Here is a 228050-nt window from a genome sequence, read left to right as displayed (position 1 = left end):
GCTGGCCAGACTGGCTGCCGCGCATGTCGGCAATTATTCGATCTTCCTGCGCGAGCCGGAAAACCTGCTGTTCGGCTACTGGGAATACCACGGCGAGGATTTTGAGGCCGACATGGCAGCCATTGCCGCCGACCCGGAAACGCAGCGCTGGTGGACCTTTTGCGCACCGTGCCAGGAGCCGCTGGCTTCGCGTGCCGAGGGCGAGCACTGGGCGATGATGGAGCAGGTATTTCACGTCAGTTAGCAAAAATCCGGGGTCAGACCCGCCGGGTCTGACCCCAGCCGTTAAGGTGTTGGGTTAAAAAATAAAAGGAGACAACATGACCGCCAGACTACAAGGCAAAATCGCCCTGCTCACCGCCGCCGGCCAGGGCATCGGCCGCGCCACGGCCGAAGCGTTCGTGCGCGAAGGCGCCACCGTGATCGCCACCGATATCAACCAGGCCCAGCTCGACGCGTTGAAGGAAGCAACGGGTTGCGCCATCCGCCGGCTCGACGTGACCGATGGCGCGGCGATCACCGCGCTGGCCGACGAGATCGGCCCCGTCGACATCCTGTTCAACTGTGCCGGTTTCGTCGACGGCGGCACCATCCTCGACTGCGACGATGCGGCCTGGGATCGTTCCTTCGACATCAATGCGCGCTCCATGTACCGGCTGACGCGCGCCGTGCTGCCCGGCATGCTGGCACGGGGCGCCGGCTCCATCGTCAATATGTCGTCCGTGGCGTCGAGCGTGAAGGGTGCGCCGAACCGCTTTATCTACGGCACCTCGAAGGCGGCCGTGGTGGGCATGACGAAATCGGTGGCGGCGGACTTTGTCACGCGCGGCATCCGCTGCAATGCGATCTGTCCCGGCACCATCGAGTCGCCCTCGCTGAAGGAACGCATTGCCGCCCAGGCGGCAGCGACGGGCGTGAGCATCGATGAAGTGCAGGCGGCGTTTGTCGCCCGCCAGCCGATGGGCAGAGTGGGCAGGGCAGAAGAAATCGCCGCTCTGGCCGTCTACCTGGCTTCCGACGAATCCGCCTTTACCACCGGCATGGTCCATGTGATCGATGGCGGTTGGTCCAATTAATTACAACAACGAGAGACACACATGAAACTGATGCGATATGGCGCCAAGGGCGCTGAAAAACCTGCACTGATCGATGCCGATGGCGTCGTGCGCGACCTGTCCGACGTGCTGTCCGATATCACGGGCGCAACCCTGGGCAAGGATGGCCTGGCGACTTTGGCCGCCCTCGATATCGCCAGCCTGCCGGTGGTGGCGAATCCTGGTCGCATCGCGCCGCCTTGGAAGGGCGTGGGCAAGTTCTTGTGCGTGGGGCTGAACTATGCCGATCATGCGGCCGAATCGGGCATGGCCGTGCCGGCTGAACCGGTGCTGTTCATGAAAGCCACCAGCGCCATCATCGGCGCCAACGATGCCGTGGTGATGCCGCAGGACTCGAAGAAAAGCGACTGGGAAGTGGAACTGGGCGTGGTGATCGGCACCACCGCACGCTATGTGAGTGAAGCCGATGCGCTGTCGCACGTGGCCGGCTATTGCGTGGTGAACGATTTGTCCGAACGCGAGTACCAGCTCGAACGCGGCGGCCAGTGGGACAAGGGCAAGGGCTGCGATACCTTCGGCCCGATCGGTCCCTGGCTGGTGACGAGCGACGAAGTGGCGGACCCGCAAAACCTGGGCCTGTGGCTGGAAGTGAACGGCAAGCGCGTCCAGGATGGCAATACCAGAACCATGGTCTTCGGCGTGGCCAATCTGGTCAGCTACATCAGCCGCTTCATGACCTTGTACCCGGGCGACATCATCAGCACCGGCACGCCGCCGGGCGTGGGCATGGGCCAGAAGCCGTCGGCCGTGTACCTGAAGCCGGGCGACACCATGCGCCTGGGGATCAGCGGCCTCGGTGAACAGAAGCAGACCGTGCATGCGTGGAATCCGGAACTGATCGACAGTTAATACAGTAGCAGACCGGCGTGCCGCCAAGGTGCTCAGACATCGGCGCGCCGGCCTATGGCAGTGGAGTGGAGGAGACACACCATGAATGAATCCGAAGAGATACTGGCCCTGAACAAGGTCAGCAAGCGCTTTCCCGGCGTGCTGGCGCTCGATAACGTCAGTTTCAGCTTGCGCAAGGGCGAGGCCCACGCGCTGTGCGGCGAAAACGGCGCCGGCAAGTCCACCCTGATGAAGGTGATGAGCGGCGTGTACCAGGCCGACGAGGGAGAACTGGTCTACAAGGGCAAGGTGTGCAGTTTTTCCTGCAGCGTGGATGCGGAGGCGGCTGGCATCGCCATCATCCACCAGGAGCTGAACCTGATCCCGCACCTGAGCGTGGCCGAGAATATTTTTCTCGCGCGCGAACCGGTGCGCGGCATCTTCATCGATCGCAAGAAGATGCGTGCCGATGCGCAGGCGCTGCTGGACCGGTTGAAGCTGCGCATCGACCCGCGCCAGCTGGTGAAAAACCTGTCCTGTGCGCAGCAGCAGATGGTGGAAATCGCCAAGGCGCTGTCGCTCAATACGGAAGTGCTGATCATGGACGAACCCACGTCGTCGCTGACGGAAAGCGAGACGGGCCAGCTGTTCGACATCATCAATGAACTCAAGCGCAACGGCGTGAGCGTGGTCTACATCTCGCACCGGCTCGAAGAGATGCAGCACATCATCGACAGGGTGACGGTGCTGCGCGACGGGAAATTCGTCTGCACCGACGATTTTGCCGCCACTACCCTGGACGCCATCGTGGCGAAGATGGTGGGCCGCACCCTCGATGAAAAATTTCCCGACCGCGTCTCGACGCCGACGGCTGAAGTGCTGCTGCGCGTGACCGATTTGCACCGCAAGGATGTCTTCGGTCCGCTGAGCTTTGACTTGCGGCGCGGCGAGATACTCGGCTTTTCCGGCCTGATGGGGGCAGGGCGCACGGAAGTGGCGCGCGCCATCTTCGGCGCCGATCCTCTCACCAGCGGTGCCATCCACCTGGGCGACGTGGCGGTGACTATCGACAGCCCCATCGATGCCATCGGACACGGCATCGCCTACCTGTCGGAAGACCGCAAGAGCCACGGCCTGGCGATCCGCATGTCGGTGGCGGCCAACCTGACCCTGACGAATGTGTCGGGGCTGGCGAACCGTTTCGGCTTCATCGATTTCGCCAGGGAGGAAGCGGTGGCGCAGCAGTACATTGCGGCGCTGGGCATCAAGACGCCAACCTCGAAACAGATCGCGCGCAACCTCTCGGGCGGCAACCAGCAAAAGATCGTCATCAGCAAATGGCTGTACCGCGAATCGAAAATCATCTTCTTCGACGAACCCACGCGCGGCATCGACGTGGGCGCCAAGTTCGCCATCTACCAGCTGCTCGACAAGCTGGCGTCGGAAGGCATCGGCGTGGTGCTGATCACGTCCGAGCTGCCCGAGATCATGGGCATGACGGACCGGGTGGCCGTGTTCCATGAAGGGCGCATCAGCGGCATCGTCAACACGCGCGAGTCGTCGCAGGAAGAGATCATGCAGCTCGCATCGGGCCGCCAGGCAGCAATGCATTAACATCAGAAAGCCACAAGAAAATGAACAAAGAACTGATACAAAAATTCGCCGCGCTGGGCAGCCTGTCCTTGCTGTTGTTGGTGTTTTCCCTGACCAGCAACGCCTTTTTCTCCGTCAGCAACGGCATGAGCGTGGCCTTGCAAGTGACGTCGATCGCCTATCTGGGCATCGCCGCCACCTGCGTCATCATCACGGGCGGCATCGACTTGAGTTCCGGCTCCGTGCTGGCGCTGGCCGGCGTGGCCGCCGCGCTGCTGGTCAAGAGCGGCGTGCCCGTGCCGATCGCCATGCTGGGCGGCGTCGTGGTGGGCGCCATGTGCGGCGCCGTCAACGGCTTTTGCATCACGCAACTGAAGCTGCCTCCTTTCATCGCCACCCTGGGCATGATGCTGATCGCCCGCGGCCTGGCGCTGCAGGTGACGGGTGCGCGCGCGATTTCCGGCCTGGGCGAGTCGTTCGGCGAACTCGGTAACGGCGTGCTGTGGCGCATCGAGCGCGACACAGGCGGCACCTTTCCCGAAGTCGTGTTTCCCGGCATTCCGTATCCGGTGGTGCTGATGGTGGTGATCGCCGTGGCCGTCTCCATCATGCTCAGCCGCACCACCTTTGGCCGGCATATCTATGCCGTCGGCTCGAATGCGGAAGCGGCGCGCCTGTCCGGCGTAAAGGTGGGCCGCGTGACCCTGCTCGTGTACACCCTGTCCGGCGCCTTGTCCGGCCTGACGGGTTGCGTGCTGATGTCGCGCCTGGTGACGGCGCAGCCGAACGAGGGCGTGATGTATGAACTCGATGCGATCGCCAGCGCCGTGATCGGCGGCGCCTCGCTGATCGGCGGCATCGGCACCATTTCCGGCACCGTCATCGGTTCCTTCGTCATCGGCATCCTGCGCAACGGCTTGAACATGAACGGGGTATCGAGCTTTATCCAGCAAATCATTATTGGACTGGTCATCTTGCTGACCGTCTGGATCGATCAGAAGCGCAACCGCGCCTGAAGCAGCAAGCAGCACGCATGAAGTCAATCCACCAAATCTATAATTATTAAATGAGGACGACAATGAAAACCATCAAAGCCATGTCGCTGGGTCTGTTGACCGCAGCATTTGCCCTGAGCTCCAGCGCCGCCTTCGCCGCCCCGGGCGAGATCGCCGTGATCGTCAAGACGACCAATTCCAACTACTGGCAAAACGTCAAGAAGGGCGCCACGGCCAGCGCGGCAGACGCCAAGGGCTACAGCCTGACGTTCCAGGGACCGGCCTCGGAATCGGCCATCGCCGACCAGGTCAGCATGGTGGAAAACGCCGTCACGCGCAAGGTGGCCGGCATTGTGCTGGCCGCGTCGGATCCGGACGCGCTGGTGCCGGCCCTGAAGAAGGCGTGGGAAGCGAAGATTCCCGTCGTGCTGATCGATTCGCTGGTGGCCGAGAGCGGCAAGCGCTATTACCAGTCCTTCCTGTCGACCGACAATGAAGCGGCCGGCGAGCAAAGCGCCAAGGCTCTCATTTCGCAGGTCGGCAAGACGGGCAAGATCGCCGTGATGTCGTACGTGGCGGGCGCCGGTTCCGAGACGGGCAGGGTGGGCGGCTTCAAGCGCTATATCGAAAAGAACTCGCAGCTGCAGATCGTCGGCACGTATTACTCGCAGTCGCAGATGGCCACGGCGCTGAACCAGACGACCGACGTGCTGGCCTCGAATCCGGACTTGAAGGGTATCTTCGGCGCCAATGAGCCGACGGCCGTGGGCATGGGGCGCGCCATCGCGCAGGCGGGCAAGGCCGGCAAGGTGATCGCCGTGGGCTTCGATGGCAATGAAGACCTGAAAAACTTCGTCAAGGACGGCACCCTGTATGCGACCGCCGTGCAGGGTTCGTACTCGATGGGCGCGCTGGGCGTGAAAACCCTCGTCAGCCTGATCGAAGGCAAGAAGGTCGCACCGTTCGTCAACACGGGCGTGGTGATCGTTACCAAGGCCAATGTGGAACTGCCGGAAGCGAAGAACGTTTTGTATTGAGTTCCATATTGCGTATCAGCTGATCGTCAGGCGCTGCTTCAATTCATTGAGCAGCGTGCCGGTCTTGGTGGTCAGCTGGCGCGCCAGCGGCCACGCGAGGGACAGCGGCAAGCCTGGCGTGGCGCAGGCCGGCAGTACTTCGACGATGGCGCCGCTGGCCAGGTGCTCGTGCACGAGCCACGTCGCCTGCTGCGCGATGCCCAGGCCCGCCAGCACGGCGGCCGTTTGCGCCTCGGCGTCCCCCACCGTCAGGCGCGGACTGACCGTCCGCCGTTCCACCCCGTGCTCGCCTGCAAACAGCCATGGCGCCGCCGTGCCGTCGCCGCGGCCGTAGGCGATGCAGTCGTGGCCATCGAGATCCGCGATCACAAGCGGCGTGCCGCGCCGCGCCAGATAGGCGGGCGCCGCGCAAAAGATCAGGCGCTCTTCGCCCAAGGGCATCTGCCCCAGCGTTGGCGGCCAGCTGCCCGGTGCGCCGATGCGCACGGCGATATCGATGCGCTCTTCGAACAGGTCGGCAAAGCGGTCGCTGAAGGCAATCGACGGCTGCAGCTTCGGATATTTTTCGCACAGATCAATCAGCACCGGCATCACACGCATGCGGCCGTACGACGCGGGCACGCCGATGCGCACCTTGCCTGCCAGTTCCCCATCCTGCTCGGCCAGCACGTTTTCCGCCTCGACCAGTTCCTGCAGCACGCGCTTGCAGGTGGCGTAATAGGCATGCCCCGCGCTGCTCAACTGCAAACGCCGCGTGCTGCGCTCGAACAGGATCACGCCCAGGCGCGCTTCCAGGCGGGCCACGCTCTTGCTCACGGCCGAGCTGCTCAGGTGCAGCCGCGCGGCCGCCCTGGTGAAACTGCCGGCATCGGCGGTGGCAAGAAAAGGCGCGATGCCTTTCAAATGTTCGGACATGATTGCAGAATATTTTTCACGAATAAGGTGAAATACTATCGCGGATAAGAATTTCTGTCCGCTATATCATGGCTTTTTACACAGGCATGGGAGTACGCATGAACAAGCACGCATTGATTATCGGCGCCAGCGGCGTTATCGGCAGCAATCTGGCCACGCATTTGCTGGCGCAGGGCTGGCAGGTGACGGGCGTCTCGCGTGGCCGCACGCCGGTTCCAGCCGGTTGCGCATGCCTGCCGCTCGATGCCACGGACGGCGCGGCGGTCAGCGCCGCCCTGGCGGGCCTGGATGCCAGCCACGTTTTTTTCACGGCCTGGGCGCGCCAGGCCAACGAGCAGGAAAACATCCGCGTCAATGGCGCCATGGTCGCCAATGTGCTGGCCGCGCTGGGCCCCACCGGCCACTTGCGCCATGCGGCGCTGGTCACTGGCCTCAAGCACTACCTGGGACCGTTCGACGCCTATGGCAAGGGCAGCGTGCCCGTCACGCCGTTCCGCGAAGAGCAGGGCCGGCAAGCGGTCGAGAATTTTTACTATGAGCAGGAAGACCGGCTGTTCGACGCGGCCGCGCGGTATGGTTTTACGTGGAGCGTGCACCGCCCGCACACCATCATCGGCTACGCGCTGGGCAATGCCATGAACATGGGCCTGACCCTGGCCGTGTATGCGAATCTGTGCAAGGCCGGCGGCCAGCCCTTCGTCTTTCCCGGTTCGTCCGCGCAATGGCATGGCTTGTCCGACATGACGGACGCGGGCCAGATCGCACGCCACCTGGCGTGGGCGGCCGACAGTCCCGCCGCGCGCAACGAAGACTACAATATCGTCAATGGCGACGTGTTCCGCTGGAAGTGGCTATGGCCGCGCCTGGCCGCTTATTTCAGCGTCGAGGCGGCCGATCTGCCCGAGGCGATGGCGCCGCTGGCCGACCGCATGCAGGACGCGCCCGCGCAGTGGCGCGCCATCGCCGAGCAGCACGGCCTGGTGGAGGCTGATGTCAGCCGCCTCGCCTCCTGGTGGCATACGGATGCCGACCTGGGGCGGCCGATGGAAGTGATGACGGACATGGGCAAAAGCCGCAAGGCGGGCTTCCTCGATTACCAAGATACGCAGGATGCCTTCTTCAATCTGTTCGACAAGCTGAAGGCGGAGCGCGTCATTCCGCGTTAAACCCAAAAGCAAGGACTGGGGTCGGACCCTGAGGGTCCGACCCCGGCACTTCGCCGTTGGGCTATTGAGGAGGCACCGCCAATCCATGCGCCTTACGCTCCTGCGCCCGCTGCCACTCCAGCCCCGGGCGGTCGACGCGAAATTGCAGCAGCCGTCCCTGCACCACTTCCGTCACGTAGGCCGTACGGCCATCGGGGCCGCCGAAGGTGATGTTGCTGGGCTTGGCGCCGGGTACGCTGATTTCGCGCAGGATACGTCCCTGTGGCGATAATTTTACCACCGTGCCCTTGCCGTAGCGCGTCACGTACAGGTTGCCGTCCACGTCCACGCGCATGCCGTCCATGCCGAAATCGTCGAACTTGATCAGCAGGCGCTTGCCGCTCAGGCTGCCGTCCGCGGCGATGTCGTACATCCAGATATTGCGCTGCACGCTTTCATTTACATACAAGATCTTGCCGTCGGGGCTGACCTCGATGCCGTTGGCCGTGCCCATGGTGTCGAGCGCCAGGGTCACCGTGCCCTCCTGCGCGATGCGCCACACGCGGCCCGTGTTTTCCTTCCAGTTCGGGTCGCTCGCATATAGCACGTCGTCGGCCGTGATGGCGATGTCGTTCGGCTGCGTCATGCGCGGCTCGCGCGCGTGGATGGTGAGCGCGCGCGTGGCCGGGTCGACCAGGTAGATCGTGTGTTCCATGTAGTCGGCCAAATACATCTGGCCCCGGCTGCCGAAGCGGATGCCGTTGGCGATGCTGGTGCCGGGAAGGGTCAGGTACACCTCGCCAGTGCCGCCGGGACTGACCTTGCCGATGGTTTGCTGGCGCGCAAAGTTGACGGCATAGATATTGCCATCCGCATCCACGGCCGGGCCTTCGATGCCCTTGGTAAAGGAATGCGCGGGCGTGAGCGTGGTGGCGAGAAACAGCGCCTCGTGCGCGGGCGGGCTGGCGCAGGCGGACAGGTTGGCCAGCGCGGCGGCCAGCACGGCCGTGCGCAGCGACGGCAGGGCGTATCGGGTATGGGACATCGGTGTTCTCTGTGTGGCAAAGGTGGCGTATGTTACCCGACGCGCGCCGGCCGGGGCGCCTGGCTAGGCTGCCACGACGACGAGGTCGGGAAAGTCGTCTTGCCAGCCGTCCCACTCGTCTTGCAGGTGGGCATGCATGCCGGCGCGTTCCTGCGCCTGATCAAAGGTGTCCGCGCTGGCCAGCAGGAAGCGGGCGATGGCGCGCAGGGTGGCCGGGTCGGCCTGGATGGTCACGTCGGAACAGCGTTGCGGGCGTTCGGACGGCGCGTCTTGCAGATAGCAGTGCAGCGATAAATGGGTGGTCATGGGTGTCAGTGGTCGATGGGCACCGCACATGATGCCACGCGCGCGCAGTATCTGTAAGGTGAGCGAGCAGCAATTGACGCCGGACGGGCGGAATGGAAAAAGATGCGCGACAGGACTGCGCAATAGCCAGGTTGAGGCGTATGATGGAAATACAGATGTGGTTGCCGCAAGGCAGTGCGACCGGCACCGGCCGCACATCTTGCAGGTTTTTTTCGTGGTTTTGGCAGTAATGACAACGAGGAGACATCATGGACAAACCCGAATTCATCCTGGCCGCCAAGGCCATGGAAACGCTGGAAATGTATCAAACGTTTTATGGCCACTCCAGCGAATACCAGGCGCACCAGCAGGAAGTGCTGAAACTGCTGCGCCACAAGGGCGCCTCCCTGCTCGTGTCCGAGCATGGCCCGGCGAAATTCCTGCTGGCCTTTGCCGATGCGCTGGAAGCGGCCAGCTTGCCGGGGGAATATGTGCCGTTGAGCCGGCGGTAGGATAGGGTACTGTCTGGCCTTGGTTTTACCAGCGCCAGATAGTACCCGGGTTAGCAGATTGCGCCATACGTCCCTTTTCCCGTGCGCAGGTCGAGTCCGAAATAGCATTCGTATGCCGCCTCTTTTGTACGAACGCAGGCAATATCTCCCCTGCGCCGCTCACGGTAGTCAGCCGAGGAACTGCACGCCTGTTCCTGTTTTATATCGGGGCCGAGCTGAGCAAACAGTTCCCGTGCCAATTCCCCTTTGACCATGATTGCCACTTTCCGGTCGTTTCGCGTGGGTGGCAGCATTTCGGACAGCGTTCCGCCGTAGATCTGATAGTCACCACGCAAGGGCCTTGGTTCGCCAGTCCACGCCCGCTGTTTGTCGGCTGCGTGTGCCGTTGAGAATAGAGCGAGCGCTATGGCGTAGCATGCAAGCCGAGTAGTCATCCATGCTCCCTGATTTCAATATGAAGATGGTCGTCGTGTCCTTTCAGAGACCGCACGCGCCCGCCACCGATCGTCTTTTGTATCTCTTCATCGTTAAAGAAGACCTTGGTGACCATTGGGTGCAGCAGAAACAGCTGTATCAATTTGATAGTGGAGCTCCGGTCATACACGCTATCAAAGCGCGACACGCGTGCGGACTGGCCTTGCAGTTTGTCCTTCCGCAAGGGGCGTAAATCCATTTCAATGCCTTTTCTGTGGCTGACATGCTTGTCGTACGCTAATCCTTCGGCAATGCTGATATTCCCGATACCAAATTTTCTATCATCAATTGCCTGCCATTCACGTTCGATGTAAAAGATCAGGGATAGCAAGCTGGGGTGCGCATATTGGGCCATATGGCCGGAATGAGGCATCCGGTGCAGATTGCCATAGACGTAATACCCGGCATCTTCCGGAGCTTGCGGCAATATAAAAAAGCCGCGCTTATCCCTGGGCTGAACTTCAAGCATGGTCAACTCCGCTACGCGCAACGGTGGGGGAGTTGGCATTGTTTCGTATTTCTTTCCATCCGGAATTGCGGTGTCGCAAACTATGGCGAACACGAACCGGATTCATCAACGCCATGGTGGTAACTTTTTTATATCGTGTTTGTGACGATGTGTGAGTATGTTGCCGCCTATTTGGTGCACACTTTGCCGGATATAAATCCGGGAGTGCCGCCATGACCAGGTCACGCAGCTTGCCGCCACGATTGCTGGGAGCAGGCTTCCGTGGCTTTTCCCTGCTGCCGCTGGCTATTTCATTTGTCGTGCTGGTGTGCCTGTCGCTGCTGGCGATCCAGTTATGGACGACCTTGCGCGCGCGGGAAGGGCAACTGCTTGAAGCGTCCCGTGAAAGTGCCAATCTGGCGCAATCTGTTGCGCAGCATGCCTATGACACCATCAAGGAAGCCGATACGGTGCTGGTCGGACTGGTGGAACGGTTGGAAACAGACGGTGTTGCCGGTCTTGAACTGACCCGTATCCACAAATTGCTGGTCAACCGTGTAGCCGAGTTGCCCCAGTTGCACGGTATCTTCATCTATGCGAATGATGGCAGCTGGCTTGTGAACTCTCAGAAAACGTTGTTGAGCAATCTGAATAATTCCGACCGAGATTATTTCAAATATCACCGAACGCATGCTGATCGGGGGCCGTATGTCGGGCCTCCCGTGCGCAGCAAATCGACGGGACACTGGATAGTCACGGTATCGCGGCGGATCAATTTGCCTGACGGAAGTTTCGGCGGCGTGGCGCTGGCGACCATCGACATGAATTATTTCCGGCTGTTTTATGAACGCTTTTCGATAGGAAAAAAAGGCGCTATTTTCATTGCGAATGGAAAAGGTATTCTTTTATTGCGAAGGCCGTTCGATGAGAGTTTGCTGGGGCGCGATATTTCAAAGTTCCCGATATTTCATGATTACCTGCCCAAAAGTCCCGTTGGCACGGCCGTGGTCCAGTCGCGGGTCGATGGCGTCACGCGTATCAATAGCTACCGAAGAGTCGAGGAATACCCGCTGGTGGTCTCTGCCGCACTGTCTCAGGATGAGGTCCTTGCTTCGTGGCGTCTCGATACGATGATTCAAAATACGGTGGGTGGCGTGCTGGTACTGCTGATCGCGTTCATCGGATACCGTGTGGTGCGGCAGATCGATTTGCGGGTCAAGAGCGAGGCGGGGCTGGTCGAGGCGCGCAATGAACTGGAAATGATCAATGAAACTCTGGCCCGCCTTGCCAGTCAGGATGGATTGACGGGACTGGCGAACCGGCGCCACTTCGACCAGTCGCTGCTTGCCGAGTTCAGCCGTGCGCAGCGTGAAGGCAGCTCACTTGGGCTGGTGTTGATCGATGTCGACTTCTTCAAGCAATACAACGATATCTATGGCCATGTGGCCGGCGACGATTGCCTGAGAAAAATTGGCAAGGTGGTCGGCTACAGCATGCGCAGGCCGGGCGACCTTGCGGCGCGCTATGGCGGCGAGGAAATGGTCATTTTATTGCCAGGGACGGAGCTGCCGGGAGCATTGGCGGTGGCGGAAGGCGTTCGCCAGGCCGTGCAATCGCTGGGAATCGAGCATAGTGGCAGTCCTCCCGGCGTGGTGACGGCCAGCGTCGGCGTGGCGGCTTTTATACCGATGCATCAGGAAAACCGTCCGGTCGAGCTGGTTGAACTTGCTGACAAGGCACTGTACAAGGCCAAGGCATTGGGGAGAAATCAGGTCTGTTATGAATCGTCTAGTGAAATTGCCGCCGAGCAGGCCGCGACTGCTTTTGCGTTTCGATAGCCATTTTTGAAGATGGATGGGCGGGCGCGGCTTTGCGCTGCGTCCTGTGCGGCGCGTGCGCCAGCCTTGTCCATGTACAATCGGCAACATCCGGATCGACGTATCCGCCATCTCATTGCGGAGTACGTTAGAGCGTGACACAAACATTGCAAACCTGGCTGCTGGCCTGGCGGGAAGCCTTCACGTGCGTCGGCCTGGGACTGCGCGATGCGCGTCATGCGGGCCTGTGGTGGCGCTCCGCGCTGTGGTGCATGGCGGTCGTGGCCCTGTGGCTGGGACTGTATGGCTACTTTGGCCGTTTTTTTGTCGAGCTGAGCGCCATGCTGGCGCTGGTGTCCGTGACCGGCTTGCTGGGCCTGGGCGTGATGGATGGCGTCGGGGCGCTGGCCAACGGGCCTGCCACGGTGTCTCAGATGGGCAATATCGCTGGCGGCCTGGGCAGCGCTGCCAAGGCCATGCTGTCGATCGGCCAGATCGCTCTGGCATTGCTGGCGCTGGCTGCTTTTTTCTATGTGATGGTCTTTATCGTTGGCGCCATCGGCACGGCGCGCCTGCCGCTGCGCTGGCTGTTGCTGGAGCGCGCCAAAGCGGTGGTGGCGCGACGCTATATCGGGTGGCAACCGCCAGCCGGTTTGGAGTTGTCTGCCGCGCACCCCGCCTGGCGGCGTCGCCTGTTGCTGCTGCTTTCCCTCCTGATTCCGGTGTGGGCCATGTGCGTGCTGATCTCGTATTTGCTGGCCTGGAATGTCCAGATGATCTACGGCGCGGCGGCTGAAGAGGTGCTCGGCGCGGAACAGCAAGCGGCGTTGCGCCGCGAACAGCGCCCAGCGATTTTCGCCCTGGGACTGCTGTTGTGTTTGCTGATGCTCGTACCGGTTCTCAATTTACTGTTGCCAGCCTTGCTGTGCACCAGCGTTTGCCATTTGCAGCGCCGCAGCTGGCGCGCAACGGGAACGTCAATCAAGGTGGAGTGAATATGACTGAAAACGCAAGACGCGGCACCCTCGAGCGCGCGATTGAAATCGCTGCCGCCACCCATGCCGGCCAGACGGACAAGGGCGGCGCGCCGTACATATTGCACCCCTTGCGCGTCATGCTGCGCGTCGCCCCCGGTGCCCAGCAGATAGTCGCCGTGCTGCATGACGTGGTGGAGGACAGTGACGGCAAAGTCACCTTCGACGACCTGGCGCGCGAAGGATTTTCCCAGGAAGTCATCGACGGCGTGCGCGCCGTGACCAAGATCGAAGGCGAGTCGTATGAGGCGTTCATCGCCCGCGCGGCGTTGAATCCGGTAGGCAAGGCCGTCAAGCTGGCGGATCTGGCTGAGAATAGCGATTTGTCGAGGATAGATAGGCCGACGGAGAAGGATTTGGAGAGGGGGGAGAAGTATCGGCGGGCGGTTCAGCAACTCATGTCGCAGCAATGATTCTGGAGTGCCGAGATCGTGTCCGGGTGATCTGCCCCGGGGGTCACCGGGTACGACCCAGAGCCTTGCGGATAGCCTGTTCGACGGGGCGGTCTATCAGCGCCAGGACGATGACCACGATAGAGGTAACAATCAGTCCCTCCAGTAAAGCAGGATCCGGAAAAAGTTGCTGATTGGCGATGGCAACGGGCACTGTCGCACGCTTCCAGAGAAGGAGCAGCAGGGCAGCGCCGGCGGCGAGCAGCATGGCCGGCCGACGATGCTGCAAGCGGGCAATTTGCCCCATCAGCAGCAGCGCGATACCCCATGCAAAAGGATAGAAGCCATGGTCGAACAAGATCATGCGCTCATCGTAGTAGGCGCCGGTGTACCAGGCAAAATGGGAGAGGCTGAAAAGACCATAAGCGACGAGGGCTACAGCTAGCACGAGGAAACTGGTGGAAAGCAGGCGAGCAATTTTCATGGTTGGGTTTTCTTTGCCAATGCTTCGAGATCGCGCTCGGCCAGGTGGCGTTTCTGCTTGGTTACTTGGATGATCTTGCCTTTGGTGGATGTGGTTCGCTGGCCGTGCTTGTGGTTCTGCTTTTCTCGCCGCCACTATGGCTTGTCGGATAACTCTTGCTTATGGTTTCAGTGGGCATGAAAGTGCACGTTTTTAGAATTATCGAATGTAGCATATTTATTAATTTTATTGGCGCCAACTTGGTACTCGGCTATAGGTGGTTTTAATTCCTGCAGGGCAAAGGGTCGTTCCGCCATTCATACAAGCCCTGAGCAGCCGATGTTGTCGTTAGGAAAAACCGCCTGCGGCGCAAAACCTGGTCAGAAGAATCGGAGGGGGTTGCGCTTGCAAGCGCAACCCGGTTTGGCGGCGCCGAGCTGCGCTCGCCGAAGGCCCCGCAAAACCCCCGCGCCCGTACCGGACGCGGATTCGACGCCCGCGTTGTGCATGCATGGAATAAATAAAAAGGGCCTCCCCGCCAAAACGGGGAAGCCCTTTTTATTTATTCAGTGGTGGAGACGGCGGGAATCGAACCCACAGCTAGCTGAGTGTTTGTGCGGCTGTAAGAAAAATCCCTGTCAATTTGTAGCCAATTGTCGGTTGTCAATGGCTTGGATTCGTGGTGTTGTAGCATCATTGCTGGAAAGGGATGATGAAATCTTAATTTCCTGATGGAATCTATCATACAATTGTAAATAGGATAAAACTTAGGAAATTGTATGAGAATCACGAGAGATTTTGATGTTTCAGGATTGAATATACGTGCGCATCGGAAGCATGAAGCGTCCGAATACGTGTTACTTTGGCAACAGTTGCATAAGGCAAAGACTCACATTGCCCATGCGAACACCGCTCTCATGATAGGTACATTACAATACGAAAACCCACGTGAGCCGACAGCTGGAATTTATGGTCATTTATACAGATTTTTAGATGTAGATCCGGCTCACCCTTGGTTTAATATCAAAAATCATAAAAAAGCATCTAATTCGGAAGTGGAGTTGGTAAACATTCCAGATGAATTGAAACCAGGGTTGGTAGAAATTCCCTATGTATTTGATGTGAAAAAGCATTGTTTGTATTTCGTAGCACACGAAAAGGATGCTGACCTTTCACCTGGCATGGTTCTTCGATTACTTACATCATTATGTAAAGACTCAAAAATTGTTGAACGATTTGGGATCGTTGATATTACTGTTGTTACTGATAAAGCTCAGCTTAGTGAAATGCTTAGCTGGCCAGTGATTCGAAATCTGACATTGGTATTAGACCGTCCCAATCCAACTGAAGAAGAAGACGAAGCGTATTTTTATGAAAAAATGGCTAAAAGAGGAGTGGCTCAAGAGGTGATAACCTATAAAAAGGCCCCTGAAGCTGCCTCTATCGTTCCGGATGAAGAGATGAAGATACTTGCGCGTATCGCTGCAGATAACGGTGAAGTGAAAATAAGTGGTAAAAACAAGGAGCGGTGGTCTGCAAAAGCATCCTCTAAAGATTTCCCGCTCGCAATTAAATCAAAATACAATCCTGTGATTCAAACGCTCATGGATGCATTGAAAAACGTGGTTGAAAACTACAAAGCGAAAAAATAATGGCACCTCCTCTTTCTCCACTTTCCAATGTAAAAATGTTACAAATGGCTTGGGGTATTACAGGTGGATGGAGGGCTGCTTGGAAATCTAGTGATTTTAAGATTTCATTATTTGTAACTTTTTTGTGTTTTAATTTTTGGCTCACATTGCCTTGGTGGGATCAGGTTATAAGTGTCTTGCCTAATTTACTTGGTTTTACACTTGGTGGCTTTGCCATTTTCCTTGGATTTGGCAGTGAGTCATTTAAAACAATGTTATCTGACGTGGATGAGAAGCGTTCGCCATATATTAGCGTGAGCGCCTCATTTTTAATATTTGTATTCTTTCAAGTTTTGGCTTTGTTGTATGCACTTGCTGCCAAGTCTCTGCATTTTGATTTGATGCAGTCTGCAAAATATATTAAAACTAATTTCCAGTATTTCAAGGAATTCGATTTCCTGAAAGTTATTCAACCCTTGCAGCTTTGGCTTGATAGATTTGACGTACTTGCTTCAGGGGTTGGATATTTTCTCTTTGTTTATAGTTTGATTTTTTCTTTGCGGGCATCAATGCGGATATTCAGACTCAGCCGTTGGTATCACCAGCTTATAGTTGCCGAAGCTGCTGAGGCTGAGGCTGCTCGGTTAAGACTTAATCCACCACCTTGATTTTGAATTTTATGGCTTTTGTTTTGCGGGTGAGTCGCCAAACAACGGAGCGAGGGTCAGGTTGAGCTAGTCCGGTTTTCATGGACATTCTAATAGGGGACAATGTGCCCTGGAGGATATTCATGAAGAAGAAACAACTACCTTCGAAGCGGGAGATCATTCCCACTTCACCGGAATCAACACCGAAGTTGCGCGCCACATTCACAGATGCATTCAAGCGCGATGCGGTAGCGCGGCTGCGCGCAGGCAATCAAAGCGCCACTGATTTGGCGGTAGAGCTAGGGTTGCGTCGCAACCAGCTCTATAAATGGGCGAAGAAGCTCGATGAGCAATCCTTGGAGGACGCCTTGCGTTCGCCAGGCCGGCCACCGACTGGCAATCTGAGCGAAATCGAACAGTTACGACGTGACCTTGCCAGTGCCCAGGAGGAGCTGGCCATCTTAAAAAAGTTAGATGCGTACTTAACTCGCCTAAAGAAGTGAAGTACGCTGTCATTGATGCGCACCGCAGTGAGTTTTCAGTCAAGTCGCTATGTCGTGTGCTTGATATCAGCCGCAGCCTGTACTACGCCTTCAAAAAGGCTAGGCCAAGCTTACGCAGCCAGCAGGACTTGGCTTTGCGTGCCAAAATCGTCGCCATCAATACAGCGCATCGCTGGGCCCCTGGGGCAGTGAAGATGTGGCATTTGCTTAAGGCCGAAGGCATCCAATGTGGGAAGCATCGCGTGATCAGGCTGCGCAAACTGGAAGACATTCAAACGACCCGCATGAAACGTTTTCGCGTCATGCAAGCGAAAGAGCGTGTGCAGCCCCCAGCGCCCGATCTGGTCAAGCGCGCCTTTCAGGTCGATGCCCCTGACAAAATTTGGGTGGGCGACATTACCTCCTTGCGTACGAGAGAAGGATGGATCCATCTGGCCATCGTACTCGATTTGTTTGCACGTCGGGTGGTCGGCTGGGCCATGAATTCCACCCAAGCGGCGGCACTGCCGATGGCGGCGTTGAACATGGCATTGGTTCAGCGGCAGCCCTGCTCAGGATTGATTTTCCACAGTGATCAAGGCACCGTTTATGGGTGCAATGATTACCGTGAACTACTGCAAAAACACGGTGTGCTGGCGAGTATGAGCCGTAAAGGCAACTGCCATGATAATGCTGTCGCCGAAAGTTTCTTTTCCAATCTGAAGAACGAAGTGATGCATGATCGTCTGTTTGCATCCCGAGAAGAAGCGAGGGCGGTGGTCAATGACTATATCGGGATGTATTACAATCGCAGCAGGCTACATCAAACCTTGGGCTACCAAACACCAGCGCAAGTGGAAGCACACTTTCGTGTGCTTAATTAACTGTCCTGAAAACCCGAACTACCTCAGGTCCGGCATTCGTACACGGCCTGAGCAGCCGATGTTGTCGTTAGGAAAAACCGCCTGCGGCGCAAGAGCCAGCCAGACGAATCGGAGAGGGTTGCGCTTGCAAGCGCAACCCGGTTTTGCGGCACCGAGCTGCGCTCGCCGAATTCCCGCAAAACCCCCGCGCCCGTACTGGACGCGGATGCGATGCCCGCGTTCTGCATGCATGGAATAAATAAAAAGGGCCTCCCCGCCAAAACGGGGAAGCCCTTTTTATTTATTCGGTGGTGGAGACGGCGGGAATCGAACCCGCGTCCGCAAGCACTCCACAGACAGTTCTACATACTTAGCACTATCATTTAATTTAACTCAGCCAGCACGGATGTGCACGTTCTGGGCAAGCGAGTTACCTATTATTTAGTCGGACGCTAAGTAACCCAGCATACGACGAGTCCCTGTAAATGACTCTAGAGCTTTTGACGGCCCACCCCAGGGACGAGGTGTTCTAGAGCTAACAGCGATTAAGCTGCCAGTGCGTACGAGTTATCGTTTGCAGTTAAGTTTTTTCAGGTTGTATTTACGAGGTAGCCCGCCCTCGGTATGCCCTGCGCTGCTTTGCAACCCACGTCGAAACCAGGTCGTCCCCACAGAACCTTCATTGTAGCGCAATCTGCCCACTCTTGCATGGTGCATTCGCGGTAAGGAACGAGGCATCTTCGAATTGCTTGAGTCAGACGAATCGGAGAGGCTTGCGCTGGCAGGCGCAAGCCGGTTGTGCGGCGCCGGGCTGTGCCCGCCGAAGTCCCGCACAACCCCCGCGTCCGCAAGCACTCTACAGACAGTTCTACATACTTGGCACGATCATTTAATTTGACTCAGCCAGCACGGATGTGTAGGTGATGGGCAAGCGAGTTACCTATTATTTAGCCGGACACCAAATAACCCAGCATCAGACGAGCTCTATGGTGACTCTGGAGCTTTTGACGGCCCACCCCAAGGACGAGGTGCTCTGGAGCTAACAGCGATCAAGCTGCCAGTGCGTACGAGTTATCGTTTGCAGTTAAGTTTTTTCAGCTTGTATTTGCGAGGTAGCCCGCCCTCGGTATGTCCTGCGCTGCTTTGCAACCCACGTCGAAACCAGGTCGTCCCCACAGAGGCTCCTGTGTAGCGCAATCTGTCCACTCTTGCATGATGCATTCGCGGTAAGGAATGAGGCAGCTTTGAATCGCTTGAGCCAGACGAATTGGAGGGACTTGTGCTGGCAGGCGCAACCCCTGCGTCTGCGAGCACTCTACAGACAGTTCGGACTGCTATTTAATTTTAGAGATAAGCGTAAGTTCTTACCCCAAAGGCAAGTGCTGGGGTCAGACCCGGCGGGTCAGACCCCAGCTTTCCACTGCGGAAAGTGCTGCTCCTCAGGCCGCCAACTGCCGCTCCTGCGCCGCCTTCACCACGCCCGTCACCAGTTCCAGCAATGCCAGCGGCGTATCAAGCAAATGGTCGGCGTTCCAGTGCTGCGGCTCGACGGGGCCGCAGTAGCCCCAGGCGCAGGCTACCGTGCGCATGCCGGCGGCGCGGCCGGCCTGGATGTCGCGCAGGTCGTCGCCCACGTACCAGCAGTCTTCCGGCGCCAGGTCCAGGCGGCGGGCCGCTTCCAGCAGGGGGGCGGGGTGCGGTTTCGGGTGGGGCATGGTGTCGCCCGAGATCACGCAGCCGGCGGCGCCCAGGCCGATCTGGCCGACCAGCGGGTCGGTGAAGCGGGCGGCCTTGTTGGTGACCACGCCCCAGGCCAGGCCCAGAGCTTGCAGGCCTTCCAGCATGGCGGGAATGTCGTCGAACAAGCGGCTTTCCACGGCCAGGGCCGCTTCGTAATTGTTCAGGAAGCCGTCTTTCAGAGCTTCGTAGCCACTTTCGCCAGGAGCTATGCCATACGACGCGCCTATCATGCCGCGCGCGCCGGCCGAGGCCGTGGGGCGCAGCACTTCATACGGGGTCGGCGCCAGGCCGGCGCGCGCGCGCAGCAGGTTGATGGCCGCCGCCAGGTCGGGCGCGGTGTCGGCCAGGGTGCCGTCGAGGTCGAACAGGATGGCGCGCGGGGCTGGCAGATGGTCAGTGATCATGGCGGGCAAAGTGTGTCAAGTGGGAATGAAAAATGGCGGCCGCAGCCGCCTTGTATTGTGCGTGATGGTTACAGCGGCCGGGTGCAGGCCACCAGGTAATTGACGCTCGTATCGCTATTAAGTGAGTAAATCTTGGTCAGCGGATTGTAGCCCATGCCGCGCATGCTATTGACGTCCAGGCCGGCGCTGCGCAGGTATTGCGACAGTTCGGCCGGGGTGATGAATTTGTCATAGTCGTGCGTGCCTTTCGGCAACAGGCGCAGCAGGTATTCGGCGCCCAGGATGGCGAACAGATACGCTTTCGGGTTGCGGTTCAGGGTCGACAGGAACACGTGGCCGCCCGGTTTGACCAGCGCGGCGCAAGCCTTGACGATGGCGGCGGGGTCCGGCACGTGCTCGAGCATTTCCATGCACGTCACGACGTCGTACTGGCCCGGCTCTTCCTCGGCCATGGCTTCGGCGGCGATCAGCTTGTAGCGTACCTTGGCGCCCGATTCCAGGCTGTGCAGGTCGGCAACTTTCAAGGCCTTGTCCGACAGGTCGATACCCGTCACGTCGGCGCCCTTGCGGGCCATCGATTCGGCCAGGATGCCGCCGCCGCAGCCGATGTCGATCACGCGCTTGCCGGCCAGCGGCACTTTCGCGTTGATCCATTCCAGGCGCAGGGGGTTAATTTCGTGCAGGGGACGAAACTCGGAAGTGGGGTCCCACCAGCGGTGGGCCAGCTCACTGAATTTTTGGATTTCGAGAGGGTCGGCGTTCATAGGTCGAATAATAGCGGCAATTTTACAATTGGGCAGCCGCGGACGAAAAAAAACCCCGCCGTAGCGGGGTTTTTCATGCTGTTCTTGACTTGCGCGATGACTTGCGGCAAGTCCAGTGGATCAGCTATTACTTGTTGCGGGTACCAACAACTTCGATTTCCACGCGACGGTTTTTCGCACGGCCTTCGGCAGTTTTGTTATCAGCAACAGGTTGTTTTTCGCCTTTGCCTTCGGTGTACACGCGGTTGCTTTCAACGCCTTTGTTGACCAGGTAGGCTTTGACAGCATCAGCACGACGTACCGACAGTTTTTGGTTGTAAGCATCGGTGCCGACGGAGTCGGTGTGACCCACAGCGATGATGACTTCCAGGTTGATGCCACCCAGTTGTGCGGCCAGCTCGTCCAGCTTGGACTTGCCTTCTGGCTTCAGCGTAGCTTTGTCGAAATCGAAGAATGCATCAGCAGCGAAGCTGACTTTTTCCGAGGTAGGAGCAACTACGACTGGCACTGGCACGACTGGTGCCGGTGCTGGAGCAGGTACGACTGGTGCTGGAGGAGCTACGCATTTGCCGTCTTGCAGGGTTTCTGGCTCTACGCACAGTGGTACGTCGCAACCTGGCACTGCGTCAGCAGGTGTCCAGTAGCCGGTACGCCAGCACAGGCCGAATGGGTCACGCACGATTACGCCGCGGGCATCTTGCACGTAAGCGCTTTTTGGGCTTGGTGCTTTGATGTCAGTGGTAACTGGCGCGAATGGTGGGGAGGTTGGGGTTTGGGCCGAAGCCGAGCCAGCAATCACTGCGGATGCAGCGAAAAACAGCGTTACAAATTTATTCATTCTTTTTTCCTTTCGGGGGGTGATATCCGCAGAACAACACTGCGCTACTGGTGCTACGTGCCAAGATTTTATCATGTAGACCATATGCGCTCGTTTCAGATTGCGAAACTAGCAATTAACTTCCCAGTCATTTTGCCACACGCATCAGGGGCACACGACCGTGGTTAAATCAAAGCTTGCCCGATTTTAGACCGTGCGTTGTTTTTGCGCAACGAAAATGCCCATTTGTAACGCATCTGTAACAATTGATCGCTTTTCTTGCCACTTTTAAGGGCAGGTATCTTGAACTGACATTGCCATTGTGCATTATCGACAGGGCAACATGCACGGCCCTGGTGCAAACTACCAATCTTGCCGGTATGGCCAATTTGTACAGGTAGCTGGGCGCGCATGCTAAAATCGTGCGCTTGACTGTTAAGAGTGTCGAGCAAATGCCCACGGCGGCACTGCATGGCCAGCACGTACCCTTGCGGTACCCGTACTGGCCGCGCCGCCAGCCCGCCGATTTGTTCAGGCACTCTGCGACATGGAAACCGGGCCACGCCAGCAGCGCGCGGCGCGGCGTCCACGACGACAGCCACCCAGGATATGCAGTATTGCGTCATACATTGCGTAACAGATAAGTTAACCACAGCCTGAGATCAGTCGAACCGCCAATGGATCAATTCGCAAAAGAAACAATTCCTATTTCCCTCGAAGAAGAGATGCGCAAGAGCTACCTCGATTACGCCATGAGCGTGATCGTCGGTCGCGCCTTGCCCGATGCGCGCGATGGCTTGAAGCCAGTGCACCGCCGCGTCTTGTTCGCGATGCATGAAATGAATAACGTGTGGAACCGCCCTTACGTCAAGTGCGCCCGCGTGGTCGGCGAAACCATGGGTAAATACCATCCCCACGGCGATGCCTCGATCTACGACACGCTGGTGCGCATGGCGCAAGATTTTTCGCTGCGCTACATGCTCGTCGATGGCCAGGGCAACTTCGGTTCCGTCGACGGCGATGGCGCCGCGGCAATGCGTTACACCGAGTGCCGCCTGGACAAGATCGCCAGCGAGCTGCTGGCCGATATCGACAAGGATACCGTCGACTTCCAGCCCAACTACGATGGCAAGGAAAAGGAACCGACGGTCTTGCCGACGCGTATCCCGAACCTGCTGATCAATGGCTCGTCCGGTATCGCGGTCGGCATGGCGACGAACATTCCGCCACATAACATCACCGAAGTCATCGACGGCGCGCTGCACGTGCTGCGCAATCCCGAGTGCACGATCGATGAATTGATCGAGCTGATCCCTGCGCCGGACTTCCCGACGGCGGGCATCATCTATGGCGTGTCCGGCGTGCGCGATGGCTACCGCACGGGCCGCGGCCGCGTCGTGATGCGCGCCAAGACGCACTTCGAAGAATACGGCAAGGATGGCGGCCGCATCGCCATCATCGTCGACGAGCTGCCATTCCAGGTCAACAAGAAATCCTTGCTGGAACGTATCGCTGAAAACGTGCGCGACAAGAAGCTCGACGGCATTTCCGACATCCGCGACGAATCCGACAAGTCGGGCATGCGCGTGGTGATCGAGCTGAAACGGGGCGAAGTGCCGGAAGTGGTGCTGAACAATCTGTACAAGCAGACCCAGTTGCAAGACACCTTCGGCATGAACATGGTAGCCCTGGTCGATGGCCAGCCCAAGCTGCTGAACCTCAAGCAGATGCTGCAATGCTTCCTGTCGCACCGCCGCGAAGTGGTGACGCGCCGTACCGTGTTCGAACTGCGCAAGGCGCGCGAACGCGGCCACGTGCTCGAAGGCCTGGCGGTCGCGCTGGCCAACATCGATGACTTCATCGCCATCATCAAGGCCGCGCCGACGCCGCCGATCGCCAAGGTCGAGCTGATGGCCAAGGCCTGGGATTCCTCCGTCGTGCGCGAAATGCTGGCCCGCACGGGCGACGGCACGACGCCGGGCGGCGTGGACGCCTACCGTCCGGAAAACCTGCCGAAGCACTACGGCATGCAGACGGATGGCCTGTACAAGCTGTCGGACGACCAGGCGCAGGAAATTCTGCAGATGCGCCTGCAGCGCCTGACCGGCCTGGAACAGGACAAGATCGTCAACGAGTACAAGGACGTGATGGAGCATATCGCCGACTTGCTCGACATCCTGGCCAAGCCGGAACGCGTGACCGTCATCATCACCGATGAAATGACGGCGGCGAAGAACGAATACGGCGCAGGCAACAAGGACGTGCGCCGCTCGCAGATCGAGTTGAATGCGACCGACCTGGAAACGGAAGACCTGATCACGCCGCAGGACATGGTCGTGACCCTGTCGCACACCGGCTACATGAAGGCCCAGCCGATCACCGAATACCGCGCGCAGAAGCGCGGCGGTCGCGGCAAGCAGGCGATGGCGACGAAAGAGGAAGACTGGATCGACCAGCTGTTCATCGCCAATACGCACGACTACATCCTGTGCTTCTCGGATCGTGGCCGCATGTACTGGCTGAAGGTGTGGGAAGTGCCGCAAGGCTCGCGCAATTCGCGCGGCAAGCCGATCGTCAACATGTTCCCGCTGCAGGACAACGAAAAGATCACCGTGATCCTGCCGCTGTCGGGCGAGAACCGCACGTTCCCGGAAGACCATTATGTGTTCATGTCGACCAGCCTGGGCACCGTCAAGAAGACGCCGCTGAAGGACTTCAGCAATCCACGCAAGGCCGGCATCATCGCGGTCGACCTGGACGACGGCGACTTCCTGATCGGCGCGGCGCTGACCGACGGCCAGCACGACGTGATGCTGTTCTCCGATTCGGGCAAGGCAGTGCGCTTCGACGAAAACGACGTGCGTCCGATGGGCCGTACGGCGCGCGGCGTGCGCGGCATGAACCTGGAAGAAGGCCAGCATGTGATCGCCCTGCTGGTGGCCGAGAACGAGCAGCAGTCGGTGCTGACGGCCACGGAAAACGGTTACGGCAAGCGTACGCCGATCACCGAGTACACGCGCCATGGCCGTGGCACGAAAGGCATGATCGCCATCCAGACCAGCGAGCGTAACGGTAAAGTGGTTGCCGCGACCCTGGTCGATACCAGCGATGAAATCATGCTGATCACCACCGGTGGCGTCTTGATCCGCACCCGCGTGTCGGAAATCCGCGAGATGGGCCGTGCGACGCAGGGCGTGACCCTGATCGCCGTGGAAGACGGCACCAAGCTGTCCGGCCTGCAGCGCGTGGTGGAAACGGATATTGACGAAGTCGAGCTGACGACGGAGGCGGACGCCGCGCCTTCGCCGGCAGCGGCTGAACCAGCCGATCCGGTCGATCCGGCACAGCCGGAGTAAGATGATTGGGGCTCTTTCGGGAGCCCCAATTGCTATTGGCGCGTGCTTATGCCGCCAGCAGAATTGCGTAGGTCGGCTTGGCCCGTCGGGCGTAAGCCGACAGGTCTTCCGGCCGCCACCCTTTTACCAGTCATTCAAGACCCCGCATGCCATGAGAAAAATCGTCGCCACCTTCTTCGCCGCGTTTTCGCTGGCCTTCCTCGCTACCTTGCCGGCCCTGGCCCAGAGCACGCAAGCCACGCCCGCGCGCCAGGCGGCGCCCAGCCCCGCCATGAAAGTGGCCGTGCGGCGCATGCTCGACGCGATGCAGTTCCCGCAACTGACGCGCAGCATCTTCGACCAGATGCTGCAATCGGTGCCCGCCATGATCCGCCAGTCGGCGCAGCAGCAAATCAACACCAACCCGAAACTGGACGAACAGCGCAAGGCGCGGGCGCTGGCCAGCGCCGAGGAAGAAATCCCCCTGGCCATCGCCACCCTGACGCAGGTACTGGCCGACCCGACCCTGATCGACGAGCTGGGCGACGAAATGGTGCCCCTGTATGCGCGTTTTTACACGGTGCAGGAAGTCGAGCAGCTGACGGCCTTCTACAAGACGCCGCTGGGCCGCAAGATGCTGGCCACCATGCCGCAACTGTCCGCCGAATCGATGGCCATCAGCCAGCGCGTGCTGATCCCCCGCGTGAATGCCGTGCTTGACCAGGTCATGCGGGCGGCCACGCAGTCGCCCCAATAATTTCATTTTACTAAGGACCGTATCGTGACCCATCGAGCCGTAAGCCCTATCTACAACTTCTCCGCCGGCCCCGCCGTCCTGCCCAAGGAAGTGCTGGCGCAAGCGGCCGCCGAGATGCAGGACTGGCATGGCAGTGGCATGTCTGTGATGGAAATGAGCCACCGTGGTCCCGAATTCATCTCCATCTACAAGCAGGCAGTGGCCGACCTGCGCGAGCTGCTGGCCGTGCCCGACAATTACAAGATCCTGTTCCTGCAGGGCGGCGGCCTGGGCGAAAACGCCATCATCCCGATGAACCTGGCGGGCCTGGCCGCGCAGCAGCCGGCCACCGTCGACTTCGTGCATACGGGTTCGTGGTCGGGCAAGTCGATTGAGGAAGCGGCCAAGTATGCGAAGGTCAACGTGGCCGCGTCGTCCAAGGCTGCCCATTTCACGGGCGTGCCGCCCGTCTCCGAATGGAAGCTGACGCCAGGCGCCGCCTACCTGCACATCTGCACCAATGAAACCATCGACGGTGTGGAATTCCAGCAGGCGCCGAACGTGCCGGCAGGGACCACCATCGTGGCCGACATGTCCTCGCACATTCTGTCGCGCGTGATCGACGTGTCGCAATATGGCGTGATCTTCGGCGGCGCGCAGAAAAATATCGGCCCGGCCGGCCTGACCCTGGTCATCGTGCGCGAAGACTTGCTGGGCAAGGCGCTGCCGATCTGCCCGTCCGCCTTCGACTGGACCATCGTGGCCGAACATGAGTCGATGTACAACACGCCGCCCACCTACGGCATCTATATTGCCGGCCTGGTTTTCCAGTGGCTCAAACGCCAGGGTGGCGTTGCGGCCATGGAACAGCGTAATATTGAGAAAGCGGCTCTGCTGTACGCAGCGCTCGATGCGGACGACTTCTACCAGAACCGGGTCGAGCCCGCATACCGCTCGCGCATGACCATCCCGTTCTATCTGCGCGATGAAAGTCTGAACGACGCTTTCCTGGCCGGCGCCAAGCAGCGCGGCCTGCTGCAACTGAAGGGCCACAAGTCCGTCGGCGGCATGCGTGCATCGATCTATAACGCGATGCCGATCGAAGGCGTGCAAGCCTTAGTGAATTATCTGAACGAGTTTGCCGGACGCTAGAATGCCTGCCAAAAAGTCCAGGGCGTTGTTGCATTGCCTTGTCGTACATTCGTACTGCCAGCGGCAACGCGCCTAGCCCTGATCATTTTGTCCGGCATTCTCATGAGCAAGCGCGCCGGCTCGCCGCCGGCGCAGGCCGTGCGGCCATGATTGAAGTACAGCTGACGAAACAAACCACCATGACCGATAAATTGAAACCGCTGCGCGAACAGATCGATGCGATCGACGCGCAAATCCTCGAACTGCTGAACCGCCGCGCGCAAATCGCCCAGGAAGTGGGTCACGTGAAGGCCGAAACGCAGGCGCCCGTGTTCCGTCCCGAGCGCGAAGCGCAGGTGCTGCGCGGCGTGGCCGAGCGCAATCCCGGTCCTATGGGCGACCGCGAAGTGCAGACCATCTTCCGTGAAATCATGTCGTCCTGCCGCTCGCTGGAAAAGCGCGTGACCGTGGCGTATCTGGGCCCGGCCGGCACCTTCAGCGAACAGGCCGTGTATCAGCAGTTCGGCAGCGCCGTCGAAGGCTTGCCGTGCGCGTCCATCGATGAAGTATTCCGTTCCGCCGAGGCAGGGACGGCGGACTTCGGCGTCGTGCCGATCGAGAATTCCTCGGAAGGCGCCGTCAACCGCACGCTGGACATGATGCTGCAGACTAGCCTCATCATCAGCGGCGAGGTGGCGATCGCCGTGCACCACAGCCTGATGACGAAGAGCGGCAACATGGATGGCGTCACGTCCATCTGCGCCCATTCGCAGGCGCTGGCGCAGTGCCAGGTGTGGCTGAACCAGAATTATCCGCACATCGAGCGCCGCGCCGTGGCCTCGAACGCCGAGGCGGCCCGCATGGCCGGCGAAGATGGCACGGTGGCGGCGATTGCCAGCGAACTGGCGGGCGCGCAGTACAAGCTGGGCGTGGTCAAGGGCCATATCCAGGACGACCCGCACAACCGCACGCGCTTTGCCATCGTGGGCACCTTGCAGACGGCGCCGTCGGGCAAGGACCAGACGTCGCTGGTATTGGCCGTGCCGAACAAGGCGGGCGCCGTGTACCAGTTGCTGGCGCCCCTGGCCAAGCACGGCGTGTCGATGACGCGCTTCGAATCGCGCCCGGCGCGCATGGGCAGCTGGGAGTATTATTTCTATGTCGACGTGGAGGGCCACGTGCACGATGCCGCCGTCGCCCAGGCGCTGGCCGAGCTGCAGAGCAATGCGGCGTTTTTCAAGGTGCTGGGGTCGTATCCGGTCAGTCTGTGACTTCGATTGATGCCTGTGGTGGTGCCGGATTACGCTCCGCTAATCCGACCTACCCGACATACGGTAAGCTGTAGCTTGGGTCAGCGCAGCGTAACCCAACAAACCACCTCCATTGACTGCCATTCATTCACCAACTTTTAAAGAACACCATGTCTAAAAATATCGGTCCAGAATACGTCCGCGCCATCGCCCCTTACCAGAGCGGCAAGCCGATCGCGGAAGTTGCGCGCGAATTCGGCCTCGACGAGGCAGCCATCGTCAAGCTGGCGTCGAATGAAAACCCGTACGGCATGCCGGAATCGGCGAAGCAGGCGATGATCGCCGCCATCGATGACCTGGGCCGCTATCCGGACGCCAACGGCTTCGACTTGAAAGCCGTGCTGTCCAAGCGCTACGACGTGCCGGCCGACTGGATCACCCTGGGCAATGGCAGCAACGACATCCTGGAAATCGCCGCGCACGCGTTCGTGCAGCATGGCCAATCCGTCGTCTACTCGCAGTACTCGTTCGCCGTGTACGCGCTGGCCACGCAAGGCCTGGGTGCGCGCCATATCGTCGTGCCGGCGCAAGCCTACGGCCATGACTTGGACGCGATGGCGGCGGCCATTGCCGACGACACGCGTCTGGTCTTCATCGCCAACCCGAACAACCCGACCGGCACCTTCCTGACGGCCGCGCAGCTGGAAGCCTTCCTGCAAAAAGTGCCGGCGCACGTCGTCGTTGTGCTGGACGAGGCCTACAACGAATTCCTGTCCGCCGACGACCAGTACGAGTCGACGGCGTGGGTGCGCCAGTATCCGAACCTGGTGGTGTCGCGCACCCTGTCGAAGGCCTACGGCCTGGCCGGCCTGCGCATCGGCTTTGCCATCGCCCAGCCCGTGCTGACGGACCTGATGAACCGCATCCGCCAGCCGTTCAACGTCAACTCGCTGGCGCAGGCCGCCGCGATTGCCGCCCTGAACGACAAGGCCTTCCTCGAGCAAAGCGCGCGCAACAACGCGGCCGGCTACCAGCAGTTCACGGAAGCGTTTGCGCAACTGGGCCTGGAATACGTGCCATCGCACGGCAATTTCGTGCTGGTGAAAGTGGGCGACGACGATGAAGCGGGCGCGCGCGTGAACCTGGCGCTGCTGAAACAGGGCGTGATCGTGCGTCCCGTCGGCAGCTACGGCTTGCCGCAATGGCTGCGCATTTCCATCGGCCTGCCGCAGGAAAACGCCATCTTCATCGCCGCGCTGACGAAAGCGCTGGCCTGACGATATGACGACGCCTGCACTGAACAAGGTAGTGATCTTTGGCGTAGGCCTGATCGGGGGCTCGTTCGCGCGCGCCCTGAAACACGCGGGCGCGGTGACCAAGGTTGTCGGCATGGGCCGCTCGCCGGCGTCGATGGCGCGCGCGCTCGAACTTGGCATCATCGACGCCATCGGCGGCGACATGGCGCAAGCCTTGCATGGCGCCGACCTGGTGCTGCTGGCCGCGCCCGTGGCGCAGACGGGCGCCATCCTGGCATCCATCGCGCCGCACCTGCAGCCGGGCACCATCGTCACCGATGCGGGCAGCACGAAAAGCGACGTGGTGGCAGCCGCGCGCGCGGCGCTCGGTGGCAAGGTGGGGCAATTCGTGCCCGGCCACCCGATCGCGGGGCGCGAGACGAATGGTCCCGATGCCGCCATCATCGACCTGTATCAAGGCAAGAAAGTGGTGCTCACGCCGCTGGCGGAAAACGCTGCGGACGACGTGGAGCGTGTGGCGGCCGCATGGCGCGCCTGCGGCGCCATCCTGCACACCTTGAGCCCCGAAGAACATGACAAGGTGTTTGCCGCCGTCAGCCATTTGCCGCATCTGCTGGCCTTTGCGCTGGTCGACGACATCGCCAATAAACCGCACGCGGGCCTGTTGTTCCAATACGCGGCCAGCGGCTTTCGCGACTTTACGCGCATCGCCGGCTCATCGCCGGAAATGTGGCGCGACATCAGCCTGGCCAACCAGCCGGCGCTGCTGCACGAACTGGACGCCTACCTGGCGCAGTTGACGACTTTGCGCGCCCACCTGGCCGCGAACGATGGCGCCGCCATCGAGGGCGTGTATGCGAACGCCCAGCACGCGCGGCAGCAATGGATCGAGGCGATTGAAACGGCGGAAGTGCCGGCCGCGCCCACACGATAAATACTCAAGGATTCCAGCATGACCCAGACCAAGTACTACCCCCACCATATCGATCTGAAACCGGTGATGCATGCCGAAGGCACGGTGCGCCTGCCCGGCTCGAAAAGCATTTCCAACCGTGTGCTGCTGCTGGCCGCGCTGGCTAAGGGCACGACGAAGATCATCGACCTGCTTGCCTCCGACGACACCTTCGTCATGCTGACGGCATTGACGTCGCTGGGCGTGAAATGGACGCAGGATGAATTGACGGGCGACCCGGCCACGGCCCACCAGGTGCACCACGTGGAAGGCTGCGGCGGCGTGTTCCCGCACCACGAGGCGGACCTGTTCATGGGCAATGCCGGCACGGCGATCCGCCCGCTGACGGCGGCCCTGGCCGTCATCGGCGGCGACTACACGCTGCACGGCGTGTCGCGCATGCACGAGCGCCCGATCGGCGACCTGGTCGACGCGCTGAACGCCGTCGGCACGCAGATCGAATACACGGGCGAGCAGGGCTTCCCGCCGCTGCGCATCCGCCGCGGCCACATCCACGCGCAGCGCATCGCCGTGCGCGGCAACGTGTCGAGCCAGTTCCTGACGGCCTTGCTGATGGTGGCGCCGCTGATGGCGCGCGACCATGCGGTCACCATAGCCGTGACGGGCGAGCTGATTTCGAAGCCGTACATCGAGATCACCCTGAACCTGATGCGCCGTTTCGGCGTGACGGTCGAGCATGACGGCTGGCAGTCGTTCACCGTGCAGCCGGGCCAGCAATATCAAAGCCCGGGCACGATCCACGTGGAAGGCGACGCCTCGTCGGCCTCGTATTTCCTGGCGGCCGGCGCCATCGGCGGCGGTCCCGTGCGCGTGGAAGGCGTGGGACGCGACAGCATCCAGGGCGACGTGCGTTTCGTCGAAGCCTTGCAGCGGATGGGCGCGACCATCACCATGGGCGAGAACTGGATCGAAGCCCGCTCGAACGGTGTATTGAAAGCTGTCGACATGGACTTCAACCACATTCCCGACGCGGCCATGACGATCGCCGTGGCGGCCCTGTACGCGGACGGCACCTCGACCTTGCGCAACATCGCCAGCTGGCGCGTGAAGGAAACGGACCGCCTGGCCGCCATGGCCACGGAATTGCGCAAACTCGGCGCCGAAGTGGAAGAGGGCGCCGACTACCTGCGCGTGACGCCGCCGGCCGAGATCGCCGCCGCCACCATCGACACCTATGACGACCACCGCATGGCCATGTGCTTCTCGCTGGCCTCGCTCGATGGCGCCGCGCGCCGCGGCAACGACATGCGCATCAACGACCCGAAATGCGTGGCCAAGACCTTCCCCGAGTATTTCGCCGCGTTTGCGGGGATTTCCAAAGACACTTTGATTTAATTGATTGCTCATACTATGCCGACCTCCCACATCCCAGTCATCGCCATCGACGGCCCCACCGCTTCCGGCAAGGGCACGGTGGCGCACCGCGTGGCCGACAAGCTGGGCTTTCATTACCTGGACTCGGGTGCGCTGTACCGCCTGACGGCCTTGAGCGCGCTGCGCCGCGGCACGGACTTGCGCGACGAGCATGCGCTGGCGAAGCTGGCCGAGCACTTGCCTTGCCACTTTGCCAATGGCGAGATCCTGCTGGCGCAGGAAAACGTCACCGAGCAGATCCGTGCCGAAGAAGTGGGCAATACGGCGTCGAAGATTGCCGTGTTGCCAACCGTACGCCAGGCCCTGGTCAGCTTGCAGCTGGGCTTTCGCAAGACGCCGGGCCTGGTGGCCGACGGGCGCGACATGGGCACGGTGATCTTCCCGCACGCCCAATTGAAGGTGTTCCTGACGGCCAGCGTCGAGGCGCGCGCGCAACGGCGCTACAAGCAATTGATAGACAAGGGTTTTTCTGCTAATATGGAAGACCTTCTGATGGATTTGCAGGCGCGGGACGAACGTGATACTCACCGTGCGATTGCGCCGCTGGTCCCCGCGGAAGGGGCGCATGTCCTCGATACGTCGGAAATGACGGCAGATGTTGCCGTTGAAACCGTGTTGAAATGGTATGCCGCCGCAGCAAAATAGCGTGTTGTTGTGCTATGTGGTGCCCGTTGACGGCTCCTGGCCTGTCCGGGTGTGTCAAAAACCTAACCCAGTTTAAGTCGCATCGTGCGATCTCTGCTGGATAACCTGTGTGAACCCTATGTCTACTGTTACAACTAACGAATCTACCGGTATGGAAAGTTTTGCTGCGCTCTTCGAGGAATCGTTGTCGCGTCAAGATATGCGCTCCGGCGAAGTTATTTCCGCTGAAGTCGTGCGCCTCGACCACAATTTCGTGATCGTGAACGCTGGCCTCAAATCCGAAGCATTCATCCCTGTCGAAGAATTCAAGAACGACCACGGCGAACTGGAAGTCAAAGTTGGTGACTTCGTTTCCGTGGCGATCGAATCGCTGGAAAATGGTTTCGGCGATACCATCCTGTCGCGCGATAAAGCCAAGCGTCTGGCTTCGTGGCTGGCTCTGGAAAAAGCGATGGAATCGGGCGAAATCGTCGTCGGTACCGTCAATGGTAAAGTCAAAGGCGGTCTGACCGTGTTGACCAACGGCATCCGCGCATTCCTGCCGGGCTCGCTGGTTGATACCCGTCCTGTCAAAGACACGACCCCATTCGAAGGCAAAACCCTCGAATTCAAAGTGATCAAGCTGGATCGCAAGCGTAACAACGTGGTTCTGTCCCGCCGCGCCGTCATCGAAGCTTCGATGGGCGAAGAGCGTCAGAAACTGATGGAAACGCTGAAAGAAGGCACGGTCGTGACCGGCGTCGTCAAAAATATCACCGACTACGGCGCGTTCGTGGATCTGGGCGGTATCGATGGCCTGCTGCACATCACCGACCTGGCATGGCGCCGTGTACGTCACCCGTCGGAAGTTCTGACGGTTGGCCAAGAAATCACCGCCAAAGTCCTGAAATACGATCAAGAGAAAAACCGTGTTTCGCTGGGCGTGAAACAACTGGGCGACGATCCTTGGACCGGTCTGTCCCGTCGTTACCCACAAAGCACCCGTCTGTTCGGTAAAGTAACGAACCTGACCGACTACGGCGCGTTCGTTGAAGTGGAACAGGGTATCGAAGGTCTGGTACACGTTTCCGAAATGGACTGGACGAACAAAAACGTTGCTCCTAACAAAGTTGTCCAACTGGGCGACGAAGTAGAAGTGATGGTTCTGGAAATCGACGAAGAGCGTCGTCGTATCTCGCTGGGTATGAAACAGTGCAAAGCCAACCCTTGGGATGACTTTGGCGTTACCCACAAGAAGGGCGATAAAGTCCGCGGCGCGATCAAATCGATCACCGACTTCGGCGTGTTCATCGGCCTGGCCGGCAACATCGACGGTCTGGTGCACCTGTCCGACCTGTCCTGGACCGAAACCGGCGAAGAAGCCGTGCGTCGCTTCAAGAAAGGTGACGAACTGGAAGCCATCGTTCTGGCCATCGACGTTGAGCGCGAGCGTGTTTCCCTGGGCGTCAAGCAACTGGAAGGTGACCCATTCAACAACTTCGCAGCCATGAACGACAAAGGCTCGCTGGTAACCGGTACCGTTAAATCGGTTGAGCCTAAAGGCGCCGTGATCCAACTGTCCGAAGAAGTTGAAGGCTACCTGCGCGCTTCCGAAATCTCGCGCGACCGCGTTGAAGATGCTGGTACGCACCTGAAAGTCGGCGACACCGTCGAAGCTATGGTGTTGAACATCGACCGCAAAGCCCGTGGTATCCAACTGTCGATCAAAGCGAAAGACAACGTTGAAACCCAGGAAGCTATGCAGAAGATGGCAGCTACCGACAACAACGCAGCTTCGGGCACCACCAGCCTGGGCGCCTTGTTGAAAGCTAAGTTCGATAACAAGAACTAAGACTGCGGATACGGCAGATGACAAAGTCCGAGCTGATCAACCGCCTCGCTGAGCGTTATTCTCAGCTGGTGGCGAAAGATGCGGAGTATGCCGTCAAGACCATTCTCGATGCGATGACCAACGCCCTGGCGACCGGTCAGCGTATCGAGATCCGCGGTTTTGGCAGTTTTGCCCTGAACAGCAGGCCCCCGCGCATCGGCCGCAACCCGAAATCCGGCGACAAGGTGATGGTTCCCGAAAAACGGGTACCGCACTTCAAACCGGGCAAACAGTTGCGCGAGCGCGTGGACGCGATGGTCGGGCAACCGATCATCGAGGATTAATCGTCTGCTGGAAGGCGACATAAAGAGCGGCGTCCTTGGATGCCGCTTTTTTTTGTTAATATGCTGTAGAGCACTGCTCAAACCTGCTGCGCGGCGCGCTTTGCGGCCGGCGATGCTCACCGTACTTCAGTACGGTTGCGCTTCTCGGCCACAAATCACTGCCGCTCGCTACGGTTTGATCAGCACTCTACGTTTGTGTCATGTGGCACGGGCATTTTTTTTGTTCTTTCTGGACCTATCGATGAAAATCATCTCCACCATCGTTGGCTGTGTTCTTTTCGTCCTGTTCTTCAGTTTTGCGCTGAAGAATGCGCAGGTTGTCGACCTGCATGTTTTCCTCAATTATGAAATTCGCGGCCCCCTGGTCCTGATGCTGCTGGGCTTTTTTGTCGCTGGCGCGAGCCTGGGCGTACTGGCCCTGACGCCGACCGTGTTCCGTCACCGCCGCGAAGCGACCAAGCAAAAAACCACCATTGCCGCGCTGCAGACCGTTGGCGTGGCCAGCAATGTCCAGCCGCAACCGGACAGCGTGAGCGCGCAGTAAGCGCCGCCGTCGCTCCTATCTCTCTTACTCGAATAAAAACAATCGCATGGATTTTGAACTCTGGTGGCTCTTGGGTATCCCGATGTTTTTCGCGCTGGGCTGGATTGCCGCGCGTGTGGACATTCATCAACTGGTGTCCGAATCGCGCAGCCTGCCGCGCAATTATTTCAAGGGCTTGAATTTCCTGCTCAATGAGCAGCATGACAAGGCCATCGACGCCTTCATCGAAGTCGTCAAGCTGGACCCGGAATCGGCCGATATGCACTTTGCGCTGGGCAACCTGTTCCGCCGCCGCGGCGAAACGGAGCGCGCCATCCGCGTGCACCAGAACTTGCTGGCGCGCCCGGACTTGCCGCTGGAACAGCAGGGCCATGCCGCCTATGAGCTGGGCATGGATTACCTGAAGGCGGGCTTGCTGGACCGCGCCGAAGAAACCTTCAACAGCCTGATCGACACGCAATATGCGGCCCAGGCACGCCGTGCGCTGCTGGAAATCTACCAGCGCGAAAAGGAATGGCCACGCGCCATCGAAGCGGCCGTGGGCTTGCAGGAATCGGGCGCCGGTGCGCGCCAGAAGGAAATCGCCCAGTTCTATTGCGAACTGGCGCATGACGCGCTCGTGCACATGAAGCCGGACGACGCCATGCCGCTGCTGGAAAAAGCCCTGCAGACGGACCGCAAGAGCGTGCGCGCCACCATCCTGACGGGCGACGTGCTGCTGGCGCGCGGCGACGTGGAAGGCGCGCTGACCACCTGGCGCCGCGTGGAGCAGCAAAGCGTGCCGCACGTGGCCCTGGTGGCGCAGCGCCTGATGGATGGCTACACCAAGCTGGGCCGTGCGCAGGAAGGCGTCAACCTGCTGCGTTCCTACCTGGAAGAGGCGTCGTCGATCGACCTGATCGAAGTCGTCTTCAAGGCCGTCATCGAGCTCGACGGCGTGGAAGCGGCGAAGCAGCTGGTCAGCGCCGAGCTGCGCCGCACGCCGACCCTGCTGGGCCTCGATAAACTGCTGGAAGCGCGCATGATGGACGCGCCGGCCGCGATCTGGTCCGAGCTGTCGATGGTGAAAAACCTCGTGCACGGCTACACGCAGAAGCTGGCCCGCTACCAGTGCAGCCACTGCGGCTTCAAGGCGCGCCAGTTCTACTGGCACTGCCCTGGCTGCAACAAGTGGGAAACCTATCCACCGCGCCGCACCGAAGAACTCAATGTCATGAACTGATTCGTACACGTCACCTTGCCCTGAGCAATGTGGCGTGTACTTCTATGTAGGACCTGCTTTTTATCCATACGGTACATCCATGAAAATCACTATTATCGGCACCGGCTATGTTGGCCTCGTGACCGGCGCCTGCCTGGCGGAGCTGGGCAACGACGTCTTTTGCCTCGACCTGGACGCACAAAAGGTCGCCTTGCTCAACAGCGGCGGCATTCCCATCCATGAACCGGGCCTGGAAGAAGTCGTGGCACGCAACCGCGCCGCCGGGCGCATGACCTTTTCCACCGACATTGAAGCGGCGGCCGCACACGGCGTGATGCAATTCATCGCCGTCGGCACGCCGCCCGATGAAGACGGCTCGGCCGACCTGCAATACGTGCTGGCCGCGGCGCGCGGCATCGGCAAGTACATGACGGACTTCAAGGTCATCGTCGACAAGTCGACCGTGCCCGTCGGCACGGCCGAAAAAGTGCGCGCCGCCATTCAGGGCGAACTCGATGCGCGCGGCGTGGCCGCCACGTTCTCGGTCGCGTCGAACCCGGAATTCCTCAAGGAAGGCGCGGCCGTCGAAGATTTCATGCGCCCCGACCGCATCGTCATCGGCGTCGACGCCACGCCGGAAGGCGAACGCGCGCGCGAATTGCTGAAAAGCCTGTACGCGCCGTTCAACCGCAACCACGAACGCACTTACTGGATGGACGTGCGCTCGGCCGAATTCACGAAGTATGCGGCCAACGCCATGCTGGCCACGCGCATCTCGTTCATGAATGAACTGGCGAACCTGGCCGACAAGGTGGGCGTCGACATCGAAGCCGTGCGCCACGGCATCGGCTCCGACCCGCGCATCGGCTACAGCTTCCTGTACGCCGGCTGCGGCTATGGCGGTTCGTGCTTCCCGAAAGACGTGCAGGCGCTCGAGCGCACGGCGCGCGGCCACGGCCAGGAATTGCTGATCCTGCGCGCCGTCGAAGCCGTCAACGACCAGCAGAAGCAGGTGCTGGGACGCAAAGTGGTTACTCGCTTCGGCGAAGATCTGACGGGCCGGCATTTCGCCGTGTGGGGCCTGGCCTTCAAGCCGAATACGGACGACATGCGCGAAGCGTCGGCCCGCGTGCTGCTGGCCGACTTGCTGGCGCGCGGCGCCACCGTGGCCGTGTACGACCCCGTCGCCATGGCCGAGGCGCGCCGCGTGCTGCAGCTGGACTTGACGCCGGAGCAGTTGGCGAAGGTACGTTTTGCCGACAGTTCGAAGGATGCGCTGCAGGATGCCGATGCGCTGGTCATCGTGACCGAATGGAAAGCCTTCCGCAGCCCCGACTTCGAGCAGGTCAAGGCGCGCCTGAAGCAGGCCGTGATCTTTGACGGGCGCAACCTGTTCGAGCCGGCCGTCATGGCCGAGAACGGCATCGAATACCACGGGATCGGTCGCTCGATCCTGACGCGCGCATGAGCGCCCAAGAGGTGGTCGCCTTGACGGCGCCGGCCGCATTGGCCCAGGTACGCCTGCTGGTGGTGGGCGACGTGATGCTGGATCGCTACTGGTTCGGCGATGTCAGCCGTATTTCGCCGGAAGCGCCCGTGCCCATCGTGCGCATCGAGAAGCGCGAAGAGCGCCTGGGCGGTGCGGCCAACGTGGCGCGCAACGCGGCCGCGCTGGGAGCGAAGACGAGCTTGCTGGGCGTGGTCGGCGACGACGAGGCCGGCAGCCAGGTCGAACGCCTGCTCGAGGGCGGCGGCATCCACAGCTATCTGCAGCGCGATGCGGCCATTTCCACCATCATCAAGCTGCGCGTGATCGGCCGCCAGCAGCAGATGCTGCGCATTGATTTCGAGGATGCGCCCAGCGATACGGTGCTGCGCGACAAGCTGGCGCAGTTCAATGCTCTCTTGCCGCACTACGATGTGGTGATCCTGTCGGACTACGCCAAGGGCAGCCTGGTGAACGTGGCCGAGATGATCAAGGCGGCACGTGCGGCCGGCAAGATCGTCATGGTCGACCCGAAAGGTGATGATTTCAGCCGCTATACAGGAGCGTCAGTGCTCACTCCGAATAAATCGGAACTGCGCCGCGTGATCGGCAACTGGAGCACGGAAGAGCAACTGACGGAACGCGCGCAGCAGATGCGCGCCCAGCTGGGCCTGGACGCCTTGCTGCTGACCCGTTCGGAAGAAGGCATGAGCTTGTACACGGCCGATGAGGTGCTGCACATGCCGACCGATGCGCGCGAAGTGTTCGACGTCTCGGGCGCCGGCGACACGGTGATCGCCACCATGGCGGCCATGCTGGGCGCCGGCATGGGCCTGGGCGAGGCCGTGCGCACGGCCAACCGGGCTGGCGGCATCGTCGTCGGCAAGCTGGGCACGGCCACCGTCACCCGCGACGAGCTGTTCCCGCAGTAACTATGTTGCTTTAATCCGCATCTTGCCTGCGCCAGGCCGTTTGATCTGGCGCAGGTTTTCCCCTCCTTCCGCTGTCCAGTCTTGTCAACCGTATCACGCCACAGCCGTTAAAGCCGTTAAGGCGCTGCTCTTCCCTTGCGTTCGAGTCATCTTGAAACCACACCACGGAGAGATACCCATGTTCAAAAAAATACTGCTGGCCATCGCCACCTTGATTGCGACGATGGGCTTTGCCTTTGCCCAGGTTGATGTCAACAAGGCGGACCAGGCGGCACTCGACAGCGTCAAGGGCATCGGCCCCGTCACGTCGAAAGCCATCATCGATGAACGTGCCAAGGGCGGCGCCTTCAAGGATTGGGCCGATTTCGAAAGCCGCGTGAAGGGCATCGGCCCGAAAAGTTCCGTGAAGCTGTCGGAAGCGGGCTTGCAGGTGAATGGCCAGTCCATGTCCGGCGCGCCAGCGGCGCCCGCTCCGGCGGCGAAAGCTGCCCCGGCAAAAAAGGACGCTGCTGTGAAGGAAGTTGCAGCGAAAGAAGCCGCACCGAAGCCAGCTGCTGCGACCGACACCGCTGCGGCACCAGCCAAGACAGCCGCTGAAACGAAGAAAGAAGCTGCTGCTGCGAAGAAAGAAGCCAAGGCCGCCGCTGCCGCCGCGAAAAAAGATGCAGCCGCAGCCAAGGTCGTCCCTGCCGCCGCCACTGCGCCAGCCGCCGCCGATGCCGCTCCCGTGAAAACGGCTGCTGAAATGAAGAAGGAAGCTGCTGCCGAGAAGAAGGCGGCTGCTGCCGCCAAGAAAGAAGCCAAGGCTGCGGAAGCGGCTGCGAAGAAGGAAGCCAAGCTGGCTGCGGCCGATGCGAAGAAGGCAGAAGCCGAGAAAAAGTAAGCGTGTTGCTGTAAGGCGTGTTGCGTGGTGGTGCCGCGCAGCACGAGAAGAAAACCCCGCGTGGTACCGGCCGCGCGGGGTTTTTTTTATGTGGCTACAGCTGCGACTCGATCGGCAGCCAGCGCATCACGGACACCAGCGTGCGGCGCCAGAAGCCCGTTTCCGGATCCTGCGTCCACACTTTGGCGGGCTCTTCGGTGGCGTCGGACCAGCGCAGGGCGCCGTTGTCGAGGAATAAACGGTAGCTGGTGTCGCTCGCCGTCGAGTGCAGGAACAGCGTGCGCATGTCCGCCGCCAGCGCGGCATCGTCGAACAGCACGCCCATTTCCGTGTTCAGCTGGGCCGAGCGCGGGTCGAGGTTGAAGGAGCCGACGAAGCCCCGTTGCCCATCGACCACCACGGCCTTGGTATGCAGGCTGGCGCGGCTCGAGCCCATCAGGCTGATGCGCTTGCGGTGCTGGGTCTTCAATTCAAACAGGTCGACGCCGCCGCCCAGCAGCATCTGGCGGTAGCGCGCATAGCCCGCATGGACGAGGGCCACGTCGGTGGCGGCCAGCGAGTTGGTCAGCACCTGGACCTTGACGCCGGCCGCGACCTTGTCGGCCAGGGTCTGCGTCAGCTCCGCGCCGGGCACAAAATAGGGTGAGGTCAGCAGCGCTTCCTCGCGCGCGTCCGTCAGCAGGGGCAGCAAGCTGTGCATGAGCCAGTGCTCGCTGCGCTGCAAACTGGCGATGGGCGCGGCTTTTTCCGGCGGATCCGACAATACTTGTACTTGGGTACTCCAGTGCAGGCGCACGCGGCCATCGAGGTGGGCCTGCAGCTGGCCCGCATCGGTCAGCTGGCGCAGGTAGGGAGAAGCGCCCAGTTCGCCCGTGAGTGCGTCGAGGCGGGCGCGCACAGCCTGCAGTTCAGCCGCACCCGCGTCCTTGCCCTCGTGCAAGGCGCCGATGGGGATGACGGCGCGGCTGTTCCAGAAGCGGTCAAAGATGTCGCTCGTCTGTTGCACGGCGGGCCCCACCAGCAGCAAGTCGGCATCCTGGAAATTGACTTGTTCGGCGGCATCGAAGTATTCATCGCCGATATTGCGTCCGCCGACGAGGGCGACCCTGCCATCGACGATCCAGGCCTTGTTGTGCATGCGCCGGTTCAGGCTGACGGCGCGCAAGGCCATTTCCACGGCACGCATCCAGATGCCGTCGCGGTTGCGGCCCGGATTGAAGATGCGCACGTCGATCAGCGGATGGCTGTCGAGCGCGAGGATGGCCGCGTCCTGGCCCCGTGCGTTGATATCGTCGAGCAATACGCGCACGCGCACGCCGCGGTCGGCCGCGCGCAGCAGTTCGCGCACCAGCAGGCGTCCCGTGACGTCGTTATGCCAGATGTAGTATTGCAGGTCGAGGCTGCGGCCCGCTTCGCGCGCGCTTAGGGCGCGCAGGGCGAACGCTTCCAGATTGTCGTCGATCAGGGCCGTGCCGCTGTGGCCCGGGCGTTGCGCCAGCTGCGGCGCCAGCACGCGGTCGAGCTGGGTGGCATCGATCGCCACGGGCAAGGCCGTGCCCGGCGCGCCCAGCGAGCGTTCGGCGAAGCGCCCGTAGCTGTACAGGGCGGCGATGCTGAGCATGGCAAACAAGGTGGCCAGCAGCAGCAATTTGACGAGCATGCGGCGCACCGTCAGCGGACCGCGCGCAGGCTGCGGCGTGCGGAGTGAAGGGTGGTCAGGCGCATGCGGTGTCTTTCGTGAGCGGGGCAACAGCCGATTGTAGCAGTTTCTATAACGCACGATTTTCATCCTGGAACATCCTTGCCTGCCGTCAAAAATGCGAGAATGGCCAGCTTGATCAATCATCGGGGGGATGCACGCATGGTAAGGATTTTGACGGCAGTGACGGCAGCCCTGCTGTCGGCGGGCGCGGCGGCGGCGCCGGGCACCGAACCGGCCCAGCAGCAGATACGGCAGGTGGTGGCCGACATTTCGCCGCAGCGCATCGAGGCGCATGTGCGCAAGCTCGTGGGCTTCCAGACGCGCCACACGATGTCCGATACCGTGTCCGACACGCGCGGCATCGGCGCGGCCCGACGCTGGATCAAGGCCGAGCTGGAGCGCTGTGGCGCGCAGGCGGGCGGACGGCTGCAGGTAGCGTTCGACAGCCATATCGCGCCCGTGTCGAAGCGCATTGCGCGGCCGACGGACATCGTCAACGTGATGGCGACCCTGCCCGGCAGCCAGCCGCAGTCGGCTGGACGTATCTATGTCGTCAGCGGTCATTACGACTCGCGCGCCACCGACGTGATGGATGCGCAGGGCGACGCGCCCGGCGCCAACGATGACGCATCCGGTACGGCGGCCGTGATCGAGATGGCTTGCGCGATGGCGCGCTACCGCTTCGACGCCACCATCGTCTTCATGGCCGTAGCGGCCGAGGAACAGGGGTTGCTGGGTTCCGGCCATTGGGCGCAGCAGGCAAAATTGAAAAATCTCAACATCGCCGGCATGCTCAATAACGACATCATCGGCAGTTCGCGCGCGGAAGACGGCACCGTCGATGGCGGCCAGGTGCGCCTGTTTGCCGAAGGCATCCCGGCCGTGAAGGAGATGAGCGACGGCGTGCGCGCCCTGGTGGCGACGGGCGGTGAAAACGATTCGATTTCGCGCCAGCTGGCGCGCCATGTGAAACAGGTGGGCGAGCGCTATGTGCCCGGCTTTACGGTCAACGTCATCCAGCGCGCCGACCGCTACCTGCGCGGCGGCGACCATATGCCCTTCCTCGCGCAAGGGTACGCGGCGCTGCGTTTCACGGAACCGCACGAGGATTTTGCCCATCAGCATCAGGATGTGCGCGTGGAGAACGGCGTGCAGTACGGCGACTTGCCGCAATTCGTCGACTATGACTACGTGGCGAAAGTGGCGCGCGTGAATGCGGCGGCGCTCGCGTCACTGGCCCTGGCGCCGGCCGCGCCCGCCGGCGTGCAGGTGCGCACGGCCCAGCTGGAAAACGCCACCTCGCTGGTCTGGCAGCCGAATACGGAACCGGACCTGGCCGGCTACCGCATCGTCTGGCGCGCCACGACGGCCGACCAGTGGCAGGGCGCGCAGGACGTGGGCAATGTCACCGAGGCCAGGGTGAAGCTGTCGAAAGACAACTATTTCTTTGGCGTCCAGGCCATCGACCGCGATGGCAATGTCAGCGTGGCCACGTATTCCATGCCATTGCGCTGATCAGGAACCGACGGGCTGGCGCGCAAGAAAGCCGTGAATCTGGGAAACGACGGCCGCGCCTTCACCGACGGCGGCGGCCACGCGCTTGGTGGAGCCGGCCCGCACGTCGCCGATGGCGAACACGCCCGGCACGCTCGTTTCCAGAGCGGCCCGGTCCGGCAAGTCAGGTGGATACACAGTGTGGCCGTGGGCGCGGCATTCGGCGCGCGTGACGTCGAAGCCCGTGCGGATAAAGCCCTGTTCGTCGACGGCCACGGCGCAGTCATGCAGCCAGTCCGTGTTCGGATCGGCGCCAACAAACAGGAAGACGCGGCGCACGGCGCAATCGCACTCCTTGCCCGTCTGGTTGTTGCGCCAGCGCACCTCCGTCAAGCCATCGTCGTCGCCTTCGAGGGCGATGATTTCCGTGTGCGTGTGCAAGGTGATGTTGGGCGTGGCGGCGATGCGTTCGATCAGATAGCTCGACATGCTGGCCGCCAGACCTTCGCCGCGGATCACCATGTGGACTTTGGCGGCGTGGCCGGAGAGAAACACGGCCGCCTGGCCAGCCGAATTGCCGCCGCCAACGAGGATGATCTCTTCTTGCCGGCACAGCTTGGCTTCGATGGGCGAGGCCCAGTAATACACGCCCCGTCCTTCATACGTTTTCAGGTTGGCCAGCGAGGGGCGGCGATAGCGCGCGCCGCACGACAGCACCACGGTGCGAGCGCGCACCTGCGTGCCGTCGCACAGATTGACGCGCAGGGGCCAGGTGTCGCACAGCAAGTTGGCGGCGCTGGCCGGCGTGGCGATCTCGACGCCGAACTTTTGCGCCTGCACGTAGGCGCGTCCCGCCAGCGCGCGGCCGGAGATGCCGGTGGGAAAACCCAGGTAGTTTTCGATGCGCGCGCTGGCGCCCGCCTGACCGCCGTACGCGCGCTGCTCGAGCGCCAACACGGTCAAGCCTTCGGATGCCGCATACACGGCCGTGGCCAGGCCGGCCGGTCCGGCGCCCACCACCAGCACGTCGAAGATCTTGTCGCCGGACAAATCGGGCAGCATGCCCAGGCAGCGCCCCAGTTCCGCATTGCCGGGATTTTTCATGATCTTGCCGTCAGGGCAGACGACCAGCGGCCATTCCTGCGGCGTGGGCTGGTAGCGCCCGGCCAGCGCGGCGGCGGCCGCATCCGTGGCTGGATCGAGCACCGTGTGCGGGTGGCCATTGCTCGACAGAAAACTTTGCAGGTGGAACAGATTGCCATTGCCGCGCGGTCCCACCAGCACGGGACCGCCTGAATTCGATTCGATCAGCGCCACGCGGCGCAGGATCAGGGCGCGCACGATGCGTTCGCCCATTTCCGCTTCCGCGACGATCAGTGCGCGCAGAGATTCCGAACTGATGTCGAGCAATTCCACGTCACCGACGGCGTTGCCGTTGACGAGGGTGGGGCGGCCCGACAATTGCGCCACCTCGGCAATGAAGTGGCCGACGCCCACTTCGCGCAGCACGGACGCCTGTCCCAGCACTTCATGGCGCTTGATGCTGACCCGTCCGGACAGTATGACCAGCATGCCGAAGCTGCTGCTGCCCGCCTCGAACAGCGTCTCGCCATCGGCAAAGTGATGGCGCGTGCCATAACGCTGCAAGCGCTGCAGTTCGAGTCCATTGAAGACGGGCGAAATCTGGTGGCTGCGGCCGTGCAAGTCGAGCGTGGGGAACTGGACGGGATCGTCCTGCGTCGTTTCGGGAATGAATTCGGGTGTGCTGCTGGCCATGGCGAGTCCGTTCGGAGACTGAATAAGCAAATAACAAAAATAACTAATAGTGACGAGTCTAGCGCATGCGGCGCGCGCCTGCCGCAATATCCCTTGTGCACGCCCGGAAATGGCAGCGCAGCAGGCGCCATGCGGCCGGTGGCGGCGCAGCCGGACGCGCAAACTGGCCCCAATGCGGCCACCGATCAGCGATACGCGGGCCAGCATCTCATATTAGAATGGGTCTTTGTTGACTCCACTCAAACAGACACGATGGCTTACAAGACACTTGAAGATACGATAGGCAATACCCCGCTGGTGCAGCTGACGCGCTTGCCGGGCGCCGATGCGCTTGCGCGCAACAACGTCATTCTGGGCAAGCTGGAGGGCAATAATCCGGCAGGTTCCGTGAAGGACCGTGCGGCCATGTCCATGCTCAAGCGCGCTGAAGAGCGCGGCGTCATCAAGCCTGGCGATACCCTGATCGAGGCGACCAGCGGCAATACGGGCATCGCGCTGGCCATGGCCGCTGCCTTGCGCGGCTACAAGATGCTGCTCTTGATGCCCGACAACCTGAGCGTGGAGCGCCGCCAGAGCATGGCCGCCTACGGTGCCGATATCTTATTGACGCCGAGGACGGGCGGCATGGAATATGCGCGCGACCTGGCCGAACAGATGCAGAAGGATGGCCGCGGCGTGATCCTCGACCAGTTCGCCAACGAAGACAATTCGCGCGCCCACTATGAAAGCACGGGCCCGGAAATCTGGCGCGACACGGAAGGCCGGGTCACGCATTTCGTCAGCGCCATGGGCACGACGGGAACCATCATGGGTGTGTCGCGCTACTTGAAGGAACAGAATCCCGCGATCCAGATCATCGGCGCCCAGCCCGAGGAAGGTTCGCAGATTCCCGGCATCCGCAAGTGGCCGGAAGCGTACTTGCCGAAAATCTACGACAAGTCGCGCGTGGACCAGGTGGAATACGTGAGCCAGGGCGTGGCCGAGCGCATGGCGCGCAGCCTGGCGGCGGAAGAGGGCTTGTTCTGCGGCATCTCGGCAGCCGGCGCCTGCGAAATCGCGCTGCGCATTTCACAGACGGTGGAAAACGCGACGATCGTGTTCGTCGTGTGCGACCGCGGCGACCGCTATCTCTCGACCGGCGTGTTTCCTGCTTGATTGTTTTAATGTCGGCCAGAACGGCCTGAGAACTGCTGAAAATACCCCCTCCCCATGGCGGGGAGGGAAAACCTGCAAAACTGGCAGGATCAGCCTTGTGGCGTTTCGCCTTCTTTTGGCTTGAATTGTTTGTCGCTGATACGGAATTTGTTACGACGGTCACCCATCAGGTAACGCAGGTCGCGGATGCTCAGGTCGCTGACTTCGTGCATGCGGATCAGCAGCGATGCGCCGACCGGCAGGCGGTGGTGGCGGATTTTGCTGATGACCGGTGGCGCCACTTCCAGCGCGCGGGACAAGGCTGCGTCGTTTTTCAGGCGCAGGTTTTCGATCAGGGTATCGAGCAGTCTGTTTGGGTTGTACTGAAGCAGATCGTCGGAGTCCGAATCGCTGTTCATATCAATGCCGACTTGGTTTGTCATGATGTTATTGTTCCTTCTGTAGTTGCACTGCAAAGTAAAAAACACTCGGAGCTCGCTCTTGCTGCGTTCATGTTCATTCTTTACTAAAAGGAACGAATTCACACACGGTACGATCCGGGATACAGTTTTTCATGATATATACACAATTGTACAACAGGATTCAGTTTCAGGCTGGAAAGCCCGGTAATCTTGCGTGGTACAGAATGGGTGTTGTCTAGCTGCAACACCTATTTATTCTTTATTATGCTCTATGATAGAACAAAAATTGTACTTTGACAAAAGTTAAGTATAAAACCATTACTGCATTCCGTGCCGCACAAAGGCTGGCGAGCGAGGCTGGCACATGTTATCGGCCCTACCATAGACCTGTTTGCTGGTCGATTCAATATCCCTTACGCTTTCTTACAAGTAATATTATAACTTTACACTGACTTTCGGTTAGCGTGCGCGCACTTGACTGATGGCTTTGCCCAAATCAATCACGGACATGGCATAAAAATAACTTCTGTTGTACTGAGTTATAGCAAAGAAGTTATTGGTTGCCAAGTGATACTCAGTTGCTTCGGAACCATTTTGCAAGTCGATCAGGCCGAACAACATGTTCTGAGGCGTGGACGGGGCGGCTGTCACGCCGGCTTCCTGTAATTCTCCCAGCCGGTACTTGGCTTGCAAGCCCTGGCCGATGAATTTTTCCCACGCGCGGCTGGCAGAGACGGTGACGGGATAGGTGCTGACGGCCGGGTCATCGCGGCGCCAGCCGTGCTCGACGAGGAAGTGCGCGACGCTGCCGATGGCGTCGGATGTGGAATTGCGCAAGTCGATGTGGCTATCGCCATCGAAATCCACTGCATATTTCATGATGCTGCTCGGCATGAACTGTGGCAGACCAATGGCGCCCGCATACGAGCCGAGCAGGGTCAAGGGATCGATGCCATCCTTGCGCGCGTACAGCAGCGCGTTTTCCAGTTCCCCCTTGAAAAATTCCATGCGCGCGGCCCGGGTCGGGCTTTCCGGATAGGAAAATGCCAGGGTCGTCAGCGCGTCGAGCACGCGGAAACGACCCGTGTTGCGTCCGTACACGGTTTCCACGCCGATGATGCCGACGATGATCTCGGCCGGCACGCCATATTCGTGTTCGGCGCGTGCCAGCGCTTCCGCGTTCTCTTCCCAGAATTTCACGCCCGCATTGATGCGCACCGGCTCGATGAAGCGGGCGCTGTACGCTTGCCAGTTCTTCGGCTTGCCGGGCGGCGCGGGCTTCATCAGTTGCACGGTCGACTCGACATAGCGGACCTTGCCGATCAGGGTGTTGAGTTCGGCGCGGTCAAAGCCGTGTTTGGCGGACATGTCGTCGAGGAAGGCGCGGACTTCTTTCCAGTTGGCATAGTCGACAAATTCGCCTTCGAAGTCGAATTTCGCCGGTGCCTTTTTGGCTGCTGCCTTGGTGGGCGGCGCCTTGGCCGCGCGCACGGCGCGGGCGCGGTCGGCAGCGGAAATATTGCTGTTTTCGCCGGCGTGCGCGGTGGCCAGGCACAGGGGAAGGGAGAGGAGCAGGGACAGGGCGGGGTATTTGATCGGTAACAAGGAGCGTCTCATCGGCATTGGGTTAACAGGCGGCGCAAGTGGCGCCGCGCGCGGAGTTGTTCGTCTGGGCTGGCATTACCATACTTCATCGCGGCATAGATTGCCAGAAACTGTGCGATGGCGGCATGCATCTCGGGTGTAGTCTTGCCCGATGCCAACCGCGCAGCATAACCGTGCGGGCCTTCATGTGGCGCACGGCTGTAGCCGCGCCGCGCCTGCTGTCGGCAAAATTGCGCGTACAGGACATCGAGCGGGTCGCCTTGCCGCGCCTGCCGCCACCAGACCAGTCCACCGGCCACGGCGGACAGCAGGGCCAGCACGGCGCACGCGAGTGCCAGCTTTTTTGCCGGCAGGTTTTTCAAGCCGTCGAGCATGGCGCGCTGGCGCTGCGGCGTGGTGTCGAGCACCCAGCTGCTCCAGGCGTGCTCGGCCTGCTGCCATTGCTGGCGCCACGCGGCAACCGCCCCTTGCGCGCCGCCATCGAGGCCGGCCAGGGCGCGCCACGCCGTCAGCGGTGACGGGGCTGGCGGCAAGGCGGCATCGAGGTTGCGCTGCGTGCGCAGGGGCGCGACGGCGCTGGTGGGATCGATGCGCACCCAGCCCCGGCCCGCCAGCCACACTTCGCTCCAGGCATGGGCGTCGGACTGGCGCACGGCCAGGCTGTTGTCCGTACCGTTGCGCAAGCCTCCCTGATAACCGGTGACGACGCGCGCGGGGATGCCCATGGCGCGCATCAGCACGACAAAGCTGCCCGCGTAATGTTCGCAAAACCCCGCCTGCGTGCCAAACAGGAAGTCGTCGATGCCATGCTTGCCCAGCAGCGGTGGCTGCAGGGTGTAGCGGAACGGTGCGCGGCGAAAGTGCTCAAGCACGGCGGCAATGGCGTTGGCCGGCGCCAGCGCCTGCGCGCCATGGCCGCGCAGGGCACGGGCCCAGGCCACGCTGCGCGGGTTGCTGCCAGCGGGCAAGGCCAGCCATGGCTGCTGCTGTTCTGGCGACAGGTTTGCCTGCAGCCGGTAGCGGAGCTGGGAACTGACGCGGTAACGCACGGTCGAAGTAATAGGCTGTATGGTCAGCACTTCCAGCGCGGACGACACGACGTACGGGTTGCCGGGCAGGCGTTCGATGCTGCGCGGCACATCGAGCGCGAAGATGCGCCGCTGGCCGCTCGCTTGCAAGCTGACTTCATAGCGGCTGGGCTGGCCTTCCAGCGCGATGTCTATCCGGCTGTCGCTGGCAGGCGCGCGCCCCTTCGCGCCCCGCCGCGTCCAGGTGGTGCCGTCGAAGTCGCCCAGCACGACGCCGCGCCAATACAGCTGGTCTTGCGGCGGGAGCGGCGTGGAAAATCGCGCCGTGAAGACGGGTTCGCTTGACAGGGCCAGCGAAGCGATGGCGCCCGGCTGCATGCTGTCGGACAAGCCCGTGCGCGCCTGCGCGCCGTCCGGTGCCGTACCCCACAAGGGGCCGTCCACGCGCGGCAGGGCAAGAAACATCAGGGCCGACAGGGGGATGGCCAGCGCCAGCATGCGTCCCAGCAAGCCCAGCCTTTGTGCCAGGCGCGGCTGCACGGCGCCGTACTGGGCCGACAGCAGGGCGGCCAGCAGGACGATGACGGTGGCCAACATCCAGGCGGCGCTGAGGATGTCTTGCGCATGGAAGAAGTTCGCCAGCAGGAGGAAAAAACTGAGGAAAACAAACACGAAGATGTCGCGCCGGCCATGCATTTCCAGCGATTTCAAGGCCAGCAGCAGGGCCAGCATGGCCACGCCGGGATCGCGTCCCAGCACGGTGCCATAGCTGGCGTAGACGCCGGCGATGCCCAGCAAGGCCAGCGGCGCGAGCAGGATCAGCTGCGGCTGGCGGCTGCCCCGTATGGTGATGACGGCGCGCCACAGCAGGAGGGCGGCAGCGGCGGCCGACAGCCACGGGGGCAGGTGCCGCACATGCGGCGCGAGCACCATGGCGGCGGCCAGCAACAGCAGCACGATGTCGGCCTTGTCACGCGGCAAGTTGCTCAGCCAGGCCTTCATGGCGTTGCCTGCGCTGGTGGCAAATCGTGCGGCGAACCGTGCAGGGCCAGTGCGCGCAGGCAGGCGTCGCGGTGGTGGGCGCCCAAGGCTGGCGCCACAGTCAGCGCGCCCAGGCGCAAGCCATATGGGAGGCCAGTGCGTTCCGCCTGCAGCACCCAGGCGGCCAGGCGCGACAAACGCGCTTCCGGCGCCAGCGCCTGCAGGGCGGCATGCTCGAGCATGACGCTGCCATGGGCTGCGTCCTGTGGCGTATCGGCGGCAGGCTGGAATTGCTTGCTGAATACATGTTCGCCGTCGTGGCGGGCGATCTGGCGCCAGGCCAGGCGGTGCAAGGGATCTCCGGGCTGGTAGGCGCGCACGCCGGCCAGTTCCAGCGCGCCATCGGGCAAGTCTGGCGAATCTGGCGAGCCTGGCCTCTGTGCTTGCCGTACCGTACCGACAGGCAAGGGTAGCGGCGGCGCATTGTGTTCGGGCTGCGGATACACGAGCACGCGCGCTTCGGGCTGCCAGTGGCACCAGGCAAGGAACAGACCGAGCGGAAAACTGCCGGACAGGCGCACGGCCGGGGCAATCAGCCATCCCCGCTGCGGCGCGGCCACGACGATGTTGACGGCCGTTTCACCGTGGGCGGCGATGTCGGCCAGGCTGGGCGCTGCCGCCGAACCGCTGATGGCCACGTGGATCGCATGGCGCGGGCGCGCGCTGCGGTTGATCAGGCGCAAGGTGAACGTGGCGTGACTGCCCGCGAACACGGGCTTGCCCGGCGTGGCGGCCAGCGCCAGGCCCGCCAGATTGCGGCTGGCAAACAGCATGTCGGCAATGGCGCAGGCGGCCGCGAAATACGTGAGCGCATAGCCCAGGCCCAGGCGGTAATTGACGGCGGCGATCCACAGCGCCAGCAGCAGCGCGGCAAACGCCAGGCCCGCGCCCGAGGGACGGATGTGCACGCGTTGCGCGCCCAGCCAGGGGCGCGGCGGCAGCCATTGGATAGTAAGCCAGCGCATGCCGGTCAGACGGGAATACTCAACAGCATGTGCTGCAGCAGGCTGCGGCTATCGGTGGACCCTTGCGCGGCGTGCAGACGGTGGGCGCAGACGGGCAACAGCACGGCTTGCACATCGTCGGGCGTGACGTGGTCGCGTCCAGCCAACGCGGCCCAGGCGCGCGCCGCCTGCAGCAGGGCCAGCGCGGCGCGCGGGCTCAGGCCATCGGCAAACACGCCTGGCGCGCGCGTGGCATGCACGAGGGCCAGCACATAGTCGACGACGGCGACTGACGCGTGGATGGCGCGCAGGCCCGCTTGCGCCTGCAGCAATTCTTCCGCATTCATTACTGCCGGCAAGGTTTGCAGCATGGCGCGGCGGTCGGCGCCCAGCAGCAGCGCCCGTTCCGCGGCCGCATCGGGATAGCCGAGGGTCACGCACATGAGAAAACGGTCGAGCTGCGATTCGGGCAAGGGGAAGGTGCCCAGTTGGTGCGCGCAGTTCTGCGTGGCGATGACGAAAAACGGTTGCGGCAGCGCGTGCGTGACGCCGTCGAGCGTCACTTGCCGCTCTTCCATCGCTTCGAGCAAGCCCGATTGCGTCTTCGGCGTGGCGCGGTTGATCTCGTCGGCCAGCAGCACTTGCGTGAACAGGGGGCCGGGATGAAACACGAAGCTGCCGCTGCCCCGGTCATACACGCTCATGCCGGCCACGTCGGCGGGCAGCAGGTCGCTCGTGAATTGCTGGCGCTTCCATTGCAGGCCCAGCGAGATGGCCAGCGCGTGGGCCAAAGTCGTCTTGCCCACGCCGGGCACGTCTTCGATCAGCAGGTGGCCGCCGGCCAGCACGCAGGCGAGGGTCTGGCGGATCTGCAAGTGTTTGCCGACGAGAACTTCGCCGATCTGCTGTGCGGCCTGGTGTATTTTCGAAAACATGCTATTTCTATCACAGTAAGACGGATTATTTAATTTACAATCGCTTTGGCCAGGTCAAGCCGTGCCGCCCGCCGGTGCCGTGCACGTGGTAGATTAGTGCAGTAGCGGCACAGACCGGCCAGTGATTTTATGCGAGAACGCGCAGGGCGAACAGGAATGCCATGCAGTGTTCCCGGAGAATGGACAGAGACAGAGGTAACCAGTACAGCGCATGAGCACAGCCATTTATACCCATCCCGATTGCCAGCGCCATGAAATGGGCGACTGGCACCCAGAATCGCCGGCCCGCTTGCAGGCCATCAATGACCAATTGATACTCGCGCACATCAGCGACCTGGTCGAGCACCGCGACGGCGTGCGTGCGCAATTGTCCGATATCGAGCGCAACCACAGCGCCACGGCCATCGGCCTCGTGCGCGACAATGTGCCGCAGGAAGGCGACTACTATCCGCTCGACGGCGACACCCTGCTCAACGCGCACAGCTACGAGGCGGCGCTGGCCGCGGCCGGCTCGGCCGTGGCAGCCACGGATGCCGTCATCGATGGCGAGATCAGCAATGCCTTTTGCGCGATCCGCCCGCCCGGCCACCATGCGCGGCCCAGCGAACCCATGGGTTTTTGCCTGTTCAATAATGTCGCCATCGCCGCCAAGCATGCGCTCGACGTTCGGGGGCTCGAACGGGTCGCCATCGTCGACTTCGACGTGCACCATGGCAATGGCACGGCCGAGTCCGTGGCAAATGATCCGCGCATCCTGATGGTGAGCTTTTTCCAGCACCCGTTTTATCCGTACAGCGACGTGGAATCGTACACCGACACGCGCGTCAACGTGCCCGTGCCGGCCCGCTCGAAAGGCGACGCCGTGCGCCAGCTGGTGCTCGACCACTGGCTGCCCGCGCTGCACCGCCAGCAGCCGCAGATGATTTTCATTTCCGCCGGTTTCGACGCCCACCGCGAAGACGACGTGGGCGGCATGGGCCTGGTGGAGGCTGACTATACGTGGATGACGCAGCAGATGATGGCCGTGGCCAGCCAGTATGGCAAAGGCCGTATCGTCAGCTGCCTCGAAGGGGGCTACAACCTGTCGTCGCTGGGCCGCAGCGTGGCGGCGCACGTGAAGGCGCTGGCGGAACTGTAAGGGCCTCGCGCGCTACAGCAAGGTGGGGCGGCTGCTGGAATTCGTGTGGCGGTGCGTCTGGTAGTCGAGCGCGTCGCCGGCCATGAAGCGGTGCCAGGCTTGCGTGTAGACGAGCGATGATTTATCCGCATCAAAACTGTCGAGTTGCAACATGTCGCGGTGGTGCTTGATTTCATTGACCAGTTGGTCGTACAGCATTTGCAAGCCATAGCTGTCGGCGCTCTGGCGTTTCAGGCGCTCTTCCAGCTGCGTCACTTGCTGCTGCAACTGCCGGCATTCCTTCTTCCAGTCATTGCGCGGCACGCGCTTGGGCGCCTTGCCAGTGTGTTCCATCATCATCATATCGAGCCATTCCCCATCGCCTATCTCCCTGCATCTGGCGGGAGCCAGCCTGGAAAATTATTGCTTTTCATTTAAGAGGCGATATTAGAGCACACTTTTTTATTACTCTCAGTAAATAAAAGAATCCATATGGAAATGCTTGATATGGTTTCCAGCGTGGATATCACTGGCGCAGTGCCCCTGCGGGCGCGGCTTGCGCCATGTTGCCGTCATCGGCATACGTGAGGGTCAGCAGGGTATTGTCGTCCCAGCTCTGGTCGTGCAGCGGCGGCACGTAGCGCTGGCGGTCTTCCGTGATGCGGACGTCCAGTGTACGCTCGCCCGAGCGCGCCTGCACGGCAAGCAGCTTGCGGAACACGGGATACGGCACGTGGATCAGCGACGAGTGGCACGGTCCGCCGGCCATGCGGAACAGGTTGCGCCGGACGAAGGACAGCTGGTCCTGCTCGACGGCCCAGCGTATTTCGCATTCCAGGCGCAAGTCGCCCAGGCGGCGCACGTTCGCGGGCAGACCCGGCGTGTGGATGTCGGCGCGCCAGCGCAGGGTGTCGCGCTTCTTGTTACTGATCAGGTCGGCATTCGCGTCGTAGGCGGTCTTGTCGCGCGTCAAGGTGAAGCCGCCGTCCGCCGCCAGCGGCACGGGGATCGACAGGTTGTCGGCCGACAGGTGCAGGGTCACGCCATCGAGCCTGGCCTTCGGCGTGGCGGGGATCAGCATGAAGCGCAGCGGCGCGCCCGGCGCCAGGCGCTGGTGGTCGGCATACGCGTCAAGTCCCTTGAGCATGGTGCGGTAGGGGCGCAGGTCGGGATCGCGTGTGCCTTGCACATCGACAATCTGCTGCATTTCCTGCTGCACTGCATCGCCCGGCGCCGCCGCTTGTTCCTGGGCCATGGCGGGCAAGAGGCAGGCGCAAAGGGGGGCGAGGAGGAAAAAACGGGGAAGATGCATGGAATGCGTGCCAGGTAGAACTTGCAATGGGGAAACCGGCCAGGCTGGACGGACTGCGGATCTTATCATTCGAGTAACTGCCAAATTATCACCAATTGTCTCGTTCGCGTCGCACGGCTGGCGTTGGCGGTGGAAAATGGGACGTCGTGGCGGCAACCACGTAAAATAGCGGATTGACTGAACGATTTTGAAAGCAAGAGCATGGCGATACAATGGTACCCAGGACACATGAACGCGGCCCGCAAGAAAGCGGCCGAAACCATGGAAAACACCGATCTGGTGATTGAAGTGGTGGACGCGCGCCTGCCGGCAGCCAGCTGCAATCCCATGGTGGACGAGCTGCGCCTGTTCCGCCAGCGCCCTTGCCTGAAAATCCTCAACAAGACCGACCTGGCCGACCCTGCCGCGACAGCCGCCTGGGTCGCGTATTTCAATGCCCAGGAAGGCGTGACCGCGTATGCGATGACGACCAAGAAGCCGGGCGACGTGGCGCGCATTCCGGACCTGGCCAAGTCGCTGGCGCCGCACCGCGGCGTGCCGACGAAGCCGCTGCGCATCATGATCATGGGCATCCCCAACGTGGGCAAGTCGACCTTGATGAACGCGCTGCTGAAAAAGCGCGTGGCCAAGGTGGGCGACGAGCCGGCCGTGACGAAAATGCAGCAAAAGCTGTACCTGGACAAGAACACCATCCTCGTCGACACGCCCGGCATGCTGTGGCCGAAGATCGCCATCCCCAGCGATGGCCTGATGCTGGCCGCCAGCCACGCCATCGGCTCGAACGCGCTGATCGAAGAGGAAGTGGCCGTGTTCCTGGCCGAGGAATTGCTCAAGCGCTACCCGGACTTGCTGGCAACCCGCTACGGCACCAAGGTCGGTGAAGTCGACGCCATCGGCGTGGTCGAAGGCATCGCCGCCAAGCGCGGCTTCCGCATCAAGGGCGGCGACTACGATTTCGAGAAAGCGTCGCACACCTTGCTGCTCGATTACCGCAGCGGCATCCTGGGACGCATCTCGCTGGAAACGCCGGACACGCGCGCCGCTCTGATGGCCCAGCATGCGGCCGAGATGGCGGAAAAAGCGGCCAAGGCGGCCGAGATTGCTGCCGAGAAGGCGAAGAATGCGGCGCGCGGCAAGCGCGGGACGTAATTCACGGGCGCTGACTCACCCCAAAGCAAATTCTGGGGTCAGACCCCCGGTGACGTTGACGCTGAACCAGCCGTTAGCGGTGTTGAGGGTCTGACCCCGGCTTACAAAAAGCGCCGCGACATCACTGTCGCGGCGCTTTTTTTATGCGTTGCCGGATTATCCGAATTTGAAGCTGGTGACGGCCAAGGCTCCAAAAAAATCCTCCTCGTGATACGCCACGTGCGCCGCTTCCTGTTCGGCCGCGCCGAGCGCCACCATCAGCGGCAGCAAATGGTCTTCCTGCGGATGGGCCTGGCGTGCGCCCGGTGCCCGGTCCCAGGCCAGTAGCTGCGCCAATCTCTGTTCCGACGGCAAGGCCATCGTCTGGCGCAGCCAGGCGTCGAACTGGTGCGAGGCGACGGCGCCCGCCTGGCCGAACTGGCGCAGATTATGGTAGGACAGGCCGCTGCCCAGTATCAGCACGCCCTGGCGGCGCAGGCTGGCCAGCGCGCGGCCCACCTCGATGTGGGTGAGCGGGTCGTAGCCGTGTTTCAGCGACAGTTGCACCAGCGGCATGTCCGCCTGCGGGTAGATGGGAAACAGGGCGCTGAAGGTGCCATGGTCGAAACCGCGCTCGTGGTCGAGGCGCGCCGGATGGCCGGCCGCGTCCAGCAACTGTTTCACCTGCGCCGCCAGTGCCGGCGCGCCCGGTGCCGGGTACTGGATTTGATAGGTGTGCGGCGGAAAGCCCGAATAGTCATAAATCATGCCCGGCCGGGGGCTGGCCGACACGAGGAATTGCGGTCCTTCCCAGTGCGCCGTGACGACCAGCACGGCTTCCGGACGCACGCCGATCTGGCGCGGGATATCCTGCAGCGACGCTTCCAGCACGTCGTAGCGGCCGCCGAACTGGTCTTTCATGAACGGCCACGGGCCGCCGCCGTGCGACAGGAAATAGGTAGGGAAAGTGTGCTCTTGCATGGCGGCTCCGCAGTGGAATGGCTGATGCTATCGATGATAGTCATCCCCAGCCAGTTGATCAAGATCGCCATTATTGATATATCATTTCCATTTTGTTGATGATCGGGCAGTCATGGATACCTTGCGCAGCATGCGCGTGTTTCGCGCCGTGGTAGAGCTGGACAGTTTCGTGCGCGCCAGCGAGCGCCTCGACCTGTCGCCGGCCATGGTCAGCAAGCACGTGATGCACCTGGAACGCCACCTGGGCGCTCGCTTGCTGAACCGCAGCAGCCGCCACCTGAGCCTGACGGAAATCGGCAAGGTGTATTTTGAACAGTGCCGCGACATGCTCGACAACCTCGACGAGGTGGAAGCGACGGTCGGCCGCACGACCGTGGTGCCGCGCGGCATGCTGCGCCTGAGCGCGCCCGTCTGGTTCGCCAACGCCATCTTTACGCGCACCCTCGTGGCTTACCGCGAGCGCTTTCCGGAAGTGACGTTCGACATCGACTTGAGCGGGCGAGTGGTCAACCTGGTGGAAGAGGGCTTCGACCTGGCCCTGCGCGTGAGTCAGGCGCCATCGCCGGCCCTGATCGCGCGGCCCATCGGCAGCATCGCCTTTCACCTGGTGGCCGCGCCCGCCTATCTGGCGCGCGCGGGCCAGCCGCAGCTGCCGCAAGACCTGGCGCAGCACGCGATGATCAGCTATTCGCTGCTATCGAACGGCAACGAATTGACGTTCGACGGCCCGCAGGGACGCGAGACGGTGAAGTTCTCGCCCGTCCTGCAATGCAATAACGAAAGCCTGCTGCACGCGGCCGCGCTCGACGGCATGGGCATCGCGCTGCTGCCATCGTGGCAGACGGATGCGGATCTGGCGGCCGGACGGCTGGTGCGCCTCTTCGACGGCTACCAGCTGGCGGGCGGCAAGGTGTATGCCGTCTACACGAGCCGCCGCTACCTGTCCTCGAAAGTGCGCACCTTCATCGACTTCCTCGCCGATGAAGGGCGCCTGGGGGCTTGATCAAGCTTGATCAAGCGAGCGAGCGTTTGACGCTGATCAGCGCGAACAGGCGCGCGCTGCGCATCCACGCCAGCACCAGCACCGCCAGCTGCGTTGCCAGCAAGCCGGCCACGATGGCCAGCGGGCCCGGGCCGGCCAGGTTCAGGCGCGCCACGCCCAGCAGCGCATACAGGGCCAGTCCCAGCACGGTGATGGCGAGGTAGATGGCCAGGCAGGCCAGCGGACGCCGGCGCAGCATGCCGAGGCCCCGCCACCATGCCTTGACGGCCGACGTGCGGCGCCGGTCGATGGCCAGTGCCGCGCGGCCCGCATCGAGCGTGGCGCAGGCCAGCAGGAACAGCACGCCCGCGAACAGCAAGGCCAGGTGACGGGCCAGGTCGGCGTCCGCTTCCAGGATGGCTGTCGCCGCGTGCTTGTCGGCCAGTTTCAGCGCACCGGCGCCGATTATCAGCGCCAGGCCCAGCGGCACGATGCTCCACAACAGCATGCGCAGCATGCGGCCGTATGCGTTGAAGGCGCCCGTCAGCAGGGGGCCGAAACCCAATGGGGCCGGCGCGCGCGCGGCTGTCACCACCAGGCCGCTCAGCAGCGGCGACAGCAGCAGGGTCAGGACGACGCCGGCGATGGCGGCCTGGCTGATGGCGGCGCCATTGCGGCTGGCATTGGCTGCCAGGTCGGCCAGGGTCATCAGGTCGAGCTGCTGCGCCAGGGCCGCCGCATGCACGGCCTGATCGAGGCTGGCGCTCAAGGTGCGCCAGAGGGGGATGACGGCAACGATGGTGGGGATCAGCAGCAGGCCGGCCCACAGCAGCAGCAAGCGCCATTGCAGGGCGGCGCGGCTGGCGCGCGTGGTCAGTGCCAGGCCGCTGGCCCGTGTCGTGGAAGTGGCGCTCATACGGTGGCAATCAGGGAAAAGAGGTATTGGAAGGCGGCGGCGAGGTCGAAGCTCCAGCGCCGCGCGGCGGACTTGTCGGCTTTCAAGGTGCGGCTGTCATCGAGCTTGTTGACGTCGAGGTAGTGCACGCGGTCGGGGTCCAGTTCGGCCGAAACGGCCTTCACGGGCTTGCTCCAGGTGTAGCGCTGCCACAGCTGGTCGTTATCCCACACCACGCGTTCGGAGGTGCCGTCGGCGAACTTCACCAGCAGCACTTGCGGCACGGGCGCGCCGCGGCGGCGCAGCACCACGCTGGTCAGATACGGATAGGGGCCCGTGCCGGGCTTGGCGTCCGGGTGCGCCTTGTCCCACGCTTCGCGCACCTTGTCCTCTTCTTGTTCCAGCGCCTCGGACGTGTGTTCCACGCGCTTGCCGTTCACCAACGCCAGGCCGGCCAGCGGCGTCTGCTCGTCGCTGGTGAAGCTGCCGATGCGGTCGTCGATATTCGCGCTGGCATACACTTGCTGTGCGAAGATCTGTTCCACGATGCGCCGCTGGCCCGTCGCTTCGGCCAGCGCTTCGCGCAGGTCGGCCACGCTCGGGTGGCGGAATTTCCACTGTTCATAGTAGGCCTTGAAACCCCGTTCCATGGCCTCGCCGCCGATGCTCGCTTCCAGGTCGCGCAGGGTGGTGGCCGTGCGGCTGTACACGGGGCCCACGCCCTGCAGGCGGTCCCACGCGTTCTGGCCCAGCGGGTCGGCCGCGTCCTGGCGCGGTGCGGCCGTGCGCTCGAACTCGAAGACCTTGAAGGCGGGAGCGAAACCGAGGCGCTTGAGCAGGGGCGTGGTGGCGTGGATATCCTGTCCGCGCGCGCGCAGCATGCGCTGGTCCCAGTACTCGTTCAAGCCTTCGTCGAGGATAGGTTCCTCGAATTCGTTCGAGGCCAGGATGCCGTAGAAATAGCCATGGCCGAATTCATGGATGGTGACGAAATCGAGGCCGAATTCGGCCGCCGTCTTCGGCTGCAGGCCGGCGTAGCCAGAGGCCGTGAAGAAGGTCGGGTATTCCATGCCGCCCGCTTCGGCCGCGTTAAACGGCGGAATCACCACCGTCAGGGTCTTGTACGGATACGGGCCCAGGGTGCGCGAAAAATACGTGAGTGTATCCTTGGCCGCCTGCAGCGCGGGCGCCGCGTTTGACGCGTACTCGGGCGGGTACAGCACCTTGATGGCCACGGGCGGGCTGCCAGGGCCGCTCCAGCTGCCCAGCAGCGGTTGCGCGCTGCGCTTGTCGGCCGTCCAGGCGAAATCGTGCACGTCGCCCTGCACATAGTGATGCGTGAGCATGCCGTTCTTTTCCTGCGGCGCGCCCTGCAGTTCGCCCGTGGCGCCCACCGTGTATTCCTTGGGCACGGTCAGCTTCACGTCGTAGTGGCCGAAGTCGGCGTAGAACTCCGAGTTCAGGTGGAATTCATGCGCGTTCCAGCGCGGCGCCGTGGCGCCCCGTTCGCCGGGCAGTTCCAGCACGGCGATCTTGGGAAACCACTGGCCCACCAGGTGGAAGCTGCCGAAATAGCCGGTGCGCGCGATGACGCGTGGCAGCTGGTCGAAGAAGCGGATGTCGAGCGTCGTCTCGGCGCCCGGCGCGACGGCCTGCGGCAAGTCGACGCGCACCACCGTGCGGTCGGTGGCCGGGCCGTTGTCGGGCTGGACGAAATGCCAGGGCGCCCTGGCGCCGTTCTGCGTCATGCTGCGCAGTTCGATGTAGCCCCACTCGCCGTCGCGCGTGTCGACGCCCGAGCGGAAGCCCGTGTCGAGCTTGCGCTTCTCGGTGAAGAAGGTCGAATGCTCGCCTTCGAACGCGTTCAGGTACAGGTGCAGGTAGACGCTGCTGACGGCTTGCGCGCTGCGGTTGCGCCAGCGCAGCTTCTGCTGGCCGTCTATCGTGTGCTTGACGGGATCGAGCGTCGCTTCGATCTGGTAGTCGACCACGCGGTCCGACAGGGTCGCTTGCGCGCCCGTGCGCGCACCGCCCCAGGCGTTGCTGGCGCTGGGCGTGGTGACGGCCGACGCATGCGGCGAAGCGAGGGCGATGCCGTCGGCCGATGGCGCCAGGGGCAGGGGCGCGCTGGCGGGCTTGCCCTGATCCGGCTGGGCGAACAGGTCGGCTTGCAGGGCCAGGCCGGTCAGCAGCAGGGCGGCGATGGACAGGGCTTTGAACTTGCCCGGGATGAGGGAAATGCGGCGGCGCGTTGTGCTACGACTTTCCATGCGTGACTCCCACAGTGACTTCTGATTGATGATCTTCAAATGCAGTCGGCTGCGCCCAGGATCGCCGGGCGTTCATTAATATACCTGTAAAAATTACAAATAAGCAATAAATTGTGCAGGCAGCCTTGCCGGCTGTTGCGGCGCCGCGCGCCGTGCGTATAATGATTCGCTTTTGCCATCCCTCCTGCTGCCGTGCGTGCGCGCCCCGGTGGCGCACCCAGCTTTCCGCCATGATGCCTGCCCCTTCCGCCCTGACCATCGCCATGCGCACCTTGCTGTTGTGCGCCCTGGCCATGCCGGCGTGCGCGCAGGAAGGCGTGGAAGGTGGCGCGGCCGGCGTCACGCATGGCGACTTGTCCGCCGAACTGGCGCAGGGCGGCCAGCACAGCGTGCGCGGCGCTCTGTCGCGCGATCAGGGCGGCATGGTGCTCGATGTGGCCATCGACGGCCTGCGCAACGGCAATTACCGCGATGGCAGCGTGTTTCACCAGCGCGGCTTCAACGGCGGCGCGGAATGGAAGCTGCGCCAGGGCCGCTTCGGCTTCAGCGCCGACCAGCTGAACCAGGACACCCGCTATCCGGCGCCCGAGGCGCCGTTCCTGGCCTTGCTGGCGGCCCGTCCGGAAGACCTGTACCGCTATGAAGTGCGGCGCGCCAGCGCCTTCGTGCAGCGCTATGTGGGCAGTTTCGAGCTGGGCGTGGAACTGTCGCAGCGGGAAAAGCGCGCCACGGCCCACTATGCGGGCGAGGATGGCAGCAGCGAATCGACGTACAGCAGCCGCCGCCGGCAGCTGGCGCCCCGCCTGCGCCATTACGGCAAGGTGGGCGGCGTGGGCACGGATACGGAAGTGGGCCTGGACCTGATGCAGTGGCAGCGGCGCTCGGGCCGCGCGGGCGATGCGCAGCGCCGCCAGTATTCGCGCGCGCTGCTGCTGCGCGAGGAGCTGGCCTTCGGCGGTGCGTATGCGCCGCGCCTGCTGCTGGGGCTGCGGCATGAACAGTTCCAGCTCGATCCGGCCGACATGCCCGCCGGTGGCAGCGACTGGGAAAACCAGAATGCCTGGGACGTGCAGGGCAGCCTGCAGCTGCGCCCGCAACTGAGCGTGTATGCCAAGGCCGCGCGCAGCTACCGCATCGACGACGATGGCTATACCCGCGCCGGCTACCGCCCGCTGGCGGGACAGCTGCGGCGTGAAATGGAAGTGGGTGCCACCTTCGGCGATGCGGCGCGCAGCGCTTCCGTGCGCGTGTTCAGCGAGCGCCTGAGCAACCAGATCGTCTTCGACCAGAACCTGGGCCAGTTGGGCTTTGCGGGCAACCTCGATCCCTCGCGCCGCGACGGCGTCGCCATCGAGGCCAGCATGGCGCTGGCGCGCGACTGGCGCCTCGACGGGGAGTTGCGCCAGGTGCATGCGCGCTATGACGATTACGCCTACGACGGCCCGGACATCGCTCTCGTGCCCAAGACCCTGGCCAGCCTGCGCCTGTACTGGACGGGGCAGGGCGGTGCCAGTGCCGACGCCGGCGTGCAATGGCTGCGCGCCCTGCGCTATGGTCCCGATTTCGCCAGCAGCTGCCTGGCGCAAGTGCCAGCGTTTGCCACCGTGGACGGGCGCTATGTGCGCAAGCTGGGCGCCTGGGAGCTGGAATTGGCTGGCAGCAACCTGGCCAACCGCCGCCATTACGGCGATGCGCCGGGTTGCCGCTCCAGCATTTACCTCAATGACGCGCGCCAGTTGCGCGTGTCGGCGCGCTACCATTTTTGAGGCAGGGGCGCGGCGGGGCTTAAATGCGGCTTAAGCGGGCGCAAACGGAGCGGATAAAAGCGCTTTTTTTCCGGCCGGGCGACATCGTCCGGCGCAAAAAGTGGTAATCTCGCCCCGTTCACGACCACTTATGATGAAGGATTATTATGCGTTTTCTGCGTTTCTTGCGTCCCCTGCTTGCCGCCGTCACCCTGGTGGCGGCCACCGGCGGCGCCATGGCGGCCGATACCGGCTTTACCACGCTCACGACGCCAGTGCGCACGGACACGGGCAAGAAGGTGGAAGTGGTCGAGTACTTCATGTATTCGTGCCCGCACTGCTACGTGCTCGATCCGCTGATGCACGACTGGGTCAAGAAGCAGGGCGACAAGATCGCCTTCCGCCGCGTCCACCTGGCCGCCACCGGCCCGAAAGACCCGCAGGCGCACGCCTATGCCACGCTGGAAGCGATGGGCCAGCTGGACCAGTTCCACGACAAGATCTTCCGCGCCATCCACGTCGAGCGCAACCGCCTGAACCGCGATGACGCCATCCTCGACCTGCTGGTCAAGAACGGCATCGACAAGGCGAAATACCTGGACATGTTCAACTCGTTCGGCGTGCAGACCAAGCTGAAACGCAACGAGCAGCTGATCACCGCCAGCAAGATCGAGAGCGCGCCGACCATCGTCATCGATGGCCGCTTCGTGACGTCGCCGGCGCAGCTGTCGCGCCCGGGCCAGTCCGAACCGCAAACCCAGGCGGCGACCCTGCGCGTGATGGATGAACTGGTGGCGCGCGTGCTGAAAGAGCGCGCACCGGCGCCAGCGAAGAAGTAAGCGGAGACGTCATGAAACAGCTGCCCTGGACCCTGTGCGTACTGGCCCTCGCCCTCGTGGCGTGGCTGGCGATTGCCATCGTCAACGTGGAAAACCAGCGCAATGCGCTGGCCAGCAAGGCTTGCGTGGACCCCGCGTTCAAGAACGAGGTCGATGCGAAATGCCTGGCGTCCGTGCAGTCGCGCGAACACTGGTGGCAGCATCTCACTTACGCCATGACGCATTTCCGAAATTGAATGTGTCAGTACGAAAAACCCGCCGCGCGCGGGTTTTTTTTCGTCCGCGTATGATGAAGCCACAACTATTCAGGAGGGACGATGAAGGAAGTGATCTTGATTACCGGTAGCAGCCGCGGCATCGGCGCGGCGACGGCACTGCTGGCGGCGCGCCAGGGCTATGCCGTGTGCATCAACTATGTGCGCGACGCGCAGGCGGCCGACGCGCTGTGCGCGCGCATCGTGGCCGGCGGGGGCGAGGCCATCGCCGTGCAGGCCGACGCCAGCGATGAAGCGGACGTGGCGCGACTGTTTGCGGAAGTCGATGCGCGCCTGGGGACGCTCACGGCGCTGGTCAACAATGTGGGCGTGCTGGAGCAGAAATGCCGGCTTGTCGACATGTCCGCGCAGCGCCTCGAACGCGTGCTGCGCACCAATGTGATCAGTTATTTCCTGTGCTGCCAGCAGGCCGTGCGGCGCATGTCGACGGCCCATGGCGGGCACGGCGGACGCATCGTGAACGTGTCGTCGGCGGCGGCCCGCCTCGGCTCTCCAGACGAATACATCGACTACGCGGCCTCGAAAGGCGCCGTCGATACCCTGACCCTTGGCCTGGCGAAGGAAGTGGCGGCCGAAGGCATCCGCGTCAACGGCGTGCGGCCCGGCATCATCTATACGGAGATCCATGCTTCGGGCGGCGAACCGGGACGGGTGGCGCGCCTGGCGCCCGGCGTGCCGATGCAGCGGGGCGGCCAGCCGGAAGAAATCGCCGACGCCATCCTGTACCTGCTGGGGCCGGGCGCCAGCTATGTGACGGGCAGCATCCTCGACGTGGCGGGCGGGCGCTGATCTTCAATTCCTGCAAGTAACTGATTCAAGCGCGGGGCCAATTATCAAGCGCGGCAAGCGGGTCCAGAATGACGGTGTGCCATGTGCACGCCGATCAACTCATTTGGAACTACTATGCCCGCTTTTGCCCCCGCCCTCCTTGCCCTGTCGCTGCTGGCCGCCGCGCCAGCCCATGCCGCCATGGATTTGCCCATGCCGGCCCACCTGTCTGGCGCGAAAGCCGATGCCACCGTGGCGCTGGCCGCGCGCCGCTACGCCGCGTTCTGGCAAAGCGGCGATCCGGCCCTGGCGCGGCTGGCGCTGGCTGACGATTTCACCGACCGTACCTTGCCCGCCGGCCGCCCGCAGGGCTTGGCCGGCCCGTTGCAGGCGTCGCAAGTATTCCACGCGGCCGTGCCGGATTTGAAAGTCGCCATCGAGGAGATGCTGGTGGCGGGCGACCGGGTCTCCTTGCGCTTGCATTTCACGGGCCGCTTCACGGGCGTCTTCCCCACGCCGCAGGGCGAGTTGCGCGGCCAGGGGCAAGCCATCGATTTCCATGCGTTTGATCTGTACCGGGTCAATGCGCAAGGGCGCATCAGCGACAACTGGCACCTGGAAGACAATCTGACCCTGCTGCGCCAGCTGGGCGTGCTGGCGCCGTGAGGATGGCTGGCTAGCCGTGCGCCGGCAGGGCGGCGAATTGCTGCAGCAGGAAGTCGACCAGCAGGGCCACGCGCGGCGGCTGGAAGCGGCTGCGCCGGTACAGCAGGTTCAGGGGGACGCTATCGGCAAAGTAATCGTCGAGCACCGTCTGCAAGCGCCCCGCGCGCAGGTCGTCGCCGATGTCGAGCAGGGATTTGTAGGCATAGCCATGGCCGGCCACGGCCCAGCGGCGGATGATTTCACCATCGTTGCTGTGCCAGTCCCCCTGCAGGCGCAAGCCGTGGCGCTTGCCGTTTTCGCGGTAGCGCCACTCCTGCGGCGCGCCGTCGCCGGCCGTGAGCACGAGGGTCGGCAGCGATGCCAGGTCGCGCGGCGCGGCCGGCACGCCGACCCTGGCGGCCAGCGTTGGCGCCACGCACACGACGCGGCGGCCCGGGTGCAGCAGGCGCGCCACCATGTCGCTGTCGGGCAGCTCGCCGTAGCGGATGGCCAGGTCGACGTCGTCCTGCACCAGGTTGGCCGTGGCGTCCGTCAGGGTCAGCGCATGGCGCACCTGCGGGTGCAGCGCGGCAAAGCGGTCGAGCATGGGCAGCAGCAACTGGCGGCCGATGTCGGATGGTGCCGAAATGCGCACCACGCCGCGCACGGCGCCGCCGCCCGCATGCAAGCCGTCTTCGGCCTGCGCCAGCAAGTCCAGCGCCTGTTCGCTGTAGTGGCGGTAGTGCAGGCCTTCTTCCGTCAGGCGCAGCTGGCGCGTGGTGCGCTCGAACAGGGTGGCGCCCAGCGCCGATTCCAGGCGCGCAATGGCGGCGCTTGCGGCGGCCGGCGACAGGCCCTGCTTGCGGCCGGCTGCGGAAAAACTGCCCAGCGCCGCGGCGTCGAGGAACAGGGCGATTTCCGCCAGGCGCCCGGCACCGCCGCGTATCATGCCGGGTGCGCGGCCGCTGGCTTCGGCGTAGGCGCCGAATGGGGTGTCACCACCACGGTGCACGTGGTGCCGGCCACCAGCAATTGTCCCTTTGGCTGCTCGTCGATGTGGATGCGCACGGGCACGCGCTGCGCCAGGCGCACCCAGTTGAACGTGGGGTTGACGTCGGCCAGCAGTTCGCGGCCCGTGGCGGCGTCGCGGTCGGTGATGCCGCGCGCGATGCTCTCGATGTGGCCGTGCAGGGTGCCGCCGCTCATCAGATTCATTTCCGCCTTGTCGTCCTGCGCCAGCATGCCCAGCTTGGTCTCTTCGAAGTAGCCGACGACGTAGTAGGAGGCGCTGTCGATGACGGCCAGCTTGGCCGCGCCGACGGCGGCAAAGTCGCCCTTGTGCACGTTCAGGTTCGTCACGTAGCCGCTGACGGGCGCACGCACGGTGGTGCGTTCGAGGTTCAATTGGGCCAGTGCGCGGGCGGCCACGGCGGCCTGCACTTGCGACGTGGCCGAGGTGGCGGCGAACACCGCGCTTTCGCGGCTTTCCGTCGAGATGATGCTGGCGTCAAGGCCTGCGCGGCGCTGCGCTTCCTTGCCGCGGCGGCCTTGCTCCGTCCTTTGCGCGGCCAGCACGGCGTCGGCTTGCGCCAGCGCGCTCGCATAGCGCTCCTTGTCGACGACGAACAGGATGTCGCCCTTTTGCACGACCTGGTTATCGCGCACCAGCACGTCCGTGACGGTGCCGGCCACGTCGGCGCTGATGTTGACGATGTCGGCCTTGATGCGGCCGTCGCGCGTCCACGGCGACTCCATGTAGCGGTCCCAGACGGTCTTGCCTATCCACAGGGCGGCTGCCAATAGCAGCACGGTGATTGCATAGCGGGTCAGTTTGCTTACCATGTCGGCAGCCTTTCCTTGATCGGGTTGAACAGTTTTTTTATTTGTATAGCGATAGCGCCAGCGCGCCGAAGATGGCGATGAAGATGCACAGCCGCGCCAGCGACGGGTGCCACACCATGCGGTACACGCCCAGCCAGCCCAGCACGCGGTCGAGCAGGGTTTGCAGGGCTATGCTGAGGAGGAACAGGGGCAGCAGGGTAGGAATCAGAATTCCGAACAGGGCGAATTCACGCGGCATGGTGGTCTCCGGCGCCAGGCGCCATGTGGTCGAGTAAGGAGGTATAGATCGAGTGCAGGTCCGCCAGCGCCGTCTGCAGGCGCGCGCTGCGCTCGCCGGTCGCATCGGCTTCCGTCTGGGCCGCGCGCACCACGGCGCCCGCCTGCAGGGTGGCGGCCAGCGCCGCCTGCAGTGCCGTATCGCTGCGCGTGCGCAGCCAGCTGGCGATGTGGTCCACGCATTGCTGCAGCGCGTGGCGCGTGGCGCCCGGCCGGGCGGTGGCGATCAGTTCGCGCAGTTCGATCACGGAGTGGCCGATTTCCAGCAGGGTCAAGGCCTGGCGCACGACGGCGCGCGTGGCCTCGCCCGGCGCCGGGCCGGCCGCCGCATTGAGCTGGCTGAGCAGGTCGCGTACGCGGTTGTCGAAACGGTGCTTGACGCGGCGTGCGGGCGCCGTGCACGCATGCAGCGCTTCGCGCCACAGGGCCCGGCCGATGTGGTCCTTGTGGCCCATCGTGTGCTCGGGCAGCAGCACGGCAAACACGAGGGCGGCCAGCATCAGGCCCACGATCAGGGCCATGCCCGTGTTGAGAAAGGCTGCGCCATCGACGTGCATCACATTCGTCGGCGCCATCTGCGTGATGAAGGTCGACACGCCCAGGCCTACGCCCAGCTTGGCCGGATTCGTCATCAGGTACAGGCCGACGGCGAGAAACGGCGCAAAGCTCAGTACCAGCATGGGGAAGCCGTCGCCGTGCACCAGCACGAAATACACGCAGACGAGCGACAGCGGCATGGCGATCAAAAAGCCCGCCAGTACCTGGCGGATCATCATGATGGGGCGCGACGAGGATGAGGCCAGCGCGCAGAACACGGCCGCCATCAGCATCGCCGTGCTGGCGTAGGGCCAGGCGAGGAAGTAGGCGCCCAGCGCCAGCAGGGCCAGGCTGATGCCGGCGCGCGCGCCGCTGGCGAGCACCAGTGCGGGCGGCGTCTTCGGCGCATACGCCTGCGGCGTGCTCACGTCCAGCGGCGTGTCGTGCACGAGGCTGAAATACACTTCGTGAAAGCGGCTCATGTCGCGCGCGAAGCGCTCGAGCAGTTCGCACACGGTGTCGAAGTCGATGCGCTGCGCATGCGCGATGGCCGCGCCATCGATGTCCGCGCGCGCCTGGCCCAGCGCCGTTTGCAGATGCCGCTGCATGGTGTCGAGCGAGTCTTGCGACGGCGTCGCTTGCAGCGCCTCGGCGACGATGGCATACAAAGGCGCGCAGGCCTGCATGACCTGCGTCTCGCCATCGCGCTGCAGGCGGTCGAACAGGCGGTGGAAAGTATAGAAGGTGGTCAGCGCCGTCATGAAGGTGGCGTTGAAGGCGTGCAGCTTGCGGTTTTGCGCGCGCACGTGACTGACCTTGCTGGTGACTTCGAACAGGGCGGCCGAGCGGCCCAGTTCCAGCGCCGCCACGTCGGCGGCAAACTGCAGATGCGTCAGTTCCACCTGCGCCGGCGTGAGCTTTTGCTGCAGCACGTCCTGGCAAAAGGTGAGGAATTTTCCGTAGCGCGCCTGCACCGTGCGCATCACCTGCGTGCCCTGGTGGCGCGGCAGCAGCACGCTGGAGACGGCTGCCGAGCAGATGATGCCCAGGCTCACTTCAGCCACGCGCGTGACGGCCAGCGAGAAGACCTGCATCGGCTGCTCGATGGCGGGCAGCACGATCATGCAAGCTGTGTAGCCGGCCAGTACGTACACATACGACTGGGCATTGCGGTGCAGGGCCGAGCCGCTCGTGCACAGGCCCACCCACAGGGCCAGGCCGGCGAACAGCAGCACGGGCTGCTGCGGGAACAGGCCGATCAGGGTCAGCGCGGCCGTGCAGCCGAGCAGGGTGCCGCACAGGCGGTAAAAGCTTTTTTCCAGCACCATGCCGCTGCTGGGCAGGGCCAGGATGATGGTGGTGGTCATCGCCGTGCTCGGTGAATCGAGGCCCAGACGGTAGGCCAGCCACAGCGCGCAGAACGCGGCGATGAGGGTCTTGCCGACGTAGATCCAGCGTTCGCCTTCCGTCGCGCGCCAGTCCTGCAGCGCCAGCGCCAGCCAGCGGGCCGCCCGGGTCAGGGGGCCGTCTATAGGTGTTGTTGCTGTGGCTGGCGTCATCGATAGGCTATCAGTTCTGGTTGTTGAGATTGTTCAAATTGCGCAGCTGGCGCATGTACAGCTTGTCGAGCACTTGCAGCTCTTCTTCCGTGAACCCTTCGTACAGGGCCGAGGTTTCCTGGTACACGTCGGGCAGCGCCGTTTCGATCAGCGCGCGGCCCTTATCGGTCAGCGAGATCATCACGGAGCGGCGGTCGCCGGGACGCGTGCCCCGATGGATCAGGCCGCGCGTTTCCAGGTCGTTGCATACGCGCGTCAGGTTGGCCGGTTTTTCATGGCAGGCCATGCCCAGGGTGCAGGCGTTCGAGGTTTCGTCGTCCGTGCCGTACAGCACGGCCAGCACCATGTAACTGGCATCGACCAGGTCGTGCTTTTTCAGCGCGGCGTTGGTCAGGTCCTTCATGCCTTTTTGAATGTGGTACGTCATGCGCAATAAACGCATCAGTTCCATGGGGAAGCCTGGCATGCGCGTGCGGATGTTTTGCAGCCGCTTGGCGGTGGCGTCAAAAGCGGTCATGTCATATTCCTTCATGTGTGAATAAAGTTCCGATTGTATCTTGTTGAGCTAGGGCAATGCCAGGATTGCAAGCTTATATGCCGCCTCCCAGTGCATTCATCAAGGAAACGTAGAGATCAAGCTCGCGCGCCCCATTTTGCGCCTGCTGCTGTTCTTCCGCCAGCAGCGCCACTTGCGTGTTGAGCATGGCGATGGCGTCGCTCATGCCCGCCTTGTAGGCCTTTTCCGCCAGGTCGCGTGCGCGCTGCGCCGTGGCCAGCGCCTGCGCGGTCAGCTGGTGCTGTCTGGCCAGCGATTGCGCCTTGGTGACGGCGTTGGCCACGTCCGACATGGCGTTGATGACGGTGGCGTTGTATTGCTCGACGGCGCCGTCGTACACGGCTGTCTGGCTGCCCAGCTGGGCGCGCAGACGGGCGCCGGCAAAGATGGGCAGGCTGAGAGCGGGCGAGGCGCCGCGGATCTGCGAGTTGGCATCAAGAAAATGGCTGAAGCCGAAGGCCTGGAAACCGGCAAATGCCACCAGGTTGACGTTCGGGTAAAACTCGGCCTTGGCCGCGTCGATGCGCTGCGCCGCCGCTTCCACCCGCCAGCGCTGGGCGGCGATGTCGGGACGGCGGCCGATCAGGTCGGCCGGCAGGGCGGCGGGAATGGCCAGCGGCTGGTCCAGGCGCAGCACGGGGCGCGTGAACGCCGCGCCCGCTGCCGGGCCCTTGCCCGCCAGGGCCGCCAGCTGGTTGCGCAGCAGCGCCAGCGATTCGGCCGACTGTTCCAGCTGGCGGCGTCCGGCCGGCAAAGTGGTTTCGATCTGCGCCACGTCGATGTCCGTGCCGATGCCGGCCGCCTTGCGCTGGCGCGTGATGTCGAGGATGCGGGCGCGCTGCGCCAGGCTGCGTTCGATCACGTCCTGCAGCTGGAATTCATACGACAGCTGGATGTAGGTGCGCACCAGCGCCGTTTCCAGCGCCAGGCGGGCCATCTGCGATTCGGCCGACGCCATCTGCACGTCGCCCAGGGCGGCGGACAGGGCGGCGCGGTTGCGGCCCCACAGGTCCAGGTCGTACGAAGCCGTGACGGTGGCCTGGTTGCGCCACGCGTAATTGCCGGCCAGCGGCGCCGGCGTGCTGCCGTGCTGGGAATACAGTTCGCGGTTGATGGAAACACTCGCGTCGGCCTGCGGACGAGTCTTGTCTTCGGCCGCGCCGGCCAGCGCCTCGGCCTGGCGCACGCGCGCCTGGGCGCTGCGCAGGGTGGGGCTGTCGGCCAGGGCCTGGTCCATCAAACGGTTCAATTGGCGGTCGTGCAAGTCTTGCCACCATTGCGTGCGCGGCCATTCGATGGCGGCGCTGGCGGCGGCATCCATGGCCTGGTTCGCCTGTAGCTTGCTGGCGTCGAGCATGGCCGATTGCGGCGCGATATGGCCCATGTCGGCGCAAGCGCTCAAGGCAAGGATCAGGCTGGCGGCAAGCAAACGGCGGTGCAGGGGCATGCAGAAACTCCAGAAGAAGGTGTTGGGGTGATGCTGACAGCTCGCCGCGGTGAGCGCCGGGAGTGGCCCGGGGTGCTGCGCCGCAACTGAGTTGTTACTGACTGAAACCGGCTGACTGGTTTCTTATTGCACGACGTGCTTGGCCGTTTGCGCGACGTCAAAGTCCGCTTCCGTTTGCGGGATCAGGCCGGCTTTGCGGGCGGCGTAGAACTCGGCCATGACTTGCTCGCGCGTCACCTGGCTGGCGGCGGTGGCCGGCATTTTCGGGTAGTCGACTTCGCTGGTGGCGATTTCGCCGGCGTTGCGGGCACGGACGTATTCGGCCGTGACTTGCTCGCGCGACAATTGCTGGCCCGTGGCGGCAGGCGCGGCGCTTTGGGCGAAAGCCGAGGTGGCGGCGGTGATGGCAAACAATGCTGCGATGAGGGATTTGGCTTGCATGATAAGACTCCAAAATGTGTGTGATGGCTGGGTGGATGGGCCGGATCGCCACGTACCGGTCGGTTCGGCGGCATGGCGCTGGTGGGCGCCGTGCCGCCGATGAAGCAGTTTCTGGATGAGAAGATGCTTACTTGAATTAACTATAGCAATGAATAGTACATTTGTGAAGTAATTTATGAAAATAGTTGTGCGCCGCCGCATTTCCCCGTGGGAAGTGCCGTGCAGGCGTGCGCCGCTGGCCGGGCCAGGGGAGTAAGCTGGTTTTTTTGTTAACGGGAGGCCGCCATGAGCAGCAGTTCACTCGATCCGGACAATTTGCCCGTCATCCCCGACCGCGTCCTGGGCAGCGGCCATGGCAAGGGGGCGCTGGGCCCCAGCGACAGTTCCGACAGCGGCAGCGACATGCAGGGCGTGCCGGGCCAGGACCCGGAAGAGCTCGATAGCGACAGCGATGCCGCGGGCACGGGCGAGCGGGCCGGCGTGGAGCCGCAGAATACGGCGCCCGATGGCGGCGACATCGACGTCGACCATGTGGAAAGCCTGGCGCCCGTGCGGCCTGCAGAGGAGGGCGATGCCGAGTCCGACGCTCCCCGGGCGCCAGCGCCGCGCCCCTGATGCCAGTGGCTGGCCGCAAATTGCCGCCGCTGTGGCGCCATCAGCGTAAAATGGCGGCAAGGCGGCGTGTGCGCCGCCATGGCCAGCCGGCCGGTACAGGATAGGATGTCAGAGGATGCAAACGCAGATGTCGGAAGAGAAAGAAAAAGACTTGATGTCGATGTACCGCGAGACGCGGCCACGCGAGTTTTTTGGCGAAAAAAGTAATACCAACCACTTGGCCTGGAGTTTGCTGGTGGTCTTGCTGGCGCTGGCGTTCTGGCTCGTCGTGGCCCTGGCGGCGGCGGAAAACCAGCGCTATGCACTGGAAACGAAGGCGTGCCAGGATCACGTGTTTCCTACGGAAATCGACACGTCTTGCCTGAAACAGGTCAAGTCGCGCGATCACTGGTGGCAGCACGTGGGCCATGCGCTGGTGCGGATGGGCGCCTGACCCTGGCGCAAGCTGGCTGAACGAGCTAGCTGAACGATCTGGCTGAACCTGGCGGCGGCGAGGGCCGCTGCGGTGATGGAGCGATAGTGCGGGAGGCGTCATGCCACGCGATCACTCGCGCGAGCAGCCGCAATGGCTGCTCGCGCGCCACAGTGCCTTGACGGCGCGCCAGTTGCTGCGCGCCTATGGCTTGCTATGCCTGTTTTCCCTCGTCATTGCCGCCGCCTTTGCGTTGCGCGGCCTCTGGTACATTCCCGTTTTTTCCTTCGCCGAATTGATCCTGGTGGCCGCCGCCCTGCTGCATTACCTGCGCCATGCGCGCGACTATGAACACATCGTCCTGCGCGACGGCGAGTTGATCATCGAACAGGTCAGCGGCGGGCGTTGCCGGCGCCACCACTTTTCCCCATGGCGCACGCGCATCGCCGTGCCGCAATGGCCGCGCCAATTGATACACATCAACGATATCTGTGATGCTACCCGGCACGTGGCGGTGGGTGTCTTCGCCACGCCCGAACGGCGCCGGCAAGTGGCGCAGGAACTGGGCGCGTTGCTGCCGCCTTATTTGGGCCCGTAAAACTGGAAAGTCTGTACCACCAGCAAGGTGGTGGGGAAGCCCGTGATGGTCTTGAATTCCTTCACGCCCGTGATCTTGTAGGCGCCGGCCTGGAACTCTTCCCCTTCCGCCCAGCTGTGATCCTTCATGGCAAACTGCAGCAGGCGCTTGTCGTTATAGCGGTAGCTGAAGATGGTGTAGGCGCCGACGCGGCTGGTGACGACGAAATTTTCATCCTGCGCGTCGGCGATGAGCAGGATGCCCGGATAGCGCCCGATGCCCGCTTCCTCGTTCTGGATTCTCAGGATCACGTCGGTAAAACTGCATTCGGCGTCGCGGATCTTGTCGCGCTTCGTGGCGATTTTCATCACCTCGTCGTAGCTCTTGTTATGCACGATAGACCATTGCGGCGAGTCGCAATAATTGGCCGCGTGGACGCTGGCCGCGCAGGACAGCAGCAGGCACGCGGTGATGGCGGTGATGGCGGGGATGGCTTGCATGGAACCTTGTGGTGGATGTTGGACGGCGGCGGCAGTCTACCTGCAGGCTGCCGCCGCCACAAGCGCAGGACGGGTGATCAGGTGGCCCGCGACGGACCTTCCCACAGATTGATATGGCCTTCGCGCGCCTGCACGTCGATGGCGGCCAGTTCGTCGGCCGTGAACGACAGTTGCTGCAGCGCGGCCACATTTTCGCGGATTTGCGCGCTGCTGCTCGCGCCGATCAGGGTCGAAGTGACGCGGGGATCGCGCAGCACCCAGGCCAGCGCCATCTGCGCCAGGGTTTGCCCCCGCTGCGCGGCGATCTGGTTCAGCGCGCGCACGCGGGCCAGGTTTTCCGCGCTCAGGTGCTGTTGCGTCAGCGAACCGCCGCCGGGACGGTTGACGCGCGCATCCTGCGGCACGCCATCGAGGTATTTGTCGCTGAGCAGCCCTTGCGCCAGCGCCGTGAACGTGATGCAACCGATGCCTTCCTGCTGCAGGGTGTCGAGCAAGCCGTCTTCCTCGATCCAGCGGTTGAGCATGTTGTAGGCGGGCTGGTGGATCAGACACGGCACTTTCCATTCCTTCAGCAGGGCTGCCGCCTCGGCCGTCTTTTGCGGCGAATACGACGACAGGCCCACGTACAGCGCCTTGCCCTGCTGCACGGCGGTGGCCAGCGCGCCCATGGTTTCTTCCAGCGGTGTGTCGGCGTCGTAGCGGTGCGAGTAAAAGATGTCGACGTAATCGAGGCCCAGGCGACGCAAGCTCTGGTCCAGGCTGGCCAGCACATATTTGCGCGAACCGCCGCCCTGGCCGTACGGCCCCGGCCACATGTCCCAGCCCGCCTTGGTGGAAATGATCAGCTCATCGCGGTAGGGCAGAAAATCGTCGCGCAGCAGCTTGCCGAAATTGCTTTCCGCGCTGCCATACGGCGGGCCGTAGTTATTGGCCAGGTCGAAATGCGTGATGCCCAGGTCAAACGCGGTGCGCAGCATGTCGCGCTGCGATGCCAGATTGTTGCTGTCGCCAAAGTTATGCCACAGTCCCAGCGACAGCAGCGGCAGTTTCAGCCCGCTGCGCCCGCAAGTGCGGTATTGCATGCTGTCGTAGCGGTTCTCGGCGGCGTGGTAGGTCATGGCATCTCCTGGTTGAATGAAGCGCTTATTTTCGCGCAAAATCAAGGTCCGTGTGCGTGCGCCGTACGCGCGGCCGCACGCGCCTTACAATGGGCGATCAGGAGTCTCGCAAGGAGCGGTCATGGAAATCGAATTGAAATTGTTGCTGGCGCAGCAAGATGTACCGCGTTTGCGCGCGCACCCGCTGCTGGCGCAAACCACGCAAGGTGAGCCGCAACTGCTGCGGATGCACGATATCTATGTCGACACGCCCGATCTGCAGCTGTGCCGCCACCAGGCGGGCTTGCGCGTGCGCCAGGTGGACGGGCGCTGGGTGCAAACCCTGAAGGCGGGCGGCACCGTCAGCGGCGGTTTGCACAGCCGCCACGAATGGGAAGGCGAGGTGCCGGGGCCGCAACCGGACCTGGCCGCGCTCGATGCGGCCATCGGCCGCAAGCAGCCCATCCGCGCGCTGCTGCGCCAGGACGCCATCCGCGATGCCTTGCAGCCCGTGTTCAGTACGCGCATGGAGCGCACCGTATGGCAGTTGCGCACGCCGCAGGGCGACCAGATCGAATGCGTGCTGGACCAGGGTGTCATTGAAAGCGACGGGGATGGTGCCGATGGTGGCGATGGTGCCGCGCGCAGCGTGCCCGTCAGCGAGATCGAACTGGAATTGAAGCAGGGGCAGGCGTCCAGCCTGTTCGACGTGGCGCTGGCCCTGCTGCAAGACGTGCCGCTGCAGCTGGGCCACATGAGCAAGGCGGAGCGCGGTTACCGGCTCGCGGCGTCACAGCCTCTGCAGGCGGTCAAGGCGCAGCCCCTGGCGCTGGACGCGGCCATGTCCGTGGAACAGGTATTCCTGGTCATCGCCAGCAATTGCCTCGAACAAGTGAGCGGCAACCAGGATGGCGTGGCGGGGGGCGAGGACGTGGAAAGCGTGCACCAGATGCGCGTGGGCCTGCGCCGTTTGCGCTCGGCGCTGGGCATGTTCAAGTCCCTGCTGGCGCTGCCCGATGCCTTGAAGGGCGAACTCGAGTGGCTGGGCGGTGCGCTGGGCGAGGCGCGCGACTGGGATGTGTTGGCGGACAATACCCTGGCACAGCTGGACGGTGTAGCGGCCACGGATGCGGCGGCGCTGGCGGAGGCGGCGCACGCGCAGGCGCGCCTCAAGCACGAACTGGCGGCCCAGGCCGTCACCTCGGCGCGCTACACGGCCTGCATGCTGGGCTTGCAGCGCTGGCTGCAGGCGCGCGCCTGGCGCGACAGTTGTTCCGCGCGCCAGTTGCGGCGCCTGGATGCGCGCGTTTCGCCATTTGCCCGCGCGACCTTGCGCAAGGACCAGCGCCGCCTGATAAAGCGCGGCAAGCGTTTGCTGCATGCCACGCCGCAGCAGCGCCACCGGGTGCGCATCGCGGCCAAGAAGACGCGCTACGCGACGGAATTTTTTGCCTCGCTGTTTGCGGGCAGGGCCGTGAAACCGTATGTGGGGCGGCTGTCGGCCTTGCAGGATGAACTGGGCTGGCTCAACGACGTGCAGGTGGCCGACCGGCTGCTGCAGGAATTGCCCGAAGTTCCGGCTGGCCAGGCCGACCAGGCTGACCAGTCGGCCCAGGACCGGTTGCGGCTGCACGCGGCCTTCGTGCGCGGCTATCTGGCGGCGCGCGCGCAGGCGCAAGGCAGCGATGGCCGCATGCACAAGGCCTGGCGGCGCTTCAAGGCAGCCCGCTTGCCAGCCTGAGCCCCGGCTAGGCCAGCGGACGTTGCAACTGGCGTTCGAGGATGGCCAGCGGCGACTTGTGCGGGGCCGCCATGGCGTGAACGGGCAGCAGCCAGGTTTGTTCCAGCGCATGCTGTCCCCGCAGGGCAGCGTGCGATACCGTGTCGCTGAAGACGATCCACGTCTGGCCCGGCGCGAACGCATGCGTGTGCTGTTCCACCTGCGCCTGGTAGCCGAGGTCGGCCTTCATGGCATCGTGCAGCTGCAGCATGTAGTGGTCGTAGGCCGTGCGCCGCGACTTGGTGACGCGCAGCCATTGCAGCAGGGCCGCCAGCACCGGTTGCGGGCGTTTTGCGACGGGCAGGAAATGCTGCGCCACCTGCTCGAATGGCGCGCCCAGTTTCCACACGCGGGGGGCGTCGCGCGGATGGATGTTGGTGAAGACGCGCAGGATGCGCCGGCCCTGCGTGGGCGAGGAGGGAAAGCTGTCGACGTGCAGGCGCGTATCGTCCTTGCGCCACGAGGTCACCCTGCCGGCAATTTCTACGGGCCGAAAGCTGCCCTTGCCTTGCTGCAGGTGGGCCGAATAGGCAGGCAGCAAGCCGGCCAGCAGGCGCTGCGTGTGCCGCGCATAGCGCTGCATCAGCGCGGCCAGCAGGGTCGCATCGTAGGCGTCGCCGTGGCCGCGCACGCCGCGCGCCGGTTCCCAGCTGATGTTCTTGGCGCTGCCGGCGCTACCCACGGCGCCGTTCAGCAGCGCATGCTCTTCCTGTCGCAGGGGAAAGCCCAGCGCGGGCAGCAGCAGCACCTGCCCGTCTTCGAGTGCCTGCTGCGCCGCCGCCTGCTGCGCGGTGCTGCCGCTGGAGTCCCACCGGTTCAGGGAAATATCGATGAGTTTGCTCATGGCACAAACGGGTAAGACATCGGAGCGGCCAGTATGGGCGCTTGCCGCCCGCTCCCGTTTGCGCTGGCGCAGATTCAGTTCACGGTGCGGCGCGACCGCGGTTCACATAGAACAAGCCCGGCGGCCGGCGCGCCCTCAGTAAGCGAGGCGGCCTGGCACGCTCACTTCGATCTGCGTGCCGGCGCCGGGCCGGCTGTCGATGCGCAGGCTGGCCGCGATGCCGGCGGCGCGCTCGCGCATGCCGACCAGGCCCCAGTGGCCGGGCCGCTGGCCCGTTTGCGCCACGGCGTCATCGAGGCCGCAGCCGTCGTCGCGCACGCGCAGGGTGAATGCCTGCTCCGCATAGTCGAGTTCCAGCACGATGTTGGCCGCCTCGGCATAGCGCGAGGCGTTGAACAGCGCTTCGCGCGCGATCGCATAGATCTCGTCATGCACGCGCGGCTGCAGGCGTCGGCAGGTGCCGCTCACATGCACGGTAAACGCGTGCGCGCGGTGCTCGGCCAGGCCCTTGCCGAATTGCTGCAGCGCCAGGCGCAGTTCGTCCGGTTCAGCCGAGGCGCGCAAGTCCATGATCTGGTCGCGCCCTTCGATCAGCAGCTGGTCGGCCAGGTTGAGCGTGCCGTCGAGGCGCGCCCGTTCGCGCGTGCCCTTGGGCAGCATGTCCGCATGCGCATGGAACGACAGGATCAGGCCCTGCACGCTTTGCAGCAGGGTGTCGTGCAGCGAACGGGCGATGCGCGAGCGTTCGGCCAGGCGCTCCTGCAAGCGTTCCTGCAGCCGCTCCTGCATGTTGCGCGTCAGGTGGCGGATGCGCAGCACATAGCCGCCATACAGCAGCAGCGCGGCGCCCAGCACCAGCAGCACGACGAACCACGGCGTTTGCACGAAGGCGGGCGCGATGACGATGTCTAGCCCCGCTCCTTGCGTGTTCCACACGCCGTCTTCGTTGGCGGCCGTGACCTCGAAGCGGTAGCTGCCGGGCGCGAGGTTGGTGTAGTAGGCTTCGCGGCGTCCGACCGCTTCTTGCCAGCCCGCGTCCACGCCCGTCAGCTTGTAGCGCAGGCGCACGCGTTCCGGCATCGACAGGCTCAGGGCCGTGAAGCCGATCTGCAGGGTCTTGCTGCCTTGCGGCAGGTGCTGCGGCTTGCCATCGTCCAGCGCGTAACGCACGCCATTGGCCAGCAGGCTGTGGATCTGCACGGGCGGCGCCAGGGCGTTGCGGCGGATATGCAACGGGTCGAGCATGCCGATAGTGGCCGAGGTGGAAAACCACAACTTGCCATCGGGTGCATGGATCAGCGACGGCACGGGGCGCAGCTGCGAGGCATGGCCCTGCAAGCCGTCGAGCGCGTCGAAGCGTTCCGAGGTGACGGCGCTGCCATCGCGCATCCACGCGGCCAGGCTGGCGGCGCCGATATGGGCTATGCCGTCCGCGCCATGCAGCCACAGGTCGCCGTCCGGCAGGCGCACGATGCCCGACACGCCGCGAAACACCGCGCCGCGCGCGCCGCGCAAGGTGTGGAAGCGGCCGGCGCGGTACAGGGCCACGCCGTTTTCGCCGCCGGCCCACATCGCGTCGCCATCGCGGTACAGCTGCAGCACGGTGCCCACTTGCAGGCCCTCGGCGGCGCCAAGCCGCCTGACGGCGCCCGCGCGCTGGCCGTCGGCCACCAGGCTGATGGTATTGTCGGCATGGCCCAGCCAGACGGTGCCGGCGCCATCCATCGCCATGGCCGTCGTCAGTACCGTCGGCAAGCCCGAGAGGCCGCCGTTCGCGCTCCATTTTCCTTCGTTCAGGCGAAACAGGCCGCCGCCGGAAAACGAGGCCCACAGGGCGCCCGAGCGGTCTTGCTGCAGCGCCTGCGGATCGAGTCCCTGCACGGGCGTCGCCACGCGCGTCATGGCGCCGTTGCGCGCGCGATGGTGGAGTTCCTGCTCGTTGCCCAGCCATAGCGTGCCGTCGGGCGCCCAGTGGCTGGCCGCCAGCGCCCCTTTCAGGATCACTTTTTTCACGCCGTCGGCCGTAAAGCTGCGCACGTCGCTGACGTAGTCGCCGATCCACACGTCGCCGTCGGGCCCCGGCAGCATGCCGGGATGGTCGAAGGGCACGGCAACGGTCAGGGTCTTCAGGCGGTTCGGCCGCAGCCGGTCCAGGCCCGTCGAGGTACCGAACCACAGATTGCCTTCGCGGTCCTGGAACGAGGTTTGCGGCAATGGGCCGCTGATGCCGTTCTGGCGCGTCAGGCGCTGGGCCGGCAGGCTGGGGCCGGAAGGGTCGAACTTGCGTTCGATGCCGTCGGGCTGCATCAGCCACATGGTGCCGGCGCGGTCGAAGCGGATGCTGTTGCCCCTGGCATCGGGCCGGATGGGCGCATCGCCGCGCGGCGCGCTGGTGCGCACGCGGTAGTAATTGCTTTGCGCATCGACGGCCCAGATGGCGCCGTCGGGCGCTTCATCCATGCCGGTGAGGATGGTGCGCGGCCAGGCATGGGAAAAGCGCGTCTCGCCCGGCCTGCGGAAATAGGCGCCATGCATGGTGCCCATCCACTGCGTGCCGTCGCGGGCGAACAGGATCTGGTAGACGCGCTTGTCGGGCAGGCCCACGTTGGCTGCCTGCGCAACGAAACGGTCGGCGCCCGGCGCCAGGCGCGCCGCGCCATCGCGCGTGCCGACCCAGATGGCGCCGTCGGGCGCTACCTCGATATGGAACACGGCGCCCGGCGGCAAGCCGTCCGCCTCGCGGTAGGTGCGCGTGCCATCCTTGCGAAAGACACTGACGCCGCCGAGGCGGTAGCCGACCCACACGGCGCCGTCGGCCGGCGTGGCCAGGCCCAGCACATTGCTCGACGGCAGGCGGTGGCCGCACACGCTGTCGACCCTGTCGAAGCGCACGCCATCGTAGCGGTACAAGCCGGTGGCCGTGGCGATCCACAGCCAGCCATCCTTGCCCTGGGCGAATTTCAGCACATCGACGGGCGCGCCTTGCAGGGCGCCCCAGGCATTGTGCGTGTAGTCGGACAGCAGGGGCGATGGGGCGGCCGCGCACGCGTGCAGGTGGCACGCCAGCAGGGGCAGGATCAACAGGCGGCGCAGCAGGCGGGCGGACATCGTGGCAGAGGGAGATAGCGGTGGCGGGGCAGTGATTGTAGCGCAGCGCCGTGCCTTTCAGCAGGCAAAAAAAAGCCTGCGCGGGGTGGCGCAGGCTTCTTTTCGCCCTACGTTGACAAGGTTCCGCGCTTACGCGAAGTTCTTGGCAACGAAGTCCCAGTTGACCAGGCCCCAGAACGTTTCCACGTACTTGGCGCGCAGGTTGCGGTAGTCGATGTAGTAGGCATGTTCCCAGACGTCGCAGGTCAGCAGCGGCTTGTCGCCGGTGGTCAGCGGGCAGCCGGCGTTCGACGTGTTGACGATGTCGACGGAGCCGTCGGCTTTTTGCACCAGCCAGGTCCAGCCCGAACCGAAGTTGCCCACGCACGACTTGGTGAATTCTTCCTTGAACTTGTCGAACGACGACCATTTCGCGTTGATCGCGTCAGCCACGGCACCCGCAGGCGCGCCGCCGCCGGCCGGCTTCATGCCGTTCCAGTAGAAGGTGTGGTTCCATACCTGGGCTGCATTGTTGAAGATGCCGCCCGACGATTTCTTGATGATTTCTTCCAGCGACAGGTTCTCGAACTCGGTACCCTTGATCAGGTTGTTCAAGTTGGTGACATACGCCTGGTGATGCTTGGCATAGTGGTATTCCAGGGTTTCTTTCGAAATATGCGGCGCCAGAGCGTCCATTTCATATGGCAGTGGTGGCAGAGTATGTTCCATGTGATGTCCCTTATGGTGAGTGTTCGGAGTCTTCCAGCCTGTGGCCGGAGGGTTGAGCCAAGCTTGCTTGAAGCAGGCATTCTTGCTGAACGAGCCACTATTGTAAAGCGGATGCGCCATTGCTGCAGATTCCGGCACGCGTTATGGATGCCGGTAGCGTAGTGATTCTCGTTCAGCCTGAATCGGGCAGAAAAGTTCCAAGCCGCAAGCCTCAACGGATGCGCCGGGTGGTTTCCCTGACGATCAGTTCCAGCGGTGGAATGGCCGCCTGCACGGCTTCGCCATTGATCAGCCCCAGCAGCGCTTCCGTGGCGATGCGGCCGATGTCGTACAGGGGCTGGTGGATGGTCGTCAGCGGCGGCGTCGTGTAGGACGAGCCGGGCAAGTCATCGAAGCCGACGAGCGAGATATCGTCGGGCACGCGGATGCCCTTGCGGTACAGGCACAGGCGCACGCCGTAGGCGGACAGGTCGTTGGCGGCGAAGACGGCGCTGAATTGCTGCTGCGTATCGAACAAATGGTTCATGGCCAGCATCCCGCTTGCCTCATGGAAATCACCTTCCACCATCAGTTTCGGGTCGATGGCGATGTCCGCTTCGCGCAGCGCGCGCTGGTAGCCCGTCAGGCGCTCGGCCGCATCCGTGTTGTTGGCGGGGCCGGCCACGAAGGCGATGCGGCGGTGGCCCAGTTCCACCAGGTGGCGCACGGCCAGGTAGGCGCCGTATTCGTTGTCGAGCTTGAAGCCGATGGCGCTTTTCGTGGCCAGCAGGCGGCCCGTCGAGACGATAGGGCGCTGCTGCGAGAAATCAAGCACGCTCTCGTCCGAGATGCGCCCCGACAGCAGGATGATGCCGTCGACCTTCCGCGCCAGCAGCAAGCGGATGCGATCGGCCTCTTCCTGCGCATTCCAGTGCCCGCTGACGATGACGGACGCATAGCCCGTGTCCTTCAAGCCGTCGTCCACGCCGCGCAGGCTTTCGTCGAAGAAGGGACTGGAAATATCCTGCACCACGATGCCGATGGTCATCGAGCGGCCCTTCTTCAGCCCCTGCGCCATCTGGTTCGGCGCGAATTTCATGTGCGCGATGGCCGCCAGCACGGCATCGCGCTTGTCGTCGGAGACCCTGGCCGTGCCATTGAGGATGCGCGAAACGGTGCTGGGCGACACGCCGGCCTGGCGGGCCACGTCGAGCAGGGTGGAAGGGGGAGCAAGGCGGGCGCTATCGTTCAAGGTGATTCCTGGGTATCAAGATGACTGGTTCTCAGTGCTCTGAAAACCTTTTCATCGAAAGATTACCATAAATGCCCACAGGGGGCCGTCACTCGGGGTAGGTCGGCGTAGGTCGGGTTAGCCCGCAGGGCGTAACCCGACATATTGTTGGCTGTGCACGTCGGATTACGCGCGTAGCGCTAATCCGACCTACGCTTGAAAACGTTTTCACAAAAAACAACAGCAAGCCCGGCAGCCTGTATTTTCGCCTTTTTCATAGGAGAACACTTGCCACGGCATGCATCTCGCCGCGCTGCCCTCAATAAAAATGACAACTTTTTCGGTTGACTTGATTTTCTTTGCGGTGTTAAATGGACACATGTTGTGAAAACGTTTTCAAGATAGAAGACGCTCAATAAACGGAGATGAAATAATGAAGTCAAGCATCCTTGGCGCCGCCCCTTTGGCAGCGCTGACCCTGGCCGCCGGTGTGGTCGCCGCGCCCGCAGCCGTCCCGCCGGCCGCACCGTGGCCGGCGCTGGCCCCGGCCACGATTACCGTCGCCTCGTTCCCCGACCTGGACCGCGCCGTGAAAACGGCCTTGCCCCTGTGGGAAAAACTGTATCCGCAAGTGAAGGTCAAGCTGGTCAGCCTGCAGATCGACGACCACCATAACTCGATGACGACGGCGCTGGCGGCCGGCGCGCGCCTGCCCGACGTGATGGCCATCGACTTCCGCTATGTGGGCAGCTTCGCCGAATCGAAGGGCATGGAAGACTTGCTGCAGCCGCCGTACGGGGCAGGGCAGTACCGCGCCCAGTTCGTGCCGTTCACCTTCGTGCAGGCGACCAGTTCGCGCGGCACCCTGGGCGCCATGCCGGCCGACCTGGGACCGGGCACCTTGTTCTACCGCAAGGACTTGATGGACAAGGCGGGCATCAAGGAAACCGATCTGACGCAATCGTGGGAGTCATATATCGCCGCCGGCAAGAAGCTCAAGGCTGCCACCGGCACCTATCTGCTGGCCGGCGCCAGCGACCTGGCCGACATCGTCATCCGCGCCAATTTGAAAGATGGCGAAGGCATCTACTTTGGCGACAAGGGCCAGGTGCTGGTCGACTCGCCCCGCTTCGTCAAGGCCTTCGAACTGGCCAAGGCGGCGCGGGTCGCCGGCATCGATGCGCGCACCGTGGCCTGGACGGGCGAGTGGGCCGAAGGCTTCAAGCGCGACAAGGTGGCGAGCCAGATGATGGGTTCGTGGTTGAGCGGCCACCTGGCCAAGTGGCTGGCGCCCGATTCCAAGGGCCAGTGGCGTGCGGCGAGCCTGCCGGCCGGCGCGCTGGCGTCGTACGGCGGCTCGTTCTACGGCATTCCGAAAAAGGCGGCGAATAAAACCCAGGCCTGGGAATTCATCAAGTTCATGACCGTCAACAAGGATATCCAGCTGCACTCGCTCAAAGAGATCGGCGCCTTCCCCGCCCTCAAGGCCGCGTATGCGGACCCGATGATGGACGAGCCGCAACCGTATTTCGGCGGCCAGAAGACGCGCATTCTGGCGCGCGACACGGCGGCGAAAATCCCCGTCATCCGCGTCGACAAGTTCGACGCCGTGGCGCGCGACATCGTCAACATGGAACTGGAAAGCGTGCTGGCGCAAAACAAGGATATCAAGACGGCCCTGGCCGACGCCAAGGCCCTGATCACCCATCGCGCGCGGCGCTAGGAGCAGCATGACTACCTCCATGCCTTGTACCGATGGCGCGCCCGCTGCTGCGGCGGCGAGGCCCGCCAGGAAACGCTTCAACATGAAGAAGTGGGCGCCGTATATTTTCATCAGCCCCTTCTTCATTTTGTTCGCCGTCTTCAGCCTGTTCCCGCTGCTGTTTTCCATCTATCTGTCGTTCAACCAGTGGGAAGCGGCCAGCGGCGTGGAAGCCATGCAGTGGGTGGGCCTGGACAACTACAAGTACGCCTTGAGCGACCCATGGTTCTTGCGCTCGCTGGGTAATACCGTGTGGCTGGCGCTGGCCTCGGGCGTGCCGCAGCACCTGGTGGCCATTCCGCTGGCAGCGTTTATCCACAACAGCTTCAAGCGCTCGCGCAACCTGGTGATCGGCATTTACTTTTTACCGTTCATCACGTCCAGCGTGGCCATCGCCATGGTCTTCAACACCCTGTTCTCGCGCGACTATGGCCAGATCAATGTGCTGATCCAATGGTGCGCCAGCCTGCCGTTAATCGGTGGCCTGTTCCCTGCCGAATCGATCGACTGGCTGGGCAGCTCGCTGTTCATCAAGCCGGCCGTCGCCTTCGTGATTTTCTGGCGCTACCTGGGTTGGAACCTCGTGCTGTATCTGTCCGCGCTGCAGGTGATCCCCAAGGATCTGTACGAGGCGGCCACCATCGACGGCGCGTCGAAACGCCAGCAATTCTGGTACATCACCTTGCCGCAGCTGCGTCCGATGATCTACCTGGCCGTGACCCTCACCATCATGGGCAACCTGCAGCTGTTCGAGGAGCCGTTCGTGCTGGTGGCCGAATCGAGCGGCGTGAGCCAGTCGGTGATGACGACGGCCATCTTCGTCTACAAGACGGCGTTTTCCTCGGGCGACTTCGGCACGGCGTCGGCCATTTCCTGGCTGCTGTTCCTGATCATCGCCAGCACCACGTGGGTCAATAACCGCATTTTCAGCCGCAACGAACGCAATGAGCGCAAGGAGGCCCGATGAAAACCACCCGCTGGACGGCCTACGCCATGGTGGCCATCGGCGCCCTGATCATGGTCGCGCCGTTCTACTTCATGTTCGTCTTCGCCACGCATACGAGCGCCGAGATCTACAGCCTGCCGCCGCCGCGCTGGTTCGGCACTGCCCTGCTCAACAACCTGGAATTGCTGCAGGAGCGCCTGCCGTTCTGGCGCAATATCGGCATCAGCCTGTACGTGGCCCTGATGACGACGGCGCTGACCTTGTTCTTTTGCTCGCTGGGCGGCTATGCGTTCGCCATGTACGAATTCCGCTTCAAGCGGCCCCTGTTCACCCTGGTGATGGCGTCGATGATCATCCCGTCTTTCATGAACATGATTCCGACCTTCATGCTGATGGATTTCCTCGGATGGCTGGACCAGCCGCGCGCCCTGTACGTGCCGGGAGCGGCCGGCGCGCTGGGTATTTTCCTGATGCGCCAGTACATCGGCACGGCGATTCCGAAGGATCTGATCGAGGCGGCGCGCATCGACGGCTGCGGTGAATTCGCCATCTACTGGAGAGTCGTGCTGCCGCTGATCGGTCCCGCCATGGGCACCCTGGGCCTGATCACCTTCATCAACTCGTGGAACAATTTCATCACGCCGCTGGTCGTCATGCGTTCGGTCGAGAACTACACGATCCCGCTGGCCCTGCGTAGCATGCAGGCGCCGAACAACACGGAGTGGGGCGCGCTGATGACGGGCGCCGCGATTGCCGTGCTGCCGCTGCTGCTGATGTTTTTTGTCGCCTCGAAGCGTTTAATTGAAGGACTGACCCAGGGCGCCGTCAAAGGCTAGCACTCTTTTCATCCACTCACACTGACATGACCACCATGCATAACGACGATATTGACACCAACTTTCCCGCCACCTTCACCTGGGGCGTGGCCACCAGCGCCTACCAGATCGAGGGCGCCGCCGCCATCGACGGCCGCGGCCCCTCCATCTGGGATACCTTCAGCCACACGGATGGCAAGATCATCGACGGCAGCAATGGCGACGTGGCCTGCGACCACTATCACCGCTACGCGGAGGACGTGGAGCTGATCGCCAGCCTGGGCGTGAACGCCTACCGCTTTTCCATGTCCTGGTCGCGCGTGCAGCCCACGGGTTCCGGCGCCTGGAACGAGGCCGGCTTCGATTTCTATGGACGCCTGCTCGACGCCCTGGCCGCCAAGGGGCTCGACGCGCACCTGACCCTGTACCACTGGGACTTGCCGCAAGCCTTGCAGGACGAGGGCGGCTGGCTCAATCGCGCCACCTGCTATCACTTTGCCGCCTATGCGGCCGAGGTGGCGCGCCGCTTCGGCCACAAGGTCGCCAGCATCGCCACCCATAACGAACCGTGGTGCACGGCCGTGCTGGGCCACGGCACGGGCCAGTTCGCCCCCGGCATGGCCGACCCGGCCGCCGCCGTGCAAGTGTCGCACCATCTGCTGCTGTCGCACGGCCTGGCCATGCAGGTGATGCGCGCCGTCAATCCGCCCGCGAAACTGGGCATCGTGCTCAATCAATGGACTGCCACGCCGGCCACCGACAGCGCCCAGGACCGCGAACTGGCCGAACTCGAATATGCGCGCTCGGTGCAGTGGTATATGGACGCCATCTTCAAGGGCCGCTACCCGGCTTTGGCCCTGAAACACGTCGACGCTTCTGCTTTATCCATCTTTGAAAACGATTTCATAGATATCAAGCAACCCATCGATTTCCTTGGCGTGAACTACTACACGCGCGCTTTCATGAGCGCCGAGACGCCGCCGCGCAAGCCCGAATGCAAGCTCGGTGTCAACGACATGGGCTGGGAAACCTATCCGCAGGGCTTGACGGAACTGCTGGTCGGCCTGCACCGCGAATACCGATTGCCGCCCGTCTACATCACGGAAAACGGCATGGCCGTGGCCGACAAGCCCGTCGACGGCAAGATCCATGACGCGCCGCGCATCGAGTACGTGCAGCTGCACCTGGACGCCTTGCGCGCCGTGATCGCGCAGGGCATCGACGTGCGCGGCTATTTCTACTGGAGCCTGATGGATAACTTCGAGTGGAACTCCGGCTATGCCAAGCGCTTCGGCATGGTCTACGTCGATTACGCCACGCAGCAGCGCAGCTTCAAGGACAGCGCCCTGTGGTACCGCGATTTCATCGCGGCCCAGCGCGCATCCCACGCCGCCGTCCTGGCCGAGGAGCACTGACATGGCCGCCATTTCCCTGCGCGGCATCCGCAAGACCTATGGCGACGGCCCGGAAATCGTCAAGGGCCTGGACCTCGATATCCATGACGGCGAATTCATGGTCTTCGTCGGGCCGTCCGGCTGCGGCAAGTCGACCCTGCTGCGCATGATCGCGGGACTGGAAGATATCAGCGCGGGCCAGCTGCGCATCGGCGACTTGCTGGCCAATGACGTGGCGCCGGCCGAGCGGGGGATCGCCATGGTCTTCCAGAGCTACGCGCTGTACCCGCACATGACGGCGCGCGACAACATGGGTTTTGCCTTGAAACTGGCGGGCAAGCCGGAAGCGGAAGTGCGCGCGGCCGTCGGCAAGGTGGCCGAGATTTTGCAGATCACGCACCTGCTCGACCGCAAACCGAAAGCATTGTCGGGCGGCGAACGCCAGCGCGTGGCCATCGGACGCTCCATCGTGCGCCAGCCCAAGGTGTTTTTGTTTGACGAACCGCTGTCCAACCTCGACGCGTCCTTGCGCGTGCAGACGCGCATCGAGCTGGCCAAGCTGCACCAGGAACTGGGCACGACAATGATCTACGTGACCCACGACCAGGTCGAAGCCATGACCCTCGGTGACCGGGTCGCCGTCTTCCACGGCGGCCACCTGGAGCAGGTGGGGGCGCCGCTGGACCTGTACCGCCATCCGGCCAGCCAGTTCGTGGCCGGCTTCATCGGCGCGCTGCGCATGAACTTCTTGCCGTGCGCCGCCGTCCCCGCGCTGGCCAGCCAGCTTGGCGGCGAGGCGGGCATGCTGGTCGGCATACGTCCCGAACACCTGCGCCTGGTGCCGCGCCACGAAGGCTATGGCGCCAAGGTGACCCTGATCGAGCAGCTGGGCGACGCGCAAATTATTCACGCGATGCTGGACGGCAGCCCGCACGCGGTGGCCATCAAGCTGCATGGCGAGGCGCGCCACGCGCTGGCGCAGGGCAGCGCCATCGGCTTTGCGCCGGAAGAGGGCCATGCCTTTCTATTCGACACGGCCGGGCGCGCCGTGGCTACCCATTGACCCCGCACGGAGGCGACATGACTTCAGATTGACACCCAAAAAATGTGCAGCAATAGCCAAAGAGCTATGTGATCATCAATCAACCAGCGGTACAGGAGACAACAACAATGCAACAGCTCAAACGCAATACCATCGCCCTCAGCCTGGCGCATGCGACCTTCGCCCAGTTCATCTTGCTGGGCAGCGGCGCCGCCATGGCCCAGGAGGCTGCCGCCACGGACGCGGCAAAGCCGGCAGCCGAACAGATGGACCGCATCGTCGTCACGGCCACGCGCCGCAATACCTTCGTGCAGGAGACGCCGCTGGCCGTCACCGCCTTCAACCAGGACACCCTGCAAAACAACCAGGTCAAGGATCTGGCGTCGCTGGCCACCATGGTGCCGAGCCTCGTCGTCGAGCAGCATGGCGACTCGGGCGGCGTGCACGTCTACATGCGCGGCGTCGGTTCGGCCAACCACACGGAGCTGGGCGACCCGGCCGTCGCCTTTTATGTCGACGGCGTGTATTCGCCGCGTCCGCAGGGCGCCACGGCGCTGATGTACGATTTGTCGCACGTCGAGGTGGCGCGCGGACCGCAGGGCACGCTGAACGGCCGCAATTCGACGGCCGGCGCCGTCAACCTCGTGTCGGCCGCGCCTAGCACGGCCAAGTTCATGGGCTCAGCCGGCATCACGGTGGGCGACAAGCGCCACCTGCAGACGCAGGGCATGATCAATATCCCGTTTTCCGACGACGTGGCGCTGCGCATCGCCGCCATCAAGGATAGCCACGACGGCACGGTGGACTTCCGCCGCGGCTCGAACGTCATGCCGGGCACGGCCAAGTATGGCGCCGGCGACCAGATGGGCGTGCGCGCCTCCTTGCTGTGGAAGTTCACGCCGCAGCTGCGCGGCACCTTCATCGCCGACTACTTTCTCGACCAGGGCGCCGGCAACGTCTACCTGGCGGCTGAACCGAAACGGGGCGAGAAGCTGCGCTCGGCCCTGATCGACACGCCGGGCACCCTGGACCAGTCGATTTTGACCTACAAGGGCAAGCTCAATTACAAGCCGACGGACGCGCTGGACTTCACGTACCTGGGCAGCTGGAGCCGCTACAAGCGCCAGAACAGCAACGACTCGGATGCGGGCCTGTTCCCCGGCTTCAAGTCGGAAAACCGCACGGACTGGGCGCAGTTCGACAGCTATTCGCACGAGCTGCAGGCGCGCTCGGACGACGACGCGCCGTTCCAGTGGGTGGCCGGCCTGTTCCTGTTCAATGAAAAGAACAAGGTGCGCTTCGACATCGACCGCAGCCAGATTTCGCAGGCGGCCGTGCAGCAGGATATCGCCAACGGCGCCGTGATCTTCGTGCAGCCGACCGTGGGCCAGTACGCGTCGTCGATGTCCTTCATCCAGGGCGACCGCCAGCTCAAATCGAAAGCCGTGTTCGGCCAGGTCAGCCAGCAAGTGACGGACCAGATCAAGCTGACGGCCGGCGCGCGCTACACGAAAGACCATAAATTCGACGTCGGCGGCAAGAACTGGGCATGCCCGAACTGGCCCGCGAACACGCCGCTGGGCACCACGGTCCTCACTGCCGACCAGTTGCGCCAGCTCGTCACGCCGGGCACGGGCCTGGCCAACACGCACAATATCGGCCCGGGCGGCGCCATTACGGCCGCCACCTGCGGCAGTGCGCCAGGCGACAATACGGCCGACCTGAAATACGGCCAGGCCACCTGGCTGGGCCGCATTGAGTACAAGCTGCGTCCGGACATTCTGCTGTTCGGTTCCGTGACGACGGGCTTCCATTCGCCGGCCATCGGCGACGGCGGCGCCACCACCAAGCCTGAAAAGCTGACCAGCTATGAAATCGGCTTCAAGTCGGACTTGCTGAACCGCGAACTGACCCTGAACCTCGACGCGTTTTTGATGAAGTACAAGGACAAGCTCGAATCGCAGGTGGTCAACAGCGTGCTGGCCAACTTCAATGCGGCCGGCGCCACCGTCAAGGGCCTGGAAGCGGAATGGGTGTGGCGGCCAACGAAGGTCGACCGCCTGACGGGCAACGCCACCTGGTTGAAAGCCGTGTACGACGACTTCATGTCCTGCGACGTCGATGCGGCGCGTGCGAATGGCCAGTCCTGCGGCTCGACGGCGCCACTGGTGAACGTGGGCGGCAGCACCATGAAGCATGCGCCGAAGTTTTCCACCACCGTGCAGTACGAGCATGATTTCAATGTCGCCGGCGGCCAGATCACGCCGCGCGCTTCGGTGCACTATGAAACCATGTCGTACGTGGGGGCGGGCGCCTTCAACGGCGACGTGCCGGGCCACGCCGGCGTCAAGCGCCAGGAAGCCTACACGACCCTGGACCTGAGCCTGCGCTTCCAGCCGGCGAACAAGGCCTACACGGTGGAAGCGTTCGTGCAGAACGCCACCGACAAGGCGGTCAAGCTCGACGTCAACGAAATCTGCACGGACGTGGGCATGCCATGCCAGCCCACGCAGCAGATCTACGGCGCCTTCTACAACGCGCCGCGTACGTTTGGCGCGCGCGTGTCGATGAAGTTTTGATCAGGTAGTGTGAAAGAGCAGTTGCGGTAGCAGTCCACTCAGTAGGGAAGGTGTTGGGCCGGGGTTCTTCCCCGGCCTTTTTTATTCTAACGTCGCCTGCACGCTGGCGATGCCGACCTGCGCGCTGCCTTCGGCCAGGCGCACGTTGACGTTCTGGCGCGCCTGCAGCTGCGTCGGCGAGCGCACGATATTCCCCTTTTCATCGCGCAGGATGGCGTAGCCGCGTTCCAGGGTGCGCTGTGGGTTCAGCAGTTCCAGCTGCGCCGCCAGGCCGTCGAGGCGGTGGCGCCGCTGGCCCAGCTGCTGCGCCATGGCCGCGCCGCTGCGGCGTTGGGCTTCCACCAGCCGCGTGCGCGATGCCGTGACGTCGGGCCGCAGGTTGGCCCAGCGCGAGCGCAGGCGCTCGAGCGCGTACCGCGACTGATTCACGGGCGCGCGCGCCGCATGCGTCATGGCCGTCGACAGGGCCAGCAGCTGCAAGCGCTGCTGCTGCAGCTGCGCCTTCGGGTTGAGCAGGCGGCGGCTGTGGCGGTCCAGTGTTTGCGCCGCGTCGTCGAGGCTGCGGCGCATGGCGCGGCGCAGGTCGGCCGCATCGGCGCGCAGGGATGCCATCCAGTCGGCGCGCGGCGTGGCCGCCAGTTCGGCCGCCGCCGTCGGCGTGGCCGCGCGCAGGTCGGCCGCGAAGTCGGCGATGGTGAAATCCGTCTCGTGGCCCACGCCGCTGATGACGGGCATGGAACAGTCGGCAATCGCATGCGCGACGGCTTCATCGTTGAACGACCACAGGTCTTCGATGCTGCCGCCGCCACGGCATACCAGCAGCACGTCGCACTCGGCCCTTGTCGATGCCGTGCGGATGGCGTGCGCGATCTTTTCCGGCGCCTGTTGTCCCTGCACGGGCGTCGGGTACAGGATGATATTGACGTGCGGCGCGCGGCGCTTGAGCGCGATCAGCACGTCGCGCAGGGCGGCCGCCTGCGGGCTGGTGACGATGCCGATGCTGCGCGCGAACATGGGGATGGCGCGCTTGCGTTCCTGGTCGAACAGGCCTTGCGCGGCCAGCTTTTCCTTCAGGCGCTGGAACGCTTCGTACAGGGCGCCCACGCCGGCGCGGCGGATGGCTTCCACGTTGATCTGGTAATCGCCGCGCGCGCCGTACAGGGTGACGAGGGCGCGCACTTCGACCTTGTCGCCTTCGCGCGGCGTGAAGCCCGCGTACTGGGCGCGGCCGCGGAACATCACGGCGCGCACCTGGGCGCCATCGTCCTTCAGGGTGAAGTACCAGTGACCGGAAGCGGCGCGCGTGAAGTTGGAAATCTCGCCGGCGATCCAGGTCAGGGGGAACGAGCGCTCGAGCAGGCGCGCGACGGCCTGGTTCAGGGCGCTGACGGTCAGCACGGGTGGGGCGGCAAAGCCGCTGTCAGTCGGGTTGTCGGTCATCATAAAGCTGGGAGCGGGAAGGGAACTGTCCACATATTATCGGCGAGGTCATGCTTATGTCATATATCGCGCAAAACAACAAGTTCTATTTCTAAGTAATTGATTTCATGACGAATTCCCGTATGCCTGATTTGCGTGCACAGGGAAAAAATCCTTTAATATCAAGCACATCAGTGTAGCCCCTGCCACTTACGCACAAAGTTATCCACAGAAAGTGTGCGGAACTTTTTGCCTTGGATAAACATGGCTGGGCTGGCCTTGTTGGAGCGATAAAAGTGCCTTGCTACATTTTTGCGCACGGAAATAAAGTGCCTATGAATCAAGCGCTTAGTATGCCATGCATGGCCTTGCGCACAATCTTATCCACAAAAAATGTGCAGAACTCTGGCGCGGCAGCGGATTTATCCACTGGAAGGCCCATTGCATGGCTTGCCTTAATTTTGCGCAGCATAAAAATAGCCATATAAATCAAGGGTGTAGCATCGCACCGTACGCCTTGCTCACAATCTTATCCACAGAATGTGTGCAAAACTGCATAAACCGTTTCGTGGTTTATCCGGGTTTTCCACCGTGTGATCATGCCAAATTGCTGCCTTATTTTTCAGCAGATAAAAAAATCCCTTTAGAATCAATGCTCTTGCATGGAGTCAATCGGCTTGCTCACAATCTTATCCACACTTTATGTGTGGAACTGCGCTGGCGGTGGAAAACTGCCGTTTTGACGTGGAATCGGGCCGTGAAAAACACGCTTTTCAGCCAATGCCACATTTTTATGCATGGCAATAAAAACGATATAAATCAATGTACTTGGCGCGTATCCGTACGCTTGCGCACAATCTTGTCCACAGATTGTGTGCAGAACTTTGACGGCCTGTCTGGCGCTGATTGCTCGCTGTCTGCCACTTTTTTATGCACTGATTTAATTTCCTTTAAAATCAATGACTTGATTGCATTCCTCGGCTTTGCGCACAATCTTGTCCACAGTAAATGTGCAGAACTCTTCAGATATTGACTTATTGACATTGACTACTGTCGATAAGCTGCTATGCCTGTATTTTGCGCAGCACGATAATCTCCATGTAAATCAATGACTTGTGTTCTGGACTTCATGCTTGCTCACAATCTTATCCACACAAAGTGTGCAAAACTGGGCCGCAGCGGCAGGTGCTCACTGCGCGGTGGGGACAAGTGCCATGCAGGCGCCACTTGCCGCCGGCGCGGCAACGCGCTACATTGCGCCATTCCTGCGCGCACGTACAATCGGTCTTTGGCGCTCGGTACAATACAGGCTGTTCGGGCGCTCCATCGCCTTCCCTTTACCAGGAGTTTCTTTTGCTCGCTATATTTCAAGCCGCTGGCTGGCCCATCTGGCTGTTGTTGATCGCTTCCATCGTTGCCCTGGCCCTGATTATCGAGCGCCTGCTGTATTTGCGCCGCGCCAAGATCCTGCCCCGCAAGCTGTTCGATGAAGTGGTGCAGGTGTATCGCAGCGGCAAGATCACGCCGGATACGGTGGCCAAACTGGAAGGCAATTCGCCGCTGGGCGTGGTGCTGGCCGCCGCCTTGCGCAACGTCGACGCGCCGCGCGAGGTGATGAAGGAATCGATCGAAGAGGCGGGCAGCGGCGTGGCCCACACGCTGGAACGTTTCCTGACGACCTTGGGCACCATCGCCACCCTGGCGCCGCTGATGGGCCTGTTCGGCACGGTGGTGGGCATGATCGAAATCTTCGGCTCGCAAAACGCCAGCGGCTCGAATCCCGCACAATTGGCGCACGGTATCTCGGTGGCCCTGTATAACACGGGTTTCGGCCTGGCCATCGCCATGCCGACCCTCGTCTTCTACCGCCACTTCCGCGCCCTCGTCGACAGCTTCGTCATTGACATGGAGCAGCAAGCGGTCAAGTTCGTCGACATCGTCCACAGTGGCCGCAAATGAACTTCCGCAAAGGCAAGGGACGTGAAGACCCCGAAATCAACCTGATCCCGTTCATCGACGTGCTGCTGGTGATCCTGATCTTCCTCATGGTCAGCACCACCTACAGCAAGTTTACGGAGCTGCAGATCACCTTGCCGACGGCCGACGCCGAGCAGGCGAAGGAGAAGCCGCAGCAGATCGATGTCACCATCGATGCCAAGGGCAACTACACGGTCAACCGCGAACCGGTCTCGTTCCGCGACGTGGCCGGCCTGGCCGATGCCCTGCAGAACGCGGCAAAGGCAGCCAACGGCGGCAATGCGCCCGCGCAGACGCCCGTCGTCGTGGTCAACGCCGACCAGTTCGCCATGCACCAGATGGTCATCCACGTCATGGAAGCGGCGCGCCTGGCCGGCTATGAAAAGCTGACGTTTGCGGCGCAGGCGGGTGGCAAGTAAATTTCGACCGTTACCGGCAACAAAATTGGGGTCTGACCCGCCGGGTCAGACCCCAGCCCTTTACTCCTCCCTCCATGCCCACATCCTCCCCCGCCAAGCTTGAAACCACATTGACCCGTGCCTGGCTGACGCGGGGCCCGCTGGCGTGCGCGCTGTGGCCTGTCTCCCTGCTGTTCGGTGCCCTGAGCGCTGTGCGGCGCGGACTGTACGGGGCAAATATCATCAAATCCGCGCGCCTGCCCGTGCCCGTCGTCGTCGTCGGCAATATTTTTATCGGCGGCACGGGCAAGACGCCGCTGACGATCTGGCTGGTGCAAGCCTTGCGCGACGCGGGCATGCGTCCGGGCGTCATTTCGCGCGGCCATGGCAGCGCCGACCGTTCGCCGCGCGCCGTCACCGCTGCTTCCACGCCGCAGCAGGTGGGCGACGAGCCGCTGCTGATCTTCCAGCGCGGCGGCTGCCCCGTGATGGTGGGACGCGACCGCGCGCAAGCGGGCAGGGCGCTGCTGGCCGCGCACCCGGACGTCGACGTGCTGGTGACGGACGACGGCTTGCAGCATTACGCCTTGCAACGCGACGTGGAAATTGTGCTGTTCGACGGCCGCGGCGCGGGCAATGGCTGGCTGCTGCCGGCGGGGCCTTTGCGCGAATCGCCACGCCGCCGGCGCGACGTGACGGTGATCAATGCACCCGAGCTGGCGCCGGCACTGGTGGCCAGGGTCGCGCCGCAGGGCGGGCTGGTGGTACAGATGCTGCTGGCCGGCGGCGTGGCCGAACGCATGGTGAACCGCGGCGAAAGCGTGGCGCTTGCAACCCTGGCGGCCAGCGGCCAGCGCATCGTGGCGGCGGCCGGCATCGGCAACCCCCAGCGCTTCTTTGCCATGCTGCGCGGCGCCGGATTGGACTTCATGGAACTGCCCTTGCCCGACCATCACGACTTCCTCGACCAGCCATTTGCGGCGCTCGACACGGATGTGATCTTGATCACCGAGAAGGATGCAGTAAAATGTGCGCAAATTGAATATCTCAAAGATGACCCGAGACTGTGGGTCGTCCCCGTCAGTGCGCGCATCGATAGCGCGCTGGCCCAACAAATTGTGGAGAAATGTCGTGGACGCTCGACTGCTTGATATCCTGGTCTGCCCTGTTTGCAAGGGTCCGCTTGAACACGATAAAAAGGCGCAGGAACTGATTTGCCGCGCCGACCGCCTCGCCTATCCGATCCGCGATGGCATCCCCATCATGTGGGCGGACGAAGCGCGCACCCTGCAAGACGCAGTGGAATAACGATGGCGTTCATCGTCATCATCCCGGCCCGCCTGGCCTCGACGCGCCTGCCGGGCAAGCCGCTGGCCGACCTGGGCGGCAAACCCATGGTGGTGCGCGTGGCCGAGCAGGCAGCCCTGTCTGGCGCCGCGCGCGTCATCGTCGCCACCGACCACGAATCCATCCGCGCCGCCTGCGCCGCGCATGGCGTGGAAGTGTGCATGACGCGCAGCGACCATCCGTCGGGCACGGACCGCATCGCCGAAGTGGCGCGCACGCTCGAGCTGCCGCTCGATGCCGTCGTCGTCAACCTGCAGGGCGACGAACCCTTGATCGATCCGGCCTTGCTGGCCGCCTGCGCGGCGCAGATCAGCACCGCCGTCCCCATGGCCACGTGCGCCCATCCGCTGCACGATGTGGCCGATGCGTTCAACCCGAACGTGGTCAAGGTCGTGCTGGACAAGAATGGCCGCGCCTTGTATTTCTCGCGCGCGACGATTCCGTGGCATCGCGACGGCTTCGCGCAGTCGAAAGACACGATACCGGCCGGCTATGTGCCGCTGCGCCATATCGGCCTGTATGCATATAGCAATGCATTCTTGCAAGAATATCCGCAATTGTCCGCGTCGCCGCTGGAAGCGATCGAGGCGCTCGAACAGTTGCGCGTGCTGTGGCACGGTGTTGCCATCGCCGTGCATGTCACGGACTCGGCGCCGGCCGCCGGTGTCGACACGCCGGAAGATCTTGCCAGGGTGCAAGCCCACTACGGTGCCCTGTAAGCGCTACCCGTAAAACGGCAGGCGTGCAAATAAAGTTTTGTGCGCCTGCAGTAAAAACCACATTTTGAAACGTCTGCCTCGCGAATTGCTGGCTTTGATCAATCAGGGCATAGCAATTCGATAGCAAACTGGCGTTCCGGGGATTTTTTGTGGTAAGTTTCGTACGGAAAGATAGCCTTGGCAACACCATCTAAAAATAATTACACATACCACCATCCAAAATCTGTTTTTTAGGAACTTTTCAATGCGTCTGATACTTTTAGGAGCACCCGGTGCCGGCAAGGGCACCCAAGCTAACTTCATCAAAGAAAAATACAATATTCCACAAATCTCCACGGGCGACATGCTGCGCGCGGCGATCAAGGAAGGTACGGAACTGGGCCTGGCAGCGAAAAAAGTCATGGATGCGGGCGGCCTCGTGTCGGACGACATCATGATCGGCCTGGTCAAGAACCGCCTGCAGGAAGCCGATTGCGCCAATGGCTATCTGTTCGACGGCTTCCCGCGCACCATCGCGCAAGCGGACGCCATGAAAGATGCCGGCATCAATGTCGACTACGTACTGGAAATCGACGTGCCTGACGCTTCGATCATCGAGCGCATGGACGGCCGCCGCAGCCACCCGGGTTCGGGCCGCGTCTACCACGTCAAATTCAATCCGCCAAAAGTCGACGGCGTCGACGACATCACGGGCGAGCCCCTGATCCAGCGCGACGACGACAAGGCGGAAACCGTCAAGAAGCGCCTGGACGTGTACCACAACCAGACCAAGGTTTTGCTCAACTACTACAATGACTGGGCCAAGTCCGGCCTGCCAGGCGCGCCGAAATACCGCCGCATCGCCGGCGTCGGTCCGGTCGAGCAAATCCGCGACAGCGCATTTGCCGCCCTGGCGGAATAAGCAGTGTTTGAAAAGCGGACCTCAGTGTCCGCTTTTTTTGTGCCCGCGCTTCAGGCGGGCGCCGTATCGTTTTCGTGGTTCAGTTTTTTTGCAGGTCGTGTTTTCCTGGCTGCGCGTGCCTACCCGGTGCGGTCTGCAGCTGTTGGCAATGACGTCGGATAAAAACAGAAGGGGACGATATGGCAGCCAGTTTGTGGTTTGCGGTAGCCTGCGGCGTGGTCGCAGTCATTTACGGTTTGGTGTCGCGTAGCTGGATTCTGAGGCAGGATCCCGGCAACGCGCGCATGCAGGAAATCGCGCTGGCCATCCAGCAGGGCGCGGCCGCCTATCTGGCGCGCCAGTACCGCACCATCGCCATCGTCGGCGTGGTGCTCCTGATCGCCATCTATCTGCTGCTTGGCCTGCACACGGCGCTGGGCTTCCTGATCGGCGCCGTGCTGTCGGGCGCCTGCGGCTTCATCGGCATGAATGTCTCGGTGCGGGCCAATGTGCGCACGGCGCAGGCGGCCACGCATGGCATCAACCAGGCGCTGAACGTGGCCTTCAAGGGCGGGGCGATCACGGGCATGCTGGTCGTGGGACTGGGCTTGCTGGGCGTGACCCTGTTCTACTGGCTGCTGGTGACGACGGGCGCGCCCGGCCTGACCCAGCATGACCTGATCAAGCCTTTGATCGGCCTGGCTTTCGGCGCCTCGCTCATTTCCATCTTCGCGCGGCTGGGCGGCGGCATCTTCACCAAGGGCGCCGACGTGGGCGCGGACCTGGTGGGCAAGGTCGAGGCGGGCATACCCGAAGACGATCCGCGCAACCCTGCCGTCATCGCCGACAACGTGGGCGACAACGTGGGCGACTGCGCCGGCATGGCGGCCGACCTGTTCGAAACCTATGTCGTGACCCTGATCGCCACCATGCTGCTGGGCGCGCTGCTGATGGCCGAGGCGAGCAGCACGGCCATCATCTACCCGCTGCTGCTGGGCGCCGTGTCCATCCTCGCTTCCATCGTCGGCTGCTCGATGGTCAAGACCAAGCCGGGTGCGAAGATCATGTCGGCCCTGTACACGGGCTTGTGGTGGGCGGCCGGCCTGTCCCTGGTCGGCTTTGCCGTCGTCACCTGGCTGCTGTGGCCCGACGACGCCATGCGCTACAAGATGCTGGGCGCCACCGTCGTCGGTATCGTCCTCACGGGCCTGATGGTCTACATCACCGAGTACTACACGGGCACGGACTTCAAGCCCGTGCGCCACATCGCCGAAGCGTCTACGACGGGCCACGGCACCAACATCATCGCCGGCCTGGGCGTGTCGATGAAGTCCACTGCCTATCCGGTGCTGGCCGTCTGCATCGCCATCCTCGTCTCGTATCAATTGGCGGGCCTGTACGGCATCGCCATTGCGGCCACGTCGATGCTGTCGATGGCCGGCATCATCGTCGCGCTCGACGCGTACGGTCCCATCACCGATAACGCGGGCGGCATCGCGGAAATGTCGGGCTTGCCCGACTCCGTGCGCGCCATCACCGACCCCCTTGACGCCGTCGGCAACACGACCAAGGCCGTCACCAAGGGCTATGCCATCGGCTCGGCCGGCCTGGCCGCGCTGGTGCTGTTTGCCGACTACACGCATGCGCTCGAATCCGTGGGCCAGCACATCACGTTTGATTTGTCGAACCCCATGGTCATCGTCGGCCTCTTCATCGGCGGCCTGATACCGTATCTGTTCGGCGCCATGGCGATGGAAGCCGTGGGCCGCGCGGCGGGCGCCGTGGTGGTGGAGGTACGCCGGCAGTTCCGCGACATCAAGGGCATCATGGAAGGCACGGCGCGGCCCGAATACGACAAGGCCGTCGACATGCTGACGGCGTCGGCCATCCGTGAAATGATCGTGCCCTCCTTGCTGCCCGTGGTCGTGCCCATCGTCGTGGGCATGCTGCTGGGGCCAGCGGCGCTGGGCGGCCTCTTGATGGGGACCATCGTGACGGGCCTGTTCGTGGCCATTTCGATGACCACGGGCGGCGGCGCCTGGGACAATGCGAAGAAGTACATCGAGGATGGCCACTTCGGCGGCAAGGGTTCGGACGCGCACAAGGCGGCCGTCACGGGCGACACGGTGGGCGACCCGTACAAGGATACGGCCGGTCCGGCGGTGAACCCCCTGATCAAGATCATCAATATCGTGGCCCTGCTGCTGGTGCCGCTGCTGCCGGCCACAGGCTGGCTGGCGGTCAAGGCGCCGGCACCCATCCACGCCCCCGTGCCGCCCATCCTGGCGCCGGCCACACCGGTGCAAAGCTTGCCGGCGCAATAAACCGCACGCCAAACAGCCCCGTTCCCAGGGGCTGTTTTTACGTCGGGCATGTCAAAATTTCCTGATTTCCATATCTCGCGCGTATCAAAAGTGAGCAAATGTTACAGCGCCTTGCCTGCGCCAGCCGTCTGCCAATAATGAAGGAATCACTTCAGGCAGCAGACGGCAGGAGGCATCATGGACAAGGCAGACAAACGGCGCTGGCTGATGCGGGGGCTGGCCGTGGCGGTGGGGCTGGCGCTGGCCGGCAGCGCCTGGGCCGATCCGGGCAGGCATGGCCGGCACGGTGGACACGGCTTCCACGGTCATCATGGTCATCACGGGCACAGGCATTTCCATGGCCGCTCGCATGTCGGTGTGTGGCTGGGATCGAGCTGGGGCTACGGGCCTGGGTGGTACGGCGACCCTTGGTACCGCCATCCGTATGGGCGCACGGTCGTGGTGCAGCCGCTGCCCGTCGCGCCGCCCGTGTATGTCGAGCAGGGCGGAGTGCCGACGGCGTCGATGTGGTACTACTGCCGTCAGCCGCAAGGCTATTATCCCTACGTGACAAGTTGCACGCTGCCGTGGCGCGCTGTGGCGCCGGGCAGCGTGCGCTGAAAGCGAGGTGCGACATGAACGGAAAAACAGGCGCAGTGTGTGGGGGCGTGCTGGCGCCCCTTGTGCTGGCGGCATGCACGGTGATGCCGCAAGGGCCGTCGGCCATGGTGTTGCCCGGCACGGGCAAGAGTTTCGCGCAATTCCAGGGCGATGATGCCCAGTGCCGCGGGTATGCGCAGGCTCAGCTGGGCGGCAGTTCGGCGCAGCAAGCCGCGGCCGACAGCGGCGTGCGCAGTGCGGCCCTGGGCACCTTGCTCGGTGCGGTGGCCGGCGCCGCCATCGATGGCGGCCATGGCGCTGGCGTGGGTGCCGGTACTGGGCTGGTCTTTGGCGCGCTGGCGGGCACGGGCGCGGCCGACAGTTCTTCGTATGGCATGCAGCGCCGTTACGACTATGCCTACCAGCAATGCATGTATGCGAGCGGCCACAAGGTGCCCGTGGCCGGGCAGATGCTGAGCAGCGTGCCGGCCAACGCCGCCACGCCGCCGCCCGGTACGCCGCCGCCCCGCTATTAGAAGCGCGACGTCAAACCGACGAACATGCGCCGTCCCGGCACGTAATAGTCGACCAGTCCATCGGCCATCGGGCCCTTCTTGAACAGGTTTTGTACGCCGCCGCGCATGGTCCATTGTGGCGTGACCTTGTACGACACGACCGTGTCGACGATGGTGTAGGCCTTGTCGGCCAGCTTGCCCGCGTCGAGTTCCTTGCCTGTGTACTGGGCCGATACTTCGCCGAACAGCTGGTCGTTGACTTGCCAGCCCAGCGCCGAGTACCACGACAGTTTTGGCGTCGACAGCAGGTTGGCGCCCGTCGTCAGGTTTTTCGCCTCGGCCATGTAGGTGACGTTGTTACGCCAGTTCAGGTTTTTTGTCAGCGGGATGGTGGCCGTCGCTTCCACGCCGCTGGTGCGCGCTTTCTGGATATTCGTCATCTTCGTCCACCAGCGCTGCTGGTAAAAGCCCAGCGGCGCATAGTCGATCTTGTTCTTGAAATCCGTGTGGAAGTACGTCAGGCCCACGTCCCAACCATTCTGTTCCCACGCCACGCCGATCTCGCCGGCCGTGCTCGTTTCCGGCTTCAAGTCGGCATTGCCGGCCATGTAACAGGAGCCCGTGATGTAGCCCAGCGGTTTCAGGCTGCCGCAACCGCGTCCGCCTGAATTGGTCGCCGCCGCCGGCGAGTTTTCCTTCAGGCTCGGGGCGCGGAAGCCTTGCGACACGCCGCCCTTGATGGTCCAGGCGGGGGCAGGGTGGTACACCAGGTACAGGCGCGGGCTGTAATGGTTGCCGAACTTGCTGTGGTGGTCGAGGCGCAGGCCGGCCGTGGCCGTCAGGTTGTCGCGCAGGAACAGCTGATCTTCCGCAAACAGGGCCGACGTGGTGCCGGACAAGGTCGCGCCGCTGACGGTGTTGCCCAGGTAATCGGTGGGCACGGTGCCGATGGTATTCGTGTTCGTCAGTTCCTGGTGCTTCCACTGGCCGCCCATCACCAGCATCTGCTCGATGCCGCCCCAGCCGAGGCGTTTTTCCAGGCTGGCATCGAGCGTGCTGTCCTTGGATTTCGCCACCGTGCCGACGTCCTGGTTATCGAAGTCGTTGTGATACAGGTTGACGGTGGTCTTGCCGAAGTCCCAGCGGCCTTCATAGCCGAGGCTGACGCTCTTGCGTATCAGCTTGTTGGCGCCCCAGCTGTCGACCAGCGGTTCGCCGTCCGCATCACGCGCGCTCGAAGTGCTGGCTTCCTGCCTGCCATAGCTGGCGTCCAGCGACAGGTTCTGTTTCTTGCCCAGCGCCCAGCTCAGCTGACCGGAGACAGTCTGGTTGCGTTCGCCGCCCATGTCGCCCGCTTTGTCGAAGAATTTTTCATCGGGATTCTGGCGCGTCTGGTTCACGCCCAGGCGCATGCCGACCGTGTCCGACAAGGGGCCGGCCAGGTTCACGCCCAGCTGGTGCGCCGTGCCGCGGTCGCTGTCCTGCGGCTGCGTGTAGTTGGCCGTGGCCGACCCGTTCCACTTGCCCGGCACCTTGCGCGTGATGATGTTGATCACGCCGCCCATGGCGTCCGAGCCGTACAGCGAAGACATGGGTCCGCGCACCACTTCGATGCGCTCGATCATGTCGGGCGAGATCCAGTTCAAGTCCTGGCGGCCCAGGTCGGGACGGTAAGCCGTGTCGGCCGAGCTGCCCACGCGTTTGCCGTCGACGAGGATCAGCGTGTATTTGTCAGGCAAGCCGCGCAGCTTGATCTTCGACGCTTCGCCTTCGGGGCCGGTGCCGCCCGTCACGCCGGGGATGCGGCGCAGCAGGGTGTTGAGGTCATACACGGGCTGGCGCTCGATTTCCTCGCGCGTGATGACGCTGATGCTGGCCGGCGCATCCTTGATATCGATGGCCGTGCCCGACGCGGTGACGACCACCGTGTTCATGGTCGGGTCGGCGGCCACATTGCCTTCGGCCCAGGCGCTGCTGACGGCCAGCGACAGCAGGCAGGGCAGGAGCAGGGAAGCGGAATGACGGAGACGGGCGGGAGTGGCGGCGGGGGTTGCGAAGGCGGGACTGCGCTTGGTCATGGTGAACTTTCCGGATGTTGTTTTTTCCTGGCTGCCTTCCGGGTGGCTCGGGTATGAATGATTGAAAATACAATAAACTGCGCTCCCATTCTGCTAATGAGAATAAGAATCGTTCTTATTGTAATGCTATCCTGGCAAGAAGGAAAGTGATGAAAGGAAATAAAACGCCGTTGCTGCTTGTGCATGGCATCTGGCGCCGTGTGTGCCAATAATGAAAGCGGTATGATCGATGCATGGGGAGGTGGCATGAAGACGATGATCAAAACCATATCGGCGCTGGCCTGCGCCCTTCTGCTCGCTGGCGGCCATGCAGGCGCTCAGGAGCAGACCGCTTCCGATGATTTGCCCGTATGCCAGCTCGATCCGCGCGACAGCAGCAAGCTGGCCGTCGAGCCATGCCGCCCGGCGCCGCCCGTGCAGCCGCGCCGTTCCGTGGCGCAGGTGATCGGCCGCATGCGGGCGCAGCCTGCGCCTCCCGTCGTGCCCATGGCGCCCCTGCCGCCCAGTCCGGCCGTGCCCATCCCCCGTGCGCCGCAGCCCATCGGCTCATGCGACACGGGTGGCTGCCGCGATGCCTCGGGCGCGCGCTACAACGGCGCGGGCAATGCGACGCTCGATGCCAACGGGCGCATTTGTCACCGCAATGGGGCGTTCCTGCAGTGTTTCTAGGGAGCAGGTGCCAGCGTATGGCGCTGCCACGCCGGAAGAAATAGGCAGGCCCGGCGCGTTCCCGGCGGGCGCCATCCGTGGTGTTCCCGCTGCTTCATTTTCGAGGTATTGATAAAAAACAAATGTCTGCGATGAGTGGTCGGGATTTAATTATTGCATTTTTGTATATATCATGAAACAATAAAAGTAAATATTTAATAATTTATTGTTGTCATCATATTGTTATCAATTCACAATGAAACCAGCCCATCTTCGTCTCTTGTTCGTCACGTTTTCCATCTGTGCACTGGCTGTATTTTCCTGGTATTTTTTGGCAGGAAATGCACTGCTGGAGGCGGCCTACGACGGGCGCTCATGGTCGGTGCTCAATAAGGTATTCGGCCATGCGGACCGCCATCCGCTGGCATTTTATGTTCAGAAAATGGATGCCCTGGTGAGCTTTTACCTGTTGCTTTGGCTGGCCTTCACTGTCACTGCCGCAGTGTTCCTGTATCGCTTGCATCGGCCCGCGGCAATGAGCGACGATGGGCTCGATTATCTGTTGTTCGCCATTTACACCGCAGTGTTTGCCGGCATGCTTCTGCGTTTCGGCACACAGGAAAACTGGTACCTGATCGATGACATCATGGCATTCAAAGGTACGCCGCCGTTCCAGCACCGCGTCATGTTCATTTTCCCGGCGCAGGTCTTGCAGTACCTGTTCCCTCGCTTGGGCGCCATCGAGTGTTTTCTCTGGTCCCAGGTCCTGGCTGTGGTGCTGATGCTGTGGTCGGTCCGGCGTTTTGCCGCTCTCTTCATCCGACGGGACCTGGCCTTCATGGCGCAGTTTCTGGTGTTGTGCATGTGGGCGCCCACGGTCACCTATTACACGTTTTACGATATCGGTATTATTTTTGTCTATTCCTTTTGTCTCTACCATCTGCTGCGCCGCGAAATGCTGCCCTACGTGGCAATGCTGGTGGCGGGAACGTTCAATCACGAGATCACGCTCTTCCTGATTGTGGCGAGCGGCTTTGTCTTGTTTGGACAGATGAAGCTGCGCTCGCTGGCGGGCTGGATATTGCTGCAGCTGCTGCTGTACGGCCTGGTGCGCGTACTGATGTTTTATGTGTTGCCCGCCCATCAGGCATGGGAAGGCGGCAAGATTGACAACAATATCAATCTCTTCCTGCACCATCCGCGTACGCTGGTACAGAACATTGGCCCTATATTGCTGTGGTATCTCGTGGCCGCCTCCGGCTGGCGTTATGCGTCTGCGCCGCTGCGCCGCTGCCTGATTATCCTGCCGTGTTTGCTGACCATGACCTTTATGGTGGGACAGTTCAATGAAGGGCGCCAGTTTGATGCCTTCATCCCCGTTGCCGTGGCATTCATGTTGTGCGCACTGAGTGCACGTGTCGGTGCGCCAGCCATGCCCGCGCTGGATCGGGACAGCGCTTGGTTGCTGTCACGCATGCCGGCATCCGGCACGGAAAGTTAATATCATGGCCGAACCGATGTTGCGCGCGCAGGGCGAACAGAAGAATATACCGCTGGTGGTCGATCTCGACGGCACGCTGATCCATTCGGACTTGCTGTGGGAAGCGATTCTCATCTTTATCAAAGTGCGGTTCTTGCAGCTCTGGCGCTTGCCGTTCTGGCTGTTTTCCGGCAAGGCTGGTTTCAAGGAAAAAATGGCGGGCATGGTGGAGATCGATCCGCAAGCCTTGCCGTATGATCAGATTTTACTGGCCGACCTGGCACGCCAGCGCAGCGAAGGGCGCCAGATCATTCTGGCGACAGGTTCGCAGCGCCGTTTCGCCGATGCCATCGCCGTCCACCTGGGCCTGTTTGACCGCGTGCTGGCCACTGAGGGCGGGATCAATCTCACTTCGCATAACAAGGCGCATCAACTGAGCGAACTGTTTGGCGCCAGGGGGTTTGATTACATAGGTAATGCCAGTGTTGACGTCGCGGTATGGAATGCAAGCAACGCGGCGTTTTCCGTCACCCGCACGCCGTTCCGGCTGGCCGCTGGCGGCGCCACGCAGGCGGCGGGGACGCCGCGCGCCGGATGGGGCGTGCCCCTGCTCAAGGCAATGCGGCCCCGCCAGTGGCTGAAGAATCTGCTGGTCTTCGTGCCGATGCTGGCCGGCCATGCGCTGAATCTGCCGACCTTCCTGCAGGCGCTGGTGGCGTTTGTCGCTTTTTCGCTGTGCGCCTCTAGTGCCTATCTGCTCAATGATGCGCTCGATGCGCCCGATGACAGGCGCCACCCCAGCAAGTGCCGCCGGCCGATAGCCGCCGGCAGCCTGCCGCTGCCCGTTGCCCTGCTGGCCAGTCCGCTGCTGGCCATCCTGGCGCTGGCCATTTGCGCGCTGTTCGATCCGCTGCTGTTGCTGGCCGTGGCGATTTACTTCGCCAGCACCCTGGCGTACTCGATTTACCTGAAGCGCTTGCTGATGGTCGATATCGTCACCCTCGCCATCCTGTATACCTTGCGCATACTGGGAGGCAGCGCGGCGACGCATATCGAACCGTCGTTCTGGCTGCTGGCTTTTTCCTTCTTTATTTTCCTCAGCCTGGCGCTGCTCAAGCGCTATAGCGAGCTATTCAATCTGGAGCGCCAAGGCAAGGAAAAAACGCGCGGCCGCAGCTATACGACGGCCGATAAGGCGCCGATCGGCATCATGGGCGTGAACAGCGGATTCATTTCGCTGCTGGTGTTCATGCTGTACTTTAATTCCCAAAACATCCTGGTACTGTATGCGCGTCCTTACCTGTTGCTGGGTATCGTGCCCCTGCTGGTGTTCTGGCTGGGACGACTGTGGACGCTGACCTTCCGGGGCGAGGTCAACGAGGATCCTGTGTTATATGTGAGCAAAGATACTGTCAGCCTCGTGATCATCGGCGCCTGCATGGCGCTGGCGGTGGGGGCCAGCCTGTAGAATGCCGCACCTTCTCCCGAAACCGTACCCGAACCGCTACCGATGATGACTTCCGCTTCTGCAGGCTTCCTATGGTGCGCGCTTGCCTCAGTGGCCAGCGCGGCCGCCACCTTGCTGATCAAAATCTCCAGCCAGTATGGCAGCGGCCTGAGTGTCGTCCGCCTGCTGTGGCTGGGTGGCGCAGGGGGCGCCTATGCCCTGGGTTTCATCTGCTATGCAATAGCGCTGGAAAAACTGCAAATCAGCCTTGCCTATCCCGTCATGACGGCCATCACGATGGCGCTGGTGACCCTGATTGGCTGCAGCGTGCTGCAGGAAGCGCTCACTATGCCGAAAGTGTTCGGCATTCTGCTGATCACGGCGGGCGCTTTCGTTCTGTCCCGCTGAGCGCTCCAGCGCCAATCTGCTTCGTTCGTCCTTAACTTTTCGCTGCGTCGCGCAAAAAATGGCTACAATTGTCGCTGACATTACGTTTACGTAAACGTAACTATGGCATCATGCGACACGCAACCATCAGGCGCCGGGATCACGGCCCTTATTACTCAGCATACTCAGGAGATTTCATGCAGATTCAGGACAATGTATTCATCATCACGGGCGGCGCATCGGGCCTGGGCGCGGCCACGGCGCGCATGCTGACGGCGGCCGGCGGCAAGGTCGTGCTGGCCGACGTGCAGACGGAAGCGGGCCAGGCGCTGGCCGCTGAACTGAATGGCGTGTTCGTGCAATGCGACGTGACGTCGGAAGAAGACGGCCTGGCCGTGGTGGCGGCCGCTACCAAACTCGGTACCTTGCGCGGCCTCGTCAACTGCGCCGGCGTGGCGCCGGCCGTGAAAACCGTGGGCAAGGATGGCCCGCACCCGCTGGCCCTGTTCCAGAAAGTCGTCAACATCAACCTGGTGGGCACCTTCAATATGTGCCGCCTGGCGGCCGACGCCATGGCCAAGCAGGATGCCACCGCTGAAGGCGAGCGCGGCATCATTATCAACACGGCTTCCGTGGCGGCCTACGATGGCCAGATCGGCCAGGCAGCTTACGCCTCGTCGAAGGCGGCCGTGGTGGGATTGACCCTGCCGATGGCGCGCGACCTGTCGCGCAACGGCATCCGCGTGATGACGGTGGCGCCCGGCATTTTCGAAACGCCGATGCTGCTGGGGATGCCGGCCGAAGTGCAGGATGCGCTGGGCAAGATGGTGCCGTTCCCATCGCGCCTGGGCAAGCCCGGCGAATACGCGCAACTGGTGAAAGCCATCGTGGAAAACGTCATGCTCAATGGCGAAACGATCCGCCTGGACGGCGCGATCCGCATGCAGCCGAAGTAAGCCCTAGGCGAGGGTGCAGCGCCGTGGCCGGCATTTGAGGTAGCATACCCGGGAATCTTTACCGGAGTAAGCATGATCACATTGAAGCCGCTGGCGCTGAGCCTGACCTTGCTGGGAGCCTTGGCTGCCAGTCCTGTATTTGCCGAGGCGCCGCAAAAGGCCCCGGAAATCGCCACCGCGTTTGCGGAAAAATCGGGTTGGGCGGCGCAGAAATTCATGGTCGCTGCCGCCAATCCGCTGGCTGCCGATGCGGGCTACCAGATGCTGAAAAAGGGCGGCAGCGCCATCGATGCGGCCATCGCCACGCAGCTGGTACTGACCCTGGTCGAGCCGCAATCGTCGGGCATCGGCGGCGGCGCCTTTTTGCTGTATTCCACGGCCAAGGGCGTGCAGGCGTTCGATGGGCGCGAAACGGCGCCGGCCGCCGCCGATGAACACTTGTTCCAGAATGCGGACGGCAGCCCCGTCTCGCGCGCCACGGGCGTGGTGGGCGGGCGTTCCGTGGGCGCGCCGGGCGTGCTGCGCATGCTGGAACTGGCGCACAAGGAACACGGCAAGCTGCCGTGGGCGACCCTGTTCGGCCCCGCCATCAAGCTGGCGCACGGCGGCTTTCCCGTCAGCCAGCGCCTCAACGGCTTGCTGAACTGGGACCAGGCCTTGAAGCGCGACCCTGTCGCCGCCGCGTATTTCTATGACAAAGAGGGCAAGGCCTGGCCCGTCGGTCACGTGCTGAAGAATCCGGAACTGGCGCGCACCCTGCGCGAGATCGCCCGTGGCGGCGCCGACGCCTTTTACAACGGCCGCATCGCGCGCGACATCGCCGCCAAGGTGGCCTCGCATCCGACCAATCCGGGCAAGCTGACGGCGACCGACATCGCCGGCTACAAGGCCAAGGTGCGCGAGCCCGTCTGCAGCGATTACAAGGCCTGGACCGTGTGCGGCATGCCGCCGCCATCGTCGGGCGGCATCGCCATCGCGCAGATGCTGGGCATCCTGGAAGTGAAGGATATCCGGCCGTATGCGCCCGTCGACGGCGTGCTCGATGCGCAAGCGATCCACCTGTTCTCGGAAGCGGGGCGCCTGGCCTACGCGGACCGCAACCGCTACGTGGCGGACACGGACTTCGTGCCGCTGCCGGGCAATGGCGTCGCCTCGATGCTCGATAAAACCTACCTTGCCCAGCGCGCTTCCCTCATCGGCGAGAAATCCATGGGCCGCGCCTTGCCCGGCACGCCGCCCGGCATGCAGGTGGCGTGGGGCATGGACAACGCCTTGCAGCGCCCGTCGACGTCGCATCTGGTGGCCGTCGACGCTTTTGGGGGCGGCCTGTCGATGACCACCAGCGTGGAAGACGCGTTCGGTTCGCGCCAGATGGTCGACGGCTTCCTGCTCAATAACCAGCTGACGGATTTCTCCTTCGATTCGCGCGATGCGGACGGCCCGATCGCCAACCGGGTCGAAGCGGGCAAGCGGCCGCGCAGCGCCATGTCGCCCACCCTCGTGTTCGAGAAGGGCACGCACAAGCTGGTGTTGGCCACGGGTTCGCCCGGCGGCTCGTCCATCATCAATTATGTGGCCAAGGTCCTGGTCGGTACCATGGACTGGGGCTTGAACGTGCAGCAGGCGATCAGCCTGCCGAACTTCGGCAGCCGCAACGGCCCGACGGAACTGGAAAAGGGCCGCGCACCGGCAGCCCAAGTCGAGGCGCTGCAGTCGATGGGCCACGAGGTGCGCGTGATCGAGCAGAACTCGGGCTTGCAGGGCATCATGCGCCTGAATGCGCATGGCAAGGATTTCTGGTTTGGGGGTGCAGACCCGAGAAGAGAAGGGATGGTTCGCGGAGATTAATCACCCCCGAATCTTTTCCACAAAGCATCCAGACCCTGCTAATCTGCCGGCATGGGAATGCAAAATAAAACAGGCTTGATACTCACGGGAGGAGGCGCCCGTGCCGCCTATCAGGTGGGTGTGCTGCAGGCGATTTCAGCGATTCTGTGGGAAGCAGGCTGGGCGCCGGCGCGCAACCCCTTCGACATCATCTGCGGCACCTCGGCCGGCGCCATCAACGCCACGGCGCTGGCCTGCCGTGCCGATAACTTCGGCGAAGGCGTGCAAAAGCTGCTCGACGTGTGGCAGCACATCGAAGTCGAGCAAGTGTACCGGGCCGATTCGCTGGGCGTGATCCGCTCGGGCGCGCGCTGGCTGTCCCTGCTGTCGTTCGGCTGGCTGCTGCGCCAGTGGCATGCGTCGCCGCCCAGTTCCCTGCTCGACAATACCCCGCTGGTCAGCCTGCTGCACCGCATGCTCGACCTGCCGCGCCTGGACGCGGCCCTGGCCGACGGCTTGCTGCATGCGCTGGCCGTGACGGCGTCGTCGTATTCGGGCAGCCGCCACATGACGTTTTACCAGACGGCCGAGGATATCGCGCCGTGGGTGCGCACGCAACGCCTGGCCCTGCCGGACCAGATCGGCGTGGAGCATTTGCTGGCGTCGGCCGCCATCCCCTTCATCTTCCCCGCCGTGCCCCTGTACGTGGGCGGCCAGCGCGAATACTGCGGCGACGGATCCATGCGCCAACTGGCACCGATCTCGCCAGCCATTCACCTGGGCGCAAATAAAGTGCTGGTGGTGGGTGCGGGACGCATGACGGAACCGGCGCCCGCCGCGTCCGAAGCGGCGCGCTACCCGAGCCTGGCGCAGATCGCCGGCCATGCGCTGTCGTCGATTTTCCTCGATGGCCTGGCAGTCGACATCGAGCGCCTGAACCGCATCAACCTGACCCTGTCGATGCTGCCGCCCGAGTTGCTGGGCAAGACGGCGCTGAAACCGGTGGAATTGCTGGTCATCGCGCCATCCGAACGGCTCGATGCCATCGCCAGCCGGCATATCGGCAGTTTGCCGCGTCCCATCCGCACCATGTTGTCGGGCATCGGCGCGGCCGAAGCCCGTGGCGCGGCGCTGGCATCGTATTTATTGTTCGAATCGACGTATACTAACGAGCTGATCCGTCTTGGACAGCGCGATACGCAGGCCCGCAAGGACGATGTACTGGCGTTTTTTGGTTCATGAGACGGCCCTTGGAGCGGCGTGCGGGTTTTTCGCGTTTTTTTTGACAGGACGATTGTGCGGGTATTTCGACGTGTTTGCGATGTTGCCTTACTGTTAATTCTACTGATGGGAGGTCCCGCCATGGCGGGGCCTGCGCCCACCCTGCGTTTCGACCAGCTCAGCGTCGACCAGGGCCTGGCGCAGGAATCGGTGCTGGCCATCGCCCAGGACCGGCAAGGCTATATGTGGTTCGGCAGCCAGTCCGGCCTGAGCCGTTACGACGGCTACCGCATGGTCGTCTACAAGAATATCGAGGGCGACAAGACCAGCCTGGCCGATAACTGGGTCGGCGAGCTGCATGTCGATAGCCAGGGCCAGCTGTGGGTGGGCACGGACAATGGCCTGGACCGCTTCGACGCCGCCAGCCAGACCTTCATCCATTACGGCCCGGCCGAAAAGAGCAAGCGCGGTAACGGCAACCGGCATATCCACGCCATTCTCGACGATGGCGCGCGCGGCTTCTGGATCGCCACCTCGGACGGCTTGCAGCATTTCGATCCCGCCACGGGCCGCTTCCGCACCTGGCACCATGAAGAGGGCAATCCGCACAGCCTGGGCGACAATGAAATCAAGGCGCTGGCGCTGGACGCGCAGCAGCGCCTGTGGATAGGCACGGTCACGGGCCTGGACATGCTGGCGCCGGGCAGCGAGCGCTTCGAGCATTTCGCCGTCGATGCGACGCCCGGCTCGAAGTACAACGTGATCCAGTCGCTGCTGATCGACCGCCAGCAGAACCTGTGGATCGGCACCATGGCCGGTGCCGAGCGCTGGCGCCTGGGCGCCGCCGGCCAGCCGCCGCAATCGAGAGTGCGCTTGGGCGAGAAACATGGCTTCTCCGCCATCCGCGTGGCGAGCCTGTACCAGGATGTCGACGCCACCGTCTGGCTGGGCAGCAATGCCGATGGCCTGTTCCGCTGGCTGCCCGAAAGCGACACCTTCCTGCAATATCGCCACCAGACGGGCGACAAGTTCAGCGTCGCCGACAACCAGCTGTCGTCGTTGTACCGCGACCGCGCCGGCACCTTCTGGGTCGGCTCCTGGTACAACGGCGTGAGCCGGGTCGACCTGGGCAGCGGCGGCTTTTCGCGCATGGCGCGCGCGCCCGGCGACGTGGGCGCGCTGGCGGACAAGAAAGTGCGCGCCGTGGCCGACGCGGGCAACGGCAAGCTGTGGCTGGCCACCAAGGGCGGCCTGAAACTGTACGACACGCGCGACGGCAGCTCGCGCCTGTTCGACCTGCGCAGCGCGCCCGGCATGTCGCGCGACGAGCAGGTCACGACCCTGTACAAGGCGCCGGACGGCGTGCTGTGGGTGGGCGGCTCGACGGGCTTGCACCGCTTTGATCCGGCCTTGGGGCGTTTCTTCACCATGCGCTTTGCCGCCGGCGACCCGAACAGCGACACCATCCGCAATATCGTCAGCGACCGCAGCGGCATGCTGTGGGTGTCGACGCGGGGCGGCGTGCACCGCTTCGACCCGGCCAGCAAACGTTTTACCACGTACCGCCACGACCCGGCCGACCCGAACAGCCTGTCCGACAACATGGTGCGGCCCGTGCTGGAAGACGGCAAGGGGCGGCTGTGGATAGGCTCCTTCCACGGCCTGGACTTGCTGGACCGCGCCAGTGGCCGTTTCCGCCATTTCCGCCACGACCCGCAAAACCCGCAGAGCCTGAGCCACGACGAAGTGCATTTTCTGCACGAGGACAAGCGCGGCGTGCTGTGGGTGGGCACGGCCAATGGCCTGAACCGCATGGACATCGACGCCAAGGGCGAGATCCGCTTCCGGCGCTTCCTGCGCAAGGATGGCATGGCCGACGATGCCGTCGCCAGCATCCTCGGCGACGACAACGAGCAGCTGTGGCTGAGCACGAATAGTGGCATCACGCGGCTCGACATGCGCAGCGGCCTGTTTCGCAACTACGACAGCGCCGACGGCACGGTGGAAGGCTCGTACTTCGATGGCGCGGCCCTGCGCGCGTCGGACGGCACCATGTATTTCGGCGGCTTCAACGGCATGACGGCGTTCATGCCGCAGGATATCCACGACAACCGCGTGCCGCCGCTGGTGGCCGTCACGGAACTGCAGATCTTCAACAAGCCGGTGGGCATCGGCCGCGGCGAGTTCGCGCATGTGCTCAAGACGGCCATCGACCATACGCGCGAGCTGGTGCTGACCAGCCGCGAAAGCGTCTTTTCGCTGGAATTCGCGGCCCTGCATTTCGCCGCGCCCCAGCGCAATATGTTCGCCTACCGGCTCGAAGGCTTCGACCAGGACTGGGTCATGACCGATGCGGGCCGGCGCTTTGCCACCTACACCAACCTCGATGCGGGCAACTATGTGTTTCGCGTCAAGGCGGCCAACAAGGACGGCGTGTGGAACGAGAGCGGTGCCACCTTGGCCATCACGATCTTGCCGCCGTTCTGGAAAACCTGGTGGTTCCGCACCCTGATGGCGGCGCTGCTGCTGGGCGCCGTGTATGGCGCCTACCGCCAGCGCGTGCGTACGCTGCGGCGCCAGCAGAACGAACTGGAAAAACTGGTCGGCGAACGCACGGCCGAGTTGCAAAGCAAGGAAATCGAAGTGCTGGCCCAGTCGGAAAAGCTGGCGCAAGTCAACAGCAGCCTGACGAAAAACGAGGAAAGCCTGCGCCAGGCCAAGCGCAAGGCCGAGGATGCGACGCGCCAGAAGTCGGAATTTTTGGCCAATATGAGCCACGAGATGCGCACGCCGCTGGCCGGCGTGATTGGCATGCTGGGTTTTGCCCTGCGCGACGAGCAGCTGCACGACGCCACGCGCGAACAGATCCTGCGCGGCCAGGCCAATGCCCAGTCGCTGCTGGTGATCATCAACGACTTGCTCGATTTTTCCAAGATCGAGGCGGGCAAGCTGAGTATCGAAAACATCGACTTCGCGCTCGGCGCGGCGATCGAGACGGTCGTCACCCTGTTCGAAGAGCAGGCGGCCGCGCGCAGCATCGGTTTCTCCATCGATTTCGCGCCCGACCTGCCGCCCTTCGTCGTGGGCGACCCGACCCGTTTGCGCCAGGTGCTGGTCAACCTGGTCGGCAATGCCTTCAAGTTCACCCAGCGCGGCGGCGTCAGCGTGTGCGTCGAGCGGGCCGGCGTGGCCAGCGGCAGGGGCGGGCGCCGTGTCAACCTGATCCGCTTTACCGTCAGCGACAGCGGCATCGGCATCGATGCCGATGCGATGGCGCGCCTGTTCCAGAAGTTCGAGCAGGCCGACGCCAGCACCACGCGGCGCTATGGCGGCACGGGCCTGGGCCTGGCCATCTGCCGCCAGCTGGTCGAACTGATGGATGGCGAAATCGAAGTGGCCAGTACGCCGGGGCAGGGCAGCACGTTTGCCTTCACCTTGCCGCTGGCCGATGGCGTGGCGCCGCCGCTGGTGCCGCAGGTGGCACTGGCGCCGCACAGCCACCAGCTGCGCGTGCTGTGCGCGGAAGACTTCCCCACCAACCAGATCATCATCCGCGTGATGCTTGAGGAACTGGGACACCGGGTCGACGTGGTCGCCAACGGCGTGCTGGCCGTGGCGGCCTGCGTGCATACGCGCTATGACTTGATCCTGATGGACGGGCGCATGCCGGAGATGGACGGCGCCACGGCGACGCGATTGATCCGAGTGGGCGGCTGGCCGGACCAGCCCGTGCGTGACCAGGAGCTGATGATCGTGGCCCTGACGGCGAACGCCAGCGAGGAAGACCGCAGCCGCTATCTTGGCGTCGGCATGGATGATTTCCTCAGCAAGCCGGTGGACGAGGCGGCGCTGCATGGCTTGCTGGCGCGCGCCATCGAGCGCCAGCTGCAGCGCGGTTTCATGCTGCCGCGCATGCCGTCGAATGCGCCGCGCAGCGCCGCGCGGGGGCAGGCCGAACTCGACGCCCTGTTCGGCATCGCGCCGGCAGTTCCTGTTCCGGCGCCTTCCCAGTCCATCCGCAGCGGCGAGCTGCAACGGCGCATCCGTGTCGCCTTCGTCGCCGACCTGGAAGGGCGCTTGCGCGAACTCGACGACGCCCTGGCGGCGCAGGACCGCGATAACGCCGGGCGCCTGCTGCACGGCTTGAAGGGCAGCGCCGCCTATCTCGATGAAACGCAGCTGCACATGCTGTGCACGGAAATGGAAGAGGCGGCGGATGGCGGGCGCTGGACGCAGGTGGCCCTGCATTTGCCGCAATTGCGCGCACTGTTGGCGCAAATAGCCGTTTCGGGTCAAGAAATGTAAAATAGGCAATGCCGGCCATCGGGCGCGCGGCGAAACTGGGTAGAATACGGCCAGGCACCTTGACGCTGCCGCCAATGGAGAAAGCAATGAAAGTACTGGTGGTTGACGATGATGTCGTGTCGCGCATGGTATTGATGCATTTGATCGACAGCTGCGGCGTGCACGATATCGTGGAAGCCGAAGATGGCGCGGCGGCGTGGGAGCAGCTTGAAGGCGGCTTGCGTCCCTCGCTGTGCTTTTGCGACTTGCGCATGCCGCGCCTGTCCGGCATGGAGCTGCTGCAGAAAATCCGCTCCGACAGCGCGCTCGACGCCATGCCGCTGGTGCTCGTCTCGTCAGCGAATGACCAGGACACGGTGCGCGACGCCGTGCAGGCCGGCGCCGCCGGCTACATCGTGAAACCCTTCCAGCCGGAGCAGGTGCGCCAGCATATCGACGCCTGCTTCGACGTTTCCGCCTTGCCGGCCGAGGCGCCGCGCGATACCTTGCAGCGGCTGGGCATCGACGGCGAACGCCTGCTGGCCTACTTGACGGGCTTTCAGGGACAGATCGGCGCCGCCAGCGAACAGGTCGACGCCTTGCTGGCACGCGGCGAACCGGCCCAGGCGCGCCAGCAGCTGGAACGGCTGCACCTCGGTTGCCGCACCCTCGGGCTGCATGGCGCGGAAGCGGGCATGAGCGCGCTGCTGCAATCGGCGGTGCTTGACGGCGGCCAGATGCAAACGGCCCTGGCCGCGCTGGCGCGCAGCGTGGCACAGCAGGCGCGTTTGCTGCAGCAACAGGACAGAGACGACTGAATCTGCTGTTTTTCGCTTGCCGGAAAAATACTTTAGGTTTAAAGTATCTGCTTCCGGGCCTTGTGCACGCGCCCGCTACCCGCCAGGATGAGCATGAGCAGCGACCCTTCGCCTACCACAGCATCTCCCCAGGACGACTTTGCGCGCACGCATTTGCCGCCGCGCGCACTCTGGCCGCAGCTGTGCCTTGATTTGCCCGAGCTCCAGTATCCGGCGCGCCTCAATTGCGTCGCCGCGCTGCTCGATGCGGCCGTGGCCAACGGCGGCGGCGAGCGTACAGCCATCCTTGCCGACGGCCAGCGCTGGAGCTACGCCGAGCTGGCGCAGCAAGTCGACCGCATCGCCCACGTGTTGCGCAGCGATTTACGCCTGATCCCCGGCAACCGCGTGCTGCTGCGCGGCGCGAATACTCCCATGATGGCGGCCTGCCTGCTCGCCGTGCTGAAAGCCGGCTGCATCGCCGTGCCCACCATGCCGCTGCTGCGCGCACGCGAACTGTCCACCATCCTGGCCAAAGCGGAAGTGAATGCCGTGCTGTGCGCGCAGGGCTTGCGCGCAGAACTCGATGGCGTGCCCGGCTTGCCGGCCATGCTGTGCTTTGGCGCTGTTGACACGGAACTGGAGCGGCGCATGGCGGCCCACGATGCGCCGTTTGCCGCGCACGATACGGCCGCCGAAGACGTCTGCCTGATCAGCTTTACCTCGGGCACGACGGGCATCCCCAAAGGCACCATGCACATGCACCGCGACTTGTTGGCCATCTGCGACTGCTTCCCCCGCTCCATGTTGCAGGTGCGTGCCGGCGACATCTTCATCGGCACGCCGCCGCTGGCGTTCACCTTCGGCCTGGGCGGCCTGCTGCTGTTCCCCCTGCGCTTTGGCGCGGCCACCGTGCTGCTGGAAAAACTCACGCCCGATGGCCTGCTGTGCGCCATCGGCGCCTATCAAGCCACCATCTGCTTCACGGCGCCCACCTTTTACCGCCAGATGGCGCCCCTGGCCGCGCAGCACGACTTGCGCAGCCTGCGCTTGTCCGTGTCGGCCGGCGAAGCGCTGCCGCTGGCCACGCGCGACGCGTGGCAGGCGGCGACCGGGCTGGCCATGACGGACGGCATCGGCGCGACCGAGATGCTGCACATCTTCATTTCCGCCACGGGCGAGGGCATCCGCCGCGGCGCCATCGGCAAGGCCATTCCCGGCTACCAGGCGTGCATCGTCGACGATGCGGGCGTGCCGCAGCCGCCCGGCGTGACGGGCCGCCTGGCTGTGAAAGGCCCCACCGGTTGCCGCTATCTGTCCGACCCGCGCCAGCGCGAGTATGTGCAGAACGGCTGGAACCTGACGGGCGACACCTTCGAGATGGATGCCGACGGCTATTTTTATTACCGCTCGCGCAGCGACGACATGATCGTCTCGGCCGGCTACAACATCGCCGGTCCGGAAGTGGAAGAGGCGCTGCTGCGCCACCAGGCCGTGGCCGAATGCGGCGTGGTCGGGCGCGCCGATGCCGAGCGTGGCCAGATCGTCGAGGCGCACGTGGTGCTGAAAGACGGCAGCCAGGCCAGCGAATTGCTGGCGGCCGAACTGCAGGACTTCGTGCGCCAGCAGATCGCCCCGTATAAATATCCGCGCGCCATCCGCTTCCTGCCTTCACTGCCGCGCACGGAAACGGGCAAGCTGCAGCGCTTCAAACTTCGCACGGACACCCCATGAATATTGTCTGCATCGGCGGCGGCCCCGCCGGCCTGTATTTCAGCCTGCTCATGAAAAAGCAGAACCCGGATCACCGCATCACCGTCATCGAGCGCAACCGCCCGTACGACACGTTTGGCTGGGGTGTCGTGTTTTCCGACCAGACCCTGGGCAACCTGGCCAATGCGGACGAGCCGACTGCGCGCGCCATCCTGCAGGCGTTCAACCACTGGGACGATATCGAGATCCACTTCAAGGGCGAAACCGTGCGCTCGGGCGGCCATGGCTTTTGCGGCATCGGCCGCAAGCGCCTGCTCAACATCCTGCAGGCGCGCTGCGAGGAGCTTGGTGTGCAGCTGGTGTTCGAGACGGAAGTGCAGGACGACCAGGCCATTGCGAAGCAGTACGGCGCCGACCTGGTGATCGCCAGCGACGGCTTGAACAGCCGCATCCGCACGCGCTATGCGGCCAGCTACCAGCCCGAGATCGACCAGCGCCATTGCCGTTTCGTCTGGCTGGGCACGCGCAAGAAATTCGAGGCCTTTACATTTGCCTTCCGCCAGACGCCGCACGGCTGGTTCCAGGCGCATATCTATCAATACGATGGCGACACTTCCACCTTCATCGTAGAAACACCCGAACACGTGTGGCGCGCCGCGGGCCTGGACAGCATGAGCCAGGAAGAGGGCATCGCCTTTTGCGAGGCGCTATTCGCCGAGGAACTCGACGGCCACGGTTTGCTGAGCAATTCGCCGCATTTGCGCGGCTCGGCGCAGTGGATCACCTTCCCCCGCATCGTTTGCCGGCAATGGGTGCATCACGAGGATGGCGTGCCCGTCGTGCTGATGGGCGACGCGGCCCACACGGCCCATTATTCGATAGGCTCCGGTACCAAGCTGGCGCTGGAAGACGCGATCGAGCTGGCGCGCTGCTTCGGCCAGCATGCCGAGACGGCTGCGGCGCTGGCTGCCTACCAGCAGCTGCGCGCCATCGAGGTGCTGAAAATCCAGAGCGCGGCGCGCAATTCCATGGAGTGGTTTGAAAACGTCGAGCGTTACAGCGTCATGGAAGCGCCGCAGTTCGCCTATTCTATGCTCACGCGCAGCCAGCGCATTTCGCATGAAAACCTGCGCTTGCGCGACCCTGCCTACGTGGCCGGTTATGAACAATGGCTGGCGCGGCGCGCGGGCGAGCAGGCTGGCGTGACGCTGTCGCAAGAGCCATTGCCGCCCATGCTCACGCCGTTCCGCCTGCGCGGCGTGCTGCTGAAAAACCGCATCGCCGTCTCGCCGATGGCGCAGTACAGCGCCGTCGATGGCGTGGCGGGCGACTACCATTTGATGCACCTGGGCGCGCGCGCCATGGGTGGCGCGGGCCTCGTGTTTGCCGAGATGACGTGCGTGTCGGCCGATGCGCGCATCACGCCCGCCTGTCCCGGCATGTACAGCGAAGCGCACACGCAGGCATGGCGCCGCATCGTCGATTTCGTGCATGCGAACAGCGATGCGAAGATCGCCCTGCAACTGGGCCACGCGGGCGCGAAAGGCTCGACGCGGCCCATGTGGGACGGCATCGACTTGCCGCTCAGCGAGGGCAACTGGCCCTTGATCTCGGCCTCGGAACAGCAGTATTTACCGGGCGTGTCGCAGGTGGCGCGCGCGGCCACGGAAAGCGACCTGGCGCGCATCGAACAGGACTTCGTGCGCGCCACATTGGCGGCCGCCGTCGCCGGTTTCGACTGGCTGGAACTGCATTGCGCGCACGGTTACCTGCTGTCGAGTTTTATCTCGCCGCTGACCAACCGCCGCACGGACGAATATGGCGGCAGCCTGGAAAACCGCTGCCGCTATCCGCTGCGCGTGTTCCGCGCCATGCGCGCCGCCTGGCCGCAGGATAAACCGATGAGCGTGCGCATCTCGGCCCACGACTGGGTCGAAGGCGGCATCACGCCCGACGACGCGGTGCGTATCGCGCGCCTGTTCAAGCAGGCCGGCGCCGACCTGATCGACTGTTCTTCGGGCCAGGTCAGCAAGCTCGAACAACCGGTGTACGGACGCATGTTCCAGGCGCCGTTCGCCGACCGCGTGCGCAACGAGGCGGGCATCGCCAGCATGGCCGTCGGCTCGATCTTCGAGGCCGACCACGCCAACAGCATCATCGCCGCCGGGCGCGCCGACCTGTGCGCCGTGGGCCGGCCCCACCTGGCCAACCCCGCCTGGACCTTGACGGAAATGGCGCGCATCGGCTACAGCGGCCCCGGTGCCGCGTGGCCGAAACAGTACCGTCCTGGCCAGCAGCAGCTGGAACGCAATCTGCAGCGCGAGCGCCAGCTGGCCGCCGCCAATACGGGCCTCACCCCGCAACAGGTGGCCGCGCGGCTGCTGGAAGGATGACATGAGCAAGGAACAACTGGATGGCGCATTGGCCGACAAACATGCGCTGGTGACGGGCGCCGGCAGCGGCATTGGCCTCGCTTGCGCGGGCGCCTTGCTGGACGCTGGCGCCAGGGTTACCCTGGCCGGGCGCGATGGCGCGCGGCTGGCGCGCGCGCGCATGCAGCTGGAAGAGGCGGGCCACGCGGGCAGGGTGGCCATCTGCGTGCTCGATGTGGCCGTGGAAGCGGCCGTGCAGGCAGGGTTTGCGCAGGCGGCCGCGCATTTCGGCCGCATCGATATCCTGGTCAATAACGCGGGCCAGGCGCATGCGGCGCCTTTCGGCAAGACGGGTGCCGCCATCTGGCAGCAGATGCTGGCCGTGAACCTGACGGGCGTGTATCACTGCTGCCAGGCGGCCATGCCGGCCATGCTGGAAGCGGGCTGGGGGCGCATCGTCAACGTGGCGTCGACGGCGGGGCTGAAGGGCTACCGTTACGTCAGCGCCTATGTCGCCGCCAAGCATGGCGTGATCGGCCTGACGCGCGCGCTGGCGCTGGAAGTGGCGCCGCGCGGCGTCACCGTCAACGCCGTCTGCCCCGGCTACACGGAAACGGAGATGGTGGCGCAAGCCGTGCAAAACATCGTGCGCAAGACGGGGCGCGGCGAAGACGCGGCGCGCGCGGAACTGGCGGCAAGCAATCCGCAGCAGCGGCTGGTGCAGCCGCAGGAAGTGGCCGATGCGGTGGCGTGGCTATGCCTGCCCGCGTCGTCCGCCATGAATGGACAATCGATCGCCGTCGCCGGCGGCGAAGTCATGTAACTGAATGAAGACCATGGATAAAGAACCCGAAAATTTGCACGACGAACCTGTGCTGGACCTGGCCAGCCGGCTGACGCAGGACCACCACCAGTCGCTGAAATTGTGGCTGCGCATGCTCTCCTGCACGGTCAAGATTGAAAACGAGGTGCGCACGCGCTTGCGCGCCACCTTCGGCATCACCTTGCCCCGTTTCGACTTGATGGCGCAGCTCGAGCGCTTTCCCGACGGTTTGCGCATGGGAGAACTGTCCAAGCGCATGATGGTCACGGGCGGCAATATCACGGGCATCACCGACCAGCTGGAGCAGGAAAAACTGGTGGTGCGCGTGGTCGATCCGAAGGACCGCCGCTCGTACAGCGTCAAGCTGACGCCAGCGGGCCGGCGCGCCTTCGACGAGATGGCGCGCGTGCACGAAGGCTGGATCGCGGAGCTGCTGCACGGCGTGACGCCCGACGACAAAACCCAGTTGATCGACCTGCTGTCGCACATGAAGCAGCAGCTGAATGACACCTCAATAAAGGACTGACCATGCGCCATCTACCCGGCCAGCCGCAAGACCTGCCAGGAAACCGTGCCAGCCTGGCCCATTACGCCGCGCGGCATTTTCTGTTTGCCGTCGACGCAGGCGTTGCCACACTGACCTTGCACCGCCCCGAGCGCAAGAATCCGCTCACTTTTGAATCGTATGCGGAGTTGCGCGAGCTGTTTCGCGCGCTCGCGCATGCGGACGACGTCAAGGCCGTCGTCATCACGGGCAGCGGCGGCAATTTCTGCTCGGGCGGCGACGTGCACGACATCATCGGCCCGCTGACGAAGCTCGACATGCCCGGCCTGCTGGCATTTACCCGCATGACGGGCGACGTGGTGAAAGCCATGCGCGCCTGCCCGCAACCCATCATCGCCGCCATCGACGGCATATGCGCGGGCGCGGGCGCCATGCTGGCGCTGGCTTCCGATATCCGCATCGGCACGGCGCGCAGCAAGACGGCCTTCTTGTTTACCCGCGTGGGCCTGGCCGGCTGCGACATGGGCGCCTGCGCCTTGCTGCCGCGCGTGATTGGCCAGGGCCGCGCCGCCGAGCTGCTGTACACGGGACGCTCCCTGGCCGGCGCCGAGGCCGAGCGCTGGGGCTGGCTCAACCGCCTCGTCGAGCCGGAAGAATTGGCAGAGGCGGCGCAGCTGTTCGCCGCCGGCCTGGCCAGCGGCCCCACGTTCGCGCACGGCATGACGAAAAAAATGCTGCAACAGGAGTGGAACATGGGCGTCGATGAAGCGATCGAGGCGGAAGCGCAGGCGCAAGCCATTTGCATGGCCACCAACGATTTCCACCGCGCCTATCACGCCTTCGTGGCGAAGGAAAAACCGCAGTTCGAGGGCGATTGAGATGAACACTACACGCGACACCACTTACCTCGACTGGCCGTTTTTCGAGGCGCATCATGCACAGCTTGAGTCCGAGCTCGATGCGTGGGCGGCGCAGCACCTGGGTGACGCGCATGATGCCGATGTCGATGCGGCTTGCCGCGCGCTCGTGGCGCAACTGGGGCAGGGCGGCTGGCTGACATACGCCACGGGCACCGATGGCAAGATCGACACGCGCGCTATTTGCCTGATGCGCGAAACCCTGGCGCGCCACGATGGCCTGGCCGATTTCGCCTTTGCCATGCAGGGACTCGGTTCGGGCGCCATCGGCCTGTTCGGCAGCTTGGACAACAAGGCGCGCTATTTGCCGGACGTGGCCAGCGGCAAGCGCATCGCCGCCTTTGCCCTGTCCGAACCGCAGGCCGGCTCCGACGTGGCAGCCATGGCGTGCGCGGCGCGCCGCGACGGCGATGACTACGTGCTCGACGGCGAAAAGACGTGGATATCGAACGGCGGCATCGCCGACTTTTACGTGGTGTTTGCCCGCACGGGCGAGGCGCCTGGTGCGCGCGGCATCAGCGCCTTCATCGTCGACGCCGACAATCCCGGGCTGGAAATCGCCGAACGCATCGCCGTGATCGCGCCGCATCCGCTGGCGCGCCTGCGCTTCAATCACTGCCGCGTGCCCGTGTCGCAGCGTCTGGGCGATGCGGGGCAGGGCTTCAAGGTGGCGATGGCGACACTCGATGTGTTCCGCACGTCGGTGGCCGCCGCCGCGCTGGGCTTTGCGCGGCGCGCGTTCGACGAAGCGCTGCGCCACGCCACGGCGCGTCAGATGTTTGGCCAGACCCTGGCGGACTTCCAGCTGACGCAGGCGAAATTGGCGCAGATGGCCACCGGTATCGATGCGGCCGCGTTGCTGACCTACCGCGCCGCCTGGCAGCGTGACCAGGGCCGCAAGGTGACGAAGGAAGCGGCCATGGCCAAGCTGACGGCCACGGAAACGGCGCAGCAGGTGATCGATGCGGCTGTGCAACTGTTCGGCGGCATGGGCGTCGTCAGCGGGCATCCGGTCGAGCGCCTGTACCGCGAAATTCGCGCCTTGCGCATCTACGAGGGCGCCAGCGAAGTACAGCAATTGATCATCGCGCGCGAACTGCTGCGCGAGGCGGCGGAGGCATGAACCGCATGAACAAAGAGGAAAATAATATGCAAGTGTTGCAACCAGCGGGATGGGCCAGGCCGCGCGGCTATGCGAACGGCATCGCCGCCAGCGGCCGCACGGTATATGTCAGCGGCATGATAGGCTGGGATGCGCAGGGCGAGTTCCATACGGACGACTTCGCAGGGCAGGTGCGCCAGGCCTTGCAAAATATCGTCGCCGTGCTGGCCGAGGCGGGCGCCTTGCCCGAACACATCGTGCGCATGAACTGGTATGTGCTGGACAAGAAGGAATATGTGGCGGCATATCCACAAATTGGCGTTGCCTACAGGGAAATCATCGGCAAGCATTTTCCGGCCATGACGGCCGTGCAGGTGGCGGGGCTGATCGAGGACAGAGCGAAGGTCGAGATCGAGGTGACGGCGGTATTGCCTGGTTGAATTCTTTTTTGTTAATATTGCACTTTTTGCGATAAAATAAGGAATATAAAAACATTATCTGTTATGTTATATTTAGCAACCGGAAAATACACCGGTTCCAAATACTGACAGTCGAGGTAGCAGATGCAAAACAAATTCAGAACGGCAAGTACCTTCCTGCTGGCGGTGGCTGGCGTGGGTTTCTGCTTGAGTGCACAGGCCGCCTCCGGGCCTTCGCTGCTGTCTCCTGCCTATCAGGGACAGCTGGAAAGCTGGCTTGGTGAAGGCCGCCTGGCGCTGACGAATGTCTACAGCAAGGCGGCGGGCGACACGTCGCTCGATTTTCACAAGGCTTCCGATGGCAAGGGGCGGACCTTTTCCATCATGGAAGCGACCAATACCTCGGGGCAAACCTGGCTTGTCGGTGGCTACAATCCGCAAAGCTGGAGCTCCACCGATGGCATGCATGTGACCATGGATGACAGCCAGCGCACAGGTTTCCTGTTCAATCTGACGGCGGGCTTCATGCTGCCGCAATTGAAGCAGTATTTCAGCGGCGATAGTATCGGCAGCGGGCAGACGTTTAACGACAGCGATTATGGCCCTACCTTTGGCAGCGGGCATGATCTTTACGTGCCGAAGGATTTGACGCATGGCGGCTATTCATCGTTGTACACCTATAACCGTTTTGGTCAGCCGAACAGTGGCGTGAGCCTGATTGATGGTTCAGTGTTTACAAATCCAAATATTACTTTTGGTGCGATTCAGGTGTTCAGCGTCAGTGCTGTGCCGGAACCTGGTAGTTATGGTTTGATGCTGGCGGGGCTTGGCGTGATTGGCCTGGTCTTGCAGCGCAAGCGCCGCTTGCTGTCATAGCATGGAAAAACCAAGAAAAAGCCCGCGTTGCGCGGGCTTTTTTTTGCAGGAGGTATCGTCGAGTATGCGTGGTCCCCCCGACTGGAATCGAACCAGTATCCCACGCTTAGGAGGCATGTGCACTATCCATTGTGCTACGGGGAGGACGCTATCGGTCGTTGCTCGCTCCCGAATTGAGCGCAATTATAGCCCACACCACCGTAGAAATGTAAGCAGCGCACCATGTGCGCATGGCGGGGGTATGGTGCATCGTTTATCTGGCCGTACCCTGCAATACTGTGTTGGTGATCGCGGTCCGGCTCTTTTCGTCCTGCGGCAGCATGGTTTGGTCGAGGTAAGTCACCATTTTTCTACTGTAGGCGGGACGCATGTGGACGGGGTCGGTATAGGCGGGAATACCGTTGCTGTCCGTGACCGGGCAGGTTGCTCCCGTGCACAGATAATCCAGCGGCTCAATGATGCGTGCGCCACTTTGTTGTGCTATGGATATCAGGCGTGCGCGAACGCTGCCATTTTCATCCAAAAATATCTGTTTGTTGAGATTGGGAATGCTCGGCAAGGGATGGATGTCTGCGAAGCGGGATCCCGTGTACATGTTGCGGGGATCGAAAAGCGGACCGGTAGGCGGTTGCAGTATCAGGAATACGCGCTTCCCCTGTCCGGACAGGCGGGCGATGCTCGTGCGCAGCGAGTCATAGCTGGCATCCATTGCCTGCGCTGTCGGAAACACCAGCATGGATGTATCTTTCTCGAACAGTAACTCCTTGTTGCTAGGGTTGAAATAACCATACCAGGCCGCGCCGATGACAACTGTGTCGACATCGCTTGAGCCTGCCAAGTCATAGGCCGCTTCGGTTGCTTGAGGGCAGAGCGGGAACTTGAAGCGCGGTAACTTTACCGCGTGACGGATAGGAGGACAGCCGGCCGCCGTGGCGAAGATCACGGAATTGAAGCGTGTCGGATCGCTGGCGATGGCTTGTTCGATGCGGGGACCATACTGCTGAACTACCGAGTCGCCCAGGAACACGGTTAATCCTTTGGTTTGGCTGCTGACTTTTTGAAAGACGATATTCTGGTGTCTCAACGGGGTAAACGATGGGCCGGGGAATGCGCTGTCATTGAGCGCTTGCAAGTATATTTCCGCGCCATGCACATCGATCCTTTCACGCAGGACGCCACCGGCCGTGAGCACGCCAAGCAATACCATAGCGAGCATGGCGCTTCCCAAGCCGCCAACGACACGCCTGTGATTGCGCTGTTGCCGCAATGGCACTTCGATCAGGCGGTAGGTTAGATAGGCGAGTATGAACGCTGCGGCAATCAGGGCGAACTTGATCTGGAACGGCGTTTTTTCACCATAGATAATGTGACTGTACGATAACAATGGCCAATGCCATAAGTACAAAGGGTAGCTGATGAGCCCAATGCCCACCGCCGCCTTGTTGCTGAGCAAATAGCGATTGAATACTTGGCCGGTATCGGCCATGATGATCAGGAAGGTGCCGCCTGCCGGGAGCAAGGCCCACCAGCCAGGAAAGAAAACGTCGGGCTTGATGAGGGAAAAGCCCAGCACCAGTAATGCCGGCCCGCCAATGGAGGCGACGGTGCGCCAGCGCTGGCTCCAGGCGGCGTGGTGCAGTTGCAGGTAAGCGGCTATCCCGCCTGCCATGAGTTCCCAAAAGCGTGTCACGGGCGAATAAAATGCAGCCGTCGGGTTGCTTTCGACAGTCATGACATTAATTGCCATCGACAGGCAGAAAATGATGCTCATGATAAGCAGGAAATTGCGCCGCCGGCTAAATGCCAGCCACAGGATCAGGGGCCACAACAGATAAAACTGTTCCTCCACACCAAGCGACCACAGGTGCAGCAATGGTTTCGATGTCCCCGAGCTGTCGAAGTAGCCGGCCTCTGACCAGAACATCAGATTGGCGACAAAGCCGCCCCCCGCCGCGATGTGCTTGCCTATCTGGCGAAATTCGCCATGCAGCAGGACCACCCAGCCAAACAGCAGTGTGGTAAACAGCACGAGGACAAGTGCAGGAAAGATGCGCCGTACGCGCCGCACATAGAAATCGGCAATGCTGAACTTGCCCGCTTCCAGCTGCTTGAGGATGATCAAGGTGATCAGGTAGCCGGAAATGACAAAGAAGATGTCGACGCCGATGAAGCCGCTGACGAACCAGTTTGGCCAGGCATGATGCAGGATGACTGCAAGCACGGCTACAGCGCGCAAACCGTCGATGTCGGCCCGGTATAGCATCCCGTTAGAATGAGCAGTGGTTGCTGTAAATTTCAGAATAGTCTCCCTGTTAAGCCGCATGCGGACAAGTGTACTCCTCCGCATGAAGAATAAATCGCAGAGGAGGTACATCTATCGTCGCTTAAAAAATGTTTTTATTTTAACATTATGTGTTGTGAAAATATCGATATTTTTCAGCTGTTTTTGGGGCCACGTGGAAGGGACGCATGATGGAAAAAACAGCCTGACCGGCGGTGGCGGACGGGTTGCATTCCAATCAGTTCGGCAAGAACTGCCTATGCTGACGCGAGTATCGGTACAATGCGTGCTTCATTCATCCAATCGGCGGCCGTTTTGTACACCACGCGGTGTGCGCGAGACGGCGCCCGAGCACTCTTACTCATTATGGCTGTCATTTCTCTTTCATCGGCGCAACTTGCGTTCGGTCACGTCGCGCTGCTCGATCACGCGGAATTTTCACTGGAAACCTCGGAGCGGGTCGGCTTGATCGGCCGCAACGGCACGGGTAAATCGTCGCTGTTGAAGGTTATTTCGGGCAAGTTCAAGCTCGATGATGGCTTGTTGGTGATGCAGCAAGGCATCAAGATCGCTTATGTTGAGCAGGAACCGCAATTCGATCCGGAGATGTCCGTGTTCGATGCCGTCGCTTCCGGCATGGGCGAATCGCAGGCGTGGCTGAAGGAATACGATGCGCTGACGGGACAGTTTGGCCAGGGCAATGACGACGAACTGATGGAACGCATGCACGACATCCAGGTCAAACTCGATGCGGCCGATGCATGGAGCTTGCCGAACAAGGTGGAAACCGTACTCGACCGTTTGAACCTGACGGGCGACATGTTGATGAAAACCCTGTCAGGCGGGATGCAAAAGCGCGTGGCGCTGGCGCGCGCGCTGGTGTCGGCGCCCGACGTGCTGCTGCTCGATGAGCCGACCAACCATCTGGACTTCAGCTCCATCCTGTGGCTGGAAGGCTTGTTGCGCGATTTCAAGGGTAGCGTGCTGTTCATTACCCATGACCGCTCCTTCCTCGACAACGTCGCCACGCGCATCATCGAACTCGACCGCGGCCGTTTGCTGTCGTACCCGGGCAACTTCACGGCTTACCAGACCCGCAAGGCGGAGCAGCTGGAAATCGAGGAAGTGGAAAACGCCAAGTTCGACAAGTTCCTGGCGCAGGAAGAAGTGTGGATACGCAAGGGCGTCAAGGCCCGCCGCGTGCGTGACGAAGGCCGCGTGCACCGCCTGGAAGCGCTGCGCCTGACGCGCAATGCGCGCCGCGAACAGCAGGGACAAGTCAAGCTGGACGTATCTGCCGGCGAACGCTCGGGCAAGATCGTGGCGGACCTGGAAAACGTCTCGAAGATCTATGGCGACAAGGTCATCGTCAAGGATTTCAGCGCCACCATCCTGCGCGGCGACAAGGTCGGCCTGATCGGCGCCAACGGCGCCGGCAAGACCACCTTGCTGAAAATGATCCTCGGTCAGGAAGAGTCGGACACGGGCAGCATCCGCCTCGGCACCAAGCTGCAAGTGGCGTATTTCGACCAGATGCGCACGCAGCTGAACGAAGAAGCGAACCTGATGGAAACCATCGCGCCGGGCAGCGACTGGGTCGAGATCAATGGCCAGCGCCGCCATGTGATGACCTACCTGAACGATTTCCTGTTCGCACCGGAACGCGCCCGTTCGCCTGTCAAGTCGCTGTCCGGTGGCGAGCGCAACCGTTTGCTGCTGGCGCGCCTGTTTGCCAAGCCGGCCAACGTGCTGGTGCTCGATGAGCCGACCAATGACTTGGATATCGATACCCTGGAATTGCTGGAGGAGTTGCTGGAAGAATACACCGGCACCGTCTTCCTCGTCAGCCATGACCGCACCTTCCTCGACAACGTGGTCACGCAAGTGATCGTCGCCGAAGGCGAGGGCAAGTGGCGCGAATTTGTCGGCGGCTACACGGACTGGGAGCGCGTGCGCACCTTGCCGATCGCCACGGCGCCAGCCAGCAAGCCGGCCGTCAAGGTCGAAGCTGCCGCCCCTGTTGCCAAGCAGAAAAAGCTCAGCTACAAGGAACAGCGCGAACTGGAAGAGTTGCCGAAACTGATCGCCAAGCTGGAAGACGAGCAATCGGTGCTGGCCGCCGAACTGTCGCATCCGGACTTCTACAAGAAGACGCCGGCCGAAGGCAAGCGCCTGAACGCGCGCGTGGCCGAGATCGAAGGTGAACTGCTGGAAGCGCTGGAAAAGTGGGAGCAGATCGAGGCGCGCAGCAATGCCTGATTAGTTTCTTGCATCCTCTGTTGTAATTTAAGTTAGGATTACTTGCCACGGCAACGGTTCTGCTTGATATAATTATATAATTATATTTTTTACATCGGAGGATGCATGTTTGTTATCAAAAACACGCGCTCCGGACCACGGCGTCCGGCGCGTGGTTCCACCTCCGGTACGCATCAGCATGTTTGACCGCGCCGCCTTGCCCCGGGTAGCGCCATTCCTCGCCTACCTCTCCTTTATCTTTATCGCCGACATGCTGGGCCGGGCGGGCTTTGCCGCGCAGGACCTGCGCTGGCTGTATGCCGTCAAGATCGGCGTTGTGCTGGGCATGTTGTTGTACTGGCGCCGCAGTTATACGGAACTGGCCTGGGTGCCATTGGGCGCGCGCGCGCTGGCCGTGGCGCTGGCGACCGGCATTGTTGTTTTTCTGCTGTGGATCAACCTTGATGCTGGCTGGATGACGGTCGGCAGTGCCGACGGCTTCGACCCCCGCAATGGCGGCCAGATCGAATGGAGCCTGGTCGTGCTGCGCATCGCCGGCGCGGCGCTCGTGGTGCCCGTGATGGAAGAGCTGTTCTGGCGCTCCTTCCTGCTGCGCTGGATCGATGCCCCTGACTTTCTGCGATTCAACCCGCGCCTGGCGAGTGCGAAGGCCTTTGTTATCACCGTGGTACTGTTTGGCTTCGAACACAATTTGTGGCTGGCCGGTATCGTTGCAGGCGCCGCTTATAGCTTGCTGTACATGCGCAGCCAATCGCTGTGGTCGCCCATCCTCGCTCATGGCGTGACGAATGGCGTGCTGGGCCTCTGGATTGTTTCCGGTGGACACTGGACTTACTGGTAATATTGCCAACTAACTGTTTGCTCTTTCAAAGACAATGCCCATGTTGAATTCCCCGCCAAAAAGCCTCCGCAGCCGCCCGTGCCAGCCGCCTGGCGTGCCGCTCATGTCCGTCCTGCGTGCCGCTTGCGTGCTCGTGGTCGGAGGCATGGCCAGCTCGTCGGCAATGGCCGCCTTGAGCGATACCATTTTCCCGTTCCTGGCGACATCGTATTCTTATGACGACAATCTGTTGCGTCTCGACGACAATGTTCCCGGCTATAACGGTCCCCGTTCCGATACCTCGCGCCAGATACAGGCGGGTTTTCTCGTCAACCGGCCGATCGGGCGCCAGGTGCTGACGGGACAGGCCAAGTGGTCACGCGTGTCGTTCCAACATTTTGATCAATTCAACTACAGCGGCAAGGATTTCCTGGCAGATCTCGAATGGCATCTTGGAAATCATCTCGATGGCCATGCGGGTGCCCTGTATTCGCAAACCCTGACGCCGTTCAGCGATTTCCAGAGCACCGAACGCAATTTGCGTACGCGCCAGCGCGAGTACGTGGATGGCGGCTGGCGTTTCCATCCGAGCTGGCGCGTGCGTGGCGCTTACAGCCGTGAGCGCTATTCGTATGATTTGCTGTCGCAGCGTATAGCCAACCGTGAAGAAAAAGCAACGGAACTGGGGCTCGATTATTTGCCTGCAAGTAATAGTCGTATTGGTCTGCAGTTGCGGCATGTCAATGGCAGCTATCCGAATCGCGTCAATGGCGGCCAGTTTGGCGTCGACGATGGCTATACCCAGGATGAGATCAAGGCGAATATTTATTGGAACTACAGTGCGATTACCCAAGTGCAACTGTTGGGTGGCTGGGTGCGCCGTAGCCATTCCTTTTATTCGGGGCGCGATTCTAGCGGCGCCAATGGTCGCATCGTGGTGAACTGGGCTCCCCTAGGCAAGGTGCGTTTTACCGGTTCCCTGTGGCATGAGTATGGCGTGGTGGAAAATGCGCTGATTTCGAGCAGCCTGAATAATGGCGCCAGCGTGGCCGCCGCCTGGGATATCACTTCCAAGGTGCGCATGGACGCGCAACTGCGCCGCGAGAAGCGCGATTTCTCGGCCGCCAGTGGCCTGGTGCTGCCCGTCGATGTCAGCGACACCTCGCATACCGAATCGCTGGGAGTGACCTATCTTCCCACGCCAAGTATTCAGCTGGGCTTGAATGCCTTCCGTGACACGCGCAAGGGTGCAGCTATTATCAATACTGGCAGTTTTCGCGCCAAAGGCGTGTCGTTCAGCGCCAGTATTCAGTTCTGAAGAGTATTATGACGGTTAATGATATACCCCTGATTTCGTTCTTCCAGCGCATACTCGACCCATTGATTATCATGGGTACGCTGTATCTGCTGTCCGCCTTGTCAGGCTCACCATTTACTGGCTACTCGCTGGTATTGATGATCCTTGCGTTCTTTATTTCATCATCCGTGTTCCAGTATGTCGACCCCTACCGCACCTGGCGTAGCGGCCGCATGCTGGCCTATGCCCGCGATATCTTCGTCAGCTGGGGCATCACGGCCCTGATTTTGGTATTCCTCGGTTCGGCGACGGGACTGGCGTTTCATTTCGACCGCGAACTGGTGCTGGCCTGGTTCATGCTGACGCCATTCATATTGCTGCTCAGTCATCTTGCCGCACGGCGCATGGTGGCCGATCCTGGCCGCGATAGTGAAGTGCGCTCGGTCGTCATCATCGGCGCCAATGACGCCAGTCTGAAGTTTGCCGCCACCGTGGCACGCAATCCGAATCTGTTCATGAGCGTGCGGGGCTTTTTTGATGACCGTACCGATGACCGCTGGCCGGAGACGATGCGCGAACCAATGCTGGGCAAAATGGCCGATATCGCCGCCTATGTGCGCGAACACAATATCAAGATGATATTCATCAGCCAGCCCATTTCGGCCCAGCCGCGCATCCGCAAGATGCTCGATGAATTGCAGGATACGACGGCTTCCGTGTACTTTTTGCCCGACATTTATATCTTCGACCTGATGCAGGCGCGCTTCGACAACGTGGGCGGCATGCCGGTGATCGCCATCCGTGAATCGCCGTTTACGGGCTTTAACAGTATGGTCAAGCGGGGCAGCGACATCGTGCTGGGCTTGCTGATCCAGATCATGCTGCTGCCCGTCATGCTGGTCATCGCCATCGCCGTCAAGTCGACGTCGAAGGGGCCGGTGATCTTCCGCCAGCGCCGTTACGGCCTGTATGGCGAGGAAATCATCGTCTATAAATTCCGCTCGATGACGGTCAGCGAGGATGGCGACAAGGTAGTGCAGGCAACCAAGAACGACCAGCGCGTGACGCGCGTGGGAGGCTTTTTGCGCCGCAGTTCACTTGATGAGCTGCCGCAGTTTATTAACGTGCTGCAAGGACGCATGAGCATTGTCGGGCCGCGCCCGCACGCGGTGGCGCATAACGAGCAGTACCGTAAGCTGATCAAGGGCTACATGCTGCGCCACAAGGTCAAGCCGGGCATTACCGGCTGGGCGCAGGTGAATGGTTTGCGCGGCGAGACGGAAACGCTCGACAAGATGGAAGCGCGCATCCATTTCGACCTCGACTACCTGCGCAACTGGTCGCTGTGGCTCGACTTGTGGATCATTTTGCGCACAGTCAAGGTGGTGCTGAAGCGCGACAACGCGCATTGAACGCGGACCGATGGCTGGCCGCCACACCGGACTTGAATATTTTTTGCAGAGATTTAATACGCGTTAAAATGGCGCAATCATGCAAGATGTCCAATAACCGGTTCCTGCAGCCGGCCGAACAGTGATTCGACGAGCCAGACGACCCTATGAGGCAAGCACGGCGACATGATGTGCACGGTGACATGCTCCGCCAGCCTGGCGGCGGGCCAGCTTGTGGCTCATGGCATGCGCGCCGTGCCCGCTGGCGCCTTCGCCAGGCCAGCATGGCGTCAGGCTGCTGTGCAACAACAGTTGCTCCAAGAGGTCCGGCCCCATCCCCGCCGCTCTCCCGTATGGGCCCATCTCCCATGCTTGACCGGCGTGACAGCAGTGAGCATTGCTGCGTGGGAAATATTTCCGTATGAAAACCATTTCCCGAGATGTATCGATTTCAATGCTTATGTTTCTGATGAAACAGTTGTTTTTAAGACCTTTTAATAGTTTTTTAAGCAAATAGTTTCCTAGCAAGCTAGTACATTGTGTATCATATTTATAATATTGACAATCATGTGGTCGCAAGCCCATAATTTCAATCGAAGTCTGCTTTTTTGACAATGTTTTGTTGTTAAGTGAGTTATCATCACGTTCACAAACTGTCAGCGGATTTCCTTACCTGAACTGAAGGAGTCATTTTGAACCAACCGCAAATCGCCCGTGTGTCCTCGAGCAAATCTGCCACGCATTCCCGTCTGCTGTGCGCAGGCCTGGTCGTGCTGGCCGTCGCAGGATTGTCTGCTTGTGGCAATAAAGAAAAAAAGCCCGGCCAGGCGCTGGCGAGTGTGAATGGAGAAGAAATCACCGTCCTGCAACTGAATGAAGAGATGCAGCGTGCCAATGTTCAGGCGCCGCAGCAGGAGGCGGCCAGCAAGCAGTTGCTGGAATCGCTGATCGACCGCCAGTTGCTGCAGAACGAGGCAGCCAAGGACAAGACGGACCGCGATCCCAAAGTGGTGCAAGCGATCGAACGCGCCAAGGCGCTGATCGTCGCGCAAGCCTACATGCAAAAGCGCATCGGCACGGTCGCCCGTCCCACCAAGCAGGAAGTGGAAGAGTACTTCCAGAAGAACCCGCAATTCTTCAGCGAGCGCAAGCAATTCGACATGCGCGAACTGGTGATCGCCAGCGCCGACATGAACGATCAGCTGAAGGCGGCCATGGACAGCGCCAAGACGCTCGAGGACGTGGCGGCCTGGCTCGAGACGCATAAGGTCAAGTTTGCCCGTACCCAGTTGTCGCGCACCAGTGCCGACCTGGCGCCGGAGTTGAGCGCGAAATTGCTGTCGATGCCGAAGGGCCAGCTGTTCATTATCCGCGAGGGCGATCGCACACTGCTCATTTCCCTGGCCGATATCCGCGACAACCCGGTGACCCTGGCACAAGCCGCCCCGCAAATTGAACAATTTTTGTTCAACAAGAAAAACAAGGATGCGGCCGATGCTGAATTGAAACGTTTGCGTGCCGCTGCCAAGATCGAGTATCTGGGCAAGGACGGCGCTCCGGCGGCCGCAGCGGCAGCGGCCAGTGCAGCGGCGCCAGCGTCGGCACCTGCTCCGGCGGCGGCCCAGGCCGCACCGGCGCAAAGTTCCTCGGAAGCAAATGATCGTGGCGTTGCTGGCTTGAAATAAGTCGCAGCATTTTAGGTAAGTAACTCTATCAATGGAATAAGCGAATCATGAAACGACTTCTGATGTGGTGCATGGCCACCCTGTTGGCCCTGAGTGCCGGTCTTGCCGGCGCCGCCGATGTGCAGCTGGGCGCCGGCGACGTATTGAAAATTTCCGTCTACGGCAATCCCGACCTGGCGCTCGAAACGCGCGTCAGCGAGGCGGGCGAGATCACTTTCCCTCTGGTCGGTAATGTTGCCCTGGGCGGTTTGTCCGTCTCGGCAGCGGAAAAAAAACTGGGTGGCTTGCTGGAAAGCGGCGGTTTCCTGCGCAAGGCACAGGTCAACATCATCGTGACGCAGCTGCAAAGCCAGCAAGTGTCGGTGCTGGGCCAGGTCAACCGTCCAGGGCGCTATCCGATTGAAGGCAAGCGCAGCCTGATGGACATGCTGGCCATGGCCGGTGGCGTCAGCCAGGACGGCGGCGATGCGGTCAGCCTGATCCGCAAGCGCAACGGCAAGACGACGCGCGAAATTGTCGACATCGTCGACATGGTGCGCTCGGCCGACCTGAACCGCGACCTGGACGTAGGCGGCAACGACGTGATCTTTGTCGAGCGCGCGCCGCGCTTCTATATCTACGGCGAAGTCCAGCGTCCGGGGGCCTTCCGTCTCGAGCGTTCGATGACGGTGCTGCAGGCATTGTCCGTCGGCGGTGGCTTGACGCAGCGTGGCACCGAGCGCGGTATTCGCATCAAGCGCCGTGATGAGGCTGGCAAGCTGGAAATCATCAACGCCAAGCATGATGACCTGCTGCAAGTTGACGATATGGTGTACGTGCAGGAAAGCCTGTTCTAAACCAGTGTCCGTATCTTTCCGGCGCAAGTCGGATGTTTTTCATTCTGTGTTGAGGTTTCCCCATGAATTTGTCACAGCTCCTACTGATCCTGCGTGCACACAAGAAGTTGATCTTGATCACGCTGTTGGTCACTGTTCTCGGCACGCTGTCGGTCAGTTTGCTCTTGCCTAAAACATACAAGGCGACAAGTTCGTTGCTCTTGAACTACAAAGGTGTCGACCCGCTGACTGGCTTGGCCATGCCGGGCCAATTGTTGCCGGGTTTTATGGCGACGCAAATCGATATCATCAGCAGCAAGAACGTTGCCTTGCGCGTCGTCGACCATTTGAAACTGGCGGAAAGTCCGGCCGTGATCGCGCAATTCAATGAGGCGACAGAAGGCAAGGGCGGCACCGTGCGCGACTGGCTGGCCGACCTGCTGCTGAAAAAAGTGGAAATCGTGCCATCGCGCGAAAGCAGCGTGGTCGACATCAGCTTCAAGGGCAGCGACCCGCAGTTCGTCGCCGCCGTGGCAAATGCCTTTGCGGACGAGTACCAAAAGACCAGCATCCAGCTGAAGGTCGATCCGATGCGCCGCGTCTCGACGTATTTCAGCGAACAGACCAAGTTGCTGCGCGATAACCTGGAAGTAGCGCAAAGCAAGCTCTCCAAATACCAGCAGGACAATGGCATCGTCAGCGTTGACAACCGCCTCGATGTCGAGTCGAACCGCCTGAATGACTTGTCGGCGCAATTGGTCATGGCCCAGGGGCAGTCGATGGAGGCGTCGTCGCGCCAGCGCATGGCGCAGGGCAGCAATGGCATGGCCTCGCCCGACGTGTCGTCCAATCCGCTGATCCAGAACTTGAAAATCGGCCTGGGCAATGCCGAAGGCAAGCTGGCGGAAATCGCCCAGCGCCTGGGCCGCAATCACCCGCAATACGAGAGCGCCAAGGCGGAAGTCGACAAGCTGCGCGCCGACCTGCGCGAACAGCTGGCCAATACTTCTAGCAGCGTGGGCAACAATGCGCAGATCCTGCAACAGCGCGAAGCGGCAGTGCGCGCCGCCCTGCAGGCGCAAAAAACCAAGGTGCTGGAGCTGAACCGTACACGCGATGAGATGGGCGTGCTGATGAAAGATGTCGAGAGCGCCCAGCGCGCCTTTGACGTGACGTCGCAGCGCCTGTCGCAAACGCGCATCGAAGGCCAGGCGGAGCAATCGGATATTTCCGTACTCAATCCTGCCGTGCCGCCGATCGATCCGGCCGGTCCGCGCGTGCTGCTCAATACCTTGCTGTCGATTTTCCTCGGCACTTTGCTGGGCGTAGGCCTGGCCATCGTGATCGAGATGCTGTATCGCCGCGTGCGTTCGGAAGCCGACTTGCAAGAAACGCTGCAGATTCCCGTCTTCGGCGCCATCGACTGGAATGCCCGCAAGTCGCCGCGCAAAAAAGGTGTGTTGAACGGCATTCTGCCGCGCCGCCTGCGCTTACGTTAAAACATGGATATGACGATGAACCAAGCCGCGCTCCCCATTTCGATGAACACCGTGCCACGTACCGGCGACTCCAGTATTGGCGGTCTGCTGCTCGAGTCGGGCAAGATCACGCCCGAGAACGCCGAGCGCGTGCTGCGCATGCAAAAGGAACTCGGCATCCGCTTCGGCGAAGCGGCCCTGCGCCTGGGCCTGATCACGGAAGCCGACATCCAGCAAGTGCTGGCACGCCAGTTCGATTATCCCTACCTGCAAAAAGGCGAGGGCAAGTATTCGGAGCTGCTGGTGGCAGCTTACGAACCGTTCAGCCCGCAAGTGGAAACGCTGCGCGCTATCCGCAGCCAGGTCATGCTGCGCTGGTTTGCCCGCGGACACAAGGCGCTGGTGGTGCTGGGCGGCGCGTCCGGCGACGGCGCCAGCCTGTTTGCGGCCAACCTGGCTGTTGTGTTTTCGCAGCTGGGTGAACGCACCCTGCTGGTCGACGCCAACTTGCGCAATCCGCGCCAGCATGAAATTTTCGCTGTCCAGACGCGCCAGGGTCTGTCCGACGTGCTCGCCGGACGCGCCCAGCTCGATGCCATCACCAAGGTCGAATCGTTCGTCGACTTGTCCGTGCTGGGATCCGGTACCTTGCCGCCGAATCCGCAGGAGTTGCTGAGCCGTAGCTCGTTTGCCAGCCTGAACACGGAACTCGAGTCGCTGTTCGACATCGTCATCTATGACGTGGCCGCGTATGCGCTCGGTTCCGATGCGATGGCCATTGCGGCGCGCGCTGGTGGCGTGCTGATCGTGGCGCGCAAGAATCAATCCCTGTTGAGCGACATCAACGCCATGGCCGAGCAGATCGTGCAAAGCGGCGCCAAGGTGGTCGGTTCCGTGATGGTGGATTTCTAAATGAATACGCAAGCCAAGCGGTGGTCTGGCCTGAACTTGCAACAATGCAAGGAATACTTGCCAGAATGGCTGCCATTGGCCATCGGCTTGCTGGCCATGTACATTCCATCTTTTGCCGGCCTGTTTGGCGGCATCTGGGCGACGGAAGAGCAGGCGCACGGCCCCATCATCCTGTTCCTGTCGCTGTGGCTGATCTGGCGCAACTGGCCGGGCATGCTGGAAAAAACCCGTGGCAGCGAACCTACCGCGCTGGGCTGGGTGGTGCTGGCCGTCGCCCTGGTGCTGTACGTGCTGGGCCGTTCGCAACATATCATCGCCTTTGAAATCGGCTCCTTCATCTGGATGCTGGCGGCCGTATTGTTGCTGAAACGGGGCTTGCGTGCCCTGAAAGTATTGTGGTTCCCGTTCTTCTTCATGCTGTTCATGGTGCCGCTGCCGGCCCAGATCGTCATCATGCTGACGATGCCGATGAAGATGGCCGTGTCGTACGTGGTCGAGCATCTGCTGTTTTTTGCCGGTTATCCGATCGCCCGCACGGGCGTGATCCTGCAGATCGGCCAGTACCAGCTGATGGTGGCGGATGCTTGCGCCGGTCTGCAGACCTTGCTGTCGCTGGAGGCGCTGGGCCTGTTTTACCTGAATGTCGTGCGCCACACGTCGGCCTTGCGCAATATCGCCCTGGCCATCCTGATTATCCCGATCTCGTTCTCGGCCAACGTCGTGCGCGTCATCGTGCTGACCCTGATTACCTATTATTTCGGCGATGCCGCAGGGCAGGGCTTCCTGCACGGTTTTGCCGGCATGGTGCTGTTCATTACGGCGCTGATCCTGATTTTGTCCGCCGATACCTTGCTGCAATGGATAGTAAAAATGCGCGAGCACAAAGTTTTACGGAGTCAAGCATGAAAGCGATTAGTCGTTCCGTCCAGGTCAGTGTGCTGGCAGGCATCCTGATGGTGGCATCTGCCGGTCTGGCCAAGCATCTGACGCCGAATGTCAAGATTGCCGATAGCAAAAGCTTGTTCCAACTCGCCGAGATCATTCCTGTGGAATTTGGCGGCTGGACCATCGACACGACCATCATTCCGCTGCAAGTCGATCCGGAAACCCAGGCGCGCCTGGACAAGATATACAACCAGATACTATCTCGCACGTATGTCGATCCGCAGGGAAACCGCGTGATGCTGTCGATTGCCTATGGTGGCGACCAGAGCAGCAATATGGCTGTCCATCTGCCGGAAGTCTGCTATGGCGCACAAGGTTTCGAGGTGCAGAAGTCGGGCCGTGGCGAGATCAGCACCGCTTACGGCGCGATACCGGTGAAGCACTTGTATGCCATCAATGGCCCGCGCCAGGAGCCGATCACCTATTGGATTACCGTGGGCGACAAGGCGCTCACTCCCGGCATGGACCAACGCATGCAAGAGCTGCGCTATGGCTTGAGCGGGGCGATTCCCGATGCCATGCTGGTACGCGTATCGAGTATCGATAGCGACACGGGGGCCGCCTACGCGGTACAGGAAGGCTTTGTGCGCGCCATGCTGTTGAGTATGAAGCCGCAGGACCGCGCGCGCATCATCGGCAGTTTCCCCGGTTGAGCCAAGCGCCGGTGCGTCGCCTGCCGGCGTACGCACCCTGAAATTTTATCGATAGGAATCGCCATCAACACTTCTCCGCCGCGCTTGAGCGCTTTTCCCTCCCTAACGTCCTGCCATGCCCGCCAGCGCTGACATCAAAACGCGGGCGGTAAGTGCCGTCAAGTGGGCCGCGCTAGGTACGGTGACCCGCTTCGTGCTGCAAATGGGGGTGCAGATCGTGCTGGCCCGCCTGCTTGGGCCGGAAATCTATGGCCTGTTTGCCATGGGATTGCTGGTCATGACCCTGAGCACTTTCCTGGCTGACTTCGGTTTTGCCTGGGGGCTCGTGCAAAATCAGGAACTGCATGACGACGATATTCGCTTTGCCTTCACGTGGCAGTGCCTGTCCGGCGGGGCTGCCATGCTGGGCCTGTATCTGCTGGCGCCGTGGATCGCCGCCTATTTCAAGGAACCGCGCCTGGAGTCGATCGTCTGCTGGCTGAGCCTGACGTGTTTGCTCAGCGCGATGACGGCGCCGAGCAGTAACCTGTTGCGCCGCCAGCTTAATTTTCGCTGGCTTAACATTGCACAGATTCTCAGCTATGCGCTGGGCTATCTGTGCGTGGGTGTGCCGCTGGCACTGATGGGCGCCGGTGTCTGGACCTTGGTCAGCGCCTGGCTGGTACAGGCACTGAGCTTGCTGATCCTGACATATTGCCGCAATCCTCATACGCTGCGTCCATTACTGTGGTACGCGGGGGCACGCCGCTCGACGAATACGGGCAGCACTGTATTCATTACTAACCTGAGCAACTGGTTCTTGAATAACCTGGACCGTGTTTTTCTCGGGCGCATGCTCAATGCGCATGCGGTGGGTGTGTATGCGGTTGGCTATAACCTGGCCAATACGCCCAATTCGCTGTTTCTCAGTGCGCTGCAGCCCGCCTTCCTGGCCGCCGGCGCCCGTCTGCAGGATGATCTACCCGGCCTGCGGCAGGCCTATCTGTCCGTGATCGCCGCCACCTGGATCGTCATCGGCCCCGTGTTCGTTGTGCTTGCCTGCCTGGCCGGCGATCTGATCGCCACTTTGTATGGCGACGCCTGGCACGAGTCGAGTCGGGTCCTGGCCATCTTGGCTTTGGGCATGCCTGCCTACGTCACTTGGGGCATGTCCACGCCGATCTTGTGGAATACGGGCGGCAAGCATCTGGAGTCATTGTTGCAGATGCCACTGATCGTGCTGGCTTGCCTGGCGCTCTGGCAGTTCGCTGGCTTGGGCGTGCTGGTGGTCGCCGTCATCGCCGCTGGTACCTTGCTGGCACGCGCGCTGGTGATCGGCACGGCGGCATGCCGCCGTCTGCAACTGGGACCGGCGGACTTGTGGCCCAGTGCCTGGCGCTCCGTTGTGTTGATGTCGCTCGCGGCGGCCGGTGCCCATGGCGGCTCCCTGCTGGGACATGCCGCCGGGCATGGGCCTCTGCCGGCCTTGTTGCTCGGCTCATTTGGCGGCGGCGGCCTGTGTTTGCTGGCCGGACTGAGTCATCCACAATTGCTTGGACGGCGCATCGTCGACCTGCTTGGACGCTTCAGTCCGCCGGTGCCGGCACGGGTCGGTGTTTATCTTCGCAGTAAATGTTCAGTATGATGAGATTGATATGATTGAATTTATCGTCGGCCTGGTAGTTCTGATTGCAGCAATCGCTGTCGTGGCGGGTGCCGCATTGAGCGCGCACTGGGGAAGGAACCGTGAATTGGGGGTGATGCAGTATATTCCTTACCTGATTCTGCTGAACTATGCCTTGTCCATCCTCTTGTCGACGCGCGACTTGGCGTTCCCCGAAGATGTGGTGGCGGCGATTTCCGTCAAGAGTCCCATCGTGACTTGGGTTGGGCGCCTGAATTCGATCTTCCTGATCTTTGCCTGCGGCGAGCGCATCCTGCGACGCATGCTGACTGACAAACATTGCAAACCGTTGCCTGGCATGCTGTTGTTTGCTTTCTGGGCATTCTTCGTTACGAATACGCTCAGTCCGGGCCTGTTTGGCCAATATCCTTACGTATCGCACGAGTTCCTGTACGCGCTGCTGGCTTGCCAGGCGGCGCTGCTGGCCAACACCAAAGCCGATGTGGATGCGATGACGATCGCCTTGCGAAATGCCTTGTATCTCCTGCTTGGTGCCAGTGCCGTTTGTCTGCTGTGGAAGCATAGCCTGGTGATGAGCACGAATTACCATGGCCTGATTCCCGGCCTGAAGCTGCGCTATGCTGGCCTGACCATTCATGCCAATAGCATGGGGGTATTGAGCGTGCTGTTTATGCTATGCCTGTGGTACCAGCCATTCAAGAATGTCTGGCTGATGCGTATTGGTTGGGCCATGGGTGGACTCAGCCTCTTTTTGACACAGTCGAAGACCAGCTGGATCGCTTTTATGCTGTCTGCTGTCGTGTTGGCCTGGTATAGCCGTCGCGATGAAATTAATGCCCGTATCCAGGATTTCCAACGCCCCCATTTGCCGGTGCTGCTGGTGCTGCTGGTGATGTTTGGCGGCGCGGGATTGTGTATTGTGTTTATGTTCGGGGGGGCCGGCGACAAGATCGCACGCTTCTTTACGACCAGCGACGGTGCGGATCTGATGACCTTCATGGGGCGCGACCAGATCTGGCAGGTGGCCATTGAAGAGTGGCACAAGTATCCGGTCTTCGGCTATGGCCTTAACATCTTTGACGAAGCCTTCCGTAACAGTATCGGCATGCCGTTCGCCACGCATGCACACAGCCAGTTTTTCCAGAGCTTGTCCAGTGCTGGCGGCGTAGGTGCTGGCGGCCTCGTGTTCTACACCCTGGTGATTGCTGTTTTCGTTGGCAGGACTGTCAAGGCAAGCCAGGGTTTGTCACTGGCCATCTTCATCCTGCTGATTTGCCGTTCGATCAGCGAAGTGCCACTATCGATGGCCAGCCTTGGGCCGGATTTGCCGATTCATATGCTGCTACTGGCGGTGCTGGCCCGATACTATGAGCCGGCATCCAAACTCCAGCGCGATCGAGTAATAGCCCGCCGACATGCAATCGATGAGAGCTGGTCCTGATGCTCTGTTCGGTTATCGTTCCCTTGTATAACAAGGAGAAGTATGTGCAGGCGGCGGTTGCTTCCGTGCTGGCGCAGACACACCAGGAGCTGGAAGTCATCGTGGTGGACGACGGCTCGCGCGACGGCGGCGCGGCGGTGGTGGAGGCCATGCGCGATCCGCGCGTGCGGTTGATACGTCAGGCCAATGGCGGCGTATCGCGTGCGCGCAATGCGGGCGTGGCCGCCGCGCGCGGCGAGTTGATCTGTTTTCTGGACGCAGATGACTGGTATGGCCCTGCCTATCTCGAAACCGTGTGCGCGATGGCGCGCCGGCATCCTGATGGCGCCTTCTATGCGAGCGCTTATGGGCGCGTCAGCGGCGCAGACGAGGCCGAGTGGGATGTGCCTTCCGATATTATTGTCATTGATAATTTCTTTGCGCATCGCCATCGTCACGGCCCATTTTTTTTCACCGGATCGGTGGCCGTGCCGCGGCGTGTGTTGCAGGACATGCAGCCTTGCTTTCCAGTGGGAGAAAACTTTGGCGAGGATCAGGACCTCTGGTTCAGGCTGGCGGAAAAGTTACGCTTGGTCTACTGTCCCGCGCGGCTGGTGGCATATCGGGTGGAGGTTGCCGGCAGTTTGACCGCTGTGCATAATTTACAATCGCTGCCACCGTTTTTTTTGCGTCTGGAACAGCGCGCGACTTTGCTGCCCGCAGCCGATCCTTCGCGTCGTCCCGCATTGCGTATAGTTTCCGATGCGAGGGTGAGCGTGGCCCGTTTTGCCTTGCAGGAAGGGCGGCGGCGTGTTGCGTTAGCCGAGCTTTACCGCGCCGCGCGCTGTGCCATTTCTGCGCGCTGGGCCGTGACTGTGCTTATGTGTTCCCTGGGCAACGCTTCCATGCTTAAACGGTGGGAGTTATGGCGTGAGTTAGGCAAGCGCAATTAATATTATGGATTGTTGGTAGGTAATTTCGGTATAATCGTCCTTAGCCGAGGTGGTAAAAATGTCTTTAGCCGATGTGGTAAAAGGTGCATCAAGAAGACCGGGAGCTGTTACTTCAGGTATGTCATGCCAGCGCCATTTATGGAATGCCATGGTGGGTAATTGTTGATATCGCTCGGGAAAAAGTTTGATATCCTCATGGAGATTGCAGCATGAACGCCGCTAAAAGAACCCTGTATGTTGCCGCCTGGTTGCTGTTCCCTCTATGCCCCTATGCCAGTGCGGACTGGGCGCAATCAACGGATGCGTTGGTTGTCCGGCCGATGCCTGGAAACCGGCAGATACAGGTGCAAAATCCACCGACATTCAGTTGGGCGCGATATTCCACCAATCCCAGTTCCTACACACTTGAGATACGCTCTGGCACGACAGTAGTGCGGACGTACACGAGTACGCGTAATTGGTATTTGCCCAACGAAACCCTGCCCTCGGGTGTGTATACCTGGCGTGTGCGGCCGACCAACGGCACACTCTGGTCCGATGAGCGGCCGTTCGAAATCAATGCTTCGTCGAAACCCTTTGTCTTGCCTGAAAATGCTGTGTTGCGGGCAAATGTACTGAAGCGGCCGCGCCCGCGCGGCCTGTCATCTGCCTTGCCTATCGCGAGCGCATGGACGCCAGCCATGAAAGCCGAACGGGGCAATGCCCTGCTGGGGATGACAAATGAAGTCCTGCGACAAACGACGGCAGTTGCCCTGCCTGCCGATGCGGACTGGCCGCTCGTTGCGAGCAATGTGATGACGGCGGCATATGCGGCGCAAATGACGTCCATCCGCGGTCTGATCAGTCTCAATGCCCGGCAACTGGAAGCATCGGCATTGCTATATCGTTTGACGGGGGAGCAGCGATTTCTGACGGAAGCCTTGCGTCGCGGTGATGCCCTCGCGGCGCTCAATCCGAATGGACCGACCAGCTATGCCAACCAGGTGCAAGGTAGCCGTGCTATTGCCTTGACCATGAGCAAGGCCATCGATACCCTGGCTTCTGCACTGAATGGGGCGCGGCGTACGGCGTGGCTGCAAACTGTCAAGGTACGTACTGATGTGATTTACCAAGAGTTACTTGGGACGGCCGGCGGTATCGAGCAGTTGCCTTTCGATGCGTCGACCGCTACCAATATCGGTTTCTTGGCAGGCATATCGGCCTTGGCGCTGGGCGATATTCCGGAGGCGACCACTTGGTTCGACTTTTCGGTGCGCTATTTCGCCAGTTCCCTGATGGTCTGGAGTGGTCCTGAGGGGGGCTATTCGGACGGTACGGCGTATGCGGAATACGCGGTGGATTATTCCTTGCAGGTCTGGCAACCGCTGTTGCATGCGACCGGCATCAATCTGTTTGAGAAACCATGGTCGCTGGGACTGGCGCGCTTCTTCATGGAGTTTGTTCCGCCTGGCACCAAGACCCACTTGTTCGGTGACGGCAAGGAAACCGAGCCGGTGTATCGTGTTCTGAAAGCCTATGTGTCGCGCTTTGCGACGCCGGAGGCGGCATGGTATGTCAATAGCATTAGCAGTAATGAAGATATGCTGAGCTTACTGCAGGCACCATATCCGCTGCCCGTGTCGACCGTGACGGAAGCGCCGCGGCCGCCTGCCAACGCGGCGCTTTTCCCCAGCATCGGCTGGAGTGCCATGCACAGCAATCTGGCGGACCTGGGACGCACCTCCGTTTATTTTAAGTCCACACCGTATGGCTCGTTCTCGCATAGTCACGGCAATCAGAATAGCTTCGTGCTCACCAGCGCCGGCGTGCCGCTGTTGATTGAAACGGGCTGGTATGACTGGTATGGCTCGCCGATGACCACCTCCTGGTATCGTCAGACGAAATCGGCCAATTCGATCACGTTCGACAGTGGTGTAGGCCAGATGGTTAGTGGCTATCGTGAGACGCTGGTGCGCAATGGTGCCATCACTTCGTTCTCGACAACCCCAGCACTTGATTATGTTGCCGGCAATGCCACTGCAGCGTATGGTGGTGCCCTGAGCTCTGCGGTACGCCAGTTGTGGTACTTGCGTAGCAGCGATGCCGTGTTGGTGCGTGACAAGCTAAGCTCGCCGACGGCCCGTATCTTTGAGTGGAACTTCCATTCCGCCGCGCCGATACTGGTCGATGCCAGCGGCAATGTGTCTGTGGTTAACCAAGGGCGCTCTGTCTGCCTCAAGCCGCTTCCTAATACGGGCTTGCGCTTCGAGCGCCGGACGGGGCCGCCGCCAAAACCTGGCAGCTATGAAGAGCATGGGGCGTTTGTGCGCACCTCCAGCGCAGCAAACGCGGAGTTTCTGGTCTTGCTGGATGTCGGCTGCAAGAACCTTCCGGTCACAGTAACGCCGAATGCAACGAGCAGGCAGGTGACGGTCGGTACGCAGGTGGTGACGGTCGCCAACTGAGTACCAGTCCGTTTGCTGCTTGAAACCGTCTGTTTGCCATAGCAGGCGGTCGATGAGATGCCTGCTCTCCACCCTATAAGTTGCGAAGCTTATAGGGTGTTTTCATTTTGGAAGGGGACATCGTGAAAAGCGTCGCACTCATGCCTTGCGCACAAACGTAACTACGCCGCTTGTGGCATAAATTCAGCATGATATAATTGCAATAATTATATCATATATTGGGTAATATTTATGATGGGTTCACCAGTGGACAGTACGTGCAAAAAGGGGGCGGATATGCATATTTTACAAATTGTTCCCGAGGCATTGCCAACGTTCCGTGCCGATGTTGCCGTTCTGTTTGGGGATTATTTGCCGCGCCATGGTGTCCGCTGTGCATTGGTGGGAAAACCTTCCGAGCTTGCCGTGTCGGCTGTGCCGGCACAATTTGAACGGGTGGAAGTTAGTGCCCAAGGCGGCGGGCGTTTGCGTCGAGAACTTTCCTTTCTTGCTACCTGCACGGCAGCGCTCTTACGGGCCAGCCGCCGCCACTGTGCCGTGATTCAGGTGCGCGATATGGTGTCGATTGGCTTGCTGGGCCTGGTGATTGCGCGCTGCAAGGGCATTCCCTTCGCTTACTGGATGTCCTTTTTGATGTGCGAGGGACGCATCGCGCGCGCGCGCGCGCTGGTCGCCGAGCATGGTGGCTTGCGTAATCGGCTGGTGTTGTTCAAAGGCCTGCTGGAAGAAAGCATCTTGTATCGCTTTATTCTGCCGTATGCACAACACGTTTTTGTGCAAAGCGAAGCCATGCTGGAAATGATGGCAGCCAAAGGCGTGCCCAGGGAGCGCCTGAGCGCCGTGCCGATGGGGGTCAATACTGAAGTGCTGGCGGCAGAGACCGTACGTGGCGAGCAGTTGCCTGACTGGGCGGAGGGGCCTTTGGTTGCCTATCTGGGCACGCTCGATCCCAGCCGTCAGATTGTGCGCATGATTGATGCGCTGGCTATTGTGCGAGCCACCGTGCCGGACGCCCGCTTGCTATTGATCGGCGGCGCGGCGCGGCAGCAGGACGTGGCGCAATTGCAGGCCCATGCGGAGCAACTGGGTCTGGGTGAAGCCGTGCGGATAACCGGTTGGCTACCGTCTGAGCAGGCGTGGAAGTTGCTGATGGGAGCCGATGCCGCCGTGTCGTACATCCCTCGCAGCCAGGTTTATGATGTTTCCTCTCCGACCAAGTTACTGGAGTATCTGGCACTCGGCATGCCGGTGGTGGCCAATGACAGTCCGGATCAGGTGCGTGTGCTGGAAGGCAGCGATGCCGGTTGGCTGGTGGAAAGCTCAACCGAGGCCATGGCCGATGGCTTGTTGCACATTCTGCGTGATGTGCCGGCTGCGCGCGCGCGTGCAGCCAGTGGTCCTGCATATATTGAAGCGCAGCGCAGCTACCGCGTGATTGCCTCTGCCGTTGCGCTCCAGTACAGGAGCATGGTGGCGCGCTGAGCAAGAATCAGACGGGTGGGCGGCGCAATACGAAGCGATGCTTGCCGTTTGCCTGCAGCAAAAATGGCGCATTGTAGACAAAGTCCAGCTGCGCGAATGCCAATGATGCCTTGATGCGGTCGCGATAGTGCTCGCTTAGCGTCAGGTTGCCTTCGCTGCAGTTACCGTGCAGATTGATTTCCAGGCGCTGTGCATCGAATACCACTTGGAATGAATGAATTTGAGCATCTTCGCGGAACAGGTGCGTGAAGAATTCCGAGTGCACGGCGCCGCCAGACGGGTCGAGCACCATGTCGTTTTGCCTCCCGGCGACTTCGTCAATGAGCGGCAGGCTGCGCCCGCAGGTGCACACGCGGCCGGTCATGCGCACCAGGTCCCCCGTGTCGCAACGGGGCAGAAACATGGCCTGGTTGGCCATGTCGGTGGCGACCAGGCGGCCATCCGGCATGACTTCGGCGTGGCTGCGCGTTGAAATCAGGTGCATGCCATCGCGGTGTTCGCATTCAAACGCGGAAATGCCTGCTTCATTGCAACCATACTGGCTATAGCAGGGGACGCCGAACGCGGCTTCGATATCGGCACGCATTGATGGTGTCAGCACTTCGGCGGTGCAGACGATCCCGCGCAGCGCGTGGCGCGTACGTGTTCCCGAAGCCAGCCGGTGGCGCGCCAGCCGGTGAATGGCCGAAGCGTAGCCGTACAGCAGGCGAAAGTTGTCATTGCTTAAGGCGGCATTGTAGTCGTCCATGCGCTGGGGCGACATGTCAAAGGCCGACAGTACGCTGACATTGAGTAAACGATAGTAAATGCGCTGCTTGTAACCATTGCCGAATAGCGAAGATCCTGCCAGGAATGCTACTTTGTCGCCCAGTCGAAAGCCGGCCGCTTCCCATGCCAGGAATATGCCCGCCCATAGATAGGATTGTGATTCGGTGCTGCTGTAGTAGACGAGCGGTTCCCCGGTGGAGCCGCCGGTTTTCTTACGTATGACCTTGCCCTTGTATTGCGGGTTGAGCAGTTGTTCCCGATGGGTATTGATGAAGCGCTTGTCCAGTACGGGCAGGTCGTTGAAATGTTCGACGTCGCGGAACAGGGGCAGGGCGCTGCGCATCGCGTCGAAGTAGTTCTCAAGCTGGACCTTTTCGCGCGCCTGCAATTGGTCGTGACTTTCGAATTGCCACTGTCTTAAGGCCTTGAGCAAGCTAATCGAATCGGTACCGCGGGCCAGATCGATGATTTTGTAACGTAGTGCTGAAAACATGTTCTTTGCTTTCTATCGCGTTGCAACAATCTGGTTTTGTGAAACCACGCTGCTGCCCTTCCTGGATAGGTCAGGTCCCGCAGCAGGCAGGCCAGGCTGCGCGCGCAGATGAAATAATTAATTACAATACAATAATTATGGCACATGATACCGCTTTCAGTTGATCTTTTGGCGGGAGCCGGGCGGGGGCGCGCGATTGGGGGCGCGCCATTCAAAAATTACATTTTATGTTGTAGAATAGTCACTCTTTATGACTACAAGTATAACGATTCTGCTGTGCTGCAAAATGTACTGCCGCAATGTTGCAGCAGTATGCAACAATAGAAAAACGACAATGGTTGGTGCGGAACTGACTTGTCTGGCGGCTGTGTTTTCAATGCCTTGAGCTTTGCAAGTATATTGAGTTTCTCTGTCGCGCTGACCCGACAAGGATAATTGCTGAACCATAGGGGGCAGAGTGAAAGAGTGCAAAGTGTTGATGTTAGGAACCGATCCCGAGGGGCAGGGCGGAATTGCGACTGTCGCCTCGGTGTTAAGGCAACAGGGCTTTTTTGAGCGCAATCAGGTTCGCTACATCGTTACGCATGCAAATGGCACAGGTGTGCGCAAGATACTGACGGCGCTGGAGGCCATCGCCGCTTTGAGCTGGGTCTGCTTGACGCGCCGTCGCGTGGTCGTGCATGTCCATTCTGCATGCCGCGCCAGTTTTTTTCGGAAATCGCTGCTGCTGGCGATCGCCAGAATGGGTGGCCGCAAGACCGTATTCCATCTGCATGGCGGAGAGTTCCGGCAATTCGTGATGGAGGAGTCGGGACCGCTGGCGCGCTGGTGGATACGTCATACGATCGCGCGCAGCTCGGCCGTCATCACGCTGTCGGATAGCTGGGCTGATTTCTTGCACACGCTCGTGCCGTCGGCCAAAGTGCGGGTTATCGCCAATTCCGTTGCACTTCCTGCGGACATGAACCCTGCATTGGAAGAACCCGGGCGTATTTTGTTTCTCGGACGCGCCGGCAAGGGCAAGGGTATTTTTGACTTGTTGGCAGCGGTGGCCCGGTTGAAGGACGAGTTTCCGGAAATTATGCTTGTGATCGGTGGCGATGGCGATCTGCAAGAAGTCGAGCGTGTTGCGGCCGAATTGCAGGTGAGCGCGCATGTCACCTTGCTTGGCTGGATAGGTCAGCAGGAGCGCGATAGCCAGCTTCGGCGAGCCGCCGTGTTTACGCTCCCTTCCTATAACGAAGGCCTGCCGATGTCCATGCTCGAAGCAATGGCCTCAGGAAAAGCCGTGGTGGTCACTCCTGTGGGGGGCATTCCGGAAGCGGTGCAGGATCATGAAAATGGCGTGTTGGTGGCTGTTGGCGATGTGGATCAATTGGTCAATGCTTTCCGGCAGCTGTTCCGCGATGTTGCGCTGCGTCGCAGCATAGGGGACAAGGCACGTGCCACCATAGTCGGACGCTACAGTACAGATGTTGTGATGACGCAACTTTCTCAGCTTTACGGAGAGCTGGAACGCGCCACCTAGACGGAGTGGCGGGCATAACATGTCGACAGGTTTCTGCCTGGCAAATATTGAATTTTTTCGAAGGTTTTATTATGACAACAATCGCAGTGATTGGCCTGGGCTACGTAGGCCTGCCCTTGGTCGTGGAGTTTGGCAAGCTGGGGCGTACCATCGGCTTTGATATTTCCGTAGAGAAGGTTCAGTCCTGCCAGCGCGGCACAGATCCTTCGCGCGAACTGAGCGACCAGCAAATGGCCGCGGCCGTACAAGCCGAGTACTCGTCCGAGCCGCAGGTACTGGCCGAGGCCGATATTATCATCGTGGCCGTGCCGACCCCCGTCGACCAGGCGCACAATCCAGATTTCTCGCCCTTGATCGGCGCCAGCCGCACGGTGGGCCAGTACCTGAAAAAGGGCGCCATCGTCGTTTATGAATCGACCGTGTATCCGGGCGCAACCGAAGAGGTGTGCATCCCCGTGCTGGAAGAGGTCTCCGGCCTGAAGTGGAAGCAGGACTTTTTTGTCGGCTATTCCCCGGAGCGTATCAATCCGGGCGACCGCAAGCATATGTTGACGAATGTCATCAAGGTCGTGTCGGGCGACACGCCGCAGACGCTCGAGCGCGTTGCCTCCATGTACGAAACCATCGTCGAGCCGGGCGTGCACCGCTGCTCCAGCATCAAGGCGGCGGAAGCGTGCAAGGTGATCGAAAACACCCAGCGCGACCTGAATATCGCGCTGATGAACGAGCTGGCGATCATTTTCGACAAGATCGGCATCGATACGTCGGAAGTGCTGAAGGCGGCCGGCACCAAGTGGAATTTCCTGAAGTTCTCGCCGGGGCTCGTGGGTGGCCATTGCATCGGAGTCGACCCGTATTACCTGACGCACAAGGCGGAAATGCTCGGCTATCACCCGCAGGTGATCCTGGCCGGGCGCCGCATCAACGATGGCATGGGCAAGTACATCGCCGAGCAGACCATCAAGAACATGATCGCCTCTGGCAGCTACATCAAGGGCGCCCGCGTCAACGTGCTGGGGCTGACATTCAAGGAAAACTGTGCCGACCTGCGCAACTCGAAGGTGGGCGACGTGATCCGCGAACTGAAGACCTATGGCGTGGAAGTATTCGTGCACGATCCATATGCGGAACAGGAAGAGGCGATGCACGAGTATGGCGTGCGCCTGTTCAGCTGGGAAGAGTTGCCGCGTGCCGACGCGATCGTGGCGGCCGTATCGCATCAGCAGTTGCTCGACCTGCCGGTGGAAGAGCTGCAGCGCAAGCTGATCAAGAGCGGCTGCTTCATCGACGTCAAGGCGTGTTTCGACCAGCAGGCGCTGGAAGAGGTGGGCATCAAGGTCTGGCGCCTGTAAGGGGCGGCGCCGCGCAGCAGCGCGGCATTTTTTTATTGTTGCAAAGGTAATTCATGCGTATCTGGTTTGAACTGACCAACTCGCCGCACATCAATATGTTTGCGGCCATGATCCGCGAACTGGAACGCGAACACGAGGTCGTGATCACGTGCCGGCCGCTGGCCAATACGGTCGAGCTGCTCGACTTGCATGGCTTCAAGTACACGGTGGTGGGCAAGCATTACGGCGGCCAGCTGTCGGCCAAGCTGTTTGGTTTCCCCGTGCGCGTCTATCAGCTGTGCCGCTTTTTAAGTGGCAAGAAAATCGACGTGGCGATCTCGCAGAGCTCTTTCCATTCGCCGGTGGCGGCACGCCTGATGGGCATACGCTCCATCTACATGAACGATAACGAGCATGCGGCAGGCAATATTCCCGCGTTCTTGTTTGCCAATCGCATCATGGTGCCGGAGTTTCTCGGCATGGAAAAACTCAAGAAGCAGTGGGCCAATCCGCGCAAGGTCCTGCATTATCCTGGCGTCAAGGAAGGGATTTACCTGTGGGAGCTGGACCAGCGCCTCGGCACCAAAGCCGTACAGCAGCGGACAGGGCGCGCGCGGCCCGTGGTGTATATCCGTCCGGAACCATGGACGGCCCAGTATTACAAGGGCAGCCGCAACTTCCTTGATGAGCTGCTATTGGGCATGAAAGACAGGGTCGATATCGTGTTATTGCCGCGAGGAAAAGAGCAGGGCGTGCATTACCAGGATCCCAAGTTTGCCGGCGTGCGCGTGGTCACCACTGCCCTCGACATCGCCGATATCGCGCCCGATTGCGACCTGTTCATCGGCGCCGGCGGCACCATGACGCGCGAGATGGCCGTGCTGGGCATCCCCACCATTTCCGTTTACCAGGATGCCTTGCTCGACGTCGACCGCCACCTGCTGGAAGTGGGTGCCTTCGAGCACTGGCCTGCCCTGACAGCCGCACAGGCACTGGCCTACCTGGACAGCGCCACGCAGAAACCACCGAATCGCAGCTTGCTGGAAAAGGGCCGCGCCGCATATGACCTGGTCAAGCGGCAGCTCGTCAACGGCTAAATTTTGATTAACAACATCCGGGACGATGGCGGCACGCGCCGTCAGCGTCCCGGCAGCGCTAAAGGACAGGACAATATGATACGCCTCGCAGTAGTAGGCTTGGGCAAGATGGGCTTGTCCCATCACTCGATGATCAATGCACATCCCGGTGTCACGCTGGCGGCCGTCTGCGACGCCACCGGCTACATGCTCGACATCCTGGGCAAATATACGGGCGTCAAGACCTATACGGACTTCGACCTCATGCTCAATGAACTGGAACTTGATGCCGTGATCATCGCGACGCCATCGAGCATGCACGGCAAGATGGTGCTGGCCGCGCTGAACAAGAATATCCACGTGTTTTGCGAAAAGCCGTTCTGCCTCGACACCGAGGAAGGCGAGCAGGCGACCCGCCTTGCGGCGGAAAAAGGCTTGGTCAACCAGGTCGGCTACCACTACCGCTTCGTCGGCGCCTTCCAGGAGGTCAAGCGCCTGCTGGACCTGGACGTGATCGGCGAAGTGACGCATATGCTGGCCGAGGCCTATGGCCCGGTGGTGCTGAAGCCGAAAGGTTCCACCTGGCGTACCCAGCGCTCGGAGGGCGGTGGTTGCCTGTATGACTACGCGGCCCATCCATTGAACCTGCTGAACTGGTATTTCGGCGCGCCGCGCGGCGTGGGCGGCTCCGTGCTCAACAAGATTTTCTCGGCCGACACGGACGATGAAGTGTTTTCCACCCTGTACTACCCCGATGGCAAGAGCGCCCAGCTGTCCGTCAACTGGAGCGATGAGTCCTACCGCAAGATGTCGACGAAGATCAGCGTGTGGGGCAAGAATGGCCGCATCACCGCCGACCGCCAGGAAGTCCAGGTCTACCTGCGCGACGCCAGCGGCGCACCGGAAGGCTATGGCGAAGGCTGGACCGTGCGCAACACCACGGAATTGACGGAACCGGTCGACTTTTACCTGCGCGGCGAAGAATACTCGGCGCAACTCGATTACTTCGTCCGTTGCATCGTCGACAAGCGCGCGGACGACAATGTCAACTCGTTCGCCTCGGCGCTGGCGACCGACCGCGTGATCTCGATGCTGATCGCCGACGCGGAAAAAGGTCCTGGCGTGCTGTCCGGCGATGCCTTGCCAGAACAGCCGAAGAAGAAAAAAGGTTTCTTTTTTGGCCGCTGACATGTCGCGCAGCAGGATTTCGATACGAAATATGAATGGAGCAGGAAATGGATCAACTCGATCGTTTGTTATTTGGTGATAATCAGTTCTTCGGTGTGAATCATATGTCGGAGGAAAAAGCGCGGGCCCAGGCGATGCGCTTCCAGGATATCAAGGCCGTTATCAAGGTGCTCGATAATGCCTACGATGAAGGGGTGAAATCCTTCATGTGCACGACCCATGACCGTATCGCACAGGTGTGCGATCACATGCGCGCCGACCCGGTGCGCTACAAGGACTTCAAATTCATGCCTTGCATGCCGTATGCCCACAAATATGCGAATGCCGTCACGGAAGACGGCATCATGGGCGCGCTCAGGCGTTTTACGCCCGATGAAGGCTTCCTGAATGCGGCCCTGCGTGGCGGCAAGGCATTGGCGACCAAGGATATCGAAGGCATCATTACCCTGCTGGTGGATGCGGAAATGAAGATGTTTGCCGGCCTGAATACGCCCGTGATCTTCCTGCAGAACGTGGTGGTCGACCTGCTGCTGGGACTGGGCTTCAAGGAAGCCTTCTCGATCTTCGCCAACCACGTCCGCAAGCGCTACAACGCCGAGCCCGGCTTCATCACGATGAACCTGCCGATGCTGCTCGACGTGCTCGAAGAGCAGGGCATCGACAATCCCATCGTCTGCTCGAACATCAACAAGGTGGGGTTCCGCATGTCCGGCGGCTTCGACGCCTACCAGAGCGCCTTGCGCGACCGCAAGTTCCGCGCGATCGCCATGTCCGTCTTCGCCTCGGGCGCGATCGCTCCTGAAGAAGCGATCGAATGGGTGTGCCAGCAGCCGAACATCGAATCGATCGTCTTTGGCGCCTCCAGCCGCGGCAATATCCGCAATACGCGCGAACTGGTGGACCGCTACTGGCCAGCGGAACAGGAGCTGGCATCATGAAGACGATTTACCTGGTGGCCGGCGCACGGCCCAATTTCATGAAGATCGCGCCCATCGTGCGCGCGTTGCAAGGCCATGCGCGCTTGGCGTTCAAGATCATCCATACGGGCCAGCACTACGACCGCGAGATGAACGACGTGTTTTTTGAAGAGCTGGGCATCCCCGAGCCGGACGTCTTCATGGCGGCAGGCGGCGGCACGCACGCGGAACAGACGGGCAAGATCATGCTGGCCTTCGAGCAACTGTGCCAGGCCGAGCGGCCCGCCGCCGTGCTGGTGGTAGGCGACGTCAATTCCACGCTGGCCTGCTCGATTGCGGCGAAAAAACTCGGCATTCCCGTGGCACACGTGGAGGCTGGCCTGCGCAGCGGCGACATGGGCATGCCGGAAGAGATCAACCGTCTCGTGACGGACAGTATCTCGGACTGGTTCTTCGTCACCGAACCGAGCGCCGTCGAGCATTTGCGGCGTGAAGGCAAGTCGGAATCCGCCGTGCACTACGTGGGCCACGTCATGGTCGACAACGTGCTTTACCAGGCCGAGAAACTTGGCCGGGAGTCGCCGCAGCAATTTGAAACGTCGGGCTTCAAGGCGGCGCACAGCGGCGCGGGAGCCCGCTATGGCGTGGTGACCCTGCATCGTCCGAGCAATGTCGACAGCGCAGAAGACATGCGCAAGGTGGCGGGCGCGCTGGTCGAGATCGCCGCGGACCTGCCCCTGATCTTTCCCGTGCATCCACGCACGCGCGCCAACCTCGACAAGTTTGGCATCGACCTTGGGCCGAACATCACGCTGGTGGGGCCGCAAGGCTACATGGCCTTCCTCGACCTGTGGAAGGATGCGGCGCTGGTGCTGACCGACAGCGGCGGCTTGCAGGAAGAAACCACGGCGCTGGGCGTGCCCTGCATCACCATCCGTGAAAACACGGAGCGTCCGGTCACCGTCGACGAGGGCAGCAATGTCCTGGCTGGCACGGATCCGCTGCGCATCGTGGCCGAGGCGCGCAAGGTGCTGCGCGGCGAAGGCAAGCAGGGCCGCCGTCCGCATCTGTGGGATGGCCGGGCCGCGCAGCGCATCGTGGCGCAACTGGACCACGAACTGGCATAGGCAGCGGCAGGCAAGGGATAGGCTGAAAGAGGATTGGACGGGCGCACAGGGCGGACACGGATAGCGCCGCCCATGCGCTTGCAAGATGGCCGATGGCTGGCGATACGCCGGCCGGATGCCGCATCCACCCCAAACAACGATGGAAAGCGATCGACGATGAAAGCAATGATACTGGCTGCAGGCAAGGGCACTCGCGTGCGCCCCCTGACCTATGATTTACCGAAACCGATGATACCGATCCTGGGCAAGCCGGTGATGGCTTACCTGGTCGAGCACCTGTCCCGTTACGGCGTTACCGAAATCATGGTTAATGTCAGTTATCTGCATGAAAAAATCGAGGAGTATTTCGGCGAGGGGCACCAGTTCGGCGTGCAGATCGGCTATTCCTTCGAAGGTTACACGAATGACGCGGGCGAAGTCGTGCCCGAGCCGCTGGGATCGGCCGGCGGCATGAAGAAGATCCAGGAGTTCGGTAACTTTTTCGATGAAACCACCATCGTGCTGTGCGGCGACGCCTTGATCGACCTCGACATCAAGTCGGCCCTGTTCGAACACCGCCGCAAGGGCGCGCTGGCGTCCGTCATCACGCTCGAAGTGCCGTGGGACAAGGTCTCGAGCTATGGCGTGGTGGTCAGCGACGCCGATGGCCGTATCCGCGCCTTCCAGGAAAAACCGGCGCAGGCCGATGCGTTGTCCAATTGCGTCAGTACGGGCATCTATATTTTCGAGCCGGAAGTGCTGGAACTGATTCCCAGCGACCGGCCGTTCGACATCGGCTCGGAACTGTTCCCCCTGCTGGTCGAGAAGGGGCTGCCTTTCTATGCGCAAAAACGCAATTACAACTGGATCGATATCGGCAGCGTCAAGGATTACTGGGAAGTGCTGCAAAGCGTGCTGATGGGTGAAGTGGCCCAGCTGGACGTGCCAGGCATCCAGATCGACGACGGCCTGTGGGTCGGCTTGAATACCAGCATCGACTGGAGCGGTGGCACGCGCATCGAAGGCCCCGTCTACATCGGTTCGGGCAGCCGCGTCGAGGCGGGCGCGACGATCATTGGACCGACCTGGATCGGCCACGGCAGCCACGTGTGCGCGGGTGCCGAAGTGGTGCGCAGCGTGCTGTTCGAGTACACGCGCGTGCTGCCGGGCGTGGTGCTCGATGAAATGATCGTCTTCAAGGATTACAGCGTCGACCGGGCTGGCGAGATGCGGCACGCGTCGCAGTATGACCCCGACGCCTGGGCCAATGCGCGCGACCGGCGTAACCGGCGGCGTGCCGAGACGTCCACGCAATTGCGCGCAGTCAAATAACCAGGAGCCCCGACATGAACATCTATCCAGTGATCTTGTCGGGAGGCTCCGGTAGCCGTTTATGGCCGCTGTCGCGTCAGGCGCTGCCCAAGCAACTGTTGCCGCTGGTATCGAGCCAGACGCTGCTGCAGGAAACCGTGCTGCGCGTGCGCGACCTGGGCGATGTCGGGCTGGCGGTCATGCCGCCGCTGCTCGTGTGCGGCAATGAGCACCGTTTCATGGTGGCTGAACAGTTGCGCCAGGTTGGCGTCGCGCCGCTGGCCATCCTGCTGGAGCCGCTGGGACGCAATACGGCACCGGCCGTGGCGGCCGCCGCGCAATATCTGCTGGCGCACGATGCCGATGCCCTGATGCTGGTCTTGCCGGCCGATCACCTGGTCGGCGACGTGGCCGCGTTTCACCGGGCGATCGCGCAAGCCGCGCCGCTGGCTGCCGCCGGTGGGCTGGCCACCTTCGGCATCTTGCCGACCGCCGCCGAAACGGGGTATGGCTATATCCTTGCCGGCACCCCTTTGCCTGGCTCGGCGCAAGGACGCCAGGTCGAGCGCTTCGTGGAAAAACCGGACTTGTCCACGGCCCGCGCATTTCTCGCCGATGAGCGTTATCTGTGGAACAGCGGCATGTTCCTGTTGCGCGCCGCCGCCTGTCTCGGCGAGCTGCGGCTGCTGGAGCCTGCCATGCTGGCGGACTGCGAGCTGGCCGTCGTGCACGGCTGCCGCGACCTCGACTTTTTCCGCCTCGATCCGGCCGCCTTTGCCCGCTGCCGCAGCGTCTCGATCGACCATGCCGTGATGGAGCACACGCAGCGCGCCGTCGTCGTGCCAGCCGCCATCGGCTGGAGCGATATCGGTTCCTGGTCGGCCCTGTGGCAAGCCTTGCCCGGCGACGAGCATGGCAATGTCGTGCGCGGCGATGCCTATCTCGATGGCGTGCACAATTGCCTGGTGCGGGCTGGCAGCCGCATGCTGGCCGTGCTTGGGGTGGATGACCTGGTGATCGTCGAGACCGATGACGCCGTGCTGGTGGCGCATCGCGACCAGGTGCAGCGCGTGCGGCAAGTGGTCGAGCACCTGGAGCGGCATGCGCGCACGGAACACGTCCAGCACCGCCTCGTGTACCGGCCCTGGGGAAGCTACGAAGGCATCGATATGGGCGAGCGCTTCCAGGTCAAGCGTATCGTCGTCAATCCCGGCGGGCAGCTGTCGCTGCAGATGCACCATCACCGCGCCGAGCATTGGGTGGTCGTGCACGGCACGGCCCGTGTCACCTGCGGCGAGACTGTCAAATTACTGACGGAAAACGAATCCACCTACATTCCCATCGGCATGACGCATCGCCTGGAAAATCCCGGCAAACTGCCGCTGCACCTGATCGAGGTGCAGACGGGCAGCTATCTGGGCGAGGACGATATCGTGCGCTACGCCGACGCCTACCAGCGCGCCTGAGATTCAGGGTACGCGGTGCATCACGTCCGGCGTGCAGCCGCTCTTGACGACCTTGCCAGGGTTGCCCACCACGATGGAATACGGCGGGATGTCTTCCATGACGACGGCGCCGCGCTGGCCATCCTTGGCAATACGGTCGCGGCGGCCCAGCGCGACGGCATGAACAGTGTGACATTGCTGCCGATGACGGCACCCGGACTCATCACCATGCCCCAGCCATCGGTGAGGGGAAAACCGACGTTTTTCTGTGCCTTCCCAATCTTTGCTTTTTACTCATGCCACGCTATCTGAATTTGATACCATAAAGAAACTATTCATTAAAAAAAGAATAATCAAATAAATTGCTTTATGATATTATTCTCGCTGGTTAAATAATTCAATTCCTGCAGGCAACTTATTGTCTGCAATTACGTTTGGTGGAATCGCATGAAGAAACATATTTGCTCAGCCGTGGCCACGGTGGCATTCGCCGGTGCCGCCCTGTTTTCCCAGGCCGCCACGGCCGCCGTCGTCGACATCAGCTCCGTGCCGACGGCCGTGACGCTGGCGAATGGCGGATCGCTGACCTTTGGCGACAAGTTTAAATCCGGCAACAAAGACAACTTTTTCAACGATCACTTCACGTTCAACGTGGCACAGTTCAGCAATGTGAACCTGGTGGTGACGTCGACCAGCACGAGCGCGGCGAATGGCTTGAACCTGACGGGCCTGGGCCTGTACGACAGCGCCAATCACAGCCTGTTGCAGGGCGCGCAGGTATTGACGGGCAAGGATGACAAGTGGACCTTGTCCTTTGCCAATCTGGCGGCCGGTTCCTATTACGTCAAGGTCAGCGGCAACCTCGTTTCGGGCGCGGGCGCCACCTTCAGCGGCAATGGCAGCCTGGTGTCGGCTGTGCCAGAACCGGCAAGCTACGGCATGCTGTTGGGCGGTCTCGGCCTGCTGGGCTTCCTGGCGCGCCGCCGCCAGAAGGCTGCCTGAGCACCGCATCGCTCTCTTTCCGCATTTTTATCTTGCGGCCAGCCTGTGCTGGCCGCTGTTTCCTTGGTGAAAAGTATGAACAAAATTCTCAAATCCCTGTTCCTGGCAATCATGCTGGCCGGCAGCACCCTGGGCGCGCAAGCGGCCCCCGTCGACATCAGCCACGCGCCTGTCGACCTGACGCAGGACTTGCTCGACTATTCGGGCAGTAACCTGTTTGGCTCGTTTTCGCTGGCGCCGGGCCAGTTGGCAGGCGTCGAGCACAATTTCTTCAGCGACAAGTTTCTGTTCACCTTGACCGGTAGCAATGATTTCAGCGGCCTGGCCACTTCCCTGAAGCCCAGCCTGAACTCGGGCCTGACCTTGACGGGTTTCAGTCTGAAGAATGCCGGCGGCGTCGTCTTGCAAGGGGCGCTGGACCTGGTGAACTTTACGGCGGCCGACCAGGCCTGGGTCCTGTCGTCCAATACGGCCCCCCTGGGCGCCGGCGACTACTTCCTGGAAGTGAATGGCTACGTGGCTTCGGCGGCCGGCGGCAGCTATAGCGGCAACGTGTCGGTCAATCCCGTGCCGGAACCGGAAACCTATGCCATGTTGCTGGCAGGCCTGGGCCTCGTGGGTTTCATGGCGCGCCGCCGCAAGTAGCAGGCGTGATGGCCGTGGCGTGAATGGAAAAGCGGAGGCCTCAGCCTCCGTTTTTTTTTGCAACGCTTCCGGGGCTATTTTCAAGGCTATAATTGTTGGCACCATGGGCGGCCGGCAAACGGCCGTTTTAATCAATCGCACGTGTATTTTTTCCCGGTACCCCATTGCGTATTTCATTCTGTCTGTCGCTGGCATTGCTGGCCAGTAGCGCCCATGGCGCCGAACCGGCCGCTGCGCCCGGCTTGCAACCGTCACAATTGGCCATCGTCATCAATGATGCTGAACCGAACAGTATCGAGGTGGGGGAGTATTACCGCCAGGCGCATGCCATTCCTGCCGCCAATGTCGTGCATGTGCATATTCCGAACCGGCCGCGCAAGCTGAGCATGGACCAGTTCGCTCAACTGAAGGAGCGCATCGATGGCCAGCTGAAGCCCGGTATCCAGGCGGTGCTGATGGTATGGAGCGCGCCGTATGCGGTCGAATGCAACTCCATCACCTCGGCCTTTACCCTGGGATATGACGCCGGGCAGTGCGCGAAGAGCTGCGGCGCTGGCAAGGCCAGTACCTACTTCAACAGCAATACGGGCCAGCCCTTCAGCCAGCTGGGCATGCGTCTGTCGATGTTGCTGCCCATCGATTTTGTCGAGGAGGCCAAGGCGGTCGTCGATCGCGGCACGGCCAGCGGCTTTGCCGTACCGGCCGCCAGCGCGTATTACCTGAACACGAGCGAAGGTGCGCGCAACAGCCGCGCGGCATTTTTCCCGCCTGCCGGGGTGGTGCGCCAGCGCAAGTTGACGATCAAGAGCATGAAGGCCGATGTGCTGGAAGGCGCGCAAGATATCATGGTGTACCAGACGGGCATGGCAAAGGTGGACAAGCTTGACACCTTGCGTTTCCTGCCGGGCGCTCTGGCCGACCACCTGACGTCGTTTGGCGGCGATTTGCAGGGCACGGCGCAGATGAGTAGCCAGCGTTGGCTGGAAGCGGGCGCGACCGCCAGTTACGGCACTGTCAGCGAGCCCTGCAATTATTGGCAGAAATTTCCCAACCCTACGGTGCTGCTGCGCCGCTACCTGAGCGGCATGACGGCGCTTGAAGCGTACTGGGGCAGCGTCGCCTGGCCTGCTCAGGGCTTGTTCATCGGCGATCCCCTGGCCGCACCCTACGCCAGCTTCCGCCGCTGACGGCATGCAGGCATGATTGAAGGCAAAAAAAATGGCTCGTATGAGCCATTTTTTTATACCTTGCCGTTGCGGCGGCGGCCGATCCAGCTGAGCAGTCCCAAGCCTGCCAGCAACATTACATAGGTTTCCGGTTCCGGCACGGGAGGAATCGGCGGTACTACGACGCCATTGCCGCCCGTGTTGATCGCGCCGCCGCCGTTGCGGTCGAAACCGCCGCTGGCGCCGCCGCCGCCGACACCGCCGCCACCGGCCGGTGGCGCGATGCCGCCGCCGGACGAGACCAGCAGCGGCTCGTACACGTCGCCGGTACGCAGGCCGCGGCCAGCTTCATAGCCACGCCCCTCGATGGCCGGTTCTTCCTGCGCATACACGAAGTCGCGGCTGCCGAAATGGTGCTGGCCGGTGCTGGCCAGCAAGCTTGCATTGGCGCCGTATCCTGCATCGGCAGGCTGCCCGAAGGCATTGGCCAGGCGATGGCCATTGCCGGAAAATGCAGGCGCGCGCAATACCTGGTCGGACTCGCCGGCGCCAAATTCGGGCGTCGAGCCGATACCGTCATTGCTGCGCGAGCCAAAGTTGACGAAACCATTCGCCAGACTGCAGGCGCTGCTTGAACTGTCGGGGTTGAATTCGGCGCCCTTGCCGCCGCCATCCGCATTGCCCGCTTCGCAGCGCTTGCTGTCCGCATTGGCCTGTGCCGCCGCTGTTTGCGCCTGCGCCAACCCTGCGGTCATGAACAGGGCCGTCGCCATGGCGGCGCAGAAAACGGTGTATTGCTTGCGTGGTTTTAACATGGTGTATCTCTTCAGAATGCATGCGAGCGTCGCGCCGTGCGCTGTCCGTTCGTGATGCGATTAATGTTGCTACCGGTAATGCGACCTTTGTGTGCATGGCCGGATGTGCATTCCAAGAGGCAAGCGAGGCTGGGGCCTGCACTCATTGTTGCGGTATCTGTTGTCGCGAAGCTGGTTGTTGTTATCAGGAACCAAACTTATTTGCCTTAAATATATCACATTTTTCCTGACGGCGTCTTTTTTGACTTGCCACAGAGCGCCGTATGTTGCTCAAAAAATACGTTTCAGCAGGTATCGGAAGAGGCTGAATGGTGAGGTCTTACTCCATTCGGCTTAATCAAATGTCATCAAGTTGTCATCCCGGGCCTTTAATATGCAAATAACAAGTCTGAAATATTTTTGTTAATTGTGGCGCGCCGACCGATCATGTGGGGCCGGCGCCATCTATTTACCGACCGGGATCCTCATGCACACCTCGTTTTCACCCTTGCGCACGCCGCTGCGCCTGACCGTCATGGCCGCCGTGCTGGCCAGCCTGTCCGTGCCGGCCCTGGCCGCTTCCGACCTCGTCATCAGCCAGGTGTATGGCGGCGGCGGCAATTCCGGGGCGCTGTACACCCACGATTTCATCGAGATTTTCAACCGCGGCGCCAGCCCGGTAAATGTGAATAACTGGAGCGTGCAATACGCCTCCGCCGCCGGTACGACCTGGGCCGTCACGGCCTTGCCGGCTATCGATTTGCAACCTGGCCAGTATTTGCTGGTCCAGCAAGCCAAGGGCGCAGGCGGCACGGCCGCGCTGCCGACGCCGGATGCGACGGGCGGCGCGGCCATGTCTGGCACGGCGGGCAAGGTGTTGCTGAGCAATAGCAAGACGGCCCAGACGGGCGCCAGCCCGACGGGCGCCGCCATCGTCGACCTGGTCGGTTTCGGCACGGCCAATGGTTTTGAAGGCGCCGTGGCACCCGCACCATCAAATACCCTGTCGATTGCGCGCGCGAATGGCGGCTGCGGCGACACGGACGACAATAGCGTGGACTTCGCCACCGGCAGCGTGGCGCCACGCAATACGGCTTCGCCGCTGAATGTGTGCGGCGGCCCCGTCGTGCACCAGATTATTACCAGCTGCCCGGCCAACCTGGCCTTGGCCGTGGGCAATGGCGGCAGCGCCGTGCTGCGCGCGTCCGACGTTGATGGCGTGGTGAATGCCGCCACCCTGAGCTCGCCCGCCGTGGCCGGCATCAGCCTGGCCAATTTCAGCGCGGCCGGCGTGGCGGGCGAGAGCGCCAGCGTGAACCTGCTGGTGGCCGCTGGCGTGCCGGTGGGAAATTACCCGGTCATCGTGAATTTCAGCAACGACCAGCAGCAGACGGCGTCGTGCAAGGTCGATGTGGCCGTGCAAGGCCTGGCCGCCATCAGCCACACGATCCCGCAAATCCAGGGCAGTGGTGCCAGCAGCCCGTACGCCAATTCCGTGCAGACGACCGAGGGCGTGGTGACGTTGAAAGTGGGCACTGGCTTCTTCATCCAGGACGCGGCCGGCGATGGCGACCCGTCTACGTCGGACGGCATCTTCGTGTACACGGGCGCGACGGCCACCACCGTGCAGCCGGGCGAACTGGTGCGCGTGACGGGCACGGTGGTCGAATACACGCCATCGGGCGCGAAAAATTCCTATACGGAATTCAAGGACGTGACGGCCATCCTCACGCAAAGCGCGGGCCACAGCATCGTGCCGGCGAATGTAAGCTTGCCGAACGAGAACCTGGCGGCAGTGGAAGGCATGCTCGTGCGTTTCACGCAGCCGTTGACCGTGTCGCAAAACGCCTATCTGGGCGCGCGCGGCGAACTGAGCCTGTCGGCGGGACGGCGCGAAGTACCGACCAATCGCTACCTGGCCGGTTCCGCCGAGGCGCAAGCCTTGATCGCCGCCAATGCGAACAACCTGATCGTGCTCGATGACGGCATTTTCGTGGCGCCGCCAACGATACCGTACATCGGCCAGGACAACACCGTGCGCAGCGGCGACACGGTGGCCGACCTGACGGGCGTGGTGGACTTTGGCGCCATCGGCGGTGGCGGTGCCGCCTACAAATTGCAGCCGACGCAGACCCCGCAATTCTCGCGTGACAACCCGCGCACGGGCAGCCCGGAACTGCCATCTGGCAACGTCAAGGTGGCCAGCGCCAATGTGCTGAATTTCTTTACGACCTTTACCAATGGTAATAACGTGTTTGGCCAGACGGGGCAGGGCTGTACCGTGGGCACTTCGACCACCAGGAGCAATTGCCGCGGCGCCGACAACCTGGCCGAGTTCGTGCGCCAGCGCGACAAGATCGTCGCTGAACTGAAAGCCATCGACGCGGACGTAGTGGGCCTGATGGAAATCCAGAATAATGGCGAGACGGCCGTCAGGTACCTGGTCGAACAACTGAACGCGGCCATCGGCGGCGTCACGTACGCCGTGGTGCCGAAACCGGCTGCCACGGGCACGGACGCCATCCGCGTGGCCATGATCTACAAGCCAGCCAAGCTGGGCCTGGTGGGCGGCGCCTTGTCGGACGCCAATGCCATCAACAACCGTCCACCGATGGCGCAAACCTTCCGTGCCGGCAATGGCGAGAAATTCTCGCTGGTCGTCAACCACCTGAAATCGAAGGGCAGCTGCCCGTCGAGCGGACTGGACGCGGACCAGAACGATAGCCAGAGCTGCTGGAACGCCACCCGCGTGCAGCAAGCCCAGCGCCTGATCGGCAGCTTCGTGCCGCAGGTGGCGGCCGCTGCCGGGGACGCGGACGTGCTGGTCATCGGCGACTTGAATTCGTATGGCGCGGAAGACCCGATCCAGGTCATCACGGGTGCCGGCTTCGTCAATGAACTCGAGCGTTTCGTGCGGCCGTCCGGCATGCCGTACTCGTACGTATTCGGTGGCCAGAGCGGCTACCTCGACCATGCGCTGGCCAGCGCTTCGCTGAGCCCGCAAGTAGCCGGCGTCGCCGAATGGCACGTGAATGCGGACGAGCCGGAAGTGATCGACTACAACATCGACTCGGCCAAGCCGCAAGATTTGTACAACGCCTTGCCGTACCGCGCGTCGGACCACGATCCTGTCGTCATCAGCCTGGACTTGCAGCCCGCTTACCGCGACATCACGGCCGGTGTGGCGCAAGCGAGCTCGGGCCTCACGTACAACCGCGTGACGCAAAAATACGCGGGCACGTTCTCGTTCACCAATACGGGCACGAGCGCTTTGAGCGGCCCGTTCCAGGTGGTGTTCGGCGGCTTGCCTGCCGGCGTCAGCCTGGCCAATGCCACGGGCAGCCATGCGGGCGCCGCGTACGTCACGGTGAACGCCGCCAGCCTGGCGCCAGGCGCGACGGCCTCGTTTGCCGTCAGTTTCAGCAATCCGTCGAAAGTGACGATCACCTACTCGGCCAGCATTTTCGCCGGCAATTTCTAAGGACACCATCATGTTGACAACGACATTCAACCTCACCCTGCGCCGCGCCGTGCTGGCCGCCCTCCTGGCCGGCAGTTCCAGCCTGGCGCTGGCGGACCCGCTCGGCTACCGCGTGGAAATCGACACAAGCCAGTTCTCGGGCGCCGGTTTCCTCGACTTCGCCTTTATCGCCGGCAACAGCCCGGCACCGGGCGCCAGCGCCGTACTCAGCAATTTCTCGGGCGCGTTCGGCGCACTGGAATCGATGGAAGGCAACGTCAGCGGCAGCTTGCCCGGCACCTTGACCTTCGGCAATAGCGGCGCCTATAACGACTGGTTCCACAACGTGACCCTGGGCGGCAAGTTCGGTTTCAATATCGTCTTTGGCGGCGACTTCCTGAACACGGCCGGCAATGCGGGCACGACGTTTGGCGTGGGCTTGCTCGACTCTACGGCCACGTCCTACCTGGGCAATGCGAATGGCAACCTCGTGCAATTCGAACTGACGCCGCTCAACGGCGGTTTGCCCGCCAGCATCGCCGGCAGCACGTATGCGAGCATCGCATCGATCTCGGCCGTGCCGGAAGCGTCGGAATGGATGATGCTCACGGGCGGCCTGGCGTTGATCGGTTTTGCCCTGCGCCGCCGGACCATCACACGCGCCTAGTCTTTCCAGCCTGAACACAGCGCGCCTGCTGGCCGCTGTGTTTTTTTTCATCTATTTATTCGCAATAGCTATAAATCAGGAAACTAAATTGTATTAGTCAGCGTTTTACGCTTGATGCATAGTAAAAAACTTGTCGGGCAGTCTAGTTTTTTGATGACTGCCGCCAACTTTTTTCGGGAGATGCATCGATGCCTGGCCATATCCTGGTGCTGGACCCTGCGCCCGCCATGCAGGCGCTGCTGGCGCATAATCTCGCGGGCGCCGGCTACCGGGTCAGCTGCGCCCTGGACGCGCGCGGCGCGCTGGCGCTGCTGGCGGCCGATCCGCCCGACGTGCTGCTGCTGGAGTGGGAACTGCCCGATGCGTCCGGCATCGCGCTGCTGCGCCAGGTGCGCCAGGATGGCGTGCTGTACGACTTGCCCATCATCATGATCAGCGCGCGCGACAGCGAACAGGACAAGGTGCTGGCGCTGGAAAGCGGCGCCGACGATTACCTGTGCAAGCCTGTCGGTCCCCGTGAAATGCTGGCCCGCGTGCATGCGCTGCTGCGCCGGCGCGCGCCATCAGCCTTGCGCGCAGGCGCAGGCACGGCCGGGGCTGCCGCCTTGCGGCTCGATCCGCAGACCCTGCGTGTGACGGCCGGCAAGGTGCCGATCCACCTGGGCCGCGTGGAATTCAAACTGCTGCATTTCCTGATGGATCATCCGGGCCGGGTGCATAGCCGCGCGCAACTGCTGGACCAGGTATGGGGCCATGCCGCCTACCTCGATGAACGCACGGTCGACGCCCACGTGGGACGCTTGCGCCACGCCTTGCAGCCGGGCGGCTGCGGCCACCGCATCGAAACCGTGCGCGGCAGCGGCTACCGCTATCTGGCCTCTGACGCGGCCGTGTGCGCATGATGCTGCTGACGGGGAGGGAGCAGGAATACCTGCTGCACGCCATCCTCGGCGCGCATGGCATGGCCGTGCCCGGCGATTTCTTTTTGTGGAGCCAGGGGCCGCTGCAAACGCTGTTGCCGCACGACATATTGATGTGCGCGCAACTGGACGCCGACGGGGCCGTGCTGCGCAGCGAAGCCTGGCACAGCGCCGCGCCCGATCATGCGCAGCTGCGCGAGCGCCAGGGCCAGCTGGCCCGCCTTGCGCTGGCCTGGCGCGCCGGTGGCCAGAGGGCGGGCGTCATCGACGGCGTGCTGGTGCATGGCAGCGTGGGTGATGCCGGCGGCAGTTTTTTTGCCCTGTTCGCCGTGAAGCAGGCGGACGCGGCGCGCCAGGCGTATGCACTGGAATTGCTGCTGCCTTACCTGCACGTGCACTGGCTGGCGCTGCCAGTGAGCCAGCGTGTGCGCGCGACTGGCCCGGCTGCCGCACGCGCGGCCAGTGCGCGCGAGCTGGAAGTGCTGCATTGGGTGCGCGAGGGGAAAAGCAATGAGGAGGTGGGGCAAATCCTCGGCATCAGCGGTACTACGGTGAAAAGCCATTTGCAGCGCATCTACAAATTACTTGGCGTGAGCAACCGCATGCAAGCCGTGTCGCGCGGCATTGCGCTGCGCCTGCTCAGCCACTAGCGCTGATCCTGCGGCCGGGCCTGCAGCTTTTCATTACCGCTATCTTGCATGTGTTCGATGCTGCCGGGCGATACCCGTGCCACGTCCGGACTCGCTTGCAGACGCGCCACTTCGGCCGGTGTCAGCATGGCGGCAAAGCCATTGAAGGCAGCCGTGTAGCGGTATTGCACGGGGGCGTCGGGTACCAGCGCCAGCACGGCGTGCTGCAGCGCTTCCAGCCGGGCCGTGTAGCGCCGCGCGGCGTCGCTGTTGGTATCGAGCCCATGCACGCCGTCCGCTTGCGAGGCCAGCGGCGGGGCGCGCAATTGCACCAGATAGGACTGCCGCGCGGCAGCGGCCTGCGCCGCGGCAGGCAGGGCATGGACGCTGGCCATGCCGGCCAGGATGGCAATGCAGAGGCGAAAGGTGGACATGCGCCGATTGTACGCGCGTTGCGCATAAAAAAGGCTATGTCACCATCAGATGTGGGAATGCGCCCAAAGTTGCTTTCAATAATGTTTCCGGTGAGCGGATGCGCCTGGCGTCGAGTATCCAGCGCCATCCCAGGTAGTTCGGCAGATAGCGCGTCGCCACGCCGTGAAACGGCCGTAGCCATTCCCGCAAGCGGCTGTGATAGGCGTTGACGTTCTGCACATGGGCGGCGCCCTGCACGCGGATGCCGGCGCGCAAGTTGACGGCTTGGTGGCTGATGCCAGCTTCCCTGGCAAAAGCCCGATAGGCCGCATGACCATCGGTGAGCAGCAAGACATCCTTGTCGATGACGGGCAACAAACAGTGATGCAACTGCGCCTTCGTCAGCGCCCCTTTGCCCGTGACGAAATCGAGGGTCTGTCCCGTGCGGTCGCGCGCCACCAGGATGCAGACCTGTTCATTGGATATGCCGCGCTGGTGGGCATGGCCGCCCCGGCGGCGCGCCGGACGCGTCATGTTTCTCGATCCCTTTTCCGATTCCAGTACATACAGTTCGTCCGCTTCGGCAATGCCATGCAGGCCATGCGGCCGGTCCGTCTTTGCCAGCGATAAAAACCGGTGGCGCCAGCGAAACGTGGTATTGCGGTGTACGCCCAGTTGGCTCGCCGCCTTGCGCACCGAATCCGATGCCAGCAGACAATCGGCGTAATCGAGCCACAAGGTCTTGTGGCGCAAGCGGGCCAGTGGCGTGCCGGTGAGCGTATTGAAGGTGCGGCCGCACGGCACACAGCGGTAGCGCTGCAGGCCGTGCGCATGGCCATGGCGGTGCAGGTGCGCCGAGTCGCAGGCGGGACAGGCCAATCGCGGCTGCGCCACACTTTCCAGCAGCGCGACGGTCGCGTCGTGTGGCGCGTTGCCACGCAGCAGGGCCATTCCTGCCTGCCGTTGGCGTCGGTTCAACTGCGCAAACTGCGCGATAAAGCTGATCCATTCGGTTGGCCGCATGATCTGCTCCCTGCGTGGTGAGTATGCAGAGTCAGACAGCACGGCCAAGGGAAAATTCCGGCATTCCCCTACTTGCCGATGACAGAGCCATAAAAAAACGCGCCCCGCAGGGCGCGCCGTGTTACTGCCTGGAGCGATACCGTTACAGCTTGGCGTCCGCTCTCACGTTGCGCTGGCTGGGAACGGCCAGCGGCAACGGGTTGTTGGTCTCCACCGACAGCACGGTGGTGGACGCTGCTGCGCTGTTGCCATCAAGGAAGACCACGCCGCCCAGGTAGCGCTTGCCCGTTTCCAGCCCCGACCAGCTGACGCCGGCCGTGGCGCTGCCGCCCACGTACACCTTGGTCGGCAGGGTGGCTTTCAGGTTGCCGCCCTTGTCGGCTGTCGTGACGACGGCCGACGACAGGCCGAAGCCGGTCGAGACGCCATTCGCCAGTTCATAGCCGATCACGCACACCTTGTAGCTGCCTGCCGCCGGGGTGGTCAAGGTAATGGCCTCGTTCGAGCCGGCCGTGGCCGAGGTGGCGACGGTCGCGCCGGCGCTGTTGAGCAGCAGCAGGTCGAGGTCGTTGCCGGCGCCTTCCGTGGTGTCGCGGTCGAAGGTTTCGAAGCGCGCCACGACGGTGCTGGCGGGAATGCTGACATTGACGACGCGCACGCCGCTGCCGCCCGCCTTGCACGCGTCGGCCATCTGCGCCAGCGTTTCCATGCTGCCCGGCGCGGCCTGGCTGATGGTTTGCTCGCTGCGCGCCACTTCCTTCAGGCCGCCCGTCGCCGCACCGACCTTGCCGGCAAAGCCGGTGGACAGGGTCAGCGAACGCAGGCCGCTGACCTTGTCGGCCTGCAGCAATGCCGGCGACTGCACCGCGCGGCCCGAGCGGGCCGTGACGGGGCTGCGCACCGTGTGCACGCCATCGCTCCACACGAGGGCGCCATACTGCCAGGCATTGTCCGGCGCCGTCGTGCGCGCCAGGGTCACGGTGAAGGACTTGGTTTCGCCGGGCGCCAGTGCCAGGGTGGCAGGCGCCACCGTCACGCTGTAACCGCTGAGCGAGGCGCTGGCCGTGTAGGTGGCGCTGCTGCTGCCCACGTTGGTGACGCGGCGCGTCACCGTTTGCGTGCCCAGCACGTTGCCGATGGTGATGGACGGCATGTTCAGATTGTAGCCGGCCAGGGTGCCGCCCGCGCATTCGGCCGTCATGCCGACGCCGCACATGTATTTCTTGTAGTCGGCCAGGCTGGCGTCATACACGAGGCCGGGATCGGTTGCCTTGTTCGGCGTCACGTGGCCGGCGCCCTGGCCCCATGGCAGGATGCCGCGCGCGTCGCCTGCCTGGATGTCGGGCAAGGTGGCGCTGCCGGTCGTCATCAGGGCCGACTTGATGGCGGCCGGACTCCAGTCCGGATGCTGCTGGCGCAGCAGGGCGGCCAGGCCGGCCACGTGCGGGCTGGCCATCGAAGTGCCTTGCAGGAAGATGTAGGCTTGCGCCGGCACCAGGCTGCCATCCTGTACGGCGTCGCGCTGGGCGCGCGACAGGGCAGGCGTGCCGCCGGCCAGGATGTCCACGCCAGGCGCGGTGACGTCCGGCTTGAGCAGGTTGGCGTCATACAGGTTCGGGCCGCGCGACGAGAAGTCGGCCACCACGGGGGCGGCAGGGCCGTTGCCATTGGTGACGAAGCGCGAGATGGCGGCCGTGGCCGTGCCCGTTTGCGCCTGGGCGTTGATCAGCGCGCCATCGGCGGCGCTCACGTGCACGGCCGGCAGCACGTGCGGGTCGGACACCAGGCCCACGCCCGTGTCGACCAGTACCATGCCGGCGCCGCCCGCTTCGAGCACGGCGACGCCCTTGTCGGTACGCGCCGTGGTGCCGCGCAGGCAGCTGACGACCTTGCCGGCGACCTTGGCCGGGTCCAGCAGGGCCACGCCGCCGTTGTCTCCGGCGCGGTAGCACAGGGCCAGTTTTTGCGCATCGGCGCCGGGCAAGCCCGCGTCTTGCGCGCGGATCAAGGTGGTGGCCGGCAGCGGGTTGTAGTTGAGCGAGGCGCCCGTGTAGCTGGCGCCGTTGCTCAAGGTTACCTTGGCCTGGTTGGCGCGGTTGTGCGTCGAGGCGGCCACCGTCGTGATCCATGGGCTGACGTGGGCCACGGTGTTCGCCGGTCCCGCATTGCCGGCCGAAGCGGCAACGAAGACGCCCGCATTCGACGCGTGCAGGAAGGCTTGCTCGACCGGGTCGTTGACCGTGCCGCCGCCGCTGATCGAGTAGTTGATCACGTGCACGCCGTCCTGCACGGCTTTTTCGATCGCCGCCACGCTGTCGCCGCCGTAGCAGCCGTTCTTCGCGCCGGTCGGCTGGGTAGCCAGGTTGTACGACCAGCATACCTTGTAGACGGACAGGCGGGCGCGCGGCGCCACGCCGGAAATGGCGCCCAGCGGCGAGCCGTTCACGGTCACGGGCACGCCCGCATTGCCGCCCGCGGTGGACGAGGTGTGCGTGCCGTGGCCGCCTTCGCCATTCGGGTCGCCGATGGAATCGCGCGGCGACGTGAATTCACTCCAGTGCTGGATCTTGTCCGTCTCGGTCAGGCGCACGGCGTTGAAGTATTGCGCGGCCAGCAATTTGTTGTTGCAGTGGTCTTGCGTAAAACCTTCGCCTGCCTGGCAGCTGCCTTTCCAGGCGGCCGGCGGCGCGCCATAGGCCAGCGTGGCGTTCGGGTCGAAGGTTGGGGCGCCGTTGGCGTCGACCTTGTCCGCATATGACAGGTTTTCCGGCCACACGCCGCCATCGACGATGCCGATAATGATGTCTTCGCCCGCATGCTGTTTGCCGCCCAGCTGGCTCCACAGGCCGCCCGGCTGGTCCAGGCCCAGGAAGGTGGGCGTGTAGTTCGTTTGCAGGGCGCGCGGTTCGTCGGGGGCGATGCTGGCCACTTCGCCGCTCGCTTGCAGCTGGCGCACTTCGGCGTCCGTCAGCAGGGCGGAAAAGCCGTTGAGGACGATCTTGTACTGGTATTGCACGGGCGCGGCGGCGACGAGTGCTTGTACCCGCGCCTGTTTCTGTTCAAGGTAGTCGCCGTACAGCTGCACTTGCGTGCTGGCCAGGTCGAGGCGGCCGCCGGCGGCAGGCTGGGTGGCGCCCAGGCCTTCCACCGAGCCGGTGTAGGAAGCGATCGGTTTGTCGGTCAGCTGCACGATGTAGGGGCGGCGCAGGTCGTCGGCGTGGGCCTGGAAGCTGAGGCTGGCAAACAGGCTCAGCACGGCGAGCGAAATGGGACGCAAGGCGGGACGGAATGTCATGTAAGGGTTTCCTGTATCGGTATCGGAGTCAAAAAGAGGCGGCAATCAGGCTTGCTTGCTGCGGCGGCGCGCAGCGAATCCGACACCGGCCAGGCCCAGCAGCAGCATCGCGTAGGTCGATGGCTCCGGTACCGAGGCGACGATATTGTCGAGCGCAAACTGGCCCTTGTTGCTCGTGAAGGCGTTGCAACTGCCGGCCGTGTTGCAAGTGAAGCCGAAGAAGGCCAGCGAGGCGAATTGCTGGCTGCCGAAGCTGGCGCTCGTGTTGTAGCGCTGGAACTGGAAGTTGCCGCCGATGGGGCCGCCCAGCTGGTAGGTTTCATAGATGGAAGAGCCGTTGGCATAGAAGCCTTGCACGCGCAGCAGTCCCGCTACGGCCGGATAGGTGACGCCCTGGGCATAGCCGATGAAGCTGGCGTCGAAGCCCTGCAGGCTGACGCTGCCGCCCGGGTTCAGCGGGTCCAGGTAGACGATGCCGTCGTTGAGGGATGCATAGTAATTGCTCGTATTGTTGGTCGGGCACGCCATGCCGCAGGCGGCCGGGTCCGTGCCGTCGAACACGGCGCCGACCAGGTCGCCATAACTGGCGCCGGCGGCATTCGAAGCGCCCGTCAGCAGGAATTTGCTCAATTCCAGGGAGTCGCCATGGCCGACGAACTGGCTGTCGACGTTGTCAAAGTTGATCACGTCCGCGATGGCGGCGGGGGCCCAGGCGGCGGACAGGGCCAGGATGGCGGCGCCGGTCCACTGCTTGGCCGAGAAAGGACTTGCTGCGGCAGTTGCCTTCGAATGCACAATACGAGTCATGAATTTTCCCTTGGTGATTATGTAGGATGCAATATGTTTTGCGTCTGGGATGCTCTTTTCTGCGTGGACGGGTAAGACCAATACGTAGAAAATTGATTTTTACTATAGCAAAAGAGGCAATTTGATTGTTTGATATTCTTGCAAATTTAATTTGAAAGTTACAAATAATGAATGAATAAAATTCATCACTCACTATGATTTCGTAACCAGGAGTAGATAGTTTCCGCATTGAAAATAGTTGAGTTATTAAGCAGCCAGCCAAGCGCGCGCGGCGCCGTCGCGGTTTCGCGCACACTAGATGGTTTCCGCAGGAATTTGTTGTTCACAGAGCAAAGAAAAGATTGTATTAACCATAACCGGCATGGTAGGCTGATAAGCATCAGGCAAGCGCGTGTCGCCCGTGCGTGGCCATCCGCCGCGCGCAGCGACGCAATGGATTGAAGGTAGGCAATAAGGAGTTACCGGATGCATGCAGCACACAGGCAGAACCTTGCGGCAACGCGCCATGCGCGCGGCTTTACCTTGCTCGAATTGCTGGTCGTCATCGTGATCATCGGCCTGCTGGCGGCCTATGTCGGCCCCAAGTATTTCGCCCAACTGGGCAAATCCGAAGTGACGGTGGCCAAGGCGCAGATCGAGGCGTTTGAAAAATCGCTCGACACCTACCGCCTCGACGTGGGGCGCTATCCCACCACGGAAGAGGGGCTGGCTGCGCTGTTGGTGGCGCCACCCGCCGCCGGCACGCGCTGGAATGGCCCTTACCTGAAAAAAGCCGTGCCGCTCGACCCGTGGGGCCATGCGTATCAATACCGCGCGCCGGGCAGCAAGGGCGAATACGACATCGTCTCGATGGGCAAGGATGGCCAGCCGGGCGGCAGCGGCGAGAACGCCGACATCAGCTCGCAATAGCGCCAGCGCCATTCTTTTTCCTACGGACAAGCCATCATGCAGTTCGAAGTACGCGCGCTTTCCACGGACCAGGCCGTAACTACCTTGCAGACCTGCGTGATCGATGGCCGCGACGAAGCCGACGCGCGCCGCCAGGCCGAGGCGCGCGGCCTGTTTGTCAGTGCCATCCGTCCCGTGCGGGCCACGCCGTTCAGCGCCGCCGGGCGCCAGCGGGCGCGGGCCTTGCCCTTGCTGCTGTTCAGCCAGGAATTGCTGGCGCTGCTGCAAGCGGGACTGGGCATCGTCGAAGCGCTGGAAGCCTTGCTGGAAAAGGAAGCGTCGCCGGCCACGCGCAGCGTGCTCACGCGCCTGCTCGAAGGCTTGCGCGAGGGCAAGCGCTTTTCCGCCGTGCTGGCGGAGCAGGCGGAACTGTTCCCCCCCTTGTATATCGGCATCGTCAAGGCGGCCGAGGGCACGAGCGACTTGCCGCGCGCGCTGTCGCGTTACATCGACTACCAGCAGCGCATCGATGCGGTGCGGTCAAAAATCGTCAGCGCCGCCATCTATCCCGCCATCCTGCTGGCCGTGGGCGGCGGCGTCAGCGCCTTCCTGATCAGCTATGTGGTGCCCCGTTTTGCCGAGGTCTACCAGGGCGCCGGCCGCAACCTGCCGTGGATGTCGCAAGTGATGCTCAGCTGGGGCCAGTTCGTCACGCAGCATGGCGTGCTGCTGTTGCTGGGGCTGGCGCTGGCCGGCAGCATCGTGTTCACGGCCGTGCGGCGCGTGCTGCGCAACGGCGGCGTGGCGCGCCTGCTGGCGAAACTGCCCGGCATCGGCGAGCGCGTGCGCATCTATGAACTGTCGCGCCTGTACCTGACCCTGGGCATGCTGGCCGAGGGCGGCATCACCATCGTGCAGGCGATCGCCACCGTGCAGGCGATGGTCTCGCCTGGCATGCAGGCGTCCTTGCAACAGGCGCGCGGCGCCATCGAGGCGGGCCAGCCGCTGTCGTCCGCGTTCGAGCAGCATCAATTGACGACGCCCATTTCCCTGCGCATGCTGCGCGTGGGCGAGCGCACGGGCGACATGGGCCCCATGCTGACGCAGTCGGCCGCCTTTTATGACGGCGAAATCAGCCGCTGGATCGACCGTTTTACGCGCACCTTCGAACCCTTGCTGATGGCCGCCATCGGCCTCGTCGTGGGCGCCATCGTGATCCTGCTGTACATGCCCATCTTTGACCTTGCCGGCGATATTTCATGAACCAGATTTCCTCCGTTCCCGCCGCCATCGACCCCGCGCTGCTGCAGCGCGCGCGCATCCTGAGCCGGCAATCGAAGCGCAGCCTGGTCGAGGAATTGCAGGAGCTGAGCGGCATCGAGGCGCGCGCCGTGGTGCGCGAACTGGCGCGCCCGTTCGGCCTGGACGTGCTGGAAACGGCCGACATGCTGGCCTTGTCTCCCGCCTTCGATGTGCTGCCCCTGTCGCAGGCGCTGGCGCGCCACAGCGTGCTGCTGCGCGCCGCCGACGGCCAGCTGGTGGGCGTGATCGCCGACCCGTTCGACCTCGACCTGCAAACCTGGCTGAATGCGCGCGCCGGGCAGGGCGTCTTGCACGTGCGCCTGGCGCTGCAGGCCGACATCGGCGCCTACCTGTCGAAACAGGAAGAATCGGCGCGCGCCGTCGACAGCCTGCTGCCCGGCGCCGCCACCGACGCGCGGCGCGACGGCAAGACTGCCGCCGTGCTGTCGTTCGCCAGCGTGTCGGAAGCGGCCAGCCCCGCCGTCAAGCTGGTCAACTCGACCCTGTATGACGCGCTGAAGGCGGGCGCCTCGGACATCCACCTGGAAAGCACGGCCGGCGGCCTGGCCGTCAAGTACAGGGTCGACGGCGTGCTCGATCACGCCACATCCGTCAACGGCATCGAAGTGGCCGAACACATCATCTCGCGCCTGAAAGTGCTGGCCGAACTCGATATCGCCGAGCGCCGCGTGCCGCAGGACGGCAGCTTCCGCGTCGAGTCGGGCGGGCGCGAAATCGATTTGCGCGTCTCCATCATGCCCAGCATCCATGGCGAGGATGCCGTCATCCGTATCCTCGACAAACGCGCCATGATCGAAGCGTATGGCGCCCTGACCCTTGAAGCCTTGGGCTTTGACTCGCCATCGCTGGTCGCCTTGCGCGCGCTGGCGCAGGAAGCCTACGGCATGCTGCTCGTCACCGGTCCCACGGGTTCGGGCAAGACGACGACCCTGTACGCGGCGCTGACGGAAATCCATAACGGGCGCGAAAAGATCATCACCATTGAAGACCCCGTCGAATACCAGCTGCCCGGCATTCTGCAAATCCCCGTCAATGAAAAGAAGGGGCTGACCTTTGCCAAGGGCTTGCGCTCCATCCTGCGCCACGACCCCGACAAGATCATGGTGGGCGAGATCCGCGACCGCGAGACGGCGGAAATCGCCGTGCAATCGGCCCTCACGGGCCATTTGGTGCTGACCACCGTGCACGCGAATAATGTGTTCGACGTGTTCGGCCGTTTTACGCACATGGGTATTGATCCGTATGCGTTCGTCTCGGCCCTGAATGGCATCTGGGCGCAGCGCCTGATCCGCACCAACTGCCCCCATTGCGCCACGGAGTACACGCCCGACGATGCCGAACTGGCCAGCGTGGGCCTGGCGCGCGCCGACGTGGCGGACTATCAATTCAAGCAGGGTAAGGGCTGCGGCGACTGCCGCGGCACGGGCTACAAGGGGCGCCGTTCGATCGCCGAAATCCTCGTGCTGACCGATGAAATCCGCGAACTGATCGTCGACAAAAAACCGATCCGCCAGATCAAGGCGGCCGCGTATGCGAACGGCACGCGCAGCCTGCGCCTGGCGGCGCTGGAACTGGTCAAGCGGGGCGCCACCACCATCACGGAAATCAAGAGGGTCACCCTGCATGCGTAGAGGTCTTGGACAAGGATTGCGCCTGGGCGTGGCGGCGGGCAAGGTAAGCCTGTGGCGCAGCAGCCGCTGGCGCGCGCCCGCGTGGACGCCGCTCGGTGAAGCCGCGTATGCGCCGGACGACGCGCCGCATGGCGACTTTGCCGCCCTGGGCCAGGCGCTGGCACAGATACTGCCGGCTGGCGAATACGCGGGCTGGCCCTTGTCCGTCGTGCTCGACGATGCTCTGGCGCGCCTGTGGCAAGTGGACATGCCGCAGGGCGCCGCGCGTCTGGCCGACATCGAGGCGGCCGCCGCGCTGCGCTTCCAGTCGCTGTATGGCGATGCACCGGGCTTGTGGCACAGCAGCAGCGCCTGGGATGCGCGTGCGCCGTTTTTCTGCGCCGTGCCCCGCGCACTGCTGGCGCAGCTGACGCGCGTGGCCGAAGCACGCAAGCTGGCCCTGATTTTCATTACGCCGCAATTCGCGCGCCACTGGAACCGCTGGCTCGGCGCCTTGAAACCGGGCGCCTGGTTTGGCCAATTGCAGGAGAACGTCCTGACCCTGGGCGTGCGGCACGAAGGGCGCCTGCGCGCCGTGCGCGCGCTGCCCGTGCCGCCTGGCGCTGGCAGGGACTGGCTGGTGCAGACCTTGGCGCGCGAGGCGCTGCTGCAAGGCGTATCCGCACCGGCGCTGCTGCAGCTGTGCGGCGCGCCGCCAGCGGGCTGGCTGACGCCGGGGAAAGAATTCCGCTGCCAGGTTTTTTCCGCGCCGGATGGCGAAGGCGGCTTGTCGCCGGCCGCCCGGCTGGCGCATAGCGGAGGCCTGGCATGACGCGCCTCGATATCGATTTCGCGCCGCCAAACTGGCGCCGCAGCCTGCACCGCGTGCCCGCGTGGGCGTGGTGCATCGGTGCGCTGGGTATGGCGCTGGCCGTCACGGCCGCGTACAGCGGCAGCGCCGCGCTGCAGCGCCAGCAACTGCGCGAGGGGCAGTTGCAGCGCGCGCAGCAGCGCGTGCTGGCCGCCACGCAGGGGCCGGCTCCAGCGCCGCAAATCGCCATCACCCCGGCGCAGGCGGCGGCCGTGAATGCGGCCATCCTGCAATTGAACCTGCCGTGGCGCGACTTGCAGGATGCGCTGGCCAGCGCCACGCCGCCCGCAGTCGCGCTGCTGGCGCTGGAACCGGACGCGCGCAAGCGCGTGCTGAAGATCACGGCGGAAACGACCAGCAGCGACGCCATGGTGGCCTACATCGCGCAACTGAAGCGGCAGGAGTTGTTCGGCACGCGCGTGCAACTGCTGCGCCATGAAATCAACGCGCTCGATCCGAACAAACCGTTGCGCTTCCAGCTCGAAGCGCGCTGGGGCACGCCATGATGGCCATCGACATCAACAGCTTGCGCCTGCGCGCGCAACTGCTGCTGCGCCGGCTGGGCGCGCCCGCCTGCCTGGCACTGGCTTTGCTCATGCTGGGCGTGGCCGCCTGGGTCTGGGCCTGGCAGCAGCGCGCCGTGGCGGCGCAGCTGGAAGCGCGGCCCTTGCCGCAGCCAGCGCTGGCCGTGGTGGCCGCGGCGGCGGCGCCGGCGACGGCCAGCGAAAACCTGGCGCGCTTTTATGCCGCGCTGGGACAGCAGCGCCATGCCGAGCAGCAGGTCAAGCAGCTGTTCGACCTGGCCGCAAAAAACGGTTTGCTGCTGGCGCAGGGCGAATACAAGAGCGGCTACGACAAGGCCAGCCGGGTCGCCACCTACCAGGTGACCTTGCCGCTGAAGGGCAGTTATGCGGCCGTGTCGCAGTTCGCGCTGCAAGCGCTGCGCGCCGTCCCTTTCGCCTCGCTCGACGAACTGAGTTTTCGCCGCGAGCAGATCGCCGATACGGATCTCGAAGCGCGCTTGCGCCTGACGTTTTATCTGACCGATACACCGGGCGATGCGGGAGTGGCGCCATGACGCCGCGCCATTATCTGATGCTGGCCGGCGTGCTGGGCGCGGGCGCCTTGCTGCTGTTCGGCGAGCGCCAGCCCGTGGCCGACGTGGCCGAGGCGGTGGAGCGGGCCGTCGCGCCCGCGCGCCATGCCACCGCCAAGGCGCCAGCCGCGCAGCCGGCCATCCTGGCCCTGCTGCCGCGCAGCGAAGTGGCGGGCGAGGATGGTGACACCTTTGGCGGTGCCGGCGCTGTCTTCCAGAGCCAGAACTGGAATCCGCCGCCGCCGAAAATGGCGCTGACGGCCGCGCCTCCGCCTCCGCCCCCAATGGCGCCGCCGCTACCCTTTGTTTACTTGGGCAAGGCGGCGGCCGATGGCGCCTGGGAAGTGTTTCTGTCGCGCGCCGACAAGACGTATATCGTGCGCGCCAATACCGTCATCGATGGCGCCTACAAGGTCGTGACGATCGCGCCGCCCGTCATGACGCTTACTTATCTGCCGTTGAACCAGGTTCAGCAGCTCAACATTGGAGTTTCCGAGTGATGTCTCGTTCCTTTTCATCGGCGCTGCTGCCGCTACTGCTGGTGTTGCTGTCCGGCTGCGCAGGGCAGCAAGCCTACCGCGACGGGCGCGAGCTGATCGCGCAAGACCAGGTGCCGGCCGGCCTGCAAAAGCTGCAAGAAGCGCTGCAGCAAGACCCTGGCAATGCGCAATACCGCAGCGCCTATCTGCAGGCGCGCGAACGGGCGACCGGCAGCCGCTTGCAGCAGGCCGAGCGCCAGGCGCAGGCGGGGCAGGGCGATCTGGCGCGCGCTTCCTTCATGAGTGTGCTGGAAATCGATGCGCAGAACGAGCGGGCCAACAGCGGCTTGCGCGCGCTCGAACGCGAGCAGCGCCAGGGCAAGCTGCTGGCCGAAGCGCAAAAGGATATCGAGGCCAAGCGCTACGACCCCGCGCGCCAGCGCCTGAACGCCATCCTGACCGAGCAGCCGAACCATGCGGGCGCGCGCACGCTGCTGCGCGAGGTTGATGACAAAACGGCGCCGCCCGTGGTCGAATCGGGCCTGGCCAGGTCGTACAAGCAGCCGATCACGATCGAGTTTCGCGACGCGCCGTTAAAACAGGTGTTCGAGCTGATCGCGCGCCGCTCCGGCCTCAATTTCGTCTTCGACAAGGACGTCAAGGCGGACGCGAAAACCTCGATCTTCCTGAAAAACAGCACGGTGGAATCGGCCGTCTACTTCTTGCTGGTGACGAACCAGCTGGAGCAGCAGGTGATGGATGCGAACACGATCTTGATCTACCCGAACGTGGCGGCAAAATTGAAGGAGTACCAGGAAGTGCTGGTGAAGACCTTCTTCCTGGCGAACGCGGACGCCAAGCAGGTGGCCAACACGCTCAAGACCATTTTGAAGACGCGCGACGTGGTGGCTGATGAAAAGCTCAACCTCGTCATCGTGCGCGACACGCCCGAGGCGATCCGCCTGGCCGAGCGCCTGATCGCGCTGCAGGACGTGCCCGAGGCGGAAGTGGTGCTGGAACTGGAAATCCTCGAAGTCAAGCGCAGCCGCCTGATGGAACTGGGCGTGGCCTGGCCATCGAGCCTGACCCTGACGCCGCTTTCCACCTCGGGCGGAATCGGTCTGACCATCAGCGACTTGAACAAGCTGAACCAGCGCACCATCGGTGTGAGCGACCTGTCCGTGACGGCCAACGCCAACAAGACGGACGGCGACGCGAACATCCTGGCCAACCCGCGCATCCGCGTGCGCAACCGGGAAAAGGCGAAGTTCGTCATCGGCGACAGGGTGCCCGTGGTCACCACCACGATTTCGCCGGGCACGGGCGGCTTCGCTTCCGAGTCGATCAGCTACCTGGACGTGGGGCTGACGGTGAATGCTGAGCCGACCATCTATTTGAACAACGAGGTGGGCATCCGCATCTCGCTCGAAGTGAGCAACCTGGGGGCTGCCACCACCACCCGCAGCGGCTCGACCCTGTACCAGATCGGCACGCGCCAGGCGTCGACCATGCTGCAACTGAAGGATGGCGAAAACCAGGTGCTGGCGGGCCTGCTCAACAATGAAGAGCGCAGCTCGGGCAACAAGGTGCCGGGCCTGGGCGACATCCCTGTGCTGGGGCGGCTATTCGGCAGCAGCAAGGATGACAGCCAGAAGACGGAAATCGTGCTGTCGATCACGCCGCACCTGGTGCGCACGGTGCAGCGTCCGGAAGCGAAAGAGTCGGAATTCTCGGCCGGTACGGAAGGCAGCTTCCGCCGCCGTCCCGACATGGCGGCCAAGGCGCCCACGCAGATGCCGGGCACGGTGATCGTGCGTTCCGGCCCGTCGGCCGTCGGCATGCAGCCGGCGCCGGCGCAGCCGATGATGACACCGGGCGCTTTGCCGGCGCCGCTGCCGCAGACGGTGCCCGCGCCGGAAGTGGTGCCGTCGCCCGAGCCGTCCCCGTCGCCTTTGCCGATTTCGTCGGGCCAGCCGGTACCGCTGCAGGCGGCGCCCTTGCCGCTGTCGTCGAGCCAGCCGGTGCCGGTGAGCCCGCCGCCCCCTGCCAAATGAGACTGGCGCGTGCGCAGGGCGGCTTCACCCTGATCGAGCTGCTGGTGACCCTGGCCATCCTGGGCGTGCTGGCCACCCTGGTGATCCCCGTCACGCAAGTGACGGTGCAGCGGCGCCAGGAGCAGGAATTGCGGCGCGCGCTGCGCGAGATCCGCCAGGGGATCGATGCGTATAAGCGTGCTGGCGACGAGGGGCGCATTGTGCGCGCGACAGACGCCAGCGGTTATCCGAAAAGTCTGGAGTTGCTGGTCGAGGGCGTGGCGGACCAGCGCAACCCGAAGCGCAGCAAGATGTTCTTTTTGCGCCGCGTGCCGCGCGACCCGTTCAATGCGGATGCTGGCCTTAGTGATGCGCAAACGTGGGGCAAGCGCAGCTACGCCAGCGAAGCGGCCGAACCGCGCGAGGGGGACGATGTCTATGATGTGTATTCCACGTCCGGCAAGATGGGCTTGAACAACGTGCCTTACCGTCTATGGTGAACCATGCCCGCTGAAAATACTCTACACCGCAGGCGCGGCTTTACCCTGATCGAATTGCTGGTGGTGCTCGGCATCGTAGCGCTGCTGCTGACCCTGGCCGTGCCCCGCTACTTTCCCAGCCTCGACAAGGCAAAGGAAACCGTGCTGGCGGATAACTTGCGCAATTTGCGCACGACCATCGACCAGTTCCACGGCGATACGGGCCGTTATCCCGATTCGCTGGAGCAACTGGTGGAAAAGAAATACCTGCGCGCCATGCCCATCGATCCCATCACGGACAGCGACAGCAGCTGGCTCATCGTGCCGCCGCCCGACGATACGCCGGGCCAGGTGTATGACGTGAAAAGCGGTGCGCCCGGCAAGGACCGCAGCGGTACGCCGTTTTCCGACTGGTAGCGGCCATGCCTTGTCCTGCGCGCCGCCAGAACGGTTTTACGTATCTGGGCCTGATCATTCTGGTGGCCATCCTGGGCTTGGTAGGGGCGGCCGGGCTGAAGATGGGTTCCTTGCTGCAGCGCCAGGCGGCCGAGCAGGAATTGCTCGACATTGGCGCGCAGTTTTCAGATGCCCTCTACAGCTATGCGGCCGCCACGCCGCCGGGTCAGCCGCAACAGCCGCCGACCTTGGCCGCCTTGCTGCGCGATCCCCGTACGCCCCAGTTGCGCCGGCATTTGCGCAAGCTGTTTGTCGATCCCATCACGGGCCGCGCCGAGTGGGGCTTGCTGTACCAGCCGGGCAGCAACGGCATCATTGGCGTGCACAGCCTGTCGCAGGCGGCGCCATTAAAGGTCGGTAATTTCGAGGCGAGGTTCGCCGGCTTTGAAGGCAAGGCGCATTTCTCGGAATGGCGCTTCATGGTCGATGCCCAGGTGTCGTCCGTGCCATCCGCAGGACCGGCAGCTATGCCGGCAAGTGATGAGGCCGGCATCGCGCCTGCCTTGCCGGTGTCACCGTTGTTTTCTCGCCCTGTTACTCCACCGCAAGACCAACCGCCTTCAGAGCCAATTGAGCAGCCTGAACCGCAAAATTCCGCTGAAAACACTGCCGAATAGGCGTTTTTACCTTAAAACGTGACAAAAATAAATGTATGCGTCGGTAACTATTTTTATGTGGAAATTCATCGATAACGGCAAATAGTTCATTTGGAAAATAGTTATCCAGGATGAAACTTCGATAAAATATTTATAAGTAATTCAATGCAATTATGCTACCATTCCGTTCGGTACTTCCGGTACTCAAATTATTGGTGGCCTGCGCATTGCAGCCATAAATTACTTTTTAAGGGATAAACTATGAAATTGAAATTTATCGCTGCAGGCATCATGGCAGCAGCATCGTTCAGCGCATCGGCAGCAACGTACGACCTGGGCATTCTGGATCCAACCGGTTCGGACACCCTGTCGGCTTTCACGACCAAGTTCGCCATCAATTCGGAGATCAATGATTCGTGGACCTTCCAGTTGCTGGCCCCATCGTCGACCTCGTTCGGTGCATTGCAAACGTTCTCCGTTGCTAACGGCGCGATCAAGGATTTCGCAGCGACCCTGGTCGGCTATGGCGATCTGACCAAGAGCACGGCCAGCGGCATCCAGAATCTGAGCTGGGCAGGTCAATTGGCCGCAGGCACCTACACGGTACAAGTCACGGGCCTGACCCTGGTGAAAAATGTTCAGTACGTAGGCACGGTTTCGGCCCTGCCAGTACCAGAGCCAGAAACCTACGGCATGCTGCTGGGCGGCCTGGCGCTGGTTGGCGCCGTCGCACGCCGCCGCGCCAAGAAAGCTGACTAAGCTTACGCTGCAATGAAAAAAACCCGCTTCGGCGGGTTTTTTTTCGTCTGAATCAGCTGCTTGATGCGAGACGCCGGCAACAGCGTCCTGCGCAATCACGCATGGCGCTTGAAATCGCGGAAGCGGAAGCCAACTATAAAGAGGGTGGCAAAGTACGCCACGCCGCACAGGGCCACCACCAGGGCCAGCGCGCCTGCCCGCAGCAGCGGATGGGCTTGCATGGCGATCCAGTCGATGCGTACGGCGCCCACATACGCCACGCCACCCATCACGATGAGTGCGGGCAGCAGGCGCAGGAAGAACTTGGCCCAGCCCGGTTTCGGCTGGTAGATGCCGCGCTTGCGCAAGCCCCAGTACAGGAAGCTGGCGTTCAGGCAGGCGCCCAGGCCGATCGACAGGGCCAGGCCGGCCACGGCGATATATGGCACGAACAGCAGATTCATCAGCTGCGTGGCGATCAGCACGCCGATGGCGATTTTCACGGGCGTGCGGATGTCCTGGCGCGCATAGAAGGCGGGCGCCAGGGTCTTGACGAGGATGATGCCGATCAAGCCCAGGCTGTAGGCCACGAGCGGCTGCGTCGACATGGTCACGGATTCGGCCGTGAACTTGCCGTAGTGGAAGAGGGTGGCGATCAGCGGCGTGGCCAGGGTCGCCATGCCGACGGCGGCGGGCAGGGCCAGCAGGAAGGTCAGGCGCAAGCCCCAGTCCAGCAGGGCCGAGTATTCCGTCTTGTCGCCATCCACGTTCGCCTTCGACAGGCTGGGCAGCAAGATCGTGCCCAAGGCTACGCCCAGCATGGCGGTGGGGAACTCCATCAGGCGGTCCGCATACGACAGCCAGGAAATGCTGCCCTCGGCAAGGCGCGACGCGATGCTCGTATTGATCATCAGGCTGATCTGCGCCGCCGAGACGGCGAACACGGCGGGTCCCATCTTCTTCAGCACGCGGCGCACGCCGCCGTCGGACAGGCCGATGGCGGGATTGATCGACAGGCGCGGCAGCATGCCGATCTTGATCAGCGCGGGAATCTGGATCGCCACCTGTAGCAGACCACCGGCGAACACGGCAATGGCCATGGCGTAGATCGGCTGCTTCAAATAGGGCGCGAGGAACAGCGAGGCGGCGATGAACGACAGGTTCAGCAGCACGGGCGTGAATGCGGGAATCTTGAATTCGCGCCAGGTATTCAAGATGCCGCCAGCCAGGGCCACGAAGGACATGCAAGTAATATAAGGGAACATCAAGCGCGTCATCCACACGGCCGCGTCAAAAGCGCCCGCATCCTTGGTCAGGCCCGTGGCGATCACGTAGACGAACCAGGGCGCGCCGATGATGCCGATGGCGGACACGAGCAGGGTGGCCCAGACGAGCGTGGTGGCCACATGGTCGGCCAGTTGCTTGCTCGCTTCTTGGCCGTGCTGGTTCTTGTATTCAGACAAGATCGGCACGAAGGCTTGCGAGAACGCCCCCTCGGCAAACAAGCGGCGCAACAGGTTGGGGATGCGGAAGGCAACAATGAAGGCGTCCGTGTAGGCGCCGGCGCCAAAGGCGCGCGCGAACAGGCTTTCGCGCAATAATCCGGTTACACGGGACAGCATGGTCATGCTGGAGATGGCGGCGAGGGTTTTAAGCAAGTTCATGGGGGCAGATTATAGCCGGGCGCGGTACCGTTAAACGGTTAAAATATGGTAACAATTGCCGCCGATTCGCCCTTGCCAGCCTCATTTTCACGTGTTTTTGGCGTGACACACGGTTTTTTGATTTGCCCCCGCTTGAAAATATCGCTATAATCGAAGGCTGTACAGAATTCTGTTACGCAGACACTAATGTTTGACAGGCACTGGTTTGGCACACATGGTTCGGCAGACGCACAGAACGCACCGGTTGGCAAACACTAATGTTTGCAAACGCACTTTGACCCTGTTTTAGGAAATTCCATGGCAAATACCGCACAAGCGCGCAAACGCGCTCGTCAAGCAGTTAAGCAAAACGCACACAATTCGTCCCAACGTTCGACCTTGCGCACGGCTATCAAAGCTGCTCGCAAAGCGATCCAGGGCGGCGACAAGGCAGCTGCTGCTGCAATCTTCCAAGCATCCGTGTCGACCATCGACCGTATCGCTGACAAGAAGATCATCCACAAAAACAAGGCAGCTCGCCATAAGAGCCGTCTGGCAGCTGCTTTGAAAGCACTGTCCGCTTAATATTCGCCAGCAGGCAAGCCACCACGGTGGCCTTGCCTGTGCCGGTACGCTGGCACTGGTTGAAAAGCAAAAACCCGCAGATTCGTTCTGGCGGGTTTTTTCGCGTTTTTATTCGGATTTTTAAGACCACGTCCGCTAGCGGCCCGCCGCCACGGCCTAGCGCAACGCCGGCAAGTTGCCGATGCTCATGCCTGGCTTGATGTTCCTTTGCTTGAACCAGCCCAGATGCATTTCCAGCGCATAGCGCACGGGCACGGTCTTCGTGGAGCAATGGCTGTCGAGCGTGTGCGGCTGCATGTCTTCGATGTTGACGATCTTGCCGCTGGCATCGATAAAGGCCACCGACAGGGGCAGCGGCGTATTTTTCATCCACATGCATTGCGTCGATGGGTTGTCAAAGACAAACACCATGCCCGCATTCGCCGCCATCTTTTCACGGTACATCAAGCCCTGTTCGCGCTGCGCTTCCGTGGCGGCCACTTCCGCCTGGATCAAATGCATGCCGGCCGACAGTTGCAGGCTCCTGGTTTGCGCCTGGGCCATGCTGGCGCAAGACAACAGGGCGATGGACAGGCTGAGACGGCAAAGGGAATTTTTCATGGGGCGGGACGGTGGCTGCGAAGCGGCGATTAAGCCATGCTGGCGGCCGGCTGGTCAAGCATGCTGCCCGGCCGCATCGAAAGCGTGGGGTTACAGCAACATGCTCGCCGTCGTCAGCCCGGGAACTGCGCTTATTTCACGGGCTTGCCCGCTTCAGCGGCCGGCTGCTTCGTCTTGCGCGCCTGGGGAATCAGGCGCGGCGCATCGGTTGCGGCCGATGCGTTGACGGACGCCGACGCCGCCGGCACGGGCTTGCTGGCGTCGGTGGCGGCCGAGGCGTGGCTGGCTGCCGATGCGGGTGGCGGCTTGACGGCATCGGTCGCGGCGGATGCGTGCACCTGGGCGCCCGACTGGGCCAGTGCGGCGCCGGCAAGCAGGGAAGCGGCCAGGGTCAGCATTACTTTTTTCATCATCTTTCCTTTTCCGTCATGTTGAGGTCGGATGATTTTAATACATTATCTAAAAATAAATAGTGCTTATTGGGAAATTCGCTACCGTCGCCGCTCTTTCTTGTGCTGCTTAGGCCTTGCCAATGTTTTCGGCTGGCACTTCGCACCATTCGCCGGGCATCAATGGATGGCTGGCCAGCGAGAACGGGCCGATGGCGCTGCGCACCAGGCGCAGGGTAGGCAGGCCGACGGCCGCCGTCATGCGCCGTACCTGGCGGTTTTTTCCTTCTTTCAGCGTGATCGCCAGCCACGAGGTCGGCTTGTCGGTGCGCGCGCGGATGGGCGGATTGCGCGGCCACAGCCAGTCCGGCTCGGCGATGCGCACGGCCTTGCACGGCTTGGTGATGAAGTCGCCCAAGTCCAGCGGCGCCTGCAGGCGCGCCAGGCTGGCCGCATCGGGCACGCCGTCGACCTGCACCAGGTAGGTTTTCGCTTCCTTGCGGTCCGGGTGGCTGATTTCGTGCTGCAGGCGGCCGTCGGCCGTCAGCAGCAGCAAGCCTTCGCTGTCGGCGTCGAGCCGGCCGGCCGGGTAGATGCCGGGGATGGTGAGATGGTCGGCCAGGGTGGCGCGGCCCTCCTGCGGCGAAAACTGGCACAGGACCTGGAATGGTTTATTGAAGAGGATGAGTGGCATGCTGGTAGGGGAATTGATGTAAACGATGGTGGCTGCTGGTCGACGCCGCAAAAGCGTGGCGCCCTGTAAGATACTGGTGCATAATGTGAAATGTTAGTCTTATGTCTTATAGAAGACTATGGCGATGCGCTTCTTTGGCGATGCGGATGGCCCGGGTGTTCTTTCCCTGCTAAAGTGCGTTGTTGCCGCCCTGTTCGGACTTGTTTTTGTAAACTCTGCAACCGCAGAGCGCGTCGCCGGCCTGTGTTGCCCGCCAGCGGTGTGTCCCACTTCGGAGATCACGATGTATCAACATATCACTGTACCTGCTGACGGCCAAAAAATCACCGTCAACGCCGATTTTTCGCTGAATGTACCAGATAATCCCATCGTTCCCTTCATTGAAGGCGATGGCACGGGCATCGATATCAGCCCGGTCATGATCAAGGTGATCGACGCTGCCGTGGCCAAGGCCTACGGTGGCGCGCGCAAGATCAGCTGGATGGAAATCTACGCAGGCGAAAAATCGACGAATGTGTACGGCCCCGATGTGTGGCTGCCGGAAGAAACACTGGAAGTACTCAAAGATTACGTGGTATCCATCAAGGGCCCGTTGACGACACCCGTCGGTGGCGGCATCCGCTCGCTGAACGTGGCCTTGCGCCAGCAGCTCGATCTGTACGTCTGCCTGCGCCCCGTGCGCTACTTCACGGGCGTGCCGTCGCCCGTGAAAGAGCCGGAAAAGACGGACATGGTGATTTTCCGCGAAAACTCGGAAGATATCTATGCCGGCATCGAATACCAGCAAGGCTCGCCAGAAGCCAAGAAATTGATGGATTTCCTCGTCAATGAAATGGGCGTGACCAAGATCCGCTTCCCGGCCACGTCGGGTCTGGGCATCAAGCCCGTCTCCATCGAAGGCACGGAGCGCCTCGTGCGCAAGGCCATCCAGTACGCGATCGACAATGACAAGCCATCGGTGACGATCGTGCACAAAGGTAACATCATGAAGTACACGGAAGGCGGCTTCCGCGACTGGGCGTATGCGCTGGCGCAAAAGGAATTCGGCGCCGAGCTGATCGATGGCGGTCCATGGTGCAAGTTCAAGAATCCGAAGACGGGCCGCGACATCATCGTCAAGGATTCCATCGCTGACGCGTTCCTGCAACAGATTTTGCTGCGTCCGGCCGAATACAGCGTCATCGCCACCCTGAATCTGAACGGCGATTACATTTCCGACGCGCTGGCGGCACAAGTGGGCGGCATCGGCATCGCGCCGGGCGCCAACCTGTCCGACTCCGTCGCCATGTTCGAAGCGACGCACGGCACGGCGCCGAAGTATGCGGGCAAGGATTACGTGAATCCCGGTTCGCTGATCTTGTCGGCGGAAATGATGCTGCGCCATATGGGCTGGCTGGAAGCGGCCGACCTGATCATTTCCTCGATGCAAAAGTCGATCGCCTCGAAGCGCGTCACCTACGATTTCGCCCGCCTGATGGAAGGCGCGACGCAAGTGTCGTGCTCCGGTTTCGGCGACGTGATGATTGAGCACATGTAACTGGAGGGCAGGGTGCCGCGCACCCTGCAGGCGAAAAAAAACCCCGCTTCAAGGAAACGGGGTTTTTCACATCTGAGGGCCGGCGATGCTTAGGCTGCTTGGATGTTGGAAGCTTGCTTGCCTTTAGGGCCTTGCGTGACTTCGAATTGAACTTTTTGACCTTCTTTGAGGGTCTTGAAACCGTTCATGTTGATTGCGGAGAAATGAGCAAACAAATCTTCGCCGCCATCATCTGGAGTGATGAAGCCAAAACCTTTGGAATCATTGAACCACTTAACTGTACCTGTTGCCATAAAAAGAACTTTCAAAATTAAAACAAATCACACGAGCCATAAAAGCAAGAAGCTTCTTGCCCCCTCCTCGACGTCTCACTTCTTATCAAGCTGTACATTACTGCAACAGTCGATACAGCATTGTTGGCGGAATAAATAATGAAGTCAAGCGCTTTTCCATCGATATTGCCAAATTCTTCACGGCAACCAAAAAAGCAACTCTTGATTTTGGCGGCAAGGTCGCCATCTGCGCACTATTAAGAAAACGCGTAAGATTGAAAACAATTGGAAAGGCGTAGATATTGCGCATGACAACCACTGTGAAAGCATTAGAATAAGCGTATGGCAACCAAGCACGACACAGAAACCCTGCTGGAGCGGCAAGTGCTGAAGCCGCCACCGCTCTACCAGGTGGCCTTGCTCAATGACGACTACACCCCGATGGAATTCGTGGTGGCCATCATTCAGGAGTATTTCAACAAGGACCGTGAAACGGCGACGCAAATCATGCTCAGTGTTCACCGCTACGGCAAAGGAGTGTGCGGCGTGTTCTCTAAAGATATAGCGTGTACCAAAGTGGAGTTCGTTTTAACGCATGCGCGCAAGGCGGGGCATCCCCTGCAGTGCGTGATGGAGGAAGTATGATTGCGCAGGAATTAGAAGTAAGTTTGCACATGGCGTTTGTCGAAGCTCGGCAGGCACGGCACGAATTCATCACGGTTGAGCATTTACTGCTGGCACTGCTGGACAATCCCTCCGCTGCCGAGGTGTTGCGTGCCTGCGCGGTCAATATAGAAGACCTGCGCAAGACCCTCACCAATTTCATCGGCGATAACACGCCGACCGTGCCTGGCACGGGCGAAGTCGACACCCAGCCGACGCTTGGTTTCCAGCGCGTGATTCAGCGCGCCATCATGCACGTCCAGTCCGCCTCGAACGGCAAGAAGGAAGTCACGGGCGCCAATGTGCTCGTGGCCATCTTCGGCGAAAAGGATTCGCATGCTGTTTACTACCTGCACCAGCAGGGCGTGACGCGTCTGGACGTGGTCAATTTCATCTCGCATGGCGTGCGCAAGGACCAGTCGACGGAAAGCGCGAAAGCCTCCGAAGGCGTGGAAGAAGCGCCCGTCGATGGCCAGCCGAAGGAAAGCCCGCTCGACCAGTTCACGCAAAACCTGAACAAGGCCGCTGCCGAAGGCAAGATCGATCCGCTGATCGGCCGCGAGGAAGAAGTCGACCGCGTGATCCAGATCCTGTGCCGCCGCCGCAAGAACAATCCGCTGCTCGTCGGCGAGGCGGGCGTGGGCAAGACGGCCATCGCCGAAGGCTTGGCTTACCGCATCACGCAAAGCGACGTGCCGGAAATCCTGCAGAATGCCGTCGTGTATTCGCTGGACATGGGCGCCTTGCTGGCCGGTACCAAATACCGCGGCGACTTCGAGCAGCGCCTGAAAGCCGTGCTGAAGCAGTTGAAGGACAATCCGAACGGCATCCTGTTCATCGACGAGATCCACACCATCATCGGTGCGGGCTCGGCGTCGGGCGGCACCCTGGACGCGTCCAACCTGCTGAAACCGGCACTGGCGAATGGCCAGCTGAAGTGCATCGGCGCGACCACGTACACGGAATTCCGCGGCGTGTTCGAGAAAGACCATGCGCTCTCCCGCCGCTTCCAGAAAGTGGACGTCAACGAGCCGACCGTCGAGCAAACCGTGCAAATCTTGCGCGGCCTCAAATCGCGCTTCGAAGAGCACCATGGCGTGAAATACTCGGCCTCGGCCCTGTCGACGGCGGCCGAACTGGCGGCGCGCTTCATCAACGACCGCCATCTGCCCGACAAGGCGATCGACGTCATCGATGAAGCGGGCGCGGCGCAGCGCATCTTGCCGAAGTCGAAGCAAAAGAAAACCATCGGCAAGGCCGAAATCGAGGACATCATCGCCAAGATCGCGCGCATTCCGCCGCAAACGGTCAACCAGGACGACCGCAGCAAGCTGCAAACGATCGACCGCGACTTGCGCAATGTCGTGTTCGGGCAAGATCCCGCCATCGACGCGCTGGCTTCGGCCATCAAGATGGCCCGTGCCGGCCTGGGCAAGACGGACAAGCCGATCGGCTCCTTCCTGTTCTCCGGTCCGACCGGCGTCGGCAAGACCGAGGTGGCCAAGCAACTGGCCTTCATCCTCGGTATCGAGCTGATCCGTTTCGACATGTCGGAATACATGGAACGCCACGCCGTCAGCCGCCTGATCGGCGCGCCGCCGGGCTACGTCGGTTTCGACCAGGGCGGCCTGCTGACGGAAGCGATCACCAAGAAGCCGCATGCGGTCTTGCTGCTCGATGAAATTGAAAAAGCCCATCCGGACATTTTCAATATCCTGCTGCAAGTGATGGACCACGGTACCTTGACGGACAACAATGGCCGCAAAGCCGATTTTCGCAACGTGATCATCATCATGACGACCAATGCGGGCGCGGAAAGCTTGCAAAAGACGTCGATCGGCTTCACGAATTCGAAGCAGGCTGGCGACGAGATGGCCGACATCAAGCGCATGTTTACGCCGGAGTTCCGCAACCGTATCGATGCGACCATCAGTTTCCGCGCGCTGGACCAGGAAATCATCCTGCGCGTGGTCGACAAGTTCCTCATGCAGCTGGAAGAGCAGTTGCACGAGAAAAAGGTCGAAGCCGTGTTTACCGAGAAGCTGCGTGCTTTCCTCGGTAAGAAAGGCTTCGATCCGCTGATGGGCGCGCGGCCGATGGCGCGCTTGATCCAGGACATGATCCGCAAGGCCCTGGCCGACGAGCTGCTGTTCGGCCGCCTGGTCACCGGTGGACGTGTCACCGTCGACCTCGACGACAAGGACCAGGTCTTGCTGGAATTCCCGGAACCGCCGGACGCGGCGCCGACGGCTGCACCGGAAACGGTGGAAGTGGAATAAGAACACCGAACCAAACCTACTGCGCGTCGCGATTTGCGGCCTCCGATGCTCACTGTGCTCTTGCACAGTTCCGCGTCTCGGCCGTAACTCGCTGCCGCTCGCTACGGTTTTGTTCGGCGTTCAGAGCGTTTCTGCTCTTGTCGAAAAACCCGCCCACGCAAGTGGCGCGGGTTTTTTTACGTCTTTGTGGGCAATAAAGAAGGTTTTCTTTGGCCTCAGTTATGCCAGAATTGCTGACCGGTATCGACATGATGTCCATGCCGTCTCATCGCCCTGACCGCTATCTGGATGCCCACATGAAAATTTCCCGCACTCTTGCCTTGCTCCTGTTGTCCGCCGGCCTGCTGGCTGACGCTGCTGCCGCGCCTGCCGGCAGCTATTTCCGTTTTCCCGCCGTGCGCGGCGACACCGTCGTCTTCACGGCCGAAGGCGATTTGTGGAAAAGCAATCTGCGCGGCGGCGCGGCGCAGCGCCTGACCACGCATCCCGGCTATGAAACGAACGCGGCGATTTCGCGCGACGGCCAGTGGCTGGCGTTTTCCGCCGCCTACGAAGGGGCGCAGGAAGCGTATGTGATGCCGTTGGCAGGCGGCTTGCCGCGCCGCATTTCGTATGACAATGGCGGCGTGCTGGTGCTGGGCTGGACGGCGCAGGGCGAGGTGCTGGTCAGCACGCAAAATACGGATGGTCCCGCCTCGCGCCGCATCGTCGCCGCCATCGACCCCGTAAAACAGACGCGGCGCGTATTTCCCGTGGCCGACGCCAACGACGCCGTGCTCGACGACTCTGGCAAGACGCTGTTCTTCACGCGTTTCGGCCTGGCCATGACCAACGACAATGTGCGCAATTACCGGGGCGGCGCGCATGCCACCCTGTGGCGCTATGAGCTCGATGGCAAGGGCGAGGCCGTGCGCATGCATACGGAGCCTGCCGTGTCGGCTGGCAACAACAAGCGCCCCATGTGGTGGCAGGGCCGCGTCTATTACATCAGCGACGAGGGCGGCAGCGACAATCTGTGGAGCATGCTGCCCGACGGCTCCGACCGCCGCGCCTTGACGACCCATACGCAGTGGGATGTGCGCAATGCGCAGCTGGGCGATGGCAAGATCGTGTATCAATTGGGCGCCGATTTGCACGTGCTGGACATGGCGGCAGGCACGGACTCGCCGCCATTGCCGATCAATCTCGTGTCCGACTTCGACCAGCAGCGCGCGCGCCAGATCCGTTCGCCGCTCGACACTCTCTCCAACGTGCAGCTGTCGGGCAAGGATGAGCGCATCATCCTGACGGCGCGCGGCAAGGTCAGCATCGCCGGCACGGGCAGCTTGCGCCGTGTCGACATCGCCATTCCGGACGGGGCAAGGGCGCGCGACGCCGTCTTTTCCAGTGACGAGAAATCCGTCTTCGCCATCGTCGACACGAGCGGAGAGAATGAAATCTGGAAATACGCCGCCGATGGCTCGGGCAAGGGCGAGCAGCTGACGACGCAGGGCGACAACCACCGCTGGAAACTGTATCCGTCGCCGGACGGGCGCTGGCTGGCCCACACGGACAAGAAGGGCCGCTTCTGGCTGCTGGACCTGGCGACCAGGGGCAACCAGTTGATCGACGACGCGGGCAAGGCGGGCGTGGACAAGCACGACGAAGTGCAATGGTCGCCCGACAGCCGCAACCTGGCCATCGTGCGCGTGGCCAGCAACGAGCAGCGCGAGCAGATCGGCCTGTATAACCTTGCATCGAAACAGCTGCAGTTCGTCACCAGCGACCGCTACACGTCCGGTTCGCCCGTGTTTTCGCCTGATGGCAAGTGGTTGTACTTCCTGTCGGCGCGCAATTTCCAGCTGGCCAACGGCTCGCCGTGGGGCGACCGCAACATGGGTCCCGTGTTCGACAAGCGCGTCGGCGTGTATGCGCTGGCGCTGCAGCCGGGTAACCGTTTCCCGTTCCAGGCCGACGATGAGCTGAGCCGTCCTGGCGTCAAGCCGCCCGAGACGGACGATGAAAAGGTGGCCGAACAGGCGGCGGAAAAGGCATTGGAAAAGGCCGGCGGCAAGTCGGCCGTGAAAAAGGCGCCTGCCACCTTGCCGGCCATCGTCAACCAGGGCCTGGCCGAGCGTTTATACGAAGTGCCGCTGGCGGCGGGCAACTACAGCGCGCTGGCCGCCGACGACAAACGCCTGTATTTCCTCGAGCGCGACAGCGGCGAGAACAAGTCCAGCCTGAAGACCTTAGCGATTGGCAATACCGGCTCCAAGCCGGAACTGCTGGTGGCCAATGTGCGCGAATTCGACCTGGCGCAGGATAAAAAACATTTGTACTACAGGACAGCAGCGGCTACTGGGCCGGGCGAGATGCTGGTGATCGAGGCGGGCGCCAAGCTGCCGGCCGACCTGTCGAAAGCCAAGGTCAAGGTTGACGACTGGACGTTTGTGTCGAATCCGCGCCTGGAATGGAAGCAGATGTTCAACGATGCCTGGCGTTTGCACCGCGACTTCCTGTATGACGCGAAGATGCGGGGCGTGAACTGGAAGGCGGCGCGCGACAAATATGCGCCGCTGGTCGAGCGGGTCACGGACCGCGCCGAGCTCAATGACGTACTGGGCATGATGGTGGCCGAAGTGGGCGCCCTGCATTCGCAGATCCGTCCCGGCGAATTGCGCCGCACGGAGCAGGAAGGCACGCCGGCGGGCCTGGGCGCCGTGCTGGCGCGCACCAGCGAGGGCTACCGGGTCGAGCATGTCTACCGCAGCGAAGCGGAATTGCCGTCGGCGCGCGCACCGCTGTCGCGCCCCGATGTGGATGTGAAGGTGGGCGACGTGATCACGGCCGTCAACGGCAAGGACGTGCTGGCCGCGCGCGACATCAGCGACCTGCTGTTGAACCAGGCAGACAAGCAGGTGCTGCTGCAAGTCAAACGGAACAAGGGTGCGCTGCGCGCGGTCATCGTCACGCCCGTCAACATGGCGAAGCAGACGGCGCTGCGCTATGGCGACTGGGAATTGAGCCGCGCCGAGCAGGTGGCCGCCGCCTCGCAGGGACGCATCGGCTACCTGCATTTGCGCGCCATGGGCGCCAATGACATCGCCTCGTTCGCGCGCGATTTTTACGCCAACATCAACCGCGAAGGCTTGATCATCGACGTGCGGCGCAATAACGGCGGCAATATCGACAGCTGGATCATTGAAAAACTGCTGCGCAAGGCCTGGGCTTACTGGGCGCCGCCTGGCGTGCAGCCATCGTCGAACATGCAGAACACTTTCCGCGGCCACCTGGTGGTGCTGGTCGATGAACTCACATATTCCGACGGCGAGACCTTCGCGGCCGGCATCAAGGCATTGAAACTGGCGCCGCTGGTGGGCAAGCGCACGGCCGGCGCCGGCGTCTGGCTCAGCGACAATACGCGCCTGGCCGACAACGGCATGGCGCGCGTGGCGGAAAATGGCCAGTTCGGTATCGACGGCCAGTGGCTGATCGAAGGCGTGGGCGTGGTGCCGGACGTGGAGGTGGAAAACCCGCCGCACGCCACCTTCAATGGCGCCGACCGCCAGCTGGAAGTGGCGCTCGACATGCTGGCGAAAAAGCTCAAGGAGCAGCCGCGCCCCGCCTTCCAGGCGCAGCCTATCCCCGCGCTGAAGTAAGGCGGCTACAGGCCGCAGGCGGCCTTGAACTGCTGCGCGCGGCGGCGCGACACCTCGACCACGCTGCCGTCCTGCAGGTGCAGGGCTAGGCCATCGGCGGCGTTCGGCGCAAGCTGCGCCACCTGCGCCAGGTTGACGATCTGGCGCCGGTTGGCGCGCAGGAACAGGGCGGGATCGAGCTTTTCTTCCAGCTGGTTCAGGGTGCGCAGCATCAGCGGACGCTGTGCGCCGAAATGCACGCGCGTGTAGTTGCCTTCCGATTCCAGCAGGCGGATATCGTCAAACGCGACAAACCAGCAGCGTTCCCCATCCTTGATGAAGACCTTGCGCGGCGCGGGCGGCGGCACGGCTTGCGCCCGCGCGCCAGCGCGCGCCAGCGCCGTGGCCAGGCGCGCCGCCTGCACGGGTTTTTGCAGGTAGTCGAGGGCGCTCACTTCGAACGCCTGCAGCGCGTACTGGTCGAAGGCCGTGCAAAAGATGACGTCGGGCGCCTCATCGAGCGCGGCCAGCAGGTCGAAACCGGAGCCGCCCGGCATCTGCACGTCGAGCAGCAGCAGGTCGGGGCGCAGCTTGCCGATCTGCGCGAGGGCATCGGCCGCGCTGGCCGCCTCGCCGACGATCTCCACGGCGCCGTGCTGCACATGCGGCGCCAGCAGCCGGCGCAGCTCGGCGCGCGCCAGGCGCTCGTCATCGACCAGCAGCACCTTCAGCGGCGATCCGTTCATGGCGGCTCCGGCAGGTCGATGGTGGCGTACACCCAGCCTGCTTGCTGGCGCAAGGCCAGGCTGGCGCGCTCGCCGCAAGCCAGCTGCAAGCGCTGGCGCGCATTGCGCAAGCCGATGCCGGTGGAGCCGGACGCGCCGCGCAGTTCTCCCGTGTTGGCCACCTCGATCTGCAGCATGTCCACGCCGGCGCCGCGCTGCGCCGCAATGCGGATGTCGCCGCCATCGGCGCTCGCTTCAACGCCGTATTTGACGGCGTTTTCCACCAGCGTTTGCACGGCCATGGGCGGCACGCGCACGTGTTCCAGGGTGGGCGCGCTGATCTCGATCGCGAAGCTGACGCGCAGGTGCTCTTCGAAGCGTATCTGCTCGATGGCCAGGTAGGCGCGCACGGCGTCCAGTTCGGCCGCCAGCGGCACGGTGGCATGCTGGCCGGACTGCAGGGCGTGGCGCATCAGGCCTGCCAGCTGGTCGATCATGTGCGCGGCCGCGTCGCGATCTTCGAAGATCAGCGCGCGCACGCTATTGAGGCTGTTGAAGAAGAAATGCGGATTGACTTGCGCCTGCAAGGCGCGCAGTTCCGCTTCCCGCCCATGCAGCTGCAGGCGCAGGGTTTCCGCTTCCAGGTGGGCGGCGCGGCGCAGCGACAGCGCCGTGAAGTAAAACACCGTCCAGGTCAAAAATACCCCGAACCAGAACAGCAGCGCGCCGGGCAGCCAGGCCAGGCCGCGCAGGACATCGGGCGGATACATGACGTGGAAGGCGGCCGTCACGCTGGCCGTCTGGATGGCGGCCAGCACGATCAGCGACGGCACGATGCGTGTCCAGCGCAGACCGCTCGCCGCCCAGCCGCGCCGCTGCAGTAAGCCATGCCACAGGTGCGACAGCAGCAGCCCGCCCAGCGAGCCCCAGCAGGCAATCGCCACGACGATGCGAAGCTGCGAGGAGCCGCCATACACGCTGTTGAATAGGGCGAGCGCACCCCAGCCAGCCAGCTGGAAGGTCCAGTACCAGTTGATCCTGGCCAGCAGCGGCGGCCGGTGCAAGGGTGCGTTCACCGCTTAGTCCAGGAACTGTTCGATGCGCGCAACCATCCAGTCCGGCTGGTCGTACATGATGAAGTGGCGCGCCGTGTCGGCCAGCGCGATCTGCACGCCGGGCAGCTGTGCATACTGCTGCTGGAAGGTCGCTTCGATGGCGGTGCGCGGTGCGTAATCCTTGTAGGCGATCCAGGTGCCCAGCACCAGGGTCGGCGATTTTATTTTCGCCACGTCCTGGCGCAGGTCGCTGGCCATCAAGGTGCCCATGGCGTTGATGACGGTTTCACGGTCCGAGCGCTGGCCCCAGCCGATGATGCGTTCCACGTCGGCCGGCGCGCTGGCCATGCTGCTTACCGTGCGGCGCTGGCTGGCGGCGTAGGTGGCGCCATCCTGCGCGCGCATGGCCGACTGCATCTGCGTCGCCATGGCTTGCAGCTGCTGCGGCGTGATGGAGGGCAGCTGCGTCGCGCCCAGCGCCGGCAGCGAGTCGACGATCAGCAGCTTGCCCGTCTGCCGCGGATGGTCGATGGCCATTTTCAGGGCCAGGAAGCCGCCCAGGCTATGCCCGATGATGGCCGGCTGGTCCAGTTTTTTCGCCACGATGTAATCGGCCAGCTGTTGTTCCGCCTGCGCCAGCAGGTCGCCTGCGATGGGCGCCACGCCGGCAAAGCCGGCCAGTGTCAGCACGTGGCATTGACGTGCGGCTTGCGGGCCGCACAGGCGCGCCACCGTGCCTTGCCAGACTTCGCCCGACGACGCCAGGCCGGGAATCAGGATCAATGGGCGGCCCTGGCCCGTGACGTCGACCGTGAAGGCTGCAGGCGCGGCGGCCTGGCTGGCGCCCGCCAGCAGCACGCCGGCGAGCAGGATACATGTTTGCAGTGTTCGTTTCATGGGGTACTCCTCCTTGACGACCATGCTAGCGGCGCAGGGGGCCGGCAGCCAGCGCCGCGGGATGAACGGCGGCAGGGCGGGATGAGTGGTTCATATCCACACATGCTGGTCCTGGCAATGGTCGGGGAGGTAGGTCAGGTATTGCACCATGCGCGGCGCCGGGCCGCGGTTGGGCGTGGCGCAATGGGGCAGGGCCTGGTGCCAGATGATGAAATCGCCGGCCATACCGTCGACGGGCACGGGCCGCAAGTTGTCGACGGCCCATTCGCGCGGCTGGCGGCCCGGCGGCACTTGCCGCAGCCAGTCGGCCATGTGGTGCTGGAAGCCGGGCACGCAGTGAAAGGCGCCATGCTGCGCGGGACAGTCGCTCAGGTACAGCATGCCTTGCAGCTTGAACGGTACCGGCTGTTGCAGGCTGACGTCCCAGTGCAGGGCACTGCCAGGAAAGCTGTGCTGCGGCGTTTCCGGCGGATTGAAACTCACCTTGTCGATGCTGGCGTAGATGCCGGTGCTGGTACCGGCGCTGGTGTCATATAGCTGCTGGCAGGCGTGGCGGATGTGCGCGCTATGGCGGTTTTCCTCGAGGGCCCGATGGTCGGAAAATTGCAGCATCAGGCCCCGCTTGCCCGGGTGCGGCCGGTACCACGATGCCGGATCATCGGGGCTGGCGCCCAGGTAGTCCCAGATGGCCGCCCGGGCAGCTGCACACTGCGCGCGCGGCACGGCGCCGCGCAGCACCAGATAGCCGTGCTCCTCGAAATGGCGCAGGTCGGCGGCGGACAGCACGTCCTGGTGGGGGCTGGCGGCGTGCGCCGGACGGATGCGCGTGCGGCCAGCCAGCCACGCCTGGAAAGCTTCCAGGGTAGGGCGTTGCTGGAACAGGAACTGCATGGCGTCTTCCATGGAAATGCCGCGCGCATACAGCGCCTTGATGTCCCGGTGGTCGCGCGCGAGTCCCTGGTTGCCGCTCGCGCCACCATGTCCCGTGCAGCGTTGCCATAACTCGTGCAGGTGGGGCCAGTCGTCCATGGTGAGTAGGGAATGGTTGAAAAATCAGCCGGCGCGCAGGCGGCGCCACAGCGTGGTGCGGCTGATGCCGAGGTAGTGGGCGGCGGCGTCGCGGCGTCCGCCGAAGCGCGCCAGCACTGCGCTGGCGCTTTCGTCTTCCTGGCGAGGCGGCACGGTGGCGGCAGGCGCTGGAGGCAGCGCCGGTGTGCCTGCAGCGTTGGCCAGTTCTGGCGCCACGCCCAGCACGAAGGCGGGCGTCAGCGCCTGCAGCGGTTCGGCGGCCAGGAACAGGGCCAGGCGCTCGGCCAGGTTGCGCAGTTCGCGCACGTTGCCGGGCCAGTCGTAGCGGCGCAGCAGCGGCGCGCAAGCCTGGACTTCCGCGTGCAGATTGGGGTGCGGACGGGCGCCCAGCGCGGCCAGCGCGTTTTTCAGCGACCATTCCGCCAGGCCGGGAATGTCGCTGGCGCGTTCGCGCAGGGCGGGCAAATGCAGGCGCAGCACGGCCAGGCGGTAGAACAGGTCGGCGCGGAAGCGGCCTTCGCGGATGCGCTGCTCCAGGTCGCAGTGCGTGGCGCTGATGATGCGCACATTGATGGCGACGGGCCGCGTGCCGCCCACGCGCACCACTTCGCGCTCTTCCAGCACGCGCAGCAGGCGCGTTTGCAGGGCCAGCGGCATTTCGCCGATTTCGTCGAGGAACAGGGTGCCGTGGTTGGCCGCTTCGAACAGGCCCGCATGGCCGCCCCGGCGCGCGCCCGTGAAGGCCCCGTCCTCGTGGCCGAACAGTTCCGATTCCAGCAATGACTCGGCGATGGCGCCGCAGTTGATGGCGATGAAGGGCCGGTTGGCGCCCAGGCTGCGCGGGCTTTCGCGGTGGATGGCCTGCGCCACCAGTTCCTTGCCGCTGCCCGTCTCGCCCTGAATCAGCACCGTCGCCGGCGAGCGCGCAAACAGCACCACCGACTGGCGCAGCGCTTCCATCGCTTCCGATTCGCCGCGCAAATCGTGCAGGCCGTGGCGCGCGCGCAGGGTGTCGGCGACCACCGCGCGGCGTCCCCGCGTCGATTCGATCTGGGTCAGGCGCGCCAGTTCCAGCGCGTCGTCGAAGGCGCGCCGGATGGCCGTGGCCGAATACACGAAGACGGCGTCCAGCCCGGCTTCCTCGGCCAGATCGGTGACGAGGCCCGCGCCGACGACGGCTTTCACACCGGCCGCCTTTAGTTCATTGATCTGCGCGCGCGCGTCTTCCTCGGTGGCATAGGTGCGCTGCGCGATCTGGAAGCCGAAGGTGGCGGCAAATTCGGCCAGTTCCGGCATCGGGTCCTGGTAGGTGACGACGCCGATGTGCGGCGAGATGCGCCGCGCGCGCGCCAGCGCCTGCATCACGTCGTAGCCGCTGGCCTTGGCGATGATGACGGGCACCGACAGCCGGCCTTTCAGGTAGGCGCCGTTCGAGCCGGCCGCGATGACGGCGTCGCAGCGCTCCGTGGCCATGCGTTCGCGGATATGGCGCACGGCGTCGTCGAAGCCCAGGTTGATCGGTTCGATCGTCGCCAGGTCGTCGTACTCGAGCGTGATGTCGCGGAACAGGTCGAACAGCCGCGAGACGGAGACGGTCCAGATGACGGGTTTGTCGCGGTGGTCGAGCGGAGGTTGGAGAGGGCGGCGCATGCTTTATTCTAAACGATTTGTTTCATTTTCTTGCCATGCAACGGGGTTGCAACGAACGTGTTGCAAGTGGTCTGTGGCGTTTCAGATATTGCCAATGAGGAATATGAAAAAACCCCGAGAAACTGGTTTATGATCTAGCAGCACCATGATGCTTGAGAGAATTCTTGCCCAGGCACATGTTTATCTCGTCCTTAACCGTCCCATGGTGTCCATGAACCGCGTACCGACCAGTCCCGATTTCATCGCCGATGCCTTGCAGTTGATCGCCTTGCCGGCTTGCGCCTGCGATGCCTGCGGCATGGTGGTGGCGGCGAATGGCGCGTTGCAATCCTTGCTGGGCAGGGATATAGCGGGCCGGCTGCTGGCCGACTGTTTTACGGACGCCTACCGCGCATCGAGTACCAGCATGCTGCGCGGCGCGCTCGGTGCGGCCGGGCGCGAGCGGCAGTGGGACAGCAGCTTGCAAGGGGTATCGGGCGCCATCGCCGTGCAGGTCTGGTCGAGGCCGCTGCTGGTGGACGACGGCTTGCCGGGCGCGACCCTCGTGTTTGCCGACATCCGCGTGCAGCAGCGCGACCAGCAAGCCTTGCGCAAGACCATGCTCGAGCAGCAGGCCATCCTGGAAAGCGCGGCCGTCGGCATCATCTTTTCCAAGGGCGGCTTCATCGAGGAGTGCAATATCCGCGCTGCCGAGATGCTCGGCTATGCGCGCCATCAGCTGACGGGCATGCCGGGCGCGGTGCTGTACCGCTCCGCCGAGCATTGCCGGGCCCTGGGACTGGAAGCGGCGCCGCTGCTCTCGAAGGGCAAACCATACCGCACGGAGCTGGAATTGCGGCGCCAGGATGGCAGCTTGTTCTGGAGCCGTTTGCACGGGCGCGCCGTCGATCCCCTCAATACGCATGACGGCACGGTCTGGATCATCGAAGATATCAGCGACCACCGGCGCGATGAAGACCAGCTGCGCCGCGCCATGCTGGAAATGCAGGCCGTGATGGACAACGCGCCGCTGGCCATCGGCTTCCAGCGCGACAAGGGCGTGCTGCGCTACAACCGGCGCTTCGCCGAATGCTTCGGCTTCGATGGCGACAGCGGCGTGGGCCTGGCCGTCGCCGACCTGTATCCGTCGCGCGCGGCGTACGAGAACGTCGTGCGGCAGGCCGCGCCCCTGCTGCGGCGCGGCCTGCCGTTCCAGGGCGAGATGGAGATGCGCCGCCGCGACGGTTCGACCTTCTGGGCGCTGGCCTACGGCTATGTGCTGAACCCGGAAAACCAGCCCGACCGCGCGCTGCGCGACACGATCTGGCTGTTCGATGACCGCAGCGCGCAAAAGGCGGCCGAGGAGGCGACGCGCCAGCTGATGCTCGAGCAGCAGGCCATCCTCGACAACGCCTCCGTCGGCATCCTGTTTTCGCGTTCGCGCCTGATCCTGCGCTGCAATCCCCGCTTCGCCGAAATGTTCGGCTACACGCAGGACGAGATGATCGGCCTGCCCGCCACCGAGCTGTTTCCCTCGCCCGCCGCCTACGAGGCATTCGGCGTGCAGGCCACGCCGCTGCTGGGACAGGGCTTGCCTTACGAGCAGGACGAATCGCTGTTCCGCCGCCGCGACGGCAGCCTGTTCTGGTGCCGCATCCGCGCCAAGGCCGTCGACCAGACGCACAGCGAGCAAGGCGCCATCTGGATCCTCGAAGACATCACGGCCAGCCGCCAGGCGCAGATGGAAGTGGCGGCCATCATGACGAATGCCTCGGTCAGCATCCTGTACACCAAGAACCGCCAGATCACGCGCTACAACCTGGGCTTTGCCGCGATGTTCGGCTACAGCGGCGACGAGGCGCTGGGCTTGCCCGGGCGCGCGCTGTACGTGTCGCAGCAATCGTACGATTTATTGGGTGCGGCCGCGTTTCCCTTCCTGTCCGTCGGCAAGCCGTTCCAGACGGAAGTGGAGATGATGCGCCGCGACGGCAGCACGCTGTGGGCGCAGCTGATCGCCTATGTCGTCAACCCGGACGACCCGGCCGCCGGCACCATCTGGATCATCGAGGACCGCACGGAAGCCAAGCGCGCCGAAGAATCCCTGCGCAACGCGCTGCTGGAAAACCAGGCCATCCTCGACAGCGCCGTGCTGGGTATTTCGGTGATAGAGGGCGGCTACAATTTGCGCGCCAACAGCAAGATGGAAGAGCTGTTCGGCTATGGGCCTGGCGAGATCAACGGCCTGTCCGTGCGGGCCCTGTATCCGGACGTGGCCGCGTGGAAGGTGGCGCGCGGCGAGACGGCGCGCGATTTCGAGGCGGGCAGGGTACACATGTCGGAATACCAGCTGGTGCGCAAGGATGGCAGCCGCTTCTGGGCGCGCCTGTCGGGCCGGCCGTTCGACCTGGCGCATGCGCATGGCCGTTCCGTGTGGCTGGTCGATGACGTGACGGCGCGCCGCGAGGCGGCCGAGGCGGTGCGCCGCGCGCGCGACGAACTGGAACTGCGCGTGCAGGAACGCACGGCCGAACTGGCCGGCGCCAACCTGCTGCTGCAGGGCGAAATCGCCGAGCGGCGCCAGGCCGAGGCGCGCGTGCACCACATGGCCTACCACGACAACCTGACGGGCTTGCCGAACCGCGCGCTGCTGTCGGACCGGCTGGAACGGGCCATGCTGGCCTCGCAGCGCTCGGGGCGCAAGCTGGCCGTGATGTTCATCGACCTCGATCGCTTCAAGACGATCAACGATTCGCTCGGCCACATGACGGGCGATTTGCTGCTCAAGGAAGTAGCCGCCCGGCTGTGCGGCGCCGTGCGCGCCAGCGACACGGTGGCGCGCCTGGGCGGCGACGAATTCGTCGTGCTGGTGCCTGGCATCCGCAGCGGCGACGAAGCGGCGCGCGTGGCCGAGAAAATTATCGAGGCGCTCACGCCCGCCTTTCCGCTCGACGGCCATGTGCTGCACGTGACGCCATCGATCGGCATCTGCGTGTATCCGGACGATGGCGGCGACGTCGACGCCCTGATGCGCCATGCCGATGCGGCCATGTACCACGCCAAGGGCAATGGCCGCAACAACTACCAGTTCTTCACGCAGACGATGAACCAGGCGGCGGCCCTGCATTTTGATCTGGAAAGCAGCTTGCGCACGGCGCTGGCGCTGCAGCAGTTCGAACTGGTTTACCAGCCGATCATCGATATCGCCACGCGCCGCCTGCACGGCATGGAAGTGCTGCTGCGCTGGCGCCGTCCCGGCCACGGCCTGGTGCTGCCGGACCGCTTCATTCCCATCATGGAGGAAAACGGCTTGATCGTGCCGGTGGGCGAATGGGTGATGCGCCAGGCCTGCGAGCAAAGCATGGCCTGGCAGCGCCAGGGCTTGCAGCCGGTGCCGCTGGCGGTGAATCTGTCGCCGCGCCAGTTCATGCACAAGGGCCTGGTGGCGGCGATTGGCGCCGTGGTGCGGGATACGGGCATCGATCCGTCGCTGCTGGAATTCGAGATCACCGAGACGGCGCTGATGCAGCACGGCGAGCATACGCTGGAGATTCTGCGGCAGATCAATGGCATGGGCCTGCGCCTGTCGATCGACGATTTCGGCACCGGCTATTCCAGCCTCGCTTACCTGAAGCGCTTCCCCGTGAAGAAGGTCAAGATCGACCGCGCCTTCATCAAGGACCTCGAGCACAGCGCGGAAGACCGCGCCATCGTGGCGGCCATCATCGCGCTGGCCGACAGCCTGCAATTGTCGGCCGTGGCCGAAGGCGTGGAAACGGAAGAACAGTTCGCGCTGCTGCAGGCGAACGGCTGCCGCTATGCGCAGGGTTATCTGTTTTCCGCGCCGGTACCGGCAGCGAATGCGCAATCGCTGCTGGAGCGTCTTCCTGCTTAGTCGATCGTCGCGATGACGGGTGCATGGTCGGACGGCTGTTGCCAGTTGCAAGTGGTCCCCTGTCGATGATGCCCGTATCGGTCAGTCGATAGTGGCAACGACTGGCGCATGGTCGGACGGCTGTTCCCACTTGCGGGGCACGCGGTCGATCACGCAAGCCTTGCAGCGGCCGGCCAGGGCGGGCGAGAGCAGGATGTGGTCGATGCGCAGGCCCTTGTTCAGGCGGAAGCCCAGCTGGCGGTAATCCCACCAGCTGAACGATTTGTCCGCCTGCTCGAACAGGCGGAAGGCGTCCGTCAGGCCGATGTCGAACAGGCGCTGCAGGGCGGCGCGTTCCTTGTCCGAGACCAGTACCTGGCCGGCCCAGGCGACGGGATCGTGCACGTCGCGGTCGTCGGGCGCGATATTGTAGTCGCCGACGACGGCCAGCTGCGGGTGCTGCAGCGCTTCTTCGGCCAGCCAGTCGTGCAGGGCGGACAGCCAGCCCAGCTTGTATTCGTATTTGTCCGAGTCGACGCTCTGGCCGTTCGGCACGTAGGCGCAGACGACGCGCACGCCGCCAATGGTGGCGGCCAGGATGCGCTGCTGCGCATCTTCATAGCGGGGGTTGTTCTTGATCACGTCGGTGATCGGCAGCTTCGACAGGATGGCCACGCCGTTGTAGGTTTTCTGGCCGCTGAAGACCACCTGATAGCCGGCCGCCTCGATCTCTGCGACGGGGAACTTGTCATCCGTGAGCTTGGTCTCTTGCAGGCACAGTATGTCGACCGGGTTGTCGGCCAGCCATTGCAGCACTTGCGGCAGGCGCACTTTGAGCGAGTTGACGTTCCAGGTGGCGAGTTTCATGGGAAAAATCCTTGCTTGAATAGGTGGCGATAGGCGCGAATCTTACCGCATGCGTGTCGATGGCGTCCTGTCGCGCTTGCCGGGCATAAGCTTTATTTACTGGCAGGAAAAAAGGGGTGCCAATAAAGTATTTGTATTTAACCAATCGTGGCGCATGAATATTATGTTTTTGTGTATCATTGATCAACCCCTATGTTTGATTTCGCATAAGTGGCTGGCGCGGCAGGCTGCGTCTCGCCATTTAGCGCGACAAAGGTGTAAAGTTTCTCGCTAAAACGCGATAAAAACTACTAAAATGGCACAATGTAACAACTGTGTCATACGGCTTTGTTACAGCCCAGTTAAGAACCGAACAGGAAGCAGTTGTAATTAGTTGTAATTGCTATTCCGATTACATGACCACTGTGCCGGGGATGGAGTGTCAATTCCATCCCGGGCGCCGCCAGACTTGTTATATAAATTGCAGTACTGTATCTATGAGACTGTTTTGCGACATCAATAGATGGTACTATTTTGAAATGTTGCAGTTTTAATAGTGAGACTTGCGCGTAGCATTTGCAAAGGAAGAAAATGCGAACTGCATTTGAAGCGTGGGCGCAGCGTGACGGCCACATTGTGCGGCGAAGAGAAGACAAACCGGATGAGTACCTGATTTTCGAGACCCAGCGCCGCTGGGTTATCTGGCAGGCAGCTCTGACGCATGGCAAGACGGCTGCCAAGCCGCGCGTGAGCGCGGCCGAAAAGGCGGCGAAAGCCCAGCGCGCGCTGGAAATGTCCTCCGATGAAGCGACCGTGCGCAACAAGGTGCTCAATGAAGTGCTCGACGCCTTCAGTGGCGCCGATGGCGCGGCCGGCATGGAAGGCATACTGAAAGTGATCCAGGGCCTGAAGCAGAAGCAGAAGGCGCTGGCCGACGACAAGAGCGAAGATTCAACGGCTTGAGGGGACGGCGATGCGTTATCGGCACTACAAGGGCGGCATTTACGAACTGGTGTGCGAAGCCACGCTGGAAGCGGATCTGACGCCGATGATCGTCTATCGCGCCGAGGACGGTTCCATCTGGACCCGGCCGAAAGACGTGTTTTTTCAACTGATCGAAGTCGAAGGCGTCATGGTCCAGCGTTTCGCTCCCATCAACTGATGGCCGCCTGCGTGCGTGCCCGGGATTTTCTTCATGCGTAAATTGCTGCCTGCCGCTTTGGTGCTGGGCTTTGCCTGCGCCGCGGCACAGGCCGAAACCATCGGTTCGGTCGACACGGTGTTCAAGCTGATCGGCCCAGACCACAAGATCGTCGTCGAAGCATATGACGATCCGCGCGTCGCCGGCGTCAGCTGCTATCTGTCGCGCGCCAAGACCGGGGGGCTGAAGGGCGCCGTCGGCCTGGCCGAAGACAAGGCCGATGCGTCCGTGGCCTGCCGCCAGGTGGGGCCGCTGCAATTCAAGGGCAAGCTGCCGCGCCAGGAAGAAGTGTTTACCGAGCGTGCCTCGATCTTCTTCAAGCACGTGCGCGTCGTGCGCATGGTCGACAGCAAGCGCAATGCGCTTGTCTACCTCGTGTATTCCGACCGCCTGATCGAGGGCAGTCCGAAAAACAGCGTCACCGCCGTCGCCGTGCCCGGCGGCCAGCCGATTCCCGTCCGTTAAGCGAGCTACCCATGCGCGTCCCATCGTCTGCAGCCCTTGCCGCCAGGACGCTGCTGCTGTTTGGCCTGGGCGGCTGCGCCACCCTGACGGGCAACACCGAGCAGATGGTGCTGGTGCAAACCATCCAGGACAACCGCGAGCTGACCGGTGCCGGCTGCATCCTCAGCAATGACGTGGGCAAGTGGTTCGTCACCACGCCTGGACGCATCACCATCCGCAAGAGCCAGGAACCGTTGAAGGTCGATTGCCGCAAGCATGGCTCTCCCGCCATCGCGACGGACGACCATATCGATCCCAAGCTCAATGGCAGCGTCTGGGGCAATGTCATCCTGACCCTGGGCGTCGGCTATTTCGTCGACCGCAACACGGGCGCCGGCTTCGACTACCCGTCGATTCTGACCATCGTCATGCAAGACCCGGCGCGTTTGGCGCCGCCGCCCGCGCCGATTCCAGCGCCGCCGGCCGCCGTGCCGGAAAAGGTGGTGCAGCCCAAGGTGGCGCCATCGCCGTTGCCCAATCCCGTCGTCTACTGATTAATACACACGAAAAAAAGCCGCCAGGGTCAGTGACCATGGCGGCTGCTTCGCGACGCCGGTAGCGCAGGGCGCTGCCGGCAAGGCGTCAACTTAGACCCGGTTGATCAGGAACGTCGTCAAGAGTGGTACTGGACGGCCGGTCGCGCCTTTTGCGCCGCCCGATTTCCATGCCGTGCCGGCGATGTCCAGATGTGCCCAGGTGTACTTCTTGGTGAAGTTTTCCAGGAAGGCCGCTGCCGTCACCGAACCGCCGCCTGGCGTGCCGATGTTGGCCAGGTCGGCGAAGTTCGACTTCAGCTGCTCGTTGTACGCCTCTTCGATCGGCATGCGCCATGCCGTGTCGCTCGACTGCTTGCCCGCTGCCAGCAGTTCATTGGCCAGCTGGTCATGCGCCGCATCGCTGCGTGTAAACAGGCCGCTGTTGTGGTGGCCCAGGGCCACGACGCAAGCGCCCGTCAGGGTGGCGATATCGACGACGGCTGCCGGCTTGAAGCGTTCGGCGTAGGTCAGCGCGTCGCACAGCACCAGGCGGCCTTCGGCATCCGTGTTCAGCACTTCGATGGTCAGGCCGTTCATGGAGGTGACGATGTCGCCCGGCTTGGTGGCGCGGCCCGATGGCATGTTTTCGCACGCGGCGATGACGCCGATGACGTTCAGCTTCAGGTTCATTTCGCCGATGGCGCGGAAGGTGCCCAGCACCGAGGCGGCGCCGCACATGTCGTACTTCATTTCATCCATGCCAGGACCGGCCTTGATCGAAATGCCGCCCGTGTCGAAGGTGATGCCCTTGCCGACCAGGACGACCGGCGCATCCTTGGCCTTGCCGCCCATGTGCTTCAGGACGATGAATTTCGGCGGCTGCTCGCTGCCGTTGGTGACGGACAGGAAGCTGCCCATCTTCAGCGCTTCGAGCTGTTTGCGGTCCAGTACTTCGACTTCGAACTTGTAATCCTTGGCCAGCTGCTTGGCCGTGTTGGCCAGGTAGGTCGGGTTGGCGATGTTCGCAGGCAGGTCGCCCAGGTTGCGCGTCAGGTCGGAACCGTTGGCGATGGCGATGGCTTGCGCCAGCGCGCCGCGTGTGGCGCTTGTCGCTGGCGCTGCCAGGACGATCTTGCGCACGCCTGCCGGCGCCGGATCTTTTTTGCTTTTTTGCGAGTCGCAGCGGTATTCGCTGTCGTGGGCGGCTTGCACCACACAACGGATTGCCCAATTTACGTCGCGCTCTTTCACTTCAGCCAGCGGTAGTGCGATAATGGCGTCCGCAGCGCCCAGCGAGCCGAAGGCCTTCAGTGCGGCTTGTACGCCGGTTGTGAAGCTTTTTTCGCTGACAGTGTCATCGCTGCCCATGCCTACCAACAGAACACGTTCGGCGGCGACGCCATCGACTGCGCGCAGCAGCAAGGTGCTGCCAGGCTTGCCGCTGATGTCGCCGGACTTCAGCGCAGCGGAAATCGCACCTTTGCTGTCCAGCGATTTTGCCGCTGGCGACAGTTTTTTGTTTTCGAATACCGCAACCGCGATGCATCCGCTTTTGGCCGTGCCGAGGGTGCTCTTGGTATCGAATGCTTTTATGCTAAAGTCCATTTGGTTCTCCGTTTTCATTTTACTAGTAACGTGTTACTCAACTAACTGATCCGAATTATAAACTCCGAATGATCTTTCAACGCGCCCTTCGACGTGAATTGGCTAGTGCCGCCGGGGCCACCTTCACAGTTTTGTTCAGCATCCTGCTCACCTGGATGCTGATTGGTATTCTCGGCAAGGCGGCGGGCGGCAAGATCGCGTCGTCCGACGTCATGTCGCTGATGGTTTTTTCCGCCCTGATGCAGCTGCCCACCATCATCATCCTCACCGGATTCATTTCGGTGCTGATGGTCGTCACGCGCAGCTACAAGGAGTCGGAGATGGTCGTGTGGTTCGCCTCCGGCCTGAGCCTGTCGCGCTGGATCTGGCCCGTGCTCAGTTTCGGCTTGCCGCTGGTGCTGGCCACGGGCGTCCTGAGCCTGTACGCCACGCCGTGGGCGCAAAAGAAAAGCGATGAATATGTGGCGCGCTTTGAAAAGCGCGAAGACCTGCAGAAAGTCACGCCGGGCCAGTTCCGCGAATCGGCCGGCAGCAACCGCATCTTCTTCGTCGAGGGCGTCAGCGGCGAAAAGAACGTGGTGCAGAACGTCTTCGTCAATACCGTCGATGAAAAAGGCAGCGCCGTCGTCGTCGTCGCCAAGGAAGGCGTGATCAATACCGACGCCAAGGGCGAACGCTTCCTCGTGCTCAAGAGCGGCCGCCGCTACCAGGGCGTGCCGACGCAGGCGGACTTCCAGACCATGGAATTCGAACAGTACATCATGCGCATCGAGAGCAAGCAGCAGGAGATGGGCGCTGACCTGGGCGTGCGCGCCATGAGCACCGTGGCGCTGGTCGAGGCGAACAACCAGTTCACCATGGCCGAATTGCTGTGGCGGGTCAGCGCGCCCCTGATCGGCCTGATGCTGATCCTGCTGGCCATTCCGCTGGGCTTTGTCAATCCGCGCGCCGGCAGTTCGGCCAATCTGATTATCGCGCTGCTGATTTTCTTTACGTACAGCAACCTGATCAAGGTTATCGAAGCGAGCGTGAAGCAGGGCCGCCTGACCTTCGGCCTGGCCTGGTGGCCGCTGCACCTGCTGGCGGCGCTGGCCGTGGTGCTGCTGTTTGCGTGGCGCCTGAATGTGAACCACCGCTATCATCCGCTGGTCCTGCTGGCGGCTTTCAAGCGCGCGCGCCGCGCCGGCAATACAAGTAAAGCGGTACCGAAATGAAGATTTTACAGCGCTATTTTGCGGTCTCGATATTCCAGGCGGTGCTGTTCGTGCTGCTGGCCTTTTTGGCACTGCAAGCCTTCATCGACCTGACGGGCGAGCTGCCCAAGGTGGGTCGCAACGGCTACACCATCCAGTATGCCTTCCTGTATGTGCTGGTGCTGGTGCCGGGGCACGTGTACGAGGTGATGCCGATTGCGGCGCTGATCGGCACCATCTACACGATGGCGCAGTTTGCCGCCAGTTCCGAATTCACCATCATGCGCGCATCGAGCATGTCGACGGCGATGGCGGCCGGTTTCCTGTTCCGCATCGGTATCGTCTTCGTCGTCATCACCTTTATCTTCGGCGAGTTGATCACGCCACGCACGGAACCGCTGGCCGAACGCCTCAAGCTGACCTCGCGCGGCGCGGCCGTGTCGAGCGAGTTTCGCTCGGGCCTGTGGACCAAGGACATGGTCAAGAGCGATGGCTTGACGGGCACCGTCACCGGCTCGCGCTTTTTCAATGTGGGCGAAGCGCGTCCGGACGGCCAGCTGAAAAACGTCAAGCTGTATGAATTCGACACCGATATGCGCTTGCGCACCCTGACCGTGGCCAAGGGGGCGACGTACCAGGGCAATAATATCTGGCGCCTGACCGATGTGACGGAAACCTCGTTCTCGAACAGCGCGGCCACGTCGCCCGGCTTCGAGCCGAAGCTGGAGAACTACTATGGGCAGGAAACGAGCCTGGTGCGCACGGTGCAAAGCGCCAGCAAGGACATGATGTCGGAAGTGACGCCGAAGATCCTGACGGTGTCGGCGTCCGATCCCGAGCGCATGTCGGCCAGCGAACTGGCCGTGTACACGCGCCACCTGGCCGAGAACAAGCAGGAAACCGAACGTTTCCGCATCGCCTTCTGGAAAAAGCTGATCGATCCGCTGGCCATTTTCGTGCTGATGGCCCTGGCGCTGCCGTTCGCCTACATGCATACGCGCAGCGGCGGCATCAGCCTGAAGATCTTCATCGGCATCATGATCGGCGTGAGCTTCATGCTGGTCAACACCCTGTTCTCGCATCTTGGGCTGCTCAGCACCTGGCCGGCCTTCCTGACGGCGGTGGCGCCGAGTGCCCTGTATCTGCTGCTGGCGCTGGGCGCCCTGTGGTGGGTGGAGCGGCACTGATGGAGACGAACGTGAAACAGGCACTGATCTTGTTTGCCCATGGCGCGCGCGCCGCATCGTGGGCCGCGCCCTTCGAGCGCCTGCGCGACCTGACCCAGGCGCGCATGCCAGGCAGCAGCGTGCACCTGGCCTTCCTGGAACTGATGACGCCACGCCTGCCCGAACTGGTGGCGGCTCTGCTGGCCGAGCTGCCCGCAGGCGCCATCCTGGACGTCACCGTGGTGCCCGTGTTCCTGGGACAGGGCGGGCATGTGCTGCGCGACTTGCCGCTGCTGCTGGAAGAACTGCGCCAGCAGCATCCGTCACTGCGCCTGAAGGTGGTCGAGGCGGTGGGCGAGAACGCCAGCGTGCTGGCCGCCATCGCCGATTACTGCGTGGCGGCGCCAGGTTCCAGCCCTATCCCTTGAGCGGGATCGACATCGTCTACCTGTGGGTAGACGGCGCCGATCCCGCCTGGCGCGCGCGCCGGCAGCGCGCCTATGCCGCCTGGGCGCAGGCGCATCCGGGACAGCTGGCCCTGCACGGCAACGTGGCGGGGCGCTACCGCGACAACGGCGAACTGCGCTACAACCTGCGCGCGCTCGAGCGCTTCTTTCCCGGCCACGGCCATGTCTACCTGCTGACGGACCGGCAAGTGCCGGCCTGGCTGTGCGCCTCACCGCGCCTGACGGTGATCGACCATGCGAGCCTGATGCCCGATGCATCCTTGCCCGTGTTCGACTCCGGTCATATCGAATCGTATCTGCACCATATTCCGGGCCTGTCCGAACGCTTCCTGTACCTGAACGACGACGTATTTTTCGGCGCGCCGTTCGAGCCCGCGTTCTGGTTCGGGGAGGAAGGGGAGGGGCGTTTGAGTGTTTTCACGGAGAGCGCGCCGCACGATGATCTGCAGGACTTGCGCGCCGACGTGGCGGCGCCAGTCAACTGCGCTACGCTGTCGCGGCAATGGCTGTCGGCGCAATATGCGGAATACCTGCATGAACCGCGCCTGTATGCGCATGCGCCGCGGCCCATGCTGAAAAGCGCGCTGCATGCACTGGAAGGGCTGGCGCCGACCATGTTTGCCGGCGTGCGCGCGACGGTGTTCCGCTCGTGGCAGGTGCCGGCATTGCTGCCCGACCTGGTGCCGCGCTGGATGGTGCATCAGGGATTCGCACGCTCGCGCATGCTCGATCCGCTGCATATCGCCAGCGGCGATGTGGCGGCGCCGCGGCAGCTTGAGGAGCTGACGGCGCGTTTCGGCAGCTTGCCGTTTTTCTGTATCAACGATACCTGCGACGAAGCCGACGACGACGACCCGCGCCTGCTGCGCGTGGCCGCTACCTTGCAGCGGCTGCTGCCGCTGCCATCCTCATTTGAAGGCGGTTAAGCCGATTTCTTCTTCGGCGCCAGGCTGATGCGGGCGGCGGCCGTGCTGTCGGACAGCGAAGCAAGGAACAGCAGCAGATAGGCGCCCAGTTCGAAGACTTCCTCGCCCAGCAGCGCGTAGGCGTCGGGCATGCCATGGAAGACCTTCTTGTCGAAGGGCCAGCCGGCGGCCATCAGCAAGCCGCCGATGGCCGTCAGGATGGTGATGCGCATGCTGAAAATCAGGCCCGCATGGGCAAACACCTTGCGCGCGCGCGGCGCGAAGAAGATCAGCAAGCGTATCAGGATCAGCAATTCCACCACGCGCAGGGCTTTTTCCAGCTGTGCCCAGAAGGGCGCCGTGCCGAACTGGTCGATATCGAGTTCGCGCAGCAGGAAGCCGAACAGCAGCGCGCACAGGCCCGCATGCATGAGGAAGCGCAGGGACTGGCGGTCTGTCTCTTGCCAGGCGCGCACGCCGTGCACGGTGCAAGCGAGGGCCAGGAACAGCGCCTGCAGCCATTCCAGCAAATGGTTTTCGTCGTCGATATTCGGAAACACCGTCCACAGGGCGATGGAGGCGAGCATGCTTAACAGCACAGCGCTGGCGACGCCGACATTGCTGCGGCTGAGCGAAGTCAGGGCTTCGCGCATGGAGGTGAAATTCATGTGTGGTCGTAAGGCTAAAGTTGCGCGGCGCGGTATTGCAGCCTGCGGGCGCAGCTTTTTTCGGGGAGATTGCCAGGGCTCCCGTCAGCCGGGAGGCCGCATGGCAAGCGCTATGGTGGGGCGAAGCGTGAATTTATTGCTATCACGCAACAACTTCTCGAGAAAAGATGCGTGAGCATCGTATCATGTTTCCTCTGAAGATGTCGGTTACTGACTTTAAAGTCGGTAAAATACGCTGTGTTTAATCAAGCATGGCGCGCCAGCATGGCGGCCGTTTCTTCGATGGTTTGGTGCGTGCGCGCGGCCATGGCGTCGCCCAGCATCACCAGCACGGGACCGTGGTTGTCGCCCAGGCCATGCGCCAGCGCGCTCAGCGTCAGGCGCACGATGCGCTGGTCCGGCCGGCTGCAGTTTTCAATCACCACCACCGGGGTGTCGGCACGGCGGCCCTGGGCCAGCAGGCGCTGGGCCGTGGCGATGGCTTCGCGGCCGCCCATGTATTGCACGAGGGTGTCGCAGTCGGGAATGCGCGTCTGGTCCGGTTCGCCCGGTGCCGTGCTGGACGTAAAAAAGGCGACGCTGCGCGACACGCCCCGTTTGGTCAGCGGCTGCTGTGTAGCGGCCGCGGCCGCCAGAGCCGTGGTAATGCCGGGCACCACTTCGACGGCGATGCCCGCTTCTTCCAGCGCGCGCAATTCCTCGTCGGCACGGCCGAATAGCATGGGGTCGCCCCCTTTCAGGCGCACGACGACGGCGTGCTTGCGCGCATTGTCGACCAGTTGCTTGTTGATGAACGCTTGCGCCGTCGACAACTGGCCGCAGCGCTTGCCGACCAGGATCTTTTGCGCTTGCGGGCACAGCTCCAGCATCTCTTCGGTGACCAGCGCGTCGTGCAGCACGACGTCCGCTTGCGCCAGCAGGCGTGCGCCGCGCAAGGTCATCAGGTCTTGCGCGCCGGGCCCGGCGCCGATCAGGTAGACCTTGCCGGGGAGAGATGGGGAGCTGTTCATGTGGCTGCCTTTCCTGGACGATACGGGATTAGAGCCGAACCATGCCGGCCGCGACGGTCTGGTGGGTGACTTCATCGATCAGGATGAAGGCGCCGGTGGCGCGGATATCGGCATACGCGTCGGCCGCCAGCGCTTGCTGCACGTTCAGGCTGATGCGGGCGATGTCGTTCAGTTTCAAGCCTTCGGCCGGATGGCGCTGCTGCGTATTGATGTCGAGGATCGATTCGATCGCCGTCACCTTGGCCGCCGTCTGCCTGGTGCCGTGCTTGATCCAGTACTTGCGGCGCAAGTCCAGCGCGTCTTCCGACAGCCAGCACACGTCGGCTACCACTTGTTTCAGCAGGGTGGCAGGGCGCTCGCTGCTCGCCAGCAAGTCGCCGCGCGAGATATCGAGGTACTCATTGAGCAGCAGGGTCACGGACTGGCCCACCACGGCGGTGCTCAGCGAACCGTCCAGGGTGACGATATCCTTGACGGTTGCCGTCTGGCCCGATGGCTGCACCACGAGGGTGTCGCCGATGCTGACCTTGCCCGCCTCGATGCGGCCCATATAGCCGCGGAAGTCGTTTGCTTCGTGGCCGTTGTGGCGCGCCACCAGCTGCACCGGGAAGCGGAAGGGCGTGTCGTGCGATTCGTCGTAGACGGACAGCGATTCGAGCAGCTCGATCAGGGTCGGGCCCGTGTACCAGCCCAGCTTGTCGCCGCGCTCGACGACGTTGTCGCCGGTGAGCGCCGACAGCGGGATCGGTGTGATGTCCTTCAAGCCCAGCGACTGGGCGAATTCGCGGTAGGCGGCCACGATGCGGTTGTACACCGTTTCATCGTAGTCGACGAGGTCCATCTTGTTGACGGCCACGACCACGTGCTCGATCTGCAGCAAATGGGCAATCGTCGAGTGGCGCTTGGTCTGGATCAGCAATTCCACGCTGCCGTCGTCGCCCAGCTTCACTTTCGACACGTCGATCAGGATGATGACGGCGTCGGCGGTGGAAGCACCCGTCACCATGTTGCGCGTGTATTGCTCGTGGCCCGGCGTGTCGGCGATGATGAACTTGCGTTTCGGCGTGGCAAAGTAGCGGTATGCCACGTCGATGGTGATGCCTTGCTCGCGTTCCGCTTCCAGGCCGTCCGTCAGCAAGGACAGGTCGACCGTGTCGCCCACCGTGCGCTTGTGCTTGGAGCGCGACATGGCGTCGAGCTGGTCGGCGAAGATGCCCTTGCTGTCGAACAGCAAGCGGCCGATCAGGGTGCTCTTGCCATCATCGACGGAACCGGCCGTGATGAAGCGCAGCATGCCGCGCTCCAGGCTGTCGGTGAGGTTGGTGTTCTGGATTGCTGCGTTCATTAGAAATACCCTGCTTTCTTGCGTTTTTCCATCGAGGCTTCGGAAGTCTGGTCATCCATGCGGGTGGCGCCCCGCTCCGTGATTTGCGTGATTGCCGTCTCGGCGATGATGGCGTCGACCGTCGCCGCATCGGACGATACGGGGCAGGTGCACGAGATATCGCCCACCGTGCGGAAGCGCACGACTTGCGTTTCGACCGTTTCGCCTTCGCGCGGCGGCGTCAGATCCGTCAGCGGCACGAGCAAACCATTACGCGGGATCACCTGGCGCTCGTGCGCGAAGTAGATCGGCGGCAATTCGAGTTGCTCGCGGGCGATGTATTGCCACACGTCCAGCTCGGTCCAGTTGGAGATCGGGAAGACGCGCATGTTTTCACCGGGATGCACGCGAGTGTTATACAGGTCCCACAATTCCGGACGCTGGGCTTTCGGGTCCCAGGCGCCGAATTCGTCGCGGAAGGAAAAGATGCGTTCCTTGGCGCGGGCCTTTTCTTCGTCGCGGCGCGCGCCGCCGATGCAGGCGTCAAAACCGTGTTCGGCGATGGTTTCCAGCAAGGTCACGGCCTGGGCCGCGTTGCGTGAATCCGTGGCCGGGTTGCGCAGGCGCACGGTGCCGCGCTTGATCGAGTCTTCCACGGAGCCGACGATCAGGCGTTCGCCCAGTTCCTCCACTTTCTTGTCGCGGAACGTGATGACTTCCGGGAAGTTGTGGCCCGTGTCGATATGCACGAGGGGGAATGGAAACTTGCCTGGGCGGAAGGCTTTCTCGGCCAGGCGCAGCAGGACGACGGAATCCTTGCCGCCGGAAAACAGCAGCGCAGGGTTGGCCGATTCGGCCGCCACTTCGCGCATGATGTGGATGGCTTCCGATTCAAGGCTGTCGAGGTGACGCTGGTTCAAAATATTGCTCATATGGGTGCTTTCTTGTTCTGCTGAGTCTGTTGTGTCTGTTCAGGCTGCCACGGATTTGATGCGTATCAGTTTGCCGTCCACCATGTGCAGGCCGCATTCTTTCGAATCCGGGTTTTCCCACCACCAGCGTCCGGCGCGCACATCTTCGCCCGGCTGCACGGCCCGCGTGCACGGTTCGCAGCCGATCGACGGGTAGCCCTGGTCGTGCAGCGCGTTGTACGGCACGTCGTTGGCGCGGATGTAGGCCCACACGTCTTCTTCCGACCAGTCCGCCAGCGGATTGAATTTCGTCATCGCGTGCGCCGCGTCGTCTTCCTGCATGTGCAATTCGGCGCGCGTAGTGGACTGCGCGCGGCGCTGTCCCGTGACCCAGGCCTTGTTGCCGGCCAGGGCGCGGCCCAGCGGCTCGACCTTGCGGATGCGGCAGCATTCGCGGCGCATCTCGACGCTGTTGTAGAACGCGTTCAGACCGTTCTGTTCCACGTAAGCGGCCACTGCTTCCGGCTGCGGGCGGTACAAGGTGATGTCGTGGTCGTAGCGGGTTTTCACCTTGTCGAGCACGGCCAGGGTTTCCTGGTGCAAGCGGCCTGTTTCCAGGGAAAAGATGCCGATGGGCAGTTTCGCCTTGAGTATCATGTCGGTCAGCACCATGTCTTCGGCTGCCAGGCTGGACGCGAACACGGCCGGCGAAAAATCCGCGGCGATACGTGTCAGCGTTTGCTCGGTGGCGTCAATCAAAGAAGTCAAATCGCTCATGATTGGTCCTCAGATGCCGGCCGCGTTGTCGAGGTCAGGATTCTGGCCTTCGCGCTGGTGGCGGCGGAACAGCGGCGATTTTTGATCCCACGACGCCTGGTAGGTTTCCGAAAAGACCGATAAACCTTTCAGGGCGTCATGGATGCTGCGGTCGGGGCGTGTCGCATACGCGTCGAAGCCGACCCGGTGCATGGAAAACAGCTGGTCGCGCAGCACGTCGCCAATTGCCCGCAATTCACCTTGGAAACCGAGGCGGGCGCGCAGGTTGAAGGCGATGGAATAGCCGCGGCCATCCGTGAATTTCGGGAAGTCCACGCCGATGACGGGCAGCTGCGCCACGTCGGCCGCCAGTTCTTCCGGGCGCTCGTCGCTGGCCAGCCATACGCCGATGTCGGGCAGGCGGGCGGCCAAGGTTTCGCGCTGGGCTTGCCATACGAGCAGCGGCACGATGACCTTGCCGGCTGGCACGACCACCATTTCCGGCGTGTCGTTTTCATCGAGGCGCAGCAAGCCCCAGGTATTCGGCACCACGGCGGCGTTCTTGATGATTTCTTCGCGTACTTCAAACATATTCGTCTTCTCCCACCAGGTTGCCGACCGTGATCGGCGTTGCATATACGTGTTCCTTGAACGGCGCCAGGCCCAGGCGCTGGGCCGTGTCGACGAAGCGCTCGCCTTCGTGGCGGTCGCGCACGTAGACGTGCAGCAGGCGGCCGATGACTTCAGGCATCTGCAGGGAAGAGAACGATGGTCCGATGATCTTGCCGATGGCCGCGTTGTTGCCTTGCGCGCCGCCTATCGACACTTGATACCATTCGCTGCCATCCTTGTCGACGCCGAGGATGCCGATGCTGCCCACGTGATGGTGACCGCAGGCATTGATGCAGCCGGAAATATTCAGTTCGATCTCGCCGATGTCGTGCTGGAAGTCGATGCTGTCGAAACGTTCCGCGATGGCGGCAGCGATCGGCAGCGACTTGGCGTTCGCCAGCGAGCAGAAATCGCCACCGGGGCAGCAGATCATGTCCGTCAGCAAACCGATGTTCGGCGTGGCCAGGCCGTGCGCCTTGGCTTCCTGCCACAGCGTGAACAGTTTCGATTGCTCGACGTCGGCCAGCACCAGGTTTTGCTCATGCGTCACGCGCAGTTCGCCAAAGCTGTAGCGGTCGGCCAGGTCGGCCACGAAGTCGATCTGCTCGGCCGTCGCGTCGCCGGGCGGCACGCCCGTTTTCTTCAGGGATAGCACGACGGCCACATAGCCGGGGCGCTGGTGCGGCTTGACGTTGCGCGCCAGCCAGTTCACATAGGCCTTGTTGTCCGCGTGCTCGGCCTTGTAGTCGAGTTCCGGCAAGGCCAGGTAGGCGGGCGGATTGAAGAAGTCCGCGACGCGCTGCATTTCCTCGGTCGTCAGGGTTTCCGGACCGTCTTTCAAGTCGACCCACTCGGCTTCCACCTGGCGCGTGAATTCTTCCACGCCGATGGCTTTCAGCAAAATCTTGATGCGCGCCTTGTATTTGTTGTCGCGGCGGCCGTGCAAGTTGTACACGCGCATGATGGCCTGGATGTAGGTCAGCAAATGCTGCCATGGCAGGAAGTCGCGCACGACGCTGCCCAAAATCGGCGTGCGGCCCATGCCGCCACCTGCCATCACCTTGAAGCCCACTTCGCCTGCTTCGTTGCGCACGGCCGTCAAGCCGATATCGTGCACGGCGATGGCGGCGCGGTCTTCCTCGGCGCCATTGATGGCGACCTTGAATTTACGCGGCAGGGCGATGAATTCGGGGTGGAAGGTGCTCCACTGGCGCAATACTTCCGCGTACGGGCGCGGATCGATGATTTCATCGGCCGCGACGCCGGCGAACGGGTCCGATGTTGTATTACGGATACAGTTGCCGGACGTCTGGATCGCGTGCATTTCCACGGAAGCGAGGTCCGTCAGGATATCGGGAGTCTGCTCCAGCTCGATCCAGTTGAACTGGATGTTCTGGCGCGTCGTGAAGTGGCCATAGCCGCGGTCGTACTTGCGCGCGATGTGCGCGAACATGCGCATCTGCTTGGCCGACAGCAAGCCGTACGGCACGGCGATGCGCAGCATGTAGGCGTGGCGTTGCATGTACAGGCCGTTTTGCAGGCGCAGCGGAATGAATTCCTCTTCCGTCAGTTCATTGGCGATACGGCGCGCAACCTGGTCTCGGTACTGGGCGATGCGTTCTTTGATGATGAGGTGGTCGTACTGATCGTAATGGTACATATCAATTCCTAAAAAAGCCGGGGTGCTGGAAGATTGCCTGGGATTATGTTCTTGATACTGCTCTTGTCACTTGTTCGGTAATTAATAGATTAGCTTCACTGCCACGCCGGTCAAGGTCATCGCCAGCAGCACTCGTAAAAACTTTTCCGGCACGGAGCGGGCGACCCAGGAACCGAGCGTAATGCCGGGCAGGGAGCCGACCAGCAAGGAGGCCAGCAATTCCCAGTGGATGGAACCGAGCCACCAGTGGCCCAGGGCGGCGATGGCCGTCAGAGGCACGGCATAGGCGATATCGGTGCCCGCCACTTCGGCCGAGCTCATGCGTGGATACAGCATCACCAGCAGGGTCGCGCCGATGGCGCCGGCGCCGATCGACGAGACCGTTACCAGCACGCCCAGCACGGCGCCGGCAATAATGGTCGCAGCGGCAAGCTTGTTGCCTTGCAATTGTTTCTCGGGGTGGGCGTTAATCCAGGCCAGCATGCGGCCCTTGAAAATCAGCGCCACGACGGTCAGCAGCACGGAGCCGGCGATCGAGTAGCGGATGATCTGGCCGATTTCCGGCGACAGGGTGCCGAACGATTTCAGCGCCAAGGTCGCGAGGACGGCGGCGGGCAGGGCGCCGATGCACAGGCGCTTGACGATATCCCAGCGGATGGTGCCGCGCAGGCGGTGCGTCAGCGTTCCCGCGCTCTTGGTGATCGAGGCGAACGCCAGGTCGGTACCGACGGCCACGGAAGGCGGTACGCCAAACAGCAGGGTTAACAGCGGCGTCATCAGCGAGCCGCCGCCCACGCCGGTCATTCCTACGAGTAATCCTACGGCAAATCCTGAGACTATATAAGACAAAGTCATGCTTGCACCCCCAAAGTACCCGCAATAGTAATAAACTTAGTGTTTATTCCAAACTACTAAGTACGCATTTGCTTATATGCGATATGCGTATATGCATGAACGCAAAATCATGGGTGGGGCGGAAACTCGGCAAATCACGGCAATCTAGGGCAAACCAGCAATGAATCTCCATCAACTGCGCTTCGTGCGCGAAGCGGTCCGGCAGAATTACAACCTGACGGACGCCGCCAAGGCCTTGTTTACGTCGCAACCGGGCGTATCGAAAGCCATCATCGAGCTGGAGGAAGAGCTGGGCGTGGATATTTTCACGCGCCATGGCAAGCGCATCCGCGGCTTGACGGAGCCGGGCCGCCTGGTGCTCGAGTCGGTCGAGCTGATCATGCAGGAAATCGACAGCATGAAGCGCATCGGCAAGGAATTCGCGGCGCAGGACAGCGGCAGCTTTACCATTGCCACCACGCACACGCAGGCGCGCTACACTCTGCCCAAGGTCGTGCAAGCTTTCATGCTGAAGTTCCCGAAGGTAAGATTATCGTTGCTGCAAGGCAATCCGCGCCAGATCGCCGAGATGGTGCAGCGCGACCAGGCCGACCTGGCCATCGCCACGGAATCGATCGCGGCCATCGATGGCTTGATTACCTTGCCATGCTATCAATGGGAGCACGTGGTGGTGGTGCCCGTCGATCATCCGCTGCTCAAATCGAAGTCCGTGACCCTGGAAGAAATCGCCGCTTTCCCCCTGATTACCTATGACAGCGCGTTCGCCGGACGCAACAAGATCGACCACGCTTTCGTGCTGCGCGGCTTGAAGCCGGACATCTTGCTCGAAGCCATCGATGCGGACGTCATCAAGACTTATGTCGAGTTGGGCATGGGGATTGGTATCATAGCGGGTATGGCCTTCGATGCCGAGCGCGACAAAGGCTTGCGCGCCATCCCAGTCGGCCATCTGTTCGGCATGAATGTGTCGCGCGTGGCCGTCAAGCAGGGCGCGTATTTGCGCAGCTATATCTATACCTTTATCGAGTTGCTGACGCCGACCCTGAACCGCAAGCTCATAGAGCAGGCGATGAGCGGTGATAAAGAGCACTACGAACTATAAACAATGCATGAAGCCGGCCGGGCGGTTGCCTGGCCAAGATTATTTAAGAAGAGAAGAAACAATGATTACCGATCAGCTTGCCAAATATTACGCCACCATCGCGCAGCAGTACGAGCGCGTCTATGACAAGCCCGAACGCCAGGAAGACCTGGAAGTGTTGCGCGACAAGGTCGCCGACGTGCTGGAAGGCCACACCGTGCTGGAACTGGCTTGCGGCACCGGCTACTGGACGGAAGTGGTCGCCGAGTCGGCCGAGTCCGTGCTGGCCACCGATATCAACGATGAAATGCTGGCGCTGGCCCAATCGCGCGGCTTGCCCGACAACGTCAGTTTCACCAAGCTCGACGCCTTCAATTTGCCCGATGACTTGCTGGGCAAGTTCACGGCCGTGTTCGCCGGTTTCTGGTGGTCGCACGTCAAGCGCGAAGACCAGGACAAGTACCTGAAGCAATTGCGCACGAAACTGGGCAAGGACATCCTGCTGGTACTGATCGACAATTCCTATGTCGATGGCAGCAGCACCGTGATCGCGCGCACCGACCTGGAAGGCAATACCCACCAGTTCCGCACGACGGATGGGGGCGAGCGCTATGAAGTGCTGAAGAATTTCCCGTCGGATAGCCACCTGCGCAAGAAGTTTGCCCACTCGGCCCGCGAAATTCGCATGAAGCGCCTGGAGTACTATTGGCTGCTGAGCTGCCGCCTGAAGTAAGCTGTTGCCGCATGAACCGCCTCCGGGCGGTTTTTTTTCGTCTGTTGTTTTTATCTGACATGACGTTGTGCCAAAAAGCAACATCTTGTCGATGTCATATTGTTGAAGTATTTGGTGGGCATGATTCGGTTCAGCAGCTAAGCAGCACCACTCTTGTCCAACCTAATGTAGAGAATCTCAAGTGAAAAAAATTACTCTGGCAGCATTGATCATCGGCACCTTCGCAGCAGCTACGGCACAAGCACAATCGAACGTCACCGTGTATGGCCTGGTTGACCTCGGTATTGCCAAGACCACTGGCCAGCCAACGGTACAACGCGAAAACAATGCGTCGCGCCTTGGTTTCAAGGGTACGGAAGATCTGGGTGGCGGCCTGTCCGCAATTTTCAACCTGGAAAGTGAATTCCTGGCTGACACCGGCGCGCAAAAAGGCGTGTTGTTCGACCGTCAAGCCTACGTGGGCTTGAAAGGCGCTTTCGGTACCGCCATCCTGGGCCGCACCAAGAATCTGGTCGACGGCACCATCGCCCGCGTCGACCCATTCAACACCTACGGCGTGGTCGGCAAGAACAATGAAACCCTGCTGCGTTCGGGCGTCGGCACGTCGCGCGTCAACAATGCCGTGACCTACAACAGCCCAAGCTTTGACGGTTTCGTGGGCAGCCTGCAATACGTGCTGAGCGAAGTCAACAGCGCTGACGCAGGCGTGATCGGCTTGGCAACCTACGACAATGGCCCGATCAGCTTGCACGCCGGCTACGAAAAAGCCGTACAAGCGACGGCAACGGCTGCCAAGCCTGACCTGTGGTCCATCGGTGGCGGCTATAAATTCGGCCCAGCCAAGATCACGGCCGCCTATTCGAAAGGCGACACCAAAGTTGCCACGACTGGCGAATTCAAGTCCTACCTGATCGGCCTGAACTACACGGTTGGCGGCGGCGATGCCAAAGTGTCGTACGGCAAGCAAGAGCAAAGCAACAACAAGTTCAAGGATCAGGACACCATCAAGGAATTCGGCATTGGCTACGACTACCACCTGTCGAAGCGCACCGACGTGTACGCTTACGCTGGCCGCGAGCGCGTCAAGTCGCTGACCTCGTATCAGATCGGTCTGGCACACAAATTCTAAGCATCATTCGATGTGATGAAGAAAAGGCGCCTGCGGGCGCCTTTTTTATTACATGGCCGCGGCGGCCGCCTCGGCATGCATGGGTAGCGAGATTTCGATGCGCGTGCCGCCCAGTTCGCTATCGGTACCGATATGGATGTTGCCGTTCAAGCCCCATACCCGTTCGCGCATGCCCAGCAAGCCAAGCGCCGTGGCTTTTTCCAGATCGTGTTCGGCAATGCCGCGGCCGTCATCCTGGATGGTGATCGCCAGCGAGGAATCGATGCGGTGCAGGGCGATGGTGATGTGGCTGGCCTCGGCATGGCGCGCGATATTCGTCAGCGCTTCCTGCACGATGCGGTAGATGGCCGTGCTGCGCGCGTCGTCGAGCACGAGGTCGGCTTCGTCGGCCAGCAAGTCGAAATGGATGGCGCGGCGCAGCAGGAAGTCGTAGCGCAGTTTTTGTAGCGCAAAATACAATCCTCCTTCATCGAGCGCGCGCGGACGCAGGTTGCTGGCGATGCGCCGCAGCGAGGTGATGGACGTCACCAGCAAGCCGTCCATGCTGTGCAGCAGCGCCTGCAGGGACGCGGTGGTATCCGTGTGCTGGCGCACGAGAGTCAGGTCGACGCGCAAGGTAGCCAGCAACTGCCCCAGATCATCATGCAGTTCGCGCGCGATATGCTTGCGCTCTTCTTCGCGGATGGTTTGCAGCGCGCTCGACAATTCACGCAGTTGCGAAAAGGAACGGGCCAGCTGTTCATGCATCTGCTGGCGTGCGCTGATGTCGCGCACGATGATGGTAAACACGCTCTGGCCATCTTCCTGCATGGCCGAGAGCGAACCTTCGAGGGGAAACATGGCGCCATCGCTGCGCCGTCCCATCAAGGTGTAGTCGGTGGCGCGCCGGCCCGTCAGGCGCAGCTCCAGGCTGATGTCGTCAAACGGCGGATCGCCATCGTGCGTGCCCAGGCTGCCGAGGGTACGCAAGTCGCGCAGGATGTAGTGGCCCAGGGGCATGCCGCACATGGCGGCCGGCGTGTCGTCGAACAATCTGGCCGCCGCCGCGTTCGCATGCAGGATGATTTGCCGGCTGTCGATACTGATGATGGCGTCGCTGGCGTTGTCGATGATGGCCTGGCCGCGCGCCTGCTGTTGCCGGCGGGCTTTCAGTGGAGGAAACAGGCACAGCAAAAGCGCCGCCGCCATACCCAGCGGCAAGATGCGCAGCAGCGCGGGACTGCCTCGGTCGGGCATTGGGGTCTCCTTGCGAACGTGGGCGAAGGCAGGCAGTGCAGGAATGACGGGCGGGACTTGATATAGCCTATGCCTGCTGGCGCGGCGCGGTTTGATGTGGCGCAGAAAGGGGGCAGAAGAGAGGCATGCGCCGCGCCGGCCTGGACCGGGCGGCGGAGACTTACATTTGCTTGAACAGGTGCAGGAAGCTGCGGCTCACTTCGAGCTTGTCGGACTTGCCTTTGATGAGGACCAGGTGGCGGCCGCGGATGTCGCGCGTCACGCCTTCGATGGCATTCACATTGACGAGGGTGGCGCGGTGGATTTGCCAGAACAGCGAAGGATCGAGCTCTTCAGCCAGGTCGCGCACGGGTTTGCGGATCAGCGCCTCGTACTTGGCTGTCTGCACGCACGTGTATTTCTCGTCCGAACGGAAGAACAGGATCTCTTCCACGGGAATCATGCGCAAGTCCTGGCCGATGCTGGCCTGTATCCATTGCAAATACGTGGGCTTGGCCGTGATTTTTTCCGCCAGCTGCGACAGCATGGCCGTGACGCTGCTGTTGACGTCCAGGGCCGGCTTGTTCAAGTGCGTTTTCAGGCGCTCCACCGTCACCAGCAAGCGCTCGTGCTCGGGCGGCTTGAGCACGTAGTCGACGGCGCCCCGCTCGAAAGCTTCGACGGCGTGGCTGTCATAGGCCGTGACGAAGACGATATGCGTCTTGCTGCCTATTACTTGCGCCGCTTCCATGCCCGTCTTGCCCGGCATGCGGATATCGAGGAAGGCAAAGTCGGGCTTGAGTTGTTCCACCAGTTCGATCGCTTCGTCGCCATTCTTGGCTTCGCCGATGATTTCCAGTTCAGGCCAGGCCTGGCCCAGGCGCAGGCGCAGCTGGTCGCGCATCAGTCTTTCGTCGTCGGCAATAATAGCGGTAGGCATAAGTCTCAAGTGTGAACGGGCGAAGATTGATTATTCAATGATTTAGCGTTTTTATCAACTACTCTGTCTTATTTGGACAATTGATAGGGCACTTCGATCACGGCGCACACGCCGGACGGTTGATTTGGCGTAATGGTCAGGCTGCCCTGGTCGCCATGCAGCAGTTTCAAACGCTCGCGGATGGTCGGTAAACCGAGGCCCGTGCCATCGCTGGGCACCACGCCAAAGCCCAGGCCGTCGTCGGTGACCGTCACGCGCAATTTGCTGTGCGCCACTTCGGCCACGATGCGCAGGGTACCGCCTTCCGGTTTGACTTCCAGGCCGTGCTTGATGGCATTTTCCACCATCGATTGCAGCATCATGGGCGGGAAGGCGGCGCTGCGCAGGCCATCGGGAATCTGGAAATCGACGGTCAGGCGTTCTTCCATGCGCATTTTCAGCAGGTTCAAATACGCTTGCACCATGTCCGCTTCACGGCCCAGGTTGGTAATCAGGGCGTTGTCGCGCATTTGCGGCAGCACGGCGCGCAGATATTGAATCAGGCTGCGCTGCATCTTGGCCGCGCGCGGCGGATCAACCTGGATCAGGTGTTCGACCGAGGCAAGCGTGTTGAACAGGAAGTGCGGCTCGACTTGCGCCTGCATCATCTGCATCTTCGCTTCGCTGAGCTGGCGCTGCATGGATTCGCGCTCGGCCGCTTCGTTCGCCGTGACGGTTTCCGCTTCCGCGCGTTTCTTGCCGCCGACCAGGGCTTTCATGGCGAACAGGGCCAACACCAGCAAGGAGACAAAGCTCTTGAACCAGGTCGACGCTTGCTGGTGATAGCGCGACACTTTTTGTTCAGCTGCATCATCGACGGCTTCTTCGATGGCATTTGACAGCTCTTCGCCGATTTGCGGCGGCAATTCAATATGGACTTCTTCGCCCGATGCATTGGTGGTCACCGGATAGCTGGGTTTGGCGGGGGCGGCCGGCGGTTCAGGCGGTGCCGGCGGCACGGCACTGGCTTGCGCGTCCGCCTCGGCGGCGTCGGCCGGATCGCTGGCTGCATCGGCCGCGCTGCTGCGCCGGTTCTTGCTGTTGCGGGGATTGAAATGAATGCCTGTATCGTCGATCAGGATATTGGTTTCACCCGAGCCCTTGCTGCTGCGTTTATGCGACTTGATGACAACTTCTTCGTCCGGGCCGGACGAGAACAGTTCATCTTGCAAAATGGAACCGGCGATCAGGGCCAGCGCAGCGAACAGGAAGAATTTCCACCAGGACAGTTGGGTGACCCAGGTCGTCGTCGCGTCGAATGCCCGTTGCAACCAAGCGAGGATGGTTTTCAACAATTCGGGCAGGCTGGAAATCGGAAGCATGGGGGCACTTTCAAGTACAAGAGTTAATCAACGCAGCGGGCAAGTTTAACCGCTTGTTGCGTAGCGTCAGAGTCTGATGTTGCCACTGTGCCTAAAGACCACGAACTACGCCAGCCGATTGCGACAGGCTGCACAAAAAGGCGCTTGAAGTGAAGGCAAGGCTTGCTGGGCGGTGAGGGGCGGTAAATAGCGCTTGCGGGGAATGTGAGGCAGGGCTATAATTTGCCCCCTCGCTGAACGACGCATGCAAATGCTGAATAAGGCGAGAAAAAAAGAAGGTTGACGAAATGCTGCAAACGCTTCATACTCTTCCTTCTTCGCAGCTGACAAACACAACGCTTTGTCGATAGCGCGAGAGTGGTAAATAAGCAGTACCGAATACAGTTCTTTAACAATTAACAGTCGATAAGTGTGGGCATTTGATGTAGTGCAGCGATGATCTTCGGATTGTCGTAATACTTAAAATATCAAATGTTCACAAGAAATAATGAAA

Annotated in this window: 202 protein-coding genes, 1 tRNA gene, 2 other RNA genes and 1 pseudogene (1 of these 206 running past the window's edge); 136 read left to right on the top strand and 70 right to left on the bottom strand. The window is 62.4% G+C overall.

Annotation, left to right across the window (positions count from 1 at the left end):
• From MRBLMS1_RS22980 to MRBLMS1_RS22955, 6 genes are all read left to right on the top strand, one after another.
• Window positions 1–244, top strand: partial view of an L-rhamnose mutarotase gene (locus MRBLMS1_RS22980; protein WP_485882178.1) — the 3' portion only. The gene continues 86 nt to the left of window position 1, outside the view; the window shows 244 of its 330 coding nt (coding positions 87–330); its start codon lies beyond the left edge, outside the window; it ends in the stop codon at window positions 242–244.
• Window positions 245–320: 76 nt separating this feature from the next.
• Window positions 321–1076 (top strand): SDR family oxidoreductase, encoded by a 756-nt coding sequence (locus MRBLMS1_RS22975; protein ID WP_485882176.1) that lies wholly within the window; start codon window positions 321–323, stop codon window positions 1074–1076.
• 21 nt (window positions 1077–1097) lie between these two features.
• A complete protein-coding gene (locus MRBLMS1_RS22970; protein ID WP_485882174.1) occupies window positions 1098–1964 on the top strand; it encodes a fumarylacetoacetate hydrolase family protein in 867 nt (288 codons plus the stop codon).
• Window positions 1965–2045: 81 nt separating this feature from the next.
• Window positions 2046–3557, top strand: a complete 1512-nt coding sequence (locus tag MRBLMS1_RS22965; RefSeq protein WP_485882172.1) for a sugar ABC transporter ATP-binding protein — start codon at window positions 2046–2048, stop codon at window positions 3555–3557.
• A gap of 20 nt (window positions 3558–3577) precedes the next feature.
• The gene (locus tag MRBLMS1_RS22960) at window positions 3578–4552 is read left to right on the top strand and encodes an ABC transporter permease (RefSeq protein WP_485882170.1); all 975 of its coding nucleotides are present in this window, start codon (window positions 3578–3580) and stop codon (window positions 4550–4552) included.
• An 80-nt stretch (window positions 4553–4632) separates the two neighbouring features.
• Window positions 4633–5568, top strand: a complete 936-nt coding sequence (locus MRBLMS1_RS22955; protein ID WP_485882645.1) for a substrate-binding domain-containing protein — start codon at window positions 4633–4635, stop codon at window positions 5566–5568.
• Between the two features lie 15 nt (window positions 5569–5583).
• Here the strand turns inward: MRBLMS1_RS22955 and MRBLMS1_RS22950 are convergent, their stop codons facing one another.
• Window positions 5584–6483, bottom strand: coding sequence for a LysR family transcriptional regulator (locus tag MRBLMS1_RS22950; protein ID WP_485882168.1), 900 nt, complete (start codon window positions 6481–6483; stop codon window positions 5584–5586).
• A gap of 98 nt (window positions 6484–6581) precedes the next feature.
• On the opposite strand from MRBLMS1_RS22950, the gene MRBLMS1_RS22945 reads away from it, so the two are divergent.
• Window positions 6582–7649: an SDR family oxidoreductase gene (locus tag MRBLMS1_RS22945; RefSeq protein WP_485882166.1), complete on the top strand. Its 1068-nt coding sequence runs from the start codon at window positions 6582–6584 to the stop codon at window positions 7647–7649.
• Window positions 7650–7710: 61 nt separating this feature from the next.
• On the opposite strand, the gene MRBLMS1_RS22940 is transcribed toward MRBLMS1_RS22945, so the two are convergent.
• Window positions 7711–8673, bottom strand: coding sequence for an SMP-30/gluconolactonase/LRE family protein (locus tag MRBLMS1_RS22940; RefSeq protein WP_485882164.1), 963 nt, complete (start codon window positions 8671–8673; stop codon window positions 7711–7713).
• Window positions 8674–8736: 63 nt separating this feature from the next.
• Window positions 8737–8979 (bottom strand): Imm32 family immunity protein, encoded by a 243-nt coding sequence (locus MRBLMS1_RS22935; protein WP_139090337.1) that lies wholly within the window; start codon window positions 8977–8979, stop codon window positions 8737–8739.
• A 248-nt stretch (window positions 8980–9227) separates the two neighbouring features.
• On the opposite strand from MRBLMS1_RS22935, the gene MRBLMS1_RS22930 reads away from it, so the two are divergent.
• Window positions 9228–9470 carry a hypothetical protein gene (locus MRBLMS1_RS22930; protein WP_070303981.1) on the top strand — a complete coding sequence of 81 codons (243 nt, stop codon included), beginning with the start codon at window positions 9228–9230 and terminating at the stop codon, window positions 9468–9470.
• Window positions 9471–9520: 50 nt separating this feature from the next.
• Here MRBLMS1_RS22930 and MRBLMS1_RS22925 read toward each other — a convergent pair whose 3' ends face one another.
• Both MRBLMS1_RS22925 and MRBLMS1_RS22920 read right to left on the bottom strand, forming a co-directional pair.
• Complete coding sequence (locus MRBLMS1_RS22925; protein ID WP_485882161.1) at window positions 9521–9805, bottom strand: hypothetical protein; 285 nt, start codon at window positions 9803–9805, stop codon at window positions 9521–9523.
• 95 nt (window positions 9806–9900) lie between these two features.
• A complete protein-coding gene (locus MRBLMS1_RS22920; RefSeq protein WP_485882159.1) occupies window positions 9901–10413 on the bottom strand; it encodes a hypothetical protein in 513 nt (170 codons plus the stop codon).
• A 212-nt stretch (window positions 10414–10625) separates the two neighbouring features.
• Between MRBLMS1_RS22920 and MRBLMS1_RS22915 the strand changes: the two genes are divergently transcribed.
• The 3 genes from MRBLMS1_RS22915 to MRBLMS1_RS22905 all read left to right on the top strand — a co-directional run bounded on the left by MRBLMS1_RS22915 (window position 10626) and on the right by MRBLMS1_RS22905 (window position 13656).
• Window positions 10626–12230: a sensor domain-containing diguanylate cyclase gene (locus tag MRBLMS1_RS22915; RefSeq protein WP_485882157.1), complete on the top strand. Its 1605-nt coding sequence runs from the start codon at window positions 10626–10628 to the stop codon at window positions 12228–12230.
• Between the two features lie 134 nt (window positions 12231–12364).
• Window positions 12365–13204 carry a hypothetical protein gene (locus tag MRBLMS1_RS22910; protein WP_485882155.1) on the top strand — a complete coding sequence of 280 codons (840 nt, stop codon included), beginning with the start codon at window positions 12365–12367 and terminating at the stop codon, window positions 13202–13204.
• A 2-nt stretch (window positions 13205–13206) separates the two neighbouring features.
• Entirely contained in the window at window positions 13207–13656 is a 450-nt protein-coding gene (locus MRBLMS1_RS22905; protein ID WP_485882153.1) for a GTP pyrophosphokinase, read from the top strand.
• Window positions 13657–13699: 43 nt separating this feature from the next.
• Here MRBLMS1_RS22905 and MRBLMS1_RS22900 read toward each other — a convergent pair whose 3' ends face one another.
• Window positions 13700–14119 carry a hypothetical protein gene (locus MRBLMS1_RS22900; RefSeq protein WP_485882152.1) on the bottom strand — a complete coding sequence of 140 codons (420 nt, stop codon included), beginning with the start codon at window positions 14117–14119 and terminating at the stop codon, window positions 13700–13702.
• Between the two features lie 758 nt (window positions 14120–14877).
• Here MRBLMS1_RS22900 and MRBLMS1_RS22895 point away from each other — a divergent pair.
• The 4 genes from MRBLMS1_RS22895 to MRBLMS1_RS22880 all read left to right on the top strand — a co-directional run bounded on the left by MRBLMS1_RS22895 (window position 14878) and on the right by MRBLMS1_RS22880 (window position 17742).
• Window positions 14878–15750, top strand: a complete 873-nt coding sequence (locus MRBLMS1_RS22895) for a DUF4747 family protein (RefSeq protein ID WP_485882150.1) — start codon at window positions 14878–14880, stop codon at window positions 15748–15750.
• On the top strand, window positions 15750–16397 hold the full coding sequence (locus tag MRBLMS1_RS22890; RefSeq protein ID WP_485882148.1) for a hypothetical protein: 648 nt from the start codon (window positions 15750–15752) through the stop codon (window positions 16395–16397). Before MRBLMS1_RS22895 ends, MRBLMS1_RS22890 begins: the two co-directional genes overlap by 1 nt.
• A 122-nt stretch (window positions 16398–16519) precedes the next feature.
• Entirely contained in the window at window positions 16520–16879 is a 360-nt protein-coding gene (locus tag MRBLMS1_RS22885) for a transposase (RefSeq protein ID WP_485882146.1), read from the top strand.
• Window positions 16876–17742, top strand: a complete 867-nt coding sequence (locus MRBLMS1_RS22880) for an IS3 family transposase (protein ID WP_485882145.1) — start codon at window positions 16876–16878, stop codon at window positions 17740–17742. Before MRBLMS1_RS22885 ends, MRBLMS1_RS22880 begins: the two co-directional genes overlap by 4 nt.
• A 288-nt stretch (window positions 17743–18030) precedes the next feature.
• Here the strand turns inward: MRBLMS1_RS22880 and ssrA (MRBLMS1_RS22875) are convergent.
• The 6 genes from ssrA (MRBLMS1_RS22875) to MRBLMS1_RS22850 form a co-directional block, all read right to left on the bottom strand.
• Window positions 18031–18391: a transfer-messenger RNA gene (gene ssrA, locus MRBLMS1_RS22875) on the bottom strand.
• Window positions 18392–18560: 169 nt separating this feature from the next.
• Window positions 18561–18887: a transfer-messenger RNA gene (gene ssrA, locus MRBLMS1_RS22870) on the bottom strand.
• A gap of 273 nt (window positions 18888–19160) precedes the next feature.
• A complete protein-coding gene (locus tag MRBLMS1_RS22865) occupies window positions 19161–19865 on the bottom strand; it encodes an HAD family hydrolase (RefSeq protein ID WP_485882143.1) in 705 nt (234 codons plus the stop codon).
• A 68-nt stretch (window positions 19866–19933) separates the two neighbouring features.
• Window positions 19934–20629 carry a bifunctional 2-polyprenyl-6-hydroxyphenol methylase/3-demethylubiquinol 3-O-methyltransferase UbiG gene (gene ubiG / locus MRBLMS1_RS22860; RefSeq protein ID WP_034751812.1) on the bottom strand — a complete coding sequence of 232 codons (696 nt, stop codon included), beginning with the start codon at window positions 20627–20629 and terminating at the stop codon, window positions 19934–19936.
• Between the two features lie 127 nt (window positions 20630–20756).
• Window positions 20757–21467: an outer membrane protein OmpA gene (ompA, locus tag MRBLMS1_RS22855; protein ID WP_034751810.1), complete on the bottom strand. Its 711-nt coding sequence runs from the start codon at window positions 21465–21467 to the stop codon at window positions 20757–20759.
• Between the two features lie 164 nt (window positions 21468–21631).
• Window positions 21632–21985: a hypothetical protein gene (locus MRBLMS1_RS22850; protein WP_436482815.1), complete on the bottom strand. Its 354-nt coding sequence runs from the start codon at window positions 21983–21985 to the stop codon at window positions 21632–21634.
• Window positions 21986–22123: 138 nt separating this feature from the next.
• Between MRBLMS1_RS22850 and gyrA the strand changes: the two genes are divergently transcribed.
• The 15 genes from gyrA to MRBLMS1_RS22775 all read left to right on the top strand — a co-directional run bounded on the left by gyrA (window position 22124) and on the right by MRBLMS1_RS22775 (window position 39346).
• The gene (gene gyrA / locus MRBLMS1_RS22845) at window positions 22124–24802 is read left to right on the top strand and encodes a DNA gyrase subunit A (protein WP_139090384.1); all 2679 of its coding nucleotides are present in this window, start codon (window positions 22124–22126) and stop codon (window positions 24800–24802) included.
• 151 nt (window positions 24803–24953) lie between these two features.
• The gene (locus MRBLMS1_RS22840; protein ID WP_070303970.1) at window positions 24954–25538 is read left to right on the top strand and encodes a DUF2059 domain-containing protein; all 585 of its coding nucleotides are present in this window, start codon (window positions 24954–24956) and stop codon (window positions 25536–25538) included.
• Between the two features lie 24 nt (window positions 25539–25562).
• Complete coding sequence (gene serC, locus MRBLMS1_RS22835) at window positions 25563–26669, top strand: 3-phosphoserine/phosphohydroxythreonine transaminase (RefSeq protein ID WP_485882139.1); 1107 nt, start codon at window positions 25563–25565, stop codon at window positions 26667–26669.
• Window positions 26670–26848: 179 nt separating this feature from the next.
• Window positions 26849–27919, top strand: a complete 1071-nt coding sequence (gene pheA / locus MRBLMS1_RS22830; RefSeq protein WP_485882642.1) for a prephenate dehydratase — start codon at window positions 26849–26851, stop codon at window positions 27917–27919.
• A 149-nt stretch (window positions 27920–28068) separates the two neighbouring features.
• A complete protein-coding gene (gene hisC, locus MRBLMS1_RS22825) occupies window positions 28069–29175 on the top strand; it encodes a histidinol-phosphate transaminase (RefSeq protein ID WP_034751805.1) in 1107 nt (368 codons plus the stop codon).
• A 4-nt stretch (window positions 29176–29179) separates the two neighbouring features.
• Complete coding sequence (locus tag MRBLMS1_RS22820) at window positions 29180–30088, top strand: prephenate dehydrogenase (RefSeq protein WP_456148815.1); 909 nt, start codon at window positions 29180–29182, stop codon at window positions 30086–30088.
• Window positions 30089–30106: 18 nt separating this feature from the next.
• Window positions 30107–31462: a 3-phosphoshikimate 1-carboxyvinyltransferase gene (gene aroA, locus MRBLMS1_RS22815; RefSeq protein WP_485882136.1), complete on the top strand. Its 1356-nt coding sequence runs from the start codon at window positions 30107–30109 to the stop codon at window positions 31460–31462.
• Window positions 31463–31477: 15 nt separating this feature from the next.
• Entirely contained in the window at window positions 31478–32146 is a 669-nt protein-coding gene (gene cmk / locus MRBLMS1_RS22810; RefSeq protein WP_046682679.1) for a (d)CMP kinase, read from the top strand.
• A 118-nt stretch (window positions 32147–32264) separates the two neighbouring features.
• Complete coding sequence (rpsA, locus tag MRBLMS1_RS22805; RefSeq protein ID WP_071650172.1) at window positions 32265–33977, top strand: 30S ribosomal protein S1; 1713 nt, start codon at window positions 32265–32267, stop codon at window positions 33975–33977.
• A gap of 17 nt (window positions 33978–33994) precedes the next feature.
• Window positions 33995–34300, top strand: coding sequence for an integration host factor subunit beta (locus tag MRBLMS1_RS22800; RefSeq protein ID WP_008446215.1), 306 nt, complete (start codon window positions 33995–33997; stop codon window positions 34298–34300).
• Between the two features lie 241 nt (window positions 34301–34541).
• Entirely contained in the window at window positions 34542–34844 is a 303-nt protein-coding gene (locus tag MRBLMS1_RS22795) for a LapA family protein (RefSeq protein WP_034751796.1), read from the top strand.
• Between the two features lie 46 nt (window positions 34845–34890).
• A complete protein-coding gene (gene lapB / locus MRBLMS1_RS22790; protein WP_128140247.1) occupies window positions 34891–36066 on the top strand; it encodes a lipopolysaccharide assembly protein LapB in 1176 nt (391 codons plus the stop codon).
• A gap of 79 nt (window positions 36067–36145) precedes the next feature.
• Complete coding sequence (locus tag MRBLMS1_RS22785; protein WP_072454428.1) at window positions 36146–37513, top strand: UDP-glucose dehydrogenase family protein; 1368 nt, start codon at window positions 36146–36148, stop codon at window positions 37511–37513.
• On the top strand, window positions 37510–38463 hold the full coding sequence (gene rfaE1, locus MRBLMS1_RS22780) for a D-glycero-beta-D-manno-heptose-7-phosphate kinase (RefSeq protein WP_051991229.1): 954 nt from the start codon (window positions 37510–37512) through the stop codon (window positions 38461–38463). The genes MRBLMS1_RS22785 and rfaE1 overlap by 4 nt, the downstream gene beginning before the upstream one ends.
• Window positions 38464–38641: 178 nt before the next feature.
• On the top strand, window positions 38642–39346 hold the full coding sequence (locus MRBLMS1_RS22775; protein ID WP_485882131.1) for a ComEA family DNA-binding protein: 705 nt from the start codon (window positions 38642–38644) through the stop codon (window positions 39344–39346).
• Between the two features lie 94 nt (window positions 39347–39440).
• Here MRBLMS1_RS22775 and MRBLMS1_RS22770 read toward each other — a convergent pair whose 3' ends face one another.
• Window positions 39441–41006: a phospholipase D family protein gene (locus tag MRBLMS1_RS22770; protein WP_485882129.1), complete on the bottom strand. Its 1566-nt coding sequence runs from the start codon at window positions 41004–41006 to the stop codon at window positions 39441–39443.
• A 201-nt stretch (window positions 41007–41207) separates the two neighbouring features.
• Here MRBLMS1_RS22770 and MRBLMS1_RS22765 point away from each other — a divergent pair, with 201 nt between their 5' ends.
• On the top strand, window positions 41208–42563 hold the full coding sequence (locus MRBLMS1_RS22765; RefSeq protein ID WP_485882127.1) for a M20/M25/M40 family metallo-hydrolase: 1356 nt from the start codon (window positions 41208–41210) through the stop codon (window positions 42561–42563).
• Here MRBLMS1_RS22765 and MRBLMS1_RS22760 read toward each other — a convergent pair whose 3' ends face one another.
• The gene (locus MRBLMS1_RS22760) at window positions 42564–44318 is read right to left on the bottom strand and encodes an FAD-dependent oxidoreductase (RefSeq protein WP_485882125.1); all 1755 of its coding nucleotides are present in this window, start codon (window positions 44316–44318) and stop codon (window positions 42564–42566) included.
• A gap of 252 nt (window positions 44319–44570) precedes the next feature.
• Here MRBLMS1_RS22760 and cysM point away from each other — a divergent pair, with 252 nt between their 5' ends.
• On the top strand, window positions 44571–45473 hold the full coding sequence (gene cysM / locus MRBLMS1_RS22755; RefSeq protein ID WP_128140242.1) for a cysteine synthase CysM: 903 nt from the start codon (window positions 44571–44573) through the stop codon (window positions 45471–45473).
• 89 nt (window positions 45474–45562) lie between these two features.
• On the opposite strand, the gene MRBLMS1_RS22750 is transcribed toward cysM, so the two are convergent.
• The 5 genes from MRBLMS1_RS22750 to MRBLMS1_RS22730 all read right to left on the bottom strand — a co-directional run bounded on the left by MRBLMS1_RS22750 (window position 45563) and on the right by MRBLMS1_RS22730 (window position 51427).
• Window positions 45563–45895: a hypothetical protein gene (locus tag MRBLMS1_RS22750; RefSeq protein ID WP_034751784.1), complete on the bottom strand. Its 333-nt coding sequence runs from the start codon at window positions 45893–45895 to the stop codon at window positions 45563–45565.
• 438 nt (window positions 45896–46333) lie between these two features.
• Window positions 46334–47497 (bottom strand): lytic murein transglycosylase B, encoded by a 1164-nt coding sequence (mltB, locus tag MRBLMS1_RS22745; RefSeq protein WP_485882122.1) that lies wholly within the window; start codon window positions 47495–47497, stop codon window positions 46334–46336.
• Window positions 47488–49509 carry a transglutaminase TgpA family protein gene (locus MRBLMS1_RS22740; RefSeq protein ID WP_485882120.1) on the bottom strand — a complete coding sequence of 674 codons (2022 nt, stop codon included), beginning with the start codon at window positions 49507–49509 and terminating at the stop codon, window positions 47488–47490. The genes mltB and MRBLMS1_RS22740 overlap by 10 nt, the downstream gene beginning before the upstream one ends.
• Window positions 49506–50513, bottom strand: coding sequence for a DUF58 domain-containing protein (locus MRBLMS1_RS22735; protein ID WP_485882118.1), 1008 nt, complete (start codon window positions 50511–50513; stop codon window positions 49506–49508). The genes MRBLMS1_RS22740 and MRBLMS1_RS22735 overlap by 4 nt, the downstream gene beginning before the upstream one ends.
• Before the next feature lie 5 nt (window positions 50514–50518).
• Window positions 50519–51427 carry an AAA family ATPase gene (locus tag MRBLMS1_RS22730; protein ID WP_485882116.1) on the bottom strand — a complete coding sequence of 303 codons (909 nt, stop codon included), beginning with the start codon at window positions 51425–51427 and terminating at the stop codon, window positions 50519–50521.
• A gap of 211 nt (window positions 51428–51638) precedes the next feature.
• On the opposite strand from MRBLMS1_RS22730, the gene MRBLMS1_RS22725 reads away from it, so the two are divergent.
• The gene (locus tag MRBLMS1_RS22725; RefSeq protein WP_070303957.1) at window positions 51639–52565 is read left to right on the top strand and encodes a histone deacetylase family protein; all 927 of its coding nucleotides are present in this window, start codon (window positions 51639–51641) and stop codon (window positions 52563–52565) included.
• A gap of 12 nt (window positions 52566–52577) precedes the next feature.
• Here MRBLMS1_RS22725 and MRBLMS1_RS22720 read toward each other — a convergent pair whose 3' ends face one another.
• Both MRBLMS1_RS22720 and MRBLMS1_RS22715 read right to left on the bottom strand, forming a co-directional pair.
• Window positions 52578–52901 (bottom strand): hypothetical protein, encoded by a 324-nt coding sequence (locus tag MRBLMS1_RS22720; protein WP_485882114.1) that lies wholly within the window; start codon window positions 52899–52901, stop codon window positions 52578–52580.
• 169 nt (window positions 52902–53070) lie between these two features.
• Window positions 53071–53856 (bottom strand): hypothetical protein, encoded by a 786-nt coding sequence (locus MRBLMS1_RS22715; RefSeq protein WP_485882112.1) that lies wholly within the window; start codon window positions 53854–53856, stop codon window positions 53071–53073.
• A 201-nt stretch (window positions 53857–54057) separates the two neighbouring features.
• On the opposite strand from MRBLMS1_RS22715, the gene ylqF reads away from it, so the two are divergent.
• A complete protein-coding gene (ylqF, locus tag MRBLMS1_RS22710) occupies window positions 54058–55005 on the top strand; it encodes a ribosome biogenesis GTPase YlqF (RefSeq protein WP_128140235.1) in 948 nt (315 codons plus the stop codon).
• A 156-nt stretch (window positions 55006–55161) separates the two neighbouring features.
• Here ylqF and MRBLMS1_RS22705 read toward each other — a convergent pair whose 3' ends face one another.
• Complete coding sequence (locus MRBLMS1_RS22705) at window positions 55162–55965, bottom strand: DODA-type extradiol aromatic ring-opening family dioxygenase (RefSeq protein WP_485882110.1); 804 nt, start codon at window positions 55963–55965, stop codon at window positions 55162–55164.
• Window positions 55966–56077: 112 nt separating this feature from the next.
• Between MRBLMS1_RS22705 and MRBLMS1_RS22700 the strand changes: the two genes are divergently transcribed.
• Entirely contained in the window at window positions 56078–56968 is an 891-nt protein-coding gene (locus MRBLMS1_RS22700) for a LysR family transcriptional regulator (RefSeq protein ID WP_456148826.1), read from the top strand.
• 10 nt (window positions 56969–56978) lie between these two features.
• Here the strand turns inward: MRBLMS1_RS22700 and MRBLMS1_RS22695 are convergent, their stop codons facing one another.
• Window positions 56979–57863 carry a hypothetical protein gene (locus MRBLMS1_RS22695; protein WP_485882107.1) on the bottom strand — a complete coding sequence of 295 codons (885 nt, stop codon included), beginning with the start codon at window positions 57861–57863 and terminating at the stop codon, window positions 56979–56981.
• Window positions 57860–60112: a M1 family metallopeptidase gene (locus MRBLMS1_RS22690; RefSeq protein WP_485882105.1), complete on the bottom strand. Its 2253-nt coding sequence runs from the start codon at window positions 60110–60112 to the stop codon at window positions 57860–57862. The genes MRBLMS1_RS22695 and MRBLMS1_RS22690 overlap by 4 nt, the downstream gene beginning before the upstream one ends.
• Window positions 60113–60342: 230 nt before the next feature.
• Between MRBLMS1_RS22690 and MRBLMS1_RS22685 the strand changes: the two genes are divergently transcribed.
• From MRBLMS1_RS22685 to MRBLMS1_RS22665, 5 genes are all read left to right on the top strand, one after another.
• Window positions 60343–61878 carry a TonB-dependent receptor domain-containing protein gene (locus MRBLMS1_RS22685; protein ID WP_485882103.1) on the top strand — a complete coding sequence of 512 codons (1536 nt, stop codon included), beginning with the start codon at window positions 60343–60345 and terminating at the stop codon, window positions 61876–61878.
• Between the two features lie 146 nt (window positions 61879–62024).
• Window positions 62025–62696: a thiol:disulfide interchange protein DsbA/DsbL gene (locus MRBLMS1_RS22680; protein WP_034751770.1), complete on the top strand. Its 672-nt coding sequence runs from the start codon at window positions 62025–62027 to the stop codon at window positions 62694–62696.
• A gap of 11 nt (window positions 62697–62707) precedes the next feature.
• Window positions 62708–62932, top strand: coding sequence for a hypothetical protein (locus MRBLMS1_RS22675; RefSeq protein WP_070303949.1), 225 nt, complete (start codon window positions 62708–62710; stop codon window positions 62930–62932).
• A gap of 81 nt (window positions 62933–63013) precedes the next feature.
• Window positions 63014–63760 carry an SDR family oxidoreductase gene (locus MRBLMS1_RS22670; RefSeq protein WP_139090404.1) on the top strand — a complete coding sequence of 249 codons (747 nt, stop codon included), beginning with the start codon at window positions 63014–63016 and terminating at the stop codon, window positions 63758–63760.
• Window positions 63761–63874: 114 nt separating this feature from the next.
• Entirely contained in the window at window positions 63875–64405 is a 531-nt protein-coding gene (locus tag MRBLMS1_RS22665; RefSeq protein WP_485882099.1) for an ester cyclase, read from the top strand.
• 10 nt (window positions 64406–64415) lie between these two features.
• Here MRBLMS1_RS22665 and MRBLMS1_RS22660 read toward each other — a convergent pair whose 3' ends face one another.
• The 7 genes from MRBLMS1_RS22660 to MRBLMS1_RS22630 all read right to left on the bottom strand — a co-directional run bounded on the left by MRBLMS1_RS22660 (window position 64416) and on the right by MRBLMS1_RS22630 (window position 71042).
• Window positions 64416–65396 (bottom strand): LysR family transcriptional regulator, encoded by a 981-nt coding sequence (locus MRBLMS1_RS22660; RefSeq protein WP_485882097.1) that lies wholly within the window; start codon window positions 65394–65396, stop codon window positions 64416–64418.
• Window positions 65330–66226: an HlyD family secretion protein gene (locus MRBLMS1_RS22655; protein ID WP_485882095.1), complete on the bottom strand. Its 897-nt coding sequence runs from the start codon at window positions 66224–66226 to the stop codon at window positions 65330–65332. The genes MRBLMS1_RS22660 and MRBLMS1_RS22655 overlap by 67 nt, the downstream gene beginning before the upstream one ends.
• Before the next feature lie 37 nt (window positions 66227–66263).
• Window positions 66264–66464, bottom strand: coding sequence for a DUF1656 domain-containing protein (locus tag MRBLMS1_RS22650; RefSeq protein WP_034751763.1), 201 nt, complete (start codon window positions 66462–66464; stop codon window positions 66264–66266).
• Window positions 66454–68598 carry an FUSC family protein gene (locus MRBLMS1_RS22645; protein ID WP_485882093.1) on the bottom strand — a complete coding sequence of 715 codons (2145 nt, stop codon included), beginning with the start codon at window positions 68596–68598 and terminating at the stop codon, window positions 66454–66456. The genes MRBLMS1_RS22650 and MRBLMS1_RS22645 overlap by 11 nt, the downstream gene beginning before the upstream one ends.
• Before the next feature lie 10 nt (window positions 68599–68608).
• On the bottom strand, window positions 68609–69115 hold the full coding sequence (locus MRBLMS1_RS22640) for a MarR family winged helix-turn-helix transcriptional regulator (protein ID WP_034751839.1): 507 nt from the start codon (window positions 69113–69115) through the stop codon (window positions 68609–68611).
• 73 nt (window positions 69116–69188) lie between these two features.
• On the bottom strand, window positions 69189–70601 hold the full coding sequence (locus MRBLMS1_RS22635; protein ID WP_485882090.1) for an efflux transporter outer membrane subunit: 1413 nt from the start codon (window positions 70599–70601) through the stop codon (window positions 69189–69191).
• A gap of 123 nt (window positions 70602–70724) precedes the next feature.
• On the bottom strand, window positions 70725–71042 hold the full coding sequence (locus MRBLMS1_RS22630; RefSeq protein WP_485882088.1) for a DUF4148 domain-containing protein: 318 nt from the start codon (window positions 71040–71042) through the stop codon (window positions 70725–70727).
• Window positions 71043–71327: 285 nt separating this feature from the next.
• Between MRBLMS1_RS22630 and MRBLMS1_RS22625 the strand changes: the two genes are divergently transcribed.
• From MRBLMS1_RS22625 to MRBLMS1_RS22615, 3 genes are all read left to right on the top strand, one after another.
• Window positions 71328–71657: a hypothetical protein gene (locus MRBLMS1_RS22625; protein WP_128140225.1), complete on the top strand. Its 330-nt coding sequence runs from the start codon at window positions 71328–71330 to the stop codon at window positions 71655–71657.
• A gap of 115 nt (window positions 71658–71772) precedes the next feature.
• Window positions 71773–72090, top strand: a complete 318-nt coding sequence (locus MRBLMS1_RS22620) for a hypothetical protein (RefSeq protein ID WP_034782067.1) — start codon at window positions 71773–71775, stop codon at window positions 72088–72090.
• A 100-nt stretch (window positions 72091–72190) separates the two neighbouring features.
• Complete coding sequence (locus MRBLMS1_RS22615) at window positions 72191–72667, top strand: DUF2244 domain-containing protein (RefSeq protein ID WP_128140224.1); 477 nt, start codon at window positions 72191–72193, stop codon at window positions 72665–72667.
• On the opposite strand, the gene MRBLMS1_RS22610 is transcribed toward MRBLMS1_RS22615, so the two are convergent.
• On the bottom strand, window positions 72652–73146 hold the full coding sequence (locus tag MRBLMS1_RS22610; protein ID WP_485882085.1) for a hypothetical protein: 495 nt from the start codon (window positions 73144–73146) through the stop codon (window positions 72652–72654). The two genes, MRBLMS1_RS22615 and MRBLMS1_RS22610, sit on opposite strands and share 16 nt — an antisense overlap.
• Before the next feature lie 77 nt (window positions 73147–73223).
• Entirely contained in the window at window positions 73224–74264 is a 1041-nt protein-coding gene (mgrA, locus tag MRBLMS1_RS22605) for an L-glyceraldehyde 3-phosphate reductase (protein WP_485882083.1), read from the bottom strand.
• 121 nt (window positions 74265–74385) lie between these two features.
• Here mgrA and MRBLMS1_RS22600 point away from each other — a divergent pair, with 121 nt between their 5' ends.
• Window positions 74386–75984, top strand: coding sequence for a CYTH and CHAD domain-containing protein (locus tag MRBLMS1_RS22600; RefSeq protein ID WP_485882081.1), 1599 nt, complete (start codon window positions 74386–74388; stop codon window positions 75982–75984).
• 7 nt (window positions 75985–75991) lie between these two features.
• Here the strand turns inward: MRBLMS1_RS22600 and kdoO are convergent, their stop codons facing one another.
• The 4 genes from kdoO to MRBLMS1_RS22580 all read right to left on the bottom strand — a co-directional run bounded on the left by kdoO (window position 75992) and on the right by MRBLMS1_RS22580 (window position 81914).
• Window positions 75992–76867, bottom strand: a complete 876-nt coding sequence (kdoO, locus tag MRBLMS1_RS22595) for a Kdo hydroxylase KdoO (protein ID WP_485882079.1) — start codon at window positions 76865–76867, stop codon at window positions 75992–75994.
• Between the two features lie 135 nt (window positions 76868–77002).
• Window positions 77003–79975 carry a sensor histidine kinase gene (locus MRBLMS1_RS22590; RefSeq protein WP_485882077.1) on the bottom strand — a complete coding sequence of 991 codons (2973 nt, stop codon included), beginning with the start codon at window positions 79973–79975 and terminating at the stop codon, window positions 77003–77005.
• Between the two features lie 129 nt (window positions 79976–80104).
• Window positions 80105–80683, bottom strand: coding sequence for a superoxide dismutase (locus MRBLMS1_RS22585; RefSeq protein WP_034751750.1), 579 nt, complete (start codon window positions 80681–80683; stop codon window positions 80105–80107).
• A gap of 211 nt (window positions 80684–80894) precedes the next feature.
• Window positions 80895–81914 carry a LacI family DNA-binding transcriptional regulator gene (locus tag MRBLMS1_RS22580; protein ID WP_128140218.1) on the bottom strand — a complete coding sequence of 340 codons (1020 nt, stop codon included), beginning with the start codon at window positions 81912–81914 and terminating at the stop codon, window positions 80895–80897.
• 412 nt (window positions 81915–82326) lie between these two features.
• Between MRBLMS1_RS22580 and MRBLMS1_RS22575 the strand changes: the two genes are divergently transcribed.
• From MRBLMS1_RS22575 to MRBLMS1_RS22550, 6 genes are all read left to right on the top strand, one after another.
• Window positions 82327–83616 carry an extracellular solute-binding protein gene (locus MRBLMS1_RS22575; RefSeq protein WP_485882074.1) on the top strand — a complete coding sequence of 430 codons (1290 nt, stop codon included), beginning with the start codon at window positions 82327–82329 and terminating at the stop codon, window positions 83614–83616.
• 7 nt (window positions 83617–83623) lie between these two features.
• Window positions 83624–84622, top strand: a complete 999-nt coding sequence (locus MRBLMS1_RS22570) for a carbohydrate ABC transporter permease (RefSeq protein ID WP_485882072.1) — start codon at window positions 83624–83626, stop codon at window positions 84620–84622.
• Complete coding sequence (locus MRBLMS1_RS22565) at window positions 84619–85437, top strand: carbohydrate ABC transporter permease (protein ID WP_034751746.1); 819 nt, start codon at window positions 84619–84621, stop codon at window positions 85435–85437. The genes MRBLMS1_RS22570 and MRBLMS1_RS22565 overlap by 4 nt, the downstream gene beginning before the upstream one ends.
• A 26-nt stretch (window positions 85438–85463) precedes the next feature.
• A complete protein-coding gene (locus MRBLMS1_RS22560; RefSeq protein ID WP_485882069.1) occupies window positions 85464–86831 on the top strand; it encodes a GH1 family beta-glucosidase in 1368 nt (455 codons plus the stop codon).
• A gap of 1 nt (window position 86832) precedes the next feature.
• Window positions 86833–87873, top strand: coding sequence for an ABC transporter ATP-binding protein (locus tag MRBLMS1_RS22555; RefSeq protein WP_485882067.1), 1041 nt, complete (start codon window positions 86833–86835; stop codon window positions 87871–87873).
• A gap of 107 nt (window positions 87874–87980) precedes the next feature.
• On the top strand, window positions 87981–90431 hold the full coding sequence (locus MRBLMS1_RS22550; RefSeq protein WP_058050627.1) for a TonB-dependent receptor: 2451 nt from the start codon (window positions 87981–87983) through the stop codon (window positions 90429–90431).
• 81 nt (window positions 90432–90512) lie between these two features.
• Here MRBLMS1_RS22550 and xseA read toward each other — a convergent pair whose 3' ends face one another.
• Window positions 90513–91874, bottom strand: coding sequence for an exodeoxyribonuclease VII large subunit (xseA, locus tag MRBLMS1_RS22545; protein WP_485882064.1), 1362 nt, complete (start codon window positions 91872–91874; stop codon window positions 90513–90515).
• A gap of 334 nt (window positions 91875–92208) precedes the next feature.
• On the opposite strand from xseA, the gene MRBLMS1_RS22540 reads away from it, so the two are divergent.
• The 10 genes from MRBLMS1_RS22540 (at window position 92209) to MRBLMS1_RS22495 (ending at window position 100610) form a co-directional block, all read left to right on the top strand.
• Entirely contained in the window at window positions 92209–92883 is a 675-nt protein-coding gene (locus MRBLMS1_RS22540) for a hypothetical protein (protein WP_485882062.1), read from the top strand.
• A 320-nt stretch (window positions 92884–93203) separates the two neighbouring features.
• Complete coding sequence (locus tag MRBLMS1_RS22535; protein WP_058050625.1) at window positions 93204–93809, top strand: MotA/TolQ/ExbB proton channel family protein; 606 nt, start codon at window positions 93204–93206, stop codon at window positions 93807–93809.
• Window positions 93806–94246, top strand: coding sequence for an ExbD/TolR family protein (locus MRBLMS1_RS22530; RefSeq protein ID WP_485882059.1), 441 nt, complete (start codon window positions 93806–93808; stop codon window positions 94244–94246). Before MRBLMS1_RS22535 ends, MRBLMS1_RS22530 begins: the two co-directional genes overlap by 4 nt.
• A gap of 74 nt (window positions 94247–94320) precedes the next feature.
• Window positions 94321–95376: a tetraacyldisaccharide 4'-kinase gene (gene lpxK / locus MRBLMS1_RS22525; RefSeq protein ID WP_485882057.1), complete on the top strand. Its 1056-nt coding sequence runs from the start codon at window positions 94321–94323 to the stop codon at window positions 95374–95376.
• On the top strand, window positions 95357–95533 hold the full coding sequence (locus MRBLMS1_RS22520; protein WP_010395789.1) for a Trm112 family protein: 177 nt from the start codon (window positions 95357–95359) through the stop codon (window positions 95531–95533). The genes lpxK and MRBLMS1_RS22520 overlap by 20 nt, the downstream gene beginning before the upstream one ends.
• Before the next feature lie 2 nt (window positions 95534–95535).
• A complete protein-coding gene (gene kdsB / locus MRBLMS1_RS22515) occupies window positions 95536–96291 on the top strand; it encodes a 3-deoxy-manno-octulosonate cytidylyltransferase (RefSeq protein WP_485882054.1) in 756 nt (251 codons plus the stop codon).
• A gap of 244 nt (window positions 96292–96535) precedes the next feature.
• Window positions 96536–97192: an adenylate kinase gene (adk, locus tag MRBLMS1_RS22510; RefSeq protein ID WP_034751729.1), complete on the top strand. Its 657-nt coding sequence runs from the start codon at window positions 96536–96538 to the stop codon at window positions 97190–97192.
• Window positions 97193–97371: 179 nt separating this feature from the next.
• Window positions 97372–99495, top strand: a complete 2124-nt coding sequence (locus tag MRBLMS1_RS22505) for a sodium-translocating pyrophosphatase (protein ID WP_436482867.1) — start codon at window positions 97372–97374, stop codon at window positions 99493–99495.
• A gap of 177 nt (window positions 99496–99672) precedes the next feature.
• Window positions 99673–100095 carry a hypothetical protein gene (locus tag MRBLMS1_RS22500; protein WP_485882051.1) on the top strand — a complete coding sequence of 141 codons (423 nt, stop codon included), beginning with the start codon at window positions 99673–99675 and terminating at the stop codon, window positions 100093–100095.
• Between the two features lie 14 nt (window positions 100096–100109).
• Window positions 100110–100610 (top strand): glycine zipper family protein, encoded by a 501-nt coding sequence (locus MRBLMS1_RS22495; protein ID WP_485882049.1) that lies wholly within the window; start codon window positions 100110–100112, stop codon window positions 100608–100610.
• Here the strand turns inward: MRBLMS1_RS22495 and MRBLMS1_RS22490 are convergent.
• Window positions 100607–102667: a TonB-dependent receptor domain-containing protein gene (locus MRBLMS1_RS22490; protein WP_485882047.1), complete on the bottom strand. Its 2061-nt coding sequence runs from the start codon at window positions 102665–102667 to the stop codon at window positions 100607–100609. The two genes, MRBLMS1_RS22495 and MRBLMS1_RS22490, sit on opposite strands and share 4 nt — an antisense overlap.
• Before the next feature lie 246 nt (window positions 102668–102913).
• Here MRBLMS1_RS22490 and MRBLMS1_RS22485 point away from each other — a divergent pair, with 246 nt between their 5' ends.
• The 17 genes from MRBLMS1_RS22485 to MRBLMS1_RS22405 all read left to right on the top strand — a co-directional run bounded on the left by MRBLMS1_RS22485 (window position 102914) and on the right by MRBLMS1_RS22405 (window position 124441).
• On the top strand, window positions 102914–103336 hold the full coding sequence (locus MRBLMS1_RS22485) for a hypothetical protein (protein WP_485882045.1): 423 nt from the start codon (window positions 102914–102916) through the stop codon (window positions 103334–103336).
• A gap of 235 nt (window positions 103337–103571) precedes the next feature.
• Entirely contained in the window at window positions 103572–104816 is a 1245-nt protein-coding gene (locus MRBLMS1_RS22480) for a hypothetical protein (RefSeq protein ID WP_485882043.1), read from the top strand.
• Between the two features lie 4 nt (window positions 104817–104820).
• Window positions 104821–106263 carry a UbiA family prenyltransferase gene (locus tag MRBLMS1_RS22475; RefSeq protein WP_485882041.1) on the top strand — a complete coding sequence of 481 codons (1443 nt, stop codon included), beginning with the start codon at window positions 104821–104823 and terminating at the stop codon, window positions 106261–106263.
• Between the two features lie 42 nt (window positions 106264–106305).
• Complete coding sequence (locus MRBLMS1_RS22470) at window positions 106306–106650, top strand: SMR family transporter (RefSeq protein WP_485882039.1); 345 nt, start codon at window positions 106306–106308, stop codon at window positions 106648–106650.
• A 176-nt stretch (window positions 106651–106826) separates the two neighbouring features.
• Window positions 106827–107585: a 3-hydroxyacyl-CoA dehydrogenase gene (locus MRBLMS1_RS22465; protein WP_070224603.1), complete on the top strand. Its 759-nt coding sequence runs from the start codon at window positions 106827–106829 to the stop codon at window positions 107583–107585.
• Between the two features lie 72 nt (window positions 107586–107657).
• A complete protein-coding gene (gene ggt / locus MRBLMS1_RS22460; protein WP_485882037.1) occupies window positions 107658–109433 on the top strand; it encodes a gamma-glutamyltransferase in 1776 nt (591 codons plus the stop codon).
• A gap of 51 nt (window positions 109434–109484) precedes the next feature.
• Window positions 109485–110654 carry a patatin-like phospholipase family protein gene (locus MRBLMS1_RS22455; RefSeq protein ID WP_092715093.1) on the top strand — a complete coding sequence of 390 codons (1170 nt, stop codon included), beginning with the start codon at window positions 109485–109487 and terminating at the stop codon, window positions 110652–110654.
• A 120-nt stretch (window positions 110655–110774) separates the two neighbouring features.
• Window positions 110775–114938 carry a hybrid sensor histidine kinase/response regulator gene (locus MRBLMS1_RS22450; protein WP_485882034.1) on the top strand — a complete coding sequence of 1388 codons (4164 nt, stop codon included), beginning with the start codon at window positions 110775–110777 and terminating at the stop codon, window positions 114936–114938.
• A gap of 86 nt (window positions 114939–115024) precedes the next feature.
• Entirely contained in the window at window positions 115025–115735 is a 711-nt protein-coding gene (locus MRBLMS1_RS22445) for a response regulator (protein ID WP_219329202.1), read from the top strand.
• Window positions 115736–115828: 93 nt separating this feature from the next.
• Window positions 115829–117448, top strand: coding sequence for an AMP-binding protein (locus MRBLMS1_RS22440; RefSeq protein WP_485882031.1), 1620 nt, complete (start codon window positions 115829–115831; stop codon window positions 117446–117448).
• Window positions 117445–119820: a bifunctional salicylyl-CoA 5-hydroxylase/oxidoreductase gene (locus tag MRBLMS1_RS22435; RefSeq protein ID WP_485882030.1), complete on the top strand. Its 2376-nt coding sequence runs from the start codon at window positions 117445–117447 to the stop codon at window positions 119818–119820. Before MRBLMS1_RS22440 ends, MRBLMS1_RS22435 begins: the two co-directional genes overlap by 4 nt.
• 1 nt (window position 119821) lies before the next feature.
• On the top strand, window positions 119822–120622 hold the full coding sequence (locus MRBLMS1_RS22430; protein WP_485882029.1) for an SDR family NAD(P)-dependent oxidoreductase: 801 nt from the start codon (window positions 119822–119824) through the stop codon (window positions 120620–120622).
• Between the two features lie 13 nt (window positions 120623–120635).
• Complete coding sequence (locus MRBLMS1_RS22425; protein WP_034751704.1) at window positions 120636–121148, top strand: MarR family winged helix-turn-helix transcriptional regulator; 513 nt, start codon at window positions 120636–120638, stop codon at window positions 121146–121148.
• Window positions 121149–121150: 2 nt separating this feature from the next.
• Window positions 121151–122005, top strand: a complete 855-nt coding sequence (locus MRBLMS1_RS22420; RefSeq protein WP_485882026.1) for an enoyl-CoA hydratase family protein — start codon at window positions 121151–121153, stop codon at window positions 122003–122005.
• A gap of 1 nt (window position 122006) precedes the next feature.
• Window positions 122007–123167, top strand: coding sequence for an acyl-CoA dehydrogenase family protein (locus tag MRBLMS1_RS22415; RefSeq protein ID WP_485882024.1), 1161 nt, complete (start codon window positions 122007–122009; stop codon window positions 123165–123167).
• 26 nt (window positions 123168–123193) lie between these two features.
• A complete protein-coding gene (locus MRBLMS1_RS22410; protein WP_485882022.1) occupies window positions 123194–123586 on the top strand; it encodes a RidA family protein in 393 nt (130 codons plus the stop codon).
• 123 nt (window positions 123587–123709) lie between these two features.
• A complete protein-coding gene (locus tag MRBLMS1_RS22405) occupies window positions 123710–124441 on the top strand; it encodes a PEP_CTERM-anchored TLD domain-containing protein (RefSeq protein ID WP_485882020.1) in 732 nt (243 codons plus the stop codon).
• A 69-nt stretch (window positions 124442–124510) separates the two neighbouring features.
• Here MRBLMS1_RS22405 and MRBLMS1_RS22400 read toward each other — a convergent pair.
• Window positions 124511–124585, bottom strand: a tRNA-Arg gene (locus MRBLMS1_RS22400).
• Between the two features lie 109 nt (window positions 124586–124694).
• Window positions 124695–126764, bottom strand: a complete 2070-nt coding sequence (locus MRBLMS1_RS22395; protein WP_485882018.1) for an acyltransferase family protein — start codon at window positions 126762–126764, stop codon at window positions 124695–124697.
• A 324-nt stretch (window positions 126765–127088) separates the two neighbouring features.
• Between MRBLMS1_RS22395 and MRBLMS1_RS22390 the strand changes: the two genes are divergently transcribed.
• The 15 genes from MRBLMS1_RS22390 (at window position 127089) to MRBLMS1_RS22320 (ending at window position 146900) form a co-directional block, all read left to right on the top strand.
• The gene (locus MRBLMS1_RS22390) at window positions 127089–128981 is read left to right on the top strand and encodes an ATP-binding cassette domain-containing protein (protein WP_485882016.1); all 1893 of its coding nucleotides are present in this window, start codon (window positions 127089–127091) and stop codon (window positions 128979–128981) included.
• A 178-nt stretch (window positions 128982–129159) separates the two neighbouring features.
• Window positions 129160–129822: a CAAX prenyl protease-related protein gene (locus tag MRBLMS1_RS22385; RefSeq protein ID WP_485882014.1), complete on the top strand. Its 663-nt coding sequence runs from the start codon at window positions 129160–129162 to the stop codon at window positions 129820–129822.
• A 103-nt stretch (window positions 129823–129925) separates the two neighbouring features.
• The gene (gene epsL / locus MRBLMS1_RS22380) at window positions 129926–131119 is read left to right on the top strand and encodes an XrtB/PEP-CTERM-associated polysaccharide biosynthesis outer membrane protein EpsL (protein ID WP_223278845.1); all 1194 of its coding nucleotides are present in this window, start codon (window positions 129926–129928) and stop codon (window positions 131117–131119) included.
• Window positions 131120–131127: 8 nt separating this feature from the next.
• The gene (locus MRBLMS1_RS22375; protein ID WP_139090442.1) at window positions 131128–132510 is read left to right on the top strand and encodes an undecaprenyl-phosphate glucose phosphotransferase; all 1383 of its coding nucleotides are present in this window, start codon (window positions 131128–131130) and stop codon (window positions 132508–132510) included.
• A gap of 671 nt (window positions 132511–133181) precedes the next feature.
• The gene (locus tag MRBLMS1_RS22370) at window positions 133182–134174 is read left to right on the top strand and encodes an EpsD family peptidyl-prolyl cis-trans isomerase (RefSeq protein ID WP_139090443.1); all 993 of its coding nucleotides are present in this window, start codon (window positions 133182–133184) and stop codon (window positions 134172–134174) included.
• Between the two features lie 47 nt (window positions 134175–134221).
• Window positions 134222–135010, top strand: a complete 789-nt coding sequence (gene epsE, locus MRBLMS1_RS22365; protein WP_189396569.1) for a polysaccharide export protein EpsE — start codon at window positions 134222–134224, stop codon at window positions 135008–135010.
• Between the two features lie 62 nt (window positions 135011–135072).
• Window positions 135073–136488 carry a chain length determinant protein EpsF gene (epsF, locus tag MRBLMS1_RS22360; protein ID WP_485882010.1) on the top strand — a complete coding sequence of 472 codons (1416 nt, stop codon included), beginning with the start codon at window positions 135073–135075 and terminating at the stop codon, window positions 136486–136488.
• 15 nt (window positions 136489–136503) lie between these two features.
• Window positions 136504–137379, top strand: coding sequence for a chain length determinant protein tyrosine kinase EpsG (gene epsG, locus MRBLMS1_RS22355; protein WP_086138834.1), 876 nt, complete (start codon window positions 136504–136506; stop codon window positions 137377–137379).
• Window positions 137380–138285 (top strand): exosortase B, encoded by a 906-nt coding sequence (gene xrtB / locus MRBLMS1_RS22350; RefSeq protein WP_485882007.1) that lies wholly within the window; start codon window positions 137380–137382, stop codon window positions 138283–138285.
• Window positions 138282–138977, top strand: coding sequence for an exosortase-associated protein EpsI, B-type (epsI, locus tag MRBLMS1_RS22345; protein WP_485882005.1), 696 nt, complete (start codon window positions 138282–138284; stop codon window positions 138975–138977). The genes xrtB and epsI overlap by 4 nt, the downstream gene beginning before the upstream one ends.
• A 115-nt stretch (window positions 138978–139092) precedes the next feature.
• Window positions 139093–140601: a lipopolysaccharide biosynthesis protein gene (locus MRBLMS1_RS22340; protein WP_485882003.1), complete on the top strand. Its 1509-nt coding sequence runs from the start codon at window positions 139093–139095 to the stop codon at window positions 140599–140601.
• A 10-nt stretch (window positions 140602–140611) separates the two neighbouring features.
• Window positions 140612–142042: an O-antigen ligase family protein gene (locus MRBLMS1_RS22335; protein WP_485882001.1), complete on the top strand. Its 1431-nt coding sequence runs from the start codon at window positions 140612–140614 to the stop codon at window positions 142040–142042.
• Window positions 142042–142974 (top strand): glycosyltransferase family 2 protein, encoded by a 933-nt coding sequence (locus MRBLMS1_RS22330; RefSeq protein WP_485881999.1) that lies wholly within the window; start codon window positions 142042–142044, stop codon window positions 142972–142974. Before MRBLMS1_RS22335 ends, MRBLMS1_RS22330 begins: the two co-directional genes overlap by 1 nt.
• Window positions 142975–143183: 209 nt before the next feature.
• A complete protein-coding gene (locus MRBLMS1_RS22325; protein WP_485881997.1) occupies window positions 143184–145418 on the top strand; it encodes a heparinase II/III domain-containing protein in 2235 nt (744 codons plus the stop codon).
• 276 nt (window positions 145419–145694) lie between these two features.
• A complete protein-coding gene (locus MRBLMS1_RS22320; protein ID WP_189396570.1) occupies window positions 145695–146900 on the top strand; it encodes a glycosyltransferase in 1206 nt (401 codons plus the stop codon).
• 7 nt (window positions 146901–146907) lie between these two features.
• On the opposite strand, the gene MRBLMS1_RS22315 is transcribed toward MRBLMS1_RS22320, so the two are convergent.
• Entirely contained in the window at window positions 146908–148161 is a 1254-nt protein-coding gene (locus MRBLMS1_RS22315; protein ID WP_485881995.1) for a phenylacetate--CoA ligase family protein, read from the bottom strand.
• Window positions 148162–148639: 478 nt separating this feature from the next.
• Between MRBLMS1_RS22315 and MRBLMS1_RS22310 the strand changes: the two genes are divergently transcribed.
• The 11 genes from MRBLMS1_RS22310 to MRBLMS1_RS22260 all read left to right on the top strand — a co-directional run bounded on the left by MRBLMS1_RS22310 (window position 148640) and on the right by MRBLMS1_RS22260 (window position 160897).
• The gene (locus MRBLMS1_RS22310) at window positions 148640–149689 is read left to right on the top strand and encodes a glycosyltransferase family 4 protein (RefSeq protein WP_139090453.1); all 1050 of its coding nucleotides are present in this window, start codon (window positions 148640–148642) and stop codon (window positions 149687–149689) included.
• A 71-nt stretch (window positions 149690–149760) separates the two neighbouring features.
• Window positions 149761–151041, top strand: a complete 1281-nt coding sequence (locus MRBLMS1_RS22305; protein WP_139090454.1) for a nucleotide sugar dehydrogenase — start codon at window positions 149761–149763, stop codon at window positions 151039–151041.
• A 53-nt stretch (window positions 151042–151094) separates the two neighbouring features.
• Entirely contained in the window at window positions 151095–152117 is a 1023-nt protein-coding gene (locus tag MRBLMS1_RS22300) for a DUF354 domain-containing protein (RefSeq protein ID WP_485881992.1), read from the top strand.
• A 75-nt stretch (window positions 152118–152192) separates the two neighbouring features.
• Window positions 152193–153284, top strand: coding sequence for a Gfo/Idh/MocA family protein (locus MRBLMS1_RS22295; protein WP_139090456.1), 1092 nt, complete (start codon window positions 152193–152195; stop codon window positions 153282–153284).
• 47 nt (window positions 153285–153331) lie between these two features.
• Complete coding sequence (locus MRBLMS1_RS22290) at window positions 153332–154222, top strand: hypothetical protein (RefSeq protein ID WP_223278846.1); 891 nt, start codon at window positions 153332–153334, stop codon at window positions 154220–154222.
• Window positions 154219–155328 (top strand): non-hydrolyzing UDP-N-acetylglucosamine 2-epimerase, encoded by a 1110-nt coding sequence (gene wecB, locus MRBLMS1_RS22285; protein WP_139090458.1) that lies wholly within the window; start codon window positions 154219–154221, stop codon window positions 155326–155328. Before MRBLMS1_RS22290 ends, wecB begins: the two co-directional genes overlap by 4 nt.
• Before the next feature lie 156 nt (window positions 155329–155484).
• Window positions 155485–156639 (top strand): nucleotidyltransferase family protein, encoded by a 1155-nt coding sequence (locus MRBLMS1_RS22280; protein ID WP_139090459.1) that lies wholly within the window; start codon window positions 155485–155487, stop codon window positions 156637–156639.
• Between the two features lie 14 nt (window positions 156640–156653).
• Window positions 156654–158084, top strand: a complete 1431-nt coding sequence (locus tag MRBLMS1_RS22275; RefSeq protein ID WP_485881988.1) for a mannose-1-phosphate guanylyltransferase/mannose-6-phosphate isomerase — start codon at window positions 156654–156656, stop codon at window positions 158082–158084.
• Between the two features lie 426 nt (window positions 158085–158510).
• A complete protein-coding gene (locus tag MRBLMS1_RS22270) occupies window positions 158511–159065 on the top strand; it encodes an FxDxF family PEP-CTERM protein (RefSeq protein WP_485881986.1) in 555 nt (184 codons plus the stop codon).
• 75 nt (window positions 159066–159140) lie between these two features.
• Window positions 159141–159710 carry an FxDxF family PEP-CTERM protein gene (locus tag MRBLMS1_RS22265; protein ID WP_485881984.1) on the top strand — a complete coding sequence of 190 codons (570 nt, stop codon included), beginning with the start codon at window positions 159141–159143 and terminating at the stop codon, window positions 159708–159710.
• A gap of 164 nt (window positions 159711–159874) precedes the next feature.
• Window positions 159875–160897: a TIGR03790 family protein gene (locus MRBLMS1_RS22260; RefSeq protein ID WP_485881983.1), complete on the top strand. Its 1023-nt coding sequence runs from the start codon at window positions 159875–159877 to the stop codon at window positions 160895–160897.
• A 53-nt stretch (window positions 160898–160950) separates the two neighbouring features.
• Here the strand turns inward: MRBLMS1_RS22260 and MRBLMS1_RS22255 are convergent, their stop codons facing one another.
• Window positions 160951–161691, bottom strand: coding sequence for a PEP-CTERM sorting domain-containing protein (locus MRBLMS1_RS22255; RefSeq protein ID WP_485881981.1), 741 nt, complete (start codon window positions 161689–161691; stop codon window positions 160951–160953).
• 466 nt (window positions 161692–162157) lie between these two features.
• Here MRBLMS1_RS22255 and MRBLMS1_RS22250 point away from each other — a divergent pair, with 466 nt between their 5' ends.
• From MRBLMS1_RS22250 to MRBLMS1_RS22235, 4 genes are all read left to right on the top strand, one after another.
• The gene (locus MRBLMS1_RS22250; protein ID WP_485881979.1) at window positions 162158–165151 is read left to right on the top strand and encodes an ExeM/NucH family extracellular endonuclease; all 2994 of its coding nucleotides are present in this window, start codon (window positions 162158–162160) and stop codon (window positions 165149–165151) included.
• Window positions 165152–165161: 10 nt separating this feature from the next.
• Window positions 165162–165797 carry an NF038129 family PEP-CTERM protein gene (locus MRBLMS1_RS22245; RefSeq protein ID WP_485881977.1) on the top strand — a complete coding sequence of 212 codons (636 nt, stop codon included), beginning with the start codon at window positions 165162–165164 and terminating at the stop codon, window positions 165795–165797.
• 188 nt (window positions 165798–165985) lie between these two features.
• Complete coding sequence (locus MRBLMS1_RS22240) at window positions 165986–166699, top strand: winged helix-turn-helix domain-containing protein (RefSeq protein WP_128140170.1); 714 nt, start codon at window positions 165986–165988, stop codon at window positions 166697–166699.
• Entirely contained in the window at window positions 166696–167367 is a 672-nt protein-coding gene (locus tag MRBLMS1_RS22235) for a LuxR C-terminal-related transcriptional regulator (protein WP_139090467.1), read from the top strand. Before MRBLMS1_RS22240 ends, MRBLMS1_RS22235 begins: the two co-directional genes overlap by 4 nt.
• On the opposite strand, the gene MRBLMS1_RS22230 is transcribed toward MRBLMS1_RS22235, so the two are convergent.
• The 4 genes from MRBLMS1_RS22230 to MRBLMS1_RS22215 all read right to left on the bottom strand — a co-directional run bounded on the left by MRBLMS1_RS22230 (window position 167364) and on the right by MRBLMS1_RS22215 (window position 172885).
• Complete coding sequence (locus tag MRBLMS1_RS22230; RefSeq protein WP_485881974.1) at window positions 167364–167780, bottom strand: protease inhibitor I9 family protein; 417 nt, start codon at window positions 167778–167780, stop codon at window positions 167364–167366. The genes MRBLMS1_RS22235 and MRBLMS1_RS22230 overlap by 4 nt on opposite strands.
• 34 nt (window positions 167781–167814) lie before the next feature.
• Window positions 167815–168783 (bottom strand): IS1595 family transposase, encoded by a 969-nt coding sequence (locus MRBLMS1_RS22225; RefSeq protein WP_485881972.1) that lies wholly within the window; start codon window positions 168781–168783, stop codon window positions 167815–167817.
• 142 nt (window positions 168784–168925) lie between these two features.
• Window positions 168926–172078 carry a S8 family peptidase gene (locus tag MRBLMS1_RS22220; protein WP_485881970.1) on the bottom strand — a complete coding sequence of 1051 codons (3153 nt, stop codon included), beginning with the start codon at window positions 172076–172078 and terminating at the stop codon, window positions 168926–168928.
• Between the two features lie 45 nt (window positions 172079–172123).
• The gene (locus MRBLMS1_RS22215; protein ID WP_485881968.1) at window positions 172124–172885 is read right to left on the bottom strand and encodes an NF038120 family PEP-CTERM protein; all 762 of its coding nucleotides are present in this window, start codon (window positions 172883–172885) and stop codon (window positions 172124–172126) included.
• A gap of 465 nt (window positions 172886–173350) precedes the next feature.
• On the opposite strand from MRBLMS1_RS22215, the gene gspG reads away from it, so the two are divergent.
• The 12 genes from gspG to MRBLMS1_RS22155 all read left to right on the top strand — a co-directional run bounded on the left by gspG (window position 173351) and on the right by MRBLMS1_RS22155 (window position 183475).
• The gene (gene gspG / locus MRBLMS1_RS22210; RefSeq protein ID WP_034751618.1) at window positions 173351–173794 is read left to right on the top strand and encodes a type II secretion system major pseudopilin GspG; all 444 of its coding nucleotides are present in this window, start codon (window positions 173351–173353) and stop codon (window positions 173792–173794) included.
• A 36-nt stretch (window positions 173795–173830) separates the two neighbouring features.
• On the top strand, window positions 173831–175036 hold the full coding sequence (locus MRBLMS1_RS22205) for a type II secretion system F family protein (RefSeq protein WP_128140165.1): 1206 nt from the start codon (window positions 173831–173833) through the stop codon (window positions 175034–175036).
• The gene (locus tag MRBLMS1_RS22200; RefSeq protein WP_485881965.1) at window positions 175033–176727 is read left to right on the top strand and encodes a GspE/PulE family protein; all 1695 of its coding nucleotides are present in this window, start codon (window positions 175033–175035) and stop codon (window positions 176725–176727) included. The genes MRBLMS1_RS22205 and MRBLMS1_RS22200 overlap by 4 nt, the downstream gene beginning before the upstream one ends.
• Entirely contained in the window at window positions 176720–177538 is an 819-nt protein-coding gene (locus MRBLMS1_RS22195) for a hypothetical protein (protein ID WP_485881963.1), read from the top strand. Before MRBLMS1_RS22200 ends, MRBLMS1_RS22195 begins: the two co-directional genes overlap by 8 nt.
• Complete coding sequence (locus MRBLMS1_RS22190; protein WP_485881961.1) at window positions 177535–178083, top strand: hypothetical protein; 549 nt, start codon at window positions 177535–177537, stop codon at window positions 178081–178083. Before MRBLMS1_RS22195 ends, MRBLMS1_RS22190 begins: the two co-directional genes overlap by 4 nt.
• Window positions 178080–178655: a hypothetical protein gene (locus MRBLMS1_RS22185; RefSeq protein WP_485881959.1), complete on the top strand. Its 576-nt coding sequence runs from the start codon at window positions 178080–178082 to the stop codon at window positions 178653–178655. Before MRBLMS1_RS22190 ends, MRBLMS1_RS22185 begins: the two co-directional genes overlap by 4 nt.
• Window positions 178652–179173, top strand: a complete 522-nt coding sequence (locus MRBLMS1_RS22180) for a hypothetical protein (protein WP_485881957.1) — start codon at window positions 178652–178654, stop codon at window positions 179171–179173. The genes MRBLMS1_RS22185 and MRBLMS1_RS22180 overlap by 4 nt, the downstream gene beginning before the upstream one ends.
• Window positions 179173–181206 carry a secretin N-terminal domain-containing protein gene (locus tag MRBLMS1_RS22175; RefSeq protein ID WP_485882640.1) on the top strand — a complete coding sequence of 678 codons (2034 nt, stop codon included), beginning with the start codon at window positions 179173–179175 and terminating at the stop codon, window positions 181204–181206. Before MRBLMS1_RS22180 ends, MRBLMS1_RS22175 begins: the two co-directional genes overlap by 1 nt.
• Entirely contained in the window at window positions 181203–181685 is a 483-nt protein-coding gene (locus tag MRBLMS1_RS22170) for a type II secretion system protein (protein ID WP_485881955.1), read from the top strand. Before MRBLMS1_RS22175 ends, MRBLMS1_RS22170 begins: the two co-directional genes overlap by 4 nt.
• Window positions 181686–181688: 3 nt before the next feature.
• Window positions 181689–182081 carry a type II secretion system protein gene (locus MRBLMS1_RS22165; protein ID WP_485881953.1) on the top strand — a complete coding sequence of 131 codons (393 nt, stop codon included), beginning with the start codon at window positions 181689–181691 and terminating at the stop codon, window positions 182079–182081.
• Between the two features lie 5 nt (window positions 182082–182086).
• A complete protein-coding gene (locus MRBLMS1_RS22160; RefSeq protein ID WP_485881951.1) occupies window positions 182087–182737 on the top strand; it encodes a type II secretion system protein in 651 nt (216 codons plus the stop codon).
• A 240-nt stretch (window positions 182738–182977) separates the two neighbouring features.
• Entirely contained in the window at window positions 182978–183475 is a 498-nt protein-coding gene (locus MRBLMS1_RS22155; protein ID WP_058048378.1) for an FxDxF family PEP-CTERM protein, read from the top strand.
• Between the two features lie 95 nt (window positions 183476–183570).
• On the opposite strand, the gene murJ is transcribed toward MRBLMS1_RS22155, so the two are convergent.
• On the bottom strand, window positions 183571–185118 hold the full coding sequence (murJ, locus tag MRBLMS1_RS22150; protein WP_485881949.1) for a murein biosynthesis integral membrane protein MurJ: 1548 nt from the start codon (window positions 185116–185118) through the stop codon (window positions 183571–183573).
• A 297-nt stretch (window positions 185119–185415) separates the two neighbouring features.
• Here murJ and rpsT point away from each other — a divergent pair, with 297 nt between their 5' ends.
• Complete coding sequence (rpsT, locus tag MRBLMS1_RS22145; protein WP_010395935.1) at window positions 185416–185682, top strand: 30S ribosomal protein S20; 267 nt, start codon at window positions 185416–185418, stop codon at window positions 185680–185682.
• A gap of 156 nt (window positions 185683–185838) precedes the next feature.
• Here the strand turns inward: rpsT and MRBLMS1_RS22140 are convergent, their stop codons facing one another.
• The 3 genes from MRBLMS1_RS22140 to MRBLMS1_RS22130 all read right to left on the bottom strand — a co-directional run bounded on the left by MRBLMS1_RS22140 (window position 185839) and on the right by MRBLMS1_RS22130 (window position 187365).
• Window positions 185839–186282, bottom strand: coding sequence for a DUF192 domain-containing protein (locus MRBLMS1_RS22140; RefSeq protein ID WP_139092724.1), 444 nt, complete (start codon window positions 186280–186282; stop codon window positions 185839–185841).
• Window positions 186283–186413: 131 nt separating this feature from the next.
• The gene (locus MRBLMS1_RS22135; RefSeq protein ID WP_485881946.1) at window positions 186414–186695 is read right to left on the bottom strand and encodes a hypothetical protein; all 282 of its coding nucleotides are present in this window, start codon (window positions 186693–186695) and stop codon (window positions 186414–186416) included.
• A 106-nt stretch (window positions 186696–186801) separates the two neighbouring features.
• Window positions 186802–187365, bottom strand: a complete 564-nt coding sequence (locus tag MRBLMS1_RS22130; RefSeq protein WP_485881944.1) for a pseudouridine synthase — start codon at window positions 187363–187365, stop codon at window positions 186802–186804.
• Between the two features lie 283 nt (window positions 187366–187648).
• On the opposite strand from MRBLMS1_RS22130, the gene icd reads away from it, so the two are divergent.
• Entirely contained in the window at window positions 187649–188902 is a 1254-nt protein-coding gene (gene icd, locus MRBLMS1_RS22125) for an NADP-dependent isocitrate dehydrogenase (protein WP_070303844.1), read from the top strand.
• An 89-nt stretch (window positions 188903–188991) separates the two neighbouring features.
• Here the strand turns inward: icd and cspE are convergent, their stop codons facing one another.
• Complete coding sequence (cspE, locus tag MRBLMS1_RS22120) at window positions 188992–189195, bottom strand: transcription antiterminator/RNA stability regulator CspE (protein ID WP_010395943.1); 204 nt, start codon at window positions 189193–189195, stop codon at window positions 188992–188994.
• Window positions 189196–189516: 321 nt separating this feature from the next.
• Here cspE and clpS point away from each other — a divergent pair, with 321 nt between their 5' ends.
• The 3 genes from clpS to MRBLMS1_RS22105 all read left to right on the top strand — a co-directional run bounded on the left by clpS (window position 189517) and on the right by MRBLMS1_RS22105 (window position 195754).
• On the top strand, window positions 189517–189819 hold the full coding sequence (gene clpS / locus MRBLMS1_RS22115; RefSeq protein WP_034751577.1) for an ATP-dependent Clp protease adapter ClpS: 303 nt from the start codon (window positions 189517–189519) through the stop codon (window positions 189817–189819).
• Complete coding sequence (gene clpA / locus MRBLMS1_RS22110; RefSeq protein WP_034751575.1) at window positions 189816–192116, top strand: ATP-dependent Clp protease ATP-binding subunit ClpA; 2301 nt, start codon at window positions 189816–189818, stop codon at window positions 192114–192116. Before clpS ends, clpA begins: the two co-directional genes overlap by 4 nt.
• 296 nt (window positions 192117–192412) lie before the next feature.
• Entirely contained in the window at window positions 192413–195754 is a 3342-nt protein-coding gene (locus tag MRBLMS1_RS22105) for a S41 family peptidase (protein ID WP_485881939.1), read from the top strand.
• Between the two features lie 5 nt (window positions 195755–195759).
• On the opposite strand, the gene MRBLMS1_RS22100 is transcribed toward MRBLMS1_RS22105, so the two are convergent.
• The 5 genes from MRBLMS1_RS22100 to prpR form a co-directional block, all read right to left on the bottom strand.
• Window positions 195760–196479, bottom strand: coding sequence for a LytR/AlgR family response regulator transcription factor (locus MRBLMS1_RS22100; protein ID WP_485881937.1), 720 nt, complete (start codon window positions 196477–196479; stop codon window positions 195760–195762).
• Window positions 196476–197534, bottom strand: a complete 1059-nt coding sequence (locus MRBLMS1_RS22095; RefSeq protein WP_485881935.1) for a sensor histidine kinase — start codon at window positions 197532–197534, stop codon at window positions 196476–196478. Before MRBLMS1_RS22095 ends, MRBLMS1_RS22100 begins: the two co-directional genes overlap by 4 nt.
• Window positions 197535–197537: 3 nt before the next feature.
• Complete coding sequence (locus MRBLMS1_RS22090; RefSeq protein ID WP_485881933.1) at window positions 197538–198410, bottom strand: alpha/beta fold hydrolase; 873 nt, start codon at window positions 198408–198410, stop codon at window positions 197538–197540.
• 90 nt (window positions 198411–198500) lie between these two features.
• Window positions 198501–199439, bottom strand: a complete 939-nt coding sequence (locus MRBLMS1_RS22085) for a phytanoyl-CoA dioxygenase family protein (protein WP_485881931.1) — start codon at window positions 199437–199439, stop codon at window positions 198501–198503.
• Between the two features lie 24 nt (window positions 199440–199463).
• Window positions 199464–201089 carry a propionate catabolism operon regulatory protein PrpR gene (gene prpR / locus MRBLMS1_RS22080; RefSeq protein ID WP_485881929.1) on the bottom strand — a complete coding sequence of 542 codons (1626 nt, stop codon included), beginning with the start codon at window positions 201087–201089 and terminating at the stop codon, window positions 199464–199466.
• A gap of 211 nt (window positions 201090–201300) precedes the next feature.
• Here prpR and MRBLMS1_RS22075 point away from each other — a divergent pair, with 211 nt between their 5' ends.
• A complete protein-coding gene (locus tag MRBLMS1_RS22075; RefSeq protein WP_485881927.1) occupies window positions 201301–204960 on the top strand; it encodes a sensor domain-containing protein in 3660 nt (1219 codons plus the stop codon).
• Between the two features lie 81 nt (window positions 204961–205041).
• On the opposite strand, the gene xth is transcribed toward MRBLMS1_RS22075, so the two are convergent.
• A complete protein-coding gene (gene xth, locus MRBLMS1_RS22070; protein ID WP_128140147.1) occupies window positions 205042–205806 on the bottom strand; it encodes an exodeoxyribonuclease III in 765 nt (254 codons plus the stop codon).
• Between the two features lie 570 nt (window positions 205807–206376).
• Between xth and MRBLMS1_RS22065 the strand changes: the two genes are divergently transcribed.
• Genes MRBLMS1_RS22065 through MRBLMS1_RS22050 form a run of 4 tightly spaced genes read left to right on the top strand, consistent with a single transcriptional unit; the run spans window position 206377 to window position 207984 of the window.
• A complete protein-coding gene (locus MRBLMS1_RS22065; RefSeq protein WP_034751548.1) occupies window positions 206377–206748 on the top strand; it encodes a phiTE_015 family protein in 372 nt (123 codons plus the stop codon).
• A gap of 10 nt (window positions 206749–206758) precedes the next feature.
• A complete protein-coding gene (locus MRBLMS1_RS22060) occupies window positions 206759–206947 on the top strand; it encodes a DUF1653 domain-containing protein (RefSeq protein WP_034751545.1) in 189 nt (62 codons plus the stop codon).
• A 33-nt stretch (window positions 206948–206980) separates the two neighbouring features.
• A complete protein-coding gene (locus MRBLMS1_RS22055; protein ID WP_485881924.1) occupies window positions 206981–207451 on the top strand; it encodes a CreA family protein in 471 nt (156 codons plus the stop codon).
• 11 nt (window positions 207452–207462) lie between these two features.
• Complete coding sequence (locus tag MRBLMS1_RS22050; RefSeq protein ID WP_485881922.1) at window positions 207463–207984, top strand: hypothetical protein; 522 nt, start codon at window positions 207463–207465, stop codon at window positions 207982–207984.
• 93 nt (window positions 207985–208077) lie between these two features.
• On the opposite strand, the gene MRBLMS1_RS22045 is transcribed toward MRBLMS1_RS22050, so the two are convergent.
• The gene (locus MRBLMS1_RS22045) at window positions 208078–209571 is read right to left on the bottom strand and encodes a leucyl aminopeptidase (RefSeq protein WP_128140145.1); all 1494 of its coding nucleotides are present in this window, start codon (window positions 209569–209571) and stop codon (window positions 208078–208080) included.
• Window positions 209572–209639: 68 nt separating this feature from the next.
• Here MRBLMS1_RS22045 and lptF point away from each other — a divergent pair, with 68 nt between their 5' ends.
• From lptF to MRBLMS1_RS22025, 4 genes are read left to right on the top strand one after another with little or no spacing between them, the layout of a single operon-like run.
• Window positions 209640–210785 (top strand): LPS export ABC transporter permease LptF, encoded by a 1146-nt coding sequence (gene lptF / locus MRBLMS1_RS22040; protein WP_139092717.1) that lies wholly within the window; start codon window positions 209640–209642, stop codon window positions 210783–210785.
• The gene (lptG, locus tag MRBLMS1_RS22035) at window positions 210782–211951 is read left to right on the top strand and encodes an LPS export ABC transporter permease LptG (protein WP_128140143.1); all 1170 of its coding nucleotides are present in this window, start codon (window positions 210782–210784) and stop codon (window positions 211949–211951) included. The genes lptF and lptG overlap by 4 nt, the downstream gene beginning before the upstream one ends.
• Window positions 211951–212358, top strand: coding sequence for a sirohydrochlorin chelatase (locus MRBLMS1_RS22030; protein ID WP_485881919.1), 408 nt, complete (start codon window positions 211951–211953; stop codon window positions 212356–212358). The genes lptG and MRBLMS1_RS22030 overlap by 1 nt, the downstream gene beginning before the upstream one ends.
• The gene (locus MRBLMS1_RS22025; RefSeq protein ID WP_485881917.1) at window positions 212355–213323 is read left to right on the top strand and encodes a Stealth CR1 domain-containing protein; all 969 of its coding nucleotides are present in this window, start codon (window positions 212355–212357) and stop codon (window positions 213321–213323) included. The genes MRBLMS1_RS22030 and MRBLMS1_RS22025 overlap by 4 nt, the downstream gene beginning before the upstream one ends.
• On the opposite strand, the gene MRBLMS1_RS22020 is transcribed toward MRBLMS1_RS22025, so the two are convergent.
• From MRBLMS1_RS22020 to MRBLMS1_RS21985, 8 genes and pseudogenes are all read right to left on the bottom strand, one after another.
• Window positions 213320–213970 (bottom strand): hypothetical protein, encoded by a 651-nt coding sequence (locus MRBLMS1_RS22020; RefSeq protein ID WP_485881915.1) that lies wholly within the window; start codon window positions 213968–213970, stop codon window positions 213320–213322. The two genes, MRBLMS1_RS22025 and MRBLMS1_RS22020, sit on opposite strands and share 4 nt — an antisense overlap.
• Before the next feature lie 245 nt (window positions 213971–214215).
• The gene (gene cobA / locus MRBLMS1_RS22015) at window positions 214216–214980 is read right to left on the bottom strand and encodes a uroporphyrinogen-III C-methyltransferase (RefSeq protein WP_456148905.1); all 765 of its coding nucleotides are present in this window, start codon (window positions 214978–214980) and stop codon (window positions 214216–214218) included.
• Window positions 214981–215008: 28 nt separating this feature from the next.
• The gene (locus MRBLMS1_RS22010) at window positions 215009–216325 is read right to left on the bottom strand and encodes a sulfate adenylyltransferase subunit 1 (RefSeq protein WP_485881912.1); all 1317 of its coding nucleotides are present in this window, start codon (window positions 216323–216325) and stop codon (window positions 215009–215011) included.
• Window positions 216325–217242, bottom strand: a pseudogene (cysD, locus tag MRBLMS1_RS22005) (sulfate adenylyltransferase subunit CysD); the annotation flags it as partial. The gene MRBLMS1_RS22010 and the pseudogene cysD, both read right to left, overlap by 1 nt.
• A 33-nt stretch (window positions 217243–217275) precedes the next feature.
• A complete protein-coding gene (locus tag MRBLMS1_RS22000; RefSeq protein WP_485881910.1) occupies window positions 217276–217992 on the bottom strand; it encodes a phosphoadenylyl-sulfate reductase in 717 nt (238 codons plus the stop codon).
• A 9-nt stretch (window positions 217993–218001) separates the two neighbouring features.
• Complete coding sequence (locus tag MRBLMS1_RS21995; RefSeq protein ID WP_485881908.1) at window positions 218002–218562, bottom strand: DUF934 domain-containing protein; 561 nt, start codon at window positions 218560–218562, stop codon at window positions 218002–218004.
• A complete protein-coding gene (locus tag MRBLMS1_RS21990) occupies window positions 218555–220243 on the bottom strand; it encodes a nitrite/sulfite reductase (RefSeq protein ID WP_485881906.1) in 1689 nt (562 codons plus the stop codon). Before MRBLMS1_RS21990 ends, MRBLMS1_RS21995 begins: the two co-directional genes overlap by 8 nt.
• Window positions 220244–220324: 81 nt before the next feature.
• Complete coding sequence (locus MRBLMS1_RS21985; protein ID WP_058049636.1) at window positions 220325–221098, bottom strand: sulfite exporter TauE/SafE family protein; 774 nt, start codon at window positions 221096–221098, stop codon at window positions 220325–220327.
• A 160-nt stretch (window positions 221099–221258) separates the two neighbouring features.
• On the opposite strand from MRBLMS1_RS21985, the gene MRBLMS1_RS21980 reads away from it, so the two are divergent.
• From MRBLMS1_RS21980 to MRBLMS1_RS21970, 3 genes are all read left to right on the top strand, one after another.
• Window positions 221259–222200, top strand: coding sequence for a CysB family HTH-type transcriptional regulator (locus MRBLMS1_RS21980; RefSeq protein WP_034751505.1), 942 nt, complete (start codon window positions 221259–221261; stop codon window positions 222198–222200).
• A 61-nt stretch (window positions 222201–222261) separates the two neighbouring features.
• Entirely contained in the window at window positions 222262–222912 is a 651-nt protein-coding gene (locus MRBLMS1_RS21975; protein WP_485881903.1) for a class I SAM-dependent methyltransferase, read from the top strand.
• A 181-nt stretch (window positions 222913–223093) separates the two neighbouring features.
• Window positions 223094–224041, top strand: coding sequence for a porin (locus MRBLMS1_RS21970; RefSeq protein ID WP_456148907.1), 948 nt, complete (start codon window positions 223094–223096; stop codon window positions 224039–224041).
• A gap of 48 nt (window positions 224042–224089) precedes the next feature.
• On the opposite strand, the gene MRBLMS1_RS21965 is transcribed toward MRBLMS1_RS21970, so the two are convergent.
• From MRBLMS1_RS21965 to MRBLMS1_RS21955, 3 genes are all read right to left on the bottom strand, one after another.
• On the bottom strand, window positions 224090–225277 hold the full coding sequence (locus MRBLMS1_RS21965) for a PAS domain-containing sensor histidine kinase (RefSeq protein WP_485881901.1): 1188 nt from the start codon (window positions 225275–225277) through the stop codon (window positions 224090–224092).
• Window positions 225278–225437: 160 nt separating this feature from the next.
• Window positions 225438–226196 carry a LytR/AlgR family response regulator transcription factor gene (locus tag MRBLMS1_RS21960; RefSeq protein ID WP_034751497.1) on the bottom strand — a complete coding sequence of 253 codons (759 nt, stop codon included), beginning with the start codon at window positions 226194–226196 and terminating at the stop codon, window positions 225438–225440.
• A 68-nt stretch (window positions 226197–226264) separates the two neighbouring features.
• Window positions 226265–227557, bottom strand: a complete 1293-nt coding sequence (locus tag MRBLMS1_RS21955; RefSeq protein WP_072454519.1) for a sensor histidine kinase — start codon at window positions 227555–227557, stop codon at window positions 226265–226267.
• Between the last annotated feature and the right edge of the window lie 493 nt (window positions 227558–228050).

It is taken from the genome of Massilia sp. LMS1-1-1.1, assembly GCF_040815535.1.
GTDB lineage: Bacteria > Pseudomonadota > Gammaproteobacteria > Burkholderiales > Burkholderiaceae_D > Janthinobacterium > Janthinobacterium aestuarii.
This window is presented reverse-complemented; position numbering and strand designations above follow the sequence as displayed.

Coding starts and splice junctions, on each gene's coding strand:
- MRBLMS1_RS22975 (WP_485882176.1), top strand. CDS start 321: ATGACCGCCAGACTACAAGGCAAAATCGCCCTGCTCACCGCCGCCGGC.
- MRBLMS1_RS22970 (WP_485882174.1), top strand. CDS start 1,098: ATGAAACTGATGCGATATGGCGCCAAGGGCGCTGAAAAACCTGCACTG.
- MRBLMS1_RS22965 (WP_485882172.1), top strand. CDS start 2,046: ATGAATGAATCCGAAGAGATACTGGCCCTGAACAAGGTCAGCAAGCGC.
- MRBLMS1_RS22960 (WP_485882170.1), top strand. CDS start 3,578: ATGAACAAAGAACTGATACAAAAATTCGCCGCGCTGGGCAGCCTGTCC.
- MRBLMS1_RS22955 (WP_485882645.1), top strand. CDS start 4,633: ATGTCGCTGGGTCTGTTGACCGCAGCATTTGCCCTGAGCTCCAGCGCC.
- MRBLMS1_RS22950 (WP_485882168.1), bottom strand. CDS start 6,483: ATGTCCGAACATTTGAAAGGCATCGCGCCTTTTCTTGCCACCGCCGAT.
- MRBLMS1_RS22945 (WP_485882166.1), top strand. CDS start 6,582: ATGAACAAGCACGCATTGATTATCGGCGCCAGCGGCGTTATCGGCAGC.
- MRBLMS1_RS22940 (WP_485882164.1), bottom strand. CDS start 8,673: ATGTCCCATACCCGATACGCCCTGCCGTCGCTGCGCACGGCCGTGCTG.
- MRBLMS1_RS22935 (WP_139090337.1), bottom strand. CDS start 8,979: ATGACCACCCATTTATCGCTGCACTGCTATCTGCAAGACGCGCCGTCC.
- MRBLMS1_RS22930 (WP_070303981.1), top strand. CDS start 9,228: ATGGACAAACCCGAATTCATCCTGGCCGCCAAGGCCATGGAAACGCTG.
- MRBLMS1_RS22920 (WP_485882159.1), bottom strand. CDS start 10,413: ATGCTTGAAGTTCAGCCCAGGGATAAGCGCGGCTTTTTTATATTGCCG.
- MRBLMS1_RS22915 (WP_485882157.1), top strand. CDS start 10,626: ATGACCAGGTCACGCAGCTTGCCGCCACGATTGCTGGGAGCAGGCTTC.
- MRBLMS1_RS22905 (WP_485882153.1), top strand. CDS start 13,207: ATGACTGAAAACGCAAGACGCGGCACCCTCGAGCGCGCGATTGAAATC.
- MRBLMS1_RS22900 (WP_485882152.1), bottom strand. CDS start 14,119: ATGAAAATTGCTCGCCTGCTTTCCACCAGTTTCCTCGTGCTAGCTGTA.
- MRBLMS1_RS22895 (WP_485882150.1), top strand. CDS start 14,878: ATGAGAATCACGAGAGATTTTGATGTTTCAGGATTGAATATACGTGCG.
- MRBLMS1_RS22890 (WP_485882148.1), top strand. CDS start 15,750: ATGGCACCTCCTCTTTCTCCACTTTCCAATGTAAAAATGTTACAAATG.
- MRBLMS1_RS22885 (WP_485882146.1), top strand. CDS start 16,520: ATGAAGAAGAAACAACTACCTTCGAAGCGGGAGATCATTCCCACTTCA.
- MRBLMS1_RS22865 (WP_485882143.1), bottom strand. CDS start 19,865: ATGATCACTGACCATCTGCCAGCCCCGCGCGCCATCCTGTTCGACCTC.
- ubiG (WP_034751812.1), bottom strand. CDS start 20,629: ATGAACGCCGACCCTCTCGAAATCCAAAAATTCAGTGAGCTGGCCCAC.
- ompA (WP_034751810.1), bottom strand. CDS start 21,467: ATGAATAAATTTGTAACGCTGTTTTTCGCTGCATCCGCAGTGATTGCT.
- gyrA (WP_139090384.1), top strand. CDS start 22,124: ATGGATCAATTCGCAAAAGAAACAATTCCTATTTCCCTCGAAGAAGAG.
- MRBLMS1_RS22840 (WP_070303970.1), top strand. CDS start 24,954: ATGAGAAAAATCGTCGCCACCTTCTTCGCCGCGTTTTCGCTGGCCTTC.
- pheA (WP_485882642.1), top strand. CDS start 26,849: ATGACCGATAAATTGAAACCGCTGCGCGAACAGATCGATGCGATCGAC.
- hisC (WP_034751805.1), top strand. CDS start 28,069: ATGTCTAAAAATATCGGTCCAGAATACGTCCGCGCCATCGCCCCTTAC.
- MRBLMS1_RS22820 (WP_456148815.1), top strand. CDS start 29,180: ATGACGACGCCTGCACTGAACAAGGTAGTGATCTTTGGCGTAGGCCTG.
- aroA (WP_485882136.1), top strand. CDS start 30,107: ATGACCCAGACCAAGTACTACCCCCACCATATCGATCTGAAACCGGTG.
- cmk (WP_046682679.1), top strand. CDS start 31,478: ATGCCGACCTCCCACATCCCAGTCATCGCCATCGACGGCCCCACCGCT.
- rpsA (WP_071650172.1), top strand. CDS start 32,265: ATGTCTACTGTTACAACTAACGAATCTACCGGTATGGAAAGTTTTGCT.
- MRBLMS1_RS22800 (WP_008446215.1), top strand. CDS start 33,995: ATGACAAAGTCCGAGCTGATCAACCGCCTCGCTGAGCGTTATTCTCAG.
- MRBLMS1_RS22795 (WP_034751796.1), top strand. CDS start 34,542: ATGAAAATCATCTCCACCATCGTTGGCTGTGTTCTTTTCGTCCTGTTC.
- lapB (WP_128140247.1), top strand. CDS start 34,891: ATGGATTTTGAACTCTGGTGGCTCTTGGGTATCCCGATGTTTTTCGCG.
- MRBLMS1_RS22785 (WP_072454428.1), top strand. CDS start 36,146: ATGAAAATCACTATTATCGGCACCGGCTATGTTGGCCTCGTGACCGGC.
- rfaE1 (WP_051991229.1), top strand. CDS start 37,510: ATGAGCGCCCAAGAGGTGGTCGCCTTGACGGCGCCGGCCGCATTGGCC.
- MRBLMS1_RS22775 (WP_485882131.1), top strand. CDS start 38,642: ATGTTCAAAAAAATACTGCTGGCCATCGCCACCTTGATTGCGACGATG.
- MRBLMS1_RS22770 (WP_485882129.1), bottom strand. CDS start 41,006: ATGCTCGTCAAATTGCTGCTGCTGGCCACCTTGTTTGCCATGCTCAGC.
- MRBLMS1_RS22765 (WP_485882127.1), top strand. CDS start 41,208: ATGGTAAGGATTTTGACGGCAGTGACGGCAGCCCTGCTGTCGGCGGGC.
- MRBLMS1_RS22760 (WP_485882125.1), bottom strand. CDS start 44,318: ATGGCCAGCAGCACACCCGAATTCATTCCCGAAACGACGCAGGACGAT.
- cysM (WP_128140242.1), top strand. CDS start 44,571: ATGGCTTACAAGACACTTGAAGATACGATAGGCAATACCCCGCTGGTG.
- MRBLMS1_RS22750 (WP_034751784.1), bottom strand. CDS start 45,895: ATGACAAACCAAGTCGGCATTGATATGAACAGCGATTCGGACTCCGAC.
- mltB (WP_485882122.1), bottom strand. CDS start 47,497: ATGCCGATGAGACGCTCCTTGTTACCGATCAAATACCCCGCCCTGTCC.
- MRBLMS1_RS22740 (WP_485882120.1), bottom strand. CDS start 49,509: ATGAAGGCCTGGCTGAGCAACTTGCCGCGTGACAAGGCCGACATCGTG.
- MRBLMS1_RS22735 (WP_485882118.1), bottom strand. CDS start 50,513: ATGCGCTGGCTTACTATCCAATGGCTGCCGCCGCGCCCCTGGCTGGGC.
- MRBLMS1_RS22730 (WP_485882116.1), bottom strand. CDS start 51,427: ATGTTTTCGAAAATACACCAGGCCGCACAGCAGATCGGCGAAGTTCTC.
- MRBLMS1_RS22725 (WP_070303957.1), top strand. CDS start 51,639: ATGAGCACAGCCATTTATACCCATCCCGATTGCCAGCGCCATGAAATG.
- MRBLMS1_RS22720 (WP_485882114.1), bottom strand. CDS start 52,901: ATGATGGAACACACTGGCAAGGCGCCCAAGCGCGTGCCGCGCAATGAC.
- MRBLMS1_RS22715 (WP_485882112.1), bottom strand. CDS start 53,856: ATGCATCTTCCCCGTTTTTTCCTCCTCGCCCCCCTTTGCGCCTGCCTC.
- ylqF (WP_128140235.1), top strand. CDS start 54,058: ATGGCGATACAATGGTACCCAGGACACATGAACGCGGCCCGCAAGAAA.
- MRBLMS1_RS22705 (WP_485882110.1), bottom strand. CDS start 55,965: ATGCAAGAGCACACTTTCCCTACCTATTTCCTGTCGCACGGCGGCGGC.
- MRBLMS1_RS22700 (WP_456148826.1), top strand. CDS start 56,078: ATGGATACCTTGCGCAGCATGCGCGTGTTTCGCGCCGTGGTAGAGCTG.
- MRBLMS1_RS22695 (WP_485882107.1), bottom strand. CDS start 57,863: ATGAGCGCCACTTCCACGACACGGGCCAGCGGCCTGGCACTGACCACG.
- MRBLMS1_RS22690 (WP_485882105.1), bottom strand. CDS start 60,112: ATGGAAAGTCGTAGCACAACGCGCCGCCGCATTTCCCTCATCCCGGGC.
- MRBLMS1_RS22685 (WP_485882103.1), top strand. CDS start 60,343: ATGATGCCTGCCCCTTCCGCCCTGACCATCGCCATGCGCACCTTGCTG.
- MRBLMS1_RS22680 (WP_034751770.1), top strand. CDS start 62,025: ATGCGTTTTCTGCGTTTCTTGCGTCCCCTGCTTGCCGCCGTCACCCTG.
- MRBLMS1_RS22675 (WP_070303949.1), top strand. CDS start 62,708: ATGAAACAGCTGCCCTGGACCCTGTGCGTACTGGCCCTCGCCCTCGTG.
- MRBLMS1_RS22670 (WP_139090404.1), top strand. CDS start 63,014: ATGAAGGAAGTGATCTTGATTACCGGTAGCAGCCGCGGCATCGGCGCG.
- MRBLMS1_RS22665 (WP_485882099.1), top strand. CDS start 63,875: ATGCCCGCTTTTGCCCCCGCCCTCCTTGCCCTGTCGCTGCTGGCCGCC.
- MRBLMS1_RS22655 (WP_485882095.1), bottom strand. CDS start 66,226: ATGGTAAGCAAACTGACCCGCTATGCAATCACCGTGCTGCTATTGGCA.
- MRBLMS1_RS22650 (WP_034751763.1), bottom strand. CDS start 66,464: ATGCCGCGTGAATTCGCCCTGTTCGGAATTCTGATTCCTACCCTGCTG.
- MRBLMS1_RS22645 (WP_485882093.1), bottom strand. CDS start 68,598: ATGACGCCAGCCACAGCAACAACACCTATAGACGGCCCCCTGACCCGG.
- MRBLMS1_RS22640 (WP_034751839.1), bottom strand. CDS start 69,115: ATGACCGCTTTTGACGCCACCGCCAAGCGGCTGCAAAACATCCGCACG.
- MRBLMS1_RS22635 (WP_485882090.1), bottom strand. CDS start 70,601: ATGCCCCTGCACCGCCGTTTGCTTGCCGCCAGCCTGATCCTTGCCTTG.
- MRBLMS1_RS22630 (WP_485882088.1), bottom strand. CDS start 71,042: ATGCAAGCCAAATCCCTCATCGCAGCATTGTTTGCCATCACCGCCGCC.
- MRBLMS1_RS22625 (WP_128140225.1), top strand. CDS start 71,328: ATGAGCAGCAGTTCACTCGATCCGGACAATTTGCCCGTCATCCCCGAC.
- MRBLMS1_RS22620 (WP_034782067.1), top strand. CDS start 71,773: ATGCAAACGCAGATGTCGGAAGAGAAAGAAAAAGACTTGATGTCGATG.
- MRBLMS1_RS22615 (WP_128140224.1), top strand. CDS start 72,191: ATGCCACGCGATCACTCGCGCGAGCAGCCGCAATGGCTGCTCGCGCGC.
- MRBLMS1_RS22610 (WP_485882085.1), bottom strand. CDS start 73,146: ATGCAAGCCATCCCCGCCATCACCGCCATCACCGCGTGCCTGCTGCTG.
- mgrA (WP_485882083.1), bottom strand. CDS start 74,264: ATGACCTACCACGCCGCCGAGAACCGCTACGACAGCATGCAATACCGC.
- MRBLMS1_RS22600 (WP_485882081.1), top strand. CDS start 74,386: ATGGAAATCGAATTGAAATTGTTGCTGGCGCAGCAAGATGTACCGCGT.
- kdoO (WP_485882079.1), bottom strand. CDS start 76,867: ATGAGCAAACTCATCGATATTTCCCTGAACCGGTGGGACTCCAGCGGC.
- MRBLMS1_RS22590 (WP_485882077.1), bottom strand. CDS start 79,975: ATGTCCGCCCGCCTGCTGCGCCGCCTGTTGATCCTGCCCCTGCTGGCG.
- MRBLMS1_RS22585 (WP_034751750.1), bottom strand. CDS start 80,683: ATGGAACATACTCTGCCACCACTGCCATATGAAATGGACGCTCTGGCG.
- MRBLMS1_RS22575 (WP_485882074.1), top strand. CDS start 82,327: ATGAAGTCAAGCATCCTTGGCGCCGCCCCTTTGGCAGCGCTGACCCTG.
- MRBLMS1_RS22570 (WP_485882072.1), top strand. CDS start 83,624: ATGACTACCTCCATGCCTTGTACCGATGGCGCGCCCGCTGCTGCGGCG.
- MRBLMS1_RS22565 (WP_034751746.1), top strand. CDS start 84,619: ATGAAAACCACCCGCTGGACGGCCTACGCCATGGTGGCCATCGGCGCC.
- MRBLMS1_RS22560 (WP_485882069.1), top strand. CDS start 85,464: ATGACCACCATGCATAACGACGATATTGACACCAACTTTCCCGCCACC.
- MRBLMS1_RS22555 (WP_485882067.1), top strand. CDS start 86,833: ATGGCCGCCATTTCCCTGCGCGGCATCCGCAAGACCTATGGCGACGGC.
- MRBLMS1_RS22550 (WP_058050627.1), top strand. CDS start 87,981: ATGCAACAGCTCAAACGCAATACCATCGCCCTCAGCCTGGCGCATGCG.
- xseA (WP_485882064.1), bottom strand. CDS start 91,874: ATGATGACCGACAACCCGACTGACAGCGGCTTTGCCGCCCCACCCGTG.
- MRBLMS1_RS22540 (WP_485882062.1), top strand. CDS start 92,209: ATGCATGGCCTTGCGCACAATCTTATCCACAAAAAATGTGCAGAACTC.
- MRBLMS1_RS22530 (WP_485882059.1), top strand. CDS start 93,806: ATGAACTTCCGCAAAGGCAAGGGACGTGAAGACCCCGAAATCAACCTG.
- lpxK (WP_485882057.1), top strand. CDS start 94,321: ATGCCCACATCCTCCCCCGCCAAGCTTGAAACCACATTGACCCGTGCC.
- kdsB (WP_485882054.1), top strand. CDS start 95,536: ATGGCGTTCATCGTCATCATCCCGGCCCGCCTGGCCTCGACGCGCCTG.
- adk (WP_034751729.1), top strand. CDS start 96,536: ATGCGTCTGATACTTTTAGGAGCACCCGGTGCCGGCAAGGGCACCCAA.
- MRBLMS1_RS22505 (WP_436482867.1), top strand. CDS start 97,372: ATGGCAGCCAGTTTGTGGTTTGCGGTAGCCTGCGGCGTGGTCGCAGTC.
- MRBLMS1_RS22500 (WP_485882051.1), top strand. CDS start 99,673: ATGGACAAGGCAGACAAACGGCGCTGGCTGATGCGGGGGCTGGCCGTG.
- MRBLMS1_RS22495 (WP_485882049.1), top strand. CDS start 100,110: ATGAACGGAAAAACAGGCGCAGTGTGTGGGGGCGTGCTGGCGCCCCTT.
- MRBLMS1_RS22490 (WP_485882047.1), bottom strand. CDS start 102,667: ATGACCAAGCGCAGTCCCGCCTTCGCAACCCCCGCCGCCACTCCCGCC.
- MRBLMS1_RS22485 (WP_485882045.1), top strand. CDS start 102,914: ATGAAGACGATGATCAAAACCATATCGGCGCTGGCCTGCGCCCTTCTG.
- MRBLMS1_RS22480 (WP_485882043.1), top strand. CDS start 103,572: ATGAAACCAGCCCATCTTCGTCTCTTGTTCGTCACGTTTTCCATCTGT.
- MRBLMS1_RS22475 (WP_485882041.1), top strand. CDS start 104,821: ATGGCCGAACCGATGTTGCGCGCGCAGGGCGAACAGAAGAATATACCG.
- MRBLMS1_RS22470 (WP_485882039.1), top strand. CDS start 106,306: ATGATGACTTCCGCTTCTGCAGGCTTCCTATGGTGCGCGCTTGCCTCA.
- MRBLMS1_RS22465 (WP_070224603.1), top strand. CDS start 106,827: ATGCAGATTCAGGACAATGTATTCATCATCACGGGCGGCGCATCGGGC.
- ggt (WP_485882037.1), top strand. CDS start 107,658: ATGATCACATTGAAGCCGCTGGCGCTGAGCCTGACCTTGCTGGGAGCC.
- MRBLMS1_RS22455 (WP_092715093.1), top strand. CDS start 109,485: ATGGGAATGCAAAATAAAACAGGCTTGATACTCACGGGAGGAGGCGCC.
- MRBLMS1_RS22450 (WP_485882034.1), top strand. CDS start 110,775: ATGGCGGGGCCTGCGCCCACCCTGCGTTTCGACCAGCTCAGCGTCGAC.
- MRBLMS1_RS22445 (WP_219329202.1), top strand. CDS start 115,025: ATGAAAGTACTGGTGGTTGACGATGATGTCGTGTCGCGCATGGTATTG.
- MRBLMS1_RS22440 (WP_485882031.1), top strand. CDS start 115,829: ATGAGCAGCGACCCTTCGCCTACCACAGCATCTCCCCAGGACGACTTT.
- MRBLMS1_RS22435 (WP_485882030.1), top strand. CDS start 117,445: ATGAATATTGTCTGCATCGGCGGCGGCCCCGCCGGCCTGTATTTCAGC.
- MRBLMS1_RS22430 (WP_485882029.1), top strand. CDS start 119,822: ATGAGCAAGGAACAACTGGATGGCGCATTGGCCGACAAACATGCGCTG.
- MRBLMS1_RS22425 (WP_034751704.1), top strand. CDS start 120,636: ATGGATAAAGAACCCGAAAATTTGCACGACGAACCTGTGCTGGACCTG.
- MRBLMS1_RS22420 (WP_485882026.1), top strand. CDS start 121,151: ATGCGCCATCTACCCGGCCAGCCGCAAGACCTGCCAGGAAACCGTGCC.
- MRBLMS1_RS22415 (WP_485882024.1), top strand. CDS start 122,007: ATGAACACTACACGCGACACCACTTACCTCGACTGGCCGTTTTTCGAG.
- MRBLMS1_RS22410 (WP_485882022.1), top strand. CDS start 123,194: ATGCAAGTGTTGCAACCAGCGGGATGGGCCAGGCCGCGCGGCTATGCG.
- MRBLMS1_RS22405 (WP_485882020.1), top strand. CDS start 123,710: ATGCAAAACAAATTCAGAACGGCAAGTACCTTCCTGCTGGCGGTGGCT.
- MRBLMS1_RS22395 (WP_485882018.1), bottom strand. CDS start 126,764: ATGCGGCTTAACAGGGAGACTATTCTGAAATTTACAGCAACCACTGCT.
- MRBLMS1_RS22390 (WP_485882016.1), top strand. CDS start 127,089: ATGGCTGTCATTTCTCTTTCATCGGCGCAACTTGCGTTCGGTCACGTC.
- MRBLMS1_RS22385 (WP_485882014.1), top strand. CDS start 129,160: ATGTTTGACCGCGCCGCCTTGCCCCGGGTAGCGCCATTCCTCGCCTAC.
- epsL (WP_223278845.1), top strand. CDS start 129,926: ATGTCCGTCCTGCGTGCCGCTTGCGTGCTCGTGGTCGGAGGCATGGCC.
- MRBLMS1_RS22375 (WP_139090442.1), top strand. CDS start 131,128: ATGACGGTTAATGATATACCCCTGATTTCGTTCTTCCAGCGCATACTC.
- epsE (WP_189396569.1), top strand. CDS start 134,222: ATGAAACGACTTCTGATGTGGTGCATGGCCACCCTGTTGGCCCTGAGT.
- epsF (WP_485882010.1), top strand. CDS start 135,073: ATGAATTTGTCACAGCTCCTACTGATCCTGCGTGCACACAAGAAGTTG.
- epsG (WP_086138834.1), top strand. CDS start 136,504: ATGAACCAAGCCGCGCTCCCCATTTCGATGAACACCGTGCCACGTACC.
- xrtB (WP_485882007.1), top strand. CDS start 137,380: ATGAATACGCAAGCCAAGCGGTGGTCTGGCCTGAACTTGCAACAATGC.
- epsI (WP_485882005.1), top strand. CDS start 138,282: ATGAAAGCGATTAGTCGTTCCGTCCAGGTCAGTGTGCTGGCAGGCATC.
- MRBLMS1_RS22340 (WP_485882003.1), top strand. CDS start 139,093: ATGCCCGCCAGCGCTGACATCAAAACGCGGGCGGTAAGTGCCGTCAAG.
- MRBLMS1_RS22335 (WP_485882001.1), top strand. CDS start 140,612: ATGATTGAATTTATCGTCGGCCTGGTAGTTCTGATTGCAGCAATCGCT.
- MRBLMS1_RS22330 (WP_485881999.1), top strand. CDS start 142,042: ATGCTCTGTTCGGTTATCGTTCCCTTGTATAACAAGGAGAAGTATGTG.
- MRBLMS1_RS22325 (WP_485881997.1), top strand. CDS start 143,184: ATGAACGCCGCTAAAAGAACCCTGTATGTTGCCGCCTGGTTGCTGTTC.
- MRBLMS1_RS22320 (WP_189396570.1), top strand. CDS start 145,695: ATGCATATTTTACAAATTGTTCCCGAGGCATTGCCAACGTTCCGTGCC.
- MRBLMS1_RS22315 (WP_485881995.1), bottom strand. CDS start 148,161: ATGTTTTCAGCACTACGTTACAAAATCATCGATCTGGCCCGCGGTACC.
- MRBLMS1_RS22310 (WP_139090453.1), top strand. CDS start 148,640: ATGTTAGGAACCGATCCCGAGGGGCAGGGCGGAATTGCGACTGTCGCC.
- MRBLMS1_RS22305 (WP_139090454.1), top strand. CDS start 149,761: ATGACAACAATCGCAGTGATTGGCCTGGGCTACGTAGGCCTGCCCTTG.
- MRBLMS1_RS22300 (WP_485881992.1), top strand. CDS start 151,095: ATGCGTATCTGGTTTGAACTGACCAACTCGCCGCACATCAATATGTTT.
- MRBLMS1_RS22295 (WP_139090456.1), top strand. CDS start 152,193: ATGATACGCCTCGCAGTAGTAGGCTTGGGCAAGATGGGCTTGTCCCAT.
- MRBLMS1_RS22290 (WP_223278846.1), top strand. CDS start 153,332: ATGGATCAACTCGATCGTTTGTTATTTGGTGATAATCAGTTCTTCGGT.
- wecB (WP_139090458.1), top strand. CDS start 154,219: ATGAAGACGATTTACCTGGTGGCCGGCGCACGGCCCAATTTCATGAAG.
- MRBLMS1_RS22280 (WP_139090459.1), top strand. CDS start 155,485: ATGAAAGCAATGATACTGGCTGCAGGCAAGGGCACTCGCGTGCGCCCC.
- MRBLMS1_RS22275 (WP_485881988.1), top strand. CDS start 156,654: ATGAACATCTATCCAGTGATCTTGTCGGGAGGCTCCGGTAGCCGTTTA.
- MRBLMS1_RS22270 (WP_485881986.1), top strand. CDS start 158,511: ATGAAGAAACATATTTGCTCAGCCGTGGCCACGGTGGCATTCGCCGGT.
- MRBLMS1_RS22265 (WP_485881984.1), top strand. CDS start 159,141: ATGAACAAAATTCTCAAATCCCTGTTCCTGGCAATCATGCTGGCCGGC.
- MRBLMS1_RS22255 (WP_485881981.1), bottom strand. CDS start 161,691: ATGTTAAAACCACGCAAGCAATACACCGTTTTCTGCGCCGCCATGGCG.
- MRBLMS1_RS22250 (WP_485881979.1), top strand. CDS start 162,158: ATGCACACCTCGTTTTCACCCTTGCGCACGCCGCTGCGCCTGACCGTC.
- MRBLMS1_RS22245 (WP_485881977.1), top strand. CDS start 165,162: ATGTTGACAACGACATTCAACCTCACCCTGCGCCGCGCCGTGCTGGCC.
- MRBLMS1_RS22240 (WP_128140170.1), top strand. CDS start 165,986: ATGCCTGGCCATATCCTGGTGCTGGACCCTGCGCCCGCCATGCAGGCG.
- MRBLMS1_RS22235 (WP_139090467.1), top strand. CDS start 166,696: ATGATGCTGCTGACGGGGAGGGAGCAGGAATACCTGCTGCACGCCATC.
- MRBLMS1_RS22230 (WP_485881974.1), bottom strand. CDS start 167,780: ATGTCCACCTTTCGCCTCTGCATTGCCATCCTGGCCGGCATGGCCAGC.
- MRBLMS1_RS22225 (WP_485881972.1), bottom strand. CDS start 168,783: ATGCGGCCAACCGAATGGATCAGCTTTATCGCGCAGTTTGCGCAGTTG.
- MRBLMS1_RS22220 (WP_485881970.1), bottom strand. CDS start 172,078: ATGACATTCCGTCCCGCCTTGCGTCCCATTTCGCTCGCCGTGCTGAGC.
- MRBLMS1_RS22215 (WP_485881968.1), bottom strand. CDS start 172,885: ATGACTCGTATTGTGCATTCGAAGGCAACTGCCGCAGCAAGTCCTTTC.
- gspG (WP_034751618.1), top strand. CDS start 173,351: ATGCATGCAGCACACAGGCAGAACCTTGCGGCAACGCGCCATGCGCGC.
- MRBLMS1_RS22205 (WP_128140165.1), top strand. CDS start 173,831: ATGCAGTTCGAAGTACGCGCGCTTTCCACGGACCAGGCCGTAACTACC.
- MRBLMS1_RS22200 (WP_485881965.1), top strand. CDS start 175,033: ATGAACCAGATTTCCTCCGTTCCCGCCGCCATCGACCCCGCGCTGCTG.
- MRBLMS1_RS22195 (WP_485881963.1), top strand. CDS start 176,720: ATGCGTAGAGGTCTTGGACAAGGATTGCGCCTGGGCGTGGCGGCGGGC.
- MRBLMS1_RS22190 (WP_485881961.1), top strand. CDS start 177,535: ATGACGCGCCTCGATATCGATTTCGCGCCGCCAAACTGGCGCCGCAGC.
- MRBLMS1_RS22185 (WP_485881959.1), top strand. CDS start 178,080: ATGATGGCCATCGACATCAACAGCTTGCGCCTGCGCGCGCAACTGCTG.
- MRBLMS1_RS22180 (WP_485881957.1), top strand. CDS start 178,652: ATGACGCCGCGCCATTATCTGATGCTGGCCGGCGTGCTGGGCGCGGGC.
- MRBLMS1_RS22175 (WP_485882640.1), top strand. CDS start 179,173: ATGTCTCGTTCCTTTTCATCGGCGCTGCTGCCGCTACTGCTGGTGTTG.
- MRBLMS1_RS22170 (WP_485881955.1), top strand. CDS start 181,203: ATGAGACTGGCGCGTGCGCAGGGCGGCTTCACCCTGATCGAGCTGCTG.
- MRBLMS1_RS22165 (WP_485881953.1), top strand. CDS start 181,689: ATGCCCGCTGAAAATACTCTACACCGCAGGCGCGGCTTTACCCTGATC.
- MRBLMS1_RS22160 (WP_485881951.1), top strand. CDS start 182,087: ATGCCTTGTCCTGCGCGCCGCCAGAACGGTTTTACGTATCTGGGCCTG.
- MRBLMS1_RS22155 (WP_058048378.1), top strand. CDS start 182,978: ATGAAATTGAAATTTATCGCTGCAGGCATCATGGCAGCAGCATCGTTC.
- murJ (WP_485881949.1), bottom strand. CDS start 185,118: ATGAACTTGCTTAAAACCCTCGCCGCCATCTCCAGCATGACCATGCTG.
- rpsT (WP_010395935.1), top strand. CDS start 185,416: ATGGCAAATACCGCACAAGCGCGCAAACGCGCTCGTCAAGCAGTTAAG.
- MRBLMS1_RS22140 (WP_139092724.1), bottom strand. CDS start 186,282: ATGAAAAATTCCCTTTGCCGTCTCAGCCTGTCCATCGCCCTGTTGTCT.
- MRBLMS1_RS22135 (WP_485881946.1), bottom strand. CDS start 186,695: ATGATGAAAAAAGTAATGCTGACCCTGGCCGCTTCCCTGCTTGCCGGC.
- MRBLMS1_RS22130 (WP_485881944.1), bottom strand. CDS start 187,365: ATGCCACTCATCCTCTTCAATAAACCATTCCAGGTCCTGTGCCAGTTT.
- icd (WP_070303844.1), top strand. CDS start 187,649: ATGTATCAACATATCACTGTACCTGCTGACGGCCAAAAAATCACCGTC.
- cspE (WP_010395943.1), bottom strand. CDS start 189,195: ATGGCAACAGGTACAGTTAAGTGGTTCAATGATTCCAAAGGTTTTGGC.
- clpS (WP_034751577.1), top strand. CDS start 189,517: ATGGCAACCAAGCACGACACAGAAACCCTGCTGGAGCGGCAAGTGCTG.
- clpA (WP_034751575.1), top strand. CDS start 189,816: ATGATTGCGCAGGAATTAGAAGTAAGTTTGCACATGGCGTTTGTCGAA.
- MRBLMS1_RS22105 (WP_485881939.1), top strand. CDS start 192,413: ATGAAAATTTCCCGCACTCTTGCCTTGCTCCTGTTGTCCGCCGGCCTG.
- MRBLMS1_RS22100 (WP_485881937.1), bottom strand. CDS start 196,479: ATGAACGGATCGCCGCTGAAGGTGCTGCTGGTCGATGACGAGCGCCTG.
- MRBLMS1_RS22090 (WP_485881933.1), bottom strand. CDS start 198,410: ATGAAACGAACACTGCAAACATGTATCCTGCTCGCCGGCGTGCTGCTG.
- MRBLMS1_RS22085 (WP_485881931.1), bottom strand. CDS start 199,439: ATGGACGACTGGCCCCACCTGCACGAGTTATGGCAACGCTGCACGGGA.
- prpR (WP_485881929.1), bottom strand. CDS start 201,089: ATGCGCCGCCCTCTCCAACCTCCGCTCGACCACCGCGACAAACCCGTC.
- MRBLMS1_RS22075 (WP_485881927.1), top strand. CDS start 201,301: ATGAACCGCGTACCGACCAGTCCCGATTTCATCGCCGATGCCTTGCAG.
- xth (WP_128140147.1), bottom strand. CDS start 205,806: ATGAAACTCGCCACCTGGAACGTCAACTCGCTCAAAGTGCGCCTGCCG.
- MRBLMS1_RS22065 (WP_034751548.1), top strand. CDS start 206,377: ATGCGAACTGCATTTGAAGCGTGGGCGCAGCGTGACGGCCACATTGTG.
- MRBLMS1_RS22060 (WP_034751545.1), top strand. CDS start 206,759: ATGCGTTATCGGCACTACAAGGGCGGCATTTACGAACTGGTGTGCGAA.
- MRBLMS1_RS22055 (WP_485881924.1), top strand. CDS start 206,981: ATGCGTAAATTGCTGCCTGCCGCTTTGGTGCTGGGCTTTGCCTGCGCC.
- MRBLMS1_RS22050 (WP_485881922.1), top strand. CDS start 207,463: ATGCGCGTCCCATCGTCTGCAGCCCTTGCCGCCAGGACGCTGCTGCTG.
- MRBLMS1_RS22045 (WP_128140145.1), bottom strand. CDS start 209,571: ATGGACTTTAGCATAAAAGCATTCGATACCAAGAGCACCCTCGGCACG.
- lptF (WP_139092717.1), top strand. CDS start 209,640: ATGATCTTTCAACGCGCCCTTCGACGTGAATTGGCTAGTGCCGCCGGG.
- lptG (WP_128140143.1), top strand. CDS start 210,782: ATGAAGATTTTACAGCGCTATTTTGCGGTCTCGATATTCCAGGCGGTG.
- MRBLMS1_RS22030 (WP_485881919.1), top strand. CDS start 211,951: ATGGAGACGAACGTGAAACAGGCACTGATCTTGTTTGCCCATGGCGCG.
- MRBLMS1_RS22020 (WP_485881915.1), bottom strand. CDS start 213,970: ATGAATTTCACCTCCATGCGCGAAGCCCTGACTTCGCTCAGCCGCAGC.
- cobA (WP_456148905.1), bottom strand. CDS start 214,980: ATGAACAGCTCCCCATCTCTCCCCGGCAAGGTCTACCTGATCGGCGCC.
- MRBLMS1_RS22010 (WP_485881912.1), bottom strand. CDS start 216,325: ATGAACGCAGCAATCCAGAACACCAACCTCACCGACAGCCTGGAGCGC.
- MRBLMS1_RS22000 (WP_485881910.1), bottom strand. CDS start 217,992: ATGAGCGATTTGACTTCTTTGATTGACGCCACCGAGCAAACGCTGACA.
- MRBLMS1_RS21995 (WP_485881908.1), bottom strand. CDS start 218,562: ATGTTTGAAGTACGCGAAGAAATCATCAAGAACGCCGCCGTGGTGCCG.
- MRBLMS1_RS21990 (WP_485881906.1), bottom strand. CDS start 220,243: ATGTACCATTACGATCAGTACGACCACCTCATCATCAAAGAACGCATC.
- MRBLMS1_RS21985 (WP_058049636.1), bottom strand. CDS start 221,098: ATGACTTTGTCTTATATAGTCTCAGGATTTGCCGTAGGATTACTCGTA.
- MRBLMS1_RS21980 (WP_034751505.1), top strand. CDS start 221,259: ATGAATCTCCATCAACTGCGCTTCGTGCGCGAAGCGGTCCGGCAGAAT.
- MRBLMS1_RS21975 (WP_485881903.1), top strand. CDS start 222,262: ATGATTACCGATCAGCTTGCCAAATATTACGCCACCATCGCGCAGCAG.
- MRBLMS1_RS21965 (WP_485881901.1), bottom strand. CDS start 225,277: ATGCCCGACCGAGGCAGTCCCGCGCTGCTGCGCATCTTGCCGCTGGGT.
- MRBLMS1_RS21960 (WP_034751497.1), bottom strand. CDS start 226,196: ATGCCTACCGCTATTATTGCCGACGACGAAAGACTGATGCGCGACCAG.
- MRBLMS1_RS21955 (WP_072454519.1), bottom strand. CDS start 227,557: ATGCTTCCGATTTCCAGCCTGCCCGAATTGTTGAAAACCATCCTCGCT.